We start from the raw sequence: 230,686 nt of genomic DNA on the forward strand, positions 1-230,686 counted from the left end.
GCATTCAACGGAACAGACCATCACAGCTATATCATAATGCTGCTTGATGCCTTTTAAAACACCTTAAGTAAAGAATTGGTGGTCTAGTAAAAGGGTAGTACTACAGTAGAAATGTCGGGGTATACTATTTATATTCCAAATGAAAGAAGTTCCTATAATAATGATGGAGAGTTAGTATCTAAATCAGCATCTGAGTGGATATTTGAAAAAGATGTGGTTGGGTTAATAGGTGGTGCTGGTATAAAAAAATTTCTTTCTAACAACTTTTCAGTCACCGCAAACTTGCGATATGAGTTTGATCTTACTAATGCTGATGCTTATCCTCTATTGAGAAAAGATTTAAATGATGAACCTAATTGGGAAGCAAAAAAAACCCACCATTATCGAATAGGATTAGAGTTTGGGATTCAATATCATTTTGATAAAAAGCAAAAGGTATATGTGGAAGGAATTCTGTAATTACTTGTTTTTTAATTTCTTTCAAAGGGATCTCCTTTAATTATCATGGGGTCAATAGTACTTTTTATTCTCCTTTTGGTATATAATAAAAGCGGAAGTTTTCAAAAGGCGTTCCCTCTACAGCTTTCCCAGCTGGAACTAAAGTTATACTCTTCGCTTTAATATCTGCTATAATTCCGTTCAATCTTCCATCATCACTTTTCGTATAAATAATTTTTTCATCACTATTATATTCCCATTTTCCAGTAAAAAAAGTTCCGTCCTCATTATAGTTTAGATATTCGCCATTTTGTTTCAAAACTAAATCATTATTCGGCGATTGTGGTAATCCGCTTATCTTTTGTCCGTTAGCCATTCCATAATCCAATTTCCATCGCTGAAAAATTACATTTGGTAATTCTGAAACCGAGTCAGAACCAGGTTTATTTTGCGCTCTACAAGAATATGTGAGAGTCAGAATTGCGATAAGTAATAATTTTTTCATTGGGGGTTTTTGGTATTATGCACAACGCCCGGTATAAAAACAGTGCTTGCTGGCAAACTTGATTGTCCGCACGACACTCAAGCGTGGCAAGCGAGCACAAACTTTCGATTAGAGACAGGTTTTAGCATTGTTTATATTGTTGTAACACGTCTATTATTGAAAAATTAATGCTATTCCGATTATTACAAGCAGAATAGCAAACGCCCAGGAGTTAATCAGTCCTTTCCAACCTGCTGCACTATAATCCATCATTTTGAATGATTCTCTTTTTGCGATCTTATATATCAGGTAAGAAATACCCAAAATCAGAAATAGGCTTCCAACATAAAATGGATATTCTGTAAAATATTCGGTCAGTTTCTCTTTCATCTATTTTGAGCTTTTTGCCCGGAATTCTGGTCCCGATGTGTTACAACGTCCCGTATAAAAACAATGCGAGCTGGCGAGCTTGATTGTCCGCAGGACAATCAGGCGTTGCAAGTACGCACAGGCTTTCGAACCGAGACTAAATTAGCATTGTTTTTAGGATATGTGTTGTAGCCAGTTATTTTTTCCGCTTGGCCGTTCTATCGACACCTGTTCCGAGCTGTTGTACCCTGTATTTTGCAATATTGCCATCTTTATCCTTTGTGAATTCGTATATGACATCTGGGCGGAAACCTTCAACCTTAAATTTTGATTGAGAAATAGGTATCAACTCGAACTGCATCTGATACATTTCTATCCAAAGAGAATTGTCTCGCAAGATAATAGAATCCTCTTTGCCTTCTTTGGTAATATAAACTCCTGAGATTTCTTGTAATAAATCAGTCGGCAACCTTACATCTTTTTTAACCGGCAAACCATATAAAATGTTACGTGTTTCTGCAGTAGGGGATTTCATTTTACCTGTGGCATTAGCATTATTTTGAAGTAGAATTATGGTCTTGTCAGAATCCAAATGTCTAGAGAAATTAATTTTATATCCTGGCCAGTTTCCACTATGGCGAACAATTTTCCCAGAGGGGTCCTTGTTTTCTACAAACCACCCAAATCCATAACCTGTTTTCTCTCCTGAATTTAATTTTGAAGAAGTAAACATTTTTTCTTTATCATTTTGATTAACAATTCGGTTGTTCTTTAAACCTCTGTCGAATTTATACAAATCATTAATTGTTGAATAAATTCCTCCGGGACCGTAATTTCCATCTAAATATTTTAATTTGATGTCCTTTGTAAAATTTCCCGATGAATCTTTTTCATATCCAATGGCTAAATCTGCAAAATTTAAGTTGTCCTTATGAACAAATAATACACCTGTATCGTTCATATCTAAAGGAATAAAAATATTCTCTTTTAAAAACTCATTGTATGTCTTATTTGATACCCGTTCCACTATAGAGGCAAGCAATAAATAGCCAGTATTGCTGTACTCCCATTTTTCATTGGGTAAAAATAAAACTTCGGGGTTTTCCTGATTTAGAAAATTTATTATATCATTAATAGAGGCAAATTTAGATTTATCCCACTTCTTATCCATAAGGCTCATATAATCCGGTAAACCTGATGTGTGATGTACGAGGTTCTCTATTGTAATACCCCTATAAAAACTTAGCTCCGGAATGTACTTTGTCATATCGTCACTTAATGAAAGTTTTTCTTCTTTTGCTAATAACAAAATAGCAGTTGCTGTAAATGGTTTAGAAACAGAAGCTAAGTAAAAGAGAGAATTTTCGTCCAGTGCTTTTTTATTCACCATATTAGCAATTCCATAATTCTTTCGATAAATAATCTTGCCGTTTTCCGCAATTAGAACATTCCCGTTGAATTCTCCATATTTGAAAAGTTCACTATAGAGGGAATCCAATCTTAATGTTTTTTCGTTGTTTATTATCTCAAATTCTTGTGCATATAATTGTTTGCTCGAAACAAGCAATACGAAAGCAACTAAAGTAGTCAGTACTGTTTTCATTTTTCTTTTTTAAATGTGATAGTGTAAACTACGTAATCAGACCTATAATCCACGTGTTTAATAATTGGCTACAACGTCTCGTATAAAAACTGGGCGAGCTGGGGAACCTGATTGTCCGTAGTACAATCAGGCGTTGCAAGCGAGCACGGAGTTTCGATCTGAGACCGTTTTTAGCATTGTTTTTATATACTGTTGGCAAACGTTTTTTAATTGTATTGAAATATTTCAAGGTCCATTACAATTTCACTATTTGTTTCAGAACCGATGTAAGTTATTATATCAGTATCTTCAAAAGCATTAATTTCCATTGCGTGGAGAAATTGCTCATCAACAAAAAAGCTAAATAAGTTTTTATTTTTTTGGATCGTGAATTTTATATTTTCATTAAAGCTGTATTGTCCATTTTCGTACATTCGCTCAGTCCTATTTCCTCTACTACGAGAAATTTCGATGTTCTTATTATCTCCATATTGAAAAGCTTGAAAGTTATATCCATTGAATTCAATTGATGAGATAAAATCTTCAACAGTATCAGTGCCACTATGTGTTGTGTTAAATTTAACCTCAAGAACTAAATTTGAAATTGTATCTAAATCAATTGAATCTATATGAAATGACACATTTCTCTTTGAAAAAATAGAATTCTTATCAAGATCTTCTATGGCGTAATCCTGAATATCCAGATACCAATTTGGTATAGGTGTATTGCTTTCAAACAATTCATCTAAATAATATTCTCTCCACAAGGAAGAATATTGATTTCTATAGCATTCAAAACCATTTTTATTTGCCCCCATAATGCTTAAACATTCCCCTGAAGCTGTTTTAGCATTTTTATGGTTGCGGCCTAAAGCTGCGTGACCTAATTCGTGAAAAACAAGGAATTCTTTAAATTCAGGATCTCCGTTATTCCAATGCTCCCTATCAATAATTATTTTCCTTCCACCAAGTCCTGCTGCCCCTTCAATGTCCGCCAGATAAAAGTCTATTGTATAATTATCAAAGTCGTATCCTCTTTTCTTCGCTTCTTCCGAAAATAATTCCAAATACGGGTAAAATTCATCATTAGCTAGTTCTTCATTGGTGTACGGAAACAGTTCATCCTTACTACAGCTAATAGTTATAGCAGTAAGAATATAAAACAATATTTTTTTTCATTTAACTGATTTTAATGTTTGCCAACGTACTTATAAACGCACTAGTTTTTTATATTTTATATTTCTTTAGTGCCTCTAATTATTTTACTAGTTTTTAAACTTTCCCCTTTATTCAGGTCGAAATTTTGGCCAACTGAATTTGAGGAGAAGAGTAAAAGGAAGAGGACGGGGATGATATTTTCATTTTTTTTCATAATTACAAGGTCATCATTATGCACATTAAAATTAACTTTCCAACTTTAAATAGTTCCCGTTATCATATTCGATAAATTCTATTCCTTTTTCTTTTGAATAAATAATGCGGTTGACTTCTGAAATGCCGGTGCAGTCATTAAAGATCAGGACATTTTGAAAATCGAATTCTCCCACGGAGACATCAACAAACAATTCTTTCCTGAAACCAGAGAATCCTTCACAGGTAAGACTGAAAAATTCCCGGGAGGGCGTGTCCAGAATCCCTTTGTACAATTCAAACAAGAGGAGGTCCGACCATTTTTCCAGGGTTAACTGAAAGACGAAATCTTTATCTTCGAAGCCAATGAAGTTACTCACCTTTTCATATTCTGTGGCATCACAACTTTCAGGACCATGAGATTCGACAGAAAGTTTGGATTCCCTGGGCTGTGTTAAGCCCACTACCTGAAGCCCGTCCTGATCTTCATATCTCAGCCGGGAGAACTCGGTAAACGGGATCAGGTTTTTTTCAGCTTCGTTCAATTTAAATGAGGCTACTATTGCCTCTTCGCAACAGCTACTGAGCAGGATTCCTGCAATTACCAGGAAAGAAAATTTCTTTAATTCCATTTTAATTCCAACCTATTGTTTATTTCATGTTCTATCCCGGTCGCTACTGTTTACAAGTGGGTGAGGGTGAAAAAGTAGAAAATCTATTCTATCTGTACCTGCAGAACAGATCTACCACATTTTGAGCAATTTCAGGTGCTAAACTAAGTTATTAATTTTTAAAAAAAGTAAGGTAAAACCTTACTTTTTAGCTCCTTAATAGATCCAGCTTTTAATTTATATTAGGTACTTTTACCTCTTTTAAAATATGGATTTGCGCCAAGCAATTTTTGTCTTATTTCTTTCCTTTCTCTTTCTATCTGCATGTTCTGAGCAAACTACTTTGACAGATGAGAAACCATTTGAGGAACAGATCGATTCGATTTTAAACTCAGAAGAAATTCCGGAGATTTCCAAAGTAGATTCCCTGGAGAAAATTCTGGACCTTGTACAGACGGATACCTTGCGCAATAAGCTGCTATGGGACCTCTCCTATTTTTACTCAAGAACCGATGATTCCGAATCCTTCAAAAACTGGAACAGCAAAAGCCGAAGCCTCTCGATTAGGTTAAACGACACTTCTAAAATAGCAGATTCCTATTGGGATGCAGGCCATTTTTATTATCACCAGAATGTGCCCGACAGTGCATATGCCCAGTATTCAAGGGCGTACGATATTTACATGCGTTTAAACCGTCCCACCACGGCCGCCAGATTAATGCTCAACATGGCCATTACCCAAAAAAATATTAAAGATTATACAGGAAGTGAAATATCCACAACCAAAGTCATTCAACTTCTTAAAGATTCAGGAGAAAACCGAAGATTATATAGTGCGCATAATAATCTTGGTATTGTTTATAATGGATTAAAAGAATTTGACAAATCACTAAAACATTATGACCTTGCCCTGGGTTATCTTGAAAAGCTAGAAGATCAAAGGGACTTTAAACTAACTACTTTAAATAACCAGGGAGTCTTGTTACAAAGCATGGGTGATCATCAAGAGGCAATGAATAAATTTAATACTGCACTTTCAAGAGAGAACCTTTTTTCGGACAACCCCCAACTTTACGCTATGCTGCTGGACAATAAGACATATTCAAAGCTTTTGCTATTGGATACGGTTGAAATTGTAAAAGACTTTAACCGCGCCCTCCACATACGAGACAGCATTGGCCATGAAGACGGTGTGGTGATAAACCAAATTCATCTAAGCCAATACTATGCGCTGAAGGGCGACACCTTAAAAGCCATTGAACTGACCAAAGAAGCAAATATACTGGCGCGGCAGACTTCCAACAACCGGGACGTGTTGGCTTCTTTAAAATTATTATCCACTTATGATCAAAAGAACAGTGGAGAACATCTTTCCAGTTATATAAGACTTAGTGATAGTTTACAGCAGCAGGAACGGAATATCAGAAATAAATTTACCAAAATAAGGTTTGACACAGATGAGTTCATTGCTGAAAATGAAAAACTTTACGGGCAGCGCAACGTGCTTGTGGGACTTTCTCTGGGAATTGCTCTCCTGGGGCTCTCCGGTTTTGTGATCAAAAATCAAGGGACAAAAAACCGGGAACTTTCTTTGAAACAGGAGCAACAGGAGGCTAATGAAAAGATCTTTCAGCTATTACTTGATCAGCAGAACATCAAGGAAGCAACTCGGCAAAGGGAGAGGATAAGGCTTTCAGAAGAACTACATGACGGCATCCTATCTAAATTTTTTGGACTGCGAATCAGCCTCGAAAGCCTCAATTCGAATAATGATAAAAAATCTATAATTCAGCGAGAAAAATACCTCGAGGATCTCAAGGTACTGGGGCAAGAAATTAGGCAGCTTTCCCATGAACTGAATTCACCTTTATTCACTTCAGGTACAGGATATTTGTCTATTCTGGAGGAAGTGCTTTCGCTAAACGAGACTTCCCTGACATATAAAATAGAAGTTGAGGAAGAAATTCAATGGGAAAAGATTCCCGGCAGTATTAAATTACATTTCTTGCGGATACTGCAGGAGGCTCTGAAGAATTCCCAAACACATTCAGAAGCATCTCTAATTAAGGTTTCGTTCGTGCTTAAACAAGGTGTTCTCTCCTATACCATTCAGGACAATGGAAAGGGCTTCAAGACGCAAATAAAAAATGAAGGTATAGGCCTTAAAAATATGGCTTCACGAACAAAAGCTATGAAAGGAAAAATCAAAATTGAATCCCAAATTAATCGGGGAACCAAAATTAAAATTCAGGTTCCTGTTTAAACAATTTTCATGAAAAGTTTACTGTCGGTTCTTATGGTAGATGATCATCCAATGATCCTGGAAGGATATAAAAATGCTTTGTTACAAAATAAGCAGATCAATGCAGAAATAAATACCGCCAATAATTGTAATTCTGCCATTAATAAACTTGAAACTTCAGCAGCTGCTCCTTTTAACCTTGTTTTCCTGGACATCAAAATCCCACCCTGTTCAGACGGAAAAATTTTGTCGGGCGAGGACCTGGGATTATTCATAAGGGAGCATTTCCCCAGGACAAAAATTATTATCCTCACGATGTTCAGTGAACATATACGTCTGTCCAACATTCTGAAGAATGTTAATCCCAATGGTTTTCTTATTAAGAGTGATGTCACTCCCAAAGAATTAGTAAATGCAGTTAAGGTGGTGATGAAGGGAGGAAATTATTATAGTGAAACCATTCACGAATTGCTTGAGCAGCAGCGAAATCAACATCCTGTTCTTGATGATTTCGATCGAAAAATTCTGTACCACCTATCACAGGGAACAAAAACCCGACATCTCGTTGACTACGTCCATTTGTCCCTGGGGGCGATAGAAAAAAGAAAACGAAAAATCAAAGAAGCATTTGGAATTACGCACGGTGGTGACCGTGAGATCCTGGACAAGGCGAAGGAGTTGGGATTTCTTTAGAAAAAAAGAATAAAAATCATTTAATACAGAATTTAAATAAAACGTGCTTATAAATGCTGTTGAAAAATCTTCGAGATCTCCTTTAGGTAAGCGGCTTTGTTGGTACGCCAGTCAGAGATGTTTTTAGTGGATAAGGTTTGGGTGCTGCCTACTGGATTTTTGAGGATGAAATAATGATCTACCAGTTCTTTTATCTGGTTGTTCTCCAGGTTTTCGAACCCGATCATCAGTTGGCTTAAAAACTCCAGTAAAGTTTGACGGTTTACCTGTTTGGCTCTTTTTGGGGAAAGATCTTTCCATACCAGGCGTTTCCTTAATGAAACTGGTTTTAAATGAATTAATGATTGAAAGCTTTGAAAAGTTCCATCCAGGTATTTCACTGAGAAAGCTTTGAAAACAGCATCCGCCTGAACATTGGTTAGCGCAATGGCCTTGAGGTTGAACTGCTGCATTGTTCCCAGCGAATCATCATTTAAAGTATAAACTTGAAGAGTTTTGGAGCTTGTCCTGATCCTTTTACGTTTAACAATGAAATAAATAGCTGTAACGCAAAGTAAGCTAGATACCAGATAAACAATAGTAAAACTGATTTTAAACCACAGGGCATAAGCAGTGATCCAGGTATAAAGCAGGAGCCACGTCAGAAAGATAAGGCAGCAGGTGAAGAAGATCTGGCCCAGTTGCGAATCTGTTTCCCGCAGGAGATAGTGAAATAAGGTGAGAACCTTTGCCCTCACCTGAAGAGTAAAAACCGCTATACGCTCCAAAAACATCCCTATCTTTCTTACCGTTAACTAATTAAAGATAACGAAAAGAAAGTATAGGTTTGTTTCAAAGCTATTGCCATTCTAAATAAGTTTAAGCATTGGGGTTATAATGTCAGCTTTCCCATTCTGTCTTAAAGGCCGATTCCATTAATAGCTGTTCCTTGTTTGTAATGCCTATTTGCTTTGCAACAGATTTCCAATCCCTCACCACAGTTAGGACTTCATTAATGATGGTATCCATTTCAGTTTCGCTCAACCGGAAAAATTCCCCAACACTTTTTGCAAGTTCAAAACTGAGTGCATTATCATCCATATCTATGTTTAGTGCCAGTCCATCCTTTTCTGTCGATGGATTCAAATCGTAAGCCGGTGAAAGTTCCCAGCCTTTTTCATTTAATATAAAGCCGTGATTGCGCAAGTGATCGTCTGTATTTGAGACCGTAATATTAAATACGATCCTGCGCCATAACTGTTGCAGGTTTTCATCTACGTTTGTCCCATAATTTTCTATAACATCGACTAAATCAAGATAACTGGGAGTATTCTTTTTAAGAAATTCTTCAGTGTTCCCTGTCATCGTCATTGCAGATGCAAAATGGATTCGGTTGCCATTTTCACGATCAAAACGTTTAGTCAGGAAAGTATGATATGGGCCTGAAATTCGCTCAATACTGGATTCTGCCATGTCAATGCCACTGGCAGTTGCTAATTTATAAGTAAGAAATTCCCAAGCCGCTTTGTCGACCGTATCGGTTTTTGAAGGAAATTTAGCGATCCATAGGTCATTGTCTTTGCCCAATATATTGGCTTTGGGCCTGGCACCGCCAAGAGAAGAACCGGGTGCAATAAGAACGGCTATCCATTGGCGTATGACATCATTTTGTGTATCATTTTCAAGGTGTGTAACCGCTTCCTGTAAATCACCGATTGACGACCAGGGAGGCGTAGGATTTTTATCATCGTTATCCAGAAAAGGCCCATTGGGATCAATTTTGAATCGTAGTGCTCCCATACGGCTTTCGTCATAAACACCTAACAAATAGTCAATCTCGTAAAGTGTTTTCGCCTTTTCATTGCGAGCTCTAGCGTCCTGAGCCTCCCTACGCTTCATTAAGGTCTTTCCCCAGGTATCAGGCATACTGTCTAAAAAGATGCCGAAATTTTCCTTTTCAGCAGGATACTGTGGACCGGAGTAAAACGTAATGTCCGGATCGAGCAGACGATAAGAATTACGGGCCATCCACTCTTTGTTGTATTCAAAGCTGAAAGCTTTTTTCGCTTTAGCGAAATGTGCCGAAAGTATACCGATCTCCACAGGACCACCTAATCCCTGCCAATCTGCATAAACGTAAATGTCAAATTTTCCTCCTGCCATAGCTTAAAGTAGATCAAGATCCTGAAGTTTACGGCCAAGTTCATCATTACCGGCAATGCTGTAAAAATCTTTTTCAAGATTTAGTACCTTCAGCACGTTGAAGTAAATGCCAATAGCAACAGCCGGATCCCCTTTTTCAACACGGTGCAACGTAGCCCGGTGAATTCCGGCACGCTCGGCGACCTGCTCAGCAGTAAGTTTTCTACGCTTTCTTGCAAGCTTGATATTTTCGCCTATGCCATCGAATTTTTTTTGGTATTTCGGAAGAAGCAGTGCCTTTTTAGAATTCATCTTGTCGCTTATTTATGTCAAATATATTTAATTTGTTGTAAATAAACGACATTCCTCCAAAGTCTTTTTCCTAATTCAAATCCAGGCAGTGGGAAAAGTCCGGAGTTAAAATTCAGGCCACCGTTAACGTTATAGGCGGGAAACTGTTTTTGGAAATATCCTATGCGTAGGAAATAAATCCGCTCCAAAAACACACTATTTTTCTTGTTGTTATCTCTTTACGGCTAATGAAAAGAAAGATTAGGTTGCTTTCTAGTTAAAGGTCTCGAGGCTATTCTCTTCCAATCCTATTTATTTCCATTGCTCGCTTTTTCAGCTGCAGAAATTCTTTCCTTTAGAGAATTCATATCTTCACTTAATTTTTCATCAAGAATCTTCGCATAATGTTGTGTGGTTTTTAAAGATCGATGGCCTAGCATCTTACTTACAGATTCTATAGGTACACCATTAGTCAGGGTTACTGTAGTGGCGAAAGTATGCCTGGCCATATGAAACGTAAGGTTCTTTTTAATTTCGCAACGTTCAGCTATTTCTTTTAAATAGCTGTTCATACGTTGATTGGAATAAACAGGAAGTAAAGTTCCTTTTGGATTTTCCACATCTTTATACTTCTCTATTAGTTTCTGTGCAATCGGAAGCAATGGAATGCTGCTCAGGGATTTTGTCTTGGTCCTTTTAATTTTAATCCATAGGCTACCATCTATGCCTTTGACTATATTATCCGCAGTCAATTTCTCAACATCTGAATAGGCCAATCCCGTGTTGCACGAAAAAAGGAATACATCCCGGACATTTTCTATTCTGGGAGTAGAAAACTCCTTTTCCATAATTTTAATGATTTCTTCTTTTGTCAGGAATTCCCGATCAATTGATTCAGTTTTGAGCTTAAAATTATAAAAGGGGTCTTTTTCCATCCAGCCATTGGCAAAGGCTATTCTAACTATTTTCTTAAGATAGGAGAGGTACTTCAAGGCGGAATTGTGGGTATGGTTCAACTCAGTCTTGAGGTAGTAGATAAAGGCATTGATGAATTGCGTATCAATATTTTTTACCGGATAATCCTTTCTTCTATAAGAGGAGCCAATGAAGGCAAGCAAATGTTTTTGTGTGGTTCTATATCTTTGAAGGGTACGAAAGGAATAATCTTTACCTACAAGTTTCGACATCCTGTTATTATGTTCCTCGAACATCTCCAGGATAAATTTATTATCATCTGTGTTCCCAAGATAAATATCCTTGATTAATGTAGCAGTTATATGCTCACTCCCTTCCAGAAGCTTTTGATAAATCTCATAAACCCTGTTCTTGATCACGTCTAAATTTCGGTTGACCTGTTTTGCTTCTATGGAAGAACCGTTTACTTTATTGGCTTTTGCGCTCCATTTAGCTAAGGGCACTTTCCGCATTGTGCTCACCTCTGCTCTTTTTCCATCATAAGTAATTCGCAGGTATACCGTGGCATGAGTAGCATCTTCATGCTTACTCTTCCTCACATAAAAAAGTACCGATAGTAAATCTTGCATCCTAATTGTCTTTAAATTCGAAATAAATTTACTTCATTTTTTTTCATTTAAAAACATGTAAAATACTATTTAACAGTGTGTTGCATTTAATTCGGGCGCACTTTTAGCGACACCTAAAGTGCCACCGAATTAGACACCTTTTATTTGATTTTAATTGGTTTTCTTTGATATGGTAAAAAATGAAAACCCCCGTAAACAGTGAGTTTTACGGGGGTTTAATTCAATTTGAAGTCTTAAAAGTACTCGAGGCGGGAATCGAACCCGCACAACCGAAGTTACTGGATTTTGAATCCAGCGCGTCTACCAGTTCCGCCACTCGAGCAAGTGGACGGCAAAATTAAAAAATATTTTCATTACTCCACCAAAATTTACTCACAATTATCTTTAACTCACCAAAAAAAATTCTAAATTTGCAGCGATTTAAAACCTGAAGATCACTAACTCTCAAATACTTAGTTTCTTATGCCTAATGTGATGACCGAAGCAAAATTATTTGCTTGCAATCAAAGCACCGAACTGGCTAAAAAAATAGCCGAATCATATGGAGCGCCATTGGGCAATGTGATCACCTCAACGTATAGTGACGGGGAATTTCAGCCTTCTTATGAGGAGTCAATCCGTGGTTCAAGGGTTTTTATTATTGGTTCTACTCATCCTTCTTCAGATAATTTAATGGAGATGTTGTTGATGCTGGATGCTGCAAAAAGGGCTTCTGCAAGACACATTACTGCAGTTATACCTTATTATGGCTGGGCAAGACAGGATAGAAAAGATAAGCCAAGGGTGCCGATTGCGGCAAAATTGATCGCAAAAATGCTGGAGACAGCAGGGGCTACCCGAATTATTACCATGGATCTTCACGCAGACCAGATCCAGGGGTTTTTTGAAAAACCGGTTGATCATTTATATGCATCCACTGTTTTCATGCCTTATTTAAAAGGATTGGGACTGGATGATCTAACTATTGCCTCACCTGATATGGGTGGATCGAAAAGAGCTTATGCCTATTCGAAAGCTTTGGAAAGTGATGTGGTGATTTGTTACAAACAAAGAGCCAAGGCCAATGTGATCTCCCATATGGAGCTTATTGGCGATGTGACCAATAAGAATGTTGTTTTGGTGGATGACCTGGTGGATACCGCCGGAACCTTAACCAAAGCTGCCGACCTGATGATCGAAAGAGGAGCAAAAAGCGTTCGTGCTATTTGTACCCACCCGGTACTTTCAGGAGAGGCTTATGATAAAGTGGAAAATTCCAAATTGCTGGAATTGATCGTAACCGATTCCATTCCGCTTAAAAAGGAAAGCAGAAAGATTCGTGTCGTGAGTTGCGCCGATCTGTTTGCGGAAGTGATGAACAGGGTTCATCAAAACCGCTCTATTAGCTCACAATTTATTATGTAATCAATTTTTATTAACTATAATTTCATACAATGAAATCATTAACGATCAATGGATCTAAAAGAGAAAGCGTAGGCAAGAAAGCAACAAAAGCCTTACGTAATGCTGGAAAGGTTCCTTGCGTATTATACGGGGGAGATCAGCCATTACACTTTGCAGCAGATGAGATTGCGTTCAAAGACTTAGTTTACACACCCGATGTGCACACTGTAGTTATTGAACTGGAAGGAGGAGAAAAGTTAGACGCTGTTCTTCAGGATATTCAATTCCACCCTGTAACCGATGCTATTTTGCATATCGATTTCTACCAGATTTATGAAGACAAAGAAATCTCTATGGAGATTCCTGTTCATACTGTAGGAGTGCCACGTGGTGTTAAAAATGGTGGTGTCCTAAGGTTTAACCTTCGTAGAATGAGGGTAAAAGGATTGCCAGGAAACCTTCCTGACTTTATTGAGGCAAATGTAACTTCACTTAAAATTGGTAACAAACTATATGTTACTGCTCTTAAGAGTGATGATTTCAAAATCATGCATCCGGATAACACCGTGGTTTGTCAGGTGAGAACATCACGTAATGTGGTTGCTCTTGATGATGAAGAAGATGAGGAAGAAACAGCAGCAGATGAGGTTCCTGCAACTGAAGTAGCCGAAGGTGGCGAAAAAGAATAGGGTATAACTCTTTATTCAATATTAAAAGCATTCCGTTTTCGGGATGCTTTTTTTATTTTTACCAAAAATTGAAAATAAATGATTCCTTTCTTCGGAAGACTAATAGGCAAGAAACCACAGGAACAGGAAGAAATAGACCCTATGAAGAAATTCTTAATAGTTGGGCTGGGAAACATGGGCCCTAAATATCATAATACCCGGCATAATATAGGTTTCAGGATAGTAGATTATCTTGCAGAACAGGAATCCCTCACCTTCGAAACTCAGAAACTGGGAGATGTGGCAACCTATAAGTTCAAAGGAAGAACCTTTATCCTCCTAAAACCTTCTACTTTTATGAACAATAGTGGTAAGGCCGTTAATTACTGGCTTCAGAAGGAAAAAGTGCCGCTGGAAAACCTTCTGGTGGTAACCGATGATCTTAACCTTCCCTTCGGAACCCTTAGGTTAAAAACAAAAGGCAGTGATGGTGGTCATAACGGATTAAAAGACATCCAGACACAACTGAACACAACTACCTATAACCGGTTTCGCTTCGGAATTAGTGATGAATTCTCCAAAGGCAGGCAAATTGATTATGTGCTGGGGGAATGGGATGAAGAGGAAGAAGCCAAAATGCCCGAACGCCTGAAGACTTCAGTAGAACTGATAAAGTCCTTTGGTGCCGCCGGAGTTAATAATACAATGAATACCTTTAACGGAAAATAATTTTCAGACTTGAAACAACATAAAGGAGCACATGCTTTTCAGAGTGAGCATCACACGGTGGTTACTATAGGAACTTTTGACGGGGTGCATATTGGCCATCAAAAAATTATTGAAAGGCTGGTAAATTCGGCTAAAGCAGGTAATCTTGAATCTGCCATCCTAACCTTTTTTCCTCATCCAAGAATGGTGCTTCAAAAAGACACAGATATTAAATTGATCAACACCATTAGGGAACGAAAGGAGATCCTGGAAAAATCGGGTGTTGATCACTTGATCATTCATCCGTTCACCATTCAGTTTTCCAGGTTGAGCGCCCAGGAATTTGTTCGTGATATCCTGGTGAACCGTTTAAAAGCAAAAAAAGTGATTATTGGGTATGATCACCGGTTTGGACGCAATCGTACGGCCGATATTAATGATCTCCGCAAGTTTGGGGAGCAGTATGATTTTGAAGTGGAGGAGATTTCCAAGCAGGATGTGGAAGAAGTAGCGGTGAGTTCTACCAAGATAAGAAAAGCCCTCATGGAAGGAAAAGTTGAAAAAGCCAACCGCTATCTTAGCTATCCTTTTGCGCTGGAAGGAAAAGTAGTTAAAGGCCGCGGCCTGGGGAAAGAATTTGAGGTGCCAACGGCAAACCTTCAGGTAGAGGAGGAGTATAAACTGATTCCCGCCAACGGGGTATATGTGGTAAGGTCAATGATTGAGGATGACGTATATTTTGGAATGATGAGCATTGGCACCAATCCTACTGTTGGGGGTACGGAAAAGACGATAGAAACGCATTTTTTCAATCTTGATAAGGATCTTTACGGTGCCTATTTAAGCATTGAAATGTTGACAAGGATAAGGGATGAGAAGAAATTTGATTCTGTGGATGGTTTAAAGATCGCCATGAAGCAGGATGAAGCTTTCTCGAAGCAGTATATCAAAGATAATTATGCTGAATAAATGGCTTTTTACCCGGATTGATAATTCGGCTTTGATAGTTTTCCGGATCCTGTTCGGGGCTCTTATTGCCATTGAAGCTTTCGGAGCCATTTTTACCGGTTGGATCAGGCGTACGCTGATGGAACCGGAATACACCTTCAATTTTATCGGATTCGATTTCCTGCAGCCGCTTCCCGGCAATGGAATGCTGTGGTACTATGCTGTCATGGGCTGCTTCGGTCTTTTGGTAATGGTAGGATTCAAGTACAGGTTCAGCATGTTCATGTATACCATTATGTGGGCTGGGGTGTACCTTATGCAAAAATCGTCTTACAACAACCATTATTACCTGTTGATGCTGTTGTGTTTTCTTATGATTTTGCTTCCGGCGCACCGGTTTGCATCGGTCGATGTGAAGAGAAGTCCTGATCTTGAAAAGCATTCCATGCCGCAGTGGTGCTGGTTGTTGCTGGTGCTACAGCTGTGGATTGTCTACACTTATGCGGCCATCGCTAAATTATACCCCGACTGGTGGGACGGGACTCTGCCCCGCATTCTGATGAGCGCAAGAAAAGATTACTGGCTGGTAGGTGATTTTCTTCAGCAGGAATGGGTGCATTATACAATTGCCTATTTCGGATTCCTTTTTGACCTGTTGATCGTGCCACTCATGCTATGGAAACGAACGAGGATCTTTGCCTTCGCGGCTGCCGTTTTCTTTCACCTGTTCAACAGCTTTATCTTTCATATAGGTATTTTTCCATATCTATCCCTGGCTTTTTTGTTGTTCTTCTTTCCTACAAAAAGGATCAACAAATATTTCCTCTGGAAAAAGCCATTTTATGATAAAAACGAAATTGAGGTTCCCAATTACAAAAAGCCTCTGGTTGCTTTCCTGGCAGTGTGGTTTGTGGTGCAGGTCTCACTGCCCCTTCGCCACTGGTTTTTTCAGGACAATGTATTGTGGACTGAAGAGGGGCACAGGTTGAGCTGGCGCATGATGCTGAGGTCAAAATCTGGCAGGACAACCTTTAAAGTAGTCGATAAAGCCACGGGAGATACCATCACCGTTGATAATAGTAAATATTTAAGCAAGAAGCAGATGGGGTCCATCGGCACCAAACCCGATATCATCTGGCAGTTCGCACAACGCCTGGAAAAGGAATATGCCGAACAGGGGAAAGAAGTGGAGGTGTACGTAAACAGCAGGGTGAGCGTGAATGGAAGACCTTATCAGCGATTAATTGATCCCAAGGTGGATCTTGCTGCCGAAGAATGGAAACATTTTTCCCATAACGACTGGATTTTACCTTCTTCCCTGGACTAATCTTTACAGGGCTTTTGTTACTTTTGCTCTTTTAGCTGAAAAACCGTTTCAGCAAACAAAAACTCAAAAAGAAGTATGTTACAGGTAGCCAACATTAGAGCGAACAAAGAAGCGTACATAGAAGCGCTTAAAAAGAGAAATTTTGATGCAGCCGGGATCTTTTCTGAAGTGCTGGAACTGGATGAAACACGACGTTCCACCCAGGCAGAACTCGATGATACTTTAGCTGAATCTAACAGGATTTCCAAAGAGATCGGTTTGATGTTCAAGAATGGGGAGCACCAAAAAGCAAACCTTCTGAAGGAAAAAACTGCCGGACTAAAAGATAAATCCAAAACCCTTTCTGAAAAGCTGAACGAAACTTCTGAAGCTTTAACGAAGCACTTATACAACATTCCAAACATCCCGAACGACCTGGTTCCTGCCGGCGTTACAGAGGATGATAATGTGGAGGTTTTTAAAGAAGGAGAAATTCCGGTATTGGCCGAAGGTTCTTTGCCGCACTGGGAATTGGCGAAAAAATACGATATCATAGACTTTGAACTCGGAAACAAGATCACCGGCGCCGGATTTCCGGTTTACAAAGGAAAAGGAGCAAGACTTCAACGTGCTTTGATCTCTTACTTTTTAGATAAAAATACGGCAGCGGGATATACCGAATATCAAATGCCGCTGTTGGTTAATGAAGCTTCAGGATATGGCACAGGTCAGTTGCCCGATAAGGAAGGCCAGATGTACCACGTGACAGAAGATAATTTGTACCTTATTCCCACAGCTGAAGTTCCGGTGACGAATATGTTCCGGGACGAGATGCTTTCTGAAGATGTTCTTCCGGTAGCCTGTACAGGGTACACGCCGTGTTTCAGAAGGGAAGCCGGGTCTTACGGAGCGCACGTTAGGGGGTTGAACCGTTTGCATCAATTTGACAAAGTAGAGCTGGTACGTATCGAAAAACCTGAAAATTCTTATGCCGCTTTAGACGGAATGGTAGAGCAGGTGAAAGACATTCTTCGTGACCTTAAATTGCCTTACCGTATTTTACGTTTGTGTGGAGGTGACCTGGGATTCACGTCTGCACTTACCTACGATTTTGAAGTATTCTCGACTGCCCAGGATCGCTGGCTGGAAATAAGTTCTGTTTCCAACTTCGAAACTTTCCAGGCCAACCGACTCAAACTAAGATATAAATCTGCCGACGGAAATAAACAACTGGCGCACACTTTAAACGGAAGTGCACTTGCGTTGCCACGAGTACTCGCCGGGATCCTGGAAAACTACCAGACGCCTGCAGGAATTAAAATTCCGGAAGTGCTGGTACCTTACACAGGATTTGATATGATTGATTAAAAGAAATTTCATTATTAATATAAGACCTCGCAGGTTTTCAAAACCTGTGGGGTCTTTTTTTTTCGCGGAAACTATTATCCTCCTCTCCTACAATAACGTACAGCGCAATTTGTTATCTTTACACAAATTCATTTCATGCGTTATTTTCACCTCACAGTATTAATTTTTCTTCTGAATTTTTCCGGCTATTCGCAGACAGGAGAGCTGGCGAAGAACTATTATGACCAGGGGGAATATGAAAAGGCATTACGCACTTACAAAAAGCTGATAGATCAGAACCCCAGTAATGTTACTTATTTTATTGGGATGATTTCTTCCTATCAGCAACTGGAGAATTTTTCAGCAGCAGAAAAGCTATTGCTGGAGCGGCTAAACACTACTGCCAATGCTCCCAACCTTCTCGTGGAACTGGGGCATAATTATGAACTTCAGGAGAAAGAGGAGAAGGCAGAACAGTATTACCGGGAGGCTTTGAAATCCATTGAAGCCAGGCCAAACTACGCCTATTCCATTGCGCAGAGTTTCGAAAGGTACAGTCTGCTTGATAAGGCTATAGAAGCTTACGAAACCGGGATGAGGCTCAACCCCGATACCAATTATAATATTCAGCTGGCAAGGTTGTATGGGGAACAGGGAAAGATCGAGGCAATGTTTAGTAATTACATAGATCTGGTGGGGCAGAATGCATCATTCTTACCCACAGTAAGAGGGATGTTTGGCCAGTTTATTACAGAAGATCCGGGGAATGAATCCAATATCATTTTCAGAAAATTACTGCTGAAAAAGCTTCAGGAAGATCAGGACATCCTTTTCAATGAAATGCTTAGCTGGCTCTTTATGCAGCAAAACGAATTTAAAAAAGCCTTTTTACAGGAAAAAGCCATTTATCGAAGATCTGAAGAGAATCAGTTAGGCAGGATCATTCAGCTGGCAGTCATGTCAAAAGAGGAAGATCCCGAAACGGCTTTGGAAGTACTTGATTTTATTGTAAATGAAGCTCCTTCAGAAGATATTGTGCTGCAGGCACATCAAATTAAACTTTCGGTTCAGCAGGAAATAGCAGATCGAAAAGAATATGCATCTATTGAAAAGGCTTACCGGGATTTGTTGGAAACCTATGGAAAGGGATCGAAAACACTGAGGCTTCAGATATATTTTGCTAATTTTTTGGCCTTCAAAAAAGAGGAAAAAGAAGCAGGGATTGTGCTTTTAAATGAATTGCTGGAAAATAACCTTCAGAAGTTTGAAGAAGCGGCTGTAAAAATGGCTTTGGCAGATATTCTTGTGCTGGACGAAAAATTTAATCAGGCACTTATCTATTATTCCCAGATCCAGAAACTGGTGGAGAATGATGTAATGGCGCAGAATGCCCGCTTCAAGGTGGCAAAAACCAGCTATTACAAGGGAGATTTTAAATGGGCCACCACCCAGCTGGATGTTTTGAAATCTTCCACTTCTCAATTGATCGCAAATGATGCGATGGAACTGAGTTTGCTGATAAGTGACAATTCGCGCGAAGATTCCACTCAAACCGCTTTGAAATTATACGCTAAAGCCGATCTGCTTTCTTTTCAGAATAAAGATGGAGAGGCGATAGAACTCCTGAATTCTATTCTGGAGAACCATAAAGCTGAAAAAATTGAGGATGAAGCTTTGCTCAAACAAGCTCAATTATTTGAAGCTGTGGAGGATTTCGATAACGCTGAACAAAATTACCTTGCAATCATTGAACACCACAAAAACGGAATTCTTGGAGATAACGCACACTTCGGACTTGCTGAGTTGTACCTCGATAAACTCAACCAGCCGGAAAAGGCCCAGGAGTTTTATGAAAAAATTATATTTAATTACGCCGATAGTATTTACTTTGTCGACGCCCGAAAAAAATACCGGGTGTTGAGAGGAGATCAATTGGAGTAAGATTCAAAATTTCTTCTCTTGGGTAGTCAAAAATTCTAAATTTTCATATTAGATGTACATATACAACGTCACGACCAATATTCAGGAAGATGTCCATGAAAAATGGTTTAAATGGATGAAAGAAGAACACATCCCGGAAATGCTAGGCACGGGAAAATTCACAAAAGCCGTCATGACCAAAGTACTCGTGCAGGAAGAAATGGGCGGGATTACCTATTCGGTCCAGTACACTACAGAGAGTAAAGAACTGCTTAAGAAGTACTACGAAGAAGATGCTGCCACTTTACGAGGGAAGACAAAGCCTTTTGAAGGGAAGTTCGTTTCCTTCAGGACAGAGCTCGAGGTGGTGAGTGAGCAGTAGCCTCTTCACAAAATCTATAGTATTCATAAGTTAAGGTTTTTCAGGGCTTAACGTGAGCAGCAGAAGGTGCTTCCTCCTCGGGGAAATGATAAAAAGCAAATAAATGAAAGGAAAATACAATAAATCCAACTCCGGAGCGTCCGGATTTTCTTCCGGAAAAAAGCCGGCGGGAAACGAAGTTCCCGAAGGTGAGGTAAGAGCAAAAAAACATCTTGGTCAGCACTTTCTTAAAGATGAAAACGTCGCTTCAAGAATAGCAGATACCCTGCACTACAAAGGCTATGATTATGTGCTGGAGATTGGTCCGGGAATGGGAGTGCTCACCAAATATTTGCTGCAAAAAGATGCCGATGTTAATGTGATAGAAATTGACAGGGACAGTGTGGTTTATCTTCACGAACACTACCCGAAATTACACGGAAAGATCCATGAAAAGGATTTTTTAAAATACGACGTAAGCGAGATCTTTGGTAGTGAACAGTTCAGTATCATCGGGAATTTCCCGTATAATATTTCTTCTCAGATCGTATTCAAAATGCTGGAACTTCGGGATTTTGTGCCCGAGTTTTCCGGAATGTTTCAGAAGGAAGTAGCACAGCGAATCTGCGAAAAGGAGGGCAGCAAAGCGTACGGAATCCTTTCGGTTTTGGTGCAGGCTTTTTACGAAGCAGAATATCTGTTTACCGTACCGCCTTCAGTTTTTAATCCGCCGCCAAAAGTAGATTCAGGAGTGCTTCGGCTTACCCGGAAAGAAGATTTTTCACTTCCCTGCAATGAGAAACTGTTTTTCAGGGTGGTAAAGACCGCTTTTCAGCAGCGAAGAAAAACACTTCGCAACAGCCTCAAAATTTTTCAGCTGCCCGATGATATCAAAGAAGATGGTATCTTTGATCGTCGTCCAGAACAGTTAAGCACCGCCGAATTCATTGAATTGACCCAAAAAATAGAACCGCATGCAATTTCAGATCAGTCAGGAATTAGTTGAACATATTTGCAATCTTATAGAAGAGGGCAGGGATGATGAACTGCTGCTGTATCTTGAGGATGTGCACCACGCCGATATTGCCGAGATCATTAATGAACTTGAGCTTGACCAGGCGACCTATATCATAAAATTACTTGACAGCACAAAAACTTCCGAAGCCCTTATGGAGCTGGAAGAAGACGTGCGGGAACGCATCCTCGACAACCTTTCTGCCAAAGAAATTGCCGAGGAGCTCGAGAATATGGATACCGATGATGCCGCCGATATCATCTCTGAACTTTCGGAAGAGCGAAAGCAGGAGGTGATCGGGCAAATTATCGATGAGGAACATGCCGAGCATATCGTAGAACTGTTGCGCTATGACGAGGATTCTGCCGGTGGTTTGATGGCCAAAGAGCTGGTAAAAGTGAACGAGAACTGGAGCGTGACGGGTTGTATGGCCGAGATGCGTGCCCAGGCAGAAAATGTTACCCGCGTCCATTCCATTTATGTGGTAGATGATAAAAACAAATTGAAAGGGAGGTTATCACTCAAAGATCTCCTTACCGCCTCAAGCAAAGCCAATATCAGTGATGTTTATATTGAAAATGTAGATTATGTGAACGTGCATACAGATGGCGAAGAAGTGGCCCGCATCATGCGGAAATATGATCTCGAGGCAATTCCCGTGGTAGATGAAATGGGTCGGCTGGTAGGCCGCATTACGGTAGATGACATCATGGATTTTATGCGTGAAGAAGCCGAAAGGGATTACCAAATGGCTGCCGGTATTTCTGAAGATGTAGAGGCAGATGATTCCATCCTGCACCTCACCCGCGCAAGATTGCCATGGCTTGTTCTTGCCCTTTTCGGAGGCTTTATAAGTGTCACGGTGCTGGGGACTTTTGATACTGCCATGCAAGAACATGGCGCCTTGTTCTTTTTCGTTCCGCTAATTGCTGCGATGGCGGGGAATGTAGGCGTGCAATCATCGGCGATCGTACTACAGGGCCTTGCCAACAAAAGCTTGCGCGGCTCCTTGTTCAACCGACTTATAAAAGAAGTTTTGTTGAGCCTCCTTAATGGTTTTGCGCTGGCTATTTTACTTATTCTAGGTGGGATATTTTTCCTCGGCCTCGATTTCTGGTTTGGGCTAACCGTGAGTGTATCGCTGGTGGCGGTGATCATCATCGCCTCCCTCATTGGCACGTTTGTGCCCATTGTACTCGATAAATGGGGGATCGATCCCGCAATGGCCACCGGGCCTTTTATTACCACCAGTAATGATATTTTTGGGATCCTTATCTATTTTACGATTGCCAAAGTAATTTTAGGATTTTAATAATTATGGGGGCTGCTGCGCACCGGGCTTTCCGCTGTATTTTTTGCCCAAAAAGGCAAAAAAGATGCCGCTGCAATCCCTGCCCCGGTTTTAATGGAACCGTAATTCCTTATTGGTTAAACCTGGCTTTAAGTTTTTAATCATTGGTGGTTTTATCAACTACAGATATTCTAAGGTAGAAAAAATAGATCTTTGTTCTTGTTTCTTGAAGCGCAGCGATCCTGATTCTTTTCATAGCTTTGTAGTGAAATTATTTTTCTCAGAACCCCAAAACATTAATTTCTTCCCATGAAACCAATCAATCCTAAAGAAAAACTTACCCGTTTCAGTCAGCACTGGCATCCGCATCAAATAGCTGTGGTCAATGATATGCAGGTTTTACTGGCCAAGGTGAAAGATGAATTTGTGTGGCATGAACATGAGGAGGAAGACGAGCTTTTCCAGGTGCTAAAAGGTACTCTTTTGATGCAGTTTGAAGACAGAACGGAAACTGTAAAAGAAGGTGAAATGATTGTGGTTCCGAAAGGAATGCGACATTGCCCAAAAACCGAAAACGGGGAAGAAGTCCAAATCATGCTTTTCGAGAAGCTCACTACCAAACACACCGGAAACGTTGAAGATTCCCTTACTGTAAATGACTATCCAAAAATATAATTCATGATCATCCTTCACGCCGACAGCAACCATCCGACTTTGATAAAACACCTGGCAGACGCGGGGCATACGAACATAGAAGCTTATAACCAGAGCGAACAGGAAATACTCGAGAATCAGCATCTATACGATGGAATCGTGATCAGGAGCCGCTTTAAGATCGGAAAAGAGTTTCTGGATGCTGCACAAAATTTAAAGTTCATTGCAAGGGTAGGGGCAGGTCTAGAAAGTATTGATGTGGAATATGCCGAAAAACAGGGAATTGCCCTTTTTTCTGCCCCCGAAGGAAACCGGAATGCCGTTGGCGAACATGCGCTGGGAATGTTACTTTCCCTATTTAACAAACTCAACCAGGCCGACAGGCAGGTGCGGGAAGGCCTGTGGTACCGGGAAGCCAACCGGGGTGTGGAGCTGGAAGGTAAAACCGTGGGGATCATTGGCTACGGAAATATGGGAAAAGCCTTCGCCAAGAAATTACGAGGTTTCGAGGTGGAGGTTTTGTGCTATGACATCAAAGATAAAGTAGGTGATGAAAATGCAAAACAGGTAAGTCTGCAGAAACTTCAGGAGAAAGCAGATGTTTTAAGCCTTCATACACCCTGGACTGCCGAAACTAATAAAATGATCAATAAGGATTTCATAAATGGTTTTGCCAAACCTTTCTGGTTTATCAACACCGCCCGCGGAAAAAGTGTCGTTACAGCCGATCTGGTTGCCGCGCTGCAAAGCAAAAAGATCCTGGGTGCCGGACTGGATGTACTGGAATACGAAAAATCCTCTTTTGAAAATCTGTTTTCAGAAGAAGAGCTTCCCGAAGCCCTTCAGGAATTATTGCTGATGAAAAATGTTATTTTGAGTCCGCACGTTGCTGGTTGGACAGTAGAATCCCATGAAAAACTGGCAAATACCATTGCTGAAAAAATTATCAACAAGTTTGGGAAAAGTTCATGACCTTAGGATATTTTATACTAAGATCTTTAATTCATTTTTTTAAAGGCTTTGAATTTCCCGAATCTTAATTATTATACTATAAAGTTATCCGTTAAATTTCTATTGGAGCTTCTTTTAAACCAGTAAGTTTACTTTTTATGAAACCACAGCACCTTACCTTTGCAGGTTTTAATTTAAACATAAACCACATTGAAAGATTTCTTCTATTTCGTAAAAGGGAATTTAAGGCAGGTAAGTTTTGGTTGGCTGCTTACTTTTTTATCCAGCTTCGGTCAAACCTTTTTAATTTCTCTCTACGTTCCGGAAATCATCAGAGCCTTTGAAATTTCTGAAGGTGCCTTTGGAGCCATTTATGCGGGCTGTACCCTTGTCGCATCTTTTATCATGCTCACTGTGGGCCATACGGTAGATCATAAGCCGGTGAAAAAAGTCGCCGGATTCACCATTTTAGCCCTGGCCATTTCCTCTATAATCCTCGGATTTTCCTATCACATTGCTTTTCTTTTTGTAGGCTTGATCGGGCTCCGGTTAACGGGCCAGGGGCTGCTGAGTCATATTAGTATGACTATAATTTCCAAGTATTACGATGAAAACAGGGGGAAAGCCCTGAGTATTTCTTCTCTCGGATATTCGGTTGGGGAAGCAGTTTTTCCAATTGTTATTGCTTTGATCATCTCCTGGTTTGACTGGAGAGTGGCGGCGATAGTGAGTGGGGTGGCGCTGCTGCTATATCTTATCAGGTTGAGGTTTACAGATCTGGAGCATTTTGACCGGCAGTTATCGGGTGAAGGCAAACCTTCTCCGTTCTCTTTAATGAAAGATTATAAGAAAATTGTTTTTGACAGGAAATTCATGGTCATGGTGCCGGCGAGTTTTATCTTAGGCTTTTCCAGTACGGCCATCTTCTTTTACCAGTATGTTTTTGTTGAAAGCCAGGGTTGGTCTGTGCAACTTTACGCTACCTTTTTTACGGTATATGCCGCTACCAGATTTCTGTTTTCTTTGTTCGGCGGACTTTGGGTGGATAAATTCACAGCCAAAGTATTGTTCCGTTACTATTTGATCCCCATGACGCTAGGACTTGTGCCCTTTGCTTTAATGGATAGCATTATGGGTGCATTTATTTTCCTGATTTTAGCCGGGATCACTACCGGGGTAGCCGGAACAGTAAAAACCTCCCTTATTGCTGAAATTTACGGAACCGAAAAAATGGGTGCTATAAGAAGTGTCTTTTCAATGTTTATGGTCGTCAGCACCGCACTTGGCCCACTCATAGTAGGATTGCTTATAGACGCCGGAATCAGCTTTACTATCATCATGTTATTGATTTCCGGGGCAATGTTACTTACGGTTTTAAACTCACAGCGGATCAGGATTTATTAAGAGGAAAGGAATTTACAAGAACATGCTAATTGTAGAATACTGAAAAACACGTCATTATGAACTTGTTTCAGAATCTTTTCCTTTCAGAAGAATCTTTTTAAAGCATTAAAAAAGGATTGATTCTCCCAAAATTTATTCAGAAAAATCAATCCTCCACAATGTTTTGTACTCTTCCCACTTCGCCGCTTTCCAGCCGCACTTTAATCCCGTGGGGATGTGATGGAGATTTTGTAAGAATGTCACGAACCACTCCTTCCGTAAGTTTTCCGGTTCTTTGATCCTGCTTCTGCACAATTCTCACTTCGGTTCCGGGGGAAAGTTCCCTATGCAATGGCTTCATATTTTAAATATCTTAAAATTTATGTTGCTTTAAATTTCAAAGCAACAATCAGGACACTCCATCACAGCATCACTTCTTCACAGCATTACCCCTGACTAATCTCTATTAAAGCAGATTTAATAGGTTCATCTCCTTCAATGGCTTCAAAAGTCTTGTTTTTCGCCAAAGGATCTGCAAGTGACATCACGAGTAAAAACGCCACGTCATCACGCGAAATTTCTCCACGTTCCACTTTTTCGGCTAATTTTACTTTACCCATTCCGAGGTCATCGGTAAGTGCTCCGGGACGAACTATGGTGTAATTAAGTCCGCTGTTACGAAGATATTTATCGGCTTCAGCTTTGGCTTTCAGGTAATGTTCAAGTTCTTTATGTGAAGAGGGCTCATCGGCGCCCATAGCACTAAGCATCACAAATTTCTTCACTCCGGCTTTTAAGGAAGCATCAATGATCTTGATTGCTCCTTCTTCATCTACCGCGGTAGTTTTGTCAGGTCCTGTATGCCCGCCCGAGCCGGCTGCAAAAATAACTTTATCAACGCCTTTTAATGCGGAAGAAAAATCATCCTGCTCAAGGTCGGCCAGGACAGATTCCACGTCCATATCATCAAATACAGGCTTCTGTTCCTTTTTTCTAATCATTGCCACAGGTTCAAAACTCTGTGAATTATTCAGTATTTCTATAATGCGTTTTCCGGTGCTTCCGTTGGCACCAACTATTAAAATCTTTTCCATGGTCTAAATTTTTAATCTGAAATAGAAATATAAGGATCAAAAGAGGAACTGCCAACCCTGTGGCCGGAATAACAATTTATTAACGTCCATTATTTCTGAAACAAGAATCTTAATGAGAATTATTGTTAGCTGAAACCTTCTTTTCCAGTTCCTTCTGAAATTCCTCCAGAACCGGTTTGACCGTACTCTCCGGAAGGTCTGCAATTCGAATGTACATCAACCCATCCACGGCATCGTTGAATAAAGGATCTACATTAAATGCAATTACCTTGGCATTCTGCTTCACGTATTTTTTGATAAGTACCGGCAACCGCAGGCTACCCGGTTCTATTTCATCAATGATCTTATCAAACTTCTGAAGATCGGCTTTGGTCGAATCGAAAACAAAATCCTTGTCTCCATCCTTCAGTTTTACCTTGAACTCCTTTTTGGGCCGAACGAATTGCGCGATGTAAGGATCATAATAATGGGATTTCATGAATTCGATCATCAGAGATTTTGAGAAATTCGTGAATTTATTACTGATGCTCACTCCGCCAATTAAATACTTATGCGACGGAAAACGCAGGGTACAATGCACAATTCCTTTCCAGAGCAAAAACAGCGGCATAGGTCGCATTTGGTAGTCTTTGACAATAAAAGCTCTGCCCATTTCGATGGACTGGCTCATCATTTCATGCAGTTCCTGGTCAAACCTGAAGAGATCCTGAAGATAAAATCCGTTGATGCCGAATTTCCCATAGATTTCCGATCCCATGCCCATACGATAGGCACCGACAATCCTGTTGGTCTCATTATCCCACAGGAACATGTGGTAATAATAATCATCAAAAGCATCCAGATCAATCTGTTTGTTGGTTCCTTCACCAATTTCCCGGAATGTGATTTCCCGTAATCTTCCAATTTCCTGCAGGATATTGGGAATGATCTCTTTTTTAGCCAGGAAAACTTCATAATTCTTGCTTTCAAGCAACCTTTTGTCCATCACCCTGCAGGATTGGACTTCGGCTTTCATAAGTTCTTCATTGGTCTCCTCAATTATTTTTTGAGGAGGTTTGGCTTTTTTAAGGTTTTTGGGAATGCCTTTTAAAAAACTCTTTTTTTCGAATGTATTGGAAAGCATGTAGGTTTTTCTTCTCAGGAAGGCGGTATAGGTTTCCAGGTCTGGCATATCCTGTTGATCCTGCGGAGAAATAGCATTTCCGATACGTACTTTAATCTTCCTTTTTTTCTGAGAAAGCATTTCGCTAGGTAATTTTGCCGTGCGTAATACGTCATTTACTGAAGCGAGCCGATAGAAAAAAGTACTGTTCCTGGCATGAAAATAAATGGGAATTACTGGAACATTGGACTTCTGGATCAATTTCATAGCTGATGCTTCCCAGGGGCGATCCACAATCATTTTATGGTCCCTGTAGGTCGAGACTTCTCCTGCCGGAAAAATCCCAAGCGGCTTTCCTTCCTGTAGATGCGCAATGGCATCTTTAATGCCTGTAAGGCTTGATTGTGCGTCCTTATGATCTTCAAAAGGATTAACGGGCATGATGTAAGGCTTCAATGGATCTATTCTGTGTAGCAGGAAATTCGCGATCACCTTATAATCTTCCCTTTTTTGAAGCAGTAATTTCATCAGGATCATTCCGTCAATTCCGCCTAAAGGATGATTGGAAATTGTAATGAACGGGCCGGTTTTCGGAATTCTTTTCAGGTCTTCTTCGGGTATATCGAAATCTATTTCAAAAGCCTTCAGGATGGATTCAATAAAATGAGTTCCCGACAGGTTCTTCCGTTTATCATATTCCTTATTGATAACAGAAAGTTTAGTGCTCTTAAGCACCATCCATCCTATAGAAGTTCCTAAAAAACCATATTTATCAAGGTTCATGACTTTAGCAACTTCTTTTGAACTTACGATTCCCATACTCGGTCTAAAATTTTTTCAGCAGAATAAAGAATTTTATCAGCTTTTGGTTACGATCTGGACAGTATTCCTTGCAACCTGTTTCAACAGCACCTCCTTGTCTTTTTCAAGACTTTTTATTGCTGAATCATCAAAATGACGAATTGTATAAAGAGATACCCCGGTCATATATTCTACTTTAAATCTGGCTTTTAAATGATTGATTAACTTCTCTAAGTTATTAAATTTATTATCAACACAAACAGAAAAACTAATTGCAGAATTCTGAATAAGATCCACTTTCATCTGATATTTGTGAAATAAATTGAAGATTTCACTAATGTTTTCTTCCACCATAAAGGAAAAATCCAGAGCAGAAAGTGAGATCATCACCTGATTCTTCTTTACGATAAAGCACGGCATGTGGGGTAGCAAGGTTTGTCCTTTACTAACTGCGGTACCTTCTTTCTCTGGATGTAAAAATGATCTTACGTAGAGCGGGATTTCCTTGCGTTGCAGCGGTTGTAACGTTTTAGGATGAATAACGGAAGCGCCGTAAAAAGCCAGCTCTATGGCTTCTTCATAGGAAATTTGATTCAGAAGAACAGTGTTTTCAAAAACTCTTGGATCACCATTTAGAACCCCGGGAACATCTTTCCAGATGGTAACGCTGGTGGCGTTAAGGCAATAGGCGAAAATTGCTGCGGTGTAATCGCTTCCTTCCCGCCCCAGTGTTGTGGTGAAATTGTTGCTGTCTGCTCCAATAAATCCCTGGGTGACACTAAGTGAATTTTGTGCGACAGACCTGACGATCTCCTCCTGGGTTTCTTCCCATTGAACCTGGGCATCCCTGTAGGTGCTGTCAGTTTTTACGAGGTTTCGTGCATCCAGCCACTGGTTGGGGATATTCATATTTTTTAGAAATTCACTTACTATAGTTGTGGAGATTAGTTCTCCATAACAAACCACCTGGTCGTAAACGAAATCATATTTCGTGGATTTATTATGGGAAAGGAAATTCTCCAACTCATTAAAAAAGGAACTTATCTTTGAATGAATACCTGCTTCCTTATTCTCAAAAAGATCAAGCAGGATCTTATGATGGTATTCCCTTACTTCATGCAGGCTGGTGCGGTAAGGCATCCCGGCTAAGTAATCTGCCACCACTATTTCTAGTGCATTGGTAGTTTTTCCCATTGCAGAAACCACGATAATTTTTTTTGCGTTTCCAGTCGTTTCCAGTACTTTCAAAACGTTTCTTACCCCGTCGGCATCTTTTACAGATGCTCCTCCAAATTTGAAAATTTCCATTAAATTTTTTCTATGAATTTCTTGATTCCTTCTGTGTCCATTTGAACTGTATACCAGTCTTTCAATATGTTTGCACCACTACGTGCATAAAAATCTATAGCATGCTGGTTCCATTCCAAAACTACCCATTCCACTCTTTTTAGTCCCTGTTCTTCAGCAAAAGTTATCACCTTTTTGTAAAGAGCGTTCCCGAGACCGGTTCCACGTTTTTCTTCCCTTACAATAAGGTCTTCAAGATGCAGGGTTCTGCCTTTCCAGGTAGAAAAGCGGTAATAAACCAAGGCCATTCCTTCTATTTTTCCATCTACTTCGGCTACGAAACAAGTAAACAATGGATTTTCTCCAAAACCTTCTTTTTCGAGGGTTTCGACGGTAGTTTCTACTGCATCGGGTTCGTTTTCAAAGGCAGCCAGTTCTTTGATAAGTTCCAGGACATCTGGCATGTCTGTTCTGGTGGCTTTTCGAATGTTGATTTCCATACTTGTTAGTTTGGAACAAAAATAGAAATTGATTTTAAGAATAAATTGACGAAATCGTTGTAGTGGTTTAAATTTATTTGGATTAGTTTTGCTCCGAAACCACATGTAACACCCAGAAATGGCGAAGAAAAACCAGACTTTAGGAGAATTTATAATAGAAAACCAGGCCGAATTTCCCTTTTCTTCGGGGGAGCTTTCCAGACTGATCAACTCCATACGACTGGCGGCAAAAGTAGTGAACCACGAAGTGAATAAAGCCGGACTTGTAGATATCACAGGTGCTGCGGGAGAAACAAATGTTCAGGGGGAAGACCAGCAAAAACTGGATGTATATGCCAATGAAAAATTTATCCAGACACTTACCAACCGCGAGATAGTCTGCGGAATCGCTTCCGAAGAAAATGATAATTTTATTACCATTTCGGGTCAAAAAGATGATCACCAGAATAAATATGTGGTCCTGATGGATCCCCTGGACGGAAGTTCAAATATTGACGTAAATGTTTCTGTGGGAACTATATTTTCTATTTACAGAAGGGTTACTCCTTTAGGGACTCCAGTACAACTGGAGGATTTCCTTCAGCCGGGGAGCAAGCAGGTGGCAGCCGGTTATGTTGTGTACGGGACTTCAACAATGCTAGTGTATACCACGGGACATGGCGTGAATGGATTTACACTGAATCCTGCACTGGGATCCTGGTACCTGTCACATCCAGATATGCAGTTTCCGGAACAGGGATCTATATATTCAGTAAATGAAGGAAATTATGTACATTTTCCGAAGGGAGTGAAAGATTACATTAAATATTGTCAGCAGGAAGAGGGGGACAGGCCTTATATTTCCAGATATATTGGCTCCCTGGTCTCAGATTTTCACCGTAATATGATCAAAGGCGGAATTTATTTTTATCCTACCACCTCAAAGGCACCCAAAGGAAAGCTGCGCCTGCTTTATGAATGTAATCCCATGGCTTTTATAGCCGAACAGGCCGGAGGAAAAGCCAGTGACGGCTTCAACAGGGTTCTGGACATTGAACCCACAGAACTTCATCAAAGAATTCCTTTCTTCTGCGGGAACAGGGAAATGGTTGAAAAAGTCGAAGAGTTTATGTCACGGTAAAAAAATACTGTCTAATGTAGATTCTATAAAGTAGTCAATCTGCATTAGACAATTTTCAGTATATCGATTATTTATTCAGCAAGTACAGGTAATCGTCAAAATCAATTTGTCCGCTAAAGATCTGTACAGATCTCTTAATAATGCCTTCTGCAGCAGCTGATGAAAACCCCAGTCCGATGGCATATCGCTTTACAAGTAATGCTTCTTCCTTATCGATCTGGTGGTCAGAAAATATAATTTTAAACAGGTCATGCAGGCGCTCCAGCCTTTTTTCTGAACTGTTATAACTGCTAAGAGGAAAAGAGGTAGGATTCTCCAGCACTTTAGAATATTCGTCCTCGCTAATATCCAGTTTTTGAGCAAAACGTTTCAGTTGCGCCTCTTCTTTAGGAGTAATATCCCCATCAACGGCTGCTAAATTTACAATAGAAGCAAAATGGCTCAAGTTACGCAGGTGCTCCCCATGCCCGAATAAATCTGAAAATGACATAATCCTTTTTTTACTCAAATATAAATAATCTCTCACAGTACAATAGTACTTTAATGTTTTTTTAGGTTTACCCCCTCCTAAAGTCGGGGTCGCGCTTTCCGCTTTTAGTCCTAACAGCCTTCCAGGCCTTTGGGAGCCAATCGCTGCAATCGCTTAAATAAACAGGTGTATGTTTTAATGTTTTCCTAATGCAGGAAATGCCCTGCACAAAAATCCCTAACTTTAGGGAACACCTTAAAATCGGAATGAAAGAACCCTTATTAGCATTTAACGAAAACGGAATTTACTGCGCACAGGCGGGGGTGTATCTTGACCCCTGGAAACCGGTGGAAAAAGCATTCATCACACACGGTCATGCCGATCATTCCCGCTGGGGGCACAAAAAGTACATCACTCACAACACAAATGTTCCTATCATTAAACACCGCCTGGGGGAAATAGAAGTTTCGGGAGTACATTATAACGAAACAATCACCGTCAACGGTGTCAAATTCTCATTCCATCCTGCAGGACATATCATCGGTTCTTCACAAATAAGAGTGGAGTACAAAGGAGAGGTATGGGTTTTTACCGGGGACTATAAAACCGAAGATGACGGCATTTCGGTTCCTTATGAACCTGTGAAGTGTAACGCCTTCATCACCGAATGTACGTTTGGTTTGCCGGCTTTTAAATGGCTTCCGCAGCAGCAGGTAATGAACGACATCAATACCTGGTGGCAACAAAATCGTGAAGCCGGAAAAACTTCCGTGCTCTTCGGGTATTCTTTAGGAAAAGCACAGAGATTGTTAAAATACCTGGATACTTCCATCGGAAAAATCTACACCCATGGCGCCATAGAGAATATGACAGAAGTATTGCGCCCGCTGGTGGATTTTCCGCCTACCACCCGCATCACAAGAGACGTGAAAAAGGACGAAATAAAAGGAAATATTGTGCTGGCACCACCAAGTGCTCACGGCAGCACCTGGATTAAAAAAATGGTACCCTACGAAACCGGAAGCGCCAGCGGCTGGATGGCTTTTAGAGGTGCCAGGCGACGAAGAGCTATCGACAAAGGCTTTGTACTTTCCGATCATTGCGACTGGCAGGGATTACTGGCATCCATCAAAGCCACAGGCTGTGAAAGAATCATCTGTACACACGGATATACCGAAATTTTTTCAAGGTTTTTAAACGAAATGGGCTACGATGCCCGCACCGCAGAGACCCAGTACGAAGGAGAACTGGCAGAGATGGACAGTAAAATTGAAGAAACGGACTAGATTAACATGAACGTCATCCTGAATTTATCTCAGGATCTTGATAAGGGGAGACGCAATCATCGTTCTGCAAAGAATAGCTGCCTCTCCTCGAAGAGAGGTCGCAGGAGAGGATGAGTGTAATTTTTTTTAAACGAAATTAAAAATCCTCTTTCCTTTGGAGAAGGCAGGGGAAAAGAATATGAAACAATTTGCAGAACTTATAAGAGCACTGGACAGCACCAACAAAACCACAGTAAAAGTGGCTGCTCTGACCGAATATTTCAGAATTGCCGAGGAAAAAGATAAGGTCTGGGCTATTGCCATTCTTTCCCACCGCCGGCCACCACGACCTGTGAATACCACGTTGCTGCGCACCTGGGCGAGCGAACTGGCTGATATTCCGTTATGGCTTTTTGAAGAGTCCTATCATATTGTGGGGGATCTGGCAGAGACCATTGCTTTGGTCATTCCGCCTTCTGAAGAGAATTCAGAGAAGAATCTATATCAGTTTGTTGAGGAAATGATCGTTCTCAAAAAACTGCCTGAAGCTGATAAAAAAGGATACCTGCATGAAAACTGGCTAAAGCTGAATTATTACGAACGCTTCGTTTTTTCAAAACTCATCACCGGAAGTTTTCGGATTGGAGTGAGTCAGAAGCTAATGACCCGTGCCCTCGCAAAAGCCACCGAAATTGATGAGGATGTGTTGGCCTACAAATTGATGGGCGACTGGGATCCTCAAAAAATATCTTTCAATAAGCTTATTTTAGAAGAGAATGAGGAAGATTATTTGTCAAAGCCTTATCCATTTTACCTGGCGTATGCACTCGAAGATACTATAGAAGATTTAGGAAATCCGCAGGAATGGAGTGCAGAGCATAAATGGGACGGGATCCGTTCGCAGGTCATTGTACGGAATAATGAGCTTTTTGTGTGGAGCCGTGGTGAAGAACTGGTTACGGATAAATATCCTGAATTTGAAGATTTTATAGGAACCATCCCAGACGGAACTGTGATGGACGGCGAACTTTTGCCCTTTTCAGAAGGAGAGATAGGGATTTTTAATGACCTGCAAACCCGCATCGGAAGAAAAAATATTTCCAAAGCACTTCTGAAGAAAACTCCGGTGATCCTGAAGGCGTATGATCTTCTGGAATGGAAGGGGGAAGACATCCGGCAGAAGCCTTTTCGGGAGCGGCGGGAACTTTTGGAGCAATTATACTCAGATGTGAAAAAAGAAGGTTTTCCGTTGCATCTATCGGAAACAATTTCCTTCAACAAATGGGAAGAAGCCATTGCTGAACGGGAGCGGGCAAGGGAAGTGAAGTCCGAAGGATTGATGTTGAAACGCTGGGATTCGCCTTATCTCGTCGGAAGAAAAAAGGGGGATTGGTGGAAATGGAAAGTAGAGCCGCTCACCATTGATGCCGTGCTCACCTACGCAATGCGCGGCCACGGAAGAAGATCAAATTTATTCACCGATTACACCTTCGCTCTCTGGGACGGCAAAGAACTGGTAACCTTCGCCAAAGCCTACTCGGGACTCACAGATGCAGAATTCCGGCAGGTCGATTCCTGGATAAAAAAGAACACCCTTGAACGTTTCGGCCCAGTCCGTAGTGTAAAACCGGAACTTGTTTTCGAGATAGCCTTCGAAGGCATTGCCGAATCTAAACGCCACAAAAGCGGAGTCGCCACCCGTTTCCCCCGCATTTTCAGATGGCGGCAGGACAAGAAAATTGAAGAAGCAAATACGCTGGAGGACTTGAAGGCGTTAGTGCCGCAGTAACCACCCCGTCCTCCGGAACCCCTCCTTAAAAAGGAGGGGGCTCTTTAATTGGAGCTAAATAAAGAAGGAACTATAATTAAACCTAAAAACCAAAAGCTCCTTCCCTTGCAAAGGGAAGGTGGCATTTTTAAAGCATGACGGAAGGGAAAACCACAAGAAAACCCACTTATGAAACGCAAAATCCATAACAAAAAAGAACTGGAGGCTTTCAGAAAGAAGCTCCGAAGTCAAGGTACTTTTGCCGAGGCTTTTCTGTGGGTTTATCTACAGCAAAGAAAGCTGGAAGGACGAAAATTTAGAAGGCAACATAGTATCGCAAATTTTATAGTTGATTTTTACTGTGCAGAGGAGAAGTTAATAATTGAACTTGATGGACTATATCACATGAATCCCACTGCAGAAGAAAAGGATGAAAGGAGAACTAAGATATTGGAAGGATTAGGATTTATAGTGATAAGATTTGAAAACAGAAGTGTGTTTGATAACTTGGATTGGGTGTTGGGGGAGATAAAAAGTAATTTTAAAAAAGAGTAAGAACGACTCCGTCCGCCAAAGGCGGCCACCCCTCCTTTTTTCAAGGAGGGGAACTTTTTAAAATATTAGTAAAATTTGAACTAAAAATTGAATTATTGCAAAAAACAAAAAATTCCTTCCCTTAACAAGGGAAGGTGTCTGGCGAAGCCAGACGGAAGGGGAAACCTATGAATAAAACAGAACTTTTAAACATAGCACAAACCTGGTTCAAAACCCAGAACTGGAAATCCTTCGCTTTCCAGAAACAAACCTGGAATGACTTTTTACAGGGAAAAAACGGGCTCCTTAACGCCCCCACGGGAAGTGGGAAAACCTATGCCCTCTGGATTCCCATCGTACTGGATTACATAAAGCAGAATCCTGATTATAAGACCAAACACAAACCGGGGCTGAAGGCCATCTGGATCACACCGTTACGGGCACTGTCGGTGGAGATCGAGCAGGCAGCGAATCGGTTTGCGCAGGAGATCGGTAGTAATTTAACAGTTGGCATCAGGACGGGAGATACTTCCCAGAAACTGCGGGCGGCTCAAAAAAAGCAAATGCCAGATCTGTTGATCACTACTCCGGAAAGCCTTCAATTGCTGCTTTCTTCTAAAGGTTATGATAAGACCTTTAAAAATCTCAATGCCATTGTAATTGACGAATGGCACGAATTGCTGGGAACGAAACGCGGTGTGCAGATTGAACTGGCGCTTTCAAGGTTGAAAAATGTTTCGCCAAAGATGAAGATCTGGGGAATTTCAGCAACCATCGGAAACCTTCAGCAGGCAAGGGAAGTGCTATTGGGACCGGATTCCGAAGCATTTAAGAATTCAGTTTTGATCAAAGCAGATCTTAAGAAAAAGATTACCGTCAAATCTATTATTCCGGAGAAAATGGAAACTTTTCCGTGGCGGGGTCACTTAGGACTGCACCTGCTGGATGAGGTGGTGCCGATTATCAGAAAAAGCAGAACGACACTACTTTTTACGAACACCCGATCCCAATGCGAGATCTGGTTTCAACGCATCCTTCAGAGATATCCCGAATTTGCCGGAGAACTGGCCATGCACCATGGAAGTATCAACAAAGAAACCCGTCTGTGGGTGGAGCAGGCAATCAGGGATGAACAATTAAAAGCCGTCGTAGCAACTTCAAGCCTGGATCTTGGGGTAGATTTTGCTCCGGTGGAAACTATTATTCAGATTGGTGGACCAAAAGGGGTCGCACGGTTCCTCCAACGGGCGGGGCGGAGCGGGCATCAGCCGGGGAAGGAAAGTGTCATCTATTTTCTACCCACCCACGCAATGGAATTGATAGAGGCTTCGGCTTTGCAAAAAGCGGCAAAAACAACAGCCGTGGAAGACCGGATTCCGTACCTCCAGAGTTTTGATGTGCTGGTGCAGTATCTAACCACCCTGGCGGTTTCCGATGGATTTTTTCCGAAGGAAATTTTTCCGGAAGTAAAATCCACCTTTTGTTACCAGGCACTGTCTGAAGATCAGTGGGAATGGCTGTTGAATTTCGTGACGAAGGGGAGCCAGACGCTGCAGGCTTATGATGAATACAAAAAAATAGAGATTGAAGAAAACGGACTTTTTAAGGTGAACAATCGTGCAATTGCCATGCGGCACCGGTTGCAAATCGGTACCATCGTGAGTGATGCCGTGCTGGCGGTGAAATATTTAAAAGGAGGATATATTGGTACGATCGAAGAATGGTTCATTTCAAAACTGAATCCGGGGGATGTTTTTACCTTTGCCGGGAAAAATCTCGAGCTGTACCAGATCAAGAATATGCAGGTGATCGTCAAGAAATCAAAGGTGAAGAATTCCCGTTTCCCCAGCTGGGCAGGTGGCAGGATGAGCTTTTCGGCGCAGATGAGTGAATTGCTCCGGGAGGAAATGTTCGTCGCTTCTGAATTATTAGATCCGGTCGTTACCCCGAGCGAAGTCGAGGGGTCTCTTATAGGACGAAAAAAAGGTTCCGTAGAACTACAGGCGCTATCCCATATTTTTCAGCGACAAAAGAAAGAAAGCATTATTCCTAAGAAAGATGAGTTTTTGATCGAAACTTTTAAAACAAGGGAAGGTTATCACACCATTTTTTATCCTTTTGAAGGCAGGTTTGTGCACGAGGCGATGGCAAGTTTGATGGCGTACCGCATCAGTTTGTTGGCTCCCATCACATTTTCACTGGCGTTCAATGACTACGGATTCGAATTGCTTTCCGATCAACAGATCGATATGCAACAGGTGTTTGACAATAACCTTTTTTCTGCGGAATATTTGATGGATGACCTTCAGAAAAGTTTAAATTCCACTGAAATGGCTCGTCGGAAATTCCGGGATATTGCAGTGATTTCAGGTTTGGTTTTTACCGGATTTCCGAATAAAATGATCAAAACAAAACATTTGCAGTCCAATTCTCAGCTGCTTTTCAGTGTTTTCAGGGATTATGAACCCGACAATTTATTGTTTCAGCAGGCGTTTAGGGAAACATTTGAGCATCAATTGGAGGAAGGCAGATTAATTATGGCGATGGAACGGATTTCGGAACAGAAAATGATCTGGAAACAATGTGAAAAACCAACGCCATTCGCTTTTCCAATCATTACAGACCGGATGCGGGAAAAATTATCTTCAGAAAAACTGGAGGATCGAATCAAAAAGATGATGGCACAATGGGGCGACCTGTAATTGCAATGACAAAAAATATTAATATTCTTGGGCAGACGTTCATTCTTCATCCTTCGGGAGGGATGTTTTGGGAGGAGGAAGATCTGCTGGTGATTAGCGATGTGCACCTGGGAAAGGTGGCGCATTTTAGAAAACACGGTAGCGCGATTCCGCAACTGGCTCTAAAAGGAAATTTTCTGAAACTGGATCTTGTGACCGGATTTTTTGATCCGAAGAAGATTATTTTTTTGGGGGATTTGTTCCATTCTTATATCAATTATGAATGGCAGCATTTCGATCAATGGATGCAGGATATTTCTGCTGAAGTTGTTTTAGTGGAAGGTAATCACGATGTGATTTCCCCTAAAAAGTATGAAGCGCTCGGCGTGAAGGTAATCCCGGAATTAATTATTGGAGACTTTCTTTTTACCCATCATCCGGAAGAAAGGGAGAACTGTTTCAATTTTTCGGGACACATCCATCCGGGAGTCAAAATCAACGGAATGGCGCGACAGCAGTTGAAACTGCCGTGTTTCTTCCGAAGACAAAATCAGATGATTTTACCAGCTTTTGGAGAATTCACCGGAAAGCATATCCTTGAACCGAAAGCTGGAGATGAGGTGTACGTGGTGACGAAGGAGGAGGTGATTTATCTCAATACTTAGACCGCTGCGCTTTTAGAACCAAGAGCCAAGATTTTTTTATATTTTTATAAAGCATATTATCTTGTAAGAATTCACCCGAAATTGTCTGAAGTTTCAAATGGTCTTGTAGAATTGGTTTTAGCCTGGCAGTGATGTTTTATTTAATTGAAAAGCCAGTTCTTTGCCCCACCCTGAACCATTCTAAAGAGAGAGAACCGACTTTTCATGGGGGCAATAGTTTTTAAATAACTAACTGCTCAAAATTTAAATTAAAAGTAGTCTTGATTCTTGACTCTTTCAGCGGAGTGGTCTTGCTACTTTTTTTAACTTTCCCTTAATTACTCCTCCTTTAGCTTTAACCTCAGAACTTCTTATCTTTGCACAAAATTCGATTTAATTGAGTAAATCTTCTATTGCCCAAAGCTTTGCACAGTCTGCACCACAGCAGCATCTGGCGAAAGCTCTCGCCCTGCCGCAAAATAAAATCCATTTAAAAGGCCTTGTCGGCTCTTCACTTTCATTTGTGATTGCAAATGCTTTTAAAGATTCTGAAAAGCCTTTCTTGCTGATTTTTAATGATAAAGAAGAAGCTGCATACTACCTGAATGATCTGGAACAGCTCATTGGGGAGAAAAATGTGCTTTTTTACCCTGGAAGTTATCGCAGACCATACCAAATTGAGGAAACCGACAATGCAAATGTACTTTTAAGAGCAGAGGTTTTAAACCGAATCAACTCCCGAAAGAAACCTGCACTTATTGTCACGTATCCCGATGCCCTTTTTGAAAAAGTGGTTACGAGGAAAGAACTGGAGAAAAACACATTGAAGATCAATGTGAACGATGAACTTTCTATTGATTTTGTGAACGAGGTGATGTTTGAGTATAAGTTCAAAAGAGTGGATTTTGTGACCGAACCGGGTGAATTTTCAGTTCGGGGCGGGATTTTGGATGTTTTTTCCTTCAGTAATGATGAACCTTACAGGATCGAATTTTTTGGGGATGAGGTGGAAAGCATCCGCACCTTTGATGTGGAAACACAGCTTTCTACAGACAAGGTGAAGAAAATCGCCATCATTCCGAATGTGGAACATAAGAGAACGGAAGAGCTCAGGGAGAGTTTTTTAAAATATATTTCTGATCAAACGGTCATTTTCACCAAAGATATGGAGCAGCTTTCTGCCCGTATCGACAAGCTCTTCAGTAAGGCCGAAGAAGCTTTTAAAGAACTTTCCGAAGAAGTAAAACACGGCACTCCCGAAGAATTGTTCAGTAATGCTGCTTTACTGAATGAGCAGATGCAGCAATATTCATTAGTGGAACTCTCTTCACGTCATCCTGAACTTGTTTCAGGGTCTTCTGGTACTGTACCTGAAGCTATAGAATTCCATACCAAACCACAACCTTCTTTCAATAAGCAGTTTGATCTTTTGATAGACAACCTGCGGGAAAATCACGAGGATGGCTATACCAACTATATTTTTTGCGTCAGTGAGCAACAGGCAAAGCGATTCCACGATATTTTTGATGATGTAGGCCAGGAAGTACATTACAAAACGGTGGTACTTTCTGTGTACCAGGGCTTCATTGATGAGGAGTCGAAGCAGGTCTGTTATACAGATCATCAGATATTTGAACGGTATCATAAATTCCATCTAAAGAACGGCTATTCTAAAAAGCAGGCGATCACCCTGAAGGAATTGACCAGCCTGGAAGTTGGGGATTATGTGACGCACATTGACCACGGAATCGGAAAATTTGGCGGACTGCAAAAAATTGATGTGGAAGGCAAAAAGCAGGAAGCTATTAAACTGATTTATGGAGAGCGGGATATTTTATATTTGAGCATTCATTCGCTGCACAAGATTTCCAAATACAACGGAAAAGATGGGAAACCACCGAAAATATATAAGCTCGGTAGCAACGCCTGGAAAAATCTCAAGCAGAAAACCAAAGCCCGTGTAAAACATATTGCTTACAACTTAATAGAGTTGTATGCCAAGCGCAGGCTGCAAAAAGGCTTCGGATTTGGCCCCGATAGTTATATGCAACACGAGCTGGAGGCCTCGTTTATTTATGAAGATACCCCCGATCAAAGCACCGCGACCGAAGCTGTAAAGGCTGATATGGAAAATGAACGCCCCATGGATCGCCTTGTGTGCGGGGATGTTGGCTTCGGAAAAACAGAGGTTGCGATTCGTGCCGCTTTTAAAGCGGTAGATAATGGAAAACAGGTGGCAGTACTAGTGCCAACCACGATACTTGCATTTCAGCATCACAAGACATTTTCTGAAAGATTGAAGGATTTTCCGGTGACGGTAGATTATCTAAACCGGTTTCGTACAGCGAAAGAACGACGGGACACGCTTGAAGATCTCGCCAATGGAAAAGTAGATATCATCATCGGGACGCATCAGCTGGTGAATAAGGCGGTGAAATTCAAAGATCTTGGGTTACTCGTTGTAGATGAGGAACAAAAATTTGGGGTTGCGGTAAAAGATAAGCTGAAAACCATTAAGGAAAATGTCGACACGCTTACATTGACGGCGACGCCAATTCCGCGTACGCTTCAGTTTAGTTTAATGGCCGCCCGGGATTTGTCTACCATTACAACTCCGCCGCCAAACAGGTATCCTATTGAATCTCATATTATTCGATTTTCCGAAGAAACCATTCGAGATGCTATTTCCTATGAGATTCAGCGGGGAGGGCAGGTGTTTTTCATTCACAATAGATTGGAAAACATTAAAGAAGTCGCCGGAATGATCCAGCGGCTGGTGCCCGATGCGAAGATCGGGATCGGTCACGGGCAAATGGAAGGAAAAAAACTGGAAACTCTAATGCTGAAGTTCATGAACGGCGAATTCGATGTGCTTGTCTCCACAACCATTATTGAAAGCGGACTCGACGTTTCAAACGCTAACACGATCTTTATCAACAACGCCAATAACTTCGGGTTATCTGATCTTCACCAAATGCGAGGAAGGGTAGGGCGAAGCAACAAAAAAGCTTTCTGTTACTTTATTACGCCGCCATTTTCGGCAATGACTGAAGAGGCACGGAAACGAATGACAGCCCTCGAACAATTCAGCGAGCTGGGCAGCGGATTCAATATTGCCATGAAGGATTTGGAAATTCGTGGCGCAGGTGACCTTTTGGGAGGTGAACAAAGCGGATTTATTAATGAAATAGGATTTGATACCTATCAAAAGATCCTCAACGAAGCCATTGAAGAACTGAAGGAAAATGAATTTAAAGAACTTTATTCAGATCAGGTTTCTGAAGATAAGGAGTACGTAAAGGATACCCAAATCGACACTGATTTTGAATTACTTTTCCCAGATGATTACATCAATAGCATCACCGAACGCCTGAATCTTTATACGCAACTCAACGATCTCAAGAACGAAGAGGAACTTCGAAAATTCGAAGCCGACCTGGTAGACAGGTTTGGGGAATTACCCACCGAGGCAGAAGATCTGTTGAACAGTGTAAGGATTAAATGGATCGCAGCAAGTGTTGGACTTGAAAAGATAGTGATGAAGCAGGGAAAAATGATTGGATATTTTATTGCAGATCAGCAATCGAGTTTCTACCAAACTAAAGCTTTTACACGAGTATTGCAATATGTGCAAACGCATCCGCATACTTGCACTATGAAAGAAAAGAAAACCCGCTCGGGATTGCGGTTGTTGCTCACTTTTGAAAAAGTCACTTCTGTAGATAGGGCGTTGAAGGTATTGAAGCCGCTGGATACTAAAGTAGCGGTGGAAGCATCTTAATCGCAAAGAGGTTCAAAAAATATTCAAAAATATCCCAGATTTTTGAATCTGTGAGTCCTTTAAATTAGTCTTTATGCCTAATTGAAAATTCTAACGAATCGGGCTCATTTGTAAGGGTGTCGATCATCTCTACCGATGCTTTTTGTAGGTTGGTTTCTTGCTTTTCAAAATGGCTCTGGGGATTTTCACCTGTTGCTACGAGTAAAAGTTTAACTGCGACGGTTACGAGAAAGCTATTCATCAGTGAGAATTATTAGTGTTAATGATTTGTTAATAGCGAAACTACTGATAATGAATAGATTCACCTGAAAAAAACCCGTACATATTTTACGGGTTTTCTAAAAAAGCTTTGATAATGAATGATTTCAAAAAGAACATTACCGGCTTTGAGGAATTCTTAAATTTCTGTTATCCTTTTTTGAATTTGATATTCTATGACCTTCTGAATAGAGATTCTTCATCAAAAATGATGTTATTTGATGATATCTTATTTTAATAGAATTGAGGGTGTTATTTAATATTTATTTTTAACATTTAAATTCCGAATTTTTCTACTTCAAGTAAAGGCTGTCTGGAATTTTCTGCGATATTTGTTGTACTTATTAATTCAAAATTCAAGTATTGTGTGTGGAATTGTATGTGCTTTCGAATTAAAGGAAGCGTCTGAAACTTTACGACCTCAGTTACTAAGCATGGCAAAATGCCTGCGTCACCGCGGCCCCGACTGGAGCGGAATATACAGTAACGAAAAAGCCATTTTAGCTCATGAGCGCCTGGCGATTGTAGATCCTACTTCGGGAAAACAGCCTTTGTTTAGTGAAGATGGAAATTTGGTGCTGGCTGCCAATGGGGAGATATATAATCATAAGGAGTTGCGAAAGCAGTTTGAGGGGAATTACAATTTTCAGACAAAATCTGATTGTGAAGTCATATTGGCACTGTACAAGGAAAAAGGAACGCAATTTCTTGATGAGCTAAACGGGATTTTCGGATTTGCTGTTTATGATGTGGATAAAGATGAATATTTGATCGCCCGTGACCATATGGGGATTATTCCGCTATATATAGGCTGGGACAAAAACGGAACTTTTTATGTTGCTTCAGAATTAAAAGCGCTGGAAGGACATTGTACCAAGATCGAATTATTTCCTCCGGGGTATTATTTATCCAGTAAGGAGGACGGGTATCAGCGATGGTACCAAAGGGACTGGATGGAATACGATAATGTGAAGGATAATGAAACCAGTATTGAAGACCTTCGTACGGCTTTGGAAGCTGCGGTTCACCGTCAGTTAATGAGTGATGTTCCTTACGGAGTATTACTTTCGGGCGGACTCGATTCTTCGATTACTTCTGCTTTGGCTAAAAAATACTCAGATAAACGGATTGAAAGTGATGATACCGATGCAGCCTGGTGGCCGCGATTGCATTCTTTCGCTATAGGACTTGAAGGCTCACCAGATCTTGCTGCGGCACAAAAGGTGGCAGAACATCTGGATACCGTACATCACGAAATAAAATTTACGATTCAGGAAGGAATCGATGCCATTAAAGATGTCATCTATCAGCTGGAAACTTATGATGTTACCACAATAAGAGCATCCACTCCCATGTATTTAATGGCAAGGGCCATTAAGGCAATGGGAATAAAAATGGTGCTTTCGGGTGAAGGTGCCGATGAGATCTTTGGTGGATATTTGTATTTTCATAAGGCACCAAATGCTAAAGAATTCCATGAAGAAACGGTCCGGAAGCTGGACAAATTGCACCAATATGACTGTTTAAGGGCAAACAAATCCCTTTGTGCCTGGGGTATTGAAGGCAGGGTGCCATTCCTTGACAAAGAATTTATGGATGTGGCGATGAGGTTGAATCCGAAGGATAAAATGATCGTTCAAGGAGAGCGTATCGAAAAATGGGTTTTAAGAAAAGCTTTTGAAGATTACCTTCCGCAAAGCGTTGCATGGAGACAAAAAGAACAATTTTCAGACGGGGTAGGCTATAGCTGGATTGACACTTTAAAAGAAATGGTGAACGAACAGGTGACAGACGAGCAGCTGGATCATGCACATTTCCGGTTTCCGGTGCAGCCGCCAAAAAGCAAGGAAGAATTCTTCTACCGTTCGATCTTCTCAGAACATTTCCCAAGTGATGCAGCAGCACTTTCGGTGCCATCGGTACCTTCGGTAGCCTGCAGTACTCCAACAGCATTGGAGTGGGATGAATCTTTCAGGAATATGAATGATCCTTCAGGAAGGGCAGTGGCCAACGTTCATTCCGAAGCTTATAAAAAGGATGTAAAAGCTGAAGCTTAAATAAGAACAGCTGTCAAATATTAATAATTGAAAAAACCTTTCAGAAATAATGTTTTTGGAAGGTTTTCTTGTTTTACAGTGGCAGATGACTACAAGTTATAAGATGCTGAAATAAGCATGACGCTGTTTGATTATCATTCGTGTCGTCAATGGTAATTCATTTCAGGGTCTTCATAATGTGGAATTCCTAAAAATGGAGAAATGCCTGCTCCATATGTTCAATGCGGGTGCCGGCTTTGTTTTTTATAATGGCAATAATGTCAAACCGAACATCTACATCGAGGTTGTGTTCACTGACGAAGTAATCTATGGCCTTGACCAGTGACTGGATTTGTTTGAGTTTCAGGAAATCCTGCGGATCTCCGAAATCCGGCGGAATGTGGGTTTTAACTTCAACGACTGCTAAGATATCTTCTTTTCGGGCAATGATATCTACTTCCGCTTTTTGATAACGGAAATTGCGGGCTACAATGTCTTAGCCTTTTTTCAGAAGAAAGGCAACAGCCAGTTCTTCCCCCTGTTTGCCCAGTTCATTATGTTGTGCCATTTGGAGGCTTGTTATCTTCAGGTAGAATAATCTCTACCTCACCGGCATATTGCAGGTGAAGATTTATTCTTCTGCCTGGTATAATATTGCCTGAACGCTAAGTTCCAGTGCATCAATTTCCTCTTCCGAAGCTTCTATTTTACGGTCGCCATAGAACTTATTTGGTGGAGTTTCCTTAGGAGCCAGAAAAACCCTGATGTTAGAATCAGTAAGTTTCCCGCCGTTCCAGTCTACAGCCCCGCTGTAATCCCATCCAAATCCATAAAATTCAATTGAGTTGCCGTTAATCTCTTCAAGCTCTCTGTAGGTAGTGCCAATTTCAATTCCGTTGCTGGTTTTCCAGCGTCCTTCCTTTTCCACCCTTATGCGGTTGAGTTGTGTCCTCTCCATATCATTCCATGTAATGAGTGCTTCATTGGGTGTGCCGGGAAAAATAATGGTATAAGGACGTTTTACAATGCCTTCCTCAAAAACATCAGACCCCTCTTCGACAGTAGCATCGGGATAAATTTTATTGAGATCTTCTGCAGAAGATATCTGTGCCAAATTCTCAATGACAAATTTATTAGAAGAATCTGCAGTGAGCTTTTTACTCTTACATCCTGCCAGGACTAAAACAAGAATGTTTAAAAAAAGAATTTTCCGCATTGAATTTATTTTTAGCTAAAATTAGTGACATTTGCCACATAACAATTCCCTTTTACAAGAATTTAACTTGTAATCCCTTGTAGTTGCTTAACTTTACAACCTTTTAAAATCTGAATATTTTTGATGGAATCACCTAAGAGATTGACTATAACTGCGGCATTGCCTTACACCAATGGACCCATACATATTGGCCACCTGGCGGGAGTTTATGTGCCGGCAGATATTTACGCCCGGTTTATGAGATTACAGGGCCACGATGTGGCTTTTGTTTGTGGAAGTGATGAACACGGCGTGCCTATTACTATTAAGGCAAAAAAAGAAGGAGTTACCCCCCAGGATGTAGTGGATAAATATCACGCAATTATTAAAAAATCTTTTGAAGAATTCGGAGTTTCTTTTAATAATTACTCCCGTACCTCGGCAAAAGTACACCATGAGACGGCATCGCAGTTTTTCCGGAATCTTTATGATGCAGGTAAATTCATTGAAGAAAGCAGTCAGCAGTTTTACGACGAAAAAGCAGAACAATTTTTAGCAGACCGATTTGTAGTTGGGACATGTCCAAAATGTGGATTTGAAGAAAGTTATGGTGACCAGTGTGAAAAATGCGGGACCAGCCATAATGCCAATGATTTGATCAATCCAAAGTCGGCTATTACCGGAGCCACGCCTACCTTGAAAGAAACTAGGCATTGGTTTTTACCGTTAGATCAATATGAAAGCTGGCTTAAGGAATGGATTTTAGAAGGTCATAAAAGAGACTGGAAATCTAATGTATACGGGCAGGTAAAATCCTGGATAGACGATGGTTTGCGGCCGCGTGCTGTGACCCGGGATCTTGACTGGGGAATTCCCGTCCCTGTAGAAGGGGCCGAAGGAAAAGTACTATATGTGTGGTTTGATGCACCCATCGGTTATATTTCCTCCACTAAGGAATGGGCAGAAAGGGAAGGAAAAGACTGGGAGCCGTATTGGAAAGATGAAAGCACCAAAATGGTACATTTTATAGGAAAAGATAATATTGTTTTCCATTGTATCATTTTTCCTGCAATGTTAAAAGCTGAAGGGAGCTATATTTTACCGGAAAATGTTCCGGCGAACGAATTTCTGAATCTTGAAGGTCAGAAGCTTTCTACTTCCAAAAACTGGGCAGTGTGGCTGCATGAATATCTGGAAGATTTCCCGGGTCAGCAGGATGTGTTGAGGTACGTTTTAACGGCTAACGCGCCGGAAACTAAAGACAATGATTTTACCTGGAAAGATTTTCAGGCCAGAAACAATAACGAACTGGTTGCCATCTTCGGAAACTTTATCAACCGGGTGGTAGTACTTACCAATAAATATTACGACGGAATTGTTCCGAAGCCGAATGATTTTAACGAAGTAGACCAACAGGTAATAGCAGAGTTAAAGGCCTATCCTGCGGTGATCGCCAGTTCGATTGAAAGATATCGTTTCCGCGAAGCACAGGGAGAACTGATGAATGTTGCCCGACTCGGAAATAAATATCTGGCAGATGAAGAGCCCTGGAAATTAATCAAAACTGATGAAGAGCGGGTGAAAACCGTGATGTATGTAGCGCTGCAGATAGCTTCGGCATTGGCAAGTATGAGCGAACCTTTCCTTCCGTTTACTTCTGAAACGCTGAAGACCATGCTGGATATTACTACCTCTGAAGGTAATGCTACCATTAGTACCAGCGGAACCATTCTTGAAACTCCGGAAGCATCAGAATGGGCAAAAATTTCCGGAGACTCCAGTGAAATATTGCCTCCCGGACACCGGATTGGCAAAGCGGAATTATTATTTTCGAAAATAGAAGACGAACAAATTCAGAAACAATTGGGTAAACTCGAAGCTACCAAGGCAGCAAACAAAGCCGAAAACCAAAAAGCAGATCCACAAAAGGAGATCGCTACTTTTGAAGATTTTTCTAAAATGGATTTACGTGTAGGTACTATCGTTGAGGCCGATAAAATGCCAAAAGCCAATAAGCTTTTGGTGCTGAAAGTAAACACGGGGCTGGATGTGCGTACCATCGTTTCAGGAATTGCACAACATTTCAAACCCGAAGATATTGTCGGTAAAAAAGTAACAGTGCTCGTAAACCTTGCACCACGAAAATTACGTGGAGTGGAAAGCGAAGGCATGATCTTAATGACTGAAAACACCGAAGGAAAATTGGTATTCGTAAATCCCGATGAAGAAGGTGTGAAGCCGGGGACGGTGATTAGTTAATCCTGGAAATTTTCTTAATTCACATATAAATATTAGCATGAAGAAAATTTTACTTGTATTCTTTTTTTCTTTTCAGTTAGTTCAGTCTCAGGAAAGAGTACTGGAATTTAATGTAAATCTGAATAAAAACTCAGAAGTATTTAATGTAATTGACGAGACCACCGGCAATACTGCATTATTCACCCTTAAAGGCCGGCAGTTAGAAGCATTCTTATTTGATGATAGTTTTAATGAAATAGGAACTATAGAACCTGAAAAAATTCCTAACAAATTCGATAATTTTTCTGGATATATTATAGAAAATAAAAAGTTTCATCTTTTCCTTTCCAACACTAAAAAAGATAAATTCGCAAAGATATTCCTAGATTTTAGTTCAGGAGAGAGTTCTTTTAACGAAATAAGCCTGGATTTAAAAGAAGAAAAATTTCTGGAGAGTATAAGCCATAATGATAGCTACTTCATCTTTACGCTTCCAGATGGTTCAGAAGTTATAAAAGTATATAGGTTTACACAAGCAAATCCACCTACTATTACCTCCGTTAATTTTAGCAGTGCTTATTATCTGAATGATAAAAACAGGCCTGCTAAACTTAATGATCTTTTCATTGCCTATAAAGGGTTTTCAAAAGTGATTGAAATGGGGAAGATGGAGATGGACCAGCCCAATAGTATCCAACAAGCTTCAAAAAATGTAAAAACTTTTGTCACAGGTAATAAGCTAATTATTACTTTGGACGAGAACCATTACTTTACTTTTCTTCTCGAAATAAATTTAGAAGATTTTCAGGGGACAGTAGAAAGAATTGAAAAACCCAGGCTTAGTGAGGAAATAAATCATACTTCATCCAATAGTTTTGTTCTTGATAATCATATTTACCAGATAATTACGACTAAAGATGCAATCAAATTTCATGTGGTTGATCTTGAAAATGACAAAGTGATTAACTCCCACAGCGTTAGCAGAGATGAAGAAATATATTTTAAAAATACTCCCATAATTCAGGAGGGGGGTTTTTATACTTCTCACCGGGAATATGATAAAACGGCAAAATTTATTCGTAAAATGAAAAATTTACCTGTTGCGATAACTGCTTTGGAACAAGATGGGAAATTTCAAATTACAATGGGAAGTTCTCTCGAGAAACAAGCGACTCCAATGATGGGTGGCTTTGGAATGGCAGGAGCTATGGTTAGTGTTGCGCCAGGAATGGCTGTAGGTTTTAATCCTATGTTTTTTGGCTACAAAACTTACAGTTTTAGTCGAACAGTTGAAATTAAAGGTTTATTTGACAAAGAATATAATCATCTTGAAGGTGATATTAATCCACATATTTTTGAAAAAATAAAAGAGGTAGCTGAAAGGTACGAACATATCTCTGCTGAAACGATATTCAGAAAAAAAGACACCATTTATTGGGGTTACCATGACAATTACAACAACGTCTATAATATCTACAGAATGTAAAGTAACTCACAGGTTTTCAAAACCTGTGAGGTTTGTTATTCTAGCATGCTCAAAATCGCAAATCATCCCATCTACACCCATCCCTTACCAAAAGGACATCGCTTTCCGATGGAGAAATATGATTTGCTGCCAAGGCAGTTGCTGTACGAGGGGACGTGTGCTGAAGAGAATTTCTTTCAACCTGGTTTTCCTGATGAAGCTGCAATTTTAGCGGTCCATGATAGAACTTATTTTCGGGAGTTGAAGGAGCTGACTCTGAACAGGAGGGCAGCGATAAAAATCGGATTTCCCCTTTCAAAGGAATTAATAGACCGGGAACAGATCATCGCCTGCGGTACCATGATGGCAGCAGAATATGCGCTCGAGCATGGAATCGCTATGAACATTGCCGGCGGAACTCATCATGCATATTCTAACAGGGGCGAAGGCTTTTGCATTTTCAATGATCAGGCGATAGCGGCAAGGCATCTTCAGCGGAAAAAGCTGGCCGATAAGATCCTGATTGTAGATCTCGATGTTCATCAGGGAAACGGAACGGCTGAGATCTTTGAAAATGATGCTTCGGTTTTTACTTTTTCGATGCACGGGGAAAAAAATTATCCCTTTAAAAAAGAAAAGTCCAGCCTTGACATAGGTCTGCCGGATGACACAGGGGACGAAGAATACCTAAAAATTCTGAAAGAAGCACTCCCCCAGCTGATCGAAAAAGAGCAACCTGATTTCATTTTCTTCCAAAGCGGAGTGGACATCCTCTCCACCGATAAGCTCGGGAAACTTGGATGTACCATTTCCGGATGTAAGGAGCGGGACCGGTTTGTGCTTCAAGTCTGCCATGATCTTGGCATTCCCGTGGAATGCAGTATGGGTGGAGGATATTCCTCAGATATTAAAACTATCATTGAGGCACATTCCAATACTTACAGGCTGGCACAGGAAATTTATTTTTAGTGGACTCCCTGCCTCTTCGAATAAAAGGATTTAAGACTGAATGGTTAATTTTCCACTTCTTCGGAAATTTGCTTTAGGAACCTTAACTTTAGGCTTCAAAATTTTGCTATCCTAAACAACAATTTTATGAGGTTTCCATTATTCCGAACGATTTATATTCTGACTTTCTTATTCACTTTTTCAGCCTATGCACAGACTGGTGCGGAACAAATTCGGTTGAACCAGATCGGTTTTTATCCTGAAGGGTCAAAAAAAGCAATTGTGATAGATACCAACGCAGAAGAATTCTCAGTGTTGACTGCAGAGGATGGAAAGGAGGTTTTTTCTGAAAAATTAGGGGAAGCGAAAAAATGGCCTCACAGTAGCGAAATTGTAAAGCAGGTAGATTTTTCCTCTTTCAGAAAACCAGGAAAATATATTCTGAAGGTGATTGGGGTAGGGGAGAGTTATACCTTCGAAATTGCTGAAGAAGTACATTCTGAAGCTGCAAAAGCGAGTATAAAAGCTTTTTATTTTCAAAGAGCTTCCACGTACCTTCCTGAACAATATGCCGGAAAATGGACCAGGGAAGCAGGTCATCCCGATTCCGAAGTGAAAATTCATAATTCGGCAGCCTCGGAAAATCGTCCTGCGGAATCAGTTATTTCAAGTCCTGGAGGCTGGTATGATGCCGGAGATTACGGAAAATACATCGTGAACAGCGGAATTACCATGGGAACCTTATTTTCCCTGTACGAAGATTTTCCTGAGTACCTGGATACGCTGAATCTAAACATACCCGAAAGCGGCAATAATCTTCCCGATTTTCTGGATGAGACATTGTACAACCTAAGATGGATGATGACCATGCAGGATGAAGATGGCGGAGTGTATCACAAATTAACGAGTGCAGATTTTCAAGGTTCTGTACTGCCGAAAGATGCTGGTTTTCAGCGTTGGGTAGTTCAGAAAAGCACGACTGCTACATTGGATTTTTCAGCGGTAATGGCACAGGCGTCACGGATATTCGCAGGTTATGAAACTGAGTTGCCGGGGCTTTCAGATTCTTTGCTTGTAATGAGCAAAAAAGCCTATAAATGGGCGGAAGAAAATCCGGAAGTACAATATGTTCAGAAGGAATTGAAAGAACCCGCTATTAATACCGGAGCATATGGAGATCGTAATTTTGAAGATGAATTTCAATGGGCTGCAACAGAACTTTTCGTGACCACGGGAGAAGAAAAATACTATCGGGATGCAGCTCTTGAAAGTACAGCAGCTACCGCTTTTGGTGTTCCTTCCTGGCCTAATGTAAATACGCTGGCTCTATATTCCATTACTCGGAATGGGGAAAAGTATAAAGAAAGTGAAGTGGTTGATCTCGATGTAATTCATACTTTTATAACGCAAATGGCAGATGAACTAGTTGAATATTCAAAAACATCAGCCTATGGAACGCCTATGGGAGTTAATGAAAAGAATTTTTCCTGGGGCAGTAATTCCGAAGCTGCGAATCAGGGGGTGCTGTTAATTAATGCCTATAAAATTACCGGAGATCAAAAATATCTGGATGCAGCAAATGATAACCTGGATTACCTGTTGGGAAGAAATGCAACCGGATTTTCATTTTTGACCGGCTTTGGAGAGAAGTCCACCAGGGATCCGCACCACAGGCCATCGGAAGCGGATGATGTAGAAGATCCTGTTCCGGGTTTACTGGCCGGCGGCCCTAACCCCGGGCAACAGGATAAAGAGAGTTGCGGCCATTTGTACACGAAAAACCATCACTCTCCGGCTACTTCTTACATAGATGAACGTTGCAGTTATGCCAGCAATGAAATTGCCATTAACTGGAATGCCCCTTTTGTTTATTTGGCAAATGCACTGGAGGCTATCCGTTCATCTCACGAACTTTCCGAAGGAAAGGATTAAAAGCATAAAAAGACCTCCCGGAAATTTTGCTCTATGAGGTCTTTTTATATACTTTCCTATTCCCTTTGATAAAGGTATGATGAGAGGATTATTTCCCCAGAAGCAGTAATTCGTTACAAACAATCTCTGTGATATACCTTTTTTGTCCTGCTTTATCTTCATAGCTGCGATTGGTGAGCTTGCCTTCAATGCCTATTTCTTTTCCCTTCGGAACAAAATTTTCCACCAGTTCTGCAGTTTTGCCCCAGGCTACGATGTTGTGCCATTGGGTGTCGGTAATCTTTTCACCTTCGGCATTTTTATAAGATTCATTGGTGGCGATGGAAAATTTTGCCAGTTTCATTCCCGATTCAAGTGTTACGATTTCAGGTGCGTTTCCTACGTGGCCGATCAGTTGTACTTTGTTTCTTAGTGCATTCATGATATAAAGATTTAATGTTAGCTGAAAATCATTAGTTCATTTCAACGGTACAAACATAGGTCGGCAATTGCGGGTCATTCGGTTCGGAAATGTTTGCTTTCGTTTAATTTCGTTTGTAAACATTTGTAGTCGTTTGTCAATAGATATTTAAAAGAAGAAAAGTTTTTCTCTTTTATTTAACAAAGCAGTGGTACCTTTGTTTCTGAATTTGTGGAGTGCATTACGCTCTCTTATTTTCAAGATAATCAGATCATTATATGTCTTTTAAAAAACTGAATACCCCGCTTAAAGAAACCCTGGATCATTTACGAATGGAGCAACCCACTCCTTTTCAGAAGAAAATCCTGCCCAGGATAAAAAGCGGAGCCAATATTTTTGGGATTGCACCCGACGGTGCAGGAAAAACAACAGCTCTGATCATTGGCACTATTCAGCAGTTAAAGGGGGAAGCTTTTCAGGATGCACCAAGGGCTTTGATCTTCGTAAAAGACAAAGAAGCTGCACTGGAGCTGGAAGAAAAGTTTAAAGTATTTCTGAAAAATACCTCTTTAAGGATCTTTTCAGCTTTTGATGAACCTAATATTGAAGATCAGAAAATTGAGATCTATTACGGAGTGGATATCGTCATTTCGACTCCCAAAAAATTGAAAAAGCTCTTTAAAATTAGCGGAATCAATTTAAATGAACTTAAAGTATTAGCAGTGGAGGACGCAGATTTCCTTGTAAAGACCAGCGATTACAATGACCTTATCCAAATTCCGGAACATGTAACAAAATGCCAGTATCTGGTATTTGCCACCTCCATGGATGCCAAGGTGGGTAGGCTTCAGGATTCATTCATGTCCCATTCGGAAGTAGTAACTTCAAAATAAATTATTCCCGAATATTCTCTTCAGAAATTTACTTCTGTATATAATTTTTTCAGTAGAAGCTTTACTCTGATTTTTTCGGTAACCTAAATCAAATACTTCTTTTCTTCCGAAGGTTTTCATCTCCCGGTAATATTTTGTCTGGCATCTGCAATTCTTAAAATGTTGATAAACGCTACAGCTAATCCTTATTTTTTTTATAGCTTGTTTAGGATGTATTCTGCATTAGCTTTTTAGCAAAAGTATAAACAAGAAGTATGCGCCAGTTAATATTAAAAATTCCCACAGGAAATAAGGAAAAGGTACATAATCTCGTGAAAGAATTTGAAGGTAAAAACACCATTCATCTTTCTGAAAGTGATCATCATCACGACGTTTTTTTCGTTTATCTTCCCAACAAGAAGGTCAACAATTTCCTCAAAGCAATTGATGAATTTGAAAAGCCTGAAATTACGCTGATTCCACGGGGAATCATTTCCCTTTACCCTCCAGCTTCCGACTCTCCCGACCAGGTTGCCGATGTGCAGGCAAAAAGTTCGCTGGAAATTTATCTTGGCGGTATTCAAAGTGTGGGCTCCATGTTCGGACTCTTTGGATATTCTTTCGTCGCGGGAATTATAGTGTGGATAGGATTATTTACCAGTACTAGTTATCTTTTGGTAGCGGCCATGCTTGTGGCTCCTTTTGCGGGTCCGGCCATGAATGCTGCCCTTGCCACTGCAGCAGGTAAAATGCCACTTTTAAGAAGTAGCCTTTCCCGCTATGCAATTGCTATAGGAACAGGTATTGTTGCCAGCTTTTTGCTTACGCTGGCATTTCCTTTAACAACGCTTACGCCTTTGATGGAAGAAGTTAGTCAGGTGTCAAAATTTGCACTTTTTCTGCCATTGGTTTCCGGTTTTGCAGGTGCCATTAATATCTGCCAGTCCGAAAGGGACAGTTTGGTCTCGGGAGCTGCTGTTGGTATCCTGGTGGCTGCTTCTTTGGCTCCACCGGTAGGACTGATAGGCGCCGGACTGTACATGATGGACTGGCAGGTAGTGTTTAGCAGCCTTTTCAGGATCCTTTTGCAGTTGTTTGGGATACACCTCGCTGCTACGCTGGTCTTTTATTTCTATGGGAAAGTAACCCCTCAGGGCGTTCGGTTCCTTAAAGGAAGTAAAATTACCGGACTTATTACCACCCTGGTTGTGGTGGTGGGGATAGGAGCCATGATGTACTGGCAGTTTAGTCAGCCACCATTCCTTCGGAAAGCCAGCATGAATACTGAGCTAAATGAGGTGCTGGGCAAAGAACTGGATAAAGTGAATTATATCGAGGTGCTTAATAAGGATGTAACTTTTACCAATGTAAAGATGGATAACCGGTCTATTGCCAGTTTTTCTGCAACTATTGTAGCCAAAGATACAGTGATCCCGAGTGAAGTATTAAAGGCAGATATCCTGAATTATTTAAAAAATAACCTTACGCATTCTTATGACAATATCTATGAGGTATATCAAATCAACGTCATGGAAAATTAATATATCCCAAAACGTATGGATGATGTAGTGTATTTTTGGAGCGGTTGGGAACCTATTTTCAGGATCCTTGTTGTTGGTTCAATTACTTACGTGGGGCTGGTGATCCTTTTGCGGCTTTCGGGGAAAAGAACGCTTACCCGAATGACTACTTTTGATTTTGTGATTGCTATTGCCATTGGTTCTGCCTTTGGCAGGATACTTACAGCATCCATAGTGTCAATTTCTGAAGCTATTACCGCTTTTATTTTACTCATCCTTCTCCAAACCGTGTTTTCGTTTCTAGAGGTGCATTCAAAAAGATTCAAAAAATTCACCACCACCCCGCCTACCTTGCTGTACTATAATGGCGAATTTCTTCGGAAAAACATGCGAAAATCAAGGATTAGGGAAGATGCATTGCTTAGTGCCATCAGGAAAAAAAGTTTTGGTTCATTGAATGAAGTAAAGGCGGTGGTATTTGAAACCGATGGTTCCTTTTCAGTGATTAGAAAATCTGAATCAGATGAAGGTATTACGTATGATGATCTTCTGGAAAAGGAGGAAAAATGAACCATTTTAGGAATTTTTGAACTATCTATAGAGAATATCAATTTCACTTTTTTTTGGAAGTCCTAAACGAACCCATTACTTTCTTGAAATACCATTATCTTTACTGTCAATCAACTCCTACATGAAACCGGCAACCATTAAGCAGCTTAAAGACGAATTAAAACACCGCTCGCACCAGGAGTTGCTGGAAACCTGTTTAAGGCTGTCAAAGTTCAAAAAAGAAAATAAGGAGTTACTTACTTATTTGTTATTCGAATCTACAGATGAATCTGCTTATATTGAGCGGGTAAAAAAAGAAGTGGAAGCGGAATTTGACGAGATCAATACCAACAACTATTACTACATCAAAAAAAGTATCCGTAAAATTCTCCGGAATCTGAAAAAGTACATCCGTTACTCCGGAAAGAAGGAAACCGAGGTGGAACTGTTGATTTACTTCCTTCTGAAGATGGATACTTTCTCTCCTTCGGTTCACAGGGATAAAACACTTCAGGGCTTATACGACCGGCAACGAGCCATGGTCGAAAAGAAGATTGCTTCCCTGCACGAAGATCTGCAATATGATTTTGAGGTCGAATTGGAGGAATTAAGCCGGTAAGCCATGATCGAAGAGTTAACTACCAAACGTTTCCTGCTCAGGCGAATTAAAGATTCTGATCTAAACAACATTTATAAAGGTCTTTCCCATCCAGAAGTAATAAAATATTACGGAGTTAGCTACAACAGCCTGGAAGCTACGCGCGAACAGATGAGGTGGTTCAGGGAACTGGAACAAAAGGAAACCGGAGGCTGGCGGGCCATTTGTTCTGCCGGGGATGAGACATTCCTGGGAGCAACCGGTTTTAACAACCTCAGCAAGGAACATAAAAAAACAGAACTCGGATTCTGGATACTTCCCGAATTCTGGGGTCGGGGAATCATTCAGGAGTTGCTTCCGGTGATTTGTAACTATGCATTTGAGAACCTACACCTGCACAGGATTGAAGCTTTTGTTGAATCTGAAAATGTGAATTCAGCAAAAGCATTAAAAAATCAAGGTTTTCAGCACGAAGGAACCATGGTGGATTCCGAAGTAAAGAATGGAAAATTCATAAGTGTGGAACTTTTTGCAAAACTAAAAAGCAAATAATTTTATTATCTTTAAAAGATGCAAAAAGCTTGTATAGAATGCGGTGAAAAAATAGTTGGCAGGGCAGATAAGAAATTCTGCAGCGATTATTGCCGCAATGCGCATAACAATAATCTCAACAAAGACAGCAAAAACCTGGTGCGGAATGTCAACAATCAGCTCCGGAAGAATTACCGCATTCTGGAAGAACTAAATCCTGAAGGAAAAACGAAAATTTCTAAATCTAAATTGGTTTCAAAAGGTTTTAATTTCGAAAATTTCACAAGCATTTATACTACCAAAACCGGCACTGTATATTACTTCGTGTACGATCATGGCTACCTTCCACTTGAGGGAGATTACTACGCGCTGGTTAAAAGAAATTGATCATACGTACCAGCTCTGGCCCTGAAGGTTCATGGCGGCTTTTAAAACATCCCTCTGACTTATCTGTCCAACCAATTTACCGTCTTTGACGATGGGAAAGCGACGCACTTTACTTTCAATAAATTTTTTCGCAGCATCCAGCACATTCATATTCCCGTCAATGGTCTCGACATTACAGCTCATATGCTTTTCAACCGTATAATCTTCTATTGGCATGTTGTAGTACTGGCTGTCTGAAATATGTTTCATACAATCCCCTTCGGAAATGATCCCGACAAGTTCATTTTGCTCATTTACCACACATCCACCCGAGATGTCATGCTTTGTCAATAAATCCATGACGGCATAAATGCTTTGATTTTTTTGGAAAGTAATAAGATCTGTAGTCATGTAATCTTCCACGAGCATAGGCTTTGATTGTGGCTTTTCCGGTTCGGCCTTTCTTCCTTGAAAACTCTTGATACCCATAGCTAAATGTTTGAAAGTGAACCACTAAAAATAATCAAATTTAGCAGTTAAACAAATTTTTAAGCAAATATTGGGAAGAGTTTTAGGATATTGTAAGTAACAATGAGATTATTTGATTCAATTGAAATATATTTGGTTCATGGCTAAAAGTGCACACATCATTTTCTCCTTTTTAATCATTGTGGCAGGGGTTTTCTGGGGCTTTTACGGCACAATGCCTCAGGAAATTTCGCCGGCAAATGCTCCCGAAGACGAATTTTCCACGATGAGGGCCTTTGCTCATGTGGAGGCAATCGCACAGCAGCCGCATTATGTGGGAAGTCCTGCTCACAGCAGGGTTAGAAACTATATTGTTTCTGACCTTCAGGAAATGGGGATTCTGGTGCATACCCAGGAAACGTATTCTCTTAATAAGAGTGGCACTCTTACCCGGCCGCAAAACATCATTGCCCGCATAGAAGGATCCGGCGCGGGAAAATCCCTTTTGCTGCTCACGCATTATGATAGCGCCGTACATTCGTCCCCCGGAGCCAGTGACGCTGCCAGTGGAGTAGGGACCATCCTCGAAGGAATACGTGCTTTCCTGGCTTCGGAAAAAGAACATATCAATGATATAATAATCGTTTTCACCGATGGGGAAGAGCTGGGACTGAACGGGGCCGAGGCCTTTGTAAATGACCACGAATGGGCAGAAGATATAGGGCTGGCATTAAACTTTGAATCCCGCGGAAGTGGCGGAAATTCCTTTATGCTCCTGGAAACTAACAGCGGAAACAAAAAACTCATTCAGGAATTCATTGCAGCAAATCCAGATTATCCCGTTACCAATTCCCTTGCTTATAGTGTTTATAAAATGCTGCCCAATGATACAGATCTTACGGTGTTGCGCGAACAGGGTAATATCAACGGATTCAATTTTGCCTTTATTGATGATCATTTCGATTATCACACAGCTACAGATACTCCGAAGAACCTCGATAAGGAAACTCTGGCGCATCAGGGAAGTTATTTGATGCCACTGCTCCGTTATTTTAGTGACCGGCCTCTGGAAAATTTTGAATCAGCTGATGATCTTATTTATTTTAATGTTCCGGTGTTGAAAATGGTGCAATATCCTTTTTCCTGGAACATTCCTTTACTGGTTCTGGCAATCCTTCTTTTTGTGGGAGTTATCACCTACGGCTTCCTGAAAAAGCGGTTACGTTTCATGAACATCCTGCGCGGATTTATACCAATGTTGATCTCTTTGGTTGGTGCCGGCCTGCTTACTTTTCTGCTGTGGCAGTTCTGTCTGCTAATTTATCCGCAGTACCGGGAAATGGAACATGGATTTACCTACAATGGCTATTTTTATATTGCTGCAGCTATATTTCTTTCGCTGGCGATTTGTTTTGGTGTCTATCGAAAATTTCAGAAGCCCGATAATACGCGGCAGCTCTTTGTAGCTCCCCTGTTTTTATGGATCCTTATAAGTGCGGGTGCTGCCTTTTACCTGAAGGGTGCGGCATACTTTGTTATTCCTGTGTATTTTGGATTGCTTCAGCTTTTTATCCTTGTTCAGCAAAAGCAGCCAAACCTGATTTTGCTGGCACTTTTAAGCCTGCCTGCCATCTTTATTGTATTGCCTTTTATGGTAACTTTCCCGGTGGCGTTGGGATTAAAGATCCTTTTTGTTTCCGCGGTTCTGGCAGCTTTGGTCTGGATGTTACTGTGGCCGGTTTTCGGATTCTACCGAAGGAATCAGACGCTGGCATTTTTTAGCTTTCTTACATTTTTCATCCTGTTCGTGCTGGCACATTTCCAGTCAGGTTTTAATGAGGAAAGGCCAAAGCCAAACAGTCTGGTCTACATTTATGATTCCAATGTGCAGCAAGCTTCCTGGAACACATACGATGAAATCCTGGATTCCTGGACGGCATCCTACTTCCATGAAGATTCAGAAGAATTGGAAAAAGAAGCAGTTTTCAGCAGTAAGTATAATTCGGGATTTACCCGAAGTGTCAAAGCACCACTTATAGACCTGGCAGCTCCATTTGTGGAGATAGTAAACGAGGGGAATTTAGAAGGAATAACTTCTTATTCGGTGAAAATTGCACCCAACAGAAACATCAACCGGATGGAACTTTTTGCTGATAAAAATGTAAATTTTGAAGATTTTCGTGTCAACGGACTTGAGGCAAAATCTGTTTCTTCGGAAGATGAAACATATCATGTTTTTAAGAACAGGTGGACAGACCGACTGCTCACCTATTATGCAGTAAACAATGACACGTTACGCCTGGAATTTAGTCTAAAGTCTGCTCTCAAACCCGATTTCCTTTTATATGAAGCCAGCCATAACCTGACTGAAAATCCGCAACTTAATGTTGCCCCCAGAACTGCTGAAATGATCCCACGGCCTTTTGTCCTGAACGATGCGGTAGTGGTGAAGAAGAGGATTTCTTTAGAATAGGAAAGCTAAATTTAAAATCTGTTTCATTAAATTACAGAATGTCATGTTGAGCCGCCGCAGCCGCTTAATCGAAGCCTGTGGAAACGGATTTAGGTTCATAGGAGCTTTCAACATTAACCCACTTCGACTTTTCCTCCCTTTGGTCGGGCTCAAGGTGACAATGGGCGAGAAGATGAAAACGAAATAAAAATATAAATGAAAATATCCATTTTAGGATGCGGCTGGTTGGGATTACCGCTGGCAAAAGAACTCCAGAAGCAGGGCCACCGCATTAAAGGTTCTACCACGTCAGCAGAAAAGCTGGGAATTCTTTCTTCGGAAGGAATTCAGCCTTATCAGATCTCTGTTTCTTCGGAAGGGATTTCGGGAGAGATTCAGGAATTTCTTGCTGAAACAAATGTTTTGATCATCGATATTCCCCCGGGATTGCGCAGAGATCCGGAACAGGATTTTGCCGGCGGAATAGAGAAAATAGTAAAAGAGGTCGAAAAATCAGGTTTGAAAAAGCTGCTTTTTGTTAGTTCTACCACAGTATATGAAGATACTGCTGAGATTCCAACTTATACTGAAGAAGACGCTCCCAACGGTACTTCAGAAGCTGCAAAACAACTTATCTCTGTAGAGAAAATGCTGCTCCAAAATGTATTTTTTGATGCCTGTATTCTGCGTTTCGGCGGACTCATAGGCGCAGATCGTCATCCGGTGAAATACCTGTCCGGTAGGAAAAATATTTCCAATCCGTTGGCTCCTGTAAACTTGATCCATCAGCAGGATTGCATTAATATTATTAGCGCGATTCTCAAAAAGGATGCCTTCAACGGGATTTACAACGGCGTATTTCCGGAGCATCCAACGAAAAAGGAATATTATTCAAAAGCAGCCATAGAAAGAAATTTGCCAGTGCCGGAGTTTGATTTTGATGCTCCTTCCCAGGGAAAGATCATAGATGCTTCAAAAGTGGAAAGAGAGTTGGGAGTGAAATTTCAAAATAAGATTTAGGTTCAAAGAGAGATGCAAACAATAAAGCACTTCGACTATTCCTCCCTATGGTCGGGCTCAGTGTGACAGTTGAGGTAAATTTTTATATCGGGTTCAGTGCAACAGCAGTAAAACCAAAAAAGCCCCTAAAAAGGGGCTTTTCAAATATAATTTCCGAAGAAAAGATTACCAGATGGCAACCCTGTTTTCGGGTTCTATATACATTGGGTCTCCCGGCTCAATATCAAAAGCTTCATAGAAGGCATCGATATTTTGAAGCGGCACAACAGCTCTGTACATTCCCGGAGAGTGCGGATCTGTCTTGATAAGGTTTCTCAAAGCTTCATCACGCATCTTGGTTCTCCAAACGGTAGCCCATGACATGAAGAAACGTTGCTCAGGAGTAAATCCGTCGATTTCTCCAGGATGTCCATTTTCTTCCAGGTGAATTTGTAATCCGTCGTAAGCGGCATTCACACCACCAAGATCCCCGATGTTTTCACCAAGGGTGAATTTTCCGTTGATGTACACACTGTCTAAAACTTCAACTGCGCTATACTGGTCGGCCAAAGCACCTCCTAATTTTTCAAATTCTTCAAGATCTTTATCAGACCACCAGTTGTTCAGGTTTCCTTCGGCATCAAAACGGGAACCACTGTCATCAAATCCGTGAGAGATTTCGTGACCAATTACAGCTCCAATCCCGCCATAGTTCACGGCAGCATCTGCTTTATAATCGTAGAAAGGTGGTTGCAGGATAGCTGCAGGAAACACAATCTCGTTGTAGCTTGGGTTGTAATAAGCATTCACGATTTGTGGCGCCATAAACCATTCGGTTTTATCTACCGGCTCATCAAGTTCTGAAATATTATCCTCTACATTCCATTTTGCAGCATTCAGCATATTCTGGAAGTAAGAACCTCCCTGTTTAGGATTCTTAATTTCAAGCGTGCTGTAGTCTTTCCATTCATCAGGATACCCCACTTTAATAGTAGTGGTACTTAATTTTTCAATGGCTTTTACTTTTGTACTGTCGCTCATCCAGGTCAAGTTGTTGATCCTGTTTTCAAAGGCTTTCACAACGTTTGAGATCATTTCTTCAGCTTTCTCTTTTGCTTCTGCAGGGAAATGTTCTTCTACATACAATTTCCCCAAAGCTTCTCCAATGGTTCCGTTAATCGTAGAAAGCGCACGTTCTTCACGAGGCAATTGCTCTTGTGCTCCGCGTAAGGTTTTGTTGTAAAACTCCCAGTTTGCTGTTTCAATTTCGGTAGTTAAACTGGCGGCAGCATCATTAAATAAAGTCCATCGTAAATACTCTTTCCAGTCTTCAACATTATTTTCAGTAAAAGTCTGCTGCAAAGTTTCCATGTATTTTGGTTGTGTCACAATAATGGTGTCCACACCTTCTGCACCTATTTCTTCAAAATAAGTATCCCAATTAACTGCGGAAACTTTATTCTGAAGCTCTTCCACACTCATTGGGTTATAAGAAAGACGTGCATCACGACGCTGAACTTTGTCTAATCTTGGCTCGGCCATAGCAGTTTCAAAAGCCAAAATGGTCTCTGCACTTTGTTGAGCTTCTTCTTCGGAATCTCCCAGGAACTGAAGCATCTTTGTGATATGTTGCTTGTAGAGCTCTCTCTTTTCCTGAGAATCGGTATCATCTGCAACATAATAATCACGATCGGGTAACCCTAAACCTCCCGGATACAGGTAAGCTGCATTTTCGTTACTGCTCTTGGCATCTGCACGTACGCCGAAGGAGAAGAAGCCGCCGCCACCATACATCTGCATTTCAGTAAGATATTCCTGAAGGTCTTCTTTATTCTGAATAGCTTCAATTTTTTCCAGGTAAGGCTTTACAGGATCGATTCCCTGCTTATTCCTGGTCACGGTATCCATGATTGTCTGGTAGAGGTACACTGCTTTTGCCTGGTCACTGTTTGGGTCCAGGTTTTCATTTGCCGAAGCTCTTTCCAACAAGGCAAGGGCATCTGCATCTGTTTTTTCACGGAGCTCGTTGAAACTTCCCCAGGTAGTTTTGTCGCCCGGGATTTCGGTAGAATCCAGCCATTTTCCGTTCACATACCGGAAAAAATCTTCACGCGGACTCACAGTCGTATCCATGTAAGACAGGTTAATTCCTCTTTGTTCCGCAACTTCTGCTTCTTTGTCGCCTGCACAGCCCGTTAAGGCAGCCGAAGCCAGTACAGATGAAAGAAGCACACTTTTTATTCTCTTCATGTTATTATTTAGTTATTAATAATTTCGCTAAAGTAGTAAAAGAACCAGATTTGTAGTACAGAAATCTTAGGAGTCTTACCAATTCATAATTCTGAATTTTATCCCGGTCATTCTTAAACAAACTATATTCCAAAGTGATATTTAATTCTGAAGACTGAAAAGTCGGGCTGAAGCCCTTTTTTATCACAATTTTAGATCCTCCGGCTAAAACCAGAGGCAAATGAATTTGGAATATTATAATCAGAGATTTTCAATTCTGATAAATATTCATTGGCTCCTGGCAAAAGCTTTTAAACAGCCTTTTTCATGGGTTTCTTGCGGTAATGTTTTTTTTGAAAAAGCCTGTATTGAAAATTTTTAATAGCCACAGGCTTTAGCCTGTGGTGATCAGATGAGCTTCGAGAAGAGGCTTTAGCCCAACTTTCTTCAACAGTAAAGAGCTTTACAAATAAAAACCCCTCCGGAATATGGGAGGGGCTTAACCTTATTTTTTGAATATTTAAAAAATTACTCTTCATTCAGGTCATATCTTAAATCCTTTCCTTTCATCACTGCCGGCAAACCTTCTGTCATCCATAAAGGTGCCGGGGCGCCTTTTAAATAATGATCAAAGAACTGCATCATTCTAATGGAAAGATCCTGCCTGTTTTTGGTTTTCTGAAGGTTATGGGCTTCATCATTATAAACCAGTAACCACACGGGTTTGTTGAGGCGTCTCATGCCCATAAACATTTCAATTCCCTGGTAATAAGGTACGGCACCATCGGCATCGTTGTGCATCATTAGCAACGGAGTCTCAATATGGGGAATTCCGAAAAGTGGAGAATTCTCCAGGTAAAGATCCAGCCCTTCCCAAAGATTTTTCCCAATCCGGCTTTGCGTTCTTTCGTATTGAAATGCCCTGCTCAATCCACTCTGCCATCGAATTCCTCCGTAAGCTGAGGTCATGTTAGCCACCGGTGCACCGGCCATCGCCGCTTTAAATTTATTGGTCACTGTCACCAAATGTGCCACTTGATAACCGCCCCAGCTTTGTCCCTGGATCGCGAGGTTTTCGGAATCTACAAACTCATATTCTTCCAGCGCTTCCACTCCTGAAACAATTGCATTGTATGCGCTTTCTCCCGGTTTTCCTTCTTTATAAACAATGTCCGGAACAAAAACCAAATAGTCATTGCTCACCAAATAGCTCATGTTTACGATGGATGCACTTGGCTGCGGACTATGATAGCTGTGAAGGTTATCACTTCTTTTTTCGTAAAAATAAGTCATCAAAGGATATTTTTTATCCTCATTAAAATCTTCAGGCTTGTACAGTAAACCTTGCAAAGGTGTCCCGTCGTATGCTTTCCACGAAACCAGTTCTACCATTCCCCATTTAAATTCGCTTTGCTGCGGATTTGCATTGGTGAGTTTCACAGCTTCAGCTTTTGGTTCTCCAATTAAATATAAATCGGGATAATTCTGGAAATTCTGTTTTCTGAACACCAAAACATCTTCTTCTTCAGCCAATTCAAAGCCGCTCAGGCTGGAATTCTCCGTTTCTACGATTGCCTGTTTTCTGCCGTTTTTCGAGTTGAGGCTGTAGAGGGATTCAGATTTGTCAATGTCATTAAAAGCAGTGATTAAAATTCCATTGTTGTAGTAAGAAACATTGTTTCTATGCTGACTGTCTAGTCGTAAAGCACGATATTCAATGTTGTTTTGTCTGCCGTCACGGGTAATGTTCACAGGATCTTTTTCTTCAGAAAGATGGGCACTCCAAATGTCGTATTGATCATACAGCAGTACATTTCCGTCTTCCGTAAATCCGCCGAAACCATACGGGCGTGGCAGGGCAGGCACGTCATTTTCTTCGTCATAAAAACTCACGGGAAGATTGTCTGTTAATTTCCGTTTGGTGTTGTTCCGAAGATCCAAAGACCACCATTCCTTATTGTCCTGATCGTAATAAACCGCAAAATTGCCGTCAGGTGAAAGGTCGGGATTGGAGGAAATTCCTTCCAGGGCTAGCGTTTTATTTCCGGTTTGAGTATCTACAATGTAATAATCCTTGATCCACGGATATTCCCAGGAACGTTCCACGGCATATGGCGTGTGGGTGTATCCCAGCACATACCGCTGCTCACGGTTGTCATCAAAAAGCACATAATCCAGGGTTTCATCATGAAGGTTCACGATGCTTTCGTCTTCGGGATTGTAGAAAGATACATAAGCTTTATCTTCTAGTTCTTTAATTCTGGATTTTTGTTCGGGCTGGATCAATTTATCATGGTAACTCCAAACATCCACCTGCGGAATTTCATCTTCCAGAAGTGTAGTATCGGTATTAAACTGCCTTACAGGGCGGGAATGGAAGAAAAGCCGTTTTCCATTTTCAGAAAAATATGGATTTTGCGTAGCACCCAGTTCCCAGTTTTCTCTTAGGTTCCTGCCCAAGGTGTCGGTGATTTGCTTTAGCTGAACTCCCTGAGCATAGAAAAGTTCAAATTTAAGAGAATCTATTTCGGTGGAATCTTTGGCAGCAATAAAAGCCAGTTGTCTTGCTTCTTTGTCAATAGCAAGTTTGTCGTATTTAAAACGCCCGGTATCGAGGGCTGTTGTATTATTCTGTCGAACATCGTAACGGTAAACTCCAAGGTCCCGCTTTTTTTCTTTATCTGAAGTGGAATAGATAAAGCTGTTTCCTTCCTCCGGAAGGGCAAAATCCTTGATCTGAAAAATCGTATCAATTCTCTGATTTTTCAGCTGATATACCAGGGCGTAATCGGCTTCCAAAGCAAGGTTTTTCGATTTTTTTGTTGCTAGGGTGTCCTTCTTTTCTGAAGATTTTTCTGCAGTGGAATCTTTTTCCGGTTTCAGGTCTTTATATTTTTCCAGCACCACCCAACCACTGGTTTCTACAGGGATTTCATATTTCTTGACTCTCAAAACGGAATCCACCAACCTGTGCCTGTGCACATCAAAAATGAAGAAATCATCCTTTTTCCTTTTTTCCTCTTTTACCTCGTCTTTCTTCTCCTGTCTCGTCAATTCGTACGGCGGCTTTCTTAGAAGAAACACATAATTCCCGTCCCCCGAAATATTCGTTTTATAGCCATTTTCAAAAGTGAAAGATTCGCCCGATTGGGAATTGAAGATCTTTACATACCCGTCCCCACGGCCTGTTGCGGTACCTAGGGTAGCAACTATTAGATCTCCATCTTTGGATATTTGAGTATTTTCAATACTTTTCCACAAATCATAATCTTTGTGGGTAAGTGCTTTTTTCTGCTGTGCATAAGCCGATGTTAACCCACAAAAAAGGGTAAACAGAAGAGCCTTTTTGATCATATTATTTTGAGTTTAACTTTGAGATAAGATTTTTGTCAAATTTCTTTTTCAATTCCGTTACTTCTGAAACATTTTCATTCGGAATGGCAATGGATAATACATAATGTTTGATTTTCCAATCGCCATTTTCCCTAATCATCACTCCCGAGCCGCGGCAAATGCCCATCTGGGTGTCCAGTAGTTCATCAAACCAGGCGGTTTCGCCCGTTTCTGCGGTAAAGATGTTTCGTTCAAGGCTGGTAAAGCTCCAGGCTTTTCCTTGATCAAAATAGGGTTTTGCCCATTCTTTGAATTCCGGTTTATACCAGTTTTCGGTAGGATCTGTACCAATGAAAACGGCATCTTCGGCCATTAAGGAAAAGTAGGATTCAAAATCAGCATTTCCGGCAGCTGCATGCCATTGCTCCAGCGCTTTATTAATTGCTGCTTCTGGATTTTGATTCTCATAGTATATTTCCGGAGGGATATTTTCAGATTTCTCAGGTTTTTCTCCGCAGGAAACCAGGAATACCGGAAGCAGGTAAATGAGCAGTTTTTTCATGGGATAAAAATATTTGTCCAAGATAAGGAATTCATGGAAAGTCTTGATCTTTTTGATCTGGACGAATGAATTTTTCAGAAGTAGTTAAAAATCAGGCTGGGGTGTTTTCCAATACACCCTGAAAAATTAAAAACCCCACTGCAATTCAGCAGTAGGGTTTCTTAAAATATTTTTATAGAAATTTCCTTATAAAGTACCATTTGGCTGTACCCACTTGAACTGGTGAGAATCCTGTGGCACGGCAATTCGGTCTGCGATGCGGGTCATTCTATCCGGTAATTTTACCAGATAGTCTCTTGCTTTTTCAGCCCTGTCTGTAAGTGAAGTCATTTTCTCAATTTCCCAGAAATCATTTAATTTCTGAAGAATGTCGATATAGTCATGAGTAGTGTACACTCCAAGTCTTTGTGCTGCATTGGAGAAATTCTCAAAGGCATCGCCAATGCCCTGACCAGACTCCCTGATGAACTGGGCCGGCATAACAATTTTCTTTTTCATCATGTCTTCAAAAGCGATCATCATTTCACTTGGGTCATATTCGAAAATCGTCTTTACAAATTCCCTGTAAGCGAGGTGATGACGCATTTCGTCTCCGGCAATAATGTTACACATTTTTGCCAGCATTTTATTTCCTTTTTTCCGTGCGATCTGTCCCACGCGCTTGTGGGAAATGTTGGTTGCCAGTTCCTGAAAACTTGTATAGATGAAGTTTCTGTATGGATCCCTTCCGGTTCCAATATCAAAACCGTCATTAATAAGGTATTGTGTAGTTTTTTCAATCTCCTTCATATCTACCCTTCCGGAGAGATATAAATATTTGTTCAGCGTATCCCCATGTCGGTTTTCTTCCCCTGTCCAGTGACGAATCCATTTTGACCAGCCATTAGCTTTTCCTTCAGCAGCACCGTGTTGTTCAACACCTTCCATATCCATTAACCAGGACTCATAAGTAGGAAGAGCTTCTTCAGTAACCATGTCGGCTACCAATACCACCCAAAAGTCGTAACCCAATTCCTTGGATTCTTCCCTTAGCTGGGTTACTTCCTCCATGAAGTTTTCATTCTGTGAATTGGGAAGTAAATCTGTAGGTTGCCAAATATCTTCTACGGGTACAAGATATTTGTCCACGAAATCATCAATAGATTTCTCAACCGTCTTCATTACCTCTAATCGTATATTCTCTAATGCCATATTGTTCTTCTATTCTATTGGGGATTCAATAACTACACCAAATATTTATTAAGGGGCTACTTTAATCTCCAAAGATAATAAACTAAAAATAGAAGATATTTAAAATCGTCTTAATTTCTACCTTCTTCTTCCGGATATAATTCCCACACGGGATCACTTTGGATCACTTCCTTGGAATTCACATCAATAAGGGATATTTTTCCTTTAAATGCAGCGCCAGTATCAATGTTCCAGACATTTGCAGAATGAAAGGGCTTGGTTTTGCCTATGCGGGTAACCGGGGTGTGACCAATGTAAATCTCTTCGAACAATTCCAGCCTTTTTGGATACTTCGTATCTCCTTTTTTTAAATTAGGATCGATGGAAAGTACCATTTCCCACAAGGTGCGATCCCAGTAAAGTGGAGTGGGAGTGTATTCCTGTTCGGGACCTTTAAGGTTGGAGAAGCCGGCATGAACAAAAAGCCGGTTTTCTTTATCAATGTAGTAGTTGAGCATTTGTTCAAAAAAGGTAATGTGTTCCTCTTTCTGTTTATCTGAAAATTGGCGATAGGCATCAATACTGGACTGGCCGCCATGCTGCAGCCATTTATCATTTAACTCTCCCGATTTTAACCAGCGGTGGGTAAGATCATCGTGATTTCCGCGGAGAAAAATACAGGTATTTTGTTTGGCCAGCTCTATTAAATAGGACACCACATTGGCCGAATCGCTCCAGCCATCTACATAATCCCCTAAAAATATGAGTCGGTCTTCCGGAGTGATCTCTGCCCGCTCCATTAACTGTACTAGGGCTCTCAGCCCGCCGTGAATATCACCAATAGCCAGTATTCTGCTCATTCTAATTGTATTTTACTTTTCTTAAGATCCTGCTGCTGTCCTTGTATAATTGATAAACAGCGTCACTGTAATTTTTTAAAAGTGGTTTTGCTTCTTCAAGCTTTTCGATTGCATCCTGAAACCCGTTAAAATAGCAAATAAGATAAGTAGAAGGTAAATTGTGCAGGTCTTTCTCTTCGTGAGGTGACAGCTGCACATTTTTCTTCAGCTTTCCTATCAATGCATTATTGGTATTGTAAATATGATACAGAATTTTCCTGTCAAACTGCGGCGGCTCGAAAAGAAGTTTGCTCTGCATATCATAAGTGGCATTGTCGCGGAAAAAAATACTTACTTCTTCCAGGGGATAATACCTGAAATGATCATTAAGCCCAAGATGTACATATTCAATGATCCTGAAATAATCATTTGTAATTTCTATGCTCACCTCGTCCAATTCTGAATAAAAAAGTTTTACCTGCTCGTTGATCAAAGCAATATCCACTCTTGAATAATATGTGTTTTCTCCAGATTTTATTTTCTTGCCAGACCAGCATACTACAAAATATTCTTTGAACACTTTATAAGTAGGATGAATGTCTTCATGTTTGCTGAAGAAATCAAAAACTCCATCCAGTGTTAGTTCTATGTTGTTCTGGGAATGGGCTTCAATAGCAGCTACCACTTCCTTATTTTTATTTTGAATGTCTTTTAGAACGGGAGCCGGCATACTTATACTTCCTTCTCTGAAGAAAACTGTACCGGCTGTATATTTCCAGATATTCTTTTTAAGGACACAAACTTTCTCGCCATTTGGCTGAATGCTTACCAGTCCCACCACCAGATCATCGGGTAAATGTGGAAAAGGAATGTTTTCGTAAGAAACCCGTGGCGGATTTTCAAGGTAGGCGTTGATCAAATTCTGGATTTTACTGTCGTCAAAAAAATCCACTCCGGTAATTGCGTTATCTTCATCTTCCACGCCAATGACGATGTAGGAATTGTTGTGAGGATTGGAATTGGACAAAGCGCAAACGTGTTTTAAAAACTTTGCTTTTCCTTCTTTTTCAGCAAAATTTACCTGGCGTTTTTTATCGTAAAAGCTGTTTTCGCTATTGTGAGCGAGCAGGTTTTTAATTAAAAGACGCTTGTTGATCATGGTTTAGTTGTATTCCTTTGGATTTGTTAATAACAACTATTCCTTGTTTACAATGGTGGAATTTGCCTGTGCGGTTGGTAACACCAGCAGGTCTGCAATGTTTACATGATAAGGACGCGTTACCACAAATCGGATAATATCTGCAATATCCTCGGGCTTTAAAGGATCAAAGCCTTCATAAACAGATTTTGCTCTTTCTTTATCGCCCTTAAAACGAACCTCACTAAATTCTGTTTCCACCAGCCCCGGATTAACGGCACCAACTCTTATTCCCTGTTGATTCAAATCAATGCGCATCCCTTTATTGATGGCATCCACCGCATGTTTGCTGGCACTGTAAACATTTCCGTTAGGATAAACTTCCTTTCCGGCAATAGAACCAATGTTGATGATATGCCCCTGCTTTCTCTCTGCCATTTGAGGAATCACAGCTTTGCTCACATAGAGCAAGCCTTTTATATTTATGTCGATCATTGCCTCCCAGTCGTCTATATTTCCCGATTGGATGGGGTCAAGGCCATGGGCATTTCCGGCATTGTTTACCAGGATATCAATTTTGCTGAAATTTTCGGGAAGTTCCTCAATGGCTTCAAAAACTTCCTTCTTGTTTCGAACATCAAAAGATAAAATATGAACCTTTACTTTCTTCTCCAGTTCAGTTTGTAATTTTTCCAGGGTTTCTTTTCTTCTTCCGCAGATGATTAGGTTGATTCCTTCTTCAGAAAAAGCTATGGCTGTTGCTTTTCCAATTCCGCTGGTAGCACCTGTAATTAATGCTGTTTTGTTCATTGATAATTGTTTTGTGGTTGCACAGCTATATGCCCCATTGCGTTTCCGTGCCTTTCAAAAATACAAATCCCTCTGCTTTTTAAGGGCTCATTTCTTTAAAAAGAGAAACCCCTCGACATTTATTTCTCAGGATAAAAGCAGATTGATCTTTTGCCAGTCTACAGTTGTTAACTGTACCTCTTTCGCTGCAGTTAGCATAGAAAGCTCCTCTTCTTCCGCAGAAGAAATCTCTAAATGCAGGTGCATGGAATGCTGCAGGAGCCATGCCGGCAATAATTGGAAATTGCCTAAATTATATTTTGCAGCAATTTCTTTCAGAACACTGCTTTCACTTGTCTCCTGTGCTGCTTTCTCAAGATCAAAGTAGATTATTTGGATAATTTCTTCTGAAGTGGAGGAAATTGACTGTAAGCTGCGTTTCCCTGCTTCGGAAAACAGGTCCAGCTGAAGCTGATTTGCCAGGATTGGAGCAGTTTCCCTGAAAGATTGTAACTCCTGCTCCTGAAAATTGGAGCCTCCTATTTCTTTGATTTTGGCCTGTGAAATCAGTTTTTCCATATCATCTTTCAACCTCTCTGGCTGAGTGGGCATTTCCAGCAACAACAGGTCCAGGTAATCAGTTTTAAGATCGAGAAGTAATTCATCAACTCCCGATACCAGGTCTTTTGCTCCTTCAGAAGTCCTGAATTTTCCTATCAGCTGAATTTGATCCCTGCTGAGTCCGCTTTCACTAAGTGCTGTTCCAAAAGTGCGGTCAACATGATTTCCGAAATAATCGGTACAGTTGAAAGAGGTGATACTGTGCTCCACGCAGTCGTGCAGCAAATTTATAATTTTACCTTTTCTGAAGTTAGTATGGTTTGACCCCCAACCGGCTACATTCTGAATGATCCTGGAGTATGAATTTCTTTTCCTCATATTTTAAAAGTAAGAAACATAACTCTCAGGACAGAGGAGGTTGTTGTTAAAGCATGGTTAATGATAGTTAAGTAAAGTTAATTTTTAATCGTCCCCATATAATAAGAGGTTTTCCGCCGTTATCAGGCCTAAACTTAAAAGAATCGACAATTATGAAAAAGTACAAATTTGTTTTAATGACATTATTATTCTCTGTAGGACTCGTAAGCTGTAGCGATGATGACTCTAACGGAACAACTGAAGATACCGCCAGGATTTCTGTTGAATTGACAGATGCCCCGGGAGACTATGAAGAAGTCTGGGTTGAGGTTGAGGATGTGATGATCAAAAGAGAAGCAAATGAAAATGAAGAAGAAGGTTGGGTAAGCCTGGAAAATGTAAGGACAGGTACCTATGACCTTTTAACATTAACCGGAGGGGAAACGCAGCTTTTGGCCGACACAGAAATTCCTGCTGGTTACCTTAGTCAAATGCGCTTGGTTCTTGGTGACAATAACACTATTGTAGTGAATGGTGTTTCTCAGACATTGAATACCCCAAGTGCACAAACTGCAGGTTTGAAACTTCAGGTAGATCAGGAACTGGAAGCGGATATTGAATATAAGTTTATCCTTGATTTCGATGTGGATAAATCTGTGGTAAAGGCCGGGGAATCTGGAAATTTTAATCTTCACCCTGTACTAAGACTTTCTGCAGTAGCCGAAACCGGAAGTATCTTTGGATCTGTACACCCTACAGATGTTCAGGCACTTGTTGTTGCTGAAAATGCAGATACTTCAGTTTCTGCATATACCGATGACGAAGGAAATTTTAAACTGAACGGTTTACCTGCAGGAACTTATAAGGTGACTGTTACTCCAGATACAGAATCTGCTTACTTATTCAAAGTAGTGAATAATGTAAAAGTAGAGGTTGGTGACGTAACAGAATTGGAAGACACTATCTACTTACCGGAAGTGGAATAATTTTTTAAACATATTTTTGATGAAAAGCAGCGGAAAAATCTTCGCTGCTTTTTGTTTTAACGAAAATTTAACTTTTCTTGGCTGAATATTTGCTGAATTTGTGCAGTTAGCTTTTATGTAGCTATCTTCACCATCTAATTTTATTATAAAATGCAGGAAAATACTACGGTTGATATCGCGGGTATCAATGAAAAAATAGAAAGAGAAAGCGCCTTTGTAGACGTTCTTAGCAACGAAATGAAAAAGGTGATTGTAGGGCAGAAGCATATGGTTGAACGTCTTTTGATTGGTTTACTTGGTCAGGGGCATATATTACTGGAAGGTGTTCCGGGGCTTGCAAAAACCCTCGCGATCAATACACTGTCCAGGGCAGTTCAGGGAAGTTTCAGCCGTATACAATTCACGCCCGATCTACTTCCTGCAGATGTGGTAGGTACGCTCATTTTTAACATGAAGGAAAATGATTTCAGCATTAAAAAAGGGCCTATTTTTGCCAATTTTGTCCTTGCAGATGAGATCAACCGTGCACCGGCAAAAGTACAATCTGCCTTGCTGGAAGCCATGCAGGAAAAGCAGGTAACAATTGGGGATGAAACCTTTATACTTGACAGGCCATTTTTAGTAATGGCGACCCAAAATCCTGTAGAGCAGGAAGGAACTTATCCATTGCCGGAAGCCCAGGTAGACCGTTTTATGCTAAAGACGGTGATCGATTATCCGCAAATGGCAGAAGAGCAGTTAATTGTTCGTGCTAATCTAAAAGGTGTTTATGAGCAGGTAAATCCTGTAGTAAGCCTGGAGCAAATAAGCAGGGCGCAATTAGCGGTGCGGGAAGTTTATATGGATGAAAAAATTGAAAAATACATCCTCGACATAGTATTTGCTACCCGTTTTCCTGAAAAATATAATCTTTCGGATTTAAAACCACTTATAAGTTTTGGAGCTTCTCCAAGAGGAAGTATCAATCTTGCCACAGCGGCAAAATGCTATGCCTTCATTAAACGCCGCGGATATGTGATCCCCGAAGACGTGCGGGCAATAGTACAGGATGTGCTAAGACACAGGGTGGGAATTACCTATGAAGCCGAAGCAGAAAATGTAACTTCAGAAGATATAATTACCAAAATTGTAAACGAGATAGAGGTGCCATAAAAACCTTCCTGAAAAAGGAAAAGATGGTTTTTAATTTAAAGTTGCACTAAAGTTTCCGCCACAGCGGAAATGACCAGAGAATCCCTATGGATACCAAAGAATTACTCAAAAAAGTCAGGAAAATAGAAATTAAGACCCGCCGCCTCAGCGATCATATTTTTGGCGGGGAGTATCACTCTACCTTTAAAGGAAGGGGAATGACTTTTAGCGAGGTGCGTCAATACCAGTTTGGAGATGACGTAAGGAATATCGACTGGAATGTCACCGCGCGGTATAATGAACCTTATGTAAAGGTTTTTGAAGAAGAGCGGGAGTTGACGATGATGCTGGTGGTGGATATTTCGGGATCGGGATTATTTGGTACCCGTAACAGCTTTAAAAAAGATATTATTACAGAAATTGCTGCCACGCTGGCTTTTTCAGCTACTCAAAACAACGACAAGATTGGATTGATCCTGTTTACAGATGGAATTGAACTTTATATTCCGCCCAAGAAAGGGCGCAGTCACGTGCTAAGGATCATCAGGGAATTACTGGAATTTGAACCTAAAAGTCAGAAAACAGATATTTCTCAGGCACTTAAATTTCTATCCCAGGTGATGAAGAAAAAAGCCATCGTGTTCCTGTTGTCAGATTTTATAGCAGAAGATTATCAGCGTACCCTTAAAATTACCAGTGGCAGGCACGACCTCACGGGAATTAGGATCTACGATGCCCGGGAAGAGGAAATTCCGAACCTTGGTATCGTGCAGATGCAGGATGAAGAAACCAATAAGAAAATATGGGTGGATACTTCTTCAGGAGCGGTTAGAAAAAATTACAGCAAGTATTACAGGGATCGGGTAGACTATTTTCAGGAGAGCTTCAGGAAAAGTGGTGCCGGAAATATTAGCACAAGAGTGGACGAAAGCTATGTGAAAAAGTTGCTGGGATATTTTAAAGCCCGGGCTTGATCTAACTAAATGTATAATAAATATAATGCTAAACCTATAATGAAAAGTTTGTGTGTGTCGATAGAGAATCAGGATTCCGGGGAAAGCAGGGTCTATGTGACTTCTGTACTTGTCTCTTTGTTCTTTATGCTCTTTTCATTTACAATAGCGGCTCAGCAAGTAAATTCGTCTGTTGATACCACTAGTATTCTTATTGGGGAACAGATCACTTATAGTATTGCTGTTGAGGCAGGAGAAAATGATTTAGTGGTTTTTCCCGAGGGACAGACGTTCTCCCCGCTTGAAATGATCGAATCTTATGCCGTTGATACCAGCCGGGTTGAGGACCGCCTAAGGTTATTAAAAGAATATGCACTTACACAGTTTGACTCGGGATCTTATGTAATTCCGCAGCAACGGGTGCAGATCAATGACCGTGCTTTTACAACAGATTCTCTTAGGGTTGAGGTGCGGGATGTAGTGGTTGATACTACCAAACAAAAAATGTATCCTATTAAACCTTCAGTAGAAGTTACTTCAGGTTTTTCTGTGCCTGCATGGGCGTGGTGGCTGTTAGGGTTTCTGGTTCTTGCATTGCTGGTTTATCTATTCTTCAGAAGAAAAAAGAAGAAAGAGGCGGCAGCTAATAAATTACCTCCCTATGAGCAGGCCATTTATCAGTTAAAACAACTGGATGATTCCCATTTGCTGGAGCAACGTGAAATAAAGGAATATTATTCCCAGCTTTCTTCTGCCGTTCGTAGATATTTGGATGAAGAGGTGTATGATCGTGCGCTGGAAAGCACGACGGGTGAACTTATTCTTTACCTGGAAAATGAAAGAAAATCCGGGAAATTGAAGATCAATGATACTACCATTGAAAAACTGAAAAAAATCCTTCAACGTGCCGACCTTGCCAAATTTGCGAATTCCAAGCCCGATGTAATTACAGCAAAAGAAGATCGCAGCGATGTGGAACTGGTAATCAATGATACCAAAGCTTCCATTCCTGAACCTACCGAAGAAGAATTGCTTCGCGACCAGGAATACAGAGAGAAAAAAGCTAAAAAACAAAGACTGAAAAAGATCCTTATCGGGGTTGTTGTGTTCTTCTTCTTGTTTTTTGGAATTGCAACATACCTCATCACTACCAAAGGATTCGATTACGTTAAGGATACGTATTTAGGGCATCCTACCAAAGAATTGCTGGAGGGGGAATGGATACGCAGTGAATATGGGACTCCGCCTGTAGCTATTACAACCCCTAAAGTCCTGAAACGCGGAGAACTGAAAGTGGCGGAAGAAGCCAAAGCGGTGATGACAGGAAGTGAAACTTTCCAGTATGGAAGTTTATTGGGGAATTATTTTGTGTCTGTAACCACTGTTCCGCTTGGGCCACAAACGCAAATAGATCTTGAAAAAGCAGTAGAAGGTATCTACGGGTATCTGGAAGCTCAGGGAGCCAGGAATATTTTAATGAAGCAGGAAGATTTTACTACGGTAAATGGTGCTGAGGGTATAAAGATCTTCGGAACCCTGGATATGGAAAATCCCGTCAACGGAAAATTCCTCACCAACGAATACGCAATTCTGAATTTTGCTGAAAATAACGGATTTCAACAAATTACCGTAATATTTAATGAAGACGATACTTATGCCGATGAGCTTACACAGCGTATCCTCAATTCTGTTGAACTTCAAAACCCCGGAAATTAATGTTTGAAAATTTCACATTTGAAGATCCGCAATTTTTCTGGCTTTTGTTGCTGTTACCTTTGGCCATTGCCTGGTATGTATGGAAACGAAACCAACAAACTGCCGAACTGAAAATTTCCAGCACAAAAGGATTTAAGGCCGGAAGCGGGATCATGGTAAAGCTGCGTCCCGTGTTGTACGTGCTAAGACTGGCAGTTTTGGCTTTGGTCATCACTGCGATGGCAAGGCCACGCACAGTAGATGTTTCAACCAGAACCAGCTCTACCAGCGGAATTGATATTGTAATGGCTGTAGATGTGTCTGCCAGTATGCTGGCGAGAGATTTTAGCCCTAACCGGCTGGAGGCCACAAAAGAAGTGGCGGCAGAATTTATCGAAGGACGTCCTACAGACAGGATTGGACTGGTTATCTATGCGGGAGAAAGTTTTACCCAAACCCCGGTGACCAGTGATAAATCTATCGTTTTGAATTCCCTTAAAAGTATTGAATACAATGATATCCTGGAAAATGGTACTGCCATAGGAATGGGACTGGCAACTGCCGTAAATCGTTTAAAGGATAGTGAGGCCGAAAGCAAAGTCATCATTTTGCTGACAGACGGGGTTAACAATTCCGGATTTATAGATCCAAAAATTGCCAGTGAACTTGCGGCGGAGTTTGAGATTAAAGTATACACGATAGGAGTTGGAAGCAATGGAACGGCTTTATCTCCCGTGGCGATTCTGCCCAACGGTAACTTCCAGTATGGGAACCAACGTGTAGAAATAGATGAAGAATTATTGAAGCAAATTGCCGATGTCACTGGGGGGCGTTACTTCAGGGCTACAGACAATGAGAAGCTGGAAGAGATTTATGAAGAGATCGATGCACTGGAAAAAACAGAGATAGAAGAATTCAGGTTTTACAATTACGAAGAAAAATTCCGCCCGCTAGTTTTACTGGCAGGCCTTTTGTTACTGGTGGAAATACTGTTGAGGTTTACCCTTTTCAGAAGTTTTGTGTAGTGACAATAGTTAAGTTTATTCAGAAATTAGAAATGAGATTTTAGATGTACCTGCTGGAAGAAAAAATATATTTTTGGTTACTCCTCGCCATTCCGGTGTTGGTGTTGCTGTATGCACTGGTGTTTTTCTGGCAAAAACGCACACAACGAAGATTTGCAGATAAAGAGCTTTTTAAGAAGCTGAGCCCCAATAGATCCACTTTTAAATCAATGCTAAAAGTGGTCGTTTTGTCACTCGCGATCGCTTCATTTGTGCTGGCATTGGTCAATCCTAAAATTGGCACAAAATTGGAGACTATAAAACGCGAAGGTGTTGACGTGGTTTTTGCGGTAGATGTTTCGAAAAGTATGCTGGCAGAAGATATTGCTCCCAACAGGCTGGAGAAATCAAAGCAGCTGGTGACGCAAATCATCAATAATCTTGCAAGTGATCGGGTGGGAATTATCGCCTATGCTGGGAGTGCTTTTCCGCAGTTGCCTATCACGACAGATTATTCTACTGCAAAACTGTTTCTGCAGGCGATGAATACCGATATGGTCTCCTCGCAGGGAACGGCCATAAATGAAGCTATAGAACTCGCAAAAACCTATTACAATGATGAAGACCAGACAAACAGAGTTCTCTTTATCATAAGTGACGGGGAAGATCACCAGGGGGAAGTCAGCCAGATTGCAGAAGAAGCTGCCAGTGAAGGAATAATGATATACACCATTGGAGTGGGTACGGCAAAGGGAGGCCCTATCCCAGAAAAGAGGAACGGGGTTATACAGAGTTATAAAAAAGACAATAACGGAGAGACGGTTATTACCCGTCTCAACGAGGAAACATTACGAGAAATAGCTTCTGAAGCGAATGGAGCATATATTGATGGGCGTGTTACCGATGAGGTGATCGAAGAGGTTACTGAAGTTCTCCAGAATATGGATAAAAAAGAATTTGAAGCCAAACAGGTAGCCGATTTTGAACCGCAATTTCAGTGGTTTCTTGGATTAGGATTGTTTTTCCTTTTGTTCGATATCCTTTTGCTGGAAAGACGCACGTCCTGGTTGAAAAAATTGAATTTGTTTAACGAAGACCGTTAACCTGAAGATGAAGATGAAAAATAATAAATTTATTCCCGGTTCTTTTCTTCTGAAAATGATGTTCGTACTGGCTTTTTTCGGAGTCCAGGTGCAGTCTTTTGCACAGGAAGATTCAGAAAAGACTGCGCGCGAAGCAAGGAAATACATGAAAGAAGCAGAAGAAGCTCTTTCTGAAAATGATTTTGCTTCCGCTGAAGCTTTTTACAGGCAGGCGATCGCTAAAGATCCCTCCAATGCTGCTGCAAGGTATAACCTGGGCAATTTGTATTATAACAAGGAGATCAACCAGGAATCTGCTCAGCGTCATTCCCAAGCAGCAGAAGTAACTCCAGAAAAACCTGTAAAACATAACTCTTTTCACAACCAGGGAAATGCTTTTATGAAGCAGAAGAAATACAGTGAAGCGGTAGAAGCCTATAAAAACGCTTTACGTAATAACCCTAAAGATCATGAAACCCGTTATAATTTAGCTTTAGCAAAGAAGATGCTGGAGGAGGAAAAGCAGAATGGAGAGGGAGAAGATGAGCAAAATCAGGATGAGAATCAGGAGGAGCAGGATCAAAATCAGGATAAAGACCAGCAGGGAGACGAAGGAGAGAAGGAACAGAATGAAGACGGCGAGCCACAGGATAGTGAAGAAGGTGGCGATGAGGAAAATAAAGATCAGCAGGAAGGTGATGATAAGGAAGCGGAAGAAGGAGAACCTAAAGACCCTCAAAATGAAGAAAATCAGGAGCAAAAAGGGGATAAGCCACAAGAGCAACAGCAGCAACCAAGACCCGGCCAGCTTTCTCCGCAACAGGTGAAAAATCTGCTGGATGCTATGGGTAATGAGGAGAAAAAGGTTCAGGATAAAATAAATGCTGAAAAAGCAAAAGGAGCAAAAACAAAATCTGAAAAAGACTGGTAAAAGCTAATAAGGAACCCAAAATAGGGAGCAAGAATAATGAAGGTAAAGTATTTATTTATAGCGCTTTTTTTCACAATTTCAAACATGACTTTTGCTCAGGTAAAGTTTGAAGCGAAAGCCAGTAAGACAAAGTTGGGGGTAAATGAACGCCTGCGGGTTGATTTTGAAATGAACCAGGACGGTGATAATTTCAGTCCGCCTGCATTTAATAATTTTACAGTGGTTGGAGGGCCAAATCAATCGGTTAGCAACAGCTGGATAAACGGAAAAAGAAGTTATTCCAAAACCTACAGCTATTTTCTGGCACCTACAAAAAGAGGAAATTTCACTATTGGGCAGGCAGAAATCACGATTGAAGGAAAAACCTATAAAACCGTCCCTATTGACGTAGAAGTTACCGCGGCTGTCGACCAGCCGACAGATGGGAATAATGCAGAGGTTATTGCAGATGAAAAACTGCACCTCGTCGCCGAAATTTCGAATACAAACCCTTACCTCAATGAACCCATAACTGTTGTTTATAAACTGTATGTGGGGCAGCAAACCGGGGTGAGCAACTGGAGACAGATAGATAATCCAAAATTCAGTGATTTCTGGAATCAGGAGATTCAAATAGGGCGAATGCAACCCAGGGAGGAGCAGTTTCGGGGAGAGCCTTATCGTTATGTAGAGCTTAAAAAAGTCGTTTTATATCCGCAGAAGACGGGAGAACTCAATATTGAACCTCTCACCTTATCTGTTGCAGTAGATGTACCTACCCAGCGCAGAGATATTTTTGGAGGAAGGATTTATACCACCATCGATAAAACGGTGGCTGCCGGAAACAGGACGATTAACGTTAAACCTTTGCCTGCCGAAGGAAGGCCTGCAAACTTCACCGGAGCGGTGGGTAAAAACCTGAATTTTAAGGTGACTGCTGATAAAACTGCGCTGGCTGCAACCGAATCGCTGGAGGCAAAAGTTCACGTGAGCGGGAACGGAAACCTGAAATTATTTGATCTTCCGTCTCTTAATGTGCCTTCCAGTATGGAAATTTATGAGCCTGAATATGCCGAAAATGTTCAGACGAACCTCAATGGAATGCAGGGCAGCATTTCCAATACCTACACTTTAGTACCTCAGCAAAAAGGTAAATACCCTATTCCAGAAATGTCATTTTCTTATTTTGATCTTAACAGTGAGACCTACAGGACGCTTACTTCCGAAGAAATCTTGATCGATGTGGAAAGTGGGCCTGCAGTAAGTTCTTATACCGCCCCGACCGGCGGTTCCGGTAAACAGCAGGTTGCTGCTGCGGGCAATCAATTTAGATATATCAAACTAAATGCTTCTTTGCGGCCTGTTGGTGAAGATCCTTTCCTTGGTTCGCCATTGTTCTGGACCTTATTTCTTTCTCCGCTGTTGTTAATTCCACTGGCATTTTTCTTGGGAAAAAGACGCGAGGAAATGGCCAATGACGTGCGTGGAAACCGAATTCGCAAAGCCGACAGACTGGCGAAAAAATACCTTTCAGAAGCTAAAAGAAATCTCGGAAAAGAAGAAGAATTCTATGTTTCCTTGGAAAAAGCCTTGCATAATTATTTGAGGGCGAAACTCCATATCCAAACCACCGAAATGAGCAAGGAACGTATAAATGCCTTGCTTCAGGAAAAAGGAGCAGATCCTTCTACCGCAGGTGAGTTCAATGGTCTTCTTACCAGTTGTGAATTTGCAAGGTATACCCCGAGCTCAAATGTGACCATGAAGCAGGATTACGAGAAAGCAGTAACGATAATTTCAGAAATAGATAAACAGCTGTAATTATGAAAAAGATCCTTTATTTGTTGTTATTTTTTAGTTCAGGATTGTTTGCGCAAAGTTCTGCTCTTTTTGAAGAAGCGAACGCTGCTTATGCCGATGGGAATTATGAAGAGGCTGTTGAGAAATACAATCAGATCCTTGAGAACGATGAAACCGCGGTTGCAGTTCATTATAACCTGGGCAATACTCATTACAAATTAAACCATATTGCCCCCAGCATCTATCATTATGAAAAGGCCCTGCAAATGGCTCCTGAAGATGAAGATGTGCAGAACAACATCATTTTTGCACGGAACATGGCTTTAGATGCTATTGAAGAAACCCCGGAAACAGAGATTTCCGGCTGGATGAGATCAGGCCTTTCCGCTTTTAGTATCAGTGGTTGGGGCTGGACAGGGATCGCCTTCATGCTGCTATTTGTAATGTTTTTCCTGATTTATTATTTTAGCTCCAGGACTTTACTGAAGCGCATCTTCTTTATTGCGGCTATGGTTTGTGTGGTATTTGCAGTAGGATCCATCTTCATGGGGTACTCCAGCAAGAACCTTCAGGAAAGTCAGGATTTTGCGATTATTTTTTCTGAAGAGGTAGAAGTAAGAAATGAACCTAATACCAGAAGTTCAGAAGTCTTTATTCTTCATGAAGGTACAAAAGTGGAAGTTTTGGAAGATTTTCAGGAGTGGTCAAAAATAGAACTTGCCAACGGAAATCAGGGTTGGATGCTACAGGAAACCTTTAAACGCTTATAAAAATTAATAATTAGTTAACCTAATTGGCTGCCTTCAAGTTTTTTTCTTTTTGATTAAATTCTTATTTTTGCAATTGTGAAGAAACTAGCTTATATACTGACTTTGGTGTTTATGTCCTTTGTGGCCGGACCCACAGTTGTAGCATGCATCGATGAGGATGTAGATGTTTCTTTCGCATTTACTGCAAATGAAGAAGAAAATTCTTCCAAAAACTTGATGTCTCTTGAATATAAATTAGAAGAGAATCATTCCAATCATGCAAGTATTCTTTTCCTGAAGCAACAATTGGAAAATCAATTTTCCTACAGAGTAGGTTACCATCAGGTCTTTCTTGATGTGCTTTCTCCCCCGCCCAAAAACGTATAAATAAATTCTCAAGGGATAATTCCGCTTTATTGTGACCAGGCATACCAGCAGGTATAAGCTTTCGCTCACTTTTGTGAATTAAAATGAACCTCTCCGGTTCCCGATATCCCGTTTTTTCAGTTTTCATTTTTATTAAATCTGACAGATAAGATCAATTTCTGTCACAATAATGTATTTATATGTTCAAACATTTTAAAAAAGATTTTCCGGCCAGTATCGTGGTGTTTTTTGTTGCAATTCCATTATGTCTTGGAATAGCATTAGCGAGTGGTGCGCCTCTTTTTTCAGGATTAATCGCCGGTATGGTGGGAGGAATTGTTGTAGGATCCATTTCGGGATCTTCTCTAGGGGTAAGTGGACCCGCAGCCGGACTGGCAGTCATTGTATTGGGGGCCATTCAAACGCTTGGAAGCTTTGAAAGCTTTTTACTGGCTGTTGTAATTGCAGGAGCAATGCAAATTATACTCGGAGTCCTTAAAGCCGGAGTTATCGGATATTATTTTCCATCTTCAGTCATCAAAGGAATGCTGGCTGGGATTGGGATCACAATTATAATTCAGCAGATTCCTAATATCTTTGGAGTTAACGGAGAAGCTCTGGATAATCCCGGAGGCGGAATTTTTGCAGCTATGGGAAATTATGTAAATGTAATTTCTTGGGGCGCTGTTTTGATCACCCTTATCTCCCTTGCGATTCTACTACTGTGGGAAAAAATTCTGGTGCATAAACACCAGATCTTTAAGGTTGTTCCGGGACCACTAGTTGCGGTTGCCGTGGGTATTGTATACTATATTACCGTATCTGGCGAAGCTTTTGGAATTCCATCAGAACATCTTGTTCAAGTTCCGGTTCCAGAAAGTGCAGCAGATTTCTTTGGTCAGTTTACAGGGCCTGCTTTCGGTGAGATTATGAATCCGGAAATATGGATTGTTGCAATTACCATTGCTATTGTTGCAAGTTTGGAAACACTTTTAAGTGTGGAAGCAATTGATAAGATTGATCCAAAGAAAAGAGTAACTCCTACCAACCGTGAGCTGTTCGCTCAGGGTACCGGTAACATGATTTCAGGATTGATAGGTGGTTTGCCAATTACCCAGGTAATTGTTCGTAGTTCGGCAAATACCCAATCGGGTGGACAAACCAAACTTTCAACAATAATGCACGGATTCCTGATCCTTATCTCCATTATTGCTATTCCTACCTTATTAAACCTCATTCCGCTGGCCGTTTTGGCTGCCGTACTGTTACTGGTAGGTTACAAATTAGCCAAGCCTGCTTTGTTTAAAACCATGTTTAAATTAGGAAAATCGCAATTTCTGCCATTCATAATAACTATCTTAGGGGTGGTTTTTACAGATCTTCTTATGGGAATTGGAATGGGACTGGTAGTAGGTATTGGAGTGATTCTTATTAACAGCTATAAAAACTCACACTTTTTGCATAAGGAAGGTTATGAAGTAAATGATGGTCACTACAAGATCACCCTTGCAGAAGAAGTGAGCTTTTTAAATAAAGCAGCTATATTAAGAGAGCTGGATAGCTTCCCTAAAGGAGCGTATGTAGTGATAGATGTAAGGCAAACAAAGGTGTTGGATTATGATATTCTTGAGATCCTGGATGAATTTGCAATCAAGGCAAAAGACAGGAATATAAATATTAAATTGATTTCTGCTAAAGGAGAAATCGAAAACCCGGAAAGCTACCGCAGGTATTTTGGACTTGATGTAGCAGTTTAAAAAAAGAAATTTTAATAATTAAAAATAAATAAGTATGAGTGAATTATATGATCAGTTAATTGAGAATAACAAAAAGTGGGTTGAGAATAAACTGGAATTAGACCCCGATTTTTTTGCCAGGCTTGCAGAAGGACAACAGCCTCCTCTTTTATGGATAGGTTGTGCCGATAGCAGGGTTCCTGCCAATGAAATTATTGGGGCACAACCGGGAGAAGTATTTGTTCACCGTAACATTGCCAATATGGTGGTGCACAGTGATATGAATATGTTAAGTGTGCTGGACTATGCAGTAAATGTGCTTAAAATTAAGCATATTATTGTTTGCGGTCACTATGGTTGTGGTGGTGTAAAGGCAGCGATGGGCAACCAGACTATTGGATTAATAGATAACTGGATTCGACATATAAAAGATGTGTACAGGCTAAACAAGAAAGAACTTGACGGTATTGCAAATGAAGATGAAAAATTTGATCGTTTTGTCGAAATAAATGTAAAAGAGCAGGTATTTGATCTTGCTAAAACTTCCATTGTTCAAAACGCATGGCATAACGACCAGGAATTATATCTTCATGGCTGGGTATACGGAGTAGGATCGGGAATTGTAAAGGATCTCGGGGTAAACGTAAGCAGTGAGAAACAACTGGATGAAGTGTATCAATTGAACTTCTAGAAGAATATCTCTTCAAATAACTAAAGGGGGATTTTTTGTGGCTACTCTTCTTCGGAAGAAGTCTCGAAAAGTTCCCCTTCTTTAATTTCCGAAATAATGGTAGGAAGGAACATAGGTGCCAGTTTCTCTACCGGAGGATAAAGAACAGCACCTTCTTTTGTTTCCTCTTCCATCCGGAATGCTTCACTTTGATTAAGGAACATAAAAAATACACTGGCCAGAAATGCCGTTTTCAACATTCCGAAAAGGGCGCCTAAAAGTCGGTTGACAAGGCCAAGAGCTAAAATGCCTGCCATTTTCGTCAGTACTTTTCCAATGATAGAAATGATGATGACTACAATGGTAAAGGTGAGGGCAAAGGCCAGGATCGTTAGGTATTTTTCTTCCCAGGTGATAAACAGCTGAAGGAAGGCAAACATACGGTCAGAAAAATGAATGGCTGCATAAATTCCAAGGATCAAGGCCACCAGTCCCGCCAGTTCAATAAAAAATCCTTTAAAAAATCCGCGTACACATCCCAGAAGGAGGAAAATACTCAGTACAATGTCTATTACATTCATCGATTCAAATATAGTAAAATCCCGAACTTAGTATTTATCTTTGTGGCATGGCAAGAGATGAACAATTAAAAATACGGTGGGAGCAGGTTCAGGATAAATTATCGGGACAATTTGCCGATGGGGAAAAGCTGGAGCTGGATGCAATCATTTACCTGATTGGGGTTCAGGAATTAGGACAGCCACACAGAAAATACAAAAAAGACCACAAGCTGGATCTTATGCATATTGCTATTTGCAGGCTGCTTGAACCCTATGGTTACTATGAATTTGATTATTTTGATGATGATGGCTGGCCGCATTATAAAATGCTGGAGGCATTGCCTCAGTTAAAAGCAGGGGAGCAGACCGTGTTAATGAAAGAGGCGATTGTACAATATTTTCTTGAAAAGGAGTATATACAGTAAATGTCGTCTACTTTTGAAAAGATCTTATATCTGGCTACAGATGGAGGCCCTGTTTATAAAGAAACAGATCTAACAAGGTTTCCTGTAGAACCTTTTAACACCTTTAGTAACCTGGTGTTTCTAATGATCATTCTGTTTTTTGCGTACAAGGTTTACAGGGAAACCCGAAAACACTATTTTCTGGCATTATGTATTCCGGTGCTTTTCCTTGGGTTTATTGGAGGCACCATCTATCATGCTACGCGAAGCAGTGCGGTTTGGCTATACCTGGATTGGGTGCCGATCATATTACTGTGTATGGCAGCTTCTATTTATTTTGTTTTTAAACTGGATAAGTCCCTTTTATATAAAATTGGAGTTATTGCACTTATTGTTGCAATTTCAATTGGGGTGCGAAGATTACCGGTGCCTGGTTTATCTAAAGACACCATAGGATATTTGGCCACTGCAGTGGCACTTTTATTGCCAATGGCCTGGTATGTGATCTCTACCCGGGGCAGGTACGCTGGTTACATTCTTGCTGCCCTGGGAAGCTTTACACTGGCTATAATCTTCAGGGTTTCCGACAGGTTTGTGAACACAGCAATTCTTTACATGGGAACTCACTGGCTGTGGCATTTGTTTGGAGGCATTTCTGTGTTCTTTTTGATGGCTTATATCTACAAAGATGCCAATGCGGGAGGCAGGCCGTTGACCGTTCAATAAATGCCTTTTAGGATTCTGATTTAAAACCACTTTATTTTTTTAAATTTGCGCTTCCTAAAGAAAGGAATTATGGTAGATAAGATCAAGGAACACATTTCTGAAATAGAAGCTTTTCAGGCAAGGAATATGGAAGAAATTGAAAGTTTCCGAATAAAGTATTTAGGCAAAAAGGGCATTTTAAACCAGTATTTTGCTGAGTTTAAAAATGTGTCAAATGATCAGAAAAAGGATTTTGGTCAAGCGGTAAACACCCTTAAAAACGCTGCTCAGGACAAAGTAACTGCCCTTAAGGAGCAACTGGAGAGCACTCAGGAAGAAAAAGGGATCTATGGAGACCTTTCCCGGCCGGGAGAGCCTGTTGAAATAGGAGCAAGGCATCCAATATCTATCGTGAAAAATCAGATTATTGAGATATTTTCCAATATTGGGTTTAATGTTTCTGAAGGACCCGAAATAGAAGATGACTGGCATAATTTCACTGCATTGAACCTTCCCGAGTATCACCCGGCAAGGGATATGCAGGATACTTTTTTCATCCAGACAAACCCCGATGTACTTTTAAGAACACACACCTCCTCTGTACAGGTGCGTTACATGGAAGAAAACAAGCCGCCAATTAGAACTATTTCCCCCGGAAGAGTTTTTAGAAATGAGGCTATTTCTGCCCGTTCTCATTGTATTTTCCACCAGGTGGAAGGTTTATATATTGATAAAACCGTATCATTTGCCGATTTAAAGCAAACTTTGTTGTATTTTACTAAGCAATTATTCGGAAAGTCAAAGATTAGATTGCGGCCTTCTTATTTTCCTTTTACCGAGCCCAGCGCCGAAGTAGATATCTACTGGGGGCTGGAAACGGAAACAGATTACAGGATCACAAAAGGAACCGGTTGGCTGGAAATCATGGGTTGCGGGATGGTAGATCCAAACGTGTTACAAAATTGTAACATTGACCCTGCGGAATATTCGGGCTTTGCTTTTGGAATGGGAATAGAACGTATCGCGATGTTGCTTTATCAAATAGGTGATATCAGGATGTTCTATGAGAATGATTTACGGTTTTTAGAACAATTTAAATCCTCAATATGAAAACAATAGGTTTGATCATCTTCGGTATTATAGCTTTTGCAATTATTATCGTTTTAGTAGCTGTTGAAATAGTTGAATTTACCATAGGCCTTATTTTATTTGTTATTGCAGCACTTATTCTTTGGGGGCTCTATAAGTGGGCGAAAAATAAGATTAGTGATTAGTGAAGAAGGATATTGATATACCTGAAGTCAAAGATGTTTTTATGGCGGTTGTACGGGAGGAAAACAAAGAGTTTCGTTCCCTTGACTGGAATGCCTATGTCATCAATGACCGCAGTACTCCCATTGATACGGTATTAATCGTAACCCGGGGCTATGATGAAAAAGATGCTACGGCAACTATGCGGCACACTATTAAAGAACTGCCACCGCAATCTTTTGCAAAAGTAGAATTCCTGCAGGAGGAGGTCCTGAAACTTATCAATGAATTCTCAGTTTCCTTTTTTGCTGAAGGAAAATTGTTTCACAAAAAGTTTAATTTCAGAAAGAACAGTATCAATGAAAATGCGTTACGGGAGCTTCCGGTGATGCAACAGAAAGGTGTTCTTGCAGAATAGTCAGAAATTCCTTTTTTTAAAAGCTCTTTCCGTAAACGGATTCATTCAGAGATAGCTAATTTAAGTTTTTTCAAAACAGAGTAAAATTTGTCCAGCTGATTTTATTTCAGCTGGAAAATTTTTTTTTGAGTTCTTTTTCAGCATCAAAGATTTTTATCCCCCCATTTTCAGGCTTTAAACGGATTTAATCTAGTTTATCTGAAAGTTTCTGAAACACTTTTTTCGGATCTTTTCCCTCGTAAAGTATGGCGTAAACTGCATTAATAATGGGAGTTTTAGCTCCTTTTTCCCTATTGATCTTATAAGCACTTTCGGTGGCATAATATCCTTCGGCTACCATACTCATCTCCATTTGTGCACTTTTTACCGTGTAACCTTTTCCAATCATATTTCCAAACATCCTGTTCCGGCTGAAAATGGAATATCCTGTAACCAACAAATCTCCCAGGTAGGCAGAATCATTGATGTTCCGTTTCATTTTGTGCACTTTTTTGATGAACTTCTTCATTTCCCGAATGGCATTGCTCATCAATACACTCTGGAAATTATCCCCGTAACCCAGTCCGTGGGCGATTCCTGCAGCTATGGCATAAATATTCTTAAGCATGGCCGCATATTCAGTCCCGAATATATCATCACTGGTTTTACAGTTTATATAGTCGCTGCTTAAGTACATTGCCAGCATTTTCGCCTTTTCTTCATCTGCACAGGCAATGGTAAGGTAAGAGAGACGTTCCAGCGCTACTTCTTCGGCATGGCAGGGACCTGTAATCACTCCTATGTTTTCATATGGAATATCATAGGTTACGTGGAAATGTTCCCCTACAATTAAACTCGTTTCCGGAACTATTCCCTTGATGGCAGAGAAAATTATTTTACCATCAAAGGATGCGGTCACTTTTTCCAGTTCCCGCTTTAAAAAAGCAGAAGGAACCGCAAAGATGAGGTAATCTGCTTCTTCAATTACCTTATTAATGTCGTTGCTTAATTTTAATTGATTGACATCAAACTCCACAGAACTCAGATAATTGGGATTGTGTTCCTGCTTTTTTATATGCTCCAGTGCGTAGACGCTTCGCATGTACCAGCTAACTTCATCAACGTTTTCGCACAGCATTTTAACAATTGCAGTTGCCCAGCTTCCGCCGCCTATTACGGCAAATTTCGGTGATTTCTCCATAAAGATGTTTTCTCTGCTCAAAAATAGGTAAAATTCTATGCTTTATACCGGTTGAAGACACCTACATAAGAATTATTAAAAAAGCTTACCCTTATTTTTTGAAACTTTAACATATTTAAAAATATAAAAAATACGAAACTCATAATATATCACGTTATAAAATAGAGAAAATGAACTTTTCCCGAAAGAAAGTGATCATTTTTTTTGGTTGGTTATTAGTTAGTTATGTTGCCTTCAGGAAGTTAATTCCTGAAGGCAATTTTTTTTATACAATTGGTAAATAAATTATTTAATAGGTTTAAAACACCGAAGACGCGACAGATCCAGATAGTCAAAAAACTAATATTTCAGAAGAATAAAATATGGAATCCCCAAGAGAGCATAAGAACCCAATACGGTACCTGCCATTTTACGGTTGTATTTCTACCGGATTAATTTATATCGCTGTGGGGGTGGTGGCAATACTTTCCATGTTAAGGATCAAACAGGGTGGTGCAGATGAAAGCAGTCTATTAAAATATCTGAATGATTATACCTGGGGAAAAGTAGTGGTCTGGATGATTCTTTTCGGGATGTTGAGCTATATTGTATGGAGGGTTTATGAATCTATTAAAGATCCTTATAACTATGGGAGTGATCTTAAGGGAAAAGCGAGAAGAGCAGGTATTGGCCTTAGCTCCATTGCCGATGCTCTTATTGCTTTTTCGGCCGTGGTGGTACTTATTGGAGCAAGTGACATTCAGGAAGATGGAAGGCCGGAGCAACAGCGGGAAATGGTAGGCAATATGTTACAGGAAAGCTGGGGCTCATGGGTTATTATTCTTCTTGGGGTGATTGTTTCAGGAACGGCCTTGGTTCAATTTTTCTATGGAATTACCCGGGGCTACCGGGAGCGAATGGATATTGCTCATTTCAATAAGGAAAAGAGAAAATTGATCTATTTCTTCGCATACACAGGATATCTTTCCAGGGGGATCATCATAGGGATCATTGGCTATTTCTTTATAAGAGCCGGACTTTCTAAAAATCAGGAATACGTGGTAAACACAGATAAAGCTTTTAATTTTATAGGTGATCATGTGGGGCTTCTGCCTTTTGTCTTAGTAGCGGTGGGAACCATCTGTTACGGTTTGTTTATGTTTGCCCTGGGAATAACTTACGATGTAGATAATGATCCCTCGGGCACGCACCGTTCGCCTGAAACTGAAAAACCATGAACTTCCTGTAAAACCAGGGGTGAATGTTATCTTTTCGCTAAAGGCAATTTTCTGAAAAAGCCTTATCTTTAGATTACATTTCTAACCACCAACAAACATGGAAACCACTATTGCTTTAATAGCTCATAACGGCCGAAAAAATGACCTTTTAAACTGGGCCAAAGAACACCGAAAAGACCTTGTTTCACATAGATTGATAGGAACTAGTAATACCTCCAAACTGCTTAATGATATGCTGGAGCTGGGTGTGAAACCTTTTGGGCATGGCCCTAGTGGCGGTGATATTCTGTTAGCTGCAAAGATCCTTCAGGGAGAAGTACATAAAATCATCTTTTTTATTGATGCCGAAACTCCTCACGGTCACGAGCATGACATCCAGACCCTCATTCGTACCGCTGTAATAAATAACATTCCCATCGCCCTTAATCGTGCATCTGCAGATCTTATAATTCTTGAGGAATAGCAGTCGGTAAAACTTTAGAAAAATATCACTTATGATACATCAGAAAATCTTCTTCTCCTGAGCTTTTCTTTCTGATAAGTTGTACTGAAAAGGGGCAAACCTGGAAGTTGATTTATCAGAAAGGCAACTTCCGAAGATTTTTAAGAAGCACAGGAGCCTGACCAGAAACACTGGGAATTCAGTTGCTGTATGAAAATATTATTCTGAAAGTGTATCCTGCATTTCCAGATTCTCTTCAAATTCCTCATCAAGTTCAAGTTCAAAATCTTCGGGAGAGGGAAGGAATAACTCATTAAGCTGAAGCTTAAAATTATCAAATTCAGTAATAAGTTCATTTGCAGCAGTATAGATTTCTCCTGCATTTTGGTTTTTCTTGTGTGCCAGTTGGTTCAGTACTCCTGCTTTTGTAAGTAAAACATTTGTTCGAGCTTTTACCGCATTCACCTGAAGTTCTTCCGGAATACTGTTGTTCAGGTTTTCCATGATCTCAAGCATGGGGCCTGAATTCTGGATAATATCATTTCCCGTGGCAGTTTTAAGAGTTTCTATCTCATGCTGTGCGGTAGCATAGGCCAGCCATTCACCTACTGCCTCTCGCGCTTCGGGCATCAGCGTGACACTGCGGTTCGTATCGACCTGTAAAGGTTCAGAAAATTCCAAAGAATCCTGCTGAACCGTATTCTGCGACTGCTGTGTGTTTTCTTCACAGGCAATCATTAACAAAAGGCTGAAAATGAGGAGAATTTTTTTCATTTTTTGAAGATATAAAAATTATATAGCTGAAAATTAGTACTCTTATAAAAATAATGCTGCTTCAGAAGAAAAAATTCATATTACGGCAATGATTTAGCTTCGGTTAGTTTTTCCTCTTTTCTGAAATAGATATCTTTGCACAATAAAATTTTAAACTCTTTATGGCTTCAAAGATATTGATAATTGGTGCATGCGGGCAAATTGGAACAGAATTAACCATGGCACTTCGCAACAAAGTAGGGAATGATAATGTTATTGCCAGTGACATTCGGGAAGGGAGCCGGGATTTGATGGAGAGTGGTCCTTTTGAAATAGCAGATGCTACCAGCTTTGAAAGCATTGAAAATCTTGTGATTCAGCATGAGATCGATGAGGTATATCTTATGGCTGCCATGTTGAGCGCCACTGCAGAAAAATTCCCTATGAAAGGATGGGAACTGAATATGGGTTCTCTTTTCCATGTACTTAATCTTGCTAAAGAGAAAAAGATTACCAGGATATTCTGGCCCTCGAGTATAGCAGTTTTTGGTCCCTCTACTCCAAAAATTGATACTCCGCAAACTACCGTAATGGAGCCTTCTACAGTCTATGGAATAAGTAAGCAGTCGGGCGAAAGATGGTGTGAATATTACCACCAAAAATATGGAGTAGATGTTAGAAGCATCAGGTATCCAGGTTTAATAAGTTACAAAACACTTCCGGGAGGCGGCACTACAGATTATGCTGTAGAAATCTATCATGAAGCATTGAAACACAAAAAATATACTTCTTTTCTTAAGGAGGATACAGAACTGCCCATGATGTTTATGGATGATGCCATTAAGGCGACCATTCAATTAATGGAAGCACCTTCAGAAAAAGTGAAGGTAAGATCTTCCTATAATCTGGCGGCTCTTAATTTCACCCCCGAAACTCTTGCAGCTGCCATAAGAGAACATATTCCGGAATTTGAAATTGATTATGCACCCGATTTTCGCCAGGCAATCGCAGATTCCTGGCCTTCGAGTATAGACGATGCACAGGCAAGAGAGGACTGGGGATGGTCTCATGATTTTGATCTTGAGAAAATGACTTTTGAAATGCTTGCCGGTTTAAAAGATACCTATCAGGGTAATTAATTCATTGAAACAGAAAAACCAGCAAAAATTGTCTTTAAATCCTGAATGACATCAATCAGTCCTGAAGCATTGGGGGTTTCAGATTGTAGGAATACCTTACATTTGTGGATTAGTTACTAAAATAAATTCTGAATAGGGAATTAGGGGATTTTTGGCAGCTCTTTGCTACTGTGGCAAATTACATTTTGTAATAGTATGTTTTCGGGAAGTTGTACCAGGTATGAAAGATTAGAATTTCACCGGAAATTACTCCATAAAAAACGCCCTGCACTGCAGGACGTTTTGTCAGATTCGAAATAGAAATATATATTATCCGTTGATAACACGCACCTGAGCTGCGGTCATTCCTTTTCTTCCTTCTTCTTCAACATACTCTACTTTGTCACCTTCATTAAGGGTTTCACCATTAAGACCGGTAACATGAACGAAGATGTCTCTTCCTGTTTCGTCGTTGGTAATGAATCCGTAACCTTTAGATTCATTGAAAAATTTAACTGTACCTTCCATTGTAAAAAATAATAATAATTAATAAAGTACAAACATAATGTATTATTTTAAACAGCACTTATTGAAAATGTTATTTATTTCTAAAAATCTTAGAACCTGACTCTTAGTGCTTCTGCCGCTCTCGCATTTTTTTTATATTTTCATCAGAAAGAGTGTAATCTTTTAATTTTTTACCGTTCCAGCGGTGGTATAAAAAGATGGGAAGAAGAATAAATGTACTTGCCAAAACAGCAATCCCAATGATCCTGTCTCCAAGAACTATCTCGTCATTTATACGATAGTAAAAACCTGTTGCTATTGCTAAAGCTATAAGAATAGCTAGAATTTTAATAATTGTATTCATTGTTATACGGTTACTTCAATTAATTTTTTCCGGTAGGCAGTTAATAATTTAGATTTGGAGACAAATCCCATGTATTTATTGCTACTTACCACTGGAAGGTTCCATGCATCGCTGTCCTGAAACTTTTTCATGATCTCCCTGGCACCATCTTTGTCTGCATCAATTACATCTGGAGCGCTTTGCATAAGTTCGTCAATCTTTACACTATCATACAAACTTTTGTCAAACATAATTGCTCTTATGTCATCAAGCAAAAGTATGCCCATAAAGCTGTTTTTGTCATCTACCACAGGAAAAATGTTTCTCGATGACTTCACCACCCCGTTATGGATAATCTCTCCAAGGGTCATACCAAGTTTTAATTTAATAAAATTAGTTTCTATTACCTGATTTATATCCATCAATGTAAGTACAGCCTGATCCTTATTGTGCGTGATCAATTCTCCGCGGGCTGCAAGCTCCATGGTATAAACAGAGTGGGGCAGGAAGCGCGTGGTGATCATAAAAGAAATGGCAGCGGTGATCATTAAAGGCACAAAGAGTTCATAGCCGTGGGTAAGTTCTGCAATTAAGAAAATAGCGGTTAAAGGAGCCTGTAATACACCGGCCATAAGCCCTGCCATTCCCACCAGGGTAAAATTGCTTGTAGAAAGCGGACTTTTTAAAATATTCAGGTGGTTTATAAATAGAGCAAAACAATGTCCCATAGTGCTGCCCATGAAAAGCACGGGAGCAAAAATACCTCCTATACCTCCGGCATTGAAAGTTAGGGAAGTGGCCACAATTTTAAATATTATAAGCCCGAAGAGCAAACTTATCACTACCCAGAAATTATCAAAGTACGCATTGAAAAATGTATTTCCCATGGCTTTGAGGTAATCTTCCTGCAATAAATTGTTGATCACATCATAGCCTTCCCCATAGAGAGGAGGAATAAGATAGACAAGGATGCCCAAAGAGCCTCCACCTATAAGAAGGCGGTGTAGAGGTGATTTTATTCGTTTGAAGAGTTTATTTATTCTGAAATAAACCCGTGTGAAGTAAATGGAACAAAGTGCTGCTATAACTCCCAGCAGTATATAATAAGGGACATCAGAGATTTCGAAGCTGTCCTTCAAAGTAAAAGGGAGAATAATCTCCGATCCAAAGAAAAAATAGGAGGTGAGAATAGCAGAGACGGATGCCAGCAATAATGGAAGCAGCGATGCCAGGGTCAAATCGAGGCTAAATACTTCAATGGCAAATACAATGGCAGCAATGGGAGCTTTGAAAATACTCGACATGGCACCTGCTGCCGCACAACCTATAAGAAGGGTACGGGTAGCCTGGTTCATGTTGAACAGCCGGGAAATGTTCGAGCCAAGGGAAGCCCCTGTGGCCACCGTAGGGCCTTCCAGTCCTACAGATCCTCCAAACCCCACGGTGATAGGTGCAGTGAGCAGCGATGCATACATCTGGTAGGGCTTCATGATCCCTTTCATCTTAGAGATTGCATACAAAGTAGAAGGAATTCCGTGCCCTACAGAATTCCTGATCCCGTATTTTATAATGAGTAGGGTGATCGCAATCCCAATTACCGGAAATATAAAATAAAATGCATTATGATAATTGCTAATGAATTCTCCTTCCAGTAACAGCTGAATGAGATGCGTAAGGTTTTTGATGAGCACGGCACCCAAACCAGCTGTGAACCCAATTAAGGCAGCGAGAATCATTACAAATTGCTGATGGGTAAGATTTTTGGTGCGCCAGATCAAAAATCTGACTAATAAAGGATTTCTCTTTCTTCCATGCATGATTTTAGTCGATAAAAAAATCCTACCGGAAAGTAGGATTTTGATTCATCATAATTTTAATTTGAGATGCAGCTCGTTTAGCTGGGCTTCGTCAATTTTTGCAGGTGCGTCTATCATGACATCCCTTCCCGAATTGTTTTTAGGGAATGCGATATAATCCCTTATTGTTTCATGTCCTCCCAGAATGGCCACAAGTCGGTCAAATCCAAAAGCGATTCCGCCGTGTGGGGGTGCTCCATATTCAAAGGCATCCATCAGGAACCCGAACTGGGCTTTTGCTTCTTCGGGAGTAAAACCAAGATAATTGAACATCTCCGCCTGCGTGGCTTTGTCATGGATCCTTATAGAACCACCACCTATTTCATTTCCGTTGAGCACCAAATCATACGCATTAGCACGTACCTCTCCAGGTTTCGTTTTTAGAAGCTCCATATCTTCCGGCTTTGGCGAAGTGAAAGGATGGTGCATGGCGTGGAAGCGGTTGCTTTCCTCATCCCATTCCAGAAGCGGGAAATCTACTACCCAAAGCGGTGCAAATTCATCTGCTTTTCTTAATCCCAGGTCATTTGCCAAATGCATTCTCAATGCGCTTAACTGGGTTCTGGTCTTATTCGCGTCACCGGCCATAACCAGGATAAGATCCCCGGGATTGGCTCCTGTTTTTGTAGCCCAGCTTTTTAAATCTTCTTCTGAATAGAATTTATCTACAGAAGATTTAAGACTTCCGTCTTCATTATATTTTACCCATACGAGTCCGTTGGCTGCAATTTGCGGACGTTTTACCCATTCAATAAGTTTGTCAATTTCCTTTCTGGTATACGAAGCGGCCCCTGGAACAGCAATTCCAACTACTAATTCCTGTTGATCAAAAACATTGAAACCTTTGTTTTTTGCCAGTTCATTCAATTCACCGAATTCCATTCCAAACCGGATATCGGGTTTGTCGTTTCCGTATTTCTTCATCGCTTCGGCGTAAGTCATCCTTGGAAATTCCGAAACTTTCACGCCCTTAATCTCTTTTAGAAGGTGGGTGGTAAGTCCTTCAAAAATATTCAGGATATCTTCCTGCTCCACAAATGCCATTTCACAGTCAATCTGAGTAAATTCCGGCTGGCGGTCGGCACGTAGATCTTCATCCCTGAAACATTTTACGATCTGGAAATATTTATCCATTCCGCCTACCATCAACAGCTGTTTAAAGGTTTGCGGTGATTGCGGAAGTGCGTAAAACTGACCTTCATTCATCCGGCTTGGCACCACAAAATCTCTGGCGCCTTCAGGTGTGGATTTGATTAAATATGGAGTTTCAACTTCAATAAATCCCTGTCCCGAAAGATAATTTCGCACCTGCATACCTACTTTATGGCGAAACATTAATTTATTCTTTACCGCATTCCGGCGGATATCCAAATATCTGTACTTCATCCTGATGTCTTCTCCACCATCTGTGTCATCTTCAATGGTAAAAGGAGGCAATTCCGAAGTATTAAGGATCTGAAGTTCAGAAACAAGTATTTCAATGTCTCCTGTTGGCAGGTTTGGATTTTTAGATTCTCTCTCGATCACTTTTCCTTTCACCTGAATCACGAATTCGCGACCTAACTCGGTAGCTCTTTCCATCATTTCTTTTGGCGTACGCTCCTCATCAAAAATAAGCTGCGTAATCCCATACCGATCCCGTAGATCCACCCAGGCCATAAATCCTTTATCCCGGATTTTCTGCACCCAACCGGCAAGCGTAACTTCCTGATTTTTATCTTCTATCCTTAATTCACCACAGGTATGACTTCTGTACATAATATTCTGAAATTTTTTGTGCAGCAAAAGTAAGAAGATATAGTCATTTCTTGACAGGATATAAAAATAAATGACAGATTGATTTAAGGTCTTTTGAATAAAGTAAAATCCCTGAGAAGTTCTAACCTCGATTTAAATCCGGGAAATTTCCCTTGTAACCAAAAAAAAGCTGTGAAGAAATCTTCTCCACAGCTTTTCTAGAATGTAAAAACTTAATTCCTAATGGTCTATTTTGGTGAAGTGGACCTTGTCATTTATCGCGTCAAGCATGAAATTCTCGTCAAGCCCGTTGACGATCCAGGTTTCGATTTTGGCTTTTTGCGTTATAGCTGCCGCCGAAACTTTGGATTTCATTCCACCGGTACCATGAGCAGATTTTGTTTCAGTTTCTATCTCACGCTCCAGGATACTCAGGTCATTTACCTGCCGTATAGTTTCGGGAGTTTCTGCTGTAATAGAACCTTTTTTATAAACCCCATGTGTATTTGTGGCAATGATAAACAGGTCGACGTTAAGCAAAGCAGCCGTTTGTGCTGCAAGATTATCATTGTCACCAAATTGTATGGCATCAATAGATGCTGTGTCATTTTCATTGATGATGGGGATATAATCGTTCTCCACCAGCACATTTACCGTATTGATAATATTCTGGCGGGCATCTTCCCTGCTAAAATCGTTGGGGGAAAGCAAACACTGGGAAGTTAATAATCCCAATTCCCTGAAGCTTTCCTGAAAGATCCTCATTAGATGGGGTTGTCCTATAGAGGCCAATGCCTGTTTGACATCTATATTTTCCCCGCTTTTTTCCAGGTTTACAAACTGCTTGGCTACAGCAACTGCACCCGAGCTAATTAACACAAATTCATATTCATCTTTAAGGGCTGCGATCTGCCTTGCAATATCTTCTATTTTTCCCCTGGAGATTTGGTCAGTTTCTCTAGTAAGGGTATTGGAACCTAATTTAAGTAATATTCTTTTTTTCTTCTTTGGAGTTTCCATTTGTATGTTATTCTCAATTAAAATATTATCTAATTTGTCCGTTACCATGTATATACCATTTGTTGGTTACTAAATGCTGCAGGCCAATAGGTCCACGTTGGTGAAGCTTGTCAGTGCTAATGGCAAGTTCTCCTCCAAGTCCTAATTGTCCTCCATCTGTAAACCTTGTGGAAGCATTGTGATACACTGCCGCATTATCTACAGTTTCCATAAACTGCTGTGCAGCTTTATCATCCATTGAAATGATAGAGGCAGAATGTCCTCCTGAATACTTATTGATTTTGGCAATTGCTTCGGAAACTGAATCCACTTCCCCAATTAATGCTTTATAATCCAGAAATTCCTGATACCATTCGTCTTCATTTTCCAGAGGTTTCACACCATCAAGATCCTGAAGGCTCCTGTCTGCGATCACGCGTACATTATTTTCTGCAAGTTTGGATAAAAGCTCCTGTAGGAACTCTTCTTTATTTGGAAGCCTGGAGTCGATCAATACTTTATCAACTGCATTACAGGCCGATATTTTTCCGGTTTTTCCGTTGAGGATCACGTCTATGGCAATATCTGTGTCTGCTTTGTCATGCACATACACAAAATTATTTCCGCGACCACTTACAATTACCTGGGCCGAGGAATTTTCTTTTACAAACTGTATAAGACGTTCTCCACCGCGAGGTACAATTAAATCTACTCTTTGATCTGGATTCTTCAGGAATTCCTGAGTTTTTGTCCTGTCAAATTGCAGGTACTCAACCCATCCTGTTGCAACATTGTTTTCTTCGAGGGCTTTATGCCAAAGGTCAACAATTACCAGGTTAGAGTTAAGGGATTCTTTTCCTCCTTTAAGAAGGATCTTGTTACCAGATTTAAAGGCAATCCCTGCCGCTTCTACTGTCACATCGGGGCGGGATTCATATATGATCATCACTGTACCGAAAGAAGCAGTTTTGTTGTAAACCTGCATTCCATTCTCGTGTTTAAAACTGAAGCGTTCAACACCTACAGGGTCATCCTGGGAAGCTAAATGTTTTAGTGAGTGGATCATTCCTTCAATTTTGGAGGCATCCACCTTTAGCCTGTCTTCCATGGCTAAATCATCTCCTGAATAACTATCCAGGTCGATTTTATTGGCTTTTAAAATTTCTTCTTTTCTACTTTCTACAAGATTTGCCATTGACAATAAAACGGCATTGCGTTCTTCAATGGTAAGTAAAGTATTCATTCTTTAATTTTTAATTAATAAAATATTTGAACTTTTACATTATGGACAAACTCTTTGCCATACTCCCAATTTACAAAAAAACCTCCGGAATTAAAGGTGAGCCGCATTTTTTAACCTGTAGCAGCTTGCTTTTTCGCTTTCCGTTTATTAGAAATTTTAACTTTTGATCGGTTCACTAAATAGAACATAACCGGTACTATTACAAGCGTAAGGAAGGTTGCGAAAATTAGTCCGAAGATAACGGTCCATGCTAAAGGTCCCCAAAAGATAACATTATCTCCTCCAATATAAAGTTGAGGGTTGTAATCTATGAAAAGTGTAAAAAAGTCAATATTTAACCCTACTGCGAGAGGAATAAGACCTAATACTGTCGTTATGGCAGTTAAAAGAACCGGTCTCAGCCTTGATTTTCCTCCTGCCACAATTATATCAAAATATTGACGACGCGTTAGCAGTTCATCTTCCTCCAGACCTAGTTCCTCCTTTTTCCGGTCAATAAGGATCTGGGTATAGTCTATAAGTACTATGGCATTGTTCACCACAATCCCGGCGAGGGAAATAATTCCCATCATGGTCATGATTATAATGAAATCCATCTGGAAAATGATAAGTCCCAGAAATACGCCCACCAAACTCAGTAGCACAGACATTAAAATGATCACCGGTCTTGAAATAGAATTGAATTGTGCCACCAGGATAAGTAAAATTGCTCCCAGCGCAATTAAAAGCGCCTTAACAAGAAAGTTCATGTTTTCTGCCTGTTCTTCCTGCTCTCCGGTAAATTCAAGACTAATGTCTTCGGGAAGATCATAATTACCCAATTCTGTCCTTAGTTTTTCGACGATCTCGTTTCCGTTGTAATCCTGCAGCACATTGGAATAAACGGTAATTACCCTTTTTAGATTCTTCCTTTTTATAGAACTAAAGGAAGAAGTCAATTCGGTAGTAACCAGGGATGAAATAGGCACCTGTACCACATTTCCGGTGTTCTGATCTTTAAAGGTGATTGGCTGATTAAACAGTACATTTTCATTGTACCGGTACTCGTCGTTAAATCGTACGTTCACCTGATAATCATCGTCTCCCTCTTTATAGGTAGAGACTTCTTCTCCATAAATTGCCCTTCTAAGGGTTTGTCCAACCGAGCTGGTTGAAACTCCAAGTTGTCCCGCTTTTCTACGGTCCACTTTTACATCCAGTTCTGACTTTGCTTTGTTGACATCGATCTTCAACTCTTCAATACCTCCAATGCTTAGCTCCTGAATGTAGGAGCGCAGGTTCTCGGCTTCGGTCAACATCTGCTCGTAATCTTCCCCTTTGAGCTCAATATTTATAGGGTAGCCCGACGGTGGTCCTGCAGCATCCTTTTCTACAATAATGGAAGCTCCCGGAAATCCCTGAACAGCTTCCCGAACTTCAGATAATACTTTGCTACTGCTTACGCCCCGTCGTTCCTGAAATTCTCGCATTGAAAGGGTTATTTTTCCCCGGTGCGGCATTTCATTCTGCTGGCCACCGTCTGTCTGCGGGTTTCCTGCTCCTTCTCCTACCTGGGAAATGGCAGATTCCACCATGAAATTATAGCCGTCCTCATCTTCATATTTTTTGATGACGTCAAAAATCTGTTGCTCAACCTGTTTGGTGAGCTCATTTGTCCTTTCAATATCGGTGCCTTCAGGATATTCAATGTAGGTAATGATTTGCTTCGGTTCATTTTCGGGAAAGAAAAGCACTTTAGGCTGTACTATAGCTATCAGGATAAACGAAATTACCAGCAATGCTACCGTTCCGAAGAAAAATATATATGCTTTCTTGCCACGCAGGGCATACTTAAGCGTATTCTCGTAAGCATTTTCAAGCTTTTTTAGGGCCTTATACTGAAAGAATTCCACTCCTCCAGCCAATACATATTTATAAACCCACAGCAGTATTCCTGTGAGGATCATCAGATTACCGATTCCTCTCAAGGCTCCCATGGGAATAATATACCCCGCAATAAGGAGTACCAAACCTACGCCACCCAGAATTCCGCTGTATCTTATTAGCTTTCTTTTACTCAATTCCTCTTCTTCTGTCTCCATAAATTCCGAAGTAAGCATGGAGTTGATGATGAGAGCCACAAATAATGAAGATCCAAGAACGATGGAAAGGGTAATAGGAAAGATCATCATGAATTTTCCAACAGTACCCGGCCATAATGCAAGAGGAAAGAATGCGGCAAGGGTTGTGGCTGTAGAGGCAATAATTGGCCAGGCGATTTCCCCCAGTCCCTGTTTTGCTGCCTGTTTTCTGCTCATCCCCTGGTCCATGAGGGTATAGACATTTTCCACCACTACAATCCCGTTATCTACCAGCATCCCCAATCCCATGACCAGTGCGAACAGTACCATGGTATTGAGCGTGTATCCCAGACTGGAAAGAACGATAAAAGATAAAAACATGGACAACGGAATTGCCAGTCCTACAAAAAGGGCATTTCTGAAGCCTAAAAAGAACATGAGGACCAAAACCACCAGGATAACCCCAAAAATAATGTTGTTGACCAGGTCATCTACCTGCTTTTCTGTATTGGTAGACTGGTCATTGGTAAGGCTTATATTGAGACTCTCGGGAAAATATTCTTCCTGTTCTGTCTCTACAATCTGTTTGATCTTATCTACCGCCTCCACCATATTTTGGCCGCTGCGTTTCTTTATATCCAGCATCACAACGGGCTGCCCGTATTCACGTGCAAAAGTGGTGCGGTCTTTTTCCCTGAAATTAATGCTGGCTATGTCTCTAAGAAAAACATTCCCGCCATCACGTTTTACCACTACATTTTCCAGTTCATCGGGGTCTTCAATTTCACCAATGATTCTAATGTTACGCTGAACGCCACTCGTAATAATGTTTCCTCCCGAAATTGTTCTATTCTCGGCACTTACAGAGTTGATGATGTCATCAAAACTAACTTCTGAAGCAGACATTTTATATATATCTACAGCAATCTCCACCTCCATGTCTTCGGCTCCGCGGATATTAGCCTCTTTGATCTCCTGCAGGATTTCTATTCGTTCCTGAAGGTACTCTGCATAATCTTTTAGCTGCTGTACTGTGTAATCTCCAGTAAGATTAATGTTTAAGATAGATTGTTCTTCAGAAATATTAAGATCAAAAACATTGGGTTCCACCTTAGCTCCGTTATCAAGGGTGGGCCAGGTGGTTTCGGCTTTTACCATATCTACCTTATCCTTAATCTTTTGTTTGGCAACATCTACATCAATGTCATCTTCAAATTCCACAATGACCAGGGAGTAATCCTGAAGGGTAGTGGAGGTGATCTCTTTTATTCCCGCAACATCATTGAATTCTTCCTCCAAAGGTTCGGTAATGAACTTTTCTACATCTTCGGCAGAGTTTCCGGGGTTTATAGAGCTTACATATATATTGGTAGTAATTACTTCCGGAAAAGATTCCCGCGGCATCGCATAGTAGGACATCAATCCTCCAATGAGGACAATGGCCATAATGACATATACCGTCATCTTGTTATCTATAGCCCAGGAAGAAAGTTTAAATTCCCTATCTATTTTGTTCATCGTCAATAATTAGTTACTTGTTTGTATTTCCTGTCCGTCACGCAGGTTCCTGCTTCCGTCTGTAATAATAGTGTCTCCAGGTTCCAGTCCTTCGGTGATCTCAATTTTTCCCTGATACACATATCCTGTCTCAACCACTACTTTTTTTGCGAGACCTTTATTTTCTTCCTGCGGCTCCCATACATAAACAAGGGTTTCTCCCTGTGAATTTTGTTGTACCGTGTGTTCGGGTACTATAATGGCTTCTTCATTAATATAGTCGTTGATCATTACTGTGGCAATCTGGTTAGGTCTTACCAGGCCATCTTCATTTGGGATGGCGACTTCAATCCTAAAGGTTCGATTGTTTGGGTTTATAGTATTGCCTACCCTTTGTATTTCTCCTGTGAATTGTTTCCCGATTGAACCTATCTCCACGATCACCTCAGAACCTTCAGTTATTTGGTTCAGGTAATTTTCGGGCACACTGGCTTCAATGAACATATTTTTAAGGCTTACCAGTCGAAACAGTTGACTTTGTCCTGGATTTACTACTTCTCCTTCTTCTGTTATGATTTCGTCTATTACTCCGCTAAAAGGAGCTCTGACAGTATTTTTTGCCAACTGGGTGCGTATCTGGCTGGCAGAATTCTGCATGGCTTCAAAATTAGATTTGGCTTCCAGGTATTGCATTTCTGAACCTATGTTTTGTTCCCACAAACGTTCCTGGCGTTCAAAGGTGGTTTCAGCAAGAGCCAGCTGAGTTTCAATTCTCGCAAGTTCACTGGAAAGGCCCCCGTCATCTATTACAGCCAGAACCTGTCCTTTTGAAACCTGTTGACCTTCGTTAACACGAACATCATTCAGAATTCCTGAAGTTTCAGAATAAATAACAATGTTTTCATCAGTATAAACATCCCCCTGTACCTGTGCATAATGTCTAAAGGTAGTGTCCTCCAGCTTTTGAATATTTACCAGTGGGCGGCCACGGTCTTCATCAAGATCGTTGATAGCAGATTCTAAAAGATCTAACTTGCGTGAAAGCTCACTTTGCTCTTTACTTAATTCAGACTTCTTTTGCCTTATCTCGCTAAGGTTACCATCTTCAATTACTTCCTCAACCGATTTGTCTTCGCCGTTTCCGCAGGAAATGATGGCTAGCGATAGAAGAAATATAGTCGCAATTTTTTTCATAGTGTCTGTATAGTATGTGGTTCTAGTTCTCATTATATTCGGTAGTATCTAAAAGATTTTCAAGTTCAACTTTTGCCGTGATCACATCAAGCATAGCCTGTAAATAATCCTGTTGGGCAGTATATAGCTGAATTCTGGCTTCATTCAATTCAAAACTACTGGCAAGTCCTTCAAAAAATTTGATTTGATTTTTATTCTCTATCCTTTCGGCTAGCTCAAGGTTTCTTCGCTGGGTTTCCAGATTTTCAAGACTGAATTCATATTCGTTTTTTGCTGAATTGATTTCGAGCTTAACCTCGTTCTCTGTTTGTTCAAGATCAAGTAAAGCCTGTTCAAGTTCTATTTTTCGCTGTTGAGTGCGGGCGCCTCTCATGCCGCTGCTTAAAATCGGAATATTCAGGGTTACCCCCAGGATTGATTGATTGTAGTACTCCTGATCACTGCTGAAGAAATTAAATTCCTGATCGAACGCCTGATATCCGAAATTCACATACCCCGTCAAAGTTGGCAGGGCTGCTGCTTTCTGCAATTTCACCTGAATTTCTGCAGACTCTGCTGTATTTTTCGCAATACGGTAATCTATGTTTTCTTCAACCGGAATGTTTTCTTCAAGTAAACCTAAATCATAATATTTCATGGCCAAATCTTCCAGGTCCTCGGTTAAAGTTACCTCCAATTCCACGGGAATCCCTAAGGTGGTGTTCAGCATTTCATAAGCGATATCCCGCATCCTCCTGGTTCTGTTGAGATTATTATTAAGACCTAAGAGGGAAATTTCCAGTTGTTCAACATCTTCTTCTTCTGCCATTCCGTTTTCAAAAATTGCTTTTGTTTCGTCATAGTTTTTCTGAAGCGTGGAAAGGTTCCTGTTGAGGATTTCTAAACTTTCATTGGCTAGAAGCACGTTGCCATACGCATTGATCACCGCACTTTTCACTTCCTGATCGGTCTTCGTTTTCGCATTCCTGGAGATCTGCAAGAGAGTCTTTGCCGACTGGATGCCTACAATATAAGATCCGTCAAAAATAAGCTGGTTCCAGGTAGAGGTTGCCGTTACATTGTGTTTAGGACTAAAAGGGAGTGCTACAAAAGTACCGGGTTCCTCTCCTATAAGTTCTCCGGGAAGTACACTTAAAGGCTGAATAAGATTGTTTCGATAGTCTACTGTTGCGTCTAGTTGAGGTAGCCCCTGTGCAATAATTTCCCATTTTTGTTTTAGGGCTATTTCAATATCCTTTTGCGCATTTCTTGCAGAATAGTTTCTTTCCAGCCCCAGGGCAACTGCCTCTTCTAATGAAAGGGAATATTGCTGTGGCTGGGTTTCCTGAGCCGCCAGGTTGAGAGAAAACAAGATGAATAGTAACGCAGTTAATTTCTTCATTGCTTAGTTGTTGTTTTGTAGATAGTTTTTTAGTGTAGTAAGTCCCTTATTTGTTACAATACCGCGTAGATGATATTCGAGATGCTCTTCTATGAGTCCGGGGACAGGGAACTCGTCTGCCGGAAAGAGATCCCGATCTTTTAATCCAATCATTTCTACAAAATAAATGCGGGAAATAAAAGGAATGGAAATCTCCTCCCTGTAATAGCCTTCTTTTATCCCCTTCTCAAGATTCTCCCGAATAAGATCTTCCATTAATTTTTGCTGCTTTTTTCTTATTTCCGTAAAAATTTTCGGATAATATTTCTGAAGCTGGTATTGAGGAGAAGACTTCTCATATTTTAAATGCTCCAGTGCAAAGTTTTTGATTTTATAATGCTCTTCAATGGGGTTTTTGTTCCTATCTACTATTTCATTGATCCCTTTGGATATTTCCTCAAAAACATAATGAGTAGTTGCATTAATAAGTTCAGTTTTGGTGGAGAAATGGGTGTAAAGGGTTTTTTTGGACATGCCCAGTTCACTGGCAATTTCATCCATGGTTACACTTTTAACCCCCAGGGTAAGGAATTTTTCTGCTGATTTTTGTAATATCTTTTCCTTCAACGGTTTAAAATTCAAGCGGCAAAGGTACAATTGGAAACTTTAAAAACAATTTTAGTTTCCTAAGTTTTCAAAAGTTTAACACAGCAGTAAAGTTTTAAATCATAAGCCGATTTGGTATTTTAGCCGAAATTCCGGAGTAAATGCAAAAAATGGATCACTATCGACAGGATTTCGAAACCTATCTTTCAGAAAAAGTAAAAACAAAAGAGCCAAAAAATCTATATGACCCCATGGTCTATATCTTAGGCCTGGGTGGTAAAAGAGTGCGGCCTGTGCTGGTTCTAATGGCAGCCGATATTTGCGGTGGCGATTACAAAAAAGCACTCGATGCAGCACTGGCTATCGAAATATTTCATAATTTTTCTCTTATTCATGATGATATTATGGATGACGCGCCCTTGCGCAGAGGGAAAGAAACAGTGCATGAATTGTGGGATGTCAATACCGGCATCTTATCTGGTGACGCCATGCTTATCAATGCCTACCAGCTTTTTGAGAATTATGAGGGAGAAACCTTTCGGGAACTTGCAAAATTGTTCACCAAAACAGCGATGGAGGTTTGCGAAGGGCAGCAGTATGATATAGATTTTGAAGCCCGGGAAGATGTTGGCATCCCTGAGTATTTAAAAATGATTGAATATAAAACAGCTGTTTTGGTAGGGGCTTCCCTTCAAATGGGGGCCATTGTGGCAAATGCGTCTGATAGTTGTAAGAAACAGATCTATGAATATGGCCGATTGCTGGGACTGGCCTTTCAACTGCAGGATGATTATCTGGACGTTTTTGGAGATCCCGATAGTTTTGGTAAACAAATAGGAGGTGACATTATCGAAAATAAAAAAACCTTCCTTTATCTTACTTCATTATATAATTCAGATAAAAAAGAATCTTTGCAACTGGAGCATTTGTATTCTATAAATCCAAAAGATACTACTGCAAAAGTTGAAACTGTAAGAAATCTTTTTCAGAGTAGCGGTGCTGCGGAAGATACCAAAAAAGAGATAGAAAAATACACACAGCTGGCTTTTGATGTGCTGGAAAAACTGGACATTCCTGAAGACAGGAAGGATTTATTGAGAAGCTTTGGTGGCGGTTTAATGAACCGGGAAGTGTAAAGGCTAAAAGTAAACGCTTACAAAGGGCATAAAGGCATTTCCGTATATGCTTTTATCATCGTCATATAATACATCGTAACGAATTCCCACCGTTACGGGTCCGGTGTTGTATCCCAGGCCAAGGAAAAGTGCAGGATACCAGTAGGATTCTTTTCTGTTCCCGCCATCCAGCTCCCATTCCCGGGTGACATTCAGTTCTTCAAATTCGGCCGAGAGTTGTAATGATCTAAAAGGTCGAAACAAACCAAGAATGCTTCCTCCATAGGTATAGGCATTGTAATTGGAAGCATTAGAATAGGAACCTAAAAGCCCTACCCCGGCAGATGCATATTCATTAAAATCATAAATCGCTTTGGGGGCAATACTGGCATTAAAAAAGCCATTACTAAAACTAAGTCCAAGGCTTCCGCCATATCGTACGTGATCAAAAAAATCAGCTTCTGCAGCAGGAGTGTTTTGTGCGAACAGCAGAGAAGGAGTGCTTAAAATCAATAGGATACAGGTGAAAAAATGTCTTTTTTTGAGATAAATAAGGTGGATCATGTTAAACTTCTTATAATTGGAAATATAAATATATGAATTGCATCGGGCTATCTTTTCTAAAAATTGTATTTTTGGAAAGTTTTATAAAATAGAAACATTAGTTTCACCTTATGGATAAATTTTCATTTTTAAATGCCGCACATACAGCCTATTTTGCTGAACTTTATGATCAATACCTACAATATCCCGATAGTGTAGAACCAAGCTGGAGAGCCTTCTTTCAAGGCTTTGACTTTGGTGTGGAAAATTCCGGAAACGGAGAAATTGTCGTAGAAAATCCAGAAAATGGCGAAGCGGTCGAGATGCCGCAATCTGTAATTAAAGAATTTCAGGTAGTAAAATTAATTGACGGATACCGTACAAGAGGTCATTTATTTACCAGAACCAATCCTGTGCGGGAGAGGAGAAAGTACTCTCCAACGCTGGATGTTGAGAATTTTGGTCTCGAAAAAAGTGATCTGGACAGTACTTTTAATGCAGGGGAGATCCTTGGGATTGGTCCTGCCACTTTAAAAGAAATTATAGTACACCTTGAAAAGGTATATTGTGATTCTATAGGTGTTGAGTACATGTACATTCGTAAACCTGAAGAAGTTCAGTGGATACAGAAAAGACTTAACATCAACGAGAATCAGCCTAATTTCAATGCAGATCAGAAGAAAAAGATTCTTAGAAAATTAAATGAAGCTGTCTCTTTCGAGTCCTTCCTGCATACCAAATATGTAGGGCAGAAGCGTTTTTCTCTGGAAGGAGGAGAAAGTTTGATCCCGGCTCTTGATAGTATTATTGAAAAAGCAGCCGATTATGGCGTGAAGGATTTTGTCATGGGTATGGCTCACAGGGGCCGGCTTAATACCCTTACAAATATCTTCGGAAAAAGTGCCAAAGACATATTCACCGAATTTGACGGAAAGGATTATGCTGAAGAATTCTTTGACGGGGATGTAAAGTACCACCTAGGGTGGACCTCTTGCCGTAAAACCGACAGCGGAAAAGAGATCAACATCAATATTGCTCCTAACCCATCTCACCTGGAAGCGGTAGGGCCGGTAGTAGAAGGTATTGCCAGAGGAAAACAAGACAGGCATTACAGAAACAACATAGAACAGGTGCTGCCTATCATCGTACATGGGGATGCTGCCATTGCCGGACAGGGAGTGGTATATGAAGTAGTGCAGATGGCTCAACTCGAGGGTTACAAAACCGGAGGTACCATTCATATAGTAGTTAATAACCAGATTGGTTTTACTACAAATTATTTAGATGCACGTTCATCTACTTATTGTACAGATATTGCAAAAGTTACCTTGTCTCCAATCCTTCATGTCAATGCAGATGATCCAGAGGCAGTAGTGCACGCTGTGCTTTTCGCACTTGATTTTAGAATGGAGTTTGGAAGAGATGTTTTCATTGACCTTCTTGGATATAGAAAATATGGCCATAACGAAGGTGATGAGCCTAGATTTACCCAGCCAAAGTTGTATAAGGCTATTGGGGAGCATAAGAATACGAGAGATATCTATGCAGAAAAACTTAAGGCATCTGGAGTCATAAATGATGATTTTCTTACGATGCTTGAGGATGATTACAAGAAAAAACTGGAAGAAGATCTTGAGGATTCCCGAAAAGAAGAAAGTACTACAGTTACTCCTTTTATGCAGGATGAATGGCAGGGATTTGAAAATGCCGATGAGGACAAGATGATGGAAGAAGTGGATACCACTGTCGATCCTAAGCAACTTGCAGAAGTCGCGGAAGCAATTTCTCAATTGCCTGAAGGCAAGAAATTCATGAGGAAGATAAAGAAGCTGGTCGAGTTGCGTCACAAAATGTTTTTTGAGACCAATAAGCTGGACTGGGCTATGGCAGAGTTGCTTGCTTATGGTACTTTACTTCAGGATGGATATTATGTGCGAATGAGCGGACAGGATGTAGAGCGGGGAACTTTCTCTCACCGGCATGCTATCGTAAAAGTTGAGGACAGTGAAGAGGAGATCATTCTGCTGAACCAGATAAAAGGAACTTTCTGCGATGCCAAACAAGGTGCTTCCTGTGATTTGCAGATTTATAACTCACCACTTTCTGAATACGGAGTGGTAGGATTTGATTACGGTTACGCAATGGCCAGCCCTAACTGTCTTACCATCTGGGAAGCACAGTTCGGTGATTTCGTCAACGGAGCACAGATTATGATCGATCAATATATTTCGGCTGCGGAAGATAAGTGGAAGCTTCAGAATGGTCTTGTGATGTTACTACCTCACGGGTATGAAGGACAGGGTGCAGAACACTCTTCAGGAAGAATGGAGAGATTTCTGCAACTTTGTGCAAAGGATAATATGGTGGTGGCAGATTGTACCACGCCGGCCAATATGTTCCACCTTTTAAGACGACAAATGAAGGTGAATTATAGAAAACCTTTAGTGATTTTTACTCCAAAAAGTCTTTTAAGGCATCCAAAAGTGGTTTCTACTAAGGAAGAATTTGCTGCGGGCGGCTTCCAGAAAGTAATTGATGACGATACAGCGGATGTGAAAAAGATCAAATCTTTGGTCTTCTGTACCGGGAAATTCTATTATGATCTTGTAGAGCGCAGGGAAGAAAACGGAAGAGATGACGTGGCTTTTGTTAGAGTGGAGCAGCTGTTTCCTCTACCCCAAAAAGAGATGAGTGAGATCATTAAGAAATATGAAAATGCCGATGATATTGTCTGGGCGCAGGAAGAACCAAGAAATATGGGAGCTTATGCACACCTGCTATTACATTTTGAAGAGGCAAAATCCTTTAGAGTGTGTAGTAGAAGATTTTATGGATCTCCTGCCGCCGGAAGTGGTGCCAGATTCAAAAAGCGTCACGAAAAAGTAATCGATACTGTATTTGATAAAAATATAGAATACGTTAAGTAAAAATATAGCAAATAATTAATTTTACCGCCCCCGGCAAGAATGGGGTGCCGGGACACAAATAAAAATCAAGAAATCATGGCTTTAGAAATGAAAGTCCCATCTCCGGGAGAATCTATCACAGAAGTTGAAATAGCTCAATGGCTGGTTGAAGACGGGGATTATGTTGAAAAAGATCAGGCAATCGCCGAAGTAGATAGCGATAAGGCAACCCTTGAACTCCCTGCAGAAGCAAGCGGAATTATTACTCTTAAAGCTGAAGAAGGTGACGCCGTAGCGGTAGGGCAGGTGGTATGTCTTATTGATACCGATGCGCCAAAACCGGGTGGGGGAGAAGGAAAGGCAGAAGAAATTATCGAAGAGCGAAAAGAAACTACCAAAGCGTCTGAAGAAGAAGTTGCTTCAGAATCTGGTGCCGATAAAGTAGAGGCAAAGTCCGAAACTCCATCAAAATCCAGTACTCAGTCGCAACAACAGGATAAAACCTATGCTACCGGGAGTCCGTCTCCTGCAGCGAAAAAGATCCTGGAGGAAAAAGGCATGGATGCAAAGTCTGTTTCAGGAACTGGTCGTGATGGTAGAATTACCAAGGAGGATGCTGTAAATGCAAAAGCTTCCATGGGGTCTCCGGGTCAGGGGAAAAGAGGAGAAAGCCGCAAGAAAATGTCAATGCTGCGAAGAAAAGTAGCAGAGCGTCTTGTTAGTGCGAAGAATGAAACTGCTATGCTTACTACTTTTAATGAAGTAGATATGTCGGCTATATTTTCACTTCGTAAGCAGTACAAAGAGCAATTTAAAGAGAAACACGGGGTGAGCCTTGGGTTCATGTCTTTCTTTACACTAGCTGTTGTGAGAGCTTTAGATCTTTATCCAGATGTTAACTCTATGATGGATGGAGATTACCAGATAAAATATGACTACAAGGATATTAGTATTGCCGTATCGGGACCTAAAGGTTTGATGGTGCCAGTGATGCGAAATGTTGAAAATATGAGCTTCCGGGCAGTAGAAGCAGATGTAAAACGTCTGGCTCTACGTGCACGTGATGGACAAATCACGGTTGATGAAATGACAGGAGGTACTTTTACTATTACTAATGGAGGGGTTTTCGGGTCAATGTTGTCTACTCCTATCATTAACCCTCCACAGAGTGGTATTCTTGGAATGCATAATATTGTGGAAAGACCTGTTGCAATAGACGGTCATGTGGAAATTCGTCCAATCATGTTTGTGGCCCTTTCTTATGATCACAGAATCATCGATGGAAAAGAATCTGTAGGATTCCTTGTCGCAGTGAAAGAAGCGCTTGAAAATCCTGAAGAACTGTTAATGGACAATGATGTAAAACGAGCTTTGGAATTATAAACTTCCAGAACCGGATAAATTTAAAAAAGGTAATGATCTTCAGGGATTATTGCCTTTTTTGTTTTTTGACAAATCATTTAGTGGAAAGTGGAGGACGTAAAGCTTTTGTGAAATGACCAGAAATTCATTGGTAGTGGCAGTTAAAAAATATTCTGAAATTTTGGTATGATCCAAACTGTCTTATCGCTGCTTTTTGAGAAGAGCTGCTAGAAAGATTTTGAATTTTAATTTCTGAGTATTCACTTAAGTTAAACAGAAATTACCAGGCAGTAAATGTTAAGTAGAATTACTGCAATTATAAAAATTGCCAGGATTATGGGAAAAGGTTTGTACTTGGTAGAAGAAAGATTCATAAATGAAATATTAGATATCAAAAATCTACATTTATGACGGGTTCTGCAATGGGGAAAATCCCCCATAGTTTGTGCGAAATCTACTTCAGAAATAAATTTTTAGATTTATAATCAATCACTGCTTTACCTTTTTTGAGAATATCGGCGCCTATAATTCCATGAACCTTTTTTGCCTTATGCTTCACCAGTGCGTTATTGACATGAGTGAGATCAAATAAAACAAGATCCACTTTTTTCTTTTTCCACCCTTTGATTTCAATATTGTTTTTTTGGGCTATTTGTGTCAGCATATCTGTAGCGCCGGCACCGGCAGCTTTTATGTCACTATCTTCGGCAAGTAGATTGAAATGCGAAACAGCTTCAAAGCCTACACAGGAGCTGGATGCTCCCGTATCAAGAATAAAACTTCCTTCAATGTCGTTGATCTTGGCTTTTAATTCAAAATGTTGAGTGGCCGTATAGTTAAGTTTAATTTTCTGATAACCTTTTTCTTTGAGAAATTTCTTTAACGATGACATTCTTTCCTTTTTGACAAAGATAGGTGTTCAAAATAAATTATTTTTGTAAATATGATAATAACAGATACGCATACGCATTTGTACAGTGAAGCATTTGATGAGGACAGGGAGGAGATGATCTCCAGAGCTTTGCAGGCAAATATTACCCGCTTTTTCATCCCGGCAATAGATTCTTCATATTCAGAAGCAATGTTTGAACTGGAGAATAAATTTCCAAATAACATTTTTTTAATGAGTGGTTTGCATCCTACTCACGTAAAAGAAAATTTTAGGCAGGAATTGACATTTGTTGAGAAGGAGCTTTCCAGAAGAAAATATTATGCTGTAGGAGAGATTGGAATTGATTTGTACTGGGATAAAACTACTTTGGGAATTCAGCAGGAGGCATTTAAAACGCAGATACGGCTGGCAAAGAAACACCAGTTACCGATAGTGATTCACTGCCGTGAAGCTTTTAATGAGGTTTTTGAGGTGCTGGAATCTGAAGCAGGTGAAGATCTCTTCGGAATTTTTCATTGTTTTACCGGAAATCACCAACAGGCTGAACAGGCGCTTTCCTTCAATATGAAGCTCGGAATAGGAGGGGTGGCTACTTTTAAGAATGGGAAAGTTGACAAATTTCTTTCTGAAATTCCGTTGTCCGAGATTGTGCTGGAGACTGATTCTCCTTACCTGGCACCGGTGCCGTATAGAGGAAAACGTAATGAAAGTTCGTATCTTGTAAATGTATTGAATAAAGTAGCCGGAATTTACAATACCACTCCCGAAGAGGTTGCTGCCGTGACTACGCAGAATTCTAAAGATATATTTGGAGTATAAAAGCCGGAATTATTTAAAATTTTGTTCTTTTGCTAACCCTTAAGCTAAAAAAATAGTGTCAAACTTTGAAGAAATTCGGTTCTACAATGATGCCGAGGTGCAGGAAGCGCTTCAGCAATACCTGAAGCATCCAATGATAAAGGCGTTGCTGCAATTTACCTTTCCAAACAGCAGTTATAAAGAAATTGAAGAGAAGGTTTTATCCTGTAATACCATCAGGGATTTCCAGTCTAAGATTATTTATTATACCGTCCAGCAGGTGCTTGAAAAAAGTTCTGAAGGTCTCACCTATTCCGGATTTGAGAAACTGGAATCAGATGAAGCCTATCTGTATATTTCCAGCCACAGGGATATTGTGCTTGATACTTCACTTTTAAACTCGGTGCTGCTTGAGACCGATTTGACCATGACTGCTTCGGCTATTGGAGATAATCTTGTTCAAAAGCCATTTTTAATGGCTCTTGCCAAGGCAAACCGCAATTTTCTTGTAAGAAGGGGATTGGGCCCGCGGGAAATGTTGAAGAGCTCCTTAAATCTTTCAGAATATATTAAATTTTTATTGCTTCAGGAGAAACGGTCTGTTTGGATGGCGCAGCGGGAAGGGCGTACTAAAGATGGCAATGACAGGACGCAGCAGGGGGTGTTGAAAATGCTGGCTATGGCAAAAGGGGATGCATCCCTGGCAGAATATTTTGCAAAGCTCAAAATAGTTCCTGTGGCCATTTCTTACGAATTCGATCCTACAGATATTTTGAAAATGCCGGAACTTTTGGCTAAAAGAATGGAGCAAATCTATATTAAATCTGCAAATGAAGATTTTAAATCCATACTTAAAGGTGCGATAGGGAACAAGGGCAGAATTCATCTTACGGCCGGGGAGCCCATTGACTTTGAGGTACTGGAAGGAATAGAAAAAACTTCAGGTTCGGTAAACGACCAGCTTCAGCAAATTACTTCTTTAATTGATAAACGCATTCATAAAAACTACAAGTTGTGGCCTGCAAATTATGTAGCGTATGATCTGCTTCAGGGTTCTAATGAGTACGAAGATAAATATACAATTAAGGAAAAAAGACAATTTGAGAGAAGGATTACCAGACGGGTAGATGTAGAGAATTCTTTAGCTGTAAACAGTTACCTGTTAATGTATGCCAACCCTGTTTTAAATATGCAAGCTCTTTATGAAAACAAAGGCTGATATTCTGCTTATTTATACCGGCGGAACCATTGGGATGATCAAAGATTTTGAAACCGGTGCTCTTAAGGCTTTTAATTTCGATGAGCTGCTTCAAAATATACCTGAATTAAAACTTCTTGAACATAAAATAGATACTGTAAGCTTTGAGCGTCCTATAGATTCCTCCAATATGAAGCCGGAATTCTGGCTGCAGATTGCCTACCTTATTGAAGAGAATTACGAGAGTTACGACGGTTTTGTAGTGCTGCACGGGAGTGACACCATGTCTTACAGCTCCTCTGCTTTAAGTTTCATGTTCGAGAACCTCACTAAGCCCGTCATTTTCACTGGTTCCCAACTTCCAATTGGAGATTTAAGAACCGATGCAAAAGAAAACCTGATCACCAGTATCCAGATTGCCGGTTTGCAGCGTTATGGCCAGCCGGTTATCAATGAAGTCTGTCTTTACTTTGAATATAAACTCTACCGGGCAAACCGAACGACAAAAATTAACGCAGAACATTTTCAGGCTTTTTCATCGCCAAATTATCCTGCTTTGGTGGAATCGGGTGTTCATTTGTCTGTAAACCACGAAGCGTTGTGGAAGCCAAATCGGCGTCGAAAAATGAAACTTCATCCAGAGTTGAACGATCAAATTGCCCTGATAAAGATTTTTCCCGGCATTAACAGGTCATTACTTGAACATATTTTCGCCAAAGAAGATCTTAAAGGGGTGATCCTGGAAACGTACGGAAGTGGTAATGCTCCCACAGAAGAGTGGTTTGTCAAGCTTTTAAAAGATTCCGTTGCAAAAGGAATCATTGTGGTGAACGTTACCCAGTGTAGCGGGGGAAGTGTAAATATGGGGCAGTATGAAACCAGCAGTCAGTTAAAAAAAATAGGAGTTGTTTCGGGCAAAGACATTACTACTGAGGCAGCTGTGGTGAAATTGATGTATCTTCTGGCGCAGGATTTGTCTCCAAAGGTTTTCAAAACAATTTTTGAAACTTCCCTTCGCGGTGAAATGTTGTAAAATTAACTAGGCATTATTTTGACCGTTTTATAATTTTTTCGTTATTTGGCGCATCGTTACAATAACGTTAAAAGATTTTTAGAGAGGTGGCCGAGTGGTCGAAGGCGCACGCCTGGAAAGTGTGTATACCCCACAAGGGTATCGAGGGTTCGAATCCCTTCCTCTCTGCAAGTTGTTTTTATTTGAATAAATATTTATATCTTTAACCCGTTAACTAATTAAATTAAGAAAAACAGTAATGAAAAGATTATTTTCAACTTTGGTGATCGCTACAATTATGGTCTTTGGAGGCCTGAACGTAAATGCGACAAATAGCGTGAATGCCCTACCTGATAATATTGTGAATTTTGTTCAGGATGAAGAAGCTGCTCCCGCACAGGAGGAAGAATCTGTAGGTTTTCACCAGGAACTTAAGAGAAGGTTTATTGAAGGTGGTCCCGGGTTTATGGGGATCGTTCTTTTGTGTTTGATTCTTGGTTTGGCAATTGCTATTGAGAGAATTATTTTCCTTAACCTTTCTACTACAAACACTAAAAAACTAGCTCAGGATGTTGAAGATGCTCTTCATAGCGGAGGTATTGAGGCTGCTAAAGAAGTTTGTAGAAACACCAAAGGGCCTGTTGCTTCCATATATTATCAGGGATTAGACCGTGCAGATGAAAGTACTGAAGCAGCAGAAAAAGCTGTTGTTGCTTACGGCGGGGTTCAAATGGGACAACTTGAAAAGAATGTGTCATGGGTTTCTTTATTTATCGCACTTGCACCTATGCTTGGGTTCATGGGAACGGTAATTGGTATGATCCAGGCCTTCGATAGAATTGAAGCAGCTGGTGATATGCAGCCTTCATTGGTAGCAGGAGGTATTAAAGTAGCACTTCTTACCACGGTATTTGGTTTGATCGTTGCGATTATACTTCAGATCTTTTATAACTACATCATTGCAAAAATTGACAGCATCGTAAATGATATGGAAGATGCTTCAATTACATTGATTGATCTACTTGTAGATTACAAGAATAAAAGAAGAGTTTAATAAGACGAACAACACAGTATTATGACCATACATAAAATTTTAAAATATCTGGCGCTCGTTATTGGAGTAATAGGCCTTATCCTTTTGGGAAGGATTATTATGACTGGCGATGATGCCATTGAGAGCTCTGCCTCTGTACAGGCGAGTGTGGTTGATCCTTTTATGATCGTTGCTTATATAGTATTTGCTATTGTGCTTGTGCTTGTATTGTTTTACGTCATCAAAGGTTTATTCACAGGAAATATTAAAAGAACACTTATCTCTGTAGGGGCATTTATCCTGGTAGTTGCTATAGCATATTTTGTAACTTCAGGGACGGAAGTAGTAACAAGAGATGGGGAAGTTTTTAGTGCAAATCAGATTCACTGGGTTGGTGCCGGTTTGGTAACCTTCTATATCCTGGCAGCGATAGCTATAGGAGCGATGGTGCTATCTGGAGTGAAAAAACTAATAAAATAAATAACTAAATTATGGCTAGACGATCTTCACCTGAAGTAAATGCAGGCTCTATGGCCGACATAGCTTTCTTGCTATTGATATTCTTTCTGGTTACTACTACTATCGAAACAGATAGTGGTATTAGCCGTAAGTTACCTCCAATGCAGGAAGATGAAGTTGAGCCACCTATAATAAAACAAAAGAATATTTTTTCTGTGATTGTAAACAGGAATAATGAACTTTTGGTCGAGGATGAGCCAATGGAAATTGGAGCACTAAGAGAGGCTGCTATAGAGTTTCTTGATAATGGCGGTGGAACAGGACCTGAGGCATGTGATTATTGTCAGGGGCCTAGAAGTCCGAATTCTTCAGATAATCCAAACAAAGCTGTTATCATGTTGGTTAATGACCGTGCTACTGAGTATGGTACCTACATTACTGTACAAAACGAGTTAGTGGCTGCGTATAATCATCTACGGGACCGTAGCGCAAGACGTTTGTACAACAAGTCTTTTGTGCAAATGGAGGAGGACTATGATAACGTTAATTATTCCGGAAATAAGGAAACTTTGAAGGAACAAATTGAGGAGATAAGAAATATGTGGCCGCAAAAGCTTTCTGAAGCGGAACCTAAAAGTTAAATCTTTAAAATAAAACTTTTTAGCTATGTCTAAATTTAAAAAGAAAAAAAGTGGTGAACTACCTGCAGTAAATACAGCCTCGTTACCAGATATTGTATTTATGCTGCTTTTCTTCTTCATGGTAGCGACGGTGATGCGCCAAAATACTTTGAAGATCCAGAATGTTTTGCCTTATGCAGATCAGGTGGAGAAACTTGATAAGAAAGATTTAGTGATGTATATCTATGCTGGGAAACCAAGCTCACGGTACCAGGCAAATGCCGGTACAGAAGCACGAATCCAGTTGAATGACAACTTTGCCAGTGTAAATGATGTTCAGCAATTTATTTTTTCTGAAAGAGAAGCCAAGAGAGAGGAATTGGTTCCTTTCCTAACAACTGCTCTTAAAGTTGATGAAGAAACCAATATGGGATTAGTTTCTGATATCAAACAGGAACTTAGAAAAGCTGAAGCATTGAAGATCAATTACACCACTAAAACGGGTGATGCTAAACAGAATATGCAGTAGGTTATTCAAATAAAACTAAATGATCCCCTTTTGATAAAACTTATCGGAAGGGGATTTTTTATGCGCTGTAATCATCTATCCTTTATATTTGTACAAACTAGTTAAATGAAGCTTGCCTCTTTTCTCTTTTTGTTGATTCTTCTCTCCGGTCAGGTTAGCCTGGCTCAGGTTGAGCTTGAGGAGAAGGCAGTAGTGGATAGTTTGTACCGGGAAGATCAATTCTACCTTGGTTTTACATATAATATTTTGGCCGGATCTGAAAATGATATCTCACAATCTGGATTTTCAGGAGGGTTTAAAGTGGGTTTTGTAAGGGATTGGCCTCTTAATGAACGTCGAAATATCGCACTGGGAACCGGACTTGGCTGGGCTATAGATACCTATGGACAAAATCTTTTCATTGGGGAAGCACCGGGTTCTGAAGAAACAGTTTTCCAGATCATGGATGATGAGCTTATAAACTATGATACCAACAGGTTTACCCTGCAATCTATAGAAGCTCCAATTCAGTTCCGATGGCGTACCTCCACGCCGGAATCACACAAATTCTGGAGGATATACACCGGACTTAGATTAGGATATGTCTATTACTTTCATTCTACCTTTGAACAACCCGGAAATTCCGTAAGTCAGACAAAAGTCCCGGAATTTGACAGGTTCAGGATGGGAGCGACTTTCACTTTTGGGTACAATACTTTCAACTTTCACTTCTATTACAGTCTTAACTCATTTTTCAATGAAGAGGCAAGGATTGATGGAGAACAGTTTGATCTAAGGACCTTTCAGGTAGGTTTGATGTTTTATATTTTATAGCCAAAATCTCAAAACAAAAATCTGGGGTATGAGCCCTATGAAATAACCTAATGCAAGCTCCAGCGGACTATGTGCTTTGAGATGAAGGCGTGAAGTTGCTGTAAGACCTGTGGCAGCTACGAGAAAACTAATGGTATAAATGAGGTCAAGGTTGTAGAAAACACTTAGTGCAATAATAAACATCGAGGTGCCGGCCATGCCCATCATATGCAGGCTTATCTTTATTTTTGTCCATATAAGAAACCAGGCTGTCACAGTAGAAAACAGAATTCCCATGAAAAAATAATAGAGTTCGGGGTAATCATACATGTTCAGTACAAAATGCAGCGTCACTACTAGCAACAGCATGTAAAACAGCAGCGGCCAGTTGCGTTCCCTGATTTCCCTTAAAAAAGGAGAGGAGACAATTCCAAGTGTTTTCAGAAGAAAGTGAAAAACGATTGGGATGAAAAGTGTCATAATAGCAATAGCCATTAACTTAGCCTTTATGACAGGTTCAGGAAAAAACCGAGGTGTTGTAAGGAAATATAATAAAGTCCCTGCAAATGGCATCCAGAGGGGGTGAAATACGTATGAAGCAGCGGTTAGTAGTGCATTCATTAAATTACTTTACGTAATCTTGCTACGGGAATATCTAATTGTTCTCTGTATTTAGCCACCGTTCTTCTGGCAATAGGATATCCTTTTTCTTTAAGCATTTTAGCCAGTTTTTCATCTGTAAGGGGCTTACGTTTGTTTTCTTCCTCAATGGTCATCTCCAGGATCTTTTTGATCTCCCTGGTGGAAACATCTTCTCCCTGATCATTTTTCATGGATTCAGAAAAGAATTCCTTTATTAATTTGGTTCCATAAGGAGTATCAACATACTTGCTATTTGCTACCCTGGAAACGGTAGATACATCCATTCCTATTTCATCTGCAATGTCCTTTAGGATCATAGGCTTCAAGTTTCGCTCGTCCCCGGTAAGAAAAAATTCTTTCTGATAGTTCATAATGGAACTCATGGTTACAAAAAGGGTCGTTTGCCGTTGCTTGATAGCCTCTATAAACCATTTTGCGGCATCCAGCTTCTGTTTAATAAACATCACTGCATCCTTTTGAGCTCTTGATTTTTCCTTGGAAGCTTTGTAGCCCTTCAGCATTTCACTATAGTCCTTGGAAACATGCATCTCGGGTGCATTTCTTCCATTAAGGGTTAGTTCAAGTTCTCCATCTACAATTTTGATGGTGAAATCGGGAATTACATGTTCTACCATCCGGGTATTTCCGGCATAAGCGCCTCCTGGTTTCGGATTAAGATGTTCAATGACTTCTATGGCGCCTCTGAGTTCTTCTTCGGAAATATTGTGCTTGGAAAGCAGTTTCTGGTAATGTTTTTTGCTGAACTGATCGAAGGATTTTTCAATAATATCTGCTGCAAGACTTACCGGTTTGGTAGGTTCCCTGCGGTCCAACTGAATCAAAAGGCACTCCTGAAGGGATCTTGCGCCAACTCCTGCTGGATCCAGCTCCTGAACATACTTCAGTACTTTTTCTACTTTTACTTCGTCTGTATAAACATTTTGAGTGAATGCAAGATCATCTACAATATCCTGAACAGATCTTCTTATGTATCCACTTTCGTCCACACTTCCTACCAGGAATTCAGCTATCTCCTTTTCATCATCATCGAGACGCAGGGTGCTTAACTGGGTTTTTAGAAATTGGGTGAAAGAAGTTCCAGATGCATAGGGTACGTGCTTATCTTCATCATCTGCACTGTAATTATTGGCCTGCAGGCGGTAATTTGGGATCTCGTCATCACTTAGATATTCATCAACATCAATATCTGCCTCGATAGTTTCATTTCCCGGGTCATCATCCTGATATTCTTCATTGCTGAAATCATCTTCGTACTCCTCTTTCTCTTCTTTTCCGCCTTCAAGAGCAGGATTTTCTTCCATTTCCTGCTTTAGCCTTTGCTCAAATGCTTGCGTTGGCAACTGGATAAGCTTCATAAGCTGTATCTGTTGCGGGGATAGCTTTTGGGATAATTTAAAATTAAGTTGCTGTTTTAGCATAGAGGTTTCGGCTTTCTATAAAAATAAAAAAACAATCCCCAAACATGAAAGAATGAAGATTGTTTTAAGAGTTCTTTATGAATGAATATTAAAATTCGGCATTTAACGGAGTTCTTGGGAATGCAATTACATCCCTTATATTAGACATTCCGGTAGTAAATTGTACAAGACGTTCAAAACCAAGTCCAAATCCACTGTGAACACAGGTACCAAATTTACGGGTATCCAGGTACCACCAAAGCTCCTCTTCATCGATGCCCAGTTCTGCCATTTTCTTTTTAAGCACGTCAAGACGTTCCTCACGTTGAGAGCCTCCTACAATCTCTCCAATCCCCGGGAAAAGAATATCCATGGCCCGCACGGTCTTTCCGTCTTCATTTAAGCGCATATAAAAGGCTTTGATATCTGCAGGATAATCAAATAAAATAACAGGACATTTAAAATGTTTTTCAACGAGATATCGCTCATGCTCACTCTGCAGGTCGGCACCCCAATCTTCTATAATATAGTTAAACTTTTTCTTTTTGTTTGGCTTGGAATTTTTCAGGATCTCTATCGCTTCGGTGTAACTCACTCTTTTAAAGTTATTGTCTACAACAAAACGAAGTTTATCAATCAACGTCATTGGGCTTCTTTCAGATTCCGGTTTGGATTTATCTTCACCAACCAGTCTTTCTTCTAAAAATGCAAGATCATCTTTGCAGTTGTCCAACACGTACTTCAAAACGTATTTGATGAATTCTTCAGCAAGGTCCATATTGCCATCAAGATCACAGAAAGCTACTTCGGGTTCGATCATCCAGAATTCGGCCAGATGACGGGAAGTATTGGAGTTTTCAGCTCTAAAAGTTGGTCCAAAGGTATAGATTTGTCCCAGGCCTAGAGCATAGGTTTCTCCTTCTAGCTGACCAGATACGGTAAGATTGGTTTCTTTTCCGAAGAAATCTTCTTTGTAATTTACGCTTCCGTCTTCATTCTTCGGAACATCTTTCAGGTCAAAAGAAGTCACTTTGAACATTTCTCCGGCGCCTTCGGCATCACTTCCGGTGATAATAGGGGTATTTACGTAATGAAAATTATTCTGCTGGAAATAACTGTGGACAGCATAAGAAAGTTTTGAACGTACTCTCATCACTGCTCCAAAAGTATTGGTGCGGACTCTCAAATGCGCCTGCTCTCTTAATTTTTCAAGGCTATGGCGTTTTGGGGAAAGTATGGTTAGCTTAACTTCTTCGGGATCGGCATCTCCCAGGATCTCTACAGAAGTAGCCTGTATTTCCACTTTTTGGCCGCTTCCAAGGCTTTCATGAAGGGTTCCTGTTACTTTAATCGCAGCACCTACAGTAATACGCTTCAACAAATCTTCAGGAGTTTTTTCAAAATCTATAACACACTGGAGATTATTGATGGTGGAGCCGTCATTAAGCGCTATAAAACGATTGCTCCTGAAAGAGCGAACCCATCCTTTTACCTGTACTTCCTGCAAATATTGAGTGCTGACCAATAGCTCAGCAACTTTACCTTTTATCATTTCTGTTGAATTTGGATAGCAAAGATAATTTTTCCGCTCAAGCTTACCAAGTACCGAATTTTAAAAATAACCCTTAAAATTATGATCCTAAACTGGCTTTTTTTACTTCTGAAATTCATCTTTTTCATCCTCCTCGAAATCTTCATCTTCTTCAGGTTCAGAAAGAATGTTTACCGCCGGTTCTTTCAACGTCTGTTTATTCGCAATATTTTTTTCCAGCGAGAGTAGGAGGGAAGGTAGTAATAAAAGGTTGGAGAGCATTGCGAAAAGAAGCGTGGCAGAAACCAGTCCTCCAAGCGCAACAGTACCACCAAAGCTACTTATCATGAATACTGAAAATCCGAAAAACAGAACAATCGATGTATAAAACATGCTCACACCTGTTTCCCGAAGGGCAGCGTATACAGACCTTTTTATTTTCCAGTTATTTGCTTTTAATTCCTGCCGGTATTTCGCCAGGAAGTGAATGGTGTCATCTACAGAAATTCCGAAGGCGATGCTGAAAACCAGAATGGTGGATGGTTTTATTGGTACTCCCAGATAACCCATTAATCCGGCGGTAACCAGGAGCGGAAGTATGTTCGGGACCAGGGAGACAAAAATCATCCTGAGCGATCTGAACATCCACGCCATGAACAAGGCAATAAGAAAGATTGCAAGGCCAAGAGAGATTACCAGGTTTTTCACCAGGTAGTTAGTCCCTTTCTGAAAAATTAAAGCTCGCCCGGTCATAGTAACGTTATAACGTTCTTCAGGGAAAATTTTGTAAATCTTTGGCCATAATTCCTCTTCGATCTCTTCCATTTCCTCTGTTCCTATATCCTGCATAAACGTAGTCATTCGGGCATACTGCCCGGTGCTGTCAACATAGGTTTCAAGAATATTCTCTCCTGAAGATAAATTTCGGGTGTAGGGAAGGATAAAATTTTGTTCCTGTGTGGAGGGTAACTGGAAGTATTTCGGATTTCCGTTATAATATGCCTGTTTTGCATATTTTACCAGTCGGACTACAGAAAGTGGTGCAGATAGCTCTTCCTGCTCAGTAATGAGGTGCTCCAGCTCTTCCATTCTTTTCAGATTGGAAAGCTTCATGGCGCCGTTTTCTCTTTTGGTGTCAATAAGGATCTCCAGCGGCATAACACCGTCAAATTCTTCTTCGAAAAATATCACATCTTTGAAAAAAGCGGCTTTTTGGGGCATATCCTCCAGCAAGCTTCCGGAAATTCTTATGGTGTAAATTCCAATGATACTTACCACCAGTAGGATTAAAGAAGTAATGTAGATCGTGATCCTGCGATGCCTTACCATTCGCTCCATCCATGCCACAAAACCTTCAATCCAGCGTTTGTTCAAATGCTTTAGATGCTTTTCCCTGGGAGGGGACATATAACTGTAAATTATAGGAATGATAAGCAGAGACAGAATGAAAATGGCAACGATATTCAGGGAAGCAACGATACCAAATTCTGAAAGCAAGTTACTATCAGTTAAGATAAATGTTGCAAACCCCAAAGCTGTTGTAAGGTTTGTCATCAGGGTGGCATTACCGATCTTGGTAATCACCCGTTGAAGGGATTTCGCCTGGTTCCCATGCTTCTGGATTTCCTGCTGATATTTATTGATGAGAAATATGCAGTTAGGGATTCCTATAACAATGATAAGTGGTGGGATGATGGCTGTTAATACGGTGATCTCAAAATGTAGTAAACCAAGAATTCCAAAGGCCCACATTACCCCTATGATGACTGTGATCATTGAAATTACGGTAGCGCGAATGGATCTGAAAAAGAAGAAAAAGATGAGGGAAGTTACCAGTAAGGCGGCGCCTATAAATAATGCTATTTCATCTATGATATTTTGAGAATTTAGCGTCCGGATATAGGGCATTCCCGATGTGTAGACATTGATGTCATGCACTGTTTCAAATTCTTCTATAAGTGGAATAAGGTCGTTGACAATAAAATCCTTCCGTGCTTCTGTATTGACAATTTCTTTATCAAGGTACACTGCTGTTTGGATCGTATTACTTTTTTTGCTGTAAACAAGTCCTTCGTAGAATGGCAGTCGATTAAAAATTTCCTTCCTGTATTCCTGTACCTGTAAAGTGTCTGGCGAAGGTATTGAGACCAGTGGCACCATTTCAAATCTTGCAGGATCTTCAAATTTCTGAAGTCGTTGCAGGTCTCCAAGAGATAGGGTGTACTCAATTTCCTCAAACGCTTCGAGCGTATTGGCTAAATTGTTCCAGGCTATAAATTTTTCCGGAGTGAAAAGCGTGGAATCATTCACTGCCATGACGATCATACTTCCTTCTTCCCCAAATTTCTCCAGAAATTTATTGTATTCAATGTTGATCTCATCATCATTTGGCAGCAGGTTGGCTTCGGTATAAGAGAATTTCATGTTCTGCCATTGAAAACCAAGAAATACAGTAAAACCAACTATGAGTGCGAGGATAAGAACCCGGTTCCGTAGAATGATTCTGGCAATAGCATTCCAGAATCCGAAACTTAAAAACTTAGACATTTCAATATTTTAAAAAGGGATGCAAAGGTACGAAAGACCAGATATAATATCATTTTTTTGCTCCGGAAGTATCGGAGAAAAACGGTATAAAAAAAGCAGCCTTGGGGGCTGCTTTTACTATTTTATGGAAAGACAGTTTTTTATACTGTCATGATTTCCTTCTCTTTGATAGCTAAAATCTTATCGATTTTTTCAATATGGGCATCGGTCATTTTCTGAATTTCTGCTTCTGCATCCTTCTGGGTGTCTTCAGGAAGGTCCAGGTTTTTAATTTCCTGATTGGCATTTCTCCTGTCATTACGAACCCCGATTTTAGCATCTTCAGCTTCAGCTTTTGCCTGCTTGGCCAATTCTTTACGACGTTCTTCAGTTAATGGCGGAACATTGATGATCACACTGTCCCCGTTGTTCATGGGATTGAAGCCTAGATTTGCCTGCATAATCCCTTTTTCGATGGCCTGGATCATAGACCTTTCGAAAGGTTGTATGGTAAGGGTCCTCGCATCGGGAGTGTTGACATTGGCCACCTGGTTAAGCGGCGTCTGACTGCCGTAGTAATCAACTTTTACACTTCCTAACATGGCAGGGCTTGCTTTTCCGGCGCGGATGTTCAGGAGTTGTTTTTCAAGGTGTCCAATGGCATTGTCCATTGCTTCTTTTGCACTGTCAATTATAAAATTTAATTCGTCGTCCATTTTTTATCAACTTAAAATTTTGAGAACTATTTCAATTTCTGCGCCAAAATGCTAATTTACTTTGGTGCCAATATTTTCGCCGGTGACTACTCTCATAAGGTTTCCGGGCCTATTCATGTCAAAAACGATGATCGGTAATTTATTTTCCTGGCTTAGGGTGAAAGCAGTTGTATCCATTACTTTTAACCCTTTAAGAAGTACATCTTCAAAACTAATGAAATCAAATTTGGTAGCTTCTTTATCCTTTTCAGGATCTGCAGTGTAAATTCCGTCTACTCTTGTTCCTTTCAGGATCACATCTGCATGGATTTCGATGGCACGAAGTACGGCTGCAGAATCTGTCGTGAAATAAGGATTTCCGGTACCACCTCCAAAGATGACTACTCTTCCTTTTTCAAGGTGACGCATGGCCTTTCTGCGGATAAAGGGCTCGGCTACTTCATTGATCTTTACAGCAGACTGTAGTCTCGTCTGTATGCCGGCATCTTCCAGGGCGCTCTGTAAAGCAAGTCCGTTTATTACCGTAGCCAGCATTCCCATATGATCTCCGGTAACCCGGTCCATTCCCTTGCTTGCTCCGGAAACACCTCTAAAAATATTTCCTCCGCCAATTACAATGGCTACTTCAACACCTTTGTCTGTTACGGCTTTGATTTCCTGTGCATATTCTGCCAGTCTTTCGGGGTCAATTCCGTATTGACGATTTCCCATAAGGGCTTCTCCTGATAATTTTAGTAGTATTCTATTGTAATGCATTGTGGTTGTTTGATGGGTTGTGCAAAACTAATGAAATTATTTATGAGATAGCCCGGTCATAAAACTAAAATTATGTAAAGCGGATTATCTGTATTTTTTGGGTAATAAATAGGTGCCTGCGGGTATTTTTAAATACTTTTGTTAGAAGCGAGATATATATTATGAAAAGGAAACATTTTTATTTTAGCGGCATATTCTTCCTGGGCCTCATTCTTTGCGTATTTACCGGATGTTCAAAAGACAGGGATGACGAAGTTTCTTTGTTGGGAGAATGGGTGGAGGAATCACCTGTGGAAGGCAGAACCGAGCTGTATTTTTATTCCGCAAACAGGGTCACGATGACCACAGAGGGAGTGGTGGGAGACTATACCTACAGGATTGTTGAAGAATCCATTACTTTAATTTCTGATGAGGAATCTCAAGGCGGTGGCACCGAATTTTATTTCAGGCAGATCAATGAAGATACTTTTCAGATAGGGAATTTACATCCCTCAACTCCCGAAGATGAACCAACGTTTATGATCTTTGTGCGGAAAGGAAATGTTACTGGGGATACGGATGAAGCCTAATATTTTTTCTCCGGAAAAACGAATAAAAAAATCCGCCTCTTTTCAGAAGCGGATTTTTTGCTTTTAAGCTATATTGTTTTCCGAAGAAATTATCCTAAAGCTACTCTTTCAAAACCAACAACCTGTAGGTTTGCATCTTCAGATTTTACATATTCGGCAACAGTTTGTTTGTTGTCCTTAATGAACGCCTGGTTCACCAACGTGTTGTCTTTGAAGAAACGCTTGATTTTACCTTTAGCAATGTTATCTAACATTTCTTCCGGTTTACCTTCTTCTCTTAATTGATCTTTAGCGATCTCTATCTCTTTCTCAACTACAGACTGGTCAACACCCTCTTCATTCAAAGCAACAGGGTTCATAGCAGCTGCCTGCATAGAAACGTTCTTTGCAATTTCTTCAGCATTGTCTGCCTTTCCAGAAAGACCTGTAAGAACAGCAATTTTGTTGCCAGCGTGGATGTAAGATCCAACGAAAGGAGCTTCAAGAGTTCTGAAATCCCCAATCTCGATTTTCTCACCAATTACTCCGGTTTGCTCAGTTAATTTTTCCTGAACAGTAAGTCCTTTGTAATCTTTAGCAAGTAATTCTTCTTTAGAGTTAGCCTCTAATGCAAGGGTAGCGAAATCCTGAGCCAGTTGTACAAAGGAATCGTTTTTAGCAACGAAATCTGTTTCACAGTTCAGGGAAACGATCACACCTCTGGTATTGTCAGCATTTACAGTAGCGATCACAGCACCTTCAGAAGATTCTCTGTCGGCACGGTTTGCAGCAACTTTTTGTCCTTTTTTACGAAGAATTTCAATTGCAGTATCAAAATCCCCATCAGCTTCAACCAATGCCTTTTTGCAATCCATCATACCGGCACCGGTAGCTTTTCTTAATTTATTTACTTCTGCGGCGGTTATCTTAGCCATAGTATAAAATTTTTTGTTTAGAATGGATAAGTCGTTTAGCTGGTTACAAGAAACAAACTAAACGACTCATATAAATTAACTGTATGTTATTTCTATTCTTCTTCGTCGTTAGAACGAGCTTTGGCCAACGTCTCTTTCTTAGAATCAAGTCTTACGTCTTCCTGAGCTTCCTTCATGTCTTTTTGATCCTGTGGATCTGTAGAAGGAACTTCAGTTTCTAATTTTGGAGCCTTAGGTTTTGGTGCTCTTTTTGGTTTAGCTTCTGAATCTGAATCAGATTCTTTAGAATCTTTTCCAGATGATTTTCTTTCAGATAAACCTTCAACGATAGAATCAGCAACATAAGAAATCACTTTACTGATTGATTTAGAAGCATCATCATTTGCAGGGATCACATAATCCACATCTCTTGGATCTGAATTGGTGTCAACCATTGCGAAAATTGGAATGTTTAATTTCTGAGCTTCTTTAACCGCGATGTGTTCACGAGTAATATCTACTACAAATAGAGCTCCCGGTAGTCGGCTCATGTCTGCAATAGAGCCTAAGTTCTTTTCTAACTTAGCTCTTAAACGATCTACTTGTAAGCGTTCTTTTTTAGAAAGAGTGTTGAAAGTACCGTCTTTCTTCATTCTATCAATAGAAGCCATTTTCTTTACAGCTTTACGAATAGTAACGAAGTTAGTCAACATACCACCAGGCCACCTTTCGGTGATGTAAGGCATGTTAGCTCTTTCGGCTTGTTCAGCAACAATTTCTTTTGCTTGTTTTTTGGTAGCTACGAAGAGTATTTTTCTACCACTGGCAGCAATTTTGCTAAGAGCCTCACCGGCTTCCTGCATTTTAGCTGCACTTTTATATAAGTTGATGATGTGAATCCCGTTGCGCTCCATGTATATGTAGGGAGCCATGTTTGGATTCCATCGTCTTGTGAGGTGACCAAAATGTACACCTGCATCAAGTAATTCTTTTACTTCTACTTTGTTTGCCATTTTTTGTAATAGTTTACGTTCTGTTGAGATAGCAATAGACAAGTGGCTATTTTAAATTAAAAATACGGCCTTCCCTATTTAGATGCTAAACTAACTTCATTTTCGCATGGAATACACCGGAACTAACCAGATCTCCATTGGCTCGAAAATGAATAACAACAAAAATTTAATTTTTAAATGAACTTTCTGGTGTAATGAACACCAAATAAAATTAACGTTTAGAGAACTGGAATTTCTTACGGGCTTTCTTCTGACCGAATTTCTTCCTTTCCACCATTCGTGGGTCTCTTGTTAACAAACCTTCCGGTTTAAGAGTAGTTCTGTTTTCAGCATCCAACTCTACCATTGCTCTGGATAATGCAAGACGTATAGCTTCTGCCTGTCCTGTAATTCCACCACCGTATACGTTTACTTTGATGTCAAAGCTCTCGTTGTTTCCGGTAAGGTTAAGCGGTTGTCTTACTTTATATTGTAAGGTACCTGTAGAGAAGTAATCCTGTACATCCTTTTTGTTCACAGTGATGTTTCCTGTTCCTGTAGAAACATACACACGTGCAACTGCCGTTTTTCTACGGCCAATTTTGTGAATAACTTCCATTACTTAAGATCGTTTAAGTTAATAGTTTTTGGTTTTTGCGCATCAAGATCATGTTCAGATCCTGCGAAAACCCTTAAATTACGGAATAAGTCTGCTCCTAATTTGTTCTTTGGAAGCATTCCTTTAACTGCTTTTTCCACTAGTCTCTCAGGACCTTTAGTGAATAATTCCGATGCAGTTAGACTTCTTTGACCCCCAGGATAGCCGGTGTGGCGAATGTACTCTTTAGAGTCCCATTTCTTTCCTGTTAAGTTGATCTTTTCGGCATTGATAACAATTACGTTATCTCCACAATCAACGTGTGGGGTGAAATTAGCCTTGTACTTTCCTCTTATAAGTTTTGCAACTATTGAAGAAAGGCGGCCTAAGGCCTGTCCTTCAGCATCAACGACAACCCACTCTTTGTTGACAGTGGCTTTGTTGGCAGATACTGTTTTGTAGCTTAATGTGTCCACACTAATTAAATTTACTTAATAATTAAACATTCCTTTCCCTGCATAAAACAGGGGTGCAAATGTACAATTATAAATTTATATTACAAATGGCCTTTTCATTATTTTATTTGGATTAAAGTTTCTGATTTTCAGGAGACTTTGAATTTGATAAATCTGAAATTTCTATACCTAATTTAAAATGTCTCTTTCTTCTTACATTTATCTATTCCTACAGATTTGATGAACATCCTGAACCCTTTGCTGAAGCACCATGTTTATTGACCTCATGAATTTTATCAATCGATAAACGGCACATTAACAACGATTAACGGTGAAATAAGTGTTAAATAATTATTAAAATAGATTTTCCGATTATACATTTGTGCCCGATTTCAATGATGAAAGAAAAGAGGAAGAAGCTATGAGAAAATTATTACGAAATTTGATTTTAGGTGGTGTGGGAATGAGTATGCTTGCTGCATGTTCGGCCGACAGTGTGAATGATGAGATGAACACATTAAATGCTAGTGCTTCCATAGTAGAAGTGCAGGATCTTTCTATGGGAGATCTTGTTGGAAGATGGACCATGCATTCCATGACATCGGTGGGTACTGATGAAATGGCAGCTGTGCCTGTTGACTTTGATCAGGATGGGGTTTTTACCTATGATTTATTGAAAGAGACAGATTGTTTTGATACTATGTATTTTGAATTCGATAACCAGGGAAAGGTAAATACACATCAGTCAAGACTTTATTTCGGTTCTACCGGAGAATTCACCTGTCAAACTACCGGTGATTATGCTGCGACATATCAAATTTCCGGAAATGACCTTTCGGTTACTTTTACGGTTGATGGGTTTCAGTATACAGAAACCAAGACTATTAACCGTTACAGTGAAAATGGAATTGAATTCCTGATGGTTACCCTTACAAAAGCTGAAACAAATGGTGCTGTTTATGTAGCTAATGATCCGGGCAACACAGTTGCTTCAGAACTTCAGAAGATTGAAATAGTTTACAAGAAAGCCTAATAAAAATTTTGCCCCCCAATATACTGCCCCCTACCAGTAGAATCCTCCGGAATAAACTTTCGGAGGATTTTTGTTTTTAGAGAATCCTGAGTTGCAAATTAACCTGTAAATGAAGCATCAGGATTTGTTATTCATAGGGTCTACGTATAGGTCCTGGACAAGAATGATGATGATAAGAATTAATGGCGTTGCAAAAATTACTCCCCAAATTCCTGTCATTGCTCCTACAAAAATCTGAGAGAGGATAATTAATGCCGGTGGGATCTTGATTAATTTTTTCTGTGCCTGTGGATTAATTAAACTGCTTTCTATGGTTTGAATGACGATGTATAAAATTGCAACGATAAGAGCTGTGGTGGGGCTAATTGCCAGGGCAATCAATACAGCCGGGATCATGGCTGCCAATGGCCCAAAATTTGGCACGAAATTTAATATTCCTGCCAGGATCGCGAGGGTGAGCCACATGGGCATATCGAGAATTATCAATCCTATGGCAGTGAGTATAAATACTGCAAGCATAGCAATGAACTTTCCTGCCAGCCATTTTGTTAAACCTGTTGACAGGTGATCTGTCACCTCTCTAGCCTTTTTTCTTTTAGAAGGTGGGACCAATTGGATGAGACCGTTTTTATAAAGATTTGGAGAAATGGTAAAGAAAATTCCTATAAGAAGGATGATATAAATATCTCCAATCCCGCCAAATGTGGTCATAAAGAAGCGCGATAAAAAAGCGGGTAATCTTTCTGAAGATTCCAGTTCTTCCAGCTGTTCAATTATTTCCCTGCCCACACGGCTTCCGTTTAAAGAACGTTGCGCATCTTCAATGAGAACTGGAAAAGTATCTTCAATTTGTGAAGCCTGTGCAGCAACTGTTGCACCAATAAGCCAGAATATTCCAGCCATTATCAAAAAGGTTCCAAGCACCGAAATTGAAAGCGTAACTTTCGTACTCCAGCCTGTTTTTCTTCTAATTAAAGAACTTAAACCCCGAAAGAAGCAGGCGATCAACGTTCCGGCGAGTACGAGGATTAGGATGTTGAAAGTGGCTTCCAGGATCAGAAGGAGGACAGCTATCAAAGAAAAAATTAAGCCTACAATCCATACTTTTTGTACAAATGTGTATTGAGATCCTGATTCCTGTTGGTTGGGCATTTAAGTTGAGATTTTAATATTTTCTGAAGGTATTAAAGTTTTGTGGGAACCGGTCTTAACAAAATTCTAATTTGTCTCTTCTTTCTTGGTGTAGATTCAAGGAAAAAACCAATAAAAAAGACCTCACAGATTTTAAAACCTGTGAGGTCTGGAAACATAATCCGTATTACTTTATTAATGTGCTTCCAGCCAGTTGTCTCCCGTGCCGAGATCAACATCTAAAGGAACATCCATTTTATAGGCATTTTCCATTTCAGACTTGATGAGAGTTTTCAACTCTTCCAGTTCAGGTTTATACACATCAAAAACCAATTCATCATGGACCTGAAGCAGCATTTTCGTTTTGTAATTCCCTGCTTTCAATTTTCTGTGGATATTGATCATCGCCAGCTTGATAATATCGGCTGCGCTTCCCTGGATGGGAGCGTTCACGGCATTCCTCTCTGCAGCGCCTCTCACCACGGCATTCTGGGAATTGATGTCCTTCAGATATCGTCGTCTTCCTAAAACTGTTTTTACGTATCCGTTTTCTCTCGCAAAATCTATTTGTTCACTGATATAATTCCGAAGCTTTGGATAGGTTTTGTAATAAGTATCAATAAGGTCTTTGGATTCTCCTCTTGATAAATTCGTCTGATTGCTTAATCCAAAAGCAGAAACGCCATAAATAATTCCGAAGTTGACAGTTTTTGCGTTGCTGCGTTGTTCCCTTGTTACTTCGTCAATGGGCACATTGAAAACATTTGCTGCTGTTGAAGCGTGAATGTCCTGACCCTGTTTAAAAGCTTCGATCATCGTGTCTTCCTGACTCAAAGCGGCAATAATCCTCAATTCTATCTGAGAATAATCGGCCGCCATCAGAATATAATTTTCATCTCTGGGAACAAATGCTTTTCGCACCTGTCTTCCCCGCTCGGTCCTTATGGGGATATTCTGCAGGTTTGGATTGTTGGAGCTCAGCCTTCCGGTGGCAGCAACCGTCTGCATATAATCTGTATGTACACGGCCGGTGCTTTTGTCTGCCTGTAGCGGCAGGGCATCGATGTAGGTGTTTTTCAGTTTTACGAGTCCGCGGTAATCCAGCACCTGCTGGACAATTTGATGTTCCTGTGCAAGGGTGGAGAGTACCTCTTCGCTTGTAGTGTATTGTCCTGTTTTTGTTTTCTTTGGCTTATCAACCAGTTTCAGTTTTTCAAAAAGGATAATTCCGAGTTGTTTGGGGGAGCCAATGTTGAACTCTTCCCCGGCAGTTTTATAGATCTCGATTTCCAGTGCCGCAATATCCTTGTTCAGTTCTTCAGAAAGGCTTTTCAGGAAATCCACGTCCAGTCTTATTCCTTCCAGCTCCATGTCTGCAAGAACCTTCAGTAACGGAATTTCGATCTCATTGAATAGTTTTTCGGTATTCGCTTCCTTTAATTCCGGAGAAAAATGTTGTTTTAACTGAAAAATTACATCTGCGTCCTCCACCGCAAATTCGGCCTGTTCCAATACCGGCAGGCTGCGCATGGATTTCTTGTTTTTTCCTTTTCCCAGCACTTCTTCTTCAAAAACCGGAGTATAATTAAGGTAGGTTTCTGCCAGCACATCCAGGCTGTGGCGCATATCGGGATTGATAAGATAATGTGCGATCATGGTATCGAACAACGGACCATTAATCTGAATATCATATTTAGCCAGGTTTTTAATATCGTTCTTTAAATTCTGACTTACCTTCTCAATATTATTTGACTCAAAAAACGGACGGATTTGATCCAGCACCTCTTTTGCTTCTGAAGCTACTTCCGGCACCGGAAGATAAAATCCCTTTCCTTTTTCCCATGAAAATGAAAGTCCGATGAGCTCTGCGGTCAAAGGATTGTTTCCGGAGGAAAGTATTTCAAAACAAACACATTGTTGTTTCATGATATTTTTCAGGAACAACTCAAATGCCATTCCAGATGCCACATTCTGGTAAACATGCGGCATATCTTTTAAGGTTTTTCTGCCCGAAGTAGCTTCAACCCCTTCTGTGGCTTCTCCTCCAAAAAGGGAAAACTGGCCTGCTCCTGCAGTGGGAGTGCCTTGTGCTTCCTGTTTTGGATAAGCTGTAGGTGCAGGGCCTGTAGTTTCTTCTTCTCCCGAAAATAGTTTTAAGAATTGATCTTTTAGCCTCCGGAATTCCAGTTCTTCGAAAATCTCCTGAACCTTGTCCCCGTCGGGCATGGAAAGTTCGTAATCTTCCGCATTAAACATGACGTTGCAATCGGTGATGATAGCAGCCAGTTTTTTTGAAAGGATTCCCAGCTCTGCATTGGCTTCAATTTTTTCTCTCATTTTCCCTTTCAGTTGATCGGTATTGGCAAGTAGAGCTTCCATGCTGCCAAACTGTTTCAGGAATTTTTTGGCGGTTTTTTCACCGACTCCGGGAAGTCCCGGAATGTTGTCTACCGCATCTCCCATCATCCCCAGGTAATCGATCACCTGCTCGGGGCGTTCCACCTCAAATCTTTTCTGTACTTCGGGAATACCCCAAATTTCAATTCCGTTACCCATCCGGGCAGGGCGGTACATGAAGATATTATCAGAAACCAGTTGTGCGAAATCTTTATCGGGAGTTACCATAAAAACCTTGTAACCTTCTTTTTCTGCTTGTTTGGCAAGGGTTCCGATGATATCATCGGCTTCACAGCCCGGTAAAACCACTACCGGAATATGCATGGCTTCAAGGATCTTCTGAATATATGGAATTGCCTGTAGAATAGGCTCGGGTGTTGCATCCCTATGTGCTTTATAGGCTTCAAACATTTCTGTTCTTGCTTCACTTCCTTCTTTGTCGAAACACACCGCCAGATGATCTGGTTTTTCCCTACGAATCACATCAAAAAGTGAATTCGTGAATCCCATGATGGCAGAGGTATCCAAACCTTTGGAATTGATTCTCGGATTTTTTATAAAAGCATAATAGCCGCGGAAAATTAATGCATAAGCATCAAGAAGGAATAAGCGTTTTTGTTCTGCCATGGTGATTTTTTAAGGATCGTAAAATTACAAAACTTATAGTAGATATGAGTTTTGAGGTTTAATGAATGTAAAAGATGTATGCTGTCAATTGAATATTGTTTTGGCTGGAGGGTGCCCATTTTTGATGTGACAAATGGATAACAGCAAAAAAGATTTGCGCTCGATATATTTGCCGCAAATAAACAGGAACTTAAAACAAATTTTTTTGTTTTCTTCCTCTCTGGAAAATCTTCTTTGTTCCAATTAATTTGTATAAGCCAATATGCTCCGATAAAAAGTTTAACTTACATAGAGGTGCCTTAATATGACTGGAGAATTACATCTTGACTCTTGATTATTGTAGAGCAGCGATCCTCATTGACGCACAATAGCGTTTTTAAATAGCAACTTCTGTCTTCTTGTGTCTGTATCCGTAAAAGAGGATATAAGCATAACAAACCATCACGAGGATAAGAGCAACATTGAAGTTATAGGTATCGGTAAGGAATCCATAGGCAGGAGGGATGATGGCACCCCCAACGATCATGGTACACAGCACACCAGATCCCTGCGGTTTATTATTCCCCAGTCCATCCAGCGCCAGACTAAATATAGTCGGGAACATGATGGAGTTGAATAGTCCTACAGCAATGATCGTCCACATCGCTACAAGACCCACGGATAAATTTGAAATAATGATCAACCCGATCGCACAGGCAGCAAAAACGCTTAATACCTTCGCCGGATTCATGATCTTGGTAAGATAGGATCCTATAAACCTTCCAATCATCGCCCCGGTCCAGTAGAAAGTTACAAATACTCCTACCACAGCCATATCTGAAGACACGGAAACGCCCGAAGTAAGAATCCATTCGGCGATGGTGCGCATAAAAGGAGTTTCTCTTACAGTAGTTGCTAGATCAAGGTTCAGGAAATAGTTTACCATATAACTTCCCAGGGCTACTTCAGCTCCTACATAAAAGAAGAGTCCGATGGCTCCGAGAATCAGGTTTTTGTTTTTCAGGACTACCCCGTAATCATTGGAAGCTTTTTTATCTGAAACTGTAGGAAGCTTTACAAACATAAAAACGACCGCTATCAGGATAATGAACAAAGCAATTCCCAGAAACGGAATTTGTACTGCCGAAGCTTCAGAAACGTAATAAGCTCTTTGTTCTGCTTCGGTCATGAAAGCAATTTCATCTGAAGTCATTACTTTATCACTCAGGATAAACAATGCACCCAGAGCGGGAGCGATTGCCGTACCAAGAGAATTAAAAGCCTGAGACAGGTTTAATCGGCTGGAAGCTGTTTTTTCCGGTCCCAGGATGGTGACATATGGGTTGGCCGCTACCTGCAGAATGGTAATACCTCCTGCAAGAATAAAATATCCTAGCATAAATACTCCGAAGATCCTGTAAGAAGCAGCCGGCCAGAACAACAAACAACCTGCGGCCATCGTGAAAAGGCCAAGGATAATTCCTTTTTTGTATCCTATTTTAGAAAGGATATAACCGGCTGGAATGGACAGCAAAAAATAAGCCCCAAAAAATGCAAATTGTACCATCCCGGCCTGAAAATAGGAGAGAGTGAAAATTTCCCGCAGCCTGGGGATTAATGAATCTACTAAAACAGTTAACAATCCCCACAAAAAGAATAGGATGGTTACAAAAATGAATGCGGTACGATAGGATTTTTTCTGGTCCATATAATTACATGTAGTATTTACTGCTGATATTTGTATTCGTGTTGTTTTGATATTTCACATAGGAGAAGCCTTTTTGGATACAATAAGAACCAATTTCTCCTTTTTTATTGATTGCAATAATAGCAGCCTGGAATTCTTTATAATTTGGGTTTTTGTCAATTATTCTTTTAACTGCTGTCTCACAGGCCTCCTGCGGAGAATTTCCCTGTCTCATCAATTCCACGACAAGAAAACTGCTCACATTTTTCATAATAGCTTCTCCCATTCCGGTAGCCACTGCACCACCCACTTCATTGTCCAGGAAAAGTCCGGAGCCAATGATGGGCGAATCTCCCACACGTCCGTTCATTTTATAGGATAATCCTGAGGTTGAACAGGCACCGGCAAGATCGCCGTTTTTGTCAATACACAACATCCCGATCGTGTCGTGGTTTTCAATGTTGATGATTGGCTTATATTCTTTTTTCTTCAGCCATTCATTATAAGCTGCTTCGGAAGAAGGGGTGAGAAGATTTTCTTTTTCAAAACCCTTTTCTCTGGCAAATTGATCGGCACCTTCTCCTGCCAGCATGACGTGCGGAGTTTCTTCCATCACCTTTCTGGCTACAGAAACTGCATGGGTATTGTTTTTTAAATAAACTACAGCTCCTGCATTTCCATCGGGAGCTATAATACAGGCATCCAGCGTAACATTTCCATCCCTATCGGGTGCACCACCTTTTCCAACAGTAGTGTTTTTCAGGTTTGCTTCCTCTACCATCACTCCCTGTTCTACTGCATCGAGAGCAGTGGCCCCGGCAGCCAAAAGTTCACCTGCCCGCTTGCTTGCATTGGGAAAATTCCAGGTAGCAATGGTAATGGGAAAATCTTCTTGCATAAAAAATTTGTTATTTTTCTGGTACCCAAAAAGAGGTGGGAGAACAGTAGCTCCCAACCCGGCAAAGGCCGAGTTTCTTATAAAGATTCTTCTTCTCATGATTTCCTGGCGGCTAATTTAAGAAGGTATAAGCTGCTTACCTACTGTAAAGGTAAAAAAGCAATGAAAGGAATAATATTTGTTACGACTTATTTTTGTGAAAAGTTTACACATACTTAAAATTCAGTCAGGTCCCGAATAGGTTATCTTCGGGCTTTTAAATTTAAAAATACATGCGTTGGATTATTTTTGTCGTCATCTATGTGGTGCTGGATATTTATGCTTATCAGGCATTTAAAACTGTTACCCGGCATACCTGGATTTATTATATATATCTCTTATTATCCCTGGGCGCTCTTGCCTTCTTGCTATATCAGTTTAACGTTGAATCGGGTGACAGGTCCTGGGCAGGTCCCCGTGGTTATGCTGTAGGTATATTTCTGGCATTTTTTGCTCCCAAGCTTATTTTGTTTTTAATGATGTTTGGAGAAGATCTGGTAAGATTGGTTATTGGAGGAATAAGAAAACTTGTCTCTTCCAATTCTTCTGAAGCTGCTATTCCCTCCAGAAGAAAATTCATAAGCCAGATTGCCCTCGGAATTGCAGCCATTCCTTTTGCTTCGCTGTTATACGGAATGGTACAGGGAAGATATAATTTTAAAGTACTTAAATATACCCTCCATTTTGATGACCTGCCCGATGCCTTTGATGGCTACAAAGTCACCCAGATAAGTGATATTCACAGCGGTAGTTTTGACAATCCCGAAAAGATCAAATATGGAATTGATCTTCTTAACGAGCAGGAAAGTGATGTGGTGCTTTTTACGGGAGATCTCGTGAATAATAAAGCTTCAGAAATGGATCACTGGAAAGAAATTTTCGGAAAAATAGAAGCTAAAGACGGAGTTTATTCTGTACTGGGGAATCACGATTATGGGGATTATGTGCAATGGGAATCTTCCGAAGCGAAAAGGGCAAATCTGGCCGACCTTAAAAAAGTACATGGCGAGATGGGCTGGAATCTATTGCTGAATGAACATAGGTTCGTGGAACGTGACGGACAGCGAATTGCACTGGTAGGAGTAGAGAACTGGGGAATTGGCGGGTTCAAACAGGCCGGAGATCTGGACCGTGCTGCAGCGGGGGTGGAAGAAAAAGATTTTAAGATCCTTCTTTCCCATGATCCGTCTTACTGGCAGGAGAAAATCAAATCAGATCCTAAAAAATATCATCTTACTTTAAGTGGGCATACCCACGGAATGCAGTTTGGGATTGAAATTCCAGGCTGGTTCAAATGGAGCCCTGTGCAGTATCGATATGAGAACTGGGCGGGAATCTATGAAGAATTCGGAAGGTACATCAATGTAAACCGCGGATTTGGGTACCTGGCGTATCCGGGGAGAGTGGGGATCTGGCCCGAAATTTCGGTCATAGAGCTGAAGAAAGGTCCTAAGCCTGCATAATTCCGGGAATTCACTATATTTGATTTTAAGCTTGCAGAAGAAATCTTTTTTTTCGTCTGAAAGCTTTTTCTAATAATGAACCTGAATTATGTCAAAATTTGGTGAATTAATCGACTTGCGCATTCCTGTGTTACTGGATTTTTATACCGAATGGAATGAGGCTTCTGTTGCCATGCATCCGGTGTTGAAAGATGTGGCTGCTGCTGTGGGAGACAGGGCGAAAGTGATAAAAATAGATATAGATAAAAATTCTGAACTCGCCGAGGCTTTGCGCGTAAAAGGCCTTCCAACGCTTATGATCTACAAGGAAGGTGAAATGAAATGGAGGCAAAGCGGCGAACAGGACGCCAATACTCTTATTGGCCTTTTGCAGGAATACATCTAAAGTTGAATTTTCCGGAAACTATATCCTTTGCTGCTGTAATATTCAAGAACCCGTGGTAGCACTGCCCGAAGGTTCTTTTCTGCTTTTAAACTATCGTGAAATACGATGATGCTGCCGGGGCTGCTGTGTTTTATCACATTTTGGAAACATTCTTTGGAAGAAATATTTTTATTATAGTCCCTGCTCAAAACATCCCACATTACAATTTTGTAGTTTCTTTCTTGAAGAAGCTGTGCCTGTTCCCCGGTCATTCTTCCGTATGGTGGTCGGAAAAGTTTTAAGTTTATAGGTTTGCTTTCTTCTCTTTTTTCTTTGTTCTCTTGTCTTTTCTCTATTTGTAATTGGCTTCCTGCAATAATAGCTTCTTCAGCTAAATGACTATTTTTTAAATATGCTTCCGAAGAAATTTTCCAGCCGTTGAAGTGGTTGAACGTATGATTTCCGACGCTGTGGCCATCAGAAGTCAGCATTTGAAAGATTTTGGGATGCTTCTTGATGTTGTCGCCTATGCAGAAAAAAGTAGCCTTTGCATTGTATTTTTTAAGCTGTTGCAGCACCCATGGCGTAACCTCCGGGATAGGGCCATCGTCAAAGCTGAGGTAGAGGATTTTTTCTTCCGTAGCCACTTTCCATAATCTATTCGGAAATAAAAATCGGATAAAGGATGGTATTTTTGTCAGCATCTATTGTTGTACTGAAAGGAATAGAAAAAAACAGCTCCGGAATTTCCGGAGCTGTAAGTTTCATAGTTTCCGGTTAATTTCCCAGAACAGTATCCAGCGTCTGCTCCTGCATAAATTCCTGTTCGAGATCGGCCTCCATATCTTCAGATTGTATTTGTTCATCTTCACCATAGAAGTGCCTGAACAATAGCAGGTAATCATTAAATTCATCTGCCTTTTCCTGAATGATCTCTTCATCCTGATGGATGAGTAACAGGTCTACCAGACTTCTGTATCTCTCTATATCCGTGATGATCTCATTTCCGTAGGAATACTGACGTTCAAGATCGAGAGTACTGTAATACGCCAGATTCTCCTGGTATTTTTGTGCTACTTTTTCCCATAGCTCCCTGGCCTTTTCTTCTGCGCCTACTTCGTAGTAACCAGATACGTACGGTTCTAAAAGGGAATAATATCCATAATGTTCTACAGGCATTTTCTCCATCCCGAGATCCAGAATTTCTTCAGCTTTGTCGAGTTTGTTTTCCCTGATCAATGCTTCGACCAAACGTGCAAGATTGCTCCTGTAGGTAATTGCGTTTTTTCGGGTTTCGGTGTCGTAATATATATCTGGATCACCAGAATTTCCCCAATACCAGTTGGTGACAATATCATACATTTTTTCTGTGTCGATCCTGCCCATATCGAATGGGTTTCTCGCATCTACAGCTGTTTTTATTGGAACAAGTTTGTATGCCACACCATCCAGCTGAAGATAATCCTTCATCCAGAGGTAATCATCGTCTCCAAAGCTTCCGCCGGTGAAGTAGATGGGGCGTTTCCATTCATTATTGGCAATAATATCCAGCATTAACAACCTGTTTTTGTAAATAATTTCACCATCAAGGTTGATGTCGATATAATCTACAATTTGGTCTGCATCTTCAGGTTTTACGATTCCGTATTCCAGAACGTTTTCTTTATTTACCGGCACCCTGATGTTTTTAGTAGGGAAGGTGCTCACACTTTGCCCGCTCATGAGCTCTGCCCTGGTTCGTGGATCATCACTGGCGATCCAGTTCATCCAGCTTTTAATCTGCATGGTGTCCTGGGTTAAGGACTGGTGCCATACAGCATCATTGGTCCCGTAACTGTACTGGTGATGTTCCAGCTGACTTGGAATAGGGTCGCTTTCCCAGGCTTTTCGCTTCATCTGGTCAATATACCAGTCGGTAGCGAAAAGACTTGTGTTTACCACCCTTACATCGGTCCTGTAGCCTTCTATTTGCTGGGCGTACCAAAGAGCAAAGGTGTCGTTATCTCCAATAGTGAATATAATGGCATTTTCATCTACAGAATCCAGGTACATTTTTGCCATGGCAAGTGCAGTGTACTTCTCCGAACGGTCATGGTCATCCCAGTTTTCTGTAGCCAGAATAGTTGGTACAGCAAGCAGACTCACCGCAATTACCACCGGAGCAGCAATTTTTGGTTTAATGTATTCTTTCAGCATATCAAATAACGCGTACACCCCAAAACCTATCCAGATCGCAAACACGTAAAAGGATCCTACCAAAGCATAATCCCTTTCCCTGGGTTCAAAAGGCCTTTCGTTTAGATAAACTTTTAAAGCAATTCCCGTAAAAAGGAAAAACACCAGCAGCACCCAGAAATTCTTTTTGTCCCTGTTGAAGTGGAAGATAAGTCCAATTAAACCCAGGATGAGCGGCAGGAAGTAATAGGTATTTCTTGCTCTGTTATTTTCCACATCACCAGGCAGGTTTTCCTGAGAGCCGAGTCGTACTTCATCTATGAAATTGATGCCACTAAGCCAGTTTCCGTTTTGATCTGAATATTTTCCCTGGACATCATCCTGTCTTCCGACAAAATTCCACATAAAATATCGCCAGTACATATAACCCATTTGATATTCAAACATGTAGTTAATGTTGGATCCAAAAGAAGGTTTTTCAACAATAATATATTCTCTGAACTGACGCAGAAAATTATCGTATTCCTTATTCCCGATATTACCACTGTTATAATTTCTTTTAAATTCGTTCACAGCCTGTATAAGCTGCTCTTCTTCCTGATAATCAGGTTTTATAGTGAAATTAAGAGGTCCGGTGAAATCCAGGTAATTGGCAGCATGTTCTGTGCTCCACATCCTGGGAAGTATGGCCTTGTGGGCATCATCTGTATTCTGTTTTGCGTTCTTGTAATTGTTGACGATCACATATTCTCCCGCCTCTTCATCCTTTTCATATTTCGGTTTATCGTCTATATATGGATTGTTTTCATCAAGTCCGCTGTAGATCTCTGTAAATTGAGGGCCATAGAACAAATGCGTTTCAGGATATTGTTCCCGGTTGTAATATGCAAGAAGTTCCCGTGCGTTGTTGGGATTGTTCTCATTAATCACCGTGTTGGCATTTGCACGTATTGGCAGCATCATCCAGCTGGAAAATCCTATCAGAATGAACATAATACATAGAAGCAGCGTATTTAACTGGTAAAAATGTTTCTTTCGGGTATATTTTATTCCGAAGTAAAAAGCTGCGATAATAATGAGTCCCGCGATAATGGTTCCTGAATTAAAAGGTAAACCAATGGTATTAACGAAAAACAATTCTGAAGCAGAAAAGAAGGTGAGGGTAGACGGTAATAATAACAGGAAGATAAAAATCAATACGGCAACCACCACGATATTGGCGATAATGAAATTCGTCACTGTAACCTTTGAATAGTTCTTAAAGAAGAACAGGAAGCCTACGGCAGGAATGGTAAGTAATCCCATGAAATGGACTCCAAAAGACAATCCTATGATAAATGAAATAAGAATCACCCATCGGTTTCCTCGAGGCTTAAACATGTCACGTTCCCATAAAAGTCCCAGGTAAAATAAAACTGCCATTAGAAGAGTGGCCATTGCATAAACTTCGGCTTCTACGGCACTAAACCAGAAACTGTCTGTAAAAGTAAATGCTAGGGAACCTACAAGGGCGCTTCCCAGAACTGCAATTTTCTTTCCGGAAGAGATCACTTCCACCGGTCCCGATATCTTCTGAACTAAAAGGACAATAGACCAGAACATGAACAAAATCGTAAATGCACTGGCAAAAACAGACATTAAATTTACCATTAAAGCTATCTGGCTGGCATCATTTGCAAAAATCGAAAAGAAGGCTCCCATCATTTGGTACAGTGGAGCTCCCGGAGGATGACCCACTTCAAGATTGGAAGAAGTGGATATGTATTCACCTGCATCCCAAAAACTAACGGTAGGTTCTACTGTGAGCCAGTAAGTGGAAAGAGCAATAAAAAAAACCAGCCAACCAAGGATTTTGTTCCATTTGGCAAAGTTAAAGTCAGTCATAAGAGTTGATATTGAAAACAGTGGCGAATTTAAGAATAATTATAAGATTGAATGGACAACGCTATTTAAAAGGAAATATTTTTTGAAAAGAGGTCCAATTTCTTTGGCAGTAACTGCTTTAAAGAGGAGTTTTTAGAAATATAAAGGCATATTCTGAAAAGTTTTTTATGCCGAATCCTACTCCTTGTTAATTGTTAATGAGGGGTTTGTATAATGCTGAAGTAATCCAAAAATCTGAAAAATGAGAATCTTCTGAAATTATTTTGAAAAAATATTTGTACAACAAAAACTTTGTTTTAAATTTGCATCCGCATTACAGCAATGGCCTATGGTGTAACTGGCAACACGTCTGGTTTTGGTCCAGAAGAGTCTAGGTTCGAGCCCTAGTAGGCCAACAAGTTAATGTGAAACCGAATTGTGAAAGCAGTTCGGTTTTTTATTTTTAAAAAATATTGGCGAGAAGCCTGTCCTGGGATCATGGATCATGACTAAATGTTGTGGATTAAGCAAATATTCTGGTTAATCTGAAGAGGAAGAATTCAATGTTTTTGACTCCTCTGAACTGACTTCTAAAGGCCTTGATTTTTGCATTAAAAGATTCTGCAGAGGCATTCGTACTTCTGTTTTTGAAGTAGTTTAAGATTGATCTATAGTTGAGTTTAATACTATTGGCTACAGTATTGAAGGCTCTAAAACCAGTTTCTTCCACTTCTCTACACTAGTGGGCCATCTTTGTGAAGGCTACACCTTTATCTTTTGTTTGATTGAATATGCTTCTCAGGTTGTTCACCAGGGAGTAAGCCCGATGGATATCAGGATATTCTTTGAAGAGGATCTCTGCACTCTTTGATTGCTTTTTTGTCCATTTGGAGGTGGCTTTGTAGGGATCATTCCTAAAAGTTGTGGACTAGCCAAAAATTCTGGTTAACCTTAGAGGAAGAATTCTTCCAATAAAACAGGCTGTCTAAAAAGCATTAAATCGACATTCTGAATTTATTTTCAGAATCTTATGTTCTGATTTCAGAAATATTACCTGAGACAAGTTCAGGTGGACGTTAAAAGTGCTTTTTAGGCAGCCTCTAATTTTATGAATAGTAACTTTATTTAAGCTACTTCCTGTAAGCTGTAGTAAGCCAGGACATTCTGGTAGAACATCAGGCTACGTTTGTCTTTTTTAATGCATGAATTTAAAAACCTTTCGAGGTCCTGACATTCAAAAGAAACCGTTGTGTATTCTAAAGCAGAAACCGGAATCTCTGCTGTTACAATATTTTTTTCGTAATCAATATCTACCTTTTTTGCTTCAAAATATAACTTTATGATCCCTTTATGAAGAGAACTGAAAGTTGATCCCAATCCTGCGCTATTATTACAACTATTGGATACCAGATTTTTCACTTCATCAAGAATTACAGAGGGTTGAAATGTTGTCATAGGTTTGGGTTTTTAGTTATTTGAGAGCTAAAATACAGCTTGATTTGTTAAAAATCTTCTAATAAAATATTGGTTAATAAAGAATTAACAGATGCCTTTCCTGTTTGGGAAAAAATTAATACAAAACAGCATTTTTCCGAAATTCCAGTTTTTCGGAATTAACATCTTGTTCCTTTTATATCTTCGTTTTAGTCTAAATTACTAGCGTTAAATATTTAAAAGTATCATCTTCATGTTGGATAAAATCCTAAATTTGGGACAAAATCCAAAGATGAATTTTGATCGTATAAAGGAGAAGCTAAATATACTTGCAGATGCAGCGAAATATGACGTTTCCTGCTCATCGAGCGGAAGTAACAGAAAGAATACCGGCAAAGGACTTGGTGATTCCTCTGGGATGGGAATTTGTCATTCGTATACCGAAGATGGAAGATGTGTTTCTCTTTTAAAGATCCTGCTTACCAATCACTGTATTTTTGATTGTGCATATTGTGTCACTCGCAAAAGCAATGACGTAAAAAGAGCCGCTTTTAAGGTGCAGGAAGTGGTTGATCTAACGATAAGTTTTTATCGGAGGAATTACATTGAGGGTCTGTTTTTAAGCTCCGGAATTTTCAAGGATGCCGATTATACGATGGAACGCCTCATCCAGGTGGCAAAAAAACTGAGGCTGGAAGAAAATTTTAATGGCTACATTCATTTAAAATCAATTCCAGGAGCTAGTGATGAATTAATGAGAGAGGCTGGATTATATGCAGACAGGCTGAGTGTGAATATTGAAATCCCCACCAAATCGGGATTAAAGTTGCTGGCACCCGATAAAAATCATGAGGATTTTCTCAAGCCCATGAAGAAGGTAAAGAACGAGATAATGCAGTATAAACAGGAAAGCAGGCTGATTAAAAGCACTCCGAAATACGCTCCTGCGGGACAAAGTACCCAGATGATCGTGGGAGCTTCAGGGGAAAGCGATCGGGATATCATGTATTCAGCAAATTACTTTTACAAGAAGTTTGACATGAAAAGGGTATATTACTCGGGATATGTGCCAGTGACTACAGATCCGCGGCTGCCTTCCATAGGAAGTGAGGTTCCGGTTCTCAGGGAGAGCAGGCTTTACCAGACCGACTGGCTGTTGCGTTTTTACGGATTTGATGTGCGGGAACTACTGAATCAGGATTTTCTTAATTTAGAGATGGATATAGATCCCAAGTTGAGCTGGGCATTGAGAAACCGACATTTATTTCCGGTAGATATCAATACTGCCGAACAACAAATGCTGTTGCGGGTTCCCGGGATAGGGGTGAGATCGGTCGGAAAGATAATGCAGGCGAGAAAATTCAGAAGGTTGAACTGGGAACATCTTAAACGAATTGGTATTGCTTCGAACAGGGCAAAATATTTTATTACCTGCAGCCCGGGCGAAGTAGCTTTGAAGGATTCTTCTAGCGAGCATCTTAAACAGATCATTCTGAATAATTCTGCCTCCAAATTCCGGAAAACGTTCAGCTCACAATTAAGTCTGTTTTAGATGAGAAAGGTGGCTCTGGTTTACGATGGAACTCTGGAAGGTTTTCTAACCTGCCTTTTTACGGCCTACGAGGAGAAACTGGAGGTTCAGGACATTTCTCCGGAAGGCGAAGCTGTAGGGATGCTTTTTTCAGGTATGGAGGAAGTCATTACGGATTTCGTGAAATCGGGCAGAGTCTGGAAGGCGCTGAAAAAGAAATCTTCTGAAGCTACTCTTAAACAAATAAAATGGGCTTTTCTCAGTGAAAAAAAAGGCATTGAAAATACGCTGTTTTTGATGATCCAATATATTTTTTCTGAAACCAATCCTGTAGACGGGGATTATTCTCATCCGGCAGTTCTGGAGGTGGCTCAAACAGCCAGGAAGGTATCCAGGGAAAAACACCGGATGGAAGCTTTTGTAAGATTTCGGCTTACGAAAGACAATATTTATTTTGCTGCCATAGAACCCGATTTTAACGTACTGCCCCTCATTAAAAACCATTTCAAAAACAGGTATGCAGATCAGTACTGGATCATTTATGACCTCAAAAGAAAATTTGGGCTCCACTATGATCTTTCAGTGGTAAAATTCATCTCGCTGGATCTGGATCCCAGTATAGGTATTTCAGGTGGTTCAGCAGCATACTTCGATGAGAAGGAACTGGAGTTTCAGAGGCTATGGAAGGAATATTTCGAAAGTGTAAATATCAAAAGCCGTGCTAATTCTAAACTGCACCTTCAACACCTTCCGAAGAGATACTGGAAGTATTTAACCGAAAAGAACCTTCTCATGCTTTAGTAAAATCATGTGGCAGAGATATTTAATATTTCTGAGATAATTTCCCGAACCTGATCTCGATCATTTTTTAAGGCAGATGAGGAGTATACTTTTGTAGCCTTAAAACAACAGGTATGGACAATTCTTTGATTCAAAAATATAATGTTGCGGGGCCGAGATACACGAGTTATCCAACTGTTCCTTACTGGAATGAAGCAAATTTTTCGGTGGAAGCCTACAAGCAATCTTTAAAAAAATCTTTTTCAGAAAGTAATAAGACTGAAGGTATAAGCCTTTACATACATTTGCCCTTTTGTGAGAGTTTATGCACCTTCTGCGGTTGTAATAAGCGCATAACAAAGCGGCATGAAGTGGAATCTCCATATATAGCTTATCTGCTTGAAGAATGGGACCTTTATGTGGAGTTGCTTGGGGAAAAACCGGTGATTAAGGAAATACATCTGGGAGGAGGAACTCCTACATTTTTTGCTCCCGAAAACCTGAAGTTACTTATTGACGGGCTTTTTAAAAAAGCCATTAAGGCCGAGGAAGTGGATTATAGCCTTGAAGGACATCCCAACAATACTAAAAAGGATCATTTGCAGGTGTTGCATGAGCTTGGATTTACCAGGATTAGCTATGGAGTGCAGGATTACAACATGGTAGTGCAACAGGCGATCCACCGCTTTCAGCCGTTTGTTAATGTAAAGAATGCTACAGAAAATGCGCGCGAAATCGGATACTCCTCTGTTGGCCATGATATTATATTTGGATTGCCGTTTCAAACGGTGGAGCATATATGCACTACGATTGCTAAGACTAAAGAATTGATGCCGGATAGAATTGCCTTTTACAGCTATGCACATGTGCCATGGATCAAGGGCAACGGGCAACGTGGTTTTAAAGATGAAGATCTGCCAACGGCGGATGTGAAGCGGGAAATGTATGAAACCGGAAAGAAGCTTCTTGAAGAGGCGGGATACATTGAAATTGGAATGGATCACTTCGCCTTAAAATCTGATGCTTTATACAAAGCTGTTGAAGATAAAAAACTGCACCGTAATTTCATGGGATATACCACTTCAAAGACCAAAGTGATGGTTGGATTGGGAGTTTCATCTATTAGTGACAGCTGGACAGGTTTTGCTCAAAATTTGAAGAAACTGGAAGATTATTATGAAATTCTCGAGAAAGGGGAGCTGCCACTTTATCGCGGACACCTTCTTACTGCTGAAGATGAGGTGATACGACAACATATCCTCAATTTGATGTGCCGACTGGAAACTTCCTGGAGTAAAGAAAATTCATATTTCAAAGAAATCCCTGATGTTCTCATTAAACTAAAGGAAATGGAAGCAGATGGGCTGGTGATCATTGGCAGCGATAGCCTCACGATAACCGAAAAAGGACGACCTTTTGTGAGAAATGTATGTATGGCTTTTGATGTGCTCCTTCAAAGAAACAAACCTGAAACTCAGTTGTTCTCCATGACGGTTTAGCAATAGTACAGAGTATTCAGAATTGAGTATTGAGGGTACTATAGAGATAGAGAAAAGCCCTTGAGAAAGGGCTTTTTACTTTAATCTGAACTTGTTTCAGATTCTAATACATTCTTGATTTCAGAATAATATGATTTAGAAATAAAATCAGAATTCCAATTTTGGAAGTTTTTTTATTGTACTAAATTTATATGACCGAATAATATTTTCAGGATTTCTTTGCTCTGTTCAGGTACATATTCATGAACAGGTTGCCAGCCATATTACGCGCTCTGTTTTTAGCGATATTAGCCCTTTCTCCTTCAAAAAGTTCATCTATCGTGGCAAACCACATGTTAAGCCATTCCCCGAAATGCTTTTGTTCAATACTGTGACTAAATTTTGCATCTACCTCTTTATGGGCGCGTTGTGGATTTCCTCTGAACTTGCTTACCATAAAAAGATTTGTCTCCCAGAAATCTGTTAGCTTTTCGAGATGCACCGGCCAGTCTTCTATGGTTTCATTAAAAAAGTAGCCAATTTCTTCATTCTCTCTCACCCTGGCATAAAAAGTAGAAACAAGGGTGAAGACATCACCCCTGTTCTGTATATCCTGTTTCATATTAGGTTTTTAAAGATACCTCAAAATTACATTAAAAATGAGGAGAATACTACTTACAGCTAAACTGGCGATCAATGAATTGAATACGAATTTTGGTTTCATTTGTGACAGTACAGAAGCCATATACCACATACAGACTCCCACTACCGCTAAAAGCTGAGACATCTGTACCACATCATGGCCATTCATTAAGATCACCATGGCTGCTGCAGCCCCTAAACATGATGATAAAATTATAGCCAGGGCTGAGTATCCAACATATAATTTTTCAAAATCCTCATATAATAATCTGTAAAGTTTCATAACAATAGCTTTTTAAATTCAGGAGTAAAATTATCATGAAATCAAGGGAATAAATATGATCAGGGTCATAAAATCCTGAATTTGGAAAGCTTTTTTTGCTGTTATAGGTTTGATTATCAAATATTAAGTAGGAGAAAAGTTATCGGTATACTTTTCTTAGTTTGATCTTTAATTCTCCTTTCTTTTCAAGAGATTTTGTGGCCCTGATGACCGTTTCCACTCTTAAACCGGTGAGATCGGCGATTTGTTGCCGGGTAAGATCTACCTTGAAAGTGAAGGCTCCCTCTTTTTTATGAACGTGTTTTTTTAGATAGTCAAGGATCCGAAGGATACGATGTTCGGGCTCCTGACTCGAAATTTCCGAAACCATGATGGCTTTGTAGTATAGACGTTTTGCAAGGGTTTCTGTGATGGTGAGGTGAACATCGGGATTGGAAGCCAGCAGTTCAAGAAAGCGTTCTTTGTGAAGCTGTATCACTTCGGCATCTGTAACAGCTTCGGCATTCGCAGGATATTTAACATTGGCGAACAGAGGTGGCTCCCCAAAACTTTGTCCTTCGTAAAAAAATCCCTGAATAAATTCTTTTCCGTCGAGATTGTAATTATTCATTTTAACTTCTCCAGAGGAAACCTGGTAGTAGTTAAGCGCATGTTCCCCCTCTGCGAAAAGCTGATCTCCTTTAGTATAGCTCGATTTGTTGCCGCCAAATTTAAGGAGAAGTTCTTCTTTTATCATTCTGAAGTTTTACCAATTTTATTGATGTGATCTTACCAGTTGTACCAATTCAGATTTTTGCAAAACTCCCGACTGTCGCCAGAGTTGTTTGCCATTTTTGAAGAGGATTAGAGTGGGCACCCCACGCACCTGGTATTTATTTGCCAACGGCTGATTTTTATCTACATCTATCTTCACGATTTTCACGTTATCGCCTAGTTCTGATTTTGCGTCTTTTAATATAGGAGCCAGCGTTTTACAGGGGCCGCACCAGTCGGCAAAAAAATCCACCAATACAGGTTTGTCTGCATTGATGATTTCGTTAAAGTTACTTTTCATAGCAAATGATTTTGATCTACTATAAAATTACGCAATATACTTTAACTTATAAAGCTTCCAGAGGGATTTTCCGGAGGGAGAAAAGAGAGTTATAATAAAAACAAGGGTTAGAAAAATCGTTCAAAAGCTGCTTTTTCCAGAGCTTCCCTATGATCTGGATGTGCAATAGAGATCAGGGCTTTGGCACGTTGTTTCAGGTTTTTTCCGTAGAGATTTACCACGCCATATTCGGTTGCTATGTAATGCACATGAGCCCGGGTAGTTGTTACTCCGGCACCTTCCTTCAGAAAAGGCACTATTTTGGAAATACCTTTTTGAGTCACAGAGGGCAGGGCAAAAATCGCCTTTCCACCTTCAGACAAGGAAGCGCCGCGAATAAAATCCATCTGGCCTCCCACACCCGAATATTGATATTTTCCAATCGTATCTGCACAAATCTGTCCCGTTAAATCGATCTCAATAGCCGAATTGATGGCAGTAACTTTGGGATTCCTTCTTATAATGGCAGTATCATTTGTATAAGCTGCTTCTTTAAAGTGTACGAGTGGATTGTCATTCACAAAATCATACAGCTTAGGTGATCCCATGGCGAAGCAGGTAACGATCTTACCGGTTTTTATCTCTTTTTCTTCACCGGTAATGATGCCTTTTTCCACCAGAGGAAGAATTCCGTCAGAAAATAATTCGGTGTGAATTCCCAGCCTTTTATGATTCATTAGATTACTAAGAACCACATTTGGTATTCCGCCAATTCCCATTTGCAGCGTAGCGCCGTCTTCTACCAGTTCGGCTACATGTTTGCCAATCTGCCGTTCAACTTCAGTAGGGGTAGTAAGGGCATGGCTGTGAATAGGTTCATCTACTTCAATGGCTGCATCTATTTTACTAACGTGAATGATCCCGTCTCCATGGGTTCTGGGGACATTCGGATTGATTTGGGCAATGATCTTTTTTGCAGTCTGGACCGCCGGAAGGGTAATGTCTACTGAAACTCCCAAAGAGCAAAATCCATGACTATCTGGAGGGGAAACCTGTATAAAAGCAACATCCAGAGGGAGAATGTTTTTACGGAAGAGTAGATGCACTTCACTTAAAAAGATAGGAATGTAAGCTCCGTAAGCGGAATTTGCTGCTTCCCGCACATTGCTTCCTACAAAACAGCTGTTGGTAATGAAAGCTTCTCTGTAAGGAGCCTGTGTGTAACGGGCATTTCCTTCTGTATGTATTTGTATTAATTCAACTTCCTGTAATTCTTTGTAACGATCACATAGGGCATCAATCAGAACGTTTGGTGTCATTGCTGCCCCGTGAAAAAATATCCGGTTACCCGATTTTACACGGGCTACAGCCTCGGCCGCATAAACTATATTCAGTTCATTACTTCTCATGGCACTTATTTTTGTACAACTAAGTTAAAATTAATTTTGATCTCATCTTTTACCACGATCATCCCAAAGAGTTTCTTGGGAGCTTCCAGATCAAAGTCTCTTATATCAAGTAACAGGATCCCGTCAATCCTGGAAACATCACCTTCTGAAAATTTTACCGGAAATGTATGTTCTCTTCTGGTCCCGGCAATAGTAATATTTACCACTGCATTGGCAGATCCTTTTTCCTGAAGCCGTATTTCCAGTAATTCAAGGAGGATGTGTGGATATTTGTCTGACTGGATCAACTTATGAAAGTCATTGTTGATAGGCCTGCTACCACAATCAAATCCTTTTGTGTTAAGGCTTAGTAATGCATTTTTGAAACGAATGTGTGAAGGGTCATCTGCAATGAATTGCAACTGGGTTTCCTTTTTTAGGTAACTCATGTCAAACACGCATTCAAATGCTTTAATGTTAGTGTCTCCCGTTATGTTGAGTTTACTTTGAGGAAGAATTTTTACAGTTTTGTTTTGAAAGCTATTCTGTGCATTTGTGAATGCACTAAAGAACAGTACCATAACAATGAGCAGAACATTTTTCATCTTATTCAGGTTAAATTTATTTTAATAAAAAAGCGGGAGAATGTTTGATTCCCCCGCTCCTTTGGCTAATTCAAACAATTTAGAAGCTTATTGCTGCTTCAAACATCAGTCCATTGAAACTTCCTTCGTGAAGGATATCGGTTGGAGCAAAACCGTTGTAATCCTGGTTTACGTATTCAACTTTAGCAAGAATGTTTCTAGTCATAAACCACCCGGCAGCAAGGTTGTATCTTGAGATATCAATATCTTCTCCGCTTGCAAGTTCTCCATCAAGGAAGTTGTAACGACCACCTACGTAGAAGTTCTCATTGTTTCCAAATCTGTAAAGAAGTTCACCTGCATACTGGTTGAAAGTTCTGTCATCAGCTTCAATAGCGGCCTTACCACTAGCTCTTTCATAAGTTCCGAAGAATTCAAGTCCGTTGTACTTTAGGAATGGGTTTATCATAATAGCTGTTAGCTCATTACGAAGCCCTGGGTTAAATCTACCAGAAGTAAAGTTTCCTTTAGGGCTGGCATCAACACCTTCCATAACCAGGTAGTATCTTGAACCGGCACGGTCTGCACTGTATAAATAAGCATTTGCACTTTCACTGGTGTGATAAATAGATCCTGTTAATCTAACTCTTAGGTCATCTCTGTTAAAAGAGTCAGTGAAATAGTTGTCATATCCAAGTTTAGCAATATAAGATGGTTTTGTTCCAAGGATTGCAGGGTTATCAAGATGTGGAGCACTTACAGACTGGTTTAATTTACCGTTTGTCATACTACCCATAGCAAGGAATCCATTGTCTATGTAATAAACTTCGGCACCAACTTCTGTAGTGAACCCGTCCATAATCAAGTTTCCAACGAATGGGTTGTGTAATGATTGCGCATTATCACTTCTTCTAAAGTGCATATCACCATAGTTGTTCTCCATGTGACCAATTTTAATCCTCACTTTGTCCATTACATCTTCCATGAAACCTTCACTTATAAAGTTAAGTTTGTCTATCTGGATGTACCCTCCTTTCACGTATGGTTCCGGGTGGTGACGTGAAGAAAGATAGGTTCTAAGGTGCATTCTTACCCCGTCATAAAGGTGAACATCCAAATCAAGGTTTGCAGTAGGAAGGTTAAAGTTGTCTCCAATAGTCATTAGAGGAACTCCACCGCCGTTTTCATGATCCAGTCCCTGGAATTGGATAGCAAATGCACCACCTAATCTTACGTTGATCCCGTCGAATACTTCATCTGTATCCTTTTTTGGTTCAAAGACATCAAGTCCTCGTTGATCAGAGTATCTGAAATTAGGCATATATCTGGCGCTTTCGGGAGATTCTTCGATCTGAAGTACGTTTACTTCTACCTCCTGAGCCTGAGCTTGCACTCCAAAGGCCATCATTAAAGCAATTCCGGAGTATTTAATTAAATTTTTCATTTTGATAATTGTTAAAGGTTGAAAATGTTATTTTGAAAAAGTTGTTTGAAAAGTGATTTTTACCTCGTCTCCTGTAGTGATAGTTCCGAACATTGCTGTTGGGGGGTCTACATTAAAGTTGGTCATCTTTACTGTTTGATTACCATTTAAAGTGATTTGATTATTAGAAACTTTAGCGTTAAAAATAATGTCTACCGGTTTTTTTGTGCCTGCTATTGTAAGGAAACCACTGGTGGATACTTTACATTCTGATGCAGAAGTACAGTCGATATTTTTTACATTAGACATTTGGTAGGTGATCCTTTGATTCTTTTTAGTGTCCAGTGCCTTATAGGTGTTTTTATCCATTCCGCTCTTTCCACTTTTCAGACTTTCGGCTACCACTGCAAAGTTCAGTTCTTTGATCTCCACCAATTGTCCGTCATTCATTTCTACATTAAGATTTCCCTGGAAATCTTCTGCAGTCATTTCCCAATCGTGAATATTGGAAGTACCCTCTACTTTTAATTTTGAAGCATTCTTATTTACATTAAAATTTTGTGCAATAGAAGTTTGTGCTGAAAATATCATTAGTAGGAAGCTTCCCAGTACCAGTAAAATTTGTTTTGAGGTTTTCATAATGTTTGTTTTTAATTACACTACAAAGATGCGACAGGAGTGCCGCTGAAATAATGACCGGAGTCAGGTTTTACCAAATTTAAAAAGTCAGAAAAGACTTACAAAATCTGTAAGAAGAAAGGAAATGCCGCGATATGGTTTTAATACATGATAAATATCAGTTTTTGACACTAATTCTCCTCAGAAATGGCATTATCACATGAAAATAGCTTTTGGTTTTTCTTATTGATAATTTCATTTTTAAAAAAGATTAGGAGGTCAGGAAGAATAAAATAGTTTCAGTAGATAAAAAGGATGAAGAAATGAAAGCAGAATCTCCTAACTTTTCCCGAAATAGCTATAAAGAAAGTATCTTTATCTTTTCAAAATTTATTTACCAATGCCCACGTTTGATTATTTACATAAAAAGGTCTTAGAAACGATAAAAGTCACCGATGCAGAATTCGATTTTGCCAGAACGCTTTTTATGCCCAAAAAACTTCGGAAAAGACGATTTTTAATGGGCGAGGGAGATGTTTGCAAATACACTGTCTTTGTAGAAAAAGGTTTACTAAGGTCCTATACGGTAGATGAGAAAGGTGCAGAGCATATTCTGCAATTCGCTATGGAAGGCTGGTGGTCTGGAGATTTATACAGTTTTCTTACAGGAGAGCCTTCTCCTTATTATATAGAGGCATTGGAAGATTGTGAGCTTTTGCTCATTACAAAACCCTCCTGGGACTTATTGCTGGATGAAGTTCCGGCTTTTGAACGCTATTTTCGCATCCTTATTCAGAATAATCTAATCGCTACCCAAAAAAGGCTTATTGGTACTATGAGTGAAACTGCAGAAGAAAAATACTGCAAACTTATAAAAGATTATCCGGACATCATACAGCGTGTGCCACAGCACATGGTCGCTTCTTATATAGGCATCACCCGGGAAACTTTAAGCCGCATACGTAGCCAGCACAAATAAAATGCCGAAGCTTAATGAGGGTCTTGCCCCTCATGCAATTTATACAGGCTTAAACCCAAAATAGTAAATAGTGTGATCTATGTCACGCTTATTTATTAATCTATGTCATTGTGCCTGCCCCTTGTCCTATCTTATCTTTGCCGTAATATTAATCTAAAAAAGTATACAATTATGGCAACAACAAAATGGACCATCGACCCGACTCATAGTGAGGTAAGCTTTAAAGTAAAGCACATGATGATTTCTACTGTAACAGGATATTTTCAAAAATTTGACGGATCTGTAGAAACTGAAGGGGATGAATTTGGTTCTGTTAAGAACGTTGAATTTAGAGCAGATGTGGATTCAATCAATACAAATAATGATCAACGTGATCAGCACCTAAAGTCAGGTGACTTTTTTGGTCAGGAAGATTATCCGGAGATATTTTTTAAGGCAAATGAATTCAACAGCGCGAGCGGAGAGCTTCAGGGAGAACTAACCATTCGTGACGTTACCAGACCTGTTACTCTTGATGTTGATTTTGGTGGAGTAGCGGTAGACCCTTATGGACAAACCAAAGCCGGACTAACGGTTAGTGGAAAAATTAAGCGTAAAGAATTTGGACTTACTTATAATGCAGTAACAGAGGCAGGGAATGTCATGTTAAGCGATGATGTTAGGATCAACGCAGAAGTACAGTTCGTAAAACAATAAAATAACTATGGAAGAAAATGTATTAGGCTTGCACCACATTACCGCCATTGCGGGAGAGGCACAGAGAAATTACGATTTTTACACAAAAGTCCTTGGACTGCGTATGGTCAAGAAAACCGTGAATTTTGATGATCCCAAAACTTATCATTTTTATTATGGTGATGAGGTGGGAACGCCCGGCAGCATCCTTACTTTTTTTCCATGGCAGGGCATAAGGCCAGGAAAAACAGGAACAGGAATGGCTACAGAAATGGGCTATTCTGTTCCTGAAAACAGTCTGGAGTTCTGGAAAGACAGGTTTACCCGGTTTGAAGTCGCACATGGAGAGGTGACTGAAAAATTTGGGGAACAATTCCTGCCTTTCCGGGATCCGGATGGTTTAAACCTGGAGCTAATAATTCCGAAGCATAAAGACAATAGAAAAGCCTGGGAAACGCGGGAGGTGCAGAAGAATGTAGCTACAAAAGGCTTTCACAATGTCACCCTCACCTTAAAGGATATTTCGGCTACCGCAAAGATCCTTACAGAACTTTTAGGATATAAGCTCCTGGAGCAGGAAGGTCGCCGCTACAGGTTTGTGACAGATGCGATAGAGAATGCAGCTGTAATCGATCTACTGGAAGATCCGGCTCTTGCACCAGGAATCAATGCCGGCGGAACGAATCATCACGTTGCCTTCAGGGTTAAAAATGAGGAGGTTTTAATGGCTTTCAGGGAAAAGATCCTTAGCGCCGGACACCAGATCACGCCAAAAATTGACCGGGATTATTTCTTTTCATTATATTTCAGGGAGCCTGGTGGTGTTTTATTTGAACTGGCTACAGATAACCCCGGATTTTCAAGAGACGAGCCGGTAGAAGAATTGGGTAGCAGCCTTAAGCTGCCTGTACAGTATGAGAAGCACCGAAGTGAGATCGAAAAAGCACTTCCTGAACTGAAGCAGTAATTATCACATCCTGAAATCGGGATTGATGACAGAAAATGGTAAAAGAAAATGAAAGAGATGGCAGTAGAAGAAACAATTGCAGTAGTAGGATTGCGAAGCGATAAACCTTCAGTTTTTGTGGATAAAATTAAAAATCAGCATGTTCGGCTGCTCGTAATTCCTGCAGAGGAAGGAGAAAAAGTTTCTTTGAACAAGTTTTTTAAAAACAACCTCACAAATGCTGAAATTGAAGTGCTCGATTGTGCCAGGGACGGTTGTTGGGAAGCCGATATCATTACTTTTCTGGATCCTGTTGATCCTGAAGAAAGTCTGCTGAACAGGATTAAAGAAGTAGCGGTTCAAAAGCCGGTACTTTTTATTTTTGAAGAAGCTTCTGCTGAAGCTGATGCAAAAGCGGAAAAGCTTCAGAAAAAATTATCCAATTCCATCATCCTGAAAATTAAGATAGATGATGAAAAAGAACGTGCTATTATTTCGGGAACAGACCCTCAATCTATAGAACAGGTTTCCGAAATGCTGAATAGAGCTGGTTTTACTGTGAAGGCATAAAAATACCTGTTTGAAAAGAAAAGATCTTCAGTTTAAATTATTTTACCTCATTTCCGGATTCTATATACCAGGTCTATTTAATTTTTTATTTTCCGCAAAACCTGCTAATGTTACGACATGGGACCCGATGAGAAAAGTGAAACTGCTGAAAAGGTGCCGATTGCTATAACGTTGAAAACGTTTGAAATACAGAAAAGAGAAGGATATAATAAGGATTCAGAACCACCAGGTTTTTTGTGGAAAAACTTTTTTCTTGATGCCGTATAAGGTTGATTTTACGGGAGTATTATTCTTGAACGAACAGGCACTCACAGCGTTTTGTTCTGAAAATCGGTATGATTTGAACATGTTTTAATGGCACGAAGCTGAGGCAGATACCATCTCTGTGACCGGAGCAGGGGAGAGATATGGAATGCCAAGTCCCATTCCTCTAAGAATAAAAAGAACTCCCATCAAAACCACAAAAACCGGAATTAATTTCCTGATTCGCTGCCTGGCGACACCACTTAACAAACCTTTAGAGTACACAGCGGTGGTCATTAACGGGATAGTGCCTAATCCAAATAATAACATATAAAGACTGCCTTCAAAAAAGCTTCCCGAAGCAACGGCTCCAAAAACGGCAATGTAAACGAGTCCGCAGGGTAGGAACCCGTTCAGGAAACCTATTGTTAGGAAAGTATCGGGAGTCTTTTTCTTTAAAGCTGCGCCCATAGAGGATTTTACCTTTCCGATGATTTTAAATACAGGCTTCGAAAAATTATATTTCTGAAGTTTTTCCGAAGGAATAAGGATCGCCGCAATCATAAGTATACCCACGAGAATGGAAAGTTGCTGCTGAAGTCCGAATAAATTCAGGCTTTTTCCTACAATACCAAAGGCAAGGCCAATGATGCTGTAGGCAAGCAAACGCCCACCGTGGTACAGGAACACCTGGAAGAATTTTTTCAGTTTATTGTCCCGGGAGACGGGTAGCATAAATGCAATAGGTCCGCACATCCCAACACAGTGGAAACTTCCCAGTAATCCAAATATGAGTGCAGAATAAAGCATTACAGGCTCATTTCTTTTTTAAAGTAGTAGGATTCGTCGATGTATTCCCAGTTGATCTCGATGTTCCAACGGCCGCCCGCCAAGTGCTTTTCAGGTACGAGCATTTGGTGAGAGGATAATGAAAGAGGAATCTCAATATCCAGTTGCTTGTTGGACGGCCTGTAAAGGAACACCTTTCCTTCTATGGTTTTATAATCAAGATCTTCCGGAAATCGTATAAGAAGACCTTGAGAGGTTTGTTCTACCAGAATGTTCTGTGCAAGATTCTGAGAGTTTTGTTCTCTGTCAAGCTGTGCCTGAAAATCCAATTCTTTTTTATAATATTCTTCGGTTACCAGATCATGTTCCATGTTCTTATCGGTGCTCATAGCCACCACAAAATACATGATAAAGCAAATAAAGGCAGCTATTGCCAGTACAATTGAGGTTCCCCAGTTTATTTTCATAGCAGTATCTTTTTATTTTCCTTGATGCCTATAAAATTCTGAAGGCAAAAGGGTGGTTATGATTCTTTTACTCCGTCGCCTCGAAACGACCGGAAAATTTCTTTTTTTTCAATTCATTACCTCTTTGGCGCCTGCTTATCTAAAGCTTCTTGGCCCCATGAAATTCGTTTTTGTGGTCTCGATCAATTCCTTGCCACTATAGATCCCTATTTCCACATTCTCTTTTTCCCCATTCAGAATCGCCTGATTTATCTCGATGAACAAGGTTCCTTCGGCATATCCTTTTTCCGGAATCTTAATATCCTGATGTGTTACAGATTGAATAGTACCATTGTGTGATAATAATTCAAAATGAACATCCTGAATTGTGGAGGTAGTTTTGTTGATCAACTTAAAGGTGTACACATTACTTACCATGTTCTCTGTCTTCATCTCATATAACTGCCCCGGCAGGCGAAGAACGGTTGCTTCCACATCGTTCCTTAAGAACAACATCCCCGCTAATAATCCAACCAGCACAAACATAATTGCTGCAAAACCCTGCATTCTTGGAGTGAAAGTGGATTTTTCTTCCTTCTCAATATTTTCTTCAGAATAAAAACCTATTAATCCCTTTGGAAGGTCTACTTTTTCCATTATTTCGTCACAGGCATCGATGCAGGCGGTACAGTTGATACATTCCAGCTGGGTGCCATTCCTGATGTCGATTCCCGTTGGGCAAACATGTACACATTGAAAACAGTCTATACAATCCCCTTTTCCGAGTTCCTGCCTGTTCTCGTTCTTTTTGAATTTTGATCTTCCTTTTTCCCTTTCTCCACGTTTGTTGTTGTAGGCAACCACCACAGATTTTTTGTCGAGCAGCACACTCTGGAGCCTTCCGTAAGGACAGGCTATGGTACAAACCTGCTCGCGAAACCAGGCAAAAACGAAGTAGAATATCCCGGTAAAGATCAACAGTGCAACAAAAGTGCTGAGGTTTTCCAGGGGACCGGTAGTAACATATTGCAAAAGCTTTTTACTACCAATGAGGTACGCAAGAAAAACATTGGCAATCACAAAAGAAACGAGGAAAAAGATGAACCATTTAAAACCTTTTTTCCTGATCTTTTCTGAAGTCCATTCCTGCTTGTCCAGCCTCATTTGTGCGCCACGATCTCCTTCAATCCAGTATTCTATCTTCCGGAAAACCATTTCCATAAAGATCGTCTGGGGGCATATCCATCCGCAGAAGATCCTTCCGAAGGCAGTGGTGAACAAGGTGATAAAAACTACTGCAATGATCATGGCAGTAACCCCCAGATAGAAATCCTGGGGCCAAAATGGGAATCCAAAAATGCTGAACTCCCTTCCCATCACATTGAACAACATGAATTGATTTCCGTTGATGAAAATAAAGGGTCCCGTTAAAAGGAATATTAGTAAAAACCAGGTGAACCACGTTCTGTAGGTGTGAAATTTACCCGATGGTTTTTTAGGATATACCCAGGCACGTTTCCCTTCTTTGGTCATCGTGCCTATTTTATCCCTGAAATCTTCCTGAACTGCTTTCGACATTTTTCTTTCTTCCTTCTCTGTTAGAGCTTCCTATTTATTCTGTCCACACATCTCCTTCTGCTTCCTTAGGATTTGCGGGGGCAGATCCCTTGAGCGACAGGATATAACTTGAAACCTGCTGAATTTCGGTAGGTTTGAGGATGGATTTCCATGCAACCATGCCTTTTCCGGCTCGTCCACCTTCACTTACGGTATGGAAAACATTTTTGATGCCTCCTCCCAAGATCCAGTGTTCATCTGTTAAGTTAGGACCAATTCCTCCGCCACCATCGGCAGCGTGACATGCCATACAGTTGTTCTGGTAAACAGTAGCGCCGGCTTCAAGATCAGATGCTTCCGTAAGCAGGGTTACGCTTTCAGCATCAATAAGATCTGGGGCATTTTTCTTATATTCTTCCACAGCTATTTTTGCAGCCATCATTTCACTTTCAAATTCCATGATCTGGTTTTCTCCGTCCAAAACGTGATAATAGATCATGTACCCAAAGGCAAATACAATGGAGGCGTAGAAGGAATACAACCACCATGGCGGCAGTTTATTGTCAAGTTCCTTGATGCCATCATAATTGTGATCAAGCTCTATGTCTCTTTCTTCAGAAATAGGTTTTGCGCTGTTCATCTTACGTAAAAGCACCTTCCAGTCGTACTTTTCAAGGCGTTCTTCCCGTGCTCTCATGTACCGCTCTTTGGCGTCTTCAGAAAGGCTTTTGAACATTACATTTTGTATAGCTTTTAGGATTACATCAAGAGCAATAAGGAAGACCAGGCCAACCAGTAAAACCAGCTGTAGAACCGGATATTCAATGAATGCGAAGTTGTTTCCTGAATCTATGAAATATTCGGTTGCTCCAACCAGGATCAAAAATACAGCGGGTATCCATACCCATCCGGAAATAAGATTTCTCATAGTAGTTCTTTGTTTTCAGGTTCCAGTTCCAGGGGAATTTCTTCCATACTTTTCAGGTAATCTTTTTTGGCAGTAAATACCCACCAGAAAAGCAATACAAAAAAGATGAAGAAGATAAGCAGAGAGATGATGGGATAGACCTCTATTCCGGCAATGCTCTCCATATGTCCTTTTACAAATTTTAGCATGTCTTAATTATTTTGTAGTGGTTGAAATTTCAGGTTCTTTAATCTTAATATCTGTTCCAAGTCGCTGAATGTATGCGATAAGGGCTACGATTTCACGATCTTTCATTTCCACGAACTCGAGACCATTTTCTTCTGCATATTTTTTGTCGGCTTCGTAGGTTTTTACGAAATCGGGATCACTGTACAGGTTCTTCTGGATTTGAGTTGCCTGTTCATCCATAAGGGCTTGTGCATTTGCAATCTCTTCTTCGGTATAAGGAACACCGAGCGTCACCATCGCTTCCATTTTAGCTTCGGTTTGTGAACGGTCATGTTCATCGGTGATCAGCCATTTGTAGCCTGGCATGATAGAACCTGAAGAGGTACTTTGCGGATCATAGAAATGGTTGAAATGCCAGTTATCTGAATATTTTCCACCAATTCGCATTAAATCGGGTCCGGTACGTTTACTTCCCCAAAGGAATGGGTGGTCATATACATACTCTCCTGCTTTTGAGTATTCTCCATAGCGCTCCACCTCACTTCTGAAAGGACGCACCATTTGGGAGTGACAGGAAACACAACTCTCCCTGATGTAGATATCTCTACCTTCCAGCTCCAGTGGAGTATAAGGCTTCACACTTGTAATGGTAGGTACATTTGATTTTACCAGGATCGTAGGAACTATCTGAATGATCCCTCCAATAAGGATGGCAATGGTTGCAAGTATGGTAAGTTGTACCGGTTTGCGCTCCAGCCAGGTGTGGAAACCTTCTCCTACAAGGCGTTTTCCTGTAAGTTTTTGCAGCGGTGCAGCTTCAGCTAATTCGTCGGTTACGTCAGATCCTTTTCTGATGGTTCGGTATACGTTATAAACCAGGATAAACATTCCCACGATGTACATACTACCACCTATGGCGCGCATCCAGTACATTGGCATGATCTCATTCACGGTTTCCAGAAAGTTTCCATAGGTAAGGGTTCCGTCTGGATTGAATTGTTTCCACATGGAAGCCTGTACGAATCCGGCAACATACATAGGAAGCGCATAGATGATGATTCCCAGTGTTCCTATCCAGAAATGCACATTGGCAAGTTTAACCGAAAACAAGTTCGTTTTGAACATACGTGGTACCAGCCAGTACACCATTCCGAAGGTTAAAAATCCGTTCCAGGCCAGGGCTCCCACGTGAACGTGAGCAATAACCCAGTCACTAAAGTGTGCGATAGCATTTACGTTTTTCAGGGAAAGCATAGGTCCTTCGAAAGTGGCCATCCCATATCCTGTAAGTGCAACTACCATGAACTTTAATACAGGATCGGTTTTTACTTTGTCCCAGGCACCACGAAGAGTTAATAATCCGTTGATCATACCACCCCAGGAAGGCATAAGCAGCATTACTGAAAAAGCAACTCCTAGATTCTGAGCCCAGTCTGGTAACGCAGAATACAGCAAATGGTGAGGCCCTGCCCAGATGTAAATAAATATAAGGGACCAGAAGTGGATAATGGACAGTTTATAAGAATAAACAGGTCGGTTGGCTGCCTTCGGAATAAAATAATACATCAATCCCAGGAATGGTGTGGTTAAAAAGAATGCCACGGCATTGTGACCATACCACCACTGTACCAGTGCATCCTGAACTCCTGCATAGGCAGAATAACTTTTAAACAATCCTACCGGAATTGCGAGGCTGTTAAAAATGTGCAGCACCGCTACGGTTACGAAAGTTGCAAGGTAAAACCAAATGGCTACATATAAATGACGTTGCCTTCTCTTTAAAATAGTGGCAATAAGGTTCCACCCGAATACCACCCATACTACAGCAATAGCGATATCCAGAGGCCATTCAAGCTCGGCATATTCCTTGGAACTGGTGATTCCCAACGGTAAGGTAATTGCCGCAGCTACAATAATTAATTGCCAGCCCCAAAAATTGATGTTACTAAGTTTGTCACTGTACATCCTGGCTTTAAGCAAGCGCTGGGTGGAGTAATAGACTCCTGCAAAAATTGCATTCCCTACAAAAGCAAAGATCACTGCATTGGTGTGTAAGGGACGAAGGCGCCCAAAACTTAACCAGGAAATTCCATCTGTAAGATTGGGAAAAATAAACATAAACGCCAGAAGAAGTCCTACGGACATCCCGATCACTCCCCAGAACAGAGTGGCGTAGAGGAACTTTTTTACGATCTTATTGTCGTAATAGAACTGTTGCAATTCCATACCTTAATTTAATTTGTCTTGTTTGTTATTATTAATTGTTGATTTGATTTGCTTTTCTTTTACCAGTTCGTCTTCAAATAGAATCCTCACCGAAGGAGAATAATCATCATCGAATTGCCCGTTTTTCACCGCTACAATAAATGCAACGAAAAAAACAAGCGCCACAAGGATGCTTATCGTTAGTAAAACATAAATAACACTCATACCTAAATTGTTACGCAGCAAAAATATGCACGTGGTTTCTGCAGAAATATGATTTTGATCAGGTTTTGGAAATTCGAAATTTTTTCTGAAAAAAGTGACGTTTATGATTAGGGTCATCTTTCAGGGGGGAGTAGTTTGCCATCTTTGTATCAGAAAAATATATCACACTATTAATATTATTGATTATGAAAAATTCTAACAGAAAAACAAAAAGATGGTTTTTGTACCTGTTCTTCATGGCTGCGTTATTAACAGGGGTCCTCTCTTCCTGTGAAAAGGCGGTTGCTGCAAAAGAGAATCCGGAGTTAATGAAAGTATATGGAGAGAGTGAGGCAGAACTAACTGCTCCTCCTAGGGTTCCCCGTCCGGTGGGGAAAAGGGCTGCTACCAAACTTGTCGTTAATATGGAAGTGGTAGAGAAGGAAATGGAAATGAGCGATGGAGTGAGTTATGTATACTGGACTTTTGATGGTACCGTGCCAGGAAGCTTTATAAGAACTCGTGTTGGAGATGAAATTGAATTCCACCTTAAAAATCACCCCGACAGTAAATTACCTCATAACATTGACTTGCATGCTGTAACCGGGCCAGGTGGTGGAGCCGAGTCTTCTTTTGTTGCTCCTGGAAGGGAAGCTGTATTTACCTTTAAAACTATGAACCCGGGATTATATGTATACCACTGTGCTACTGCACCTGTTGGAATGCACATTGCAAATGGAATGTACGGGTTGATCCTTGTAGAGCCGGAAGGTGGATTGCCTCCTGTAGATAAAGAATATTACGTAATGCAGGGTGATTTCTATACTGAAGGTGAAAACGGAGAAAGAGGTTTACAGGCATTTGATATGAACAAAGCAATCGATGAAGATGCAGATTATGTGGTGTTCAATGGAAAAGTTGGAGCCTTGACCGGAGAGAATGAATTAACTGCTAAAGTTGGTGAAACTGTTCGGTTATATGTAGGAAACGGTGGTCCTAACCTGGTTTCTTCTTTCCACGTGATAGGGGAGATCTTTGATAAAGTACATGTTGAAGGTGGAAGCCAGATCAATGAGAATGTACAGACAACGCTCATTCCTGCGGGAGGAGCTGCCATAGTGGAGTTCCAGGTAGATGTTCCGGGAAATCTGGTTCTTGTAGACCACTCTATTTTCAGGGCGTTCAACAAAGGTGCTTTAGGTATCCTTAAAGTAGAAGGTGAAGAAAACGAAAAAGTTTTCGGCGGAAAAATAGAAGAAAAGCCATACAATCCGGGAGTATCCAGTGTTGAAGAGGTTGTGGAAGAAACTGAAGCGGTAGCTGAAGTTCATGGATCTTTAGCCGAAACTATGGAGCGAGGTAAAACGGTATATACCCAAAACTGTCTTGCCTGCCACCAGGCTACCGGTGCCGGAATACCTAATGCATTCCCTCCACTTGCAAAATCTGATTATCTTAATGATGATGTTAACAGAGCGATTAGCGCAGTAAAATATGGACTTACCGGAGAGATAAAAGTGAACGGTGATATCTATAACAGTGCAATGCCAAAACAGAACATTTCTGATCAAGATATTGCAAGCGTGCTTACCTATGTATACAACAACTGGGGCAATAACAAAACTGAAGTTACTCCAGAGATGGTAAAAGAGGTGAAGTAAGTAATAAGAACCTAAAAGAAAATAAAATGAAAACCATATTCAGATTGGCAGTTTGCTTCGCAATATTGATTCAGGGCCAGGTTTACAGCCAGTCTGGATCAATGGTTAAAGTAACAGGAGGGAAGTTTATCCCTTTGTACGGCACCAAAGAAGCAGTTAAAGTAAACGATTTTCAAATGGATGTATATCCTGTGACTAACAGGGAATTTGCAGAGTTTGTCCAAAAGAATCCTCGCTGGAAAAGATCTCAGGTGAAAGCTCTTTTTGCAGATGAAAGTTACCTTCAAAACTGGAAAGATGATGTAATCCCCGGTGATGAACAGCTACTAAATTCCCCTGTTACAAATGTTTCCTGGTATGCCGCCAAAAATTACTGTGAATGCCAGGGCAAAAGATTGCCAACCGTAGATGAATGGGAGTACGTGGCCATGGCAGATGAAACCAAGGCAGATGCGAGGGTGGATAAGTCTTATAACAAATACATTTTAAGTTGGTACGAAACTCCGCAGACTTTTAGAAATGAAATTGGCAGCACTTTTAAAAATTACTGGGGAGTGTATGACCTTCATGGTTTGGTATGGGAGTGGACGATCGATTTTAATTCGGTTATGATCTCGGGAGAATCCAGAAATGATAGTACCGGTGACAACAGCCTTTTCTGTGGTGCTTCGGCCGTTGGTGCTTCAGATTTGATGAACTATGCGGCATTTATGCGCTATGCCTTTAGAGGAAGTGTTGAGGCGCGATATTCAGTAAAAAACCTGGGCTTCAGGTGTGTAAAAGATGAAAATTCCGAAGCTCTATAATAAGAAAAGATGAAAAAGCTATTATTTTTAATTGCATTAATCGGAATATTGACCTCCTGTAACCAGGGAGATGATATCATTTCAAATCCTCCTGTAGAAGTTGAGACCAAAGCTTATGATTTCAACCAGGAGTTACCAGATCTATCTGTTTATCACCTGCCTGCCACCTGGACAACCCAGGATAATGAAGAGATCCAGATGGAAGACCTGAGAGGGAACGTACTGGTAATGGTGATGATCTACACATCCTGCAAAGCCGCCTGTCCAAGATTAATTGCAGATATGCGCAATATTGAAAAACAGGTACCCGAAAAAGATCTTGATAAAGTGAAATTTATAATGGTAAGTATTGATCCCGAAACAGATACTCCTCAACGTTTAAAAGAATTCTCACAGGATAATTTAATGGAAGATGATCACTGGATGTTCCTTAGAGGAACCCCGGAAGATACACGGGAATTTGCTGCCGTACTTGCCGTAAGCTACAAAAAGATCTCTCCTATAGATTTTTCACATTCTAATATCATTAGTGTGTTCGATGAAGATGGAGTTCTTGTACACCAGCAAGAAGGACTGGGAGTGGACAATAAAGAAACCATTGACGCTATTCACAAAGAAGTTTCTAATTAGTTTAGTTAGTTATGTTTTGATTGATTGATGAAAAGAGGGTACGTGATTAAAAGCTTACCCTCTTTTTTATTAAATCAATCTATTCCTCAGCAGTGTCGTCATCAACTTCGACGTATGATTTCAGAAAATATTTGGGACTAACCCCATATTTTTCCTTGAAAATTTTAGCAAAATAACTTCGGTTGGATAGACCAATCAAATTGACAATTTCAGAAATATTATATTCTGAAGATTCTAAAAGCTCCCTTGCTTTTTCCAGTTTAATCCGTTGATTGTATTTATTGACCGTTAGATCGTAAGTGTGTTTAAAACCTTGCTGAAGTTTGTTGACATTGGTTCCCACTTCCTGAGCAAGGTATTCAACGGAATAATTCTCATTAAGGTTTTCCTGGATAAGACGGGAAGCCCGGTCTACCTTATCAACGTCGAAACGCCTCATTATTTGCGGCTGATTATCCTCCCGGCGATCGTCCTGATATTGATTTATCTGAATGACCAACATGTCAAAAAGTTTCCCTTCTAAGAATAGATTTCTTACAAAGCCCTTGTATTCTTGTGAATCTATCTCTTCAACAAGATCTGCTGCTCTTAAGCTGTAATTTCCCTGGTAAAAGAATTTTTTTTCTGCTACAGAATCTTCAAATAAAGCTTTTAATTCTGGTTCGAGGCCATGGAAGTGATGGTTGTTCCGGTTGCTGAAGGTGTGCCTTATAATTTCTATACTGGTAATATGAGCTGGCTGGTTGGCCTTGAAAGAAAGCATGTGCCCATTGTTTCCGCTGCTGGATACAATCACATTTTGATACGTGTGGATGGTATGCGTTTCTTTATCTTCTTCAAAGGCATGATCTGCAGTACCTTCAGAACAAAAAATGAATTTTAGAGGGTGTGTTTCATTAATGGTGAATAAGATATCATAATCTTCATAGAAGGTACCTTTATAAATAATGACTCCAATTCCCGAATCAAAATCGGCAGATCTTATTAAACCTTCTCCAATACTCTTTGGTATTTCAATGGTTAATTCCCCGCTATCTTCATGAATAGGAACTTTCCATTGCCTGGCGATATCTTTTACGATATCGTGTACAGGTAGTGCTTTTACTTCAATTCTCATATTTTCAGTTTTTCAATTCTGCTATTGTGTTAACAACCAGCAGGCTTTTTTCTTCATTTATGCTGTGGTCTAGATTTAAATTACAGCTAGTAATGATCTTTTAGAAACTTATGGAGAATTTAAGAAACATCCGAAAATAACTTTTTAAATTTCTGTTATTTCTTTTTAAAATTCTTAAGGGTAGCCTGGATTTGGTTGATTTCCAATATAGTGAGAAACGTTTTCCATCCATATCTGAAGGGTTCATTTTTGTGGAAAAAATATTTGATGTCGGATAATTCAACCACGTCGGTTTCGTACGTTGGATATGATCGTTTTTATAAGTGTATGGCACCTTCGGGGTCTGCTTCAATCAATTTTCATGGGAATTACATGATTACGGATCTAAATTTTTTGACCTTCAACTTTAAACCCTGAAGCTGACGAAAATCATATTTTTTAAAACTCTCATTTTCAACCTTTGTCCCGGTACAAATGAGCATTTTAATTTATGGGTGATTCCTGTTTTCACTGTGGTGACGAAATAAAGGACCGCATTGTCTTTGATGAAAAATCTTTCTGCTGCAGCGGATGCATAACCGTGTACGAGATTTTTTCTGAAAATGATCTTACATCTTACTATGACCTGGAGAAATCTCCCGGGGCTACGCCGAAGGAGACGGAAGGCAAATTCGACTTTTTGTCCAACCAGAAGATCGTAGACAAGCTGCTGGAGTTCAACGACGGAAATGTACAAATCATCTCTCTTTATATTCCGCATATTCACTGTAGTTCCTGTATCTGGATTCTTGAAAATCTTTACAAACTGAAGCCGGAGATCAATGCTTCGCAGGTGGATTTTCCGAAGAAAAATGTAAGGATTACGTATGATTCCGGAAAGATTAGTCTTCAGGAGCTCGTGAAGTTTCTAAGCAAGATTGGCTACGAACCCTATATTAGCCTGGACGACTACGAAACCGGAAAAAAACATATTAACCGAAGCCTCATCTACAAGCTGGGGGTGGCAGGATTTGCCTTCGGAAATGTAATGTTTTTATCGTTTCCGGAGTATTTTGAGGTTTCAGAATACTGGCTGGACCAGTACAAAGGCCTTTTTAGATGGCTGATGTTCGCATTTTCGCTTCCGGTGGTGTTTTATGTGGCGCAGGATTATTTTATTTCTGCATACAAAGGGCTGCGGGCCAAAATTCTGAATATCGATGTGCCGCTGGCATTGGGAATTGTAGTACTTTTTGTGCGAAGTACGCTGGAGATCATTTTCGACTGGGGTACGGGATTCTTCGATAGTCTCACGGGGCTCCTGTTTTTTCTCACCCTGGGGAAATTCTTTCAGCAGAAAACCTACAGCTTTCTCTCTTTCGAGCGGGATTACAAATCCTATTTTCCCATCGGCATTACACGAATGACTTCAGAAGGAAAGGAAGAAAACGTCCACGTACATGATATTGAAAAAGGGGACAAGCTGCTCATTAGAAACGAAGAACTAATTCCCGTTGACGGAATCCTTATTAACGGAAATGCCCGCATCGATTACAGTTTCGTCACAGGAGAATCTGAAGCGGTTTCAAAGGAATCGGGGGATAAGCTGTTCGCTGGAGGAAAACAGGTTTCGGGGATCATTGAGATGGAAGCTTTGAAGACCGTTTCTCAGAGTTATCTTACAAAATTGTGGAGCAACGATGTTTTCCAAACGAATAAAGAGCATTCTTTTACCCGATTAATAGATCATATTAGTCAGTATTTTACAGTGGTGCTATTGTTAATTGCTTTTTCGGCATCGGCTTTCTGGCTGTTCCTGGATGTGACCACCGCCATTAATGTGTTTACTGCAGTGCTTATCATTGCCTGTCCCTGCGCTTTGGCGATGTCTACTCCATTTACGCTGGGGAATTTGCTGCGTATCTTCGGAAATAAAAGATTCTATCTGAAAAACGCCGGAGTCATAGAGCAACTGGCTAAAGCCGATACAGTCATTTTTGACAAAACCGGCACCATTACTTCCAACAAAAAAAGCAGCATCAATTACGAAGGAATTATCCTCTCGCCCGAAGAAGAATCACTGCTGAAAAACACTTTGCGGGCTTCCAACCATCCTTTGAGCCGCACGCTCTACTCGATGTTGGCCGAATATGATATCGTAGCACTTGATGAGTATACCGAAACCATTGGTAAAGGGATGGAAGCAAGTCACCAACACCAGAAAATGAAAGTGGGTTCTGCCCATTTTGTGGGGGATAATACGAGTCAACCATCGTTGAACACTGCAGTGCACATCAGCTCCAACAACGAGTATAAAGGCCGCTATATTTTCTACAATGAATATAGGGAAGGAGTATCAGATCTTTTTTCGGAATTTGGAAAAGAATATCATATTTCAATCCTTTCGGGTGATAACGAAGGGGAGAAGGAAAGGCTGCGAAAGTTGCTTCCGAAGAAAACAGAAATGCTTTTCAATCAAAAGCCGGAAAATAAGTTGCAGCACATAAAATCACTGCAGGAGCAAGGCCGGAAAGTAATCATGGTGGGCGACGGACTCAATGATGCGGGGGCTTTGGCGCAAAGCGAAGTGGGAATTGCCATTTCCGAAAATGTAAATGTATTTTCCCCAGCCTGCGACGCTATCCTGGATGCTTCAAAATTTCAGCAGTTGCACCAGTTTATCACCGCTGCGAAAAAGTCGATCACAGTAATAAAGGTAAGTATTGTACTTTCTTTTTTATATAATATCGTAGGGCTATTCTTTGCTGTTACCGGGCAGTTATCCCCCATCATCGCAGCCATCCTGATGCCGCTGAGTTCCATTAGCATCATTGTTTTTGCGACTATTTGTACCAACGTGATTGGGAGGAGGATTAAGTAGACGAATGTCTGTGAAATTTAAAAACTATTAGTTTATCTCACTCTTAAGTTTTCTCGAGATAATGGAATATGCCTGCTGACTTCTAAATTATTTTCAACTTTAAAGAAAGTAATTGTAGATTTTGAAAACTTTTTTATATTCGGCACTTTTCTACTTCAGGAAGATTCATGAACGTCCAATTTAAAACCATGTATACTCACTTTCTGGCGCTCAGTTATCTGGGATGCTCATCTTTTTTTTGCTCGCTCTGTTGTCTGATATAATCTTTCCGGTGCTGGTAATTTTGATCATGCCCATCCCGCTCTATTTTCTTTTCAGGGGGGAAGTTGCGCTAAAAGTTGCTGCAGGTAAATTGAGGGTGACCTGGATCAAAAAACCTGCTTTTGTTAAGTTAAAAGATTCTGAAATTCAACTTTATGAAGTGATCAGGTGGAAGCTTCAAAGGAACAACCGTGGCCCTGAAATATTTACGATTATTTTAAAAAGTGGGAAAAAACTTCATTTCCGGCCGGATCTGTTTTCTGTACGGGACTGGAACTCTGAATTGTGGCAAGAATTTGATAATGAAATGAGAAAATTTTATTCCGATACTTCAGAGGAGGATCTTTATAAAAAGATTTTTAATTCAGGATATATTGCGAATCTAGATAACAGAATAAAGCTCGTAAAACACCTGAACTTTCTTCTAATTGCTTTAGGTCTACTATCTTTATTTGTGATGATTGCATATAGAGAGTATGAAACGGCTTTATCTGTTGGTTTTTTATCGGTTTTTATTCTTCTTGCGGGATTGGTCATCTATTATCATTACCTGAAAAATGAAAGAAAGCAGACTTTAAAAAGATGATAGGGGTCCTTTCCCTGGATAGTTTAATTTTATCCCAACGCCTCCACAATTCCGCTTAAAAAAGTATCCACGTTAAATTCCGGATCTTCTGTTAGTCCAAACCTGACTACTACAAGATCTTTGGAAGGAATGATAAAAACGAACTGACCCTGAAATCCGTTACAGGAGTAGAGGTCTTTCGGAACATTTGGAAACTTACCTTCTGCATTCAGCCAGAAATGAGCACCGTATTCGCCGTTGGATCCGTTGGTGGGTTTGGTGGTATATTCTGCCCAGGAGTTACTAAAAATCTGCTCTTCTTTCCATTTTCCGTTGTTGAGGTACAGCAACCCGAATTTTGCCCAGTCGCGGGTGGTGGCCCAGCCATAGGACGAGGTAATGTAATTCCCGGCAAGATCTGTTTCCATCATCATGGAATCCATTCCTATTTTATCGATCAATTCTGTATACCAGAAATCAAGATATTCCTGGTGGCTATCAAATTGATCACGAATAAACTTTGAAAGTAGGTTAGTCGTGCCCGAAGAATAATTCCAGCTGTTGTTGGGTTCTCCCGCCAAAGGTTTATTCAATTGCACCTGTGGCATATCTTCTTCTAAAAACAACATTTTATTCACATCAGAATTACCGGTATAATCCTCTTCCCATGCGAGTCCGCTGTTCATTTGTAACAGATTATTAAGGGTGATTTTAGAACGTTCATCGTTCTCCCACTCCTTAAAAAGATTGTTTTGATTCAATGAAATTTTCCCTTTTTTTTCAAGGATTCCCAGGGCGGCATTTGTGAGACTTTTTGTAAGGGACCAACCCAGTAGTTTTGTTTCCGAAGAAAATCCGGCAGCATATTGCTCACATATCAAATGGTCTTTATGAAGAACCACCACGGCCCGTGTCCTCTGGATTTCCTGTCCTTCAAGATCAAATGCTTTTCCTACGGTTTCTTCCAGCTTTTTGTAATTTACATGGGCAAAGGTGGATGGGTTGGGTTCGCCTTTTCCGTAAGGATATGGAGAAATATCCGTATTCAGTGTCCGGTTTGGTTTACAGATGGCAGAGGCTGTTTCGCTGGAGTTTTCCGGTAGTAATACACAGCCCACCCCTTCCCGGTAAACTGCTCTCCTTTTCTTTAATCCCATGAAACTGGAAGAAACAGATTTATCTGCCAGGTCAATTTTACTTTCGGCATAATTGACCGGCTTAAAACTGTTGTCACCTGTCCTTATGGACTGCAGGTCGCGACCGGCTTCAAACATACAGGAACATACATTCTTCGCTGCAAAACCGCTAATGATATTTAACTTTGGGTAATTTTTATATACAACAGCTCCTGCTATTATAGGAAAAGCTGCCATTAATCCGTACTTAATATTTTTATCCATTATTCTTTTTGGGTGCCTTGTCAGTAAAAATAAATGATTTATGTTCTTTTTTCTGTTAAAGCTTATGCAAATGAGCAGGAAGAGATCATATATTTTATTTATAAAATGGTTCTAATGGTTTAAAGCAATAGAATGTCAATTCTATAGGATTTGTTTTATTTGAATTTAAAAAGATGGTTTCAGAAATTAAATTATTTGCACCTGAAATTATCTATTTCGGTAGTTGATGTTATTTCTTTGAAGACGATCATTATACGCATTTCAGGAAGTGAATCCGGCAAATGGAAAGATTGCAGATGTCGGAAGGGGTAAGTATAGATTTGGGAAGGATTTTAAAATGATGATTTCCAGGGAGTGGAAGTTCGGAAAAAATCCTATTTTTAAAGCCTAATACAGCTCATTGAAGTTTTCATCAGCCAGATTTCAGTCAAAATTAGAACTTTAATTACTATTTTATGAAAGCAACAACTTTTTTATGCACCATTCTAACTTCCATGCTATTTCTCACAAAGGTTGGGGCGCAGGAAAGTCTGATCATAACGAAAGAACAAAACTCTGAATGGGTGAACTCTCTAAAGTCGGCAGAGTTGCCTGAAAGTCTGGATCTTCTACAGCAGAGGATGCAGGCAGATACTGACATTTTTTACATAGGCGCAAGGAATCCACATGGCAAAGAGAGGGTGGAGCAGGGATACCAGGAGCAATCTTATTGCCGGCCGTTGTATATTTTTATTTCAGAAGGGAAAGAACCTGTTTTTATAAAATCTAATCCAGATGAGGCCACAGTCAAAAAGTTACGGGATTATCTAAAACCTGAAAATATTGCTGAAGTAGAGGTAGAAACAGGAATCCCCGCAGAAGCGATCTATGGTAGCAGAGGCTCTTGCGGAGTTGTTAAGATGCAAATCAGGAATAAAGAGAATTTTAACCAGCTTCAGGATCTTTTAAAATAAGTTTTAAATTCTTTCGCTGTTCATCGTTTTAAAAGCATTCCTTTCTTCCACATTAAATCTTTATGTTATAAAGTGAAAAATATATTATCTCAATTAAGTTATACTACAAATATTAAGGATCCACGTTTTAAAAAGATGGTTCTTGGTGGGATTCTAGGCATTATAATTTTTGCTCTGTTTTTTGGAGTGGCCGGCTACTTCGCTGGGAAAGCCCTTTATTATTTCACTCATTAAATTCTTTGTATGAAAGGGTGGAAAAAACTTTTCAAAGTATTGGGAATAGTATTTTCTATTATTATAATACTTTTATTTCTGGATTTTACCTGGAAAAATGCTCTTTGGGGATGGAATAATCCGTGGTGACGCGGAAAAATAGATGAAAAACATCAAATCAACATCAGTTATTAATCGTAGTGCAAAATATGTCCAATACCGATAATTCCATTATCATAGATTCAGGTAAAGTACTTATCACAGAACGAAAAAAGCCAATGAGAATACTTTTTTATCTGGCTGTTTTTCTGTTTGGAATGCAGGCTGTATTCATGATCATAGAATACCAGAGTACGAAACAATGGTATGATCTGGTACTGGGGGGAATACTGGCTTTTTGTGTCGGTTTGATCGTATCCAGGGAACTGTTCTTCAGAACTCACAGGAATGAAATTGATGTGAAGGAGATTTCAGGAGTAAAAATTCAGAAGGTGCTTTTTGGCAACGGAAATGTATATCTGAAATTAAAACTGAAAAATAAAGTACGGGAAATTTTTATTGATCAACACCGGGCAGAAGAAATCAGGAAAGAATTGGATCCCCACACCTGAAGCTTTATTTTAACTCATTAAAACAGGATCATTTTAACCGGGAAAAAAGTGTTTATCATGGAAAGCACAAGTGATAGAATTTATATCATCAATACTTTTAAATCTTCGTTTGGTTCTACCGATAGATCCATTGATAGAAGGTTAAGAAATATTCGCCTGGTGCAGATTTTTAATGTTTCTTTTCTGCTATTGTGCTTTGCAGGAACTTTTTTCTCACTCGTGTTACCTGTTTTAGGAGTTAGCAGTATGCTTAAATGGGAAGATATGCCGGTATTGATCATATTCTCTTTTATTTTTTTACTCCATCAATTTCGGGCCCTGCTGTACGAAGCTGAAATTTTAAGGCATCTTAAAGTTCTTTACAATATAAAAGATTCACAGGTAACTTCACAACTCAACAAGGAGTTGCTGGAGTTGATTAGGAAATGCAATCAAAATAAACCGAAAAACAGTGTAACCGTTCTTATATTGTTGTTTCTGTTAGCTGGACTTGCACAGATGATTTTAGAGAATTTTATTCTGTGGGATTACTTGAAGCTTCCGTATTTATTGCTTTCAGCATATCTTCTCTTTAAGGTGTATCATAACTTTATAAAGCTGAAGCAGAATATTTCTGAAACAGAAAACAGGTTATGCTAACTGTTTTAATTGAATTCATTAACTACTAATACAAATATCTTGAAAAGGGTTTTCTTACTTATATTTTTTCTCATCCTTACCAGCTCTTTAGCCCATGCTCAGAAAGTAACGGGAACCGTTCTGGATAAGGAAAGCAATGAACCTGTTGAAGGTGTTCATGTCACCTTGCCGGCTTATAATTATAGTACAGTTACCAATAAGAAAGGAGAGTTCATCATTGGATTAAAAGCAGAACTTTCGGAAAAAGACAGTCTTTACTTTACGTATGTGGGTTACACTACTGCCCGGTTCACTCTTTCTCAACTGCAGAAAATGAATCACACAGTTTTCCTCGAAGTAAGTTTAGAAGAGTTAAAGGAAATTACCCTTGATTCCGATAGAAAGTTACAACCGAAAATCAGGTTCAAAAAACTAGCTTCTTTAGATACAAAAATGTATGCCTTTGGATCGGTTCTCGCCAATGATAAAATCTATGTGGCCGGCGGTAACCAGTCTTATGTGGAAAATGGGATGAGAAGGGAAATGGAAACAAATCTTGCAGCTACTCTACAGGATATACTGGATGCCTCTTCCCAAAACTTTTCATGGGAGAAATATAATGGTTCCCTGCAGGTTTATGATATTAAAAGTGATACATGGAGTATGCCTCAATTGGAGCTTATAGAGCGGGCGAATCACAATTTAAATTATTATGATGATAAAATAATTATCTCCGGCGGAACCACTGTATCCTTAAACGGTAAATATGAATACCTGGCCGATAAAATTGAAATTATAGATTTAAAAAAGGATAGTGTTCTTGTGGATAAAGCAAATCCACACCGGGCTTTAGGAGGTGCGACTTTCATATATGAAGACAATATGATACTTATGGGCGGCTCTTCGAAGATGAAGCGCAACGGCACAAAGGATTATTTGGATAAAGTGCATCTGTATAATTTTGAATCGGGACTTTGGTATGAAATGGCGCATATGCCGTTGCCTAAAGAAACACAGGGGGTACTATTAGAAAATAAAATCTTCCTTGTTGGCGGAAGCCGGGAAACTGCATTGGGCGGAATTGAAAGTTTTGATGTCACTACCGGAAGATGGAAAAAGGAAGCCGAATTAATGGAAACATCTGCCGCTCCCGCTGTTACGCATCACGAAAAAACCATTTATTTTTTCGACAATGGCAAAATAGGTTCCTATCATACAGAAACCGGAGAGCTAAAAGAGTACAAAATTGATCTGAAGATCCAGGGTGCTGGTTTGCACTATGCGAATGACAAATTATATATCATTGGAGGTTTTGAAGAGTATAAGTTTAGAACAAGACCTCTGGCCGGATGCTACAGTATAGAGCTGGCAGAATTTGATCTAACTGAAGTTGCCAGAGCAATCGGTTTTTAGGAAATAAGATACTTTTAATGAAGTTGTGGTTAATACATTTCTCGTTTTTATATATAGGCTAAAAATATAGACTGAAAAAGCTTACTTCTGAAACCAAAATCACCTGATTATTAAAAATTGAAAATCTACCTTCTGGATCACATTTTTGAGTCTAGTTTCTGGAGAAATAGCCTTCCACCTCGGAAGGTTCTTTGGAGAATGCTCCTGAATTTTCTTTGTTATTCCAGATCCTTTTACAGGTTCGTTTCCTGATTTGTTCTGAACCTTGAAAAGATAAGGAATGTCTTTTTGGTGTTGATAAAATAAACTCCGGTAAGGAGGACAGTGGCGGCAATTATGGATTGGGTAGTGATCTGTTCCTCCAGAAAGTGCCAGCCAAGAATCAGGGCTATGATCGGGTTTACGTATGTTGAGGTGGCTACCTTTTCGGGAGATACCACTTTCAGTAAATAATTGAAGGAGGTAAACGCTATGATGCTCCCAAAAAGGATGAGAAGCAGCATAGAATATTGTGTAGGGCTGCTCCATTCCAGGGGAGAGCTCCAGGTTTCGCCAAAGAGGACGCTTGCGAGTAACAATAATATTCCCGCGGTAAACATTTGATATCCAGTATTAACAAAGTAGTTTGTAGGAAGATTTGCGCGGCCTACAAATAAACTTCCGTAGGCCCAGCTAATAAGGCAAAGGAAGATCATGCCCATTCCTAAAACCGAGTTTTCCTGACTTATCACCTGCTTCTGACTTACCAGTAAATAGATGCCGATAATTCCCAGTACTACTCCAACCATAGACATAGCTTTGATCTTTTTACCGTCTAGAATTCGCATTAGCACTAGAACAATAAGCGGCTGCGCCGAAATTTCCAGCGCCGCAAATCCGCTGTCTACATAGCGCAGTGCCCAAACCACAACTCCGTTTCCAAAAGTGAGGAACAGGAATCCGGCGATCACAGTGTTCAGGAATTGTTTTCGGGTGATTTTCAGGTTTAATCCGAGAAATTTGCATAAAATAAAGATCAGGATGCCTGCAGTGGTAAAGCGAATGGAAGCCAGCATGAAAGGTGGTAATTCGGTTACCGCAATTTTGTTTAAGAGATAGGTGGAGCCCCAAATAACATAGATGGAAAAAAAGGCAAGGATGACAAGAACCGGATTTCTGGGACTACTCATAGTTTTTTGCTAAAAAAATTTCCTGCAATATTAGGAATAAACTTTGAGTAGCAGCAGTGAAACCAAAAAATGGAATTCTTTATAGCTTATGGAAATGATTGGTTGGCGTAAAATGTGGACATAGTTCATCTATGGATTCAAAAATCCGGAAAGAGAATTATTTTTTAGAGATCATGCTTCTTCTCTGGAAATAGGGTGATCTTCATACCAGTCGTCAAAAGTCTTATCTGTAGTGTAATCATCAGTAATGACTTTATAAACGGTAAATATCCACCAGGCTTGTCCTACCACCACTGTATAAAAAACAATTGGATAGGAGACATTGAAAAAGACCATGGTAACGATACCCACCAGTAAAAGCGTTGTAATCGCAATATAAAATATAGCTGATAGTTTCATATTCAAAACTTACTGAATAAGAAACCGATATGAAGTTAAGAGATTTATAAAAATAGAATTATTAAAAAGGAATTAACCTTCTTTAGCGCAACTTTAAGAACCTGTACGCAAATTACTGAAGAGTATAATGCACACTGCAACAGGTATTAGTGCACTAATGCCTACTAGTATAGGGAAATATTGAGAGAAGAAGGGGAGCCCAAGCCAAATGGAAGTTCCTTTGTAAAAAATAAGGATTTCAGATAAAATAAAGCCTGAAAGATAGATCCAGAATATGTCCTTTCGAAGCTTCAGGAAATTAAAATACTGGAAAAAAGCAAAAAGAGCAATGCTAATTACTCCAAGAAAAGTCCAGTGCAGATAGCCAATTACAAAATCTGTATAGAGTGCAGAAAGATCAGCAAAATAGGGAATTGCTGTCATTAATTGTAACAGAACCTTTACTGCAAGGAAAAGGCCTGTAAGGCAGAAGAGAAAATTCAGGAATGGAGAGATCAATTTTTTAAGTCCGCTCCAGGATTTCTTCAGAATCAAAAAGAGTTTGTAGAATGCCATTGTTTGTAATATGGCGCCGGCAGCTGCCAGTACATAAAAGATAACCGGCGGTTCTATCCATAAAACAGATAGAAAGAAACTAAGGATAATTCCCGCATTCAAGAGCAGAAAAAAGCTTTTGAATTCTTTTTTTTCCGGATTTAATCCATTCTTTTCAAGTATAAAAAATAAGATTCCGGTAAGGGCAAGAATAAACCAGGCGTTGTACTGGAAGTGCAGGTAAAAATAAATGGAGAGTTTGTACCAGATGGAGGTATTTCCTAAAGTAGCCATCACGCCACCAATTGCCCAGGGGCCAATACTGGAAATTATGAGGTACCACAAAGATGCTTTTATACATTTAAAAGAAAAAGCGCCTTTGAATTGCTTCGGAATATGTTTGAGAACAAACCATGCAAAAAAGTATGATGCAATTAGAAATAGGGTAGAAAATGTAATGGAAAAAAGTGCATAACCCTGAAAAGGGAACGTAAACAGCATTCCCAGAATAGTAATATTGGTGAACCAGAAAATTCGCAGGTATAACTTTGATTTTCCTGCTTCAGTAAAATAGATCCTGTAAATAAGAGTGGCAAGTCCTATATAAACCCAACCCAGTAAGGCGATGTGTGAGTGAGCATGCACCACGTATCGGTAATTTGCCGCAATAGGAGTGACGAAAAACAGTCGGAGAAGAATACCCAAAACACCTACAAGTAAAAAATAGGCAAGGGCAATACTGGTATGCCGTTTCAATTGGATCATTTGCTAAAATAATAAAAAAGGAATGGTCGCAAAACACGCTTTATTGGTAGGTGTTCAGGATCTTTTGGAAACTGATTTTTTCAAAAGTAATTGTCTGATTCAGCTTTATGTTTTAAATAGATGAGTTTTCAGGAAAGAAAAAGGCTGTCCGTGCCGGGAAAATCCCTTTCGGTGGACAGCCTTTTTTATTACTTCACTTCTTCAAGTTGTCTTTTTTCTTCAGGATTCTTGTAGTCCTTACGTGGTTTTTCGTCCAGTGGATCTTTTTTCTTGCTGTTCAGCGAGAATACGAACCATACAAAAGCAAAGAGACCAATTGCAAAGATCGTATCTCCAATAGCTCGCAGCCAGCGGAGTGTATCCATTCCCGGTTGCTGCATGAACTCGGCAGAACGTGCGTACCACATTCCTTCGTTTACACTGGCAATGGTTTGGAGTAATCCTATAGGAAGTACACTTAATAAAACCATTAGGAGCAGTCCAATGTTGATAGACCAGAAAGAGAAGCTCAATAATTTATCATTCCATTTCTGAACCCTGTAAAGACTTCGTAATACGAACAACATCAAACCGATTCCAAGGAAGCCATACACTCCAAACAGGGCAGTATGCGCGTGAACGGCAGTGGTGTTAAGTCCCTGCATATAGTAAAGTGCAATAGGAGGATTAATGATAAATCCAAAGATCCCTGCTCCCAGGAAGTTCCAGAAAGCTACTGCGATAAGACAGTAAATAGGCCATTTGTAATCCTTAAGCCATTCTGTTGCACGGCTAATCTTATAGTTCTCATACACTTCATATCCAATTAGTACCAGTGGCACTACTTCCAGTGCACTAAAAGTTGCTCCCAATGCCATTACAGCTGTTGGAGTTCCACTAAAATACAGGTGGTGAAAAGTTCCAAGAATACCTCCCGAAAGGAATATTACGGTTGCCAGCAGCACGCTGAGAGTTGCAGTTTTTGTGCGTAATAACCCCAGTCTTACAAAGAGGAATGCAGAGACTACGGTAGCAAATACTTCAAAGAAGCCTTCTACCCAAAGGTGTACTACCCACCAGCGCCAGTATTCAGCAATGGCAAGATTTGTTTGTCTTCCCCACATTAATCCCGCTCCGTAGAACAAAGCAATGGCTGCGGAAGAAACCAGGAACATGATTAACAGGTTTCTTTCTGCTGTTCTTTGTCGTATTACCGGAAGTAATGGGCGTACCATTAAAGCCAGCCAAACAAACAATCCAACAAATAGGAAGATCTGCCAAAATCGGCCCAGGTCTACATATTCATAACCCTGATGTCCAAACCAAAAGTTCTCTGCCAGTCCGAGTTTTTGCATAATTCCCATCCATTGTCCGGCCATAGAACCAAAAACGATTACCAGGAGACAGATAAAGAGGAAGTTCACGCCAAATTTCTGAAATTTCGGGTCTTTCCCAGATACTGCCGGCGCTATATAAAGTCCGGTGCCCAGCCAGGCGGTGGCGATCCAAAGGATTCCCAGTTGTACGTGCCAGGTTCGGGAAACAGAATAGGGTAATAATTCGGAAAGATCCAGACCGTAGAATCCGTCTCCTTCCACACCATAATGTGCAGTTACCACCCCAAAAGTGACCTGGATGAGGATGAGAACACATACAATCCATATATATTTCTTCACTGCCAGCATGGAAGGAGTGATCGTTTGCTTCATTAGCGGATCTTCCACCGGCCTTTCGGGGTCCTCTTCTTCTTTCATTTTTGCATGGTAGAAAACCATAAGCCCAATTCCAACCAGCAAAAGAATAATACTGAAACCGGTCCATATCAACAGGTCTCCGGTGGCTTTATTGCCCACTAAATCTTCGGGAGGCCAGTTGTGAGTATAGGAAACTTCACTGCCGGGCCTTTCGGTAACGGTTGCCCAGGTAGCCCAAAAGAAGAAACCATTCATCTGGTGCATCCTTGCTTCATCCTTTATGGAATTTGGCGGAATGGCATAGTAGTTTCTTAATTCATCCAGTTCGGGATTCTCCATGAAGAGTCCTTTATAGTAGTCATTAAGATACTCAATTGCCTGGGCTCTCACCGGCGAAATAGTGATTGTACCGTCACTTTCATTATAGGTATTTTCACGTAATTCAAGTTGAAGCCTTCTTTCCAGTCTTGCCTGCTCTTCGCTGGCAAGGCTTTCGTAAGACTGCCCGTGCTCTTCCTGTGACCAAAGATCAAGGATGTAGATTGCTTCCCTGTGAAGCCAGTCTGCAGTCCAGTCTGGTGCCTGGTATGCCCCGTGGCCCCAAACAGAACCAACTTCCTGGCCACCCATACTCTGCCATACATTCTGGCCATCTTTAATATCCTGGCCTTCAAAAACTACTTCTCCTTCTGTAGTTACAACTCGTTCGGGAAGAGGAGGAGCCTTTTGGTAAATTTCAAATCCGTAATATCCAAGAACCGCAAAAGAGGCGGTGACAACTACTATAAACGTAATCCATAGTTTCTTTTCTTTATTCATATTGAGGGGTTTAAAAAAGAGGCAAAAATGAATAAGATTTGCCTCTCATATATTGCAGCCCCGGAGGGAAATTACCTTAAGGCTGAAAAATGTTATTTTTAATATTTTCTTAATTCAATTCTTTTTCCAACTGTAAGGCCTTTGGAAACAGGATATTATTTTCCAAATGGATGTGGTGATGCAAATCCTGCTCAAATTCTTCCAGCTTGGCGTAGAAAGCCCTGTAAGTGTTACAGGCTCCCTGTGGAGGAGTGTAATTGTCACTTAGCTCTGAGATTTTTCTAAGAAGCTCACCGGCTTCTTCATGCTCGGCTTCCATCATTTTGATAGGGTTATCTACAGTTCCGAAGTGTGGCTGTGGTAATTCGGTACCATCTCTTTTTGCACTTACTAGCTTTTTGATGAATGGGAAAAGAATTAGTTCTTCTTTTCTCATGTGTCCGCTAAGTTCTGTTGCAACCAGCGAAAATAACTGCTGAATTTCAATTAGCTCTGTATAATGGTGACCATGCACTTTAGCAACTCTGGCAGCATACTGTATCAATAGCGGAATATTTTCTTCTACATATCCGTGATGTACATTGATGATATGATCTGTTAGGAAATCCAGTTCCCAGGCATTGTAATTATTTGCACGGGTAGTGGTATTCTCACATTCAAGCAGGGCTTTTTCAAGCTCTTCAGGGTTGGCATTCGCCTTTAAGCAGGCTTTTTCAATACTTATACCTCCGCCGCAGCAAAAGTCAATGCCGTATTTTTTAAATACATGGGCTGTTTTGATATTTTCGGTAACCATATCGGCTACTGTTCTGGATTGTAAAGTGTTCATAAGGCAACTGTTTTTTTTCAACTAATGGTTATTGTATGGGACAAAGTTGCAGATTAAGAACCTTCTGAATTATGAGTCAGGTCATAACCGTCTTTTTTCTTTCAGAATTTTAAAAATGAGCATAAAAAAACAGGGAGTTAGACTCCCTGTTTTTAACACTATATACCACTATATAAGGCTAATTCTATCCGTGCAAGACCAGTAATGGCAGCTGATTGATGAACGGAATCTGGTTGTTCTGCCTGTTTTTAAGCAGTTTTTGACAGATGTTGAGGTTTTTGGCAACCATGACGATCATGTCAACATTTTTGTTTGCAACAAAAAGTCTCGCAGTATCGGGAACTTTGGTAGCATAATAGGTTTGAAGCGAAGGTGTTTTAGGAGAAAAACAATTCTGCAGAAAAAGACGGTTTGCAATCTGTTCTTCCGAAGGTTCTTTTTCAGAATTAAATAGTTCCAGAATCTTTACAGATGCTTTAGATAATGAGGTAAGGTTACGTAACGTTCCCAGCATCTTATCATTGTACTGTATCTTATAATCTGTAGGGAACAGGATCTCCTTGTGTTCCTTATAAATTGCATTTGCTGAAATAGCCAAAACCGGGCACTTCACTTTCATCATAACATCTGAAGTGTTTTTCCCAATAACTACCCCCTCCTTATTGGTAGAGCCTTTGGTGCCCATTAGAATAAGGTCAATGTTTTTTTCCATCACCTGTTGCCGCACTGCTTCAATTAAATAATTTGTTTTGCAGGAGATCGTAAAATGGTGATTTTGGTTCGTTTTTATTACTTCGAGGTGCTCCAGGAGCTTATCGAATTTTTCCTGAATTTCCTGGGATATGGCTGAACCAGATCCTGCTTTTTCGGCATGTGCAGGAATGACGTGCAATAAATGCAACGTACAGGGTACCTCCCTAAAGAATTCCATAGCATATGCTGCGGCATTCTTTGAATTTTCAGAAAAATCTGTGGGCAGTAAGATATTCATCATCAGTCACATCTAAATTACTCTGCAAAAGTAGACCAGAAGTACAGCTGAAAAAATGATGAAAATCAGTTATGAAGTAATTAGACAGGAAAAATATAATCCGGTAATCGGGGGTAAGCCGAAATGTTCCTGTAGTGTACCGGAAAGTAAAAACCCCCTTCCTCAAGGAAGGGGGCTGGAATTAACTAATCTTTTTAAGGGTTTCCACATCAAGGATCTTGATATTTCGACCTTCTATCTCTATTATGCCTTCTTTCTTAAAATCTGATAGAGTTCTAATAAGAGTTTCAGAAGCCATACCTGCTACACTGGCAAGGTCACTGCGCGAGATCCGGATGCTTTGTGTGGGGAACCTTCTTATCTTCTGAGAAAATAAAAGGATAGTCCTGGCAGTTTTTTTACGCACAGAACCATAAGCCATTTCCAGAAGCTGCTCCTTAATTCCTGATATGTTTTCTCCCATTACATCAATAAGATCAAAGGTGATCTTGCTGTTTTTGGAAAGAATGTCCTTAAGTTCTTCCTTTGAAACTGCATAAAGCCGGGTATCTTCCATAGCTGTAGCATATTCCTTGTAAGCCGTGGTTTTTTGAAAGGATAAATTTCCGAAGAAATCTCCTTCCTTATATAAGGAGGTAATAAGCTCCTTCCCGTACTGGTCCATCTGGTGGCTTTTTACCACTCCCTTATCCACAAAAAAGAAATGATTGCTTTGTTTTCCCTCTTCGTAAATGGTCTCTCCAGATTTATAATTCTGTTCTTCATACCCTTTTACAAATTCCCGCAGATCATTTAACGATGCAATTTGCTGCTCCTCTTCTTCCGGGGCAGAGGTTTCTTCTTTCTCTCTTAATTTTTTGAGAATTGAAACTTTTGCCATGCGGCTTTCAATAGCGCTTATCAATTCTTCTTCCTCAAAAGGTTTGGTGAGATAATCATCTGCACCAAGATCCATTCCTTTACGAATGTCTTTATGTTCTGTCTTGGCAGATAAAAATATAAAGGGGATATGCTGGGTGGCAGGATCTTCGGCTAAAGTTTGCAAAACTCCGTATCCATCCATTTCGGGCATCATAATGTCACAAACCACAATATCGGGTAATTCTTTTTTTGCCAGGGCAGCACCAGATTTTCCGTTGGCTGCAGTAATGACTTCATAATCTGAAAGTTCTAAAAGTTCTGCAGTGTTTTCCCGTACAACGGTATCGTCTTCTATAAATAATATTTTTTTCATTTTACTGAATTTAATGAGCCGGTGGTGCGACTTAACTTATTTGAGGATTAAAAATGTATTTGCGTCTGTTATTCTTTTATTAATGGCAATTCTACAGAAAATGTTGTGCCCACATTTTCTTTACTCGTAAAGTGAATAGAACCTCCAAGATTTTCAAGATGTACTTTTGCAATATTAAGACCAATTCCTGTTCCCTGGTTTAATAACGCATTTTCTGCTCTAAAATAACGTTCAAAGATATGTTTTTGATCCTTTTCGGGAATACCCATTCCCTGATCTGTTATTTCAAAAAAGATCTTTTTGTCATTTATCTTAATATCAAATTTGATGAGGGTGTTTTCCGGAGAATATTTGATGGCATTTCCAAGTAAATTGGAAAGGACCAGTTCCAGGATCTTTTCATCCTGAAGAAGTGTAATGTTTTCGATATTTTGAGGATATTCAATATCCTGTCCACTTTTTAGAGTAACATTGGCGTTATAGACCACTTCATTTACCAGCTTACTAAGGTTAAACGAGGTGTATTTGTAATTTACCTTTCCGGTCTCCAGGCGTTCAATAGACAGGAAGTCGTTCAAAATATTATCTAAATAATGTACTTTGTTCTTAATGGTGTTGAAGTGTTTCTCTCTTTTTTCCTGCTGTTCTTCCAGTTTGTATTTTCCTGCAAGTACTACAGAAGTGAGTATCCCGCTAAGTGGGGTTTTAAATTCATGGGAAACAAGGGATAGGAATTTTGTCTTTAATTCATTAAGCTCGATCTCCTTCTGTAAGGCATTCTTCATCTTATTTTCGGCAAGTTTTCTCTTCCTTATCTCCTGCTCAAGGCTCACATTGACATTCTGGAGTTTTTCAATGCTTTCTTCCAGCTCTTTGGTGCGGACTTTTATTTTTCCTTCCAGTTCATTATTCAGCTCATAAATTTGTCGCTGCGTTTCTTTTCTTACCGAAATATCAATGATAAGGGACATCACATACCGCTGACCTTTCATTTCGAAAGGATTCAATCCGGCTTCCACAGGGAACTGCTCTCCATTCTTCTTAATGCCGTAAAGATCGCGTCCATGGCCCATTTGCCGCTGTTCGCTGTGCTCCAGGAAGCCTTTAAAGTGTTTGGGGTGATCTCCTTTATAATGTGGGGGAATCAAAATATTAAGAGGTTGTCCTAATAATTCCCCCTGTTCATAGCCAAACATCTTTTCAGCTGCGAGGTTGACTTCCACAATAATTTGGGCTTCATCGACTACAATGATCCCTTCGGAAGCAGCATTGAAGAGGACATTAAAGAGATTTGCGTTTTTTTCGAACATGAATAAGGGTGACTTTTTCTTTTAGCTAATTTACAAAGCCTGCATTGATTTTGCAGAATTAGTGGAAAGTTTTCTGAACAATCCCCGAAAACCTTCTTTAGGAGCTATAAAAAATCCGGTGAAATCATATCTCACCGGATTCTCCATACAGGCCATCTCGTTCAAAAAATCCATCTACATCAAACTTACCTAAGTCGGCCTGTATTAGCCTTTTTCTTCTTCGCTGGAAATAAAATCTTTGTCTGCCGGAAGTACATTATCTGCAAGTTTTGTTACTCCCATTGCTATAAGTACTGCAGTGATAACAAAAAATAAAAATTTCACCATGAGGCTATCCTGTAATACATCGCTGTAAAACGTGAGAAATAGCTCGATCGCCAAAAATGCTATTTGAAAACTTGCCTTTAATACCATGATAAAATTTATGGTCTAAAGATACATTGATTGCCAGTAATTTAAAATTTAATATATGCAGTTTGACTAAAATTTAACGCACGTCTTCGGGAAAGTTAATTTATTAGGTTAAAACTTCTATAAACGCCCATGTAGAGTCTTTGAAGATTTGTACTTTGAGTATCTTTAAAACAAGAAACCATTGAAAAAAAGCAGGAAAGCCGGCTTTATCTTCCTGGCAGTAATTGCAGTCATACTAATAGTTCTGTTTTTGCTGGGATTTTATGCCGAACAACAAATAAAGAAATCATTTGATGAAGATCTTTCAGGAATCCTTACTTATGAAGAACTGGATGTAAGTGTAGTTAACAGAAGGATCACATTAACCCGGCCGGAGATCAATTATGCCGAAAATAATATGGAAGCTTCAGAAATTTCGGTGGATGGTATTAATTATTATCAATATCTGGTAAACAAGAAAATCAGGATTGGAATAATTGAAATCACAGATCCGGAAATTATTCTTCGGGATAAAGAAGAAGATTCTGCAACCGGAGACAGTGAAAGCGAGTTTGAAGAAGACATTGTGGTGAATTCTGTAGAGATCAAAAACGGAACACTTCTGAAAACAGAAAATGATACGGCTACGACAGATATGTTCCTGTCTTTAAGAAATTTCAGAATTACAGATGTTTCGGTAAATGCCGAAGCTATGAAGAAGAAAATACCTTTTGGATACGACACTTATAATTTTGAAGTGGACTCCCTTCGAATGGAACTCAATGATCAGCATAATTTCAGTACAGGTGCTTTTAGTGGTGATAATGGAAATTTTTCCATCGATGACCTAAGAATAATTCCTAAGTATGATAAGGTGGAATTTCAAAGGCATATTCCCTACGAAAAGGATCGGTTTGAGCTATTGATCAAAAATGTATCCCTAAAGGATCTTTCCTGGATATTTGAAAATGACAGTTTGCGGTTAGAATCCAGTTTATTGATTGTAAATAGGGGAGACCTGGAAGTATACCGGAACAAACTCATTCGCGATGACCCGCGGATTAAAACCCTGTACAGTGAAAAACTCCGGAACATGCCGGTAAAGGTCGATATTAATGAAATTCAGGTAAAGAATACAAAAATTGTCTACCAGGAGAAAATCAATGAAGATCGGCCTCCCGGAGAAGTGGAATTCTACGAAGTAGATGCAGAAATTCAGGATCTTACAAACATCGGGATGGGGCAGGAGGATTTCCCGAAAACAAAAATAACTGCCAATGCCCTTTTTCATAATGAAACTCCGCTTCAGATTAACTGGGAGTTTGATATAAGTAGTAAAACAGATGCTTTCACTATTTCCGGAAACCTGGAGAAAGTTTCAGAAGGTGCCATTAATTCTTTCCTGCGACCGGCTATGAATGTGGAAGCCAGGGGAGGAATTGAATCCTTGTATTTCACCTATTCGGGAAATGATGATGCTGCACAGGGGGATGTGCGGATTGTTTATACAGATTTTAAGGTAAATGTATTAAAAGACGATGGTACAGAAAAAAGCTCCTTCTGGTCTGCTGTGGCAAATTTATTTATATCTAACGACGCAGTGAATGATGATGTTGAAAACAACGATCTTGAGGTGACTCGTGACAAAAATAAGTCCTTCTGGAATTACCTTTGGTTAATGGTGCGTGAAGGAGCTTTGGCTTCTTTTATTTAGATCCTGAACGTTACTACCGGAATATTGGCATGGTTCACAAGGTCTTCGCTAATGCTGCCATTGAAAAAGTGAGAAAGGCCTTTTCTGCCATGAGTTGCCATACCTACGAGGTCTGCATTGATCTTTCCGGCAAAATTAAGGATCCCGTTCTCCACTGAAGAGTCATTGTGGACGTGGAATTCGTAATTATTGAAAGAAGAACCTTCCATGTATTTTTTCAGGTTATTATCTGTGTCGACCGAAGTTTGAAATTCATTGGCTGTATTGACAAACACCAAATGCAATTTTGCATCCATGAGGGTAGCAAATTCTATAGCCTGTTGTAATGCGCTTTTGCTTTCCAAACTTAAATTGGTAGCAAAAACGAAATTTTCTATTTTAAAGTTGGGGCGGTCTCTTTTGACAACCAGTACAGGAATATCTGAAGTTCGCACCACTTTTTCGGTATTGGAGCCAACGAACATTTCTTTAAAACCTGTGGCGCCCTGAGAGCCCATTACGATAAAATCACAGTCATATTTTTTACTAATTTCCATAATACCATCAAAAGCCTGATGGAATTGAACCGTTTCATGAACGGTTAAACCCTCAAGATATGGCTTGTTTAAAACTTCAGAAAAACGCTTTCTTGCCAGTTTCATGAAATATATAGCCTCAGGTAAATCGCTTGTGCGGGTGCCACCTACTGGATTTGTCATATCCACCGGAAGTTCGATCATGTGAAGGAGGTAGATCTCACCTTTATATTTTTTTGCCAGTTGTGCGGCTATTTTTAAAGCATTTTCAGCATGTTCAGAAAAGTCGGTTGGGACCAGTAATTTTTTCATGGAGTTAGTTGTAAATAAGTAATTCTGTTTGAATTATAAAATTACAAATATTTTTTCATTTGGAATCTTGTTTTCTTTCTACAAAAATATTATTATATTTGCACCGTTGAAGCGAAAAAAAGTACAGCGAGGGGACGAAAAGTCCCCTCTTTTTATAGTCAGTAACGAAGATGTTAAGAGATAGAGTAGAAAATTTGCTGGAGGAAGCCTTCGAAGAAAATAATTCATTATTTTTAATAGAGTTAAAGGTAGACAACAATAATCACATAAGTGTGATCATTGATGGAGATGAAGGGGTTGCTGTAAGTGACTGTATAGCAGTGAGTAGGAAGATAGAGCATAATCTTGATCGTGAAGAGGAAGATTTCTCGCTGGAGGTAGCTTCTGCCGGCGTTTCTCAACCACTAACCTTACCGCGACAATACAAGAAGAACATAGGTCGTAAACTTGCTGTGACTACTTCTAAAGAGAAAATAGAAGGAGAATTAGTGAGTGTAGAAGATGAAGCGATAACGCTTAAATGGAAAACGAGGGAGCCTAAACCTGTAGGAAAAGGAAAGGTGACTGTAACTAAAGAAGCTGTGTTGCCCATAGAGGAGATTGATGAGGCAAAGGTTATAATAACATTTTAACAGAATATTGATATGGAGAATATCGCGTTAATAGAGTCGTTCTCAGAATTTAAAGATGACAAACTTATAGATCGTGTTACACTAATGGCGATCCTGGAGGATGTTTTCAGAAATGCTTTGAAGAAAAAGTACGGGGAAGACGACAATTTTGACATAATTGTGAATCCCGATAAAGGGGATTTGGAGATTTGGAGGAACCGTGTGGTGGTAGCCGATGGAGAAGTGGAAGATCCAAACCAGGAGATATCCCTTACAGAAGCACGTAAGATCGAACCTGATTTTGAAGTAGGGGAAGATGTTTCGGAAGAAGTGAAGTTAATTGATCTTGGGCGTCGTTCTATTCTGGCCCTGCGCCAAAACCTGATCTCTAAGATTCATGAGCACGACAATACTAATATTTTCAAGCACTTTAAGGAGCTTGAAGGAGAGATTTATACGGCTGAGGTTCATCATATTCGTCACAGGGCAATAATTTTGCTGGATGACGAAGGAAACGAAATAATTTTACCTAAAGATCGCCAGATTCCATCAGATTTCTTCAGAAAAGGAGAAAATGTACGGGGGATTATTGAAAGCGTGGAATTGAAAGGAAATAAACCTTCCATTTTGATGTCAAGAACTTCTCCATTATTTTTGGAGAAATTATTTGAACAGGAAATTCCTGAAGTTTTCGACGGACTGATTACGGTTAAAAAAGTAGTTCGTATTCCGGGAGAAAAAGCGAAAGTAGCGGTTGATTCCTACGATGACAGGATAGATCCTGTTGGAGCTTGTGTGGGGATGAAAGGTTCAAGGATCCACAGTATTGTGAGAGAGCTTGGGAATGAAAATATTGATGTAATTAATTTTACCACCAATAATCAATTATTGATTACCCGTGCGCTTAGTCCGGCAAAGATCACTTCATTGAAAATTGATGAAGAAAACAAACGTGCTGAGGTTATGCTGAAGCCCGAAGAGGTTTCCAAAGCAATTGGCCGTGGAGGTCATAACATTAGACTGGCTGGCCAGTTGACCGGTTATGAGATCGATGTGTTTAGAGAAGGTGTTGAGGAAGATGTGGAATTGAGAGAATTTGCAGATGAGATCGAAGATTGGGTGATCGAAGAATTTGCAAAAATCGGGCTGGATACAGCAAAAAGTATTTTAGAGCAGGATGTAGATGATCTTGTTCGAAGAACCGATCTTGAAGAAGAGACCGTGAAAGATGTTATGCGGGTTCTAAGAGAAGAGTTTGAAGAAGAAAATAAGTAGAAATAAAAGAGGTTAATTTAGAGGGCAATTTATGGCTGAAGCAAAAACAATGCGATTAAATAAAGTACTACGCGAATTCAATATCTCGCTAGATCGTGCTGTGGAATTTTTAAACTCCCAGGGCCACGAGATAGAGGCGCGTCCTACTACCAAAATATCCGGAGAAATTTATCAGGTTCTTTCTGATGAATTCGAAACGGATAAGAGCAAAAAAGTCGCTTCAAAAGAAGTGGGGGAAGAGAAGCGGAAGGAGAAGGAAGAAATTCGCCTTGCCAGAGAAAGAGAGCTGGAAGACAAGCGGAAGCAGGAAGAGCGGCAGGAAATTATAAGAGCAAAAACCAATCTGGAAGGCCCAAAACAGGTAGGTAAAATAGATCTTGATAAAAAAGGTCCTGAGAAGAAAGAGCAGCCCGAAAAGCAACCGGAACCCGAGGAGAAAAAAGCACCTGAACAGCCACAGGTAGAAACTCCGAAACAAGAAGAAAAGCCACAGCCTGCCAAACAGGAAGAGCCTGCAAAACCTGAAGTGAAAAAAGTTGAGGAGGAGAAAACTCCTTCTGAAGAAGTAGCGGAAGAAAAGCCGGCCGAGCCTGCCAGGAAAGAAGAGCCTAAGAAAGAAGAAGCGGCAAAAGAGGAATCCAAAGAAAAAGAGGAAGCTCCCAGGAAAGAGGAAACTCAGGAAGCTCCAAAAGAGGAATCTTCTACAGTTGCAACAAAATACCAGAAACTTAGCGGACCTAATTTTACAGGAGAGAAAATTGATCTTTCCCAGTTTAAGAAGCCTGTTAAGAAGAAAGATGAGAAGAAAGCAGACGCCGAAAAGGAAAAGCGTAAAAAACGCCGCAGAAGAATTAGCAAAGATGTAAAAGGAGCTCCGGGTGCCGGAGCAGGTGCTGCTGGAAATGCTAAAACACGCGGTAAGAGAGCCAAGCCGGTTACCAAGGAAGAGCCTAGCGAAGAAGAAGTGCAGAAGCAAGTGCGTGAAACGCTTGAAAAACTTCAGGGGAAATCAAGTAAAAAAGGTGCAAAATACCGAAGGGACAAAAGGGATACTCACCGTCAAAGAACAGAGGACGCCCAGCTTGAGGAAGCAAATAAGATTTTAAAAGTAACCGAATTTGTTACTGTAAGTGAAGTGGCTACGATGATGGATGTTCCGGTAACGAAAATCATTTCTGCCTGTATGTCACTTGGAATGATGGTGACGATGAACCAGCGCCTTGATGCTGAAACTATTTCTATCGTTGCAGATGAATTTGACTATGAAGTTGAATTTGTAACTGCCGATCTTGAAGAAACAAAAGAAGTAGTTCCCGAAAATCCCGAAGATCTTAAGCCAAGAGCTCCGATCGTTACGGTGATGGGACACGTTGACCATGGTAAAACATCTTTACTTGATTATATTCGTAAGGAAAATGTAATTGCCGGTGAAAGTGGAGGAATTACGCAGCATATTGGTGCCTATGGTGTTCAGCTGGAAGGCGGACAAAAAATAGCATTTCTGGATACCCCGGGTCACGAAGCCTTTACCGCAATGCGGGCAAGAGGTGCCCAGGTAACAGATATGGCTATTATTGTAATCGCGGCAGATGATGATGTGATGCCGCAAACAAAAGAAGCTATTTCTCACGCACAGGCTGCGGGAGTACCTATAATATTTGCGATCAACAAATCTGATCTTCCAACAGCTAATCCCGAAAAAATTAAGGAGAAGCTTGCGGCCATGAATTTATTGGTAGAAGACTGGGGTGGAAAAATTCAATCTCATGATATTTCCGCCAAAACAGGTCTAGGTGTAAAGGAATTGCTTGAAAAAGTACTTCTGGAAGCGGAAATACTGGAATTACAAGCCAACCCTAATAAGCTTGCAACAGGTACTGTTGTGGAAGCTTATCTGGATAAAGGTAGAGGATATGTGTCTACTATTTTAGTACAGGCGGGAACGCTTAAAATAGGAGATTATGTACTTGCCGGAAAACATAGTGGTAAGATAAAAGCCATGCATGATGAGCGTGGAAATGAGGTGAAGGAGGCAGGCCCTTCAACACCGGTTTCTATTCTTGGTCTGGATGGTGCGCCACAGGCGGGTGATAAATTCAAGGTGATGACAGATGAGCGTGAGGCCAAGGATCTTGCTGCCAAACGAACTCAGTTACAAAGAGAGCAATCTGTCCGTACACAGCGACATATTACGCTTGATGAAATTGGAAGGCGTATTGCTCTTGGAGACTTTAAGGAGCTCAACATTATCCTTAAAGGTGATGTGGATGGATCTGTGGAAGCGCTTACAGATAGTTTCCAGAAACTTTCTACGGAAGAGATCCAGGTGAACATTATTCATAAAGGGGTTGGAGCAATTACCGAAAGTGATGTATTGCTTGCTTCGGCTTCCGATGCAATTATCATTGGATTTAATGTACGACCAGCAGGAAATGCCAGAACGGTAGCCGAAAAAGAAGAAATAGATATCAGGACGTACTCCATTATCTACGATGCGATCAATGATCTGAAAGATGCGATGGAAGGAATGTTGTCTCCTGTAATGAAAGAGGAGATTACCGGAAATGCTGAAATCAGGGAAATATTCAAAGTTTCTAAGATTGGTAGTATTGCAGGTTGTATGGTAACTGATGGTAAGATCTACAGAAACTCACAGATCCGATTGATTCGTGATGGAGTGGTTGTTTATACAGGACTTCTTGCTTCTCTTAAGAGATTCAAGGATGATGTTAAGGAAGTTTCCAAAGGATATGATTGTGGTCTTCAAATCAAGAACTACAATGATATTAAGGAAGGTGATGTAGTAGAAGCATTCCAGGAAGTTGCAGTTAAGAAGAAACTGAAATAGATCTGAATTACAGATATAAAAAAAAGGGACGCCGCGGTGTCCCTTTTTTATTGCTTTATATTTTCCTACTTCCTGTCCGGCTTAAAGCGAAATGCTGCAGGAAAGCTTTGCTTGATCTCTAAAAGCGCCCTGTCGGCTTCCAGACTGTTTCTGAAGTTGCCTATCCATACCTTGTAATTAGGAGTTTCATATACTATAGTAGAAGGCCAGTCAGAATTTAGGCTTCGGAATTCTTTGATGGCATCGCTGGCCTTTTTGTTGTCTCCGGAAAAGATCTGAATCCTGTACCGGTCTCCGATACGACTTTCTTTTCCCATTTCAGTTTTTAAATCCAGTAACTGAGGAATTAACGAATCCTGACTTACCTGAACGTGGCCTTCCTGCCCGAAACCCGAAAACCCAATTCCGAAAACAAAGGCAGCTGCAATAAAAATGTTCTTTTTATTCAAAACGATTTATTTTTTATAAATTTCTGAAAAACAAAAGTATAACATTAACGATTAATTCCTGTCGATAGTATTATTTAGAATAAATATAAATTAACCATTAACACTGCTCTGCATTCCTCAAATCGACTTTAAGTATTACTTTTGTCCGTAAATTTTCCGGTACTAAAATATGATAAATATCACGTTTTTGTTACTCTAAAAATCGTACCAAACAAGACGTTAATTCAACTTATAATATGAAAAAGGTGAAATACCGCCATTCAGCCGCTCGATTACTTTTCTTAAGTTTTTCGTTTTTTATATCATTTTCAACGCTGGTAATGGCGCAACAGGATTCTGAGCTTGCTAAAGGTGAACAGCAGGGAACTTCAGAAAGACAGGGTGATGTTGCGGGGCCAGAAGAAGCATCGGTAGAAGCAACTCCCGAGGATGGGGATGCAGCTGCTGGTAAGGCATTATTCAATTCATTGTGTGCTGCATGTCATAAGCTGGACGGTAACTCTATTGGGCCACCGCTTCGTGGAGTGGCAGAAAGAAGGGAAAATGACTGGTTGCATAGCTGGATTTCTAACAGTGCAGCCATGATCGCAGCGGGTGATGAAACTGCTGTTGAAATTTACAATGAGTATAATCAAACTGCAATGCCTCCGTTCCCGCAATTGAGCGATGAGGATATTGACAATATTTTAGCCTATACCAGTCAGCCCAAAGCTGTTCCTCAGGAGCAACAAGCTGGAGGCGGTGAAGGTGCTGCTGCCGGTGGGGGCGGTGGAGTTTCTACAGATATTATTCTGGGAATACTTGCTTTCGTGTTGTTGATGCTGCTTGCAATTTTATTCCTTGTAAACAGAACGCTCAGGAGATTTGCTACTGCAAGCGGAGTGCAGCTTCCTGAAAAGCCGAAAAGAACTCCAATCTGGAAATCTTTTGTCGAGAATCAATTTCTCGTGTTGACAAGTGCTGTAGTTTTATTGCTTGTTGGAGCGTATTTCTTCTATGGATTCGTGATGCAGGTAGGAGTAGATCAGGGGTATCAGCCAATACAGCCAATACATTTTTCTCATAAAATACATGCCGGTGATAACCAGATAGAATGTAAATTCTGTCACTCTTCGGCCAGAGTGTCTAAAACATCGGGAATCCCATCTCTGAATGTTTGTATGAACTGCCATAAATCAATTGGAGAGGTTGCCGATGATACTGCAACAGATGAGTACAGCAAGGAATTCTATGATGGAGAAATTGCTAAATTATACGATGCTGTTGGATGGGATCCTGCTTCACAATCTTATACAGGAGAGACAGAGCCGGTTAAATGGGTGAGGATTCATAACCTTCCTGATTTTGCATACTTCAACCACTCTCAGCACGTGGAAGTGGGTGGTATTGCTTGTCAAACCTGTCACGGTCCTGTAGAGGAAATGGAGATTATGTATCAAAATGCGCCTCTAACAATGGGATGGTGTGTTAACTGTCACCGTGAAACTAATGTCAGGACTGCAGGTAATGAATACTATGAGAAAGTTCATGAAGAGCTCTCTAAAAAATATGAGGTTGAAGAATTGACCGTGGCCCAAATGGGTGGGATTGAGTGTATGAAATGCCACTATTAATTAATTTAAAGAAGTAATATTTAAATATATGTCATCAAACAAGAAATACTGGCAAAGTGTTGAAGAGCTGAAAGAATCCAGCTCTATTGTTGAGGCGCGTCAGCAAAATGAATTTGCAGAAGAAATACCTACAGATGAGTTCCTGGGAGATAAGGAATCTCTTGAAGGTTCAACTACTTCTCGTAGAGACTTTTTGAAATATGTTGGTTTTAGTACGGCAGCAGCATCCTTGGCTGCCTGTGAGGGCCCTGTAATGAAGTCTATTCCTTATGTGGTTCAGCCCGAGCGTATTGTTCCGGGTGTGGCAAATTACTATGCTACTACTATGGCCGATGGTTTTGATTTTTCGGGTGTCCTTGTGAAGACCCGGGAAGGAAGACCAATTAAAATTGAACAAAATACTATGGCGAATACCGGTGCCAATGCACGGGTTCACGCTTCTGTGTTATCGTTATATGACAAAAACAGAATAAAACGTCCTGTTGCTAATGGTGAAGTTGTGTCCTGGGATCAGTTTGACCGTGAAGTAACAGAGAAGCTTCGGAATATTTCCGGAGAAATAGTAGTGCTTTCGCACACATTTGCGAGCCCTTCTACTTCAAAATTGATTAATGAGTTTTCTGAAGCATTCGGAAATGTAAGGCATGTGGTGTATGATACAGTTTCGGAAGATGCTGCGCTGAATGCTTTTCAGGCTAAATACGGTCAACGTGCATTACCTTCTTATGACTTCTCCCGGGCAGAAACTATTGTTTCTGTAGGTGCAGATTTCCTTGGGGACTGGGCCGGTGGTGGTTATGATGCTGCTTATGCAAAAGGGCGTATTCCGAAGAACGGAAGGATGTCACGTCATGTTCAGTTTGAATCTAATTTCTCTATGGCAGGGGCAAACGCAGATAAGCGTGTGCCGGTAACGCCATCACAGCAAAGAGCTGTTTTATCTGCTCTTTACGGATATATAGCAGGTGGTAGTTCCACTAGTAACCTTCCTGCTCATATAGATGATGCAGTTGTGAAGGCGGCCCGCCAGTTACGTAAGTCTGGAAGTGGAGCTGTAGTGGTTTCGGGTATTCCAGATGCAGATGCTCAATCACTTGTGCTTGCAATAAACGAAGCTTTGGGTAGCAGAGTAATGGATGCTGCTAATCCAAGAATGCTTCGTCAGGGTAATGCTGCGGAAGTGCAGCGACTTGTTACTGACATGAATGCAGGTGCTGTAGGTGCTCTTCTTATAGTAGGGGTGAACCCGGCATATAGCCTTCCAAATGCAGATGAGTTCGTTGAAGGATTGAAGAATGTAGATCTTTCGGTTGCATTTTCCATGAGAGAAGATGAGACGGCGAAACTTTGTCAATATGTTGGTGCAACGCCACATTATCTTGAAAGTTGGGGAGATGTTCAATTTACAAGCAACAGGTTTGGATTGATTCAGCCAACTATCCGACCGTTATTTGATACAAGACAATTCCAGGATACCTTATTGAGGTGGAATGGTAATTCAATGTCGTACTATGAATATTTAAAAGATACCTGGGGATCTTTAGGTAACAGTGGATGGAATGATGCAGTGCATGACGGGATATTTGAAGGTACCGCGCCTGCAAACACCGCACCTGTAAATCAGGCAGCAGCACCTTCTGTAAGTAGTGATGCTGTTGCAGCCAGAAATCTTTCAGAAACTGAAGGCAGTGGCCTTGAACTTGAATTATATACTTCTGTTTCTTTGGGAGATGGCCAGCAGGCAAACAACCCATGGCTTCAGGAAATGCCAGATCCTATTACCAGGGCTTCCTGGGATAATTACCTTAAGGTTTCAAGACCCGATGCAGAGGAAATGGGACTTGTTAACCGACACGTTTCTGATGGGGCGCTTAACGGAAGTTATGTGAATGTAACCGTGGGTGATACTGTTGTGGAAAATGTTCCAGTATTTATTCAGCCGGGACAGGCAAAAGGAGCAGTTTCCCTTGCGCTTGGTTATGGTAAGAAAGCAGGCATCCAAAAAGAAATGCAGGTAGGTGTAAATGCCTATCCTCTATATAAAGATTTTAAATCTTTCCAGAAGGTAACTATTGAAAAAGTTGGGGGAGAGCACGAGTTTGCTTGCTTGCAGCTGCATAACACCTTGATGGGAAGAGGCGATGTTATTAAAGAAACAACTTTAGAGATCTTTAATACCCTCGATGTTCATGAGTGGAACAAAATGCCGGAAGTTTCCTTAAATCATATCGAAACTCCTGTAACTTCACCCGATGTTGACCTTTGGGAAGGTTTTGATCGAACGGTAGGGCATCATTTCAATATGTCAATTGACCTTAATGCCTGTACGGGTTGTGGAGCTTGTGTGATTGCATGTCATGCAGAGAACAATGTTCCTGTGGTAGGTAAGGAAGAAGTGCGTAAGTACAGAGATATGCACTGGCTTAGAATTGACCGTTACTATTCTTCTGAAGACACTTTTGAAGGAGATATTAAGAAAAAAGACCTTATGTCTGGTCTTGGAGAATCCCTTACTCAATTTGGGGAAATGGAAAATGCTGCAGATAATCCGCAGGTTGTATTCCAGCCGATGCTTTGTCAGCACTGTAACCATGCGCCATGTGAAACAGTATGTCCTGTTGCCGCAACGATGCACGGACGCCAAGGTCAAAACCAGATGGTTTATAACAGATGTGTTGGAACACGTTACTGTGCAAACAACTGTCCTTATAAAGTTCGTAGGTTCAACTGGTTCCTTTACAACAAGAATGATGAGTTCGATTACAATATGAACAACGATTTAGGTCGTATGGTGCTGAATCCTGATGTGACGGTACGTTCACGTGGAGTAATGGAGAAGTGTTCATTTTGTATTCAAAAAACTCAAAAAACCATTCTTGATGCGAAAAGAGAAGGTAGAGCCATTACTGATGGGGAATTCCAGACGGCTTGTTCTCTTGCCTGTGATAAAGGTGCGATCGTATTTGGAGATGTGAATGATAAAGAAAGTGTGGTTTATCAGAAGAAAGAAGATGAAAGAATGTATCATACACTTGAGTATTTAGGAACTAAACCAAATGTGATGTATCAAACCAAGATCAGAAATACATCAGAAGCTTAAAATTTAACTTAGAATCAATTATAAAAAGGATATGTCTCATTACGAAGCACCTATACGAAAGCCTTTAGTAACCGGCAACAAAACCTTCCACGATGTGACGGTTGATGTTGCTGCTCCGGTTGAAGGAAAGGCAAATAAAACCTGGTGGATTGTATTCTCCATCGCGCTTGTAGCTTTTCTTTGGGGGCTGGGTTGTATAATTTATACCGTTTCTACCGGAATTGGAGTCTGGGGATTGAACAGGACCGTAGGTTGGGCCTGGGATATTACAAACTTTGTTTGGTGGGTAGGTATTGGTCACGCCGGTACATTGATCTCGGCGGTACTGTTATTGTTCCGCCAGAAATGGAGAATGGCTATTAACCGTTCTGCAGAGGCAATGACCATTTTCTCTGTAATGCAGGCCGGATTGTTCCCTATCATTCACATGGGGCGTCCATGGCTGGCTTACTGGGTAGTGCCAATCCCTAACCAGTTTGGTTCACTATGGGTGAATTTTAACTCTCCGTTGCTTTGGGACGTATTTGCAATCTCAACATATTTATCTGTTTCCCTCGTATTCTGGTGGACAGGTTTGCTTCCTGACTTTGCTATGCTTCGTGACAGAGTTGCAAAACCTTTTCAGAAACATATCTATGGAATTCTAAGTTTTGGATGGTCTGGGCGGGCCAAAGACTGGCAGCGTTTTGAAGAAGTGTCCCTTGTACTTGCCGGATTGGCAACACCCCTTGTACTTTCGGTACACACTATTGTATCCTTTGACTTTGCTACTTCGGTAATTCCTGGATGGCATACCACGATTTTCCCTCCTTACTTTGTTGCGGGAGCAGTTTTCTCGGGATTTGCAATGGTAAATACCTTGCTTATTATCATGAGAAAAGTTTCTAATCTTGAAGATTATATTACTATTCAGCATATCGAGTTGATGAACATTGTAATCATGATTACAGGTTCGATTGTTGGTGTGGCTTATATTACTGAGTTGTTCGTAGCATGGTATTCCGGAGTGGAATATGAGCAGTATGCTTTTCTTAACCGTGCAACCGGACCTTACTGGTGGGCTTACTGGGCAATGATGACCTGTAACGTTTTTTCTCCGCAGTTCATGTGGTTCAAAAAACTTCGTACCAGCATCATGTTCTCATTCTTTATCTCAATAGTTGTAAACATAGGGATGTGGTTTGAGCGGTTTGTAATTATTGTGACTTCATTGCACCGTGATTATTTGCCTTCTTCATGGACTATGTTCTCTCCAACATTTGTGGATATTGGAATCTTTATAGGAACAATAGGCTTCTTCTTTGTACTGTTTTTACTGTATGCTAGATCATTCCCGGTAATAGCACAGGCAGAGGTAAAAACTATCCTGAAATCTTCTGGAGATAAGTACAAAAAATTAAGAGCCGAGCACGGAGATCATGTAGATCATTATGATCCTGTTGTACGCGAACCTGCAGTAAATACGGAAGACGGACTTGTAGAAAAAGATGATCCTGCAATAGATGATGGGCATGAGCCTACTGTGAATGCAGACGGACTTATAGATTCTGAAGTTACCAAAGACAGGGTTGACGAAATGCTTGCGCATATTGGCACTTTTGATCCTGCGGTACAAAAAGCAGATGACCTTCAGAAGATAAAAGGAATTGGACCTTTACTTGAGCAAAAACTTCATCAGCTTGGTATTTATACATACGATCAGGTAAGCAGGTTAAGGAGAGGAGATTATATATTGCTTGACAGTATTATTGAAACTTTCCCGCTTCAGGAACAAAGAGGGGATTGGGCAGTTCAGGCAAACCAACTAAAAAATAAACAATAATGGCATCAAAAGTTATACACGCTATATATTCCGATGACGATTTGCTGTTACAAGCTGTAAAGCAAGTTCGTGAAGCCCGTTACCATATTGGTGAAGTTTATACGCCTTTTCCGGTTCACGGTCTTGATAAAGCAATGGGACTTGCACCAACCAGGCTTGCAATCACTTCCTTTTTATACGGTGTTGTTGGGTTGGTAGTGGCCACTGTGATGATGAACTATATCATGATCGAGGACTGGCCAATGGACATTGGAGGAAAGCCAAGTTTCAGCTATATCCAGAATATGCCGGCTTTTGTGCCTATTATGTTCGAATTGACAGTTTTCTTTGCCGCTCACCTTATGGTGATCACCTTTTATCTTAGAAGTAAACTTTGGCCATTCAAAAAGGCGGAAAATCCTGATGTAAGAACTACAGATGACCATTTTCTTATGGAAGTGGAAGTAGGGAATCACAATACACGAGACCTGACTGAATTCTTATACCAGACCGGTGCTTTGGAGATTAAATTAATTGATAACAAATAAACCCGATGAAAAGTTTATTTAATAAATCCATATTATTCGTTTTTGGGCTGAGTGCAGTTTCCTGCGTAGATAACTCAAAACCCAATTACCAGTACATGCCAAACATGTATGAAACGGTAAGTTATGAACCGTATGGAGAATACGATATATTTGAAAATGGACAGGAGGCTAAACTTCCTGCAGAAGGATCTGTGCCACGTGGCTGGAAACCTTACGACTATGAAGATTCCAATGAGGGTTATGCAGCTGCAAAAGCCGAATTAGAAAATCCGTTGCCGTATACAGAAGATAACCTGGCTGCAGGTAGACAGTTATATACTATTTATTGTGCCGTTTGTCATGGAGATAGTGGAGACGGTCAGGGTATTCTTGTAGAAAGAGAAAAATTTCTTGGAGTGCCAAGTTACGATAGCAGGGACATTACCGAAGGTAGTACCTACCACGTACAATATCATGGACTTAATGCCATGGGATCCTATGCTTCACAAACCTCTATTGAAGAAAGATGGCAAATTACTCATTATGTAATGAGCCTTAGAGAAGAGCTTTTAGGTAATCCTGAAAGAGAATTTGAAGATGAAATGGAAACACTTACTCCATCTGTGGACACTGAAAATGATATTACAGAAGGAACCGTTTCCGGCGGAGGATCAGAGCAAGAAAATCAAAACGAAGAATAACAGCATTTAGATATATTTAATATGTACACGCTATCCAGTAAATTAAAATTATTTTCTATCATCCTTATGGTAGTAGGTTTGTTAGGCCTGGTCTACGGATTTATTGCCGTGCCTTCCACTATTGAAGATGTAAAGGAAATGATGGCTTCGCATGGTGAACACGGGGAAACTCATACCGTAGCTGAACAATTAAAAAGTGAAGTAGGTGATGAAGAGAACGGGTTGGAGTTTGTTCCTTCTGAACACGAGATCGATACAGAGCGTACAGATGATGTGGAAACAGAAGTAGCCGGTACTGAAACAGCGGGTCATGAAGATGAACATTATGAGCATGTCCTTCACCAGTTACAGAACAAGCCCTGGGCTGCTGTATATGTAGCTGCTTTCTTTTTCTTTATGATCGCTTTAGGTGCACTTGCTTTCTACGCTATACAGTATGCTTCGCAGTCAGGTTGGTCCCCGGTTTTATTCCGGGTCATGGAAGGAATTACAGGATATCTGCTTCCGGGAAGTTTGATCGTGTTCTTATTACTGGTATTCTCGGGAATTCATCTAAATCATTTGTTCCTGTGGATGGATCCTGAAGTAGTGGAGCATGATGCAATTATTCAGAATAAATCATCTTATTTAAATGTGCCGTTCTTCCTTATCAGGGCTGCAATTTATATTGCAGGCTGGAACATTTTCAGATATTTCCTGAGAAGAAACTCCCTAAGACAGGATGATGCTAAAGATAATTACTGGTTCAAAAAGAACTTTAGGTTAGCTGCAGGATTCCTGGTATTCTTTATCGTTACAGAATCAATGATGTCCTGGGACTGGATTATGAGTCTTGATCCACACTGGTTTAGTACCCTATTTGGATGGTATGTATTTGCCAGTATGTTTGTTTCTGGAATTACTATGATCGCATTGGTAACTATTTACCTTAAGTCAAGAGGATATCTTGCTGTAGTGAATGACAGTCACATCCATGATCTTGCTAAATTTATGTTCGGGATAAGTATATTCTGGACGTACTTGTGGTTCTCTCAGTTCATGCTGATCTGGTATTCCAACATTCCTGAAGAGGTAACTTATTTTGTAACCAGAATTGAAGATTACGGATTATTATTCTTCGGAATGGTTGTACTGAATTTCCTTTTCCCTTTATTGTTGTTAATGAACAGTGATTTTAAACGTGTGAACTGGTTTGTTGTAATGACTGGAATTATTATACTTTTAGGTCATTATCTTGATATTTATGTGATGGTAATGCCAGCCACAGTGGGAGCTTCCTGGTTTATTGGGATCCCTGAAATAAGTGCTCTTTTATTCTTTGGCGGATTGTTTACTTTTGTAGTCTTCAGTTCTCTTACAAAAGCGCCGCTGTTGGCTAAGAGAAATCCGTTCATGAAGGAAAGTGAACATTATCATTATTAAAAAGATTGTTTAAAGAAGAAATTATAAAATGACAGTATTTCTAATCATTATAGTAGTAGCGCTTTTTGCGATAACTGTTTGGCAATTGTCTAAGATATATCAGTTATCCAGGGATACGAATACCATAGATTCGACTCAGGTAGCTACCGACAAGGATAATAAGACTCAGGGGAACCTGATGCTCGCATTTGGTATTGCTTTTTATATCTTTATGCTTTATAACTTCTGGAACTTTGGAAACAGGGCGTTGCCTGCGGCTTCTTCAGAGCACGGTGCAGATTATGATAACCTCATGCTGATTTCCATGGTACTTATTATGTTTGTTCAGGTAATAACCCAGGGGTTACTGCATTATTTTGCATTTAAATACAAAGGAAGGAAAGGGCAAAAAGCTTTATTCTTTGCTGATAATGATAAGCTTGAATTTGTCTGGACTATCATCCCTGTAATTGTACTTTCAGGATTAATTATTTACGGATTGTTTACATGGTCAGACATTATGGATATTGAAGATGAGGAAGATCCAATCGTAATTGAATTGTATGCAAAACAATTTAGCTGGCATGCCCGTTATGCCGGAGAAGATAATGTTTTGGGTAAAGCTAACGTTCGTTTTATTGAAGGAGCAAACACGTTAGGGGTTGATGTAAGTGACTCTTATGCACATGACGATAAAGTGACAGGTGAAATTCACCTGCCTGTGGGACGACCTGTTATTTTTAAAATGAGATCTCAGGATGTGCTTCACTCTGCTTATTTTCCTCATTTCCGTGCGCAGATGAACGTTGTTCCGGGTATGATCACTCAATTCGGATTTACCCCTACGCAAACCACCGATGAGATAAGGGAAACCGAATATATGGTTGATAAAATTGACCAGATAGGTGAGATACGAAGAGAGAGAAGTGAAGAGCTAATGGCTGCCGGAGAGGAACCATTATCAGATTATACCGAATTTGATTACTACCTGCTATGTAACAAAATTTGTGGGGTTGCACATTACAACATGCAAATGAAAGTGGTTGTGGAAACAGAAGAGGAATTTAATGCCTGGATAGCAGAACAGCAGGAATTCATTGACACCATAGAATCTGAGGACACTCAAAATCCGGCAGATAGTGGAAATGTAGAGGGCGAGGAAGTAGCTCAAGTTGAAAATTAAATTTAAAGTTAAGAATTAGAACTATGTCAGCAGTAGGACACGCACCGGTTAATAATGCTCACGATGACCACGGTCACCACCATAAAGAGACGTTCATAACGAAGTATATTTTCAGTATGGACCACAAGATGATCGCTAAGCAGTACTTGTTTACAGCTTTGATCATGGGTATTATTGGAATCACAATGTCTATCTTCTTCCGTATGCAACTGGCATGGCCGGAAGAGTCTTTTAAAGTATTTGAGATCTTTCTTGGAAAATGGGCTCCGGGAGGAGTAATGAGTCAGGAAGTTTATCTCGCGCTGGTAACCATTCACGGTACCATCATGGTGTTTTTTGTGCTTACCCAGGGATTAAGTGGTACTTTTAGTAACCTCTTGATTCCGCTTCAGATTGGTGCAAGAGATATGGCATCAGGATTTATGAACATGCTTTCTTACTGGTTGTTCTTTATCTCCTGTATCATTATGCTTGGGTCTTTATTCGTCGAATCCGGTCCTGCTTCTGCAGGATGGACCATCTATCCGCCTCTAAGTGCACTGCCACAGGCTATTGGTGGGTCTGGATTGGGGATGACGCTTTGGTTAGTTTCTATGGCTATATTCATTGCATCTTCTCTGCTTGGATCTCTAAACTATATTGTTACCGTTTTAAATTTAAGGACGAAAGGTCTTTCAATGACCCGCCTTCCTCTTACTATATGGGCTCTTTTTGTTACAGCTATCATCGGGGTGGTTTCTTTCCCGGTACTTTTATCTGCTGCTTTAATGCTTATCATGGATAGAAGTTTTGGTACTTCATTCTTCCTTAGTGATATTTACCTTAAAGGTGAAGTTTTACATTACCAGGGAGGTTCACCAATTCTTTTTGAACACCTGTTCTGGTTCCTGGGACACCCGGAGGTTTACATTGTGATCCTTCCGGCGATGGGTATCGCTTCAGAAATTCTTGCGACCAATGCCCGTAAACCAATTTTTGGATATCGAGCAATGATCGCTTCTATCCTGGCAATTGCATTTTTGTCTACCATTGTTTGGGGACACCATATGTTTGTTTCGGGAATGAACCCTTTCTTAGGTTCGGTATTTACCTTTACAACCTTATTGATCGCAATTCCTTCAGCAGTAAAAGCTTTTAACTGGATCACGACCATATGGAAAGGTAACCTGCAAATGAACCCTTCCATGTTGTTCTCTATAGGATTTGTATCAACTTTCATCACCGGAGGTTTAACAGGGATTATCCTTGGGGACAGCACACTGGATATTAACGTTCACGATACGTACTTCGTTGTGGCTCACTTCCACCTTGTAATGGGTATTTCTGCTCTTTACGGGATGTTTGCCGGAATCTACCACTGGTTCCCTAAAATGTTCGGAAGAATGATGAACAAGAATCTAGGTTTCGTTCATTTTTGGATTACCATCATTGGTGCGTACGGAATTTTCTTCCCTATGCACTTCGTGGGAATGGCCGGGTTGCCAAGAAGGTATTATAACTTTACTTCCTTCCCGTATTTTGATGACCTTGCAGACATTAACGTGCTAATTACAGTATTTACAATTATCACAGCTGCAGTTCAGTTAGTGTTCTTATATAATTTTATTGCTTCTATTTTCTACGGAAAAAAAGCACCTCAAAACCCATGGAAATCCAATTCACTGGAATGGACTACTCCGGTGGAGCCTATCCATGGAAACTGGCCTGGAGCACTTCCAACTGTGTACCGTTGGCCATACGATTACAGTAAAACCAATGAAAATGGGGAATATGTAATTCCGGGGCAGGATTTCGTGCCTCAGAATGTTCCACTTCAGGAAAACGAGGAAGAATTAGGACATGGAAATGTGGTAGGGAATCCTTAATCACATTCCGAATTTCATATAAAGAAACCCCGCAAAATATTTTGCGGGGTTTTCTATTTTAGTTTATAAATGATATGGAAAGAGTATCAGGGATGCAATCTTTTTCCTGAAACTAAGAGAACTGTGCATGAGATATAAAGACAGGCTTATTATTTGAACAGGCTTTTTTCTTTTATATTTGCGGAACTATATGATACGCTATGAATGAACACCTGGATCCTACCGGAGATAGTTTTTCTTCTGAAGAACTTGATATCGAAAGAGCTTTAAGGCCGCTCGAATTTGATGATTTTGCAGGTCAGGATCAGGTATTGGATAACCTGAAGGTTTTTGTTGAGGCAGCTAATCTAAGGGGGGAAGCTCTTGATCACACCTTGTTTCACGGTCCTCCGGGATTAGGGAAAACTACCCTTGCACACATTCTGGCAAACGAGCTGAACGTAGGTATAAAGGTGACCTCAGGTCCTGTTCTTGATAAACCCGGAGATCTTGCCGGATTGTTGACCAATCTTGAAGAAAGGGATGTGTTGTTCATTGATGAAATCCACCGGCTGAGCTCTGTAGTGGAAGAATATCTTTATTCGGCCATGGAAGATTACAAGATCGACATTATGATCGAAAGCGGACCCAATGCACGCTCTGTTCAGATCAATCTCAACCCGTTTACTTTAATTGGAGCTACTACCCGTTCTGGTCTTCTTACTGCGCCTATGAGGGCAAGGTTTGGGATTTCCAGCCGATTACAATATTATACAACGGAGCTGCTTTCTGACATTGTGCAACGGAGTGCCGAAATTCTTAAAGTGCCAATTGCTTTGGATGCAGCAATTGAAATCGCCGGACGTAGCAGGGGAACGCCGCGAATTGCGAATGCCCTTTTGAGAAGGGTGCGGGATTTTGCGCAGATCAAGGGGAACGGAAAAATAGATCTTGAGATCGCACAATATAGCTTGAAGGCGCTCAATGTGGATGCACATGGGCTGGACGAAATGGATAATAAGATCCTTACTACCATTATTGATAAATTTAAAGGAGGGCCGGTAGGAATTACCACTCTCGCTACTGCGGTAAGTGAAAGCGCCGAAACAATTGAAGAGGTATATGAGCCATTTTTGATCCAGCAGGGATTCATCATGCGTACGCCCCGCGGCAGGGAAGTTACGGAGGCCGCATACAAACACCTGGGGCGTATAAAAGGGAATATCCAGGGAGGTTTGTTTTAGGCTTTTCAGGATTTCCGTAAAAAAGAAGAAGAGTTATGGAGAAGAAGGAAATCCCAACGGTTTCAATGTTTAAGTTTTTTACGAGTGCGGCAGGAATTTTAAAGAATCCGTTGCCGTTCCACCACAGTAATTTCGAAAAACACGGAGATACTTTCCAGTTGCATCTTGGTTTTGGAAGGAAGATCATCTTTTCCAGGGATGCTGGATTTGCAGAATATGCACTTCAGAAAAATCAGAAAAACTATAAGAAATCTCCCATCCAGACGCAGGATATGGCCAAATATCTTGGGGAAGGATTACTTACCGCCGAAGGAGAACTCTGGAAAAAACAACGCAAACTTATCCAGCCTGCTTTTCATAAGAAGCAACTGGCGAACCTTCTGGATAGTATAAAATCTGCCATAGTAGTTGAGCTGGACAAGATCAGGACAGATCAGCCCATGGATATATTTCCTGTTTTTAACGATTTGGCTTTTCAAACGGTAGTAAAATCCTTGTTCAGTAGTGCTGTGGGGCAACACGAGATCAACCGACTTCAGTATATTACTGAAGCTGCTCAGAAAATGCTGGTACGGGAACTTAGGCAGCCATACCTTGGATGGTGGTTCCGGCTGCGGGGTAGCATTCAGAAGCATTTAGATCTAACAGAGGAGGCGCGTACCATTCTTAAAAGCATCATCGATGAACGTAAAGCCAGCGGAAAAAGGGAAGATGACCTGCTGGATATGTTGCTGGATGCCCGGTATGATGATGGCACTGCCATGGATGAAAAGCAATTGATCGATGAAATCCTGATCCTTTTTACGGCTGGCCATGAAACTACCTCCAATGCCCTAACGTTTACCTGTGAATTGCTAGCGAGAAATGTCGAAGTTCAGGAAAAAATTTTTTCAGAAGTTACCAAAGCTGAACAGGAATCAGAAAATTTAATGGAATTCTTGAGAGCCTGTCCCTACACGCAGCATGTGGTGGAAGAATCGATGAGATTGTATCCGCCGGCCTACTTCATAGATCGGGTGAATATTGATAATGACGAGTATGAGGGGAAATCCATTCCTAAAGGCTCGAGTCTTTTGTTTTCCATGTATGAAGTGCACAGGCACCCAAATTACTGGAACAATCCTGAGGAATTCAATCCGGGGCGGTTTGAGCAAACAAAAACAGATGCATATTATCCTTTTGGGGCGGGTCCCCGAAAATGTATTGGCAACAATTTTGCAATGTATGAGATGGTCATGGCAATTGCAGAGTTGATAAAACGGTATTCTATAGATGCTGAGAATTCTGCCATAGAAATTACGCCTTTAATCACGTTAAAGCCGAAAAATGCCGTTTTGAAGTTCAACAGTAGGTCAATTGAATCAAAATAATTCTCGAAATACTGCGTGGATTAAAGCTGAAGCCGAACGCCTTGGCTTCATGTCCTGTGGCATTAGTAAAGCCGCATTTTTAGAGGAGGAAGCCCCACGACTTGAAAGATGGTTGAAGGAGGGCAGACATGGAGAAATGCGTTACATGGAAAATTATTTTGATAAGCGGCTGGATCCTACCAAACTCGTGGAGGGTTCAAAAAGCGTAATTTCCCTGCTGCTGAATTATTTTCCGGAGGAGAAACAGCGTGATGATTCTTACAAGATCAGTAAATATGCCTACGGAACAGATTATCATTTTGTAATCAAGGATAAATTGAAAAGACTGATGCAGTTTATTCAGGAAGAGATCGGGGAGGTAGACGGAAGAGCATTTGTCGATTCGGCACCCGTTCTGGATAAAGCCTGGGCAGCAAAAAGCGGACTCGGTTGGATCGGAAAAAATTCAAACTTACTCTCCAAAAAAACCGGATCCTTCTTTTTTATAGCCGAATTGATCGTGGACCTCGATCTTGACTATGATACACCTGTTACCGATCACTGCGGAAGTTGTACTGCCTGTATTGATGCCTGCCCCACGCAGGCCATTGTGGAGCCTTATAAAGTAGATGGCAGCAAATGTATTTCCTATTTCACTATCGAGCTTAAAGAGGAACTGCCGCAGGAAATGAAGGGAAAATTTGATGATTGGATGTTTGGCTGCGATATATGTCAGGATGTTTGCCCCTGGAACAGGTTTTCAAAACCACATAATGAACCACTTTTTGATCCCAATCCCGATCTATTGAGTATGACAAAGCAGGACTGGGAGGAGATCACCGAAGATGTTTTCCGCAAAGTTTTTAAAAAATCGGCTGTTAAAAGGACCAAGTACAGCGGACTTACAAGAAATATAGATTTTTTAAAAAGTTAAATTCTTCCTGGGCCAATTCTGCAGCAACCAGCCAATTTCAATTCTCGCTGGCTCTTCATTAAAGCATTCTTTAGTATCTTTAGATTCAGGACATTCTGTGACCACTATTGCTTTGTTCACTTACAGGAGAATAGTTAATTCTTCCTGTTCTGTTTAAAAAAATAAATAGAGGCAAACGAGCGGTAGTAGGCGAATCATAATACATGTTTTATTAAAAAATGCCAGTTATGAAAAAAATCATATTCACACTAATAATTTTTATAATGATATATCCCGGAATAATGAATTCCCAAAACAGTGAATTTACTTTAGAGGTAGAACCCACTTTCCAGAGGCTGGTCTCTGTGGCCGATACCGATGCAGATAAGAAGATCACTGTCGAGGACCAGAAAAATCCCGATTTCTATCTTATTGATTCCAACGGAAAGAAAGTTCCGGTTCAAAGAACCTATTATTTGTCAAATCTGCTGCAGGAGCTGGCTCAGGCCAGGGCAGAAGGAAAAGATAGTTTGTCAATCACATTGGATGAGATCCAGGTACCGCCATCCAGGAGGATTTCAGAAAGAATAGAAAATTTCTTCTGGGATGACCTTACGAGAACCATCGATCGGGAAGGTATTACCCGCATCCTGGAGGATACAAAAGCATCAGATGGGGTGCAAAGGATCTATGTACCTTATGGCGACCAGGAAGGAATAGATTATTTTCGAGACCTTCAGGAGGAACTGGGATTTGAAATGGTGATTCTTCCGGAGGAAATTACTCCGGAATATGTAAAGTCCATAAATACAAAGCCGGGAATCCTGGCACTGGCGCTCGAAGACGGTGAGGGCGTGCCATTTGTTGTTCCGGGAGGAAGGTTTAACGAAATGTACGGCTGGGACAGTTATTTTGAAGGCGTGGGCCTACTGGTGGATGACAGGATTGATCTTGCCAAAGCCATGGTTGAAAATTTTGTGTATCAGATCAACCACTACGGAAAGATCCTGAATGCAAATCGTTCTTATTATCTCACCCGAACCCAGCCTCCGTTTATGTCTTCATTCGTGCGGGAGGTATATGAAGCCATGGCAGAAGATGACAAAGAATGGTTGCGTACTTCCCTTGAAGCTGCTGTCAAAGAGTACGAGCAGGTATGGATGGAAGAAGGGAAGCGCCTTACAGAAAACGGCCTGAACCGCTATTTTGCTGAAGGGTTAAGGATTCCGCCAGAAACTGAGGAAGGGCATTTTGAAGAAGTCCTGAAGGAATTTGCAGCCAAACACAACATGCCGGTAGATGAATTTGAACAAAAATTTCAGGAAGGAATCATTGAAGATAAAGCTTTGGATCAGTATTTTGTACACGACAGAACCCTTCGGGAAAGTGGCCATGATACCTCCTGGAGGCTGGAAAATAGGGCAGCTCATCTTAACACGGTTGATCTTAATTCCCTTCTCTACAAATATGAAAAAGATTTTGCGTACCTCATTGATGAATATTTTGAAGGGGAATTCATCCACTCCTCCGGAAGGGTTTACACCCCCGAGTACTGGAGCAAGAAAGCAGAGACGAGAAAAAAGTTGATGAACCGTTATCTATGGAATGAAGAGGAGGGAAGTTTCTTCGACTATAATTTTAAAAAAGGAGAACAAACGGGATATATTTCAGCAACCAATTTTTATCCGCTTTGGTCCAAAATGGCTTCGGAAGAGCAGGCTCAAAAAATGGTGGAAAACCTGATGTCCCATCTTAAAGCAACCGGAGGGATCCTCTCGAGTGCAAAAGTTTCTGTGGAACAGGAAGCGACCAATGAGGTGCAGCGGCAATGGGATTATCCCAATGGCTGGGCACCACACCAGATGTTGTTGTGGAAAGGCCTTTTACACTACGGATATGAAGAGGAAGCGCAGGAATTGATCTACCGCTGGTTATGGATGATCACCAGGAATGCAGTGGATTACAACGGAACAATTCCCGAGAAATATGACGTCGTAGATGCTACCCATAAGGTCTATGCCGAATATGGAAATGTGGGAACAGAATTCGATTATATCACCACTTCAGGATTTGGCTGGATGAATGCCTCCTATCAATTCGGGTTGGAACTTCTGGAGCCAGAATACATTGAAGAGTTAGATGAACTTACCCCGCCAGATCAAATCTTTTAGCGTAAATGAACACCACTTAATTAAAGATGGAGGAATTTTTCAGAATTTTTAAAGTCATTAGGCTTCTGCAAAGAGAGCGCTGGCGCTAAAAAACCTATTAAACTATACAGCATGACCCGAAACTAATTACCTTTGTAGCTTCTGAAAAATACGAAATATGACGAATGAAAGAAAAAGGCGTGAAGCACTGGTATATCACGCAAAGCCCTACCCTGGTAAGATTCAGGTAGTTCCCACTAAGAAATATTCTACTCAAAGGGATCTCTCTTTAGCGTATTCTCCGGGGGTGGCAGAGCCTTGTCTTGAGATCGAAAAAAATAAAGAAAACGTATATAAATATACAACCAAAGGTAATCTGGTGGCTGTGATTTCTAACGGAACTGCCGTTCTGGGTCTTGGTGATATAGGTCCAGAAGCTTCCAAACCAGTGATGGAAGGGAAGGGCCTGCTATTTAAAATATTTTCTGATATAGATGTTTTTGACATAGAAGTAGACACCAAAGATGTGGACGCTTTTGTAGAGACTGTAAAAAACATCGCCCCTACTTTTGGGGGGATAAACCTTGAAGATATTGCTGCGCCCGAAGCTTTTGAGATTGAAAGAAGACTTAAGGAAGAGCTGGATATTCCGGTAATGCACGATGACCAGCATGGAACTGCAATAATCTCTTCTGCAGCGCTTTTAAATGCGCTGGAGCTTGCAAAGAAAAAAATTGAAAAGGTAAAGGTGGTGGTATCCGGAGCTGGATCGGCTGCAATTGCCTGTACGAAACTGTATGTGCTGCTTGGGGTAAAAAAGGAAAATATCGTCATGTTCGATTCCAAAGGATTGATCCATGAGAAGAGAATTGACCTGTCTGAACTGCAGCGAGATTTTGCGGTGAAAAAAGAATACGAAAACCTGGAGCATGCAATGAAAGGTGCCGATGTGTTCCTCGGTCTTTCGATTGGTGATATTGTCACCCCCGATATGCTGAAGAAAATGGCGAAAAATCCGATTGTTTTTGCAATGGCAAATCCAAATCCGGAAATTGGCTATGATCTCGCCTGTGCCACCCGTAAGGATATTATCATGGCAACAGGAAGAAGTGATCATCCTAACCAGGTAAACAATGTACTTGGTTTTCCATATATTTTTCGTGGCGCTCTTGATGTAAGAGCAACCAAGATAAATGAAGAAATGAAGATGGCAGCGGTGAAAGCCCTGGCCAAGCTGGCAAAAGAACCCGTACCGGAGCAGGTGAATATTGCATACGGAGAAACAAAACTGAATTTTGGCCGGGATTATATTATTCCGAAGCCTTTTGATCCAAGACTAATTTCTGAAGTGCCTCCTGCGGTTGCAAAAGCTGCGATGGAAAGCGGTGTGGCCAAAAATCCTATTCTCGACTGGGAAAAATACCGGGATGAGCTTATGGAAAGAATGGGTAATGATAACAAGATTACCCGTTTGCTGATGAATCGTGCTAAACTGGATCCTAAAAAAGTGGTTTTCGCAGAAGCAGACCACCTGGATGTGTTAAAAGCAGCGCAAATTGTTCATGATGAAGGAGTAGCTATTCCTGTTTTGCTGGGGAGTAAAGAAGTGATTGAAGAATTAATGCGGGAAATAGATTTTCATGCAGATGATGTTCTTATCGTCGATTCAAAATCTGATGAAGAAAAGGAGCGGCGCAACCGTTATGCACAGGTATTCTGGAAAGATCGTAACCGAAAAGGGGTTACGCTTTACGATGCCCAGTTGCTCATGAGGCAGCGCAATTATTTTGCTGCGATGATGGTGAATGAGGGAGATGCAGATGCATTATTATCGGGTTACTCGAGATCCTATCCCACGGTGCTAAAACCTATGATGGAATTGATAGGAAAAGCAAAAGGGGTGAATAGGGTTGCAGCCACCAATTTAATGAATACAGCACGTGGTCCTGTTTTTATAAGTGATACTTCAGTAAATATTGATCCTACCGCAAAAGAACTTGCCAAAATAGCACAAATGACGGCCACGACCGTAAAGCTTTTTGGAATGGACCCGGTGATCGCAATGATCTCTTATGCCAATTTTGGTTCCTCCAGGAATGAAAAAGCTCATAAGGTAAAAGAGGCAGTAGATTATTTACACAGATTTTATCCAGATCTTGTAGTGGATGGGGAAATGCAAACCGATTTTGCTCTGAATAAAGAAATGCTTCAAAAGAAATTTCCGTTTTCCAAACTGGCAGGAAAAAAGGTAAATACGTTGATTTTTCCTAACCTGGATTCCGGTAACAGTACTTATAAACTACTAAAGGAACTGAACAAGGCAGAATCTGTAGGCCCAATCCTGATGGGAATGAAAAAACCGGTCCATATTCTGCAGCTGGGAGCGAGCGTGGAGGAGATGGTGAATATGGCAGCAGTTGCTGTGGTAGATGCTCAGGAAAAGGAAAAAAGAGCGAGAAAAGAAGCATAGTTCTTCTTCAAAAATCATAGGAGGCTGTCTAAAAAGCACATTTAACGTCAACCTCTCCCGAAGCTTTGGGAGTATTGGGTTCTAAGAAATTCTGAAATTCAGAAGGACGATTTTAAAGCTTTCTAGACAGTTTTTTTATGGCCAAATACGGCAGGATTCCCTGCTTTTATCTTGTTTATTCCTGTTTCGTCATCCCGTTTATTTTACTACTTTTGAGCTTCTTAACTTTATTTTTTAAATGATCCACCATCTTAAAGGCAAATTGGTTGAAAAAAACCCGACGAATGTAGTCATTGACTGCAATGGAGTGGGATATTTTGTTCATATTTCCCTGCATACTTATTCGCTGCTTCCGGCTTCCGAAGCGGTGCATCTTTACACGCATCTTCAGGTGAAAGAGGACTCTCAAACCCTTTTTGGTTTCAAGGAGAAAAGTGAACGGGAGATCTTCAGGTTATTGATCTCTGTTTCAGGAGTTGGGGCGAGTACAGCCCGTAGCATGTTATCTTCTTTAGATCCTCAGCAAATCATGGAAGCAATTGCTTCGGGGGATGTTGCTACAATTCAGGGTATCAAGGGGATAGGTGCAAAAACAGCTCAAAGGGTTATACTTGATCTTAAGGATAAGATTATGAAGGTGTCTGGATTGGATGAAGTTTCAACACCACAAAGCAATACAAGTCGTGAAGAAGCGTTATCAGCTTTAGAAACACTGGGGTACACCCGTAAACAATCTGAGAAAGTGATTGATAAGATTATTAAAAACTCACCAGATTCTACGGTGGAATCTCTCATTAAGCTTGCATTAAAAAACCTATAATACCTTTGAGGCAGAACCATATATTCAGGTTTTCACTAACAGGAACCCTCAGCATTTTATTTGTACTGGTTCTTTCTGTTTCAGCTGCTGCCCAGGAAACAGAAACGCCGCAGGACACTACGCAAACAGATACCTTGCGGGGCCCTTCTCTGGGAAGGCTACAGTTGCCGCAACCTGCCAGTATCATGTCTTCTTACGAGTATGATCCTGTAATGGACAGGTATATTTATACCGAAACTCTTGGCAGTTTTAATATTTCCACTCCACTTATTCTCACTCCCGAAGAATATGAACAGCTGGTGATGGAGGAAGAGATGCAGCGTTATTTTCAGCAAAAATCTGATGCCCTATCGGGCAGAAAAGAGGGTAGTGAAGAAGACCAGCGAAATTTGTTGCCTAATTTTTATGTAGATTCTAATTTCTTTGAAAGCATTTTTGGAGGTGGGGAAATTGAATTGATCCCGCAGGGATCTGTTGCTTTAGACCTTGGGGTGCTTTACTCCAAAAGGGATAATCCAGCATTTTCTCCGCGAAACCGAAGTACCTTTACCTTCGATTTTGATCAGAGAATTCAGCTGAGTCTTTTAGGTCAGGTGGGGGAAAGATTACAGGTAACTGCCAATTACGACACCGAGTCCACATTTGACTTTCAAAACCAGTTAAAGCTGGAATACACTCCTACCGAAGATGATATCATCCGGAAGATCGAAGTCGGAAATATTAGCATGCCGCTTAATTCTGCTCTCATTCAGGGGGCCCAAAGTCTCTTTGGTTTTAAAACTGAACTGCAGTTCGGAAAAACCCGCATCACCGGAGTCTTTTCTGAACAAAAATCTGAAAGACGTACCGTGAATGTGGAAGGTGGGGCCGCAGTGCAGGAGTTTGACCGTTTCGCGCTGGAATATGATGAAGACCGCCACTTTTTCCTGGCTCATTACTTCAGGGACCATTATGATGAAGCTTTAAAAGATTATCCTTTTATAAACAGTAATGTACAGATCACCCGAATCCAGGTGTGGGTAACGAACAGGTCTAATAATGTTCAAAACTTAACCGATGCGAGAAATATTGTAGGGATTCAGGATTTAGGGGAGAGTCCGGTTCCTGGAAACATCGGAATTGAAAATCCTCCTGCCGGATTTTTTAATAGTCCTGCAGGTGCATATACCGATAATAAAAATAACGACCTGAACCCTTTTGGTATCAATGGTGCCGAAGAATCGGTTCTCAATTCTGCCATCCGTGATATTGCAACGGTACAAAGCGGCTTTGGAGGTTTGCGGGTTTCAGAAGGAACAGATTACGTGAAGCTGGAGAACGCAAGGCAGTTAAATTCTTCAGATTACAGGTTGAACAACCGGTTGGGATATATTTCCTTAAATCAGCGATTAACAAATGATGAAATTCTTGCGGTAGCTTTTCAGTATACGGTGAACGGGCAGGTATATCAGGTAGGAGAATTTGCCAATGATGGGATCGATGCCACTCCCGGTGGCGGGGATTCGGGAGCTGCCGTTAATCAGAATCTTGTGGTTAAACTTCTTAAAAGTTCTGTGATCAATGTGGAGGAGCCGGTATGGGACCTTATGATGAAAAACATCTACAGTCTGGGTGCATATCAGCTGGACAGGGATGATTTCAGAATGAATATTTTATATACAGATCCGCAGCCACTTAACTATATCTCGGGAGTGGAGGGCGAACCCTTACCCGAAGATGTGGAAGAGACTACTTTGCTGAGGGTTTTTAATCTCGATAATCTCAATATCAACGGTGATCCCATTGTTGGGGGAGATGGATTTTTTGATTTTGTCCCCGGCCTTACGATAGATCCCGAAGCCGGAAATATCATTTTTACTTCTGTAGAGCCTTTTGGAGAATACCTGTTCAACAAGCTTGACCAGAATCCTAACGGAGGCCCTGAAGATTATAACATTCCTGAAACCTATAATGCCAACCAGGAACGGTACGTATTCCGGGCGATGTATGAAACTACCAAGACGCAGGCAGAGCAGTTACAGGCCGACAAAAATAAATTTCAGTTAAAAGGACGGTATAAATCATCCAATGTGGAAGGGATTCCTATTGGAGCTTTTAATGTTCCGCAGGGTTCGGTAACGGTGACTGCAGGAGGAAGAGTGCTTCAGGAAGGTGTAGATTATGTGGTGAATTATCAGTTTGGACGAGTCCAGATCCTTGATGAAAGCTTGCTGGCTTCCAATATTCCAATTCAGGTTTCTACAGAAAACAATGCGTTGTTCGGGCAGCAAACCAAAAGGTTTACAGGGTTCCATGTGGAGCATCAGTTTACCGAAAATTTTCTGATTGGGGGTACATATTTGAATCTGAATGAACGGCCTATCACCCAAAAGGCAAACTACGGATATGAGCCTATTAACAACTCGATCTATGGGTTTAACCTGAATTACTCTACAGAAGTTCCCTTTCTTACCCGGATGGTGAACAAACTGCCAAATATTGATACAGATGTTCCTTCCAATTTATCATTGCGTGGAGAAGTGGCATTTCTGGATCCCGGTTCTCCTAAAGGTAGTGATTTTGAAGGAAGAACCACCACGTATATTGATGATTTTGAAGCGGCACAAACTTCCATTTCTGTTTTGAATCCCTTAGGATGGGAATTATCCAGTGTTCCGCTAGAATTTGGTGGAGAAAGGGCTAACGGAGATCTGGCAGTGGGTTATCGCCGGGCAAAGTTGTCGTGGTACAGTATAGATCCTGTTTTCTATAGCAGCCAGAGACCTTCGGGAGTTACAGATTCAGATTTGTCAAGTTATGCTACCAGGCGGGTATTTCTGGATGAGATTTTCCCTAATGTGGATGTGGTGCAGGGGCAGTCGCAGGTGCTTTATACCCTCGACCTTGATTACCGTCCTTCAGTTCGTGGGCCATACAATTATAATCCTGCTGCGGCGGGAGGAAACAATCTTCCAAACCCCGAACAGAACTTTGCGGGAATTTCCAGAGCAGTGAACTCCACCAATTTTGAGCAGAGCAATGTGGAATTCATTGAATTCTGGATGATGGATCCTTTTATTTATTCTGAAAATACTAATAATAATGGCGGGACAATAAAATTCAACCTTGGAAATATTTCTGAAGATGTTTTGAAAGACGGAAGAAAACAATATGAAAACGGACTTCCACCAACGGGTGGGGAGCTAAATACTTCTTCTACTGCTTATGGAAAAGTACCTTCCAACCAGTCGCTCATCTATGCTTTTAATACCGAAGGGCAGGAAAGAGAAAATCAGGATGTTGGTTTTGATGGATTGGATGACAATGAGGAAGCAGTGAGGTTTCCGGCTTTTGCGAGTCTGGAAGATCCGTCGGCAGATAATTATGCCTATTTTCTTGAAAATGAAGGGGGTATCAGGGAACGCTATTCAAATTATAACGGTACAGAAGGGAATTCTCCTGCAAATGTTTCTAATGATAGCAGGGGGAATACCACCCTTCCTACGGTAGAGGATCTCAACAGGGACAATACCATGAATACGGTAGACAGCTACTTTGAATATGAAATACCCGTTTTCCCTGGAATGGGAATTGACAACAATAATTACATTACCGATGTAAAACAATTTAACACCACCTTACCTAATGGGCAGGAAATGCCGGTAAGATGGATACAGTTTAAAGTGCCTATTTATGAGCCTGCAGATGCCAAAGGCGGAATTGGGGATTTTCGATCTATCAGGTTTATGAGGATGTTTTTGACCGATTTCCGGGAGCGAACCTTATTGCGTTTCGGAACCATGGAACTGGTGCGGGGCGATTATCGCCGCTACACTCAGTCATTAGATCCCGATAAGTCCGATCCTATCAGTGAAAACACCACTTTTGAAGTAGCAGCAGTAAGTATTGAGGAAAACGAAAACCGGCAGCCGGTGCCTTACGTATTGCCTCCGGGGATTTACCGGGAAGAGTTGCTAAATAACAACACACGTATAAGGCAGAATGAACAATCTCTGTCGGTAAGGGTTTGTGATCTTGAGACACAGGATGCACGGGCAGTCTACAAGAATTTTCAGGTGGATATGCGACAGTATAAAAACCTCGAAATGTTCATACATGCAGAATCCATGGTAAACCGTCCCAGCCTGCAGGATGGAGAACTGGTGGCAATTGTAAGAATGGGAACCGATTTTACGAATAACTTCTACCAGATAGAGATTCCGTTAAAGCCTACCCGTCATGGCTCTTCTTCTGCTTCTGAAATCTGGCCGGATGAAAACAGGCTGAACCTGCCGCTGGAATTACTTCAAACGGTAAAAGCTGCAGTGATAGGAAATCCGAATTTGATATCTACCGAACTGAATTTCTTTGATGAAGAAGGAATGAATATCCCAGATCAAACTCCGTATGAACTGGACAGGATTAGAGTGGGAGTAAAAGGAAATCCGAGTTTCGGAAATATCAGGATGCTGATGCTGGGAGTTAAAAATGGTCTTCCCGATTCTAATTCAAGGGAATTGTGCGGGGAGGTTTGGTTTAATGAACTTAGACTTACCGAATTGGATAACGAAGGCGGCTGGGCTGCGATCGTGAATATGGATGCCAATGTAGCCGATTTTGCTAATATCTCTGCTACAGGAAGAAGGAGTACTGTAGGATTTGGATCTCTTGAAGAAGGACCTAACGAACGCAGCAGGGAAGATCTTCAGCAATATGATGTGGTGACTAATCTTAATATGGGCCAATTACTGCCACAAACCTGGGGAATGAGAATCCCGTTGAGTTATAGCCGCGGGGAAGAATTGATCACACCAAAATATGATCCGGAATTTCTTGATCTGGAATTGAATACTCTTCTTGACAATGCGGCCACGCCCGAAATCAGGGATGATCTAAAGGAACGGGCAGAAAATTATACCAAGAGACAAAGCGTCAATGTAATTGGTTTGCGAAAGGAGAGAACGGGTGAAGACAGTAAGCCAATGCCTTACGATATTGAGAATTTCACTGTTTCCACCAGTTACAACCAGGTGGACCATCGGGACTTTGAGATCGAAGAATCTTTTGATCAAAATGTTCGGCTGGGGGCTACCTACGATTATAATTTTGCGCCGGTTTCCATTGAACCATTAAGAAATGTAAGTGTGCTGGATAGCAGTGCTTACTTTGCACTCCTGAAAGATCTTAATTTTAATCCTTTGCCTACAAACATTTCTGCCAGTTCAAATATTTTCCGGCAGTACAATGAGCAAAAATTCAGGGAGATTAATGTACCTCCGGGATTCATCAATGGGATCCCCACTTTATATCAGCGTAACTTCCTGTTCGATTGGCAGTACACCATCAATTACAATTTAACCAAGTCGCTGAGGTTTAATTTTGATTCGTCTACCAACAGGATCATTCGTAATTATCTTGATGAAGAGAACCGACCCGATACCGACACCAGGATCTGGGACGGATTTTTTAACGTGGGGGAGCCAAATCAACATTTCCAGTCCCTGCAGGTGAATTATGATCTTCCCTTTGCTAAGATTCCTGCTCTAAATTTTGTAAGGGCTACCTATTCCTATACCGGTAATTTTGAATGGCACAGGGGCTCACAGCGATTCCAGACCCTGGAGGGAATTCCTGATCTCGGTAATACCGTTCAGAACTCGAATGCGCACCAGATAAATGCCAATCTGGAAATGCAGACATTCTACGACTATGTAGGATTAACCAAACGTGCTCCAGGTCGGGACAGGAATACCATTGAAGAAAGAAGTAAAGGTGTGCCGACGTTAGATCCTGACGGGCCGAAACCTGATGCTGCCCCGGCTGCGGGACAGGGGAACAGGCTTAGCGGTGGCGATAAAGCTTATAATACTTTTATTGGAGTTCTTACTTCCCTCAAAAAAGTACAGGTAAATTACCAGGAGAACAACGGAATTTTCCTTCCGGGTTATACTCAAAATATTGGTTTTCTCGGAACCTGGCAACCTACCCCCGGATTTACCTTCGGAAGTCAGGAGGATGTAAGATACTATGCTGCCCGAAAAGGATGGCTTACCCTGTATCAGGAATTTAATCAGCAATATTCTGAAGTGGAGAATAAGCAACTGAATTTTCAGGCCAATATGGCACTACTGCCTGATCTTACTATTGATCTAAGCGCCGGAAGAATGTATTCCGAAACTTTTAATGAAAACTTCCGGGTAGAAAATTCAGAATATATTCCACTTACCCCGCTTACGTATGGAAACTTTAATGTTTCGACTATATTGATTAAAACAGCATTCAATCAAAGTACCGCAGAATCTTCAGCAACTTTCCAGGAGTTCAGGCAGAACAGGCTAGAGATAGCGCAAAGACTGGCCGTGGAGGAAGGAAGAGATCCTAGTGTCACCGATAATGAAGGATATCCGGTAGGGTATGGGAAGAGCAGTCAAAGAGTTTTGTTGCCGGCATTTTTGGCAGCGTATTCGGGCAGCAGTGCAGATAATACTTCTTTAGGAGCCTTCAGAAATATTCCCCTGCCAAACTGGAATATAAAATACACAGGATTCATGCGCCTGGCCTGGTTTAAAAATCGATTTAAACGTTTTTCTGTAAATCATGGGTATCAGGCCGGGTATACCATAAATCAGTTTCAGACAAACCTGAATTATGATGAAGCCAATCCGCTTCAGAAAGACCAAAATGGGAATTTCATAAACAAGATGTTATTTTCAAACGTGAACTTAACCGAACAGTTTAGTCCTTTGGTGAGGATAGATATGGAAATGACGAATTCCATAAAGATTTTGGCAGATATTCAGAAGGACAGGGCGCTCTCCCTTAGTTTTGATAACAACCTGCTAACCGAAATCAATGGAAATCAATATACCCTTGGATTGGGATACAGGATCAAAGATCTTAAAATCGACACAAAATTTGGAGGACGCACACGAGTGCTTAGCAGTGACCTGAATTTTAAAGCAGATGTTTCTTACCGGCACAATGAGACAATAATAAGGTATCTTGATATTGATAATACCCAGGTCACAGCCGGTCAGGATATTTGGGCTATTAATTTTATTGCAGATTATGCCATTTCCAGAAACCTGACTGCTGCAGTTTATTACGATCACAGTTTTTCTGAATATGCTATCTCTACTGCGTTCCCGCAAACAACAATAAGGAGTGGAGTGACCCTGAGATACAATTTTGGAAATTAACAAAAGGTATTTGACCGAAAGCTTTAAAAAATTAACTTTGCTAATATCTAAAAACTAACTAATGAATATTCCACAAGACTTGAAGTACACCAAAGATCACGAATGGGTGAAAATTGATGGTGATGTTGCGACCGTAGGTATTACAGATTTCGCCCAGGGTGAATTAGGTGATATTGTTTACGTTGAAGTAGAAACTGTAGATGAAACTCTTGACAGGGAAGAGGTATTCGGAACTGTAGAGGCAGTGAAAACCGTTTCAGATCTTTTTTCTCCACTTTCAGGAGAGATCATTGAATTTAATGAGAGCCTGGAAGATGAGCCGGAAAAAGTAAATACAGATCCTTACGGGGAAGGCTGGATGGTGAAGATCAAATTTTCGGACACTTCAGAATTAGAAGATCTTTTAACTGCAGAAGAATATACAAAGGTAATTGAGGGCTAAACTTTTATTTTTATTACCTGCACTGGCTTACACCCTTGCAATAACCTATCTTTCCCTCATTAACCTTGCTGATACTCCTGTAAGTGAAATGGGAGTGAGCGATAAGTTATTGCATGGCGGGGCATACTTTGGGATGGCGCTATTGTGGCTTCTTTTTGTCGTTTTTACCTATAACAATGAGAATTTTATAAAAATTGTAGTGTATGTTTGTTTATTTACTACAGGTTTTGGTATATTTATTGAGGTTTTACAAAAGGAATTAACAGATTATCGTCAACTCGATATCTATGATATTTTTGCAAACAGTGTGGGGGCAATACTCGCAGGACTAGCAGTATATCTATTAAAGAATAATCTAATTGGGTTAAAAGCTAAGATAAATTCATTTTTAATAAAAAATTAATTATTTTAGCCACCCTATAACTAAAACGGAATTATGGAACCGAAGAAAAACCCAAAAGCTGACATGTCAAGAAGAAGTGTCTTGTTCTTCCAGGTTGGAATGATCTTGATGCTTGCTTTAACATATGTGGCGATAGAGTGGAAGACCTATGACAGGGAAGCTATTGATACCGGGATGGTAAATATGGAAGACTTTGAAGAGGAGGATGTGCCTATTACAGAGCTTCAGAATACACCACCACCACCTCCACCACCACCACCGGCTCCCGAAGTGATTGAAGTTGTGGAAGATGAAGAGGAAGTTGAAGAAACCATCATTGAATCTACTGAAACAAATCAAGAGGAGATCGTTGAGGTAGAAGAAGTTGTGGAAGTTGAAGAAGAAGAAGAAATTGGGGATGTTCCTTTCGCTGTAATTGAAGATGTGCCCATCTTTCCGGGTTGTGAGAGTAAAAGAAACAACGATGAGCGTAAAGCTTGTATGAGTGAAAAAATTACTGAATTTGTGAACCGTAGGTTTAATACAGAACTTGGAAGTGAATTAGGTCTTTCTGGGATCAACAGGATCTATGTTCAGTTCAGAATTGAGAAGAACGGAAACATTACTGTTCTTGGAGCACGTGCACCACACCCAAGACTTCAGCAGGAAGCAGAAAGGGTAGTAAACCAACTTCCAAAAATGCAGCCCGGTAAACAAAGAGGTCAGGCAGTAGGGGTACTTTACTCTCTACCTATTACCTTCAGGGTTCAGGACTAAGAATAATTTTACTATAATATATGGATCCCGCACTTTGTGCGGGATTTTTTTTGTCCAGCTGCGAATGTTCTAAGCTTCTGAAATAGGTTCAGGAATAGTGTTGATTAAGCATATAATTTATACTTGTGGTTAATTGATGCCTGTATTTTAAGTATTAATCTGATTATTCTTAAATAATTTAATAAAAATGCTGCTGTGGCATATTGATTGTGCAGGAGAGACTACTAACCTTCCATACATCCGGAATCCTGACCAGGTTCGGGGTTTAATTTTTAAGAAAATTAACCTTTAAATATGTGATTATGGAATGCAAGAAAAACAAGCAGGCAGATCTTAGAAGAAAAAGTATTCTTTTCTTTCAGGTAGGGCTTATCCTCATTCTTTTTTTAGCCTTACTCGCTATAGAGTGGAAAACCTATGGCAACGAGTCGGTAGTATCATCAAAAGTCCATCTGGATGAATTTACGGAGGAAGAAGTTCCAGTTACTATTATGAAAGAAGTCACGCCACCGCCACCACCAAGGGACATCATTGAGGATGTTAATGTTGCCGACGATGATGAAGATGTAGTCGAAACTGCAATTAATTCTACCGAAGCAGATCCCGGGGAGATCATCGAAATCGAGGATATTGTGGAAGAGGAGCCGGAAGAGAAAATAGAGGATTATTCCTTTATAAGTGTAGAAGAGGTACCGGTTTTTCCTGGGTGTGAAGATTTTGATACTAATGATGAGCGAAAGGAATGCATGAGCCGGAAAATAAATGATTTTGTGAACAGGAAGTTTGACACTACCCTTGGCGGTGAATTGGGCCTTTCCGGGATCCACAGGATTTATGTGCAATTTAAAATTGAGCCAGATGGTTCTGTGTCTATCGTGGGTGCTCGGGGCCCTCACCCAAAGCTCGAAGCCGAAGCAATTCGTGTGGCCGGTTCCCTGCCTGAAATGCAGCCGGGGAGGCAGGGAGGCAAAGCGGTTGGAGTGCTTTATTCCCTGCCTATTACGTTTAGAGTGCAGAACTAAAGCCTTCTTATACAATAGAAAGCATCCCGCACGTGTGCGGGATGTTTCTATTTGGGGCTAAATGTTGTGATCTCTGAAAAACATACCAAATGCTATCCACTTCTTGAAAAAAATGTATCTTTCGGCCAGACTAAACCAATTGGTATTCTACCGGATGAAGTATTTCAGCCTCCTGTTTTTCCTGATGATTTTTAGCGGTTATTCACAAACTAATTTCGGAGATTCTGAAAGATTCCCCATCTTTCCTGAATGTGAAAATAAAAGTTTTGATGATGAAGAGCAGTGTTTTAAATCTACGCTAAAAGTAAAAATAGCTGAACAATTTCAGCTTCCTGAAAAATTTATTAATGCGGGGTATCAGGGGGAAATCCTGGTTCTTTTCGAGGTTGCTAATAATGGTTCTTTTGCAGTTAATTTTATAGATGCAGATTATCCGCAGCTGGAGAAGGAACTTAGAAGGATTTTTACTGCGTTGCCTCCTGTTTCTCCGGCAACTTATAATGGCCGGGCTGTCGATATGCAGTTCAGGATGGGTGTTAAGATTCCTCTTGATCTCAATTTTTCTCAAGGGGAAGATTTTGGTGAGGAGGTAGTTGTTGTGGAGGCTACAGAGCCTGTTATTCCGGAAAATGATCTATCGCAGGATATTGCCAATGAATATGACCAGATCGTCTCTCTTGGGTACGATAATAAAAGAGCTTCAAGTGAACTAAATATTCCGCTGTCTCACGAACTCTACAGCAGGTTTGACGCTGAAGTGAACCGGGTTGGAACAAATTTCCATACATCCTCCAAACCTTTTCTCTATAATGAGGTGCAGCCTTACTATGACTTTGAAGCTGAAGAAGAAAAGCTTTATAAGCCAAAAACTTCCTGGTTTGGTCGCAAATTATGGAATGAGCATTTGGTGACTTTTCAGGGGGAAAATTACTGGTTTGCGGCAGATTTTGGTGTAGACCTGCAATTGGGTAAAGATTTTGAAAGTGACCTGGAGGTGACCTATAACAATACACGTGCAGCTATTCTTCAGGGAGGATTGGGCAAGAATTTCAACTTCTACACAGTGTTATACGAAAATCAGGGGAGGTTTGCAGATTATTACAATCGGTTTGCAGAATCTATTGGTCCCGAAAATCGAGAGCCTGCCACCATTCCTGGGAGAGGTATAGCGAAGGAATTTATGGGGCAGGCCTATGATTATCCGGTTGCTGAAGGTTATTTGTCCTATAGCCCGGGGAAGTTTTTCAATCTTCAGTTTGGGCATGGAAAAAACTTCATAGGGGATGGATACAGGTCTTTGCTAATGAGTGACAATGCAACTCCGTATCCGTATTTTAAATTGAACACCAAATTCTGGAAGATCAAATACACCAATACCTGGATGTCATTACGGGATGTGCGGGCAGAGGTCACGGGAGAAGGTTCTTTCAGGACAAAATATATGGCCAACCATTTTCTGAGCTATAATGTTACCAAACGTCTTAACCTCGGATTTTTCGAATCGGTGATGTGGGAAAATGATAATAATCGGGGCTTCGATCTTAACTACCTTAATCCGGTGATCTTTTACCGTGCAATCGAGTTTTCTACAGGGGCACGGGCGGGTAACGCAATCATCGGCCTCACCGGAAAATACAAGTGGAATGATGATCTCAATTTATATACCCAGTTTCTTATTGATGAATTTTCTTCGGGAGATATTTTTGGTGGGGAAGGCAGCTGGAAGAATAAACTAGGGTTTCAGTTGGGGGTGAAATATTTCGATGCCTTCAATGTAGAAAACCTGTATTTGCAGGTCGAATACAATCAGGTGCGGCCATATACTTATTCCCATAACACCATTACCTTGAATTATGGCCATAACAATCAATCCATGGCTCATTTATGGGGTGCTAATTTTCGGGAATTGGTTGCTATTTCCCGTTATAAATATGAGCGCTATTACGGACATTTAAAAATGGTCTACGGGAAACGCGGATTTGATTTTAATACTCCCGAAGATAATGCAGCCTACGGTGGGGATATTTATACCAGTGAATATGACCGGGCCTTTGAAACAAGGGTGGAGATTGGGCAGGGAAATACCACCAACTCCTTTTTTGCGGAAACTGAAGCGGGATATATTATAAATCCAACTACCAATCTTAAGATCTACGGAAGCTTTATTTACAGAAATTTCAGCCCCACGATAAATACTCCAACTACGTTTGATAATACTACTTACTGGCTCAACTTCGGAATAAGGACAGATATCTTTAACTGGTATTACGATTATTAATTTTTAAAAGACTGACTATCAGCGCCTGATTTTTCTGAAGCTTTAAAATTTAACGTCCTTAACCCCTTGTGAAAAAGAGATTAAGGAGTATCTTTGCCGCAATTAAAAAATTTGTGCTTTTTGGAGAATACACAGGTACATACTTCTTCTTTTTCAATACTTTCAGATCTAAAGGAATTAACCAAAGTACGCTTAGCTGTAAGTGTGGTTTTTTCTTCTGTTGCCGGATATTTTCTCGGGGCAGAGACTATAGATTTTGTAACGGTTCTAATGTTGGGGATTGGTGGTTATTGTCTTGTAGGGGCATCTAATGCCTATAATCAAATACTGGAGAAAGATCTCGATGCACTAATGGATCGTACCGGTGACAGGCCTATTCCTTCGGGAAGGATGAGTGTGACTACTGCATTTTTTATTGCCAGTCTTTTAACAATCCTTGGCCTGGTGATACTTTACCTCATAAATCCCGTGACTTCCATGTTTGGGGCCATAAGTATCTTTTTATATGTAAGTGTTTATACACCTTTAAAAACCAAAACTCCGTTGTCGGTATTCGTGGGGGCTTTTCCCGGGGCAATTCCGTTT

General features: G+C 40.5%; 200 protein-coding genes, 3 tRNA genes and 2 pseudogenes (1 of these 205 cut by a window edge). 114 read left to right on the forward strand and 91 right to left on the reverse strand.

Annotated elements, in window-relative coordinates; genetic code table 11:
• The first annotated feature begins 111 nt into the window (after positions 1-111).
• Positions 112-459 carry a hypothetical protein gene (locus IE056_RS00005; protein WP_189602571.1) on the forward strand — a complete coding sequence of 116 codons (348 nt, stop codon included), beginning with the start codon at positions 112-114 and terminating at the stop codon, positions 457-459.
• A gap of 64 nt (positions 460-523) precedes the next feature.
• Here the strand turns inward: IE056_RS00005 and IE056_RS00010 are convergent, their stop codons facing one another.
• From IE056_RS00010 to IE056_RS00030, 5 genes are all read right to left on the reverse strand, one after another.
• Positions 524-943: a hypothetical protein gene (locus tag IE056_RS00010; protein ID WP_189602572.1), complete on the reverse strand. Its 420-nt coding sequence runs from the start codon at positions 941-943 to the stop codon at positions 524-526.
• A 153-nt stretch (positions 944-1,096) separates the two neighbouring features.
• On the reverse strand, positions 1,097-1,312 hold the full coding sequence (locus IE056_RS00015) for a hypothetical protein (RefSeq protein ID WP_189602573.1): 216 nt from the start codon (positions 1,310-1,312) through the stop codon (positions 1,097-1,099).
• 175 nt (positions 1,313-1,487) lie between these two features.
• Entirely contained in the window at positions 1,488-2,894 is a 1,407-nt protein-coding gene (locus tag IE056_RS00020) for a serine hydrolase domain-containing protein (protein WP_189602574.1), read from the reverse strand.
• 206 nt (positions 2,895-3,100) lie between these two features.
• Complete coding sequence (locus IE056_RS00025) at positions 3,101-4,039, reverse strand: hypothetical protein (protein ID WP_189602575.1); 939 nt, start codon at positions 4,037-4,039, stop codon at positions 3,101-3,103.
• Positions 4,040-4,276: 237 nt separating this feature from the next.
• On the reverse strand, positions 4,277-4,855 hold the full coding sequence (locus IE056_RS00030; protein WP_189602576.1) for a hypothetical protein: 579 nt from the start codon (positions 4,853-4,855) through the stop codon (positions 4,277-4,279).
• A gap of 247 nt (positions 4,856-5,102) precedes the next feature.
• On the opposite strand from IE056_RS00030, the gene IE056_RS00035 reads away from it, so the two are divergent.
• A complete protein-coding gene (locus tag IE056_RS00035) occupies positions 5,103-7,097 on the forward strand; it encodes a tetratricopeptide repeat-containing sensor histidine kinase (RefSeq protein ID WP_189602577.1) in 1,995 nt (664 codons plus the stop codon).
• A gap of 9 nt (positions 7,098-7,106) precedes the next feature.
• On the forward strand, positions 7,107-7,769 hold the full coding sequence (locus tag IE056_RS00040) for a response regulator (RefSeq protein WP_189602578.1): 663 nt from the start codon (positions 7,107-7,109) through the stop codon (positions 7,767-7,769).
• A 47-nt stretch (positions 7,770-7,816) separates the two neighbouring features.
• Here the strand turns inward: IE056_RS00040 and IE056_RS00045 are convergent, their stop codons facing one another.
• From IE056_RS00045 to IE056_RS00065, 5 genes are all read right to left on the reverse strand, one after another.
• A complete protein-coding gene (locus tag IE056_RS00045; RefSeq protein WP_189602579.1) occupies positions 7,817-8,536 on the reverse strand; it encodes a hypothetical protein in 720 nt (239 codons plus the stop codon).
• 112 nt (positions 8,537-8,648) lie between these two features.
• The gene (locus IE056_RS00050) at positions 8,649-9,911 is read right to left on the reverse strand and encodes a type II toxin-antitoxin system HipA family toxin (RefSeq protein WP_189602580.1); all 1,263 of its coding nucleotides are present in this window, start codon (positions 9,909-9,911) and stop codon (positions 8,649-8,651) included.
• A gap of 3 nt (positions 9,912-9,914) precedes the next feature.
• Positions 9,915-10,202: a helix-turn-helix domain-containing protein gene (locus IE056_RS00055; protein WP_189602581.1), complete on the reverse strand. Its 288-nt coding sequence runs from the start codon at positions 10,200-10,202 to the stop codon at positions 9,915-9,917.
• A 287-nt stretch (positions 10,203-10,489) separates the two neighbouring features.
• Positions 10,490-11,725: a site-specific integrase gene (locus IE056_RS00060; RefSeq protein ID WP_189602582.1), complete on the reverse strand. Its 1,236-nt coding sequence runs from the start codon at positions 11,723-11,725 to the stop codon at positions 10,490-10,492.
• Between the two features lie 240 nt (positions 11,726-11,965).
• Positions 11,966-12,047: transfer RNA gene (locus IE056_RS00065), tRNA-Leu, on the reverse strand.
• Positions 12,048-12,187: 140 nt separating this feature from the next.
• Here IE056_RS00065 and IE056_RS00070 point away from each other — a divergent pair.
• From IE056_RS00070 to IE056_RS00130, 13 genes are all read left to right on the forward strand, one after another.
• A complete protein-coding gene (locus IE056_RS00070) occupies positions 12,188-13,129 on the forward strand; it encodes a ribose-phosphate pyrophosphokinase (RefSeq protein ID WP_189602583.1) in 942 nt (313 codons plus the stop codon).
• A 29-nt stretch (positions 13,130-13,158) separates the two neighbouring features.
• The gene (locus tag IE056_RS00075; RefSeq protein WP_189602584.1) at positions 13,159-13,797 is read left to right on the forward strand and encodes a 50S ribosomal protein L25/general stress protein Ctc; all 639 of its coding nucleotides are present in this window, start codon (positions 13,159-13,161) and stop codon (positions 13,795-13,797) included.
• A gap of 78 nt (positions 13,798-13,875) precedes the next feature.
• Complete coding sequence (gene pth, locus IE056_RS00080) at positions 13,876-14,505, forward strand: aminoacyl-tRNA hydrolase (protein ID WP_189602585.1); 630 nt, start codon at positions 13,876-13,878, stop codon at positions 14,503-14,505.
• 9 nt (positions 14,506-14,514) lie between these two features.
• Positions 14,515-15,453: a bifunctional riboflavin kinase/FAD synthetase gene (locus IE056_RS00085; protein ID WP_189602586.1), complete on the forward strand. Its 939-nt coding sequence runs from the start codon at positions 14,515-14,517 to the stop codon at positions 15,451-15,453.
• The gene (locus tag IE056_RS00090) at positions 15,443-16,759 is read left to right on the forward strand and encodes an HTTM domain-containing protein (protein ID WP_189602587.1); all 1,317 of its coding nucleotides are present in this window, start codon (positions 15,443-15,445) and stop codon (positions 16,757-16,759) included. The genes IE056_RS00085 and IE056_RS00090 overlap by 11 nt, the downstream gene beginning before the upstream one ends.
• 75 nt (positions 16,760-16,834) lie before the next feature.
• The gene (serS, locus tag IE056_RS00095) at positions 16,835-18,106 is read left to right on the forward strand and encodes a serine--tRNA ligase (RefSeq protein ID WP_189602588.1); all 1,272 of its coding nucleotides are present in this window, start codon (positions 16,835-16,837) and stop codon (positions 18,104-18,106) included.
• Between the two features lie 135 nt (positions 18,107-18,241).
• Positions 18,242-20,026: a tetratricopeptide repeat protein gene (locus IE056_RS00100; RefSeq protein ID WP_189602589.1), complete on the forward strand. Its 1,785-nt coding sequence runs from the start codon at positions 18,242-18,244 to the stop codon at positions 20,024-20,026.
• Between the two features lie 52 nt (positions 20,027-20,078).
• Complete coding sequence (locus tag IE056_RS00105) at positions 20,079-20,387, forward strand: DUF4286 family protein (RefSeq protein WP_189602590.1); 309 nt, start codon at positions 20,079-20,081, stop codon at positions 20,385-20,387.
• Between the two features lie 103 nt (positions 20,388-20,490).
• Positions 20,491-21,372, forward strand: a complete 882-nt coding sequence (rsmA, locus tag IE056_RS00110) for a 16S rRNA (adenine(1518)-N(6)/adenine(1519)-N(6))-dimethyltransferase RsmA (protein WP_189602591.1) — start codon at positions 20,491-20,493, stop codon at positions 21,370-21,372.
• On the forward strand, positions 21,341-22,693 hold the full coding sequence (gene mgtE, locus IE056_RS00115) for a magnesium transporter (protein ID WP_189602592.1): 1,353 nt from the start codon (positions 21,341-21,343) through the stop codon (positions 22,691-22,693). The genes rsmA and mgtE overlap by 32 nt, the downstream gene beginning before the upstream one ends.
• 288 nt (positions 22,694-22,981) lie before the next feature.
• Positions 22,982-23,347, forward strand: coding sequence for a cupin domain-containing protein (locus IE056_RS00120; protein ID WP_189602593.1), 366 nt, complete (start codon positions 22,982-22,984; stop codon positions 23,345-23,347).
• A 3-nt stretch (positions 23,348-23,350) separates the two neighbouring features.
• Complete coding sequence (locus tag IE056_RS00125; RefSeq protein ID WP_189602594.1) at positions 23,351-24,298, forward strand: 2-hydroxyacid dehydrogenase; 948 nt, start codon at positions 23,351-23,353, stop codon at positions 24,296-24,298.
• Positions 24,299-24,487: 189 nt separating this feature from the next.
• Positions 24,488-25,681: an MFS transporter gene (locus IE056_RS00130; RefSeq protein WP_189602595.1), complete on the forward strand. Its 1,194-nt coding sequence runs from the start codon at positions 24,488-24,490 to the stop codon at positions 25,679-25,681.
• A gap of 145 nt (positions 25,682-25,826) precedes the next feature.
• On the opposite strand, the gene IE056_RS00135 is transcribed toward IE056_RS00130, so the two are convergent.
• The 5 genes from IE056_RS00135 to IE056_RS00155 form a co-directional block, all read right to left on the reverse strand.
• The gene (locus IE056_RS00135; RefSeq protein WP_189602596.1) at positions 25,827-26,021 is read right to left on the reverse strand and encodes a YwbE family protein; all 195 of its coding nucleotides are present in this window, start codon (positions 26,019-26,021) and stop codon (positions 25,827-25,829) included.
• Positions 26,022-26,106: 85 nt separating this feature from the next.
• Entirely contained in the window at positions 26,107-26,754 is a 648-nt protein-coding gene (locus IE056_RS00140; protein WP_189602597.1) for an SDR family oxidoreductase, read from the reverse strand.
• A gap of 109 nt (positions 26,755-26,863) precedes the next feature.
• Positions 26,864-28,675, reverse strand: a complete 1,812-nt coding sequence (locus tag IE056_RS00145; RefSeq protein WP_189602598.1) for a GNAT family N-acyltransferase — start codon at positions 28,673-28,675, stop codon at positions 26,864-26,866.
• A gap of 39 nt (positions 28,676-28,714) precedes the next feature.
• On the reverse strand, positions 28,715-29,965 hold the full coding sequence (locus tag IE056_RS00150; protein ID WP_189602599.1) for an aspartate kinase: 1,251 nt from the start codon (positions 29,963-29,965) through the stop codon (positions 28,715-28,717).
• A complete protein-coding gene (locus tag IE056_RS00155; protein WP_189602600.1) occupies positions 29,965-30,444 on the reverse strand; it encodes a GNAT family N-acetyltransferase in 480 nt (159 codons plus the stop codon). The genes IE056_RS00150 and IE056_RS00155 overlap by 1 nt, the downstream gene beginning before the upstream one ends.
• A gap of 118 nt (positions 30,445-30,562) precedes the next feature.
• Here IE056_RS00155 and fbp point away from each other — a divergent pair, with 118 nt between their 5' ends.
• On the forward strand, positions 30,563-31,564 hold the full coding sequence (gene fbp / locus IE056_RS00160) for a class 1 fructose-bisphosphatase (protein WP_189602601.1): 1,002 nt from the start codon (positions 30,563-30,565) through the stop codon (positions 31,562-31,564).
• 67 nt (positions 31,565-31,631) lie between these two features.
• Here fbp and IE056_RS00165 read toward each other — a convergent pair whose 3' ends face one another.
• On the reverse strand, positions 31,632-32,054 hold the full coding sequence (locus IE056_RS00165; RefSeq protein WP_189602602.1) for a tellurite resistance TerB family protein: 423 nt from the start codon (positions 32,052-32,054) through the stop codon (positions 31,632-31,634).
• A gap of 245 nt (positions 32,055-32,299) precedes the next feature.
• Between IE056_RS00165 and IE056_RS00170 the strand changes: the two genes are divergently transcribed.
• The 6 genes from IE056_RS00170 (at position 32,300) to mfd (ending at position 42,706) form a co-directional block, all read left to right on the forward strand.
• A complete protein-coding gene (locus IE056_RS00170) occupies positions 32,300-33,319 on the forward strand; it encodes a ligase-associated DNA damage response exonuclease (RefSeq protein WP_189602603.1) in 1,020 nt (339 codons plus the stop codon).
• Between the two features lie 178 nt (positions 33,320-33,497).
• Positions 33,498-35,087 carry an ATP-dependent DNA ligase gene (locus IE056_RS00175; RefSeq protein WP_189602604.1) on the forward strand — a complete coding sequence of 530 codons (1,590 nt, stop codon included), beginning with the start codon at positions 33,498-33,500 and terminating at the stop codon, positions 35,085-35,087.
• Positions 35,088-35,255: 168 nt separating this feature from the next.
• Positions 35,256-35,621 (forward strand): endonuclease domain-containing protein, encoded by a 366-nt coding sequence (locus IE056_RS00180; RefSeq protein ID WP_189602605.1) that lies wholly within the window; start codon positions 35,256-35,258, stop codon positions 35,619-35,621.
• Positions 35,622-35,788: 167 nt separating this feature from the next.
• Positions 35,789-38,302 (forward strand): ligase-associated DNA damage response DEXH box helicase, encoded by a 2,514-nt coding sequence (locus IE056_RS00185; RefSeq protein WP_189602606.1) that lies wholly within the window; start codon positions 35,789-35,791, stop codon positions 38,300-38,302.
• A complete protein-coding gene (gene pdeM, locus IE056_RS00190; protein ID WP_229793600.1) occupies positions 38,287-38,946 on the forward strand; it encodes a ligase-associated DNA damage response endonuclease PdeM in 660 nt (219 codons plus the stop codon). Before IE056_RS00185 ends, pdeM begins: the two co-directional genes overlap by 16 nt.
• Before the next feature lie 376 nt (positions 38,947-39,322).
• Complete coding sequence (mfd, locus tag IE056_RS00195; protein ID WP_189602607.1) at positions 39,323-42,706, forward strand: transcription-repair coupling factor; 3,384 nt, start codon at positions 39,323-39,325, stop codon at positions 42,704-42,706.
• 64 nt (positions 42,707-42,770) lie between these two features.
• Here mfd and IE056_RS00200 read toward each other — a convergent pair whose 3' ends face one another.
• The gene (locus IE056_RS00200) at positions 42,771-42,947 is read right to left on the reverse strand and encodes a hypothetical protein (protein ID WP_189602608.1); all 177 of its coding nucleotides are present in this window, start codon (positions 42,945-42,947) and stop codon (positions 42,771-42,773) included.
• 382 nt (positions 42,948-43,329) lie between these two features.
• Here IE056_RS00200 and asnB point away from each other — a divergent pair, with 382 nt between their 5' ends.
• Positions 43,330-45,021, forward strand: coding sequence for an asparagine synthase B (gene asnB / locus IE056_RS00205; RefSeq protein ID WP_189602609.1), 1,692 nt, complete (start codon positions 43,330-43,332; stop codon positions 45,019-45,021).
• A 187-nt stretch (positions 45,022-45,208) separates the two neighbouring features.
• Here asnB and IE056_RS00210 read toward each other — a convergent pair.
• A pseudogene (locus IE056_RS00210) lies at positions 45,209-45,568 on the reverse strand (YraN family protein).
• A 63-nt stretch (positions 45,569-45,631) separates the two neighbouring features.
• A complete protein-coding gene (locus IE056_RS00215; RefSeq protein ID WP_189602610.1) occupies positions 45,632-46,216 on the reverse strand; it encodes a putative periplasmic lipoprotein in 585 nt (194 codons plus the stop codon).
• 123 nt (positions 46,217-46,339) lie between these two features.
• Here IE056_RS00215 and metG point away from each other — a divergent pair, with 123 nt between their 5' ends.
• From metG to IE056_RS00235, 4 genes are all read left to right on the forward strand, one after another.
• A complete protein-coding gene (gene metG / locus IE056_RS00220; RefSeq protein ID WP_373297263.1) occupies positions 46,340-48,454 on the forward strand; it encodes a methionine--tRNA ligase in 2,115 nt (704 codons plus the stop codon).
• A 37-nt stretch (positions 48,455-48,491) separates the two neighbouring features.
• Positions 48,492-49,919, forward strand: coding sequence for a hypothetical protein (locus IE056_RS00225; protein WP_189602612.1), 1,428 nt, complete (start codon positions 48,492-48,494; stop codon positions 49,917-49,919).
• A 45-nt stretch (positions 49,920-49,964) separates the two neighbouring features.
• The gene (locus IE056_RS00230; protein ID WP_189602613.1) at positions 49,965-50,867 is read left to right on the forward strand and encodes a histone deacetylase family protein; all 903 of its coding nucleotides are present in this window, start codon (positions 49,965-49,967) and stop codon (positions 50,865-50,867) included.
• A gap of 126 nt (positions 50,868-50,993) precedes the next feature.
• Positions 50,994-52,778, forward strand: coding sequence for a glycoside hydrolase family 9 protein (locus tag IE056_RS00235; protein WP_189602614.1), 1,785 nt, complete (start codon positions 50,994-50,996; stop codon positions 52,776-52,778).
• A gap of 88 nt (positions 52,779-52,866) precedes the next feature.
• Here the strand turns inward: IE056_RS00235 and IE056_RS00240 are convergent, their stop codons facing one another.
• Positions 52,867-53,199, reverse strand: coding sequence for a single-stranded DNA-binding protein (locus IE056_RS00240; RefSeq protein ID WP_189602615.1), 333 nt, complete (start codon positions 53,197-53,199; stop codon positions 52,867-52,869).
• Positions 53,200-53,456: 257 nt separating this feature from the next.
• Between IE056_RS00240 and IE056_RS00245 the strand changes: the two genes are divergently transcribed.
• The 6 genes from IE056_RS00245 (at position 53,457) to IE056_RS00270 (ending at position 57,635) form a co-directional block, all read left to right on the forward strand.
• Complete coding sequence (locus IE056_RS00245) at positions 53,457-54,071, forward strand: DEAD/DEAH box helicase (protein WP_189602616.1); 615 nt, start codon at positions 53,457-53,459, stop codon at positions 54,069-54,071.
• Positions 54,072-54,325: 254 nt separating this feature from the next.
• A complete protein-coding gene (locus IE056_RS00250) occupies positions 54,326-55,591 on the forward strand; it encodes a DUF389 domain-containing protein (RefSeq protein WP_189602617.1) in 1,266 nt (421 codons plus the stop codon).
• A 15-nt stretch (positions 55,592-55,606) separates the two neighbouring features.
• The gene (locus IE056_RS00255) at positions 55,607-56,140 is read left to right on the forward strand and encodes a DUF421 domain-containing protein (protein WP_189602618.1); all 534 of its coding nucleotides are present in this window, start codon (positions 55,607-55,609) and stop codon (positions 56,138-56,140) included.
• A 121-nt stretch (positions 56,141-56,261) separates the two neighbouring features.
• Positions 56,262-56,738 (forward strand): hypothetical protein, encoded by a 477-nt coding sequence (locus IE056_RS00260; protein ID WP_189602619.1) that lies wholly within the window; start codon positions 56,262-56,264, stop codon positions 56,736-56,738.
• Between the two features lie 3 nt (positions 56,739-56,741).
• Positions 56,742-57,269 (forward strand): GNAT family N-acetyltransferase, encoded by a 528-nt coding sequence (locus tag IE056_RS00265; protein WP_189602620.1) that lies wholly within the window; start codon positions 56,742-56,744, stop codon positions 57,267-57,269.
• A gap of 18 nt (positions 57,270-57,287) precedes the next feature.
• A complete protein-coding gene (locus IE056_RS00270; protein WP_189602621.1) occupies positions 57,288-57,635 on the forward strand; it encodes a hypothetical protein in 348 nt (115 codons plus the stop codon).
• On the opposite strand, the gene IE056_RS00275 is transcribed toward IE056_RS00270, so the two are convergent.
• Positions 57,636-58,103: a CBS domain-containing protein gene (locus tag IE056_RS00275; RefSeq protein ID WP_189602622.1), complete on the reverse strand. Its 468-nt coding sequence runs from the start codon at positions 58,101-58,103 to the stop codon at positions 57,636-57,638.
• 139 nt (positions 58,104-58,242) lie between these two features.
• Between IE056_RS00275 and IE056_RS00280 the strand changes: the two genes are divergently transcribed.
• On the forward strand, positions 58,243-60,555 hold the full coding sequence (locus IE056_RS00280; RefSeq protein WP_189602623.1) for a M28 family peptidase: 2,313 nt from the start codon (positions 58,243-58,245) through the stop codon (positions 60,553-60,555).
• Positions 60,556-60,750: 195 nt separating this feature from the next.
• A complete protein-coding gene (locus IE056_RS00285; protein WP_189602624.1) occupies positions 60,751-61,554 on the forward strand; it encodes an NAD(P)H-binding protein in 804 nt (267 codons plus the stop codon).
• A gap of 165 nt (positions 61,555-61,719) precedes the next feature.
• Here the strand turns inward: IE056_RS00285 and IE056_RS00290 are convergent, their stop codons facing one another.
• From IE056_RS00290 to IE056_RS00325, 8 genes are all read right to left on the reverse strand, one after another.
• Positions 61,720-63,783 (reverse strand): M13 family metallopeptidase, encoded by a 2,064-nt coding sequence (locus IE056_RS00290; RefSeq protein WP_189602625.1) that lies wholly within the window; start codon positions 63,781-63,783, stop codon positions 61,720-61,722.
• Positions 63,784-64,290: 507 nt separating this feature from the next.
• Positions 64,291-67,116 (reverse strand): S9 family peptidase, encoded by a 2,826-nt coding sequence (locus IE056_RS00295; protein ID WP_189602626.1) that lies wholly within the window; start codon positions 67,114-67,116, stop codon positions 64,291-64,293.
• A gap of 1 nt (position 67,117) precedes the next feature.
• On the reverse strand, positions 67,118-67,657 hold the full coding sequence (locus IE056_RS00300) for a nuclear transport factor 2 family protein (RefSeq protein WP_189602627.1): 540 nt from the start codon (positions 67,655-67,657) through the stop codon (positions 67,118-67,120).
• A gap of 186 nt (positions 67,658-67,843) precedes the next feature.
• Positions 67,844-68,848, reverse strand: coding sequence for an acyl-ACP desaturase (locus tag IE056_RS00305; RefSeq protein WP_189602628.1), 1,005 nt, complete (start codon positions 68,846-68,848; stop codon positions 67,844-67,846).
• Between the two features lie 110 nt (positions 68,849-68,958).
• On the reverse strand, positions 68,959-69,687 hold the full coding sequence (locus IE056_RS00310; protein ID WP_189602629.1) for a metallophosphoesterase family protein: 729 nt from the start codon (positions 69,685-69,687) through the stop codon (positions 68,959-68,961).
• A gap of 1 nt (position 69,688) precedes the next feature.
• Positions 69,689-70,825: an ATP-binding protein gene (locus IE056_RS00315; protein WP_189602630.1), complete on the reverse strand. Its 1,137-nt coding sequence runs from the start codon at positions 70,823-70,825 to the stop codon at positions 69,689-69,691.
• Between the two features lie 36 nt (positions 70,826-70,861).
• Entirely contained in the window at positions 70,862-71,614 is a 753-nt protein-coding gene (locus IE056_RS00320) for an SDR family NAD(P)-dependent oxidoreductase (protein WP_189602631.1), read from the reverse strand.
• Between the two features lie 126 nt (positions 71,615-71,740).
• On the reverse strand, positions 71,741-72,532 hold the full coding sequence (locus IE056_RS00325) for an aldo/keto reductase (RefSeq protein ID WP_189602632.1): 792 nt from the start codon (positions 72,530-72,532) through the stop codon (positions 71,741-71,743).
• Positions 72,533-72,684: 152 nt separating this feature from the next.
• Here IE056_RS00325 and IE056_RS00330 point away from each other — a divergent pair, with 152 nt between their 5' ends.
• The 12 genes from IE056_RS00330 (at position 72,685) to can (ending at position 85,614) form a co-directional block, all read left to right on the forward strand.
• Positions 72,685-73,497 carry a DUF4382 domain-containing protein gene (locus IE056_RS00330; RefSeq protein WP_189602633.1) on the forward strand — a complete coding sequence of 271 codons (813 nt, stop codon included), beginning with the start codon at positions 72,685-72,687 and terminating at the stop codon, positions 73,495-73,497.
• Between the two features lie 150 nt (positions 73,498-73,647).
• On the forward strand, positions 73,648-74,649 hold the full coding sequence (locus IE056_RS00335) for an AAA family ATPase (protein WP_189602634.1): 1,002 nt from the start codon (positions 73,648-73,650) through the stop codon (positions 74,647-74,649).
• An 86-nt stretch (positions 74,650-74,735) separates the two neighbouring features.
• A complete protein-coding gene (locus tag IE056_RS00340; protein WP_189602635.1) occupies positions 74,736-75,602 on the forward strand; it encodes a DUF58 domain-containing protein in 867 nt (288 codons plus the stop codon).
• A gap of 54 nt (positions 75,603-75,656) precedes the next feature.
• The gene (locus IE056_RS00345; RefSeq protein WP_229793601.1) at positions 75,657-77,297 is read left to right on the forward strand and encodes a DUF4381 family protein; all 1,641 of its coding nucleotides are present in this window, start codon (positions 75,657-75,659) and stop codon (positions 77,295-77,297) included.
• Positions 77,297-78,301, forward strand: a complete 1,005-nt coding sequence (locus IE056_RS00350; RefSeq protein WP_189602636.1) for a vWA domain-containing protein — start codon at positions 77,297-77,299, stop codon at positions 78,299-78,301. Before IE056_RS00345 ends, IE056_RS00350 begins: the two co-directional genes overlap by 1 nt.
• 44 nt (positions 78,302-78,345) lie before the next feature.
• Positions 78,346-79,383 (forward strand): vWA domain-containing protein, encoded by a 1,038-nt coding sequence (locus IE056_RS00355; RefSeq protein ID WP_189602637.1) that lies wholly within the window; start codon positions 78,346-78,348, stop codon positions 79,381-79,383.
• 13 nt (positions 79,384-79,396) lie between these two features.
• Entirely contained in the window at positions 79,397-80,293 is an 897-nt protein-coding gene (locus IE056_RS00360) for a tetratricopeptide repeat protein (RefSeq protein ID WP_189602638.1), read from the forward strand.
• Between the two features lie 36 nt (positions 80,294-80,329).
• Positions 80,330-82,093: a BatD family protein gene (locus IE056_RS00365; RefSeq protein WP_189602639.1), complete on the forward strand. Its 1,764-nt coding sequence runs from the start codon at positions 80,330-80,332 to the stop codon at positions 82,091-82,093.
• 2 nt (positions 82,094-82,095) lie between these two features.
• Positions 82,096-82,842: an SH3 domain-containing protein gene (locus IE056_RS00370; protein WP_189602640.1), complete on the forward strand. Its 747-nt coding sequence runs from the start codon at positions 82,096-82,098 to the stop codon at positions 82,840-82,842.
• Between the two features lie 75 nt (positions 82,843-82,917).
• Positions 82,918-83,208, forward strand: coding sequence for a hypothetical protein (locus IE056_RS00375; protein ID WP_189602641.1), 291 nt, complete (start codon positions 82,918-82,920; stop codon positions 83,206-83,208).
• A gap of 179 nt (positions 83,209-83,387) precedes the next feature.
• Complete coding sequence (locus IE056_RS00380) at positions 83,388-84,944, forward strand: SulP family inorganic anion transporter (RefSeq protein ID WP_189602642.1); 1,557 nt, start codon at positions 83,388-83,390, stop codon at positions 84,942-84,944.
• A gap of 34 nt (positions 84,945-84,978) precedes the next feature.
• Positions 84,979-85,614, forward strand: a complete 636-nt coding sequence (can, locus tag IE056_RS00385) for a carbonate dehydratase (RefSeq protein ID WP_189602643.1) — start codon at positions 84,979-84,981, stop codon at positions 85,612-85,614.
• A 41-nt stretch (positions 85,615-85,655) separates the two neighbouring features.
• On the opposite strand, the gene IE056_RS00390 is transcribed toward can, so the two are convergent.
• On the reverse strand, positions 85,656-86,174 hold the full coding sequence (locus tag IE056_RS00390) for a CvpA family protein (protein WP_189602644.1): 519 nt from the start codon (positions 86,172-86,174) through the stop codon (positions 85,656-85,658).
• Positions 86,175-86,221: 47 nt separating this feature from the next.
• Here IE056_RS00390 and IE056_RS00395 point away from each other — a divergent pair, with 47 nt between their 5' ends.
• From IE056_RS00395 to IE056_RS00415, 5 genes are all read left to right on the forward strand, one after another.
• The gene (locus tag IE056_RS00395; protein WP_189602645.1) at positions 86,222-86,578 is read left to right on the forward strand and encodes a hypothetical protein; all 357 of its coding nucleotides are present in this window, start codon (positions 86,222-86,224) and stop codon (positions 86,576-86,578) included.
• On the forward strand, positions 86,579-87,283 hold the full coding sequence (locus IE056_RS00400; RefSeq protein WP_189602646.1) for a hypothetical protein: 705 nt from the start codon (positions 86,579-86,581) through the stop codon (positions 87,281-87,283). It abuts the gene before it with no gap.
• Positions 87,284-87,352: 69 nt separating this feature from the next.
• Entirely contained in the window at positions 87,353-88,372 is a 1,020-nt protein-coding gene (pheS, locus tag IE056_RS00405) for a phenylalanine--tRNA ligase subunit alpha (RefSeq protein ID WP_189602647.1), read from the forward strand.
• On the forward strand, positions 88,369-88,536 hold the full coding sequence (locus tag IE056_RS00410) for a hypothetical protein (protein ID WP_189602648.1): 168 nt from the start codon (positions 88,369-88,371) through the stop codon (positions 88,534-88,536). Before pheS ends, IE056_RS00410 begins: the two co-directional genes overlap by 4 nt.
• Positions 88,536-88,931 carry a hypothetical protein gene (locus IE056_RS00415; protein ID WP_189602649.1) on the forward strand — a complete coding sequence of 132 codons (396 nt, stop codon included), beginning with the start codon at positions 88,536-88,538 and terminating at the stop codon, positions 88,929-88,931. Before IE056_RS00410 ends, IE056_RS00415 begins: the two co-directional genes overlap by 1 nt.
• Before the next feature lie 184 nt (positions 88,932-89,115).
• Here the strand turns inward: IE056_RS00415 and IE056_RS00420 are convergent, their stop codons facing one another.
• Positions 89,116-90,111, reverse strand: coding sequence for an NAD(P)H-dependent glycerol-3-phosphate dehydrogenase (locus IE056_RS00420; protein ID WP_189602650.1), 996 nt, complete (start codon positions 90,109-90,111; stop codon positions 89,116-89,118).
• Between the two features lie 362 nt (positions 90,112-90,473).
• On the opposite strand from IE056_RS00420, the gene IE056_RS00425 reads away from it, so the two are divergent.
• Together IE056_RS00425 and IE056_RS00430 are read left to right on the forward strand one after the other, a co-directional pair.
• Positions 90,474-91,328, forward strand: a complete 855-nt coding sequence (locus IE056_RS00425; RefSeq protein WP_189602651.1) for a DUF1206 domain-containing protein — start codon at positions 90,474-90,476, stop codon at positions 91,326-91,328.
• Between the two features lie 97 nt (positions 91,329-91,425).
• Positions 91,426-91,791 carry a methylglyoxal synthase gene (locus tag IE056_RS00430; RefSeq protein WP_189602652.1) on the forward strand — a complete coding sequence of 122 codons (366 nt, stop codon included), beginning with the start codon at positions 91,426-91,428 and terminating at the stop codon, positions 91,789-91,791.
• Positions 91,792-91,989: 198 nt separating this feature from the next.
• On the opposite strand, the gene IE056_RS00435 is transcribed toward IE056_RS00430, so the two are convergent.
• The gene (locus tag IE056_RS00435) at positions 91,990-92,544 is read right to left on the reverse strand and encodes a hypothetical protein (protein WP_189602653.1); all 555 of its coding nucleotides are present in this window, start codon (positions 92,542-92,544) and stop codon (positions 91,990-91,992) included.
• Positions 92,545-92,705: 161 nt separating this feature from the next.
• Here IE056_RS00435 and IE056_RS00440 point away from each other — a divergent pair, with 161 nt between their 5' ends.
• Positions 92,706-93,662 carry an NAD-dependent epimerase/dehydratase family protein gene (locus IE056_RS00440; protein ID WP_189602654.1) on the forward strand — a complete coding sequence of 319 codons (957 nt, stop codon included), beginning with the start codon at positions 92,706-92,708 and terminating at the stop codon, positions 93,660-93,662.
• Between the two features lie 309 nt (positions 93,663-93,971).
• On the opposite strand, the gene IE056_RS00445 is transcribed toward IE056_RS00440, so the two are convergent.
• The 10 genes from IE056_RS00445 to IE056_RS00490 form a co-directional block, all read right to left on the reverse strand.
• Positions 93,972-94,169, reverse strand: a complete 198-nt coding sequence (locus IE056_RS00445; protein WP_189602655.1) for a cold-shock protein — start codon at positions 94,167-94,169, stop codon at positions 93,972-93,974.
• A 103-nt stretch (positions 94,170-94,272) separates the two neighbouring features.
• Complete coding sequence (locus tag IE056_RS00450) at positions 94,273-94,512, reverse strand: hypothetical protein (protein WP_189602656.1); 240 nt, start codon at positions 94,510-94,512, stop codon at positions 94,273-94,275.
• A gap of 2 nt (positions 94,513-94,514) precedes the next feature.
• Positions 94,515-96,308 (reverse strand): chloride channel protein, encoded by a 1,794-nt coding sequence (locus IE056_RS00455; RefSeq protein ID WP_189602657.1) that lies wholly within the window; start codon positions 96,306-96,308, stop codon positions 94,515-94,517.
• 48 nt (positions 96,309-96,356) lie between these two features.
• Positions 96,357-98,105 (reverse strand): aspartate--tRNA ligase, encoded by a 1,749-nt coding sequence (gene aspS / locus IE056_RS00460; protein WP_189602658.1) that lies wholly within the window; start codon positions 98,103-98,105, stop codon positions 96,357-96,359.
• A gap of 219 nt (positions 98,106-98,324) precedes the next feature.
• On the reverse strand, positions 98,325-99,104 hold the full coding sequence (gene proB, locus IE056_RS00465; RefSeq protein ID WP_189603387.1) for a glutamate 5-kinase: 780 nt from the start codon (positions 99,102-99,104) through the stop codon (positions 98,325-98,327).
• Positions 99,105-99,129: 25 nt separating this feature from the next.
• Entirely contained in the window at positions 99,130-100,326 is a 1,197-nt protein-coding gene (locus IE056_RS00470; RefSeq protein WP_189602659.1) for a glutamate-5-semialdehyde dehydrogenase, read from the reverse strand.
• Between the two features lie 110 nt (positions 100,327-100,436).
• Entirely contained in the window at positions 100,437-103,904 is a 3,468-nt protein-coding gene (locus IE056_RS00475) for an efflux RND transporter permease subunit (protein ID WP_189602660.1), read from the reverse strand.
• A gap of 9 nt (positions 103,905-103,913) precedes the next feature.
• Entirely contained in the window at positions 103,914-105,077 is a 1,164-nt protein-coding gene (locus tag IE056_RS00480) for an efflux RND transporter periplasmic adaptor subunit (protein WP_189602661.1), read from the reverse strand.
• Between the two features lie 22 nt (positions 105,078-105,099).
• Positions 105,100-106,458: a TolC family protein gene (locus IE056_RS00485; RefSeq protein WP_189602662.1), complete on the reverse strand. Its 1,359-nt coding sequence runs from the start codon at positions 106,456-106,458 to the stop codon at positions 105,100-105,102.
• Positions 106,459-106,461: 3 nt separating this feature from the next.
• The gene (locus IE056_RS00490) at positions 106,462-107,064 is read right to left on the reverse strand and encodes a TetR/AcrR family transcriptional regulator (protein ID WP_189602663.1); all 603 of its coding nucleotides are present in this window, start codon (positions 107,062-107,064) and stop codon (positions 106,462-106,464) included.
• Between the two features lie 140 nt (positions 107,065-107,204).
• Here IE056_RS00490 and IE056_RS00495 point away from each other — a divergent pair, with 140 nt between their 5' ends.
• Positions 107,205-108,179 (forward strand): polyprenyl synthetase family protein, encoded by a 975-nt coding sequence (locus tag IE056_RS00495; RefSeq protein WP_189602664.1) that lies wholly within the window; start codon positions 107,205-107,207, stop codon positions 108,177-108,179.
• Positions 108,180-108,182: 3 nt separating this feature from the next.
• Here IE056_RS00495 and IE056_RS00500 read toward each other — a convergent pair whose 3' ends face one another.
• Positions 108,183-108,722 (reverse strand): alpha-ketoglutarate decarboxylase, encoded by a 540-nt coding sequence (locus IE056_RS00500; protein WP_229793602.1) that lies wholly within the window; start codon positions 108,720-108,722, stop codon positions 108,183-108,185.
• 110 nt (positions 108,723-108,832) lie between these two features.
• On the opposite strand from IE056_RS00500, the gene IE056_RS00505 reads away from it, so the two are divergent.
• Both IE056_RS00505 and odhB read left to right on the forward strand, forming a co-directional pair.
• Entirely contained in the window at positions 108,833-111,628 is a 2,796-nt protein-coding gene (locus IE056_RS00505) for a 2-oxoglutarate dehydrogenase E1 component (RefSeq protein ID WP_189602665.1), read from the forward strand.
• A 75-nt stretch (positions 111,629-111,703) separates the two neighbouring features.
• Positions 111,704-112,990 (forward strand): 2-oxoglutarate dehydrogenase complex dihydrolipoyllysine-residue succinyltransferase, encoded by a 1,287-nt coding sequence (gene odhB, locus IE056_RS00510; RefSeq protein WP_189602666.1) that lies wholly within the window; start codon positions 111,704-111,706, stop codon positions 112,988-112,990.
• A gap of 433 nt (positions 112,991-113,423) precedes the next feature.
• On the opposite strand, the gene IE056_RS00515 is transcribed toward odhB, so the two are convergent.
• A complete protein-coding gene (locus IE056_RS00515; RefSeq protein WP_189602667.1) occupies positions 113,424-113,861 on the reverse strand; it encodes a retropepsin-like aspartic protease in 438 nt (145 codons plus the stop codon).
• A gap of 51 nt (positions 113,862-113,912) precedes the next feature.
• Between IE056_RS00515 and IE056_RS00520 the strand changes: the two genes are divergently transcribed.
• From IE056_RS00520 to IE056_RS00560, 9 genes are all read left to right on the forward strand, one after another.
• Positions 113,913-114,680 (forward strand): TatD family hydrolase, encoded by a 768-nt coding sequence (locus IE056_RS00520; protein WP_189602668.1) that lies wholly within the window; start codon positions 113,913-113,915, stop codon positions 114,678-114,680.
• Between the two features lie 55 nt (positions 114,681-114,735).
• On the forward strand, positions 114,736-115,878 hold the full coding sequence (locus IE056_RS00525; RefSeq protein WP_189602669.1) for a 1-acyl-sn-glycerol-3-phosphate acyltransferase: 1,143 nt from the start codon (positions 114,736-114,738) through the stop codon (positions 115,876-115,878).
• The gene (locus IE056_RS00530) at positions 115,862-116,890 is read left to right on the forward strand and encodes an asparaginase (RefSeq protein ID WP_189602670.1); all 1,029 of its coding nucleotides are present in this window, start codon (positions 115,862-115,864) and stop codon (positions 116,888-116,890) included. The genes IE056_RS00525 and IE056_RS00530 overlap by 17 nt, the downstream gene beginning before the upstream one ends.
• Before the next feature lie 80 nt (positions 116,891-116,970).
• Positions 116,971-117,058 (forward strand) — tRNA-Ser (locus IE056_RS00535).
• Positions 117,059-117,128: 70 nt separating this feature from the next.
• Positions 117,129-117,923: a MotA/TolQ/ExbB proton channel family protein gene (locus tag IE056_RS00540; RefSeq protein WP_189602671.1), complete on the forward strand. Its 795-nt coding sequence runs from the start codon at positions 117,129-117,131 to the stop codon at positions 117,921-117,923.
• A 21-nt stretch (positions 117,924-117,944) separates the two neighbouring features.
• Positions 117,945-118,382, forward strand: coding sequence for a hypothetical protein (locus IE056_RS00545; RefSeq protein WP_189602672.1), 438 nt, complete (start codon positions 117,945-117,947; stop codon positions 118,380-118,382).
• Between the two features lie 11 nt (positions 118,383-118,393).
• Positions 118,394-119,002 (forward strand): ExbD/TolR family protein, encoded by a 609-nt coding sequence (locus tag IE056_RS00550; protein ID WP_189602673.1) that lies wholly within the window; start codon positions 118,394-118,396, stop codon positions 119,000-119,002.
• Positions 119,003-119,027: 25 nt separating this feature from the next.
• Entirely contained in the window at positions 119,028-119,510 is a 483-nt protein-coding gene (locus tag IE056_RS00555; protein WP_189602674.1) for an ExbD/TolR family protein, read from the forward strand.
• 105 nt (positions 119,511-119,615) lie between these two features.
• Positions 119,616-120,323, forward strand: a complete 708-nt coding sequence (locus IE056_RS00560) for a porin family protein (protein WP_189602675.1) — start codon at positions 119,616-119,618, stop codon at positions 120,321-120,323.
• On the opposite strand, the gene IE056_RS00565 is transcribed toward IE056_RS00560, so the two are convergent.
• The 6 genes from IE056_RS00565 to pyrH form a co-directional block, all read right to left on the reverse strand.
• A complete protein-coding gene (locus IE056_RS00565) occupies positions 120,318-120,923 on the reverse strand; it encodes a hypothetical protein (RefSeq protein ID WP_189602676.1) in 606 nt (201 codons plus the stop codon). The genes IE056_RS00560 and IE056_RS00565 overlap by 6 nt on opposite strands.
• Positions 120,923-122,383: an RNA polymerase factor sigma-54 gene (gene rpoN, locus IE056_RS00570; protein ID WP_189602677.1), complete on the reverse strand. Its 1,461-nt coding sequence runs from the start codon at positions 122,381-122,383 to the stop codon at positions 120,923-120,925. Before rpoN ends, IE056_RS00565 begins: the two co-directional genes overlap by 1 nt.
• A gap of 88 nt (positions 122,384-122,471) precedes the next feature.
• On the reverse strand, positions 122,472-123,914 hold the full coding sequence (asnS, locus tag IE056_RS00575; protein WP_189602678.1) for an asparagine--tRNA ligase: 1,443 nt from the start codon (positions 123,912-123,914) through the stop codon (positions 122,472-122,474).
• Between the two features lie 102 nt (positions 123,915-124,016).
• A complete protein-coding gene (locus IE056_RS00580) occupies positions 124,017-126,440 on the reverse strand; it encodes an efflux RND transporter permease subunit (RefSeq protein WP_189602679.1) in 2,424 nt (807 codons plus the stop codon).
• Between the two features lie 140 nt (positions 126,441-126,580).
• Positions 126,581-127,135 (reverse strand): ribosome recycling factor, encoded by a 555-nt coding sequence (gene frr, locus IE056_RS00585; protein ID WP_189602680.1) that lies wholly within the window; start codon positions 127,133-127,135, stop codon positions 126,581-126,583.
• A 51-nt stretch (positions 127,136-127,186) separates the two neighbouring features.
• Complete coding sequence (gene pyrH / locus IE056_RS00590; protein ID WP_189602681.1) at positions 127,187-127,891, reverse strand: UMP kinase; 705 nt, start codon at positions 127,889-127,891, stop codon at positions 127,187-127,189.
• 161 nt (positions 127,892-128,052) lie between these two features.
• Between pyrH and IE056_RS00595 the strand changes: the two genes are divergently transcribed.
• Complete coding sequence (locus tag IE056_RS00595) at positions 128,053-128,460, forward strand: hypothetical protein (RefSeq protein ID WP_189602682.1); 408 nt, start codon at positions 128,053-128,055, stop codon at positions 128,458-128,460.
• Positions 128,461-128,549: 89 nt separating this feature from the next.
• On the opposite strand, the gene tsf is transcribed toward IE056_RS00595, so the two are convergent.
• From tsf to rplM, 4 genes are all read right to left on the reverse strand, one after another.
• Positions 128,550-129,374 (reverse strand): translation elongation factor Ts, encoded by an 825-nt coding sequence (tsf, locus tag IE056_RS00600; RefSeq protein ID WP_189602683.1) that lies wholly within the window; start codon positions 129,372-129,374, stop codon positions 128,550-128,552.
• A 92-nt stretch (positions 129,375-129,466) separates the two neighbouring features.
• Entirely contained in the window at positions 129,467-130,366 is a 900-nt protein-coding gene (gene rpsB, locus IE056_RS00605) for a 30S ribosomal protein S2 (RefSeq protein ID WP_189602684.1), read from the reverse strand.
• A gap of 211 nt (positions 130,367-130,577) precedes the next feature.
• Positions 130,578-130,964: a 30S ribosomal protein S9 gene (rpsI, locus tag IE056_RS00610; RefSeq protein ID WP_189602685.1), complete on the reverse strand. Its 387-nt coding sequence runs from the start codon at positions 130,962-130,964 to the stop codon at positions 130,578-130,580.
• Positions 130,964-131,419, reverse strand: a complete 456-nt coding sequence (gene rplM, locus IE056_RS00615) for a 50S ribosomal protein L13 (RefSeq protein ID WP_189602686.1) — start codon at positions 131,417-131,419, stop codon at positions 130,964-130,966. Before rplM ends, rpsI begins: the two co-directional genes overlap by 1 nt.
• Positions 131,420-131,819: 400 nt before the next feature.
• Here rplM and IE056_RS00620 point away from each other — a divergent pair, with 400 nt between their 5' ends.
• Positions 131,820-132,431: a lipocalin-like domain-containing protein gene (locus IE056_RS00620; protein WP_189602687.1), complete on the forward strand. Its 612-nt coding sequence runs from the start codon at positions 131,820-131,822 to the stop codon at positions 132,429-132,431.
• Positions 132,432-132,548: 117 nt separating this feature from the next.
• Here IE056_RS00620 and IE056_RS00625 read toward each other — a convergent pair whose 3' ends face one another.
• The 4 genes from IE056_RS00625 to IE056_RS00640 all read right to left on the reverse strand — a co-directional run bounded on the left by IE056_RS00625 (position 132,549) and on the right by IE056_RS00640 (position 139,249).
• Positions 132,549-133,583 carry an AI-2E family transporter gene (locus IE056_RS00625; protein ID WP_189602688.1) on the reverse strand — a complete coding sequence of 345 codons (1,035 nt, stop codon included), beginning with the start codon at positions 133,581-133,583 and terminating at the stop codon, positions 132,549-132,551.
• Between the two features lie 174 nt (positions 133,584-133,757).
• Positions 133,758-136,586, reverse strand: a complete 2,829-nt coding sequence (polA, locus tag IE056_RS00630; protein WP_189602689.1) for a DNA polymerase I — start codon at positions 136,584-136,586, stop codon at positions 133,758-133,760.
• A 376-nt stretch (positions 136,587-136,962) separates the two neighbouring features.
• Positions 136,963-138,273, reverse strand: a complete 1,311-nt coding sequence (locus IE056_RS00635) for a sugar MFS transporter (RefSeq protein ID WP_189602690.1) — start codon at positions 138,271-138,273, stop codon at positions 136,963-136,965.
• 4 nt (positions 138,274-138,277) lie between these two features.
• Positions 138,278-139,249 carry a glycosylasparaginase gene (locus tag IE056_RS00640; RefSeq protein WP_189602691.1) on the reverse strand — a complete coding sequence of 324 codons (972 nt, stop codon included), beginning with the start codon at positions 139,247-139,249 and terminating at the stop codon, positions 138,278-138,280.
• 173 nt (positions 139,250-139,422) lie between these two features.
• Between IE056_RS00640 and IE056_RS00645 the strand changes: the two genes are divergently transcribed.
• Positions 139,423-140,652 (forward strand): metallophosphoesterase, encoded by a 1,230-nt coding sequence (locus IE056_RS00645; protein WP_189602692.1) that lies wholly within the window; start codon positions 139,423-139,425, stop codon positions 140,650-140,652.
• Positions 140,653-140,740: 88 nt separating this feature from the next.
• The gene (locus IE056_RS00650) at positions 140,741-141,037 is read left to right on the forward strand and encodes a thioredoxin family protein (protein WP_189602693.1); all 297 of its coding nucleotides are present in this window, start codon (positions 140,741-140,743) and stop codon (positions 141,035-141,037) included.
• Here the strand turns inward: IE056_RS00650 and IE056_RS00655 are convergent.
• Positions 141,034-141,663 carry a polysaccharide deacetylase family protein gene (locus IE056_RS00655; RefSeq protein ID WP_229793603.1) on the reverse strand — a complete coding sequence of 210 codons (630 nt, stop codon included), beginning with the start codon at positions 141,661-141,663 and terminating at the stop codon, positions 141,034-141,036. The two genes, IE056_RS00650 and IE056_RS00655, sit on opposite strands and share 4 nt — an antisense overlap.
• Before the next feature lie 130 nt (positions 141,664-141,793).
• Positions 141,794-145,075: a glycosyltransferase family 117 protein gene (locus IE056_RS00660; RefSeq protein ID WP_189602695.1), complete on the reverse strand. Its 3,282-nt coding sequence runs from the start codon at positions 145,073-145,075 to the stop codon at positions 141,794-141,796.
• Positions 145,076-145,397: 322 nt separating this feature from the next.
• Between IE056_RS00660 and IE056_RS00665 the strand changes: the two genes are divergently transcribed.
• A tRNA-Gln gene (locus IE056_RS00665) sits at positions 145,398-145,470 on the forward strand.
• Between the two features lie 107 nt (positions 145,471-145,577).
• Here the strand turns inward: IE056_RS00665 and IE056_RS00670 are convergent.
• Both IE056_RS00670 and IE056_RS00675 read right to left on the reverse strand, forming a co-directional pair.
• Positions 145,578-145,943, reverse strand: a pseudogene (locus IE056_RS00670) (ISL3 family transposase); the annotation flags it as partial.
• A 236-nt stretch (positions 145,944-146,179) separates the two neighbouring features.
• The gene (locus IE056_RS00675; RefSeq protein ID WP_189602696.1) at positions 146,180-146,509 is read right to left on the reverse strand and encodes a hypothetical protein; all 330 of its coding nucleotides are present in this window, start codon (positions 146,507-146,509) and stop codon (positions 146,180-146,182) included.
• A gap of 271 nt (positions 146,510-146,780) precedes the next feature.
• Here IE056_RS00675 and IE056_RS00680 point away from each other — a divergent pair, with 271 nt between their 5' ends.
• From IE056_RS00680 to hemN, 3 genes are all read left to right on the forward strand, one after another.
• Positions 146,781-148,040, forward strand: a complete 1,260-nt coding sequence (locus IE056_RS00680) for a putative DNA modification/repair radical SAM protein (RefSeq protein WP_189603389.1) — start codon at positions 146,781-146,783, stop codon at positions 148,038-148,040.
• Entirely contained in the window at positions 148,041-148,820 is a 780-nt protein-coding gene (locus IE056_RS00685) for a TIGR03915 family putative DNA repair protein (protein WP_189602697.1), read from the forward strand.
• A 113-nt stretch (positions 148,821-148,933) separates the two neighbouring features.
• Complete coding sequence (gene hemN, locus IE056_RS00690; RefSeq protein ID WP_189602698.1) at positions 148,934-150,298, forward strand: oxygen-independent coproporphyrinogen III oxidase; 1,365 nt, start codon at positions 148,934-148,936, stop codon at positions 150,296-150,298.
• A gap of 208 nt (positions 150,299-150,506) precedes the next feature.
• Here hemN and IE056_RS00695 read toward each other — a convergent pair whose 3' ends face one another.
• The 8 genes from IE056_RS00695 to IE056_RS00730 all read right to left on the reverse strand — a co-directional run bounded on the left by IE056_RS00695 (position 150,507) and on the right by IE056_RS00730 (position 156,269).
• Positions 150,507-150,899 carry a group III truncated hemoglobin gene (locus tag IE056_RS00695; RefSeq protein ID WP_189602699.1) on the reverse strand — a complete coding sequence of 131 codons (393 nt, stop codon included), beginning with the start codon at positions 150,897-150,899 and terminating at the stop codon, positions 150,507-150,509.
• Positions 150,900-150,908: 9 nt separating this feature from the next.
• Positions 150,909-151,202, reverse strand: coding sequence for a hypothetical protein (locus IE056_RS00700; RefSeq protein ID WP_189602700.1), 294 nt, complete (start codon positions 151,200-151,202; stop codon positions 150,909-150,911).
• A gap of 139 nt (positions 151,203-151,341) precedes the next feature.
• Positions 151,342-151,938 carry a Crp/Fnr family transcriptional regulator gene (locus IE056_RS00705; RefSeq protein ID WP_189602701.1) on the reverse strand — a complete coding sequence of 199 codons (597 nt, stop codon included), beginning with the start codon at positions 151,936-151,938 and terminating at the stop codon, positions 151,342-151,344.
• A gap of 18 nt (positions 151,939-151,956) precedes the next feature.
• The gene (trxA, locus tag IE056_RS00710) at positions 151,957-152,256 is read right to left on the reverse strand and encodes a thioredoxin (protein ID WP_189602702.1); all 300 of its coding nucleotides are present in this window, start codon (positions 152,254-152,256) and stop codon (positions 151,957-151,959) included.
• Positions 152,257-152,363: 107 nt separating this feature from the next.
• Entirely contained in the window at positions 152,364-153,644 is a 1,281-nt protein-coding gene (locus tag IE056_RS00715; RefSeq protein ID WP_189602703.1) for an acetyl-CoA hydrolase/transferase family protein, read from the reverse strand.
• 5 nt (positions 153,645-153,649) lie between these two features.
• Positions 153,650-154,228, reverse strand: coding sequence for a YceI family protein (locus IE056_RS00720; protein WP_189602704.1), 579 nt, complete (start codon positions 154,226-154,228; stop codon positions 153,650-153,652).
• A gap of 79 nt (positions 154,229-154,307) precedes the next feature.
• A complete protein-coding gene (locus tag IE056_RS00725) occupies positions 154,308-155,651 on the reverse strand; it encodes a hypothetical protein (protein WP_189602705.1) in 1,344 nt (447 codons plus the stop codon).
• A 27-nt stretch (positions 155,652-155,678) separates the two neighbouring features.
• Positions 155,679-156,269: a YceI family protein gene (locus IE056_RS00730; RefSeq protein WP_189602706.1), complete on the reverse strand. Its 591-nt coding sequence runs from the start codon at positions 156,267-156,269 to the stop codon at positions 155,679-155,681.
• 379 nt (positions 156,270-156,648) lie between these two features.
• Between IE056_RS00730 and IE056_RS00735 the strand changes: the two genes are divergently transcribed.
• The 4 genes from IE056_RS00735 to IE056_RS00750 all read left to right on the forward strand — a co-directional run bounded on the left by IE056_RS00735 (position 156,649) and on the right by IE056_RS00750 (position 159,418).
• Positions 156,649-157,227, forward strand: a complete 579-nt coding sequence (locus IE056_RS00735) for a Crp/Fnr family transcriptional regulator (RefSeq protein ID WP_189602707.1) — start codon at positions 156,649-156,651, stop codon at positions 157,225-157,227.
• A gap of 171 nt (positions 157,228-157,398) precedes the next feature.
• Positions 157,399-157,923, forward strand: coding sequence for a YceI family protein (locus tag IE056_RS00740; protein ID WP_189602708.1), 525 nt, complete (start codon positions 157,399-157,401; stop codon positions 157,921-157,923).
• Between the two features lie 7 nt (positions 157,924-157,930).
• Positions 157,931-158,869: a ring-cleaving dioxygenase gene (locus tag IE056_RS00745; protein WP_189602709.1), complete on the forward strand. Its 939-nt coding sequence runs from the start codon at positions 157,931-157,933 to the stop codon at positions 158,867-158,869.
• Between the two features lie 57 nt (positions 158,870-158,926).
• On the forward strand, positions 158,927-159,418 hold the full coding sequence (locus tag IE056_RS00750; RefSeq protein WP_189602710.1) for a hypothetical protein: 492 nt from the start codon (positions 158,927-158,929) through the stop codon (positions 159,416-159,418).
• A gap of 351 nt (positions 159,419-159,769) precedes the next feature.
• Here IE056_RS00750 and IE056_RS00755 read toward each other — a convergent pair whose 3' ends face one another.
• From IE056_RS00755 to ccoS, 7 genes are all read right to left on the reverse strand, one after another.
• The gene (locus tag IE056_RS00755) at positions 159,770-160,471 is read right to left on the reverse strand and encodes a sulfite exporter TauE/SafE family protein (RefSeq protein WP_189602711.1); all 702 of its coding nucleotides are present in this window, start codon (positions 160,469-160,471) and stop codon (positions 159,770-159,772) included.
• Entirely contained in the window at positions 160,471-160,917 is a 447-nt protein-coding gene (locus tag IE056_RS00760) for a FixH family protein (protein WP_189602712.1), read from the reverse strand. The genes IE056_RS00755 and IE056_RS00760 overlap by 1 nt, the downstream gene beginning before the upstream one ends.
• Before the next feature lie 135 nt (positions 160,918-161,052).
• Positions 161,053-162,474 (reverse strand): cytochrome c oxidase accessory protein CcoG, encoded by a 1,422-nt coding sequence (ccoG, locus tag IE056_RS00765; RefSeq protein WP_189602713.1) that lies wholly within the window; start codon positions 162,472-162,474, stop codon positions 161,053-161,055.
• A 34-nt stretch (positions 162,475-162,508) separates the two neighbouring features.
• The gene (locus IE056_RS00770) at positions 162,509-163,381 is read right to left on the reverse strand and encodes a cbb3-type cytochrome c oxidase N-terminal domain-containing protein (protein WP_189602714.1); all 873 of its coding nucleotides are present in this window, start codon (positions 163,379-163,381) and stop codon (positions 162,509-162,511) included.
• Positions 163,378-163,569 (reverse strand): CcoQ/FixQ family Cbb3-type cytochrome c oxidase assembly chaperone, encoded by a 192-nt coding sequence (locus IE056_RS00775; RefSeq protein ID WP_189602715.1) that lies wholly within the window; start codon positions 163,567-163,569, stop codon positions 163,378-163,380. Before IE056_RS00775 ends, IE056_RS00770 begins: the two co-directional genes overlap by 4 nt.
• A gap of 7 nt (positions 163,570-163,576) precedes the next feature.
• The gene (gene ccoN, locus IE056_RS00780; protein WP_189602716.1) at positions 163,577-165,775 is read right to left on the reverse strand and encodes a cytochrome-c oxidase, cbb3-type subunit I; all 2,199 of its coding nucleotides are present in this window, start codon (positions 165,773-165,775) and stop codon (positions 163,577-163,579) included.
• A gap of 3 nt (positions 165,776-165,778) precedes the next feature.
• The gene (gene ccoS / locus IE056_RS00785; RefSeq protein WP_189602717.1) at positions 165,779-165,979 is read right to left on the reverse strand and encodes a cbb3-type cytochrome oxidase assembly protein CcoS; all 201 of its coding nucleotides are present in this window, start codon (positions 165,977-165,979) and stop codon (positions 165,779-165,781) included.
• Positions 165,980-166,164: 185 nt separating this feature from the next.
• Between ccoS and nirK the strand changes: the two genes are divergently transcribed.
• From nirK to IE056_RS00800, 3 genes are read left to right on the forward strand one after another with little or no spacing between them, the layout of a single operon-like run.
• Positions 166,165-167,619 (forward strand): copper-containing nitrite reductase, encoded by a 1,455-nt coding sequence (gene nirK, locus IE056_RS00790; RefSeq protein WP_189602718.1) that lies wholly within the window; start codon positions 166,165-166,167, stop codon positions 167,617-167,619.
• A 26-nt stretch (positions 167,620-167,645) separates the two neighbouring features.
• Positions 167,646-168,425, forward strand: coding sequence for a formylglycine-generating enzyme family protein (locus tag IE056_RS00795; RefSeq protein WP_189602719.1), 780 nt, complete (start codon positions 167,646-167,648; stop codon positions 168,423-168,425).
• A 9-nt stretch (positions 168,426-168,434) separates the two neighbouring features.
• Positions 168,435-169,055, forward strand: coding sequence for an SCO family protein (locus IE056_RS00800; protein WP_189602720.1), 621 nt, complete (start codon positions 168,435-168,437; stop codon positions 169,053-169,055).
• Positions 169,056-169,134: 79 nt separating this feature from the next.
• On the opposite strand, the gene IE056_RS00805 is transcribed toward IE056_RS00800, so the two are convergent.
• Positions 169,135-170,172: a helix-turn-helix domain-containing protein gene (locus IE056_RS00805; RefSeq protein ID WP_189602721.1), complete on the reverse strand. Its 1,038-nt coding sequence runs from the start codon at positions 170,170-170,172 to the stop codon at positions 169,135-169,137.
• A gap of 490 nt (positions 170,173-170,662) precedes the next feature.
• Between IE056_RS00805 and IE056_RS00810 the strand changes: the two genes are divergently transcribed.
• Positions 170,663-173,032 carry a heavy metal translocating P-type ATPase gene (locus tag IE056_RS00810; protein ID WP_189602722.1) on the forward strand — a complete coding sequence of 790 codons (2,370 nt, stop codon included), beginning with the start codon at positions 170,663-170,665 and terminating at the stop codon, positions 173,030-173,032.
• Positions 173,033-173,321: 289 nt separating this feature from the next.
• Positions 173,322-173,879: a hypothetical protein gene (locus IE056_RS00815; RefSeq protein WP_189602723.1), complete on the forward strand. Its 558-nt coding sequence runs from the start codon at positions 173,322-173,324 to the stop codon at positions 173,877-173,879.
• 29 nt (positions 173,880-173,908) lie between these two features.
• On the opposite strand, the gene IE056_RS00820 is transcribed toward IE056_RS00815, so the two are convergent.
• Positions 173,909-175,258, reverse strand: a complete 1,350-nt coding sequence (locus IE056_RS00820) for a serine hydrolase domain-containing protein (protein ID WP_189602724.1) — start codon at positions 175,256-175,258, stop codon at positions 173,909-173,911.
• Between the two features lie 455 nt (positions 175,259-175,713).
• Between IE056_RS00820 and IE056_RS00825 the strand changes: the two genes are divergently transcribed.
• The 4 genes from IE056_RS00825 to IE056_RS00840 all read left to right on the forward strand — a co-directional run bounded on the left by IE056_RS00825 (position 175,714) and on the right by IE056_RS00840 (position 179,066).
• Positions 175,714-176,211, forward strand: a complete 498-nt coding sequence (locus IE056_RS00825) for a hypothetical protein (protein ID WP_189602725.1) — start codon at positions 175,714-175,716, stop codon at positions 176,209-176,211.
• A gap of 422 nt (positions 176,212-176,633) precedes the next feature.
• A complete protein-coding gene (locus IE056_RS00830; protein ID WP_189602726.1) occupies positions 176,634-177,035 on the forward strand; it encodes a hypothetical protein in 402 nt (133 codons plus the stop codon).
• A 57-nt stretch (positions 177,036-177,092) separates the two neighbouring features.
• Entirely contained in the window at positions 177,093-177,674 is a 582-nt protein-coding gene (locus IE056_RS00835; RefSeq protein ID WP_189602727.1) for a hypothetical protein, read from the forward strand.
• 39 nt (positions 177,675-177,713) lie between these two features.
• Positions 177,714-179,066: a carboxypeptidase-like regulatory domain-containing protein gene (locus IE056_RS00840; RefSeq protein WP_189602728.1), complete on the forward strand. Its 1,353-nt coding sequence runs from the start codon at positions 177,714-177,716 to the stop codon at positions 179,064-179,066.
• A 233-nt stretch (positions 179,067-179,299) separates the two neighbouring features.
• Here IE056_RS00840 and IE056_RS00845 read toward each other — a convergent pair whose 3' ends face one another.
• The 10 genes from IE056_RS00845 to IE056_RS00890 all read right to left on the reverse strand — a co-directional run bounded on the left by IE056_RS00845 (position 179,300) and on the right by IE056_RS00890 (position 189,203).
• A complete protein-coding gene (locus tag IE056_RS00845) occupies positions 179,300-180,235 on the reverse strand; it encodes an EamA family transporter (protein WP_189602729.1) in 936 nt (311 codons plus the stop codon).
• 171 nt (positions 180,236-180,406) lie between these two features.
• The gene (locus tag IE056_RS00850) at positions 180,407-180,634 is read right to left on the reverse strand and encodes a hypothetical protein (protein WP_189602730.1); all 228 of its coding nucleotides are present in this window, start codon (positions 180,632-180,634) and stop codon (positions 180,407-180,409) included.
• 93 nt (positions 180,635-180,727) lie between these two features.
• A complete protein-coding gene (locus tag IE056_RS00855; RefSeq protein ID WP_189602731.1) occupies positions 180,728-181,933 on the reverse strand; it encodes a hypothetical protein in 1,206 nt (401 codons plus the stop codon).
• Between the two features lie 188 nt (positions 181,934-182,121).
• Positions 182,122-184,425, reverse strand: a complete 2,304-nt coding sequence (locus IE056_RS00860; protein ID WP_189602732.1) for a nitric-oxide reductase large subunit — start codon at positions 184,423-184,425, stop codon at positions 182,122-182,124.
• A gap of 109 nt (positions 184,426-184,534) precedes the next feature.
• The gene (gene ric / locus IE056_RS00865; RefSeq protein WP_189602733.1) at positions 184,535-185,254 is read right to left on the reverse strand and encodes an iron-sulfur cluster repair di-iron protein; all 720 of its coding nucleotides are present in this window, start codon (positions 185,252-185,254) and stop codon (positions 184,535-184,537) included.
• Between the two features lie 184 nt (positions 185,255-185,438).
• A complete protein-coding gene (locus IE056_RS00870; RefSeq protein WP_189602734.1) occupies positions 185,439-186,245 on the reverse strand; it encodes a universal stress protein in 807 nt (268 codons plus the stop codon).
• Between the two features lie 181 nt (positions 186,246-186,426).
• A complete protein-coding gene (locus tag IE056_RS00875; RefSeq protein ID WP_189602735.1) occupies positions 186,427-187,479 on the reverse strand; it encodes a response regulator in 1,053 nt (350 codons plus the stop codon).
• Positions 187,480-187,547: 68 nt separating this feature from the next.
• Positions 187,548-188,789: a PAS domain-containing sensor histidine kinase gene (locus IE056_RS00880; RefSeq protein ID WP_189602736.1), complete on the reverse strand. Its 1,242-nt coding sequence runs from the start codon at positions 188,787-188,789 to the stop codon at positions 187,548-187,550.
• A 30-nt stretch (positions 188,790-188,819) separates the two neighbouring features.
• Entirely contained in the window at positions 188,820-188,963 is a 144-nt protein-coding gene (locus tag IE056_RS00885) for a hypothetical protein (protein WP_189602737.1), read from the reverse strand.
• A gap of 30 nt (positions 188,964-188,993) precedes the next feature.
• The gene (locus IE056_RS00890; protein WP_189602738.1) at positions 188,994-189,203 is read right to left on the reverse strand and encodes a hypothetical protein; all 210 of its coding nucleotides are present in this window, start codon (positions 189,201-189,203) and stop codon (positions 188,994-188,996) included.
• A gap of 181 nt (positions 189,204-189,384) precedes the next feature.
• Here IE056_RS00890 and IE056_RS00895 point away from each other — a divergent pair, with 181 nt between their 5' ends.
• Positions 189,385-190,896 carry an AsmA family protein gene (locus IE056_RS00895; protein WP_189602739.1) on the forward strand — a complete coding sequence of 504 codons (1,512 nt, stop codon included), beginning with the start codon at positions 189,385-189,387 and terminating at the stop codon, positions 190,894-190,896.
• On the opposite strand, the gene IE056_RS00900 is transcribed toward IE056_RS00895, so the two are convergent.
• Positions 190,893-191,723, reverse strand: coding sequence for a universal stress protein (locus IE056_RS00900; protein WP_189602740.1), 831 nt, complete (start codon positions 191,721-191,723; stop codon positions 190,893-190,895). The genes IE056_RS00895 and IE056_RS00900 overlap by 4 nt on opposite strands.
• A 170-nt stretch (positions 191,724-191,893) precedes the next feature.
• Here IE056_RS00900 and rimP point away from each other — a divergent pair, with 170 nt between their 5' ends.
• From rimP to infB, 3 genes are read left to right on the forward strand one after another with little or no spacing between them, the layout of a single operon-like run.
• Positions 191,894-192,355, forward strand: coding sequence for a ribosome assembly cofactor RimP (rimP, locus tag IE056_RS00905; RefSeq protein WP_189602741.1), 462 nt, complete (start codon positions 191,894-191,896; stop codon positions 192,353-192,355).
• A 12-nt stretch (positions 192,356-192,367) separates the two neighbouring features.
• Positions 192,368-193,609 (forward strand): transcription termination factor NusA, encoded by a 1,242-nt coding sequence (gene nusA, locus IE056_RS00910; protein ID WP_189602742.1) that lies wholly within the window; start codon positions 192,368-192,370, stop codon positions 193,607-193,609.
• A 31-nt stretch (positions 193,610-193,640) separates the two neighbouring features.
• Positions 193,641-196,457: a translation initiation factor IF-2 gene (gene infB, locus IE056_RS00915; RefSeq protein WP_189602743.1), complete on the forward strand. Its 2,817-nt coding sequence runs from the start codon at positions 193,641-193,643 to the stop codon at positions 196,455-196,457.
• A 65-nt stretch (positions 196,458-196,522) separates the two neighbouring features.
• On the opposite strand, the gene IE056_RS00920 is transcribed toward infB, so the two are convergent.
• The gene (locus tag IE056_RS00920; protein WP_229793604.1) at positions 196,523-196,906 is read right to left on the reverse strand and encodes an SPOR domain-containing protein; all 384 of its coding nucleotides are present in this window, start codon (positions 196,904-196,906) and stop codon (positions 196,523-196,525) included.
• Between the two features lie 236 nt (positions 196,907-197,142).
• Between IE056_RS00920 and IE056_RS00925 the strand changes: the two genes are divergently transcribed.
• The 21 genes from IE056_RS00925 to cyoE form a co-directional block, all read left to right on the forward strand.
• A complete protein-coding gene (locus tag IE056_RS00925; protein ID WP_189602744.1) occupies positions 197,143-198,519 on the forward strand; it encodes a c-type cytochrome in 1,377 nt (458 codons plus the stop codon).
• 28 nt (positions 198,520-198,547) lie between these two features.
• Positions 198,548-201,619: a TAT-variant-translocated molybdopterin oxidoreductase gene (locus IE056_RS00930; protein WP_189602745.1), complete on the forward strand. Its 3,072-nt coding sequence runs from the start codon at positions 198,548-198,550 to the stop codon at positions 201,617-201,619.
• A gap of 31 nt (positions 201,620-201,650) precedes the next feature.
• Positions 201,651-203,441 (forward strand): NrfD/PsrC family molybdoenzyme membrane anchor subunit, encoded by a 1,791-nt coding sequence (nrfD, locus tag IE056_RS00935; RefSeq protein ID WP_189602746.1) that lies wholly within the window; start codon positions 201,651-201,653, stop codon positions 203,439-203,441.
• Positions 203,441-203,968 (forward strand): DUF3341 domain-containing protein, encoded by a 528-nt coding sequence (locus IE056_RS00940; RefSeq protein ID WP_189602747.1) that lies wholly within the window; start codon positions 203,441-203,443, stop codon positions 203,966-203,968. The genes nrfD and IE056_RS00940 overlap by 1 nt, the downstream gene beginning before the upstream one ends.
• A gap of 5 nt (positions 203,969-203,973) precedes the next feature.
• Positions 203,974-204,648 (forward strand): c-type cytochrome, encoded by a 675-nt coding sequence (locus tag IE056_RS00945; RefSeq protein WP_189602748.1) that lies wholly within the window; start codon positions 203,974-203,976, stop codon positions 204,646-204,648.
• Positions 204,649-204,669: 21 nt separating this feature from the next.
• Positions 204,670-206,070: a quinol:cytochrome C oxidoreductase gene (locus IE056_RS00950; RefSeq protein WP_189602749.1), complete on the forward strand. Its 1,401-nt coding sequence runs from the start codon at positions 204,670-204,672 to the stop codon at positions 206,068-206,070.
• Between the two features lie 28 nt (positions 206,071-206,098).
• A complete protein-coding gene (locus tag IE056_RS00955) occupies positions 206,099-207,232 on the forward strand; it encodes a cytochrome c oxidase subunit II (protein WP_189602750.1) in 1,134 nt (377 codons plus the stop codon).
• Positions 207,233-207,255: 23 nt separating this feature from the next.
• A complete protein-coding gene (locus IE056_RS00960) occupies positions 207,256-209,097 on the forward strand; it encodes a cytochrome c oxidase subunit I (protein ID WP_189602751.1) in 1,842 nt (613 codons plus the stop codon).
• A 200-nt stretch (positions 209,098-209,297) separates the two neighbouring features.
• Positions 209,298-210,320 (forward strand): Holliday junction branch migration DNA helicase RuvB, encoded by a 1,023-nt coding sequence (ruvB, locus tag IE056_RS00965; protein WP_189602752.1) that lies wholly within the window; start codon positions 209,298-209,300, stop codon positions 210,318-210,320.
• Between the two features lie 35 nt (positions 210,321-210,355).
• Entirely contained in the window at positions 210,356-211,690 is a 1,335-nt protein-coding gene (locus IE056_RS00970) for a cytochrome P450 (RefSeq protein WP_189602753.1), read from the forward strand.
• The gene (gene queG, locus IE056_RS00975) at positions 211,677-212,603 is read left to right on the forward strand and encodes a tRNA epoxyqueuosine(34) reductase QueG (RefSeq protein ID WP_189602754.1); all 927 of its coding nucleotides are present in this window, start codon (positions 211,677-211,679) and stop codon (positions 212,601-212,603) included. The genes IE056_RS00970 and queG overlap by 14 nt, the downstream gene beginning before the upstream one ends.
• A gap of 227 nt (positions 212,604-212,830) precedes the next feature.
• Complete coding sequence (locus IE056_RS00980; protein WP_229793605.1) at positions 212,831-214,753, forward strand: trehalase family glycosidase; 1,923 nt, start codon at positions 212,831-212,833, stop codon at positions 214,751-214,753.
• A 157-nt stretch (positions 214,754-214,910) separates the two neighbouring features.
• A complete protein-coding gene (locus IE056_RS00985; RefSeq protein ID WP_189602755.1) occupies positions 214,911-217,202 on the forward strand; it encodes an NADP-dependent malic enzyme in 2,292 nt (763 codons plus the stop codon).
• Positions 217,203-217,440: 238 nt separating this feature from the next.
• Positions 217,441-218,022, forward strand: coding sequence for a Holliday junction branch migration protein RuvA (gene ruvA / locus IE056_RS00990; RefSeq protein WP_189602756.1), 582 nt, complete (start codon positions 217,441-217,443; stop codon positions 218,020-218,022).
• 5 nt (positions 218,023-218,027) lie between these two features.
• Positions 218,028-225,200: a T9SS outer membrane translocon Sov/SprA gene (gene sov / locus IE056_RS00995; RefSeq protein ID WP_189602757.1), complete on the forward strand. Its 7,173-nt coding sequence runs from the start codon at positions 218,028-218,030 to the stop codon at positions 225,198-225,200.
• A 61-nt stretch (positions 225,201-225,261) separates the two neighbouring features.
• On the forward strand, positions 225,262-225,642 hold the full coding sequence (gcvH, locus tag IE056_RS01000; RefSeq protein ID WP_189602758.1) for a glycine cleavage system protein GcvH: 381 nt from the start codon (positions 225,262-225,264) through the stop codon (positions 225,640-225,642).
• On the forward strand, positions 225,632-226,045 hold the full coding sequence (locus IE056_RS01005; protein ID WP_189602759.1) for a VanZ family protein: 414 nt from the start codon (positions 225,632-225,634) through the stop codon (positions 226,043-226,045). Before gcvH ends, IE056_RS01005 begins: the two co-directional genes overlap by 11 nt.
• A 33-nt stretch (positions 226,046-226,078) precedes the next feature.
• Entirely contained in the window at positions 226,079-226,801 is a 723-nt protein-coding gene (locus IE056_RS01010) for an energy transducer TonB (protein ID WP_189602760.1), read from the forward strand.
• A 302-nt stretch (positions 226,802-227,103) separates the two neighbouring features.
• Positions 227,104-227,823: an energy transducer TonB gene (locus IE056_RS01015; protein ID WP_189602761.1), complete on the forward strand. Its 720-nt coding sequence runs from the start codon at positions 227,104-227,106 to the stop codon at positions 227,821-227,823.
• A gap of 154 nt (positions 227,824-227,977) precedes the next feature.
• Positions 227,978-230,101: a gliding motility outer membrane protein RemB gene (gene remB, locus IE056_RS01020; protein WP_189602762.1), complete on the forward strand. Its 2,124-nt coding sequence runs from the start codon at positions 227,978-227,980 to the stop codon at positions 230,099-230,101.
• 120 nt (positions 230,102-230,221) lie between these two features.
• Positions 230,222-230,686 carry the 5' portion of a heme o synthase gene (gene cyoE / locus IE056_RS01025; protein ID WP_189602763.1) on the forward strand. It continues 438 nt past the right edge of the window, so 465 of the gene's 903 nt are visible here — the first part of the coding sequence; its start codon is at positions 230,222-230,224; its stop codon lies beyond the right edge, outside the window.

It is taken from the genome of Salinimicrobium marinum, from assembly GCF_014651535.1.
GTDB classification, from domain to species: Bacteria; Bacteroidota; Bacteroidia; order Flavobacteriales; family Flavobacteriaceae; genus Salinimicrobium; species Salinimicrobium marinum.

Bases quoted from the DNA above. Each gene is read 5' to 3' on its own strand.
- IE056_RS00005 (WP_189602571.1), top strand. From the start codon at position 112: ATGTCGGGGTATACTATTTATATTCCAAATGAAAGAAGTTCCTATAAT.
- IE056_RS00010 (WP_189602572.1), bottom strand. From the start codon at position 943: ATGAAAAAATTATTACTTATCGCAATTCTGACTCTCACATATTCTTGT.
- IE056_RS00015 (WP_189602573.1), bottom strand. From the start codon at position 1,312: ATGAAAGAGAAACTGACCGAATATTTTACAGAATATCCATTTTATGTT.
- IE056_RS00020 (WP_189602574.1), bottom strand. From the start codon at position 2,894: ATGAAAACAGTACTGACTACTTTAGTTGCTTTCGTATTGCTTGTTTCG.
- IE056_RS00030 (WP_189602576.1), bottom strand. From the start codon at position 4,855: ATGGAATTAAAGAAATTTTCTTTCCTGGTAATTGCAGGAATCCTGCTC.
- IE056_RS00035 (WP_189602577.1), top strand. From the start codon at position 5,103: ATGGATTTGCGCCAAGCAATTTTTGTCTTATTTCTTTCCTTTCTCTTT.
- IE056_RS00040 (WP_189602578.1), top strand. From the start codon at position 7,107: ATGAAAAGTTTACTGTCGGTTCTTATGGTAGATGATCATCCAATGATC.
- IE056_RS00050 (WP_189602580.1), bottom strand. From the start codon at position 9,911: ATGGCAGGAGGAAAATTTGACATTTACGTTTATGCAGATTGGCAGGGA.
- IE056_RS00055 (WP_189602581.1), bottom strand. From the start codon at position 10,202: ATGAATTCTAAAAAGGCACTGCTTCTTCCGAAATACCAAAAAAAATTC.
- IE056_RS00060 (WP_189602582.1), bottom strand. From the start codon at position 11,725: ATGCAAGATTTACTATCGGTACTTTTTTATGTGAGGAAGAGTAAGCAT.
- IE056_RS00070 (WP_189602583.1), top strand. From the start codon at position 12,188: ATGCCTAATGTGATGACCGAAGCAAAATTATTTGCTTGCAATCAAAGC.
- IE056_RS00075 (WP_189602584.1), top strand. From the start codon at position 13,159: ATGAAATCATTAACGATCAATGGATCTAAAAGAGAAAGCGTAGGCAAG.
- pth (WP_189602585.1), top strand. From the start codon at position 13,876: ATGATTCCTTTCTTCGGAAGACTAATAGGCAAGAAACCACAGGAACAG.
- IE056_RS00090 (WP_189602587.1), top strand. From the start codon at position 15,443: ATGCTGAATAAATGGCTTTTTACCCGGATTGATAATTCGGCTTTGATA.
- serS (WP_189602588.1), top strand. From the start codon at position 16,835: ATGTTACAGGTAGCCAACATTAGAGCGAACAAAGAAGCGTACATAGAA.
- IE056_RS00100 (WP_189602589.1), top strand. From the start codon at position 18,242: ATGCGTTATTTTCACCTCACAGTATTAATTTTTCTTCTGAATTTTTCC.
- IE056_RS00105 (WP_189602590.1), top strand. From the start codon at position 20,079: ATGTACATATACAACGTCACGACCAATATTCAGGAAGATGTCCATGAA.
- rsmA (WP_189602591.1), top strand. From the start codon at position 20,491: ATGAAAGGAAAATACAATAAATCCAACTCCGGAGCGTCCGGATTTTCT.
- mgtE (WP_189602592.1), top strand. From the start codon at position 21,341: ATGCAATTTCAGATCAGTCAGGAATTAGTTGAACATATTTGCAATCTT.
- IE056_RS00120 (WP_189602593.1), top strand. From the start codon at position 22,982: ATGAAACCAATCAATCCTAAAGAAAAACTTACCCGTTTCAGTCAGCAC.
- IE056_RS00125 (WP_189602594.1), top strand. From the start codon at position 23,351: ATGATCATCCTTCACGCCGACAGCAACCATCCGACTTTGATAAAACAC.
- IE056_RS00135 (WP_189602596.1), bottom strand. From the start codon at position 26,021: ATGAAGCCATTGCATAGGGAACTTTCCCCCGGAACCGAAGTGAGAATT.
- IE056_RS00140 (WP_189602597.1), bottom strand. From the start codon at position 26,754: ATGGAAAAGATTTTAATAGTTGGTGCCAACGGAAGCACCGGAAAACGC.
- IE056_RS00145 (WP_189602598.1), bottom strand. From the start codon at position 28,675: ATGGGAATCGTAAGTTCAAAAGAAGTTGCTAAAGTCATGAACCTTGAT.
- IE056_RS00150 (WP_189602599.1), bottom strand. From the start codon at position 29,965: ATGGAAATTTTCAAATTTGGAGGAGCATCTGTAAAAGATGCCGACGGG.
- IE056_RS00155 (WP_189602600.1), bottom strand. From the start codon at position 30,444: ATGGAAATCAACATTCGAAAAGCCACCAGAACAGACATGCCAGATGTC.
- fbp (WP_189602601.1), top strand. From the start codon at position 30,563: ATGGCGAAGAAAAACCAGACTTTAGGAGAATTTATAATAGAAAACCAG.
- IE056_RS00165 (WP_189602602.1), bottom strand. From the start codon at position 32,054: ATGTCATTTTCAGATTTATTCGGGCATGGGGAGCACCTGCGTAACTTG.
- IE056_RS00170 (WP_189602603.1), top strand. From the start codon at position 32,300: ATGAAAGAACCCTTATTAGCATTTAACGAAAACGGAATTTACTGCGCA.
- IE056_RS00175 (WP_189602604.1), top strand. From the start codon at position 33,498: ATGAAACAATTTGCAGAACTTATAAGAGCACTGGACAGCACCAACAAA.
- IE056_RS00180 (WP_189602605.1), top strand. From the start codon at position 35,256: ATGAAACGCAAAATCCATAACAAAAAAGAACTGGAGGCTTTCAGAAAG.
- IE056_RS00185 (WP_189602606.1), top strand. From the start codon at position 35,789: ATGAATAAAACAGAACTTTTAAACATAGCACAAACCTGGTTCAAAACC.
- pdeM (WP_229793600.1), top strand. From the start codon at position 38,287: ATGGGGCGACCTGTAATTGCAATGACAAAAAATATTAATATTCTTGGG.
- IE056_RS00200 (WP_189602608.1), bottom strand. From the start codon at position 42,947: ATGAATAGCTTTCTCGTAACCGTCGCAGTTAAACTTTTACTCGTAGCA.
- IE056_RS00215 (WP_189602610.1), bottom strand. From the start codon at position 46,216: ATGCGGAAAATTCTTTTTTTAAACATTCTTGTTTTAGTCCTGGCAGGA.
- metG (WP_373297263.1), top strand. From the start codon at position 46,340: ATGGAATCACCTAAGAGATTGACTATAACTGCGGCATTGCCTTACACC.
- IE056_RS00225 (WP_189602612.1), top strand. From the start codon at position 48,492: ATGAAGAAAATTTTACTTGTATTCTTTTTTTCTTTTCAGTTAGTTCAG.
- IE056_RS00230 (WP_189602613.1), top strand. From the start codon at position 49,965: ATGCTCAAAATCGCAAATCATCCCATCTACACCCATCCCTTACCAAAA.
- IE056_RS00235 (WP_189602614.1), top strand. From the start codon at position 50,994: ATGAGGTTTCCATTATTCCGAACGATTTATATTCTGACTTTCTTATTC.
- IE056_RS00240 (WP_189602615.1), bottom strand. From the start codon at position 53,199: ATGAATGCACTAAGAAACAAAGTACAACTGATCGGCCACGTAGGAAAC.
- IE056_RS00245 (WP_189602616.1), top strand. From the start codon at position 53,457: ATGTCTTTTAAAAAACTGAATACCCCGCTTAAAGAAACCCTGGATCAT.
- IE056_RS00250 (WP_189602617.1), top strand. From the start codon at position 54,326: ATGCGCCAGTTAATATTAAAAATTCCCACAGGAAATAAGGAAAAGGTA.
- IE056_RS00255 (WP_189602618.1), top strand. From the start codon at position 55,607: ATGGATGATGTAGTGTATTTTTGGAGCGGTTGGGAACCTATTTTCAGG.
- IE056_RS00260 (WP_189602619.1), top strand. From the start codon at position 56,262: ATGAAACCGGCAACCATTAAGCAGCTTAAAGACGAATTAAAACACCGC.
- IE056_RS00265 (WP_189602620.1), top strand. From the start codon at position 56,742: ATGATCGAAGAGTTAACTACCAAACGTTTCCTGCTCAGGCGAATTAAA.
- IE056_RS00270 (WP_189602621.1), top strand. From the start codon at position 57,288: ATGCAAAAAGCTTGTATAGAATGCGGTGAAAAAATAGTTGGCAGGGCA.
- IE056_RS00275 (WP_189602622.1), bottom strand. From the start codon at position 58,103: ATGGGTATCAAGAGTTTTCAAGGAAGAAAGGCCGAACCGGAAAAGCCA.
- IE056_RS00280 (WP_189602623.1), top strand. From the start codon at position 58,243: ATGGCTAAAAGTGCACACATCATTTTCTCCTTTTTAATCATTGTGGCA.
- IE056_RS00285 (WP_189602624.1), top strand. From the start codon at position 60,751: ATGAAAATATCCATTTTAGGATGCGGCTGGTTGGGATTACCGCTGGCA.
- IE056_RS00290 (WP_189602625.1), bottom strand. From the start codon at position 63,783: ATGAAGAGAATAAAAAGTGTGCTTCTTTCATCTGTACTGGCTTCGGCT.
- IE056_RS00295 (WP_189602626.1), bottom strand. From the start codon at position 67,116: ATGATCAAAAAGGCTCTTCTGTTTACCCTTTTTTGTGGGTTAACATCG.
- IE056_RS00300 (WP_189602627.1), bottom strand. From the start codon at position 67,657: ATGAAAAAACTGCTCATTTACCTGCTTCCGGTATTCCTGGTTTCCTGC.
- IE056_RS00305 (WP_189602628.1), bottom strand. From the start codon at position 68,848: ATGGCATTAGAGAATATACGATTAGAGGTAATGAAGACGGTTGAGAAA.
- IE056_RS00310 (WP_189602629.1), bottom strand. From the start codon at position 69,687: ATGAGCAGAATACTGGCTATTGGTGATATTCACGGCGGGCTGAGAGCC.
- IE056_RS00315 (WP_189602630.1), bottom strand. From the start codon at position 70,825: ATGATCAACAAGCGTCTTTTAATTAAAAACCTGCTCGCTCACAATAGC.
- IE056_RS00320 (WP_189602631.1), bottom strand. From the start codon at position 71,614: ATGAACAAAACAGCATTAATTACAGGTGCTACCAGCGGAATTGGAAAA.
- IE056_RS00325 (WP_189602632.1), bottom strand. From the start codon at position 72,532: ATGAGGAAAAGAAATTCATACTCCAGGATCATTCAGAATGTAGCCGGT.
- IE056_RS00330 (WP_189602633.1), top strand. From the start codon at position 72,685: ATGAAAAAGTACAAATTTGTTTTAATGACATTATTATTCTCTGTAGGA.
- IE056_RS00335 (WP_189602634.1), top strand. From the start codon at position 73,648: ATGCAGGAAAATACTACGGTTGATATCGCGGGTATCAATGAAAAAATA.
- IE056_RS00340 (WP_189602635.1), top strand. From the start codon at position 74,736: ATGGATACCAAAGAATTACTCAAAAAAGTCAGGAAAATAGAAATTAAG.
- IE056_RS00350 (WP_189602636.1), top strand. From the start codon at position 77,297: ATGTTTGAAAATTTCACATTTGAAGATCCGCAATTTTTCTGGCTTTTG.
- IE056_RS00355 (WP_189602637.1), top strand. From the start codon at position 78,346: ATGTACCTGCTGGAAGAAAAAATATATTTTTGGTTACTCCTCGCCATT.
- IE056_RS00360 (WP_189602638.1), top strand. From the start codon at position 79,397: ATGAAAAATAATAAATTTATTCCCGGTTCTTTTCTTCTGAAAATGATG.
- IE056_RS00365 (WP_189602639.1), top strand. From the start codon at position 80,330: ATGAAGGTAAAGTATTTATTTATAGCGCTTTTTTTCACAATTTCAAAC.
- IE056_RS00370 (WP_189602640.1), top strand. From the start codon at position 82,096: ATGAAAAAGATCCTTTATTTGTTGTTATTTTTTAGTTCAGGATTGTTT.
- IE056_RS00380 (WP_189602642.1), top strand. From the start codon at position 83,388: ATGTTCAAACATTTTAAAAAAGATTTTCCGGCCAGTATCGTGGTGTTT.
- can (WP_189602643.1), top strand. From the start codon at position 84,979: ATGAGTGAATTATATGATCAGTTAATTGAGAATAACAAAAAGTGGGTT.
- IE056_RS00390 (WP_189602644.1), bottom strand. From the start codon at position 86,174: ATGAATGTAATAGACATTGTACTGAGTATTTTCCTCCTTCTGGGATGT.
- IE056_RS00395 (WP_189602645.1), top strand. From the start codon at position 86,222: ATGGCAAGAGATGAACAATTAAAAATACGGTGGGAGCAGGTTCAGGAT.
- IE056_RS00400 (WP_189602646.1), top strand. From the start codon at position 86,579: ATGTCGTCTACTTTTGAAAAGATCTTATATCTGGCTACAGATGGAGGC.
- pheS (WP_189602647.1), top strand. From the start codon at position 87,353: ATGGTAGATAAGATCAAGGAACACATTTCTGAAATAGAAGCTTTTCAG.
- IE056_RS00410 (WP_189602648.1), top strand. From the start codon at position 88,369: ATGAAAACAATAGGTTTGATCATCTTCGGTATTATAGCTTTTGCAATT.
- IE056_RS00420 (WP_189602650.1), bottom strand. From the start codon at position 90,111: ATGGAGAAATCACCGAAATTTGCCGTAATAGGCGGCGGAAGCTGGGCA.
- IE056_RS00425 (WP_189602651.1), top strand. From the start codon at position 90,474: ATGGAATCCCCAAGAGAGCATAAGAACCCAATACGGTACCTGCCATTT.
- IE056_RS00430 (WP_189602652.1), top strand. From the start codon at position 91,426: ATGGAAACCACTATTGCTTTAATAGCTCATAACGGCCGAAAAAATGAC.
- IE056_RS00435 (WP_189602653.1), bottom strand. From the start codon at position 92,544: ATGAAAAAAATTCTCCTCATTTTCAGCCTTTTGTTAATGATTGCCTGT.
- IE056_RS00440 (WP_189602654.1), top strand. From the start codon at position 92,706: ATGGCTTCAAAGATATTGATAATTGGTGCATGCGGGCAAATTGGAACA.
- IE056_RS00445 (WP_189602655.1), bottom strand. From the start codon at position 94,169: ATGGAAGGTACAGTTAAATTTTTCAATGAATCTAAAGGTTACGGATTC.
- IE056_RS00450 (WP_189602656.1), bottom strand. From the start codon at position 94,512: ATGAATACAATTATTAAAATTCTAGCTATTCTTATAGCTTTAGCAATA.
- IE056_RS00455 (WP_189602657.1), bottom strand. From the start codon at position 96,308: ATGCATGGAAGAAAGAGAAATCCTTTATTAGTCAGATTTTTGATCTGG.
- aspS (WP_189602658.1), bottom strand. From the start codon at position 98,105: ATGTACAGAAGTCATACCTGTGGTGAATTAAGGATAGAAGATAAAAAT.
- proB (WP_189603387.1), bottom strand. From the start codon at position 99,104: ATGGAAACTCCAAAGAAGAAAAAAAGAATATTACTTAAATTAGGTTCC.
- IE056_RS00470 (WP_189602659.1), bottom strand. From the start codon at position 100,326: ATGAATACTTTACTTACCATTGAAGAACGCAATGCCGTTTTATTGTCA.
- IE056_RS00475 (WP_189602660.1), bottom strand. From the start codon at position 103,904: ATGAACAAAATAGATAGGGAATTTAAACTTTCTTCCTGGGCTATAGAT.
- IE056_RS00480 (WP_189602661.1), bottom strand. From the start codon at position 105,077: ATGAAAAAAATTGCGACTATATTTCTTCTATCGCTAGCCATCATTTCC.
- IE056_RS00485 (WP_189602662.1), bottom strand. From the start codon at position 106,458: ATGAAGAAATTAACTGCGTTACTATTCATCTTGTTTTCTCTCAACCTG.
- IE056_RS00495 (WP_189602664.1), top strand. From the start codon at position 107,205: ATGCAAAAAATGGATCACTATCGACAGGATTTCGAAACCTATCTTTCA.
- IE056_RS00500 (WP_229793602.1), bottom strand. From the start codon at position 108,722: ATGATCCACCTTATTTATCTCAAAAAAAGACATTTTTTCACCTGTATC.
- IE056_RS00505 (WP_189602665.1), top strand. From the start codon at position 108,833: ATGGATAAATTTTCATTTTTAAATGCCGCACATACAGCCTATTTTGCT.
- odhB (WP_189602666.1), top strand. From the start codon at position 111,704: ATGGCTTTAGAAATGAAAGTCCCATCTCCGGGAGAATCTATCACAGAA.
- IE056_RS00515 (WP_189602667.1), bottom strand. From the start codon at position 113,861: ATGTCATCGTTAAAGAAATTTCTCAAAGAAAAAGGTTATCAGAAAATT.
- IE056_RS00520 (WP_189602668.1), top strand. From the start codon at position 113,913: ATGATAATAACAGATACGCATACGCATTTGTACAGTGAAGCATTTGAT.
- IE056_RS00530 (WP_189602670.1), top strand. From the start codon at position 115,862: ATGAAAACAAAGGCTGATATTCTGCTTATTTATACCGGCGGAACCATT.
- IE056_RS00540 (WP_189602671.1), top strand. From the start codon at position 117,129: ATGAAAAGATTATTTTCAACTTTGGTGATCGCTACAATTATGGTCTTT.
- IE056_RS00545 (WP_189602672.1), top strand. From the start codon at position 117,945: ATGACCATACATAAAATTTTAAAATATCTGGCGCTCGTTATTGGAGTA.
- IE056_RS00550 (WP_189602673.1), top strand. From the start codon at position 118,394: ATGGCTAGACGATCTTCACCTGAAGTAAATGCAGGCTCTATGGCCGAC.
- IE056_RS00555 (WP_189602674.1), top strand. From the start codon at position 119,028: ATGTCTAAATTTAAAAAGAAAAAAAGTGGTGAACTACCTGCAGTAAAT.
- IE056_RS00560 (WP_189602675.1), top strand. From the start codon at position 119,616: ATGAAGCTTGCCTCTTTTCTCTTTTTGTTGATTCTTCTCTCCGGTCAG.
- IE056_RS00565 (WP_189602676.1), bottom strand. From the start codon at position 120,923: ATGAATGCACTACTAACCGCTGCTTCATACGTATTTCACCCCCTCTGG.
- rpoN (WP_189602677.1), bottom strand. From the start codon at position 122,383: ATGCTAAAACAGCAACTTAATTTTAAATTATCCCAAAAGCTATCCCCG.
- asnS (WP_189602678.1), bottom strand. From the start codon at position 123,914: ATGATAAAAGGTAAAGTTGCTGAGCTATTGGTCAGCACTCAATATTTG.
- IE056_RS00580 (WP_189602679.1), bottom strand. From the start codon at position 126,440: ATGTCTAAGTTTTTAAGTTTCGGATTCTGGAATGCTATTGCCAGAATC.
- frr (WP_189602680.1), bottom strand. From the start codon at position 127,135: ATGGACGACGAATTAAATTTTATAATTGACAGTGCAAAAGAAGCAATG.
- pyrH (WP_189602681.1), bottom strand. From the start codon at position 127,891: ATGCATTACAATAGAATACTACTAAAATTATCAGGAGAAGCCCTTATG.
- IE056_RS00595 (WP_189602682.1), top strand. From the start codon at position 128,053: ATGAAAAGGAAACATTTTTATTTTAGCGGCATATTCTTCCTGGGCCTC.
- tsf (WP_189602683.1), bottom strand. From the start codon at position 129,374: ATGGCTAAGATAACCGCCGCAGAAGTAAATAAATTAAGAAAAGCTACC.
- rpsB (WP_189602684.1), bottom strand. From the start codon at position 130,366: ATGGCAAACAAAGTAGAAGTAAAAGAATTACTTGATGCAGGTGTACAT.
- rpsI (WP_189602685.1), bottom strand. From the start codon at position 130,964: ATGGAAGTTATTCACAAAATTGGCCGTAGAAAAACGGCAGTTGCACGT.
- IE056_RS00620 (WP_189602687.1), top strand. From the start codon at position 131,820: ATGAGAAAATTATTACGAAATTTGATTTTAGGTGGTGTGGGAATGAGT.
- IE056_RS00625 (WP_189602688.1), bottom strand. From the start codon at position 133,583: ATGCCCAACCAACAGGAATCAGGATCTCAATACACATTTGTACAAAAA.
- polA (WP_189602689.1), bottom strand. From the start codon at position 136,586: ATGGCAGAACAAAAACGCTTATTCCTTCTTGATGCTTATGCATTAATT.
- IE056_RS00635 (WP_189602690.1), bottom strand. From the start codon at position 138,273: ATGGACCAGAAAAAATCCTATCGTACCGCATTCATTTTTGTAACCATC.
- IE056_RS00640 (WP_189602691.1), bottom strand. From the start codon at position 139,249: ATGAGAAGAAGAATCTTTATAAGAAACTCGGCCTTTGCCGGGTTGGGA.
- IE056_RS00645 (WP_189602692.1), top strand. From the start codon at position 139,423: ATGCGTTGGATTATTTTTGTCGTCATCTATGTGGTGCTGGATATTTAT.
- IE056_RS00650 (WP_189602693.1), top strand. From the start codon at position 140,741: ATGTCAAAATTTGGTGAATTAATCGACTTGCGCATTCCTGTGTTACTG.
- IE056_RS00660 (WP_189602695.1), bottom strand. From the start codon at position 145,075: ATGACTGACTTTAACTTTGCCAAATGGAACAAAATCCTTGGTTGGCTG.
- IE056_RS00675 (WP_189602696.1), bottom strand. From the start codon at position 146,509: ATGACAACATTTCAACCCTCTGTAATTCTTGATGAAGTGAAAAATCTG.
- IE056_RS00680 (WP_189603389.1), top strand. From the start codon at position 146,781: ATGAATTTTGATCGTATAAAGGAGAAGCTAAATATACTTGCAGATGCA.
- IE056_RS00685 (WP_189602697.1), top strand. From the start codon at position 148,041: ATGAGAAAGGTGGCTCTGGTTTACGATGGAACTCTGGAAGGTTTTCTA.
- hemN (WP_189602698.1), top strand. From the start codon at position 148,934: ATGGACAATTCTTTGATTCAAAAATATAATGTTGCGGGGCCGAGATAC.
- IE056_RS00695 (WP_189602699.1), bottom strand. From the start codon at position 150,899: ATGAAACAGGATATACAGAACAGGGGTGATGTCTTCACCCTTGTTTCT.
- IE056_RS00700 (WP_189602700.1), bottom strand. From the start codon at position 151,202: ATGAAACTTTACAGATTATTATATGAGGATTTTGAAAAATTATATGTT.
- IE056_RS00705 (WP_189602701.1), bottom strand. From the start codon at position 151,938: ATGATAAAAGAAGAACTTCTCCTTAAATTTGGCGGCAACAAATCGAGC.
- trxA (WP_189602702.1), bottom strand. From the start codon at position 152,256: ATGAAAAGTAACTTTAACGAAATCATCAATGCAGACAAACCTGTATTG.
- IE056_RS00715 (WP_189602703.1), bottom strand. From the start codon at position 153,644: ATGAGAAGTAATGAACTGAATATAGTTTATGCGGCCGAGGCTGTAGCC.
- IE056_RS00720 (WP_189602704.1), bottom strand. From the start codon at position 154,228: ATGAAAAATGTTCTGCTCATTGTTATGGTACTGTTCTTTAGTGCATTC.
- IE056_RS00725 (WP_189602705.1), bottom strand. From the start codon at position 155,651: ATGAAAAATTTAATTAAATACTCCGGAATTGCTTTAATGATGGCCTTT.
- IE056_RS00730 (WP_189602706.1), bottom strand. From the start codon at position 156,269: ATGAAAACCTCAAAACAAATTTTACTGGTACTGGGAAGCTTCCTACTA.
- IE056_RS00735 (WP_189602707.1), top strand. From the start codon at position 156,649: ATGCCCACGTTTGATTATTTACATAAAAAGGTCTTAGAAACGATAAAA.
- IE056_RS00740 (WP_189602708.1), top strand. From the start codon at position 157,399: ATGGCAACAACAAAATGGACCATCGACCCGACTCATAGTGAGGTAAGC.
- IE056_RS00745 (WP_189602709.1), top strand. From the start codon at position 157,931: ATGGAAGAAAATGTATTAGGCTTGCACCACATTACCGCCATTGCGGGA.
- IE056_RS00750 (WP_189602710.1), top strand. From the start codon at position 158,927: ATGGCAGTAGAAGAAACAATTGCAGTAGTAGGATTGCGAAGCGATAAA.
- IE056_RS00755 (WP_189602711.1), bottom strand. From the start codon at position 160,471: ATGCTTTATTCTGCACTCATATTTGGATTACTGGGAAGTTTCCACTGT.
- IE056_RS00760 (WP_189602712.1), bottom strand. From the start codon at position 160,917: ATGAAAATAAACTGGGGAACCTCAATTGTACTGGCAATAGCTGCCTTT.
- ccoG (WP_189602713.1), bottom strand. From the start codon at position 162,474: ATGTCGAAAGCAGTTCAGGAAGATTTCAGGGATAAAATAGGCACGATG.
- IE056_RS00770 (WP_189602714.1), bottom strand. From the start codon at position 163,381: ATGAGAAATCTTATTTCCGGATGGGTATGGATACCCGCTGTATTTTTG.
- IE056_RS00775 (WP_189602715.1), bottom strand. From the start codon at position 163,569: ATGCTAAAATTTGTAAAAGGACATATGGAGAGCATTGCCGGAATAGAG.
- ccoN (WP_189602716.1), bottom strand. From the start codon at position 165,775: ATGGAATTGCAACAGTTCTATTACGACAATAAGATCGTAAAAAAGTTC.
- ccoS (WP_189602717.1), bottom strand. From the start codon at position 165,979: ATGAGTGTTATTTATGTTTTACTAACGATAAGCATCCTTGTGGCGCTT.
- nirK (WP_189602718.1), top strand. From the start codon at position 166,165: ATGAAAAATTCTAACAGAAAAACAAAAAGATGGTTTTTGTACCTGTTC.
- IE056_RS00795 (WP_189602719.1), top strand. From the start codon at position 167,646: ATGAAAACCATATTCAGATTGGCAGTTTGCTTCGCAATATTGATTCAG.
- IE056_RS00800 (WP_189602720.1), top strand. From the start codon at position 168,435: ATGAAAAAGCTATTATTTTTAATTGCATTAATCGGAATATTGACCTCC.
- IE056_RS00805 (WP_189602721.1), bottom strand. From the start codon at position 170,172: ATGAGAATTGAAGTAAAAGCACTACCTGTACACGATATCGTAAAAGAT.
- IE056_RS00810 (WP_189602722.1), top strand. From the start codon at position 170,663: ATGGGTGATTCCTGTTTTCACTGTGGTGACGAAATAAAGGACCGCATT.
- IE056_RS00815 (WP_189602723.1), top strand. From the start codon at position 173,322: ATGCCCATCCCGCTCTATTTTCTTTTCAGGGGGGAAGTTGCGCTAAAA.
- IE056_RS00820 (WP_189602724.1), bottom strand. From the start codon at position 175,258: ATGGATAAAAATATTAAGTACGGATTAATGGCAGCTTTTCCTATAATA.
- IE056_RS00825 (WP_189602725.1), top strand. From the start codon at position 175,714: ATGAAAGCAACAACTTTTTTATGCACCATTCTAACTTCCATGCTATTT.
- IE056_RS00830 (WP_189602726.1), top strand. From the start codon at position 176,634: ATGTCCAATACCGATAATTCCATTATCATAGATTCAGGTAAAGTACTT.
- IE056_RS00835 (WP_189602727.1), top strand. From the start codon at position 177,093: ATGGAAAGCACAAGTGATAGAATTTATATCATCAATACTTTTAAATCT.
- IE056_RS00845 (WP_189602729.1), bottom strand. From the start codon at position 180,235: ATGAGTAGTCCCAGAAATCCGGTTCTTGTCATCCTTGCCTTTTTTTCC.
- IE056_RS00850 (WP_189602730.1), bottom strand. From the start codon at position 180,634: ATGAAACTATCAGCTATATTTTATATTGCGATTACAACGCTTTTACTG.
- IE056_RS00855 (WP_189602731.1), bottom strand. From the start codon at position 181,933: ATGATCCAATTGAAACGGCATACCAGTATTGCCCTTGCCTATTTTTTA.
- IE056_RS00860 (WP_189602732.1), bottom strand. From the start codon at position 184,425: ATGAATAAAGAAAAGAAACTATGGATTACGTTTATAGTAGTTGTCACC.
- ric (WP_189602733.1), bottom strand. From the start codon at position 185,254: ATGAACACTTTACAATCCAGAACAGTAGCCGATATGGTTACCGAAAAT.
- IE056_RS00870 (WP_189602734.1), bottom strand. From the start codon at position 186,245: ATGAATATCTTACTGCCCACAGATTTTTCTGAAAATTCAAAGAATGCC.
- IE056_RS00875 (WP_189602735.1), bottom strand. From the start codon at position 187,479: ATGAAAAAAATATTATTTATAGAAGACGATACCGTTGTACGGGAAAAC.
- IE056_RS00880 (WP_189602736.1), bottom strand. From the start codon at position 188,789: ATGTTCGAAAAAAACGCAAATCTCTTTAATGTCCTCTTCAATGCTGCT.
- IE056_RS00885 (WP_189602737.1), bottom strand. From the start codon at position 188,963: ATGGATTTTTTGAACGAGATGGCCTGTATGGAGAATCCGGTGAGATAT.
- IE056_RS00890 (WP_189602738.1), bottom strand. From the start codon at position 189,203: ATGGTATTAAAGGCAAGTTTTCAAATAGCATTTTTGGCGATCGAGCTA.
- IE056_RS00900 (WP_189602740.1), bottom strand. From the start codon at position 191,723: ATGAAAAAATTACTGGTCCCAACCGACTTTTCTGAACATGCTGAAAAT.
- rimP (WP_189602741.1), top strand. From the start codon at position 191,894: ATGTTAAGAGATAGAGTAGAAAATTTGCTGGAGGAAGCCTTCGAAGAA.
- nusA (WP_189602742.1), top strand. From the start codon at position 192,368: ATGGAGAATATCGCGTTAATAGAGTCGTTCTCAGAATTTAAAGATGAC.
- infB (WP_189602743.1), top strand. From the start codon at position 193,641: ATGGCTGAAGCAAAAACAATGCGATTAAATAAAGTACTACGCGAATTC.
- IE056_RS00925 (WP_189602744.1), top strand. From the start codon at position 197,143: ATGAAAAAGGTGAAATACCGCCATTCAGCCGCTCGATTACTTTTCTTA.
- IE056_RS00930 (WP_189602745.1), top strand. From the start codon at position 198,548: ATGTCATCAAACAAGAAATACTGGCAAAGTGTTGAAGAGCTGAAAGAA.
- nrfD (WP_189602746.1), top strand. From the start codon at position 201,651: ATGTCTCATTACGAAGCACCTATACGAAAGCCTTTAGTAACCGGCAAC.
- IE056_RS00940 (WP_189602747.1), top strand. From the start codon at position 203,441: ATGGCATCAAAAGTTATACACGCTATATATTCCGATGACGATTTGCTG.
- IE056_RS00945 (WP_189602748.1), top strand. From the start codon at position 203,974: ATGAAAAGTTTATTTAATAAATCCATATTATTCGTTTTTGGGCTGAGT.
- IE056_RS00950 (WP_189602749.1), top strand. From the start codon at position 204,670: ATGTACACGCTATCCAGTAAATTAAAATTATTTTCTATCATCCTTATG.
- IE056_RS00955 (WP_189602750.1), top strand. From the start codon at position 206,099: ATGACAGTATTTCTAATCATTATAGTAGTAGCGCTTTTTGCGATAACT.
- IE056_RS00960 (WP_189602751.1), top strand. From the start codon at position 207,256: ATGTCAGCAGTAGGACACGCACCGGTTAATAATGCTCACGATGACCAC.
- ruvB (WP_189602752.1), top strand. From the start codon at position 209,298: ATGAATGAACACCTGGATCCTACCGGAGATAGTTTTTCTTCTGAAGAA.
- IE056_RS00970 (WP_189602753.1), top strand. From the start codon at position 210,356: ATGGAGAAGAAGGAAATCCCAACGGTTTCAATGTTTAAGTTTTTTACG.
- IE056_RS00980 (WP_229793605.1), top strand. From the start codon at position 212,831: ATGAAAAAAATCATATTCACACTAATAATTTTTATAATGATATATCCC.
- IE056_RS00985 (WP_189602755.1), top strand. From the start codon at position 214,911: ATGACGAATGAAAGAAAAAGGCGTGAAGCACTGGTATATCACGCAAAG.
- ruvA (WP_189602756.1), top strand. From the start codon at position 217,441: ATGATCCACCATCTTAAAGGCAAATTGGTTGAAAAAAACCCGACGAAT.
- gcvH (WP_189602758.1), top strand. From the start codon at position 225,262: ATGAATATTCCACAAGACTTGAAGTACACCAAAGATCACGAATGGGTG.
- IE056_RS01010 (WP_189602760.1), top strand. From the start codon at position 226,079: ATGGAACCGAAGAAAAACCCAAAAGCTGACATGTCAAGAAGAAGTGTC.
- IE056_RS01015 (WP_189602761.1), top strand. From the start codon at position 227,104: ATGGAATGCAAGAAAAACAAGCAGGCAGATCTTAGAAGAAAAAGTATT.
- remB (WP_189602762.1), top strand. From the start codon at position 227,978: ATGAAGTATTTCAGCCTCCTGTTTTTCCTGATGATTTTTAGCGGTTAT.